Annotated in this window: 206 protein-coding genes and 1 tRNA gene (1 of these 207 cut by a window edge); 104 read left to right on the top strand and 103 right to left on the bottom strand. The window is 44.9% G+C overall.

From position 1 onward, the window contains the following. The 3 genes from porT to T426_RS0107565 all read right to left on the bottom strand — a co-directional run. Positions 1 to 156, bottom strand: the beginning of a protein-coding gene (gene porT, locus T426_RS0107575) for a type IX secretion/gliding motility protein PorT/SprT (RefSeq protein ID WP_169737678.1). It extends 663 nt beyond the left edge of the window; the window shows 156 of its 819 coding nt (coding positions 1-156); it begins with the start codon at positions 154 to 156; the stop codon falls past the left edge of the window. A gap of 109 nt (positions 157 to 265) precedes the next feature. After that, positions 266 to 985, bottom strand: a complete 720-nt coding sequence (gene ubiE / locus T426_RS0107570) for a bifunctional demethylmenaquinone methyltransferase/2-methoxy-6-polyprenyl-1,4-benzoquinol methylase UbiE (protein ID WP_025865178.1) — start codon at positions 983 to 985, stop codon at positions 266 to 268. 11 nt (positions 986 to 996) lie between these two features. Continuing rightward, positions 997 to 2,040 carry an AIR synthase-related protein gene (locus T426_RS0107565; protein WP_025865177.1) on the bottom strand — a complete coding sequence of 348 codons (1,044 nt, stop codon included), beginning with the start codon at positions 2,038 to 2,040 and terminating at the stop codon, positions 997 to 999. Positions 2,041 to 2,153: 113 nt separating this feature from the next. On the opposite strand from T426_RS0107565, the gene T426_RS0107560 reads away from it, so the two are divergent. The 4 genes from T426_RS0107560 to T426_RS0107545 all read left to right on the top strand — a co-directional run bounded on the left by T426_RS0107560 (position 2,154) and on the right by T426_RS0107545 (position 5,283). Continuing rightward, entirely contained in the window at positions 2,154 to 2,915 is a 762-nt protein-coding gene (locus tag T426_RS0107560) for an SDR family oxidoreductase (protein WP_025865176.1), read from the top strand. Positions 2,916 to 3,040: 125 nt separating this feature from the next. Continuing rightward, complete coding sequence (locus T426_RS0107555; protein ID WP_036984720.1) at positions 3,041 to 3,415, top strand: DUF6165 family protein; 375 nt, start codon at positions 3,041 to 3,043, stop codon at positions 3,413 to 3,415. Between the two features lie 63 nt (positions 3,416 to 3,478). Next, complete coding sequence (locus T426_RS0107550) at positions 3,479 to 4,534, top strand: glycosyltransferase family 9 protein (protein ID WP_027585483.1); 1,056 nt, start codon at positions 3,479 to 3,481, stop codon at positions 4,532 to 4,534. A gap of 38 nt (positions 4,535 to 4,572) precedes the next feature. Continuing rightward, positions 4,573 to 5,283, top strand: a complete 711-nt coding sequence (locus T426_RS0107545) for a glycosyltransferase (RefSeq protein WP_025865173.1) — start codon at positions 4,573 to 4,575, stop codon at positions 5,281 to 5,283. Here the strand turns inward: T426_RS0107545 and T426_RS23030 are convergent. Both T426_RS23030 and T426_RS0107535 read right to left on the bottom strand, forming a co-directional pair. Then, the gene (locus T426_RS23030; RefSeq protein WP_025865172.1) at positions 5,258 to 6,043 is read right to left on the bottom strand and encodes a lipopolysaccharide kinase InaA family protein; all 786 of its coding nucleotides are present in this window, start codon (positions 6,041 to 6,043) and stop codon (positions 5,258 to 5,260) included. The genes T426_RS0107545 and T426_RS23030 overlap by 26 nt on opposite strands. 36 nt (positions 6,044 to 6,079) lie before the next feature. Continuing rightward, the gene (locus T426_RS0107535; RefSeq protein WP_025865171.1) at positions 6,080 to 6,832 is read right to left on the bottom strand and encodes an NADPH-dependent oxidoreductase; all 753 of its coding nucleotides are present in this window, start codon (positions 6,830 to 6,832) and stop codon (positions 6,080 to 6,082) included. A 555-nt stretch (positions 6,833 to 7,387) separates the two neighbouring features. On the opposite strand from T426_RS0107535, the gene gap reads away from it, so the two are divergent. Next, complete coding sequence (gene gap / locus T426_RS0107530; RefSeq protein WP_025865170.1) at positions 7,388 to 8,401, top strand: type I glyceraldehyde-3-phosphate dehydrogenase; 1,014 nt, start codon at positions 7,388 to 7,390, stop codon at positions 8,399 to 8,401. Positions 8,402 to 8,763: 362 nt separating this feature from the next. Here the strand turns inward: gap and T426_RS0107515 are convergent, their stop codons facing one another. The 5 genes from T426_RS0107515 to T426_RS0107495 form a co-directional block, all read right to left on the bottom strand. Beyond that, positions 8,764 to 9,537 carry a LytR/AlgR family response regulator transcription factor gene (locus tag T426_RS0107515; protein WP_025865169.1) on the bottom strand — a complete coding sequence of 258 codons (774 nt, stop codon included), beginning with the start codon at positions 9,535 to 9,537 and terminating at the stop codon, positions 8,764 to 8,766. Between the two features lie 5 nt (positions 9,538 to 9,542). After that, positions 9,543 to 10,571 (bottom strand): sensor histidine kinase, encoded by a 1,029-nt coding sequence (locus T426_RS0107510; protein WP_025865168.1) that lies wholly within the window; start codon positions 10,569 to 10,571, stop codon positions 9,543 to 9,545. A 42-nt stretch (positions 10,572 to 10,613) separates the two neighbouring features. Further along, on the bottom strand, positions 10,614 to 11,249 hold the full coding sequence (locus T426_RS0107505) for a hypothetical protein (protein WP_025865167.1): 636 nt from the start codon (positions 11,247 to 11,249) through the stop codon (positions 10,614 to 10,616). Between the two features lie 19 nt (positions 11,250 to 11,268). Then, positions 11,269 to 13,398 carry a TonB-dependent receptor gene (locus tag T426_RS0107500; RefSeq protein WP_025865166.1) on the bottom strand — a complete coding sequence of 710 codons (2,130 nt, stop codon included), beginning with the start codon at positions 13,396 to 13,398 and terminating at the stop codon, positions 11,269 to 11,271. A 137-nt stretch (positions 13,399 to 13,535) separates the two neighbouring features. Then, a complete protein-coding gene (locus tag T426_RS0107495) occupies positions 13,536 to 14,807 on the bottom strand; it encodes an ABC transporter permease (protein ID WP_199898647.1) in 1,272 nt (423 codons plus the stop codon). A gap of 117 nt (positions 14,808 to 14,924) precedes the next feature. Between T426_RS0107495 and T426_RS0107490 the strand changes: the two genes are divergently transcribed. The 5 genes from T426_RS0107490 to T426_RS0107470 all read left to right on the top strand — a co-directional run bounded on the left by T426_RS0107490 (position 14,925) and on the right by T426_RS0107470 (position 19,700). Beyond that, entirely contained in the window at positions 14,925 to 17,186 is a 2,262-nt protein-coding gene (locus T426_RS0107490; protein WP_025865164.1) for an aconitate hydratase, read from the top strand. A 143-nt stretch (positions 17,187 to 17,329) separates the two neighbouring features. After that, positions 17,330 to 17,707: a CCC motif membrane protein gene (locus T426_RS25000; RefSeq protein WP_148303791.1), complete on the top strand. Its 378-nt coding sequence runs from the start codon at positions 17,330 to 17,332 to the stop codon at positions 17,705 to 17,707. 368 nt (positions 17,708 to 18,075) lie between these two features. Next, positions 18,076 to 18,267, top strand: coding sequence for a hypothetical protein (locus tag T426_RS0107480; RefSeq protein ID WP_025865162.1), 192 nt, complete (start codon positions 18,076 to 18,078; stop codon positions 18,265 to 18,267). A gap of 75 nt (positions 18,268 to 18,342) precedes the next feature. Further along, positions 18,343 to 19,260: a tRNA (adenosine(37)-N6)-dimethylallyltransferase MiaA gene (gene miaA, locus T426_RS0107475; protein WP_025865161.1), complete on the top strand. Its 918-nt coding sequence runs from the start codon at positions 18,343 to 18,345 to the stop codon at positions 19,258 to 19,260. Continuing rightward, positions 19,257 to 19,700, top strand: a complete 444-nt coding sequence (locus tag T426_RS0107470) for an NUDIX domain-containing protein (protein ID WP_025865160.1) — start codon at positions 19,257 to 19,259, stop codon at positions 19,698 to 19,700. The genes miaA and T426_RS0107470 overlap by 4 nt, the downstream gene beginning before the upstream one ends. A 122-nt stretch (positions 19,701 to 19,822) precedes the next feature. Here T426_RS0107470 and T426_RS0107465 read toward each other — a convergent pair whose 3' ends face one another. Then, complete coding sequence (locus T426_RS0107465; protein WP_036984714.1) at positions 19,823 to 20,188, bottom strand: hypothetical protein; 366 nt, start codon at positions 20,186 to 20,188, stop codon at positions 19,823 to 19,825. 332 nt (positions 20,189 to 20,520) lie between these two features. Here T426_RS0107465 and pheT point away from each other — a divergent pair, with 332 nt between their 5' ends. From pheT to T426_RS0107435, 5 genes are all read left to right on the top strand, one after another. Beyond that, positions 20,521 to 22,977: a phenylalanine--tRNA ligase subunit beta gene (gene pheT / locus T426_RS0107455; protein ID WP_027585481.1), complete on the top strand. Its 2,457-nt coding sequence runs from the start codon at positions 20,521 to 20,523 to the stop codon at positions 22,975 to 22,977. A 70-nt stretch (positions 22,978 to 23,047) separates the two neighbouring features. Then, positions 23,048 to 23,956 carry a DMT family transporter gene (locus tag T426_RS0107450; protein ID WP_025865158.1) on the top strand — a complete coding sequence of 303 codons (909 nt, stop codon included), beginning with the start codon at positions 23,048 to 23,050 and terminating at the stop codon, positions 23,954 to 23,956. Between the two features lie 66 nt (positions 23,957 to 24,022). Then, the gene (locus T426_RS0107445) at positions 24,023 to 25,069 is read left to right on the top strand and encodes a phosphotriesterase family protein (RefSeq protein WP_025865157.1); all 1,047 of its coding nucleotides are present in this window, start codon (positions 24,023 to 24,025) and stop codon (positions 25,067 to 25,069) included. A 66-nt stretch (positions 25,070 to 25,135) separates the two neighbouring features. After that, entirely contained in the window at positions 25,136 to 25,639 is a 504-nt protein-coding gene (locus T426_RS0107440; RefSeq protein WP_025865156.1) for an O-acetyl-ADP-ribose deacetylase, read from the top strand. A gap of 44 nt (positions 25,640 to 25,683) precedes the next feature. Further along, positions 25,684 to 26,184 (top strand): GNAT family N-acetyltransferase, encoded by a 501-nt coding sequence (locus T426_RS0107435; protein ID WP_025865155.1) that lies wholly within the window; start codon positions 25,684 to 25,686, stop codon positions 26,182 to 26,184. A 15-nt stretch (positions 26,185 to 26,199) separates the two neighbouring features. Here the strand turns inward: T426_RS0107435 and T426_RS0107430 are convergent, their stop codons facing one another. Continuing rightward, complete coding sequence (locus tag T426_RS0107430; protein ID WP_027585480.1) at positions 26,200 to 26,574, bottom strand: SRPBCC domain-containing protein; 375 nt, start codon at positions 26,572 to 26,574, stop codon at positions 26,200 to 26,202. Positions 26,575 to 26,702: 128 nt separating this feature from the next. Here T426_RS0107430 and T426_RS0107425 point away from each other — a divergent pair, with 128 nt between their 5' ends. After that, the gene (locus tag T426_RS0107425) at positions 26,703 to 27,563 is read left to right on the top strand and encodes a UbiA-like polyprenyltransferase (protein WP_036984711.1); all 861 of its coding nucleotides are present in this window, start codon (positions 26,703 to 26,705) and stop codon (positions 27,561 to 27,563) included. A 274-nt stretch (positions 27,564 to 27,837) separates the two neighbouring features. Here the strand turns inward: T426_RS0107425 and T426_RS0107420 are convergent, their stop codons facing one another. The 12 genes from T426_RS0107420 to T426_RS0107365 form a co-directional block, all read right to left on the bottom strand. Beyond that, on the bottom strand, positions 27,838 to 29,385 hold the full coding sequence (locus tag T426_RS0107420; RefSeq protein WP_025865153.1) for an ADP-ribosylglycohydrolase family protein: 1,548 nt from the start codon (positions 29,383 to 29,385) through the stop codon (positions 27,838 to 27,840). Between the two features lie 118 nt (positions 29,386 to 29,503). Beyond that, the gene (locus T426_RS0107415; RefSeq protein WP_159103350.1) at positions 29,504 to 30,379 is read right to left on the bottom strand and encodes a glycerophosphodiester phosphodiesterase; all 876 of its coding nucleotides are present in this window, start codon (positions 30,377 to 30,379) and stop codon (positions 29,504 to 29,506) included. Between the two features lie 267 nt (positions 30,380 to 30,646). After that, positions 30,647 to 31,624, bottom strand: coding sequence for a metallophosphoesterase family protein (locus T426_RS0107410; RefSeq protein WP_025865151.1), 978 nt, complete (start codon positions 31,622 to 31,624; stop codon positions 30,647 to 30,649). 14 nt (positions 31,625 to 31,638) lie between these two features. Further along, a complete protein-coding gene (locus T426_RS0107405; RefSeq protein WP_025865150.1) occupies positions 31,639 to 33,606 on the bottom strand; it encodes an NPCBM/NEW2 domain-containing protein in 1,968 nt (655 codons plus the stop codon). Between the two features lie 171 nt (positions 33,607 to 33,777). Further along, positions 33,778 to 34,758, bottom strand: coding sequence for a ligand-binding sensor domain-containing protein (locus T426_RS0107400; RefSeq protein ID WP_025865149.1), 981 nt, complete (start codon positions 34,756 to 34,758; stop codon positions 33,778 to 33,780). Positions 34,759 to 34,768: 10 nt separating this feature from the next. Beyond that, positions 34,769 to 35,830: a DUF4434 domain-containing protein gene (locus T426_RS0107395; protein ID WP_025865148.1), complete on the bottom strand. Its 1,062-nt coding sequence runs from the start codon at positions 35,828 to 35,830 to the stop codon at positions 34,769 to 34,771. 131 nt (positions 35,831 to 35,961) lie between these two features. Then, positions 35,962 to 36,819 (bottom strand): sugar phosphate isomerase/epimerase family protein, encoded by an 858-nt coding sequence (locus T426_RS0107390; RefSeq protein ID WP_025865147.1) that lies wholly within the window; start codon positions 36,817 to 36,819, stop codon positions 35,962 to 35,964. Between the two features lie 68 nt (positions 36,820 to 36,887). Further along, complete coding sequence (locus T426_RS0107385) at positions 36,888 to 38,408, bottom strand: Gfo/Idh/MocA family protein (RefSeq protein ID WP_027585479.1); 1,521 nt, start codon at positions 38,406 to 38,408, stop codon at positions 36,888 to 36,890. Positions 38,409 to 38,434: 26 nt separating this feature from the next. After that, positions 38,435 to 39,691, bottom strand: coding sequence for a 3-keto-disaccharide hydrolase (locus tag T426_RS0107380; RefSeq protein WP_211253556.1), 1,257 nt, complete (start codon positions 39,689 to 39,691; stop codon positions 38,435 to 38,437). Positions 39,692 to 39,930: 239 nt separating this feature from the next. Next, positions 39,931 to 41,610, bottom strand: a complete 1,680-nt coding sequence (locus T426_RS0107375; protein WP_027585477.1) for a RagB/SusD family nutrient uptake outer membrane protein — start codon at positions 41,608 to 41,610, stop codon at positions 39,931 to 39,933. A gap of 12 nt (positions 41,611 to 41,622) precedes the next feature. Further along, a complete protein-coding gene (locus T426_RS0107370) occupies positions 41,623 to 44,781 on the bottom strand; it encodes a SusC/RagA family TonB-linked outer membrane protein (protein ID WP_027585476.1) in 3,159 nt (1,052 codons plus the stop codon). Between the two features lie 559 nt (positions 44,782 to 45,340). Next, entirely contained in the window at positions 45,341 to 46,549 is a 1,209-nt protein-coding gene (locus T426_RS0107365) for an ROK family transcriptional regulator (protein ID WP_025863509.1), read from the bottom strand. A 389-nt stretch (positions 46,550 to 46,938) separates the two neighbouring features. Here T426_RS0107365 and T426_RS23020 point away from each other — a divergent pair, with 389 nt between their 5' ends. The 3 genes from T426_RS23020 to T426_RS0107350 all read left to right on the top strand — a co-directional run bounded on the left by T426_RS23020 (position 46,939) and on the right by T426_RS0107350 (position 50,764). Continuing rightward, positions 46,939 to 48,159: a n-acyl-d-glucosamine 2-epimerase gene (locus T426_RS23020; RefSeq protein ID WP_051538569.1), complete on the top strand. Its 1,221-nt coding sequence runs from the start codon at positions 46,939 to 46,941 to the stop codon at positions 48,157 to 48,159. Between the two features lie 61 nt (positions 48,160 to 48,220). Then, complete coding sequence (locus T426_RS0107355) at positions 48,221 to 49,309, top strand: DUF4434 domain-containing protein (protein WP_025863507.1); 1,089 nt, start codon at positions 48,221 to 48,223, stop codon at positions 49,307 to 49,309. 33 nt (positions 49,310 to 49,342) lie between these two features. Further along, entirely contained in the window at positions 49,343 to 50,764 is a 1,422-nt protein-coding gene (locus T426_RS0107350; protein ID WP_025863506.1) for a sugar porter family MFS transporter, read from the top strand. A gap of 111 nt (positions 50,765 to 50,875) precedes the next feature. On the opposite strand, the gene T426_RS0107340 is transcribed toward T426_RS0107350, so the two are convergent. The 11 genes from T426_RS0107340 to T426_RS0107280 form a co-directional block, all read right to left on the bottom strand. Then, entirely contained in the window at positions 50,876 to 52,846 is a 1,971-nt protein-coding gene (locus T426_RS0107340; RefSeq protein WP_027585473.1) for a DUF3078 domain-containing protein, read from the bottom strand. Between the two features lie 249 nt (positions 52,847 to 53,095). Next, the gene (locus T426_RS0107335; RefSeq protein WP_025863503.1) at positions 53,096 to 54,214 is read right to left on the bottom strand and encodes an ABC transporter permease; all 1,119 of its coding nucleotides are present in this window, start codon (positions 54,212 to 54,214) and stop codon (positions 53,096 to 53,098) included. A gap of 33 nt (positions 54,215 to 54,247) precedes the next feature. After that, positions 54,248 to 55,354, bottom strand: coding sequence for an ABC transporter permease (locus T426_RS0107330; protein ID WP_027585472.1), 1,107 nt, complete (start codon positions 55,352 to 55,354; stop codon positions 54,248 to 54,250). Between the two features lie 36 nt (positions 55,355 to 55,390). Beyond that, positions 55,391 to 56,128 (bottom strand): ABC transporter ATP-binding protein, encoded by a 738-nt coding sequence (locus T426_RS0107325; protein WP_036984214.1) that lies wholly within the window; start codon positions 56,126 to 56,128, stop codon positions 55,391 to 55,393. A gap of 1 nt (position 56,129) precedes the next feature. Then, the gene (locus T426_RS0107320) at positions 56,130 to 57,044 is read right to left on the bottom strand and encodes an ABC transporter ATP-binding protein (protein ID WP_027585470.1); all 915 of its coding nucleotides are present in this window, start codon (positions 57,042 to 57,044) and stop codon (positions 56,130 to 56,132) included. A gap of 161 nt (positions 57,045 to 57,205) precedes the next feature. Continuing rightward, entirely contained in the window at positions 57,206 to 58,111 is a 906-nt protein-coding gene (locus T426_RS0107315; RefSeq protein ID WP_199898467.1) for an HlyD family secretion protein, read from the bottom strand. A 7-nt stretch (positions 58,112 to 58,118) separates the two neighbouring features. Next, complete coding sequence (locus T426_RS0107310) at positions 58,119 to 59,384, bottom strand: TolC family protein (RefSeq protein WP_025863501.1); 1,266 nt, start codon at positions 59,382 to 59,384, stop codon at positions 58,119 to 58,121. Between the two features lie 449 nt (positions 59,385 to 59,833). After that, positions 59,834 to 60,439 (bottom strand): TetR/AcrR family transcriptional regulator, encoded by a 606-nt coding sequence (locus T426_RS0107300; RefSeq protein WP_025863499.1) that lies wholly within the window; start codon positions 60,437 to 60,439, stop codon positions 59,834 to 59,836. A 127-nt stretch (positions 60,440 to 60,566) separates the two neighbouring features. After that, positions 60,567 to 61,475: a DMT family transporter gene (locus T426_RS23015; protein WP_025863498.1), complete on the bottom strand. Its 909-nt coding sequence runs from the start codon at positions 61,473 to 61,475 to the stop codon at positions 60,567 to 60,569. Between the two features lie 148 nt (positions 61,476 to 61,623). Next, positions 61,624 to 62,490, bottom strand: a complete 867-nt coding sequence (locus tag T426_RS0107285) for a fructosamine kinase family protein (RefSeq protein ID WP_025863497.1) — start codon at positions 62,488 to 62,490, stop codon at positions 61,624 to 61,626. Further along, the gene (locus tag T426_RS0107280; protein ID WP_025863496.1) at positions 62,480 to 62,956 is read right to left on the bottom strand and encodes a low molecular weight protein-tyrosine-phosphatase; all 477 of its coding nucleotides are present in this window, start codon (positions 62,954 to 62,956) and stop codon (positions 62,480 to 62,482) included. Before T426_RS0107280 ends, T426_RS0107285 begins: the two co-directional genes overlap by 11 nt. Before the next feature lie 134 nt (positions 62,957 to 63,090). On the opposite strand from T426_RS0107280, the gene T426_RS0107270 reads away from it, so the two are divergent. The 19 genes from T426_RS0107270 (at position 63,091) to T426_RS0107180 (ending at position 83,354) form a co-directional block, all read left to right on the top strand. Then, positions 63,091 to 63,579: an outer membrane protein gene (locus T426_RS0107270; RefSeq protein WP_025863495.1), complete on the top strand. Its 489-nt coding sequence runs from the start codon at positions 63,091 to 63,093 to the stop codon at positions 63,577 to 63,579. 90 nt (positions 63,580 to 63,669) lie between these two features. Then, positions 63,670 to 65,055, top strand: a complete 1,386-nt coding sequence (locus tag T426_RS23010; RefSeq protein WP_025863494.1) for an MATE family efflux transporter — start codon at positions 63,670 to 63,672, stop codon at positions 65,053 to 65,055. A 204-nt stretch (positions 65,056 to 65,259) separates the two neighbouring features. Continuing rightward, positions 65,260 to 67,539 (top strand): sodium-translocating pyrophosphatase, encoded by a 2,280-nt coding sequence (locus tag T426_RS0107260; protein ID WP_025863493.1) that lies wholly within the window; start codon positions 65,260 to 65,262, stop codon positions 67,537 to 67,539. A 220-nt stretch (positions 67,540 to 67,759) separates the two neighbouring features. Continuing rightward, positions 67,760 to 68,773 (top strand): dihydroorotate dehydrogenase-like protein, encoded by a 1,014-nt coding sequence (locus T426_RS0107255; RefSeq protein ID WP_025863492.1) that lies wholly within the window; start codon positions 67,760 to 67,762, stop codon positions 68,771 to 68,773. Between the two features lie 205 nt (positions 68,774 to 68,978). Next, positions 68,979 to 69,323: a DRTGG domain-containing protein gene (locus tag T426_RS0107250; RefSeq protein WP_025863491.1), complete on the top strand. Its 345-nt coding sequence runs from the start codon at positions 68,979 to 68,981 to the stop codon at positions 69,321 to 69,323. Continuing rightward, positions 69,323 to 69,742 (top strand): ATP-binding protein, encoded by a 420-nt coding sequence (locus T426_RS0107245; RefSeq protein WP_025863490.1) that lies wholly within the window; start codon positions 69,323 to 69,325, stop codon positions 69,740 to 69,742. The genes T426_RS0107250 and T426_RS0107245 overlap by 1 nt, the downstream gene beginning before the upstream one ends. After that, positions 69,739 to 71,151, top strand: coding sequence for a [Fe-Fe] hydrogenase large subunit C-terminal domain-containing protein (locus T426_RS23005; protein ID WP_051568954.1), 1,413 nt, complete (start codon positions 69,739 to 69,741; stop codon positions 71,149 to 71,151). Before T426_RS0107245 ends, T426_RS23005 begins: the two co-directional genes overlap by 4 nt. An 82-nt stretch (positions 71,152 to 71,233) precedes the next feature. Further along, positions 71,234 to 71,569, top strand: coding sequence for a DRTGG domain-containing protein (locus T426_RS0107235; RefSeq protein WP_025863489.1), 336 nt, complete (start codon positions 71,234 to 71,236; stop codon positions 71,567 to 71,569). A gap of 3 nt (positions 71,570 to 71,572) precedes the next feature. Beyond that, complete coding sequence (locus T426_RS0107230) at positions 71,573 to 72,304, top strand: PHP domain-containing protein (RefSeq protein ID WP_025863488.1); 732 nt, start codon at positions 71,573 to 71,575, stop codon at positions 72,302 to 72,304. Further along, on the top strand, positions 72,301 to 72,852 hold the full coding sequence (locus T426_RS0107225; protein ID WP_025863487.1) for an ATP-binding protein: 552 nt from the start codon (positions 72,301 to 72,303) through the stop codon (positions 72,850 to 72,852). Before T426_RS0107230 ends, T426_RS0107225 begins: the two co-directional genes overlap by 4 nt. Positions 72,853 to 72,859: 7 nt before the next feature. Further along, positions 72,860 to 73,249 carry a (2Fe-2S) ferredoxin domain-containing protein gene (locus tag T426_RS0107220; RefSeq protein WP_025863486.1) on the top strand — a complete coding sequence of 130 codons (390 nt, stop codon included), beginning with the start codon at positions 72,860 to 72,862 and terminating at the stop codon, positions 73,247 to 73,249. Between the two features lie 30 nt (positions 73,250 to 73,279). Further along, positions 73,280 to 75,073: an NADH-quinone oxidoreductase subunit NuoF gene (locus T426_RS0107215; protein WP_025863485.1), complete on the top strand. Its 1,794-nt coding sequence runs from the start codon at positions 73,280 to 73,282 to the stop codon at positions 75,071 to 75,073. Positions 75,074 to 75,100: 27 nt separating this feature from the next. Further along, positions 75,101 to 76,900 (top strand): NADH-dependent [FeFe] hydrogenase, group A6, encoded by a 1,800-nt coding sequence (locus T426_RS0107210; protein WP_025863484.1) that lies wholly within the window; start codon positions 75,101 to 75,103, stop codon positions 76,898 to 76,900. A gap of 6 nt (positions 76,901 to 76,906) precedes the next feature. Next, positions 76,907 to 77,437, top strand: a complete 531-nt coding sequence (gene nuoE / locus T426_RS0107205) for an NADH-quinone oxidoreductase subunit NuoE (protein ID WP_036984210.1) — start codon at positions 76,907 to 76,909, stop codon at positions 77,435 to 77,437. 273 nt (positions 77,438 to 77,710) lie between these two features. After that, the gene (gene nuoE, locus T426_RS0107200; RefSeq protein WP_025863482.1) at positions 77,711 to 78,175 is read left to right on the top strand and encodes an NADH-quinone oxidoreductase subunit NuoE; all 465 of its coding nucleotides are present in this window, start codon (positions 77,711 to 77,713) and stop codon (positions 78,173 to 78,175) included. A gap of 32 nt (positions 78,176 to 78,207) precedes the next feature. After that, positions 78,208 to 79,395: an NADH-ubiquinone oxidoreductase-F iron-sulfur binding region domain-containing protein gene (locus T426_RS0107195; RefSeq protein WP_027585468.1), complete on the top strand. Its 1,188-nt coding sequence runs from the start codon at positions 78,208 to 78,210 to the stop codon at positions 79,393 to 79,395. 25 nt (positions 79,396 to 79,420) lie between these two features. Further along, positions 79,421 to 81,211, top strand: coding sequence for an NADH-dependent [FeFe] hydrogenase, group A6 (locus tag T426_RS0107190; protein ID WP_025863481.1), 1,791 nt, complete (start codon positions 79,421 to 79,423; stop codon positions 81,209 to 81,211). Positions 81,212 to 81,401: 190 nt separating this feature from the next. Beyond that, positions 81,402 to 82,910: a [FeFe] hydrogenase H-cluster radical SAM maturase HydG gene (hydG, locus tag T426_RS0107185; RefSeq protein ID WP_025863480.1), complete on the top strand. Its 1,509-nt coding sequence runs from the start codon at positions 81,402 to 81,404 to the stop codon at positions 82,908 to 82,910. A 252-nt stretch (positions 82,911 to 83,162) separates the two neighbouring features. Then, a complete protein-coding gene (locus tag T426_RS0107180) occupies positions 83,163 to 83,354 on the top strand; it encodes a cold-shock protein (protein WP_025863479.1) in 192 nt (63 codons plus the stop codon). A 191-nt stretch (positions 83,355 to 83,545) separates the two neighbouring features. Here the strand turns inward: T426_RS0107180 and T426_RS0107175 are convergent, their stop codons facing one another. Further along, on the bottom strand, positions 83,546 to 83,764 hold the full coding sequence (locus tag T426_RS0107175) for a hypothetical protein (protein WP_025863478.1): 219 nt from the start codon (positions 83,762 to 83,764) through the stop codon (positions 83,546 to 83,548). 99 nt (positions 83,765 to 83,863) lie between these two features. Here T426_RS0107175 and T426_RS0107165 point away from each other — a divergent pair, with 99 nt between their 5' ends. Then, a complete protein-coding gene (locus T426_RS0107165; RefSeq protein ID WP_081782364.1) occupies positions 83,864 to 84,571 on the top strand; it encodes a Crp/Fnr family transcriptional regulator in 708 nt (235 codons plus the stop codon). Positions 84,572 to 84,683: 112 nt separating this feature from the next. After that, complete coding sequence (locus T426_RS0107160; RefSeq protein ID WP_025863475.1) at positions 84,684 to 86,306, top strand: amidase; 1,623 nt, start codon at positions 84,684 to 84,686, stop codon at positions 86,304 to 86,306. Positions 86,307 to 86,397: 91 nt separating this feature from the next. Here T426_RS0107160 and lacZ read toward each other — a convergent pair whose 3' ends face one another. From lacZ to T426_RS23000, 6 genes are all read right to left on the bottom strand, one after another. Continuing rightward, positions 86,398 to 89,604 (bottom strand): beta-galactosidase, LacZ type, encoded by a 3,207-nt coding sequence (lacZ, locus tag T426_RS0107155; RefSeq protein ID WP_025863474.1) that lies wholly within the window; start codon positions 89,602 to 89,604, stop codon positions 86,398 to 86,400. Between the two features lie 277 nt (positions 89,605 to 89,881). Next, positions 89,882 to 90,589 (bottom strand): RluA family pseudouridine synthase, encoded by a 708-nt coding sequence (locus T426_RS0107150; protein ID WP_025863473.1) that lies wholly within the window; start codon positions 90,587 to 90,589, stop codon positions 89,882 to 89,884. 159 nt (positions 90,590 to 90,748) lie between these two features. Further along, entirely contained in the window at positions 90,749 to 91,120 is a 372-nt protein-coding gene (locus T426_RS0107145) for a hypothetical protein (RefSeq protein WP_025863472.1), read from the bottom strand. A 114-nt stretch (positions 91,121 to 91,234) separates the two neighbouring features. After that, a complete protein-coding gene (locus T426_RS0107140) occupies positions 91,235 to 92,476 on the bottom strand; it encodes an aminotransferase class I/II-fold pyridoxal phosphate-dependent enzyme (RefSeq protein WP_025863471.1) in 1,242 nt (413 codons plus the stop codon). A gap of 179 nt (positions 92,477 to 92,655) precedes the next feature. Then, positions 92,656 to 93,930, bottom strand: coding sequence for an alpha/beta hydrolase family protein (locus tag T426_RS0107135; RefSeq protein WP_025863470.1), 1,275 nt, complete (start codon positions 93,928 to 93,930; stop codon positions 92,656 to 92,658). 107 nt (positions 93,931 to 94,037) lie between these two features. Then, a complete protein-coding gene (locus T426_RS23000; RefSeq protein ID WP_025863469.1) occupies positions 94,038 to 95,042 on the bottom strand; it encodes a ketopantoate reductase family protein in 1,005 nt (334 codons plus the stop codon). A gap of 265 nt (positions 95,043 to 95,307) precedes the next feature. On the opposite strand from T426_RS23000, the gene T426_RS0107125 reads away from it, so the two are divergent. Continuing rightward, a complete protein-coding gene (locus T426_RS0107125) occupies positions 95,308 to 96,387 on the top strand; it encodes a 3-oxoacyl-ACP synthase III family protein (protein ID WP_025863468.1) in 1,080 nt (359 codons plus the stop codon). A 219-nt stretch (positions 96,388 to 96,606) separates the two neighbouring features. Here T426_RS0107125 and T426_RS22995 read toward each other — a convergent pair whose 3' ends face one another. The 3 genes from T426_RS22995 to hydE form a co-directional block, all read right to left on the bottom strand. Continuing rightward, entirely contained in the window at positions 96,607 to 97,257 is a 651-nt protein-coding gene (locus T426_RS22995) for a class I SAM-dependent methyltransferase (RefSeq protein WP_025863467.1), read from the bottom strand. A gap of 219 nt (positions 97,258 to 97,476) precedes the next feature. Continuing rightward, on the bottom strand, positions 97,477 to 98,346 hold the full coding sequence (locus T426_RS0107115) for a Cbp1 family collagen-binding glycoprotein adhesin (protein ID WP_025863466.1): 870 nt from the start codon (positions 98,344 to 98,346) through the stop codon (positions 97,477 to 97,479). Between the two features lie 311 nt (positions 98,347 to 98,657). Further along, positions 98,658 to 99,752 carry a [FeFe] hydrogenase H-cluster radical SAM maturase HydE gene (hydE, locus tag T426_RS0107110; protein ID WP_025863465.1) on the bottom strand — a complete coding sequence of 365 codons (1,095 nt, stop codon included), beginning with the start codon at positions 99,750 to 99,752 and terminating at the stop codon, positions 98,658 to 98,660. A gap of 169 nt (positions 99,753 to 99,921) precedes the next feature. On the opposite strand from hydE, the gene amrS reads away from it, so the two are divergent. Then, positions 99,922 to 100,929, top strand: coding sequence for an AmmeMemoRadiSam system radical SAM enzyme (gene amrS, locus T426_RS0107100; RefSeq protein ID WP_025863464.1), 1,008 nt, complete (start codon positions 99,922 to 99,924; stop codon positions 100,927 to 100,929). An 80-nt stretch (positions 100,930 to 101,009) separates the two neighbouring features. Then, a complete protein-coding gene (gene mnmA / locus T426_RS0107095; RefSeq protein ID WP_025863463.1) occupies positions 101,010 to 102,191 on the top strand; it encodes a tRNA 2-thiouridine(34) synthase MnmA in 1,182 nt (393 codons plus the stop codon). A gap of 23 nt (positions 102,192 to 102,214) precedes the next feature. On the opposite strand, the gene T426_RS0107090 is transcribed toward mnmA, so the two are convergent. The 37 genes from T426_RS0107090 to T426_RS0106915 all read right to left on the bottom strand — a co-directional run bounded on the left by T426_RS0107090 (position 102,215) and on the right by T426_RS0106915 (position 127,429). Then, a complete protein-coding gene (locus T426_RS0107090) occupies positions 102,215 to 104,134 on the bottom strand; it encodes a menaquinone biosynthesis decarboxylase (protein WP_025863462.1) in 1,920 nt (639 codons plus the stop codon). A 71-nt stretch (positions 104,135 to 104,205) separates the two neighbouring features. Continuing rightward, positions 104,206 to 105,519: a citrate (Si)-synthase gene (locus T426_RS0107085; protein WP_025863461.1), complete on the bottom strand. Its 1,314-nt coding sequence runs from the start codon at positions 105,517 to 105,519 to the stop codon at positions 104,206 to 104,208. 206 nt (positions 105,520 to 105,725) lie between these two features. Continuing rightward, positions 105,726 to 106,316: a 50S ribosomal protein L17 gene (rplQ, locus tag T426_RS26290; RefSeq protein WP_025863460.1), complete on the bottom strand. Its 591-nt coding sequence runs from the start codon at positions 106,314 to 106,316 to the stop codon at positions 105,726 to 105,728. A 6-nt stretch (positions 106,317 to 106,322) separates the two neighbouring features. Further along, positions 106,323 to 107,315: a DNA-directed RNA polymerase subunit alpha gene (locus T426_RS0107075; protein ID WP_025863459.1), complete on the bottom strand. Its 993-nt coding sequence runs from the start codon at positions 107,313 to 107,315 to the stop codon at positions 106,323 to 106,325. Between the two features lie 17 nt (positions 107,316 to 107,332). Then, positions 107,333 to 107,941, bottom strand: a complete 609-nt coding sequence (gene rpsD / locus T426_RS0107070; protein ID WP_025863458.1) for a 30S ribosomal protein S4 — start codon at positions 107,939 to 107,941, stop codon at positions 107,333 to 107,335. A gap of 27 nt (positions 107,942 to 107,968) precedes the next feature. Continuing rightward, on the bottom strand, positions 107,969 to 108,358 hold the full coding sequence (gene rpsK / locus T426_RS0107065; protein WP_025863457.1) for a 30S ribosomal protein S11: 390 nt from the start codon (positions 108,356 to 108,358) through the stop codon (positions 107,969 to 107,971). 12 nt (positions 108,359 to 108,370) lie between these two features. After that, on the bottom strand, positions 108,371 to 108,748 hold the full coding sequence (rpsM, locus tag T426_RS0107060; RefSeq protein ID WP_025863456.1) for a 30S ribosomal protein S13: 378 nt from the start codon (positions 108,746 to 108,748) through the stop codon (positions 108,371 to 108,373). 39 nt (positions 108,749 to 108,787) lie between these two features. Then, positions 108,788 to 108,904 (bottom strand): type B 50S ribosomal protein L36, encoded by a 117-nt coding sequence (gene ykgO / locus T426_RS25500; RefSeq protein ID WP_081782363.1) that lies wholly within the window; start codon positions 108,902 to 108,904, stop codon positions 108,788 to 108,790. 11 nt (positions 108,905 to 108,915) lie between these two features. Continuing rightward, positions 108,916 to 109,137 carry a translation initiation factor IF-1 gene (gene infA / locus T426_RS0107055; protein ID WP_027585466.1) on the bottom strand — a complete coding sequence of 74 codons (222 nt, stop codon included), beginning with the start codon at positions 109,135 to 109,137 and terminating at the stop codon, positions 108,916 to 108,918. Next, on the bottom strand, positions 109,116 to 109,919 hold the full coding sequence (gene map / locus T426_RS0107050; protein ID WP_027585465.1) for a type I methionyl aminopeptidase: 804 nt from the start codon (positions 109,917 to 109,919) through the stop codon (positions 109,116 to 109,118). Before map ends, infA begins: the two co-directional genes overlap by 22 nt. Before the next feature lie 11 nt (positions 109,920 to 109,930). Next, positions 109,931 to 111,274 (bottom strand): preprotein translocase subunit SecY, encoded by a 1,344-nt coding sequence (gene secY, locus T426_RS0107045; RefSeq protein ID WP_027585464.1) that lies wholly within the window; start codon positions 111,272 to 111,274, stop codon positions 109,931 to 109,933. A gap of 5 nt (positions 111,275 to 111,279) precedes the next feature. Continuing rightward, positions 111,280 to 111,726, bottom strand: a complete 447-nt coding sequence (gene rplO / locus T426_RS0107040) for a 50S ribosomal protein L15 (protein WP_025863452.1) — start codon at positions 111,724 to 111,726, stop codon at positions 111,280 to 111,282. Positions 111,727 to 111,749: 23 nt separating this feature from the next. Then, positions 111,750 to 111,929 (bottom strand): 50S ribosomal protein L30, encoded by a 180-nt coding sequence (gene rpmD / locus T426_RS0107035; protein WP_025863451.1) that lies wholly within the window; start codon positions 111,927 to 111,929, stop codon positions 111,750 to 111,752. Between the two features lie 17 nt (positions 111,930 to 111,946). Beyond that, on the bottom strand, positions 111,947 to 112,462 hold the full coding sequence (rpsE, locus tag T426_RS0107030; RefSeq protein WP_025863450.1) for a 30S ribosomal protein S5: 516 nt from the start codon (positions 112,460 to 112,462) through the stop codon (positions 111,947 to 111,949). A gap of 5 nt (positions 112,463 to 112,467) precedes the next feature. Further along, a complete protein-coding gene (rplR, locus tag T426_RS0107025; RefSeq protein ID WP_025863449.1) occupies positions 112,468 to 112,824 on the bottom strand; it encodes a 50S ribosomal protein L18 in 357 nt (118 codons plus the stop codon). A 16-nt stretch (positions 112,825 to 112,840) separates the two neighbouring features. Further along, positions 112,841 to 113,398: a 50S ribosomal protein L6 gene (rplF, locus tag T426_RS0107020; protein ID WP_025863448.1), complete on the bottom strand. Its 558-nt coding sequence runs from the start codon at positions 113,396 to 113,398 to the stop codon at positions 112,841 to 112,843. Positions 113,399 to 113,414: 16 nt separating this feature from the next. Further along, complete coding sequence (gene rpsH / locus T426_RS0107015) at positions 113,415 to 113,813, bottom strand: 30S ribosomal protein S8 (RefSeq protein ID WP_025863447.1); 399 nt, start codon at positions 113,811 to 113,813, stop codon at positions 113,415 to 113,417. 20 nt (positions 113,814 to 113,833) lie between these two features. Next, positions 113,834 to 114,103, bottom strand: coding sequence for a 30S ribosomal protein S14 (gene rpsN / locus T426_RS0107010; RefSeq protein ID WP_025863446.1), 270 nt, complete (start codon positions 114,101 to 114,103; stop codon positions 113,834 to 113,836). Between the two features lie 5 nt (positions 114,104 to 114,108). Continuing rightward, a complete protein-coding gene (gene rplE / locus T426_RS0107005) occupies positions 114,109 to 114,666 on the bottom strand; it encodes a 50S ribosomal protein L5 (protein ID WP_025863445.1) in 558 nt (185 codons plus the stop codon). Continuing rightward, positions 114,666 to 114,989 (bottom strand): 50S ribosomal protein L24, encoded by a 324-nt coding sequence (rplX, locus tag T426_RS0107000; protein WP_025863444.1) that lies wholly within the window; start codon positions 114,987 to 114,989, stop codon positions 114,666 to 114,668. The genes rplE and rplX overlap by 1 nt, the downstream gene beginning before the upstream one ends. Before the next feature lie 14 nt (positions 114,990 to 115,003). Continuing rightward, a complete protein-coding gene (gene rplN / locus T426_RS0106995) occupies positions 115,004 to 115,369 on the bottom strand; it encodes a 50S ribosomal protein L14 (protein ID WP_025863443.1) in 366 nt (121 codons plus the stop codon). Positions 115,370 to 115,371: 2 nt separating this feature from the next. Beyond that, on the bottom strand, positions 115,372 to 115,629 hold the full coding sequence (rpsQ, locus tag T426_RS0106990) for a 30S ribosomal protein S17 (protein ID WP_027585463.1): 258 nt from the start codon (positions 115,627 to 115,629) through the stop codon (positions 115,372 to 115,374). 8 nt (positions 115,630 to 115,637) lie between these two features. Then, positions 115,638 to 115,835, bottom strand: a complete 198-nt coding sequence (gene rpmC / locus T426_RS0106985) for a 50S ribosomal protein L29 (RefSeq protein WP_025863441.1) — start codon at positions 115,833 to 115,835, stop codon at positions 115,638 to 115,640. Beyond that, positions 115,835 to 116,269, bottom strand: a complete 435-nt coding sequence (gene rplP / locus T426_RS0106980) for a 50S ribosomal protein L16 (protein WP_025863440.1) — start codon at positions 116,267 to 116,269, stop codon at positions 115,835 to 115,837. Before rplP ends, rpmC begins: the two co-directional genes overlap by 1 nt. Before the next feature lie 34 nt (positions 116,270 to 116,303). Continuing rightward, positions 116,304 to 117,023: a 30S ribosomal protein S3 gene (gene rpsC, locus T426_RS0106975; protein WP_025863439.1), complete on the bottom strand. Its 720-nt coding sequence runs from the start codon at positions 117,021 to 117,023 to the stop codon at positions 116,304 to 116,306. 6 nt (positions 117,024 to 117,029) lie between these two features. Then, a complete protein-coding gene (gene rplV / locus T426_RS0106970) occupies positions 117,030 to 117,446 on the bottom strand; it encodes a 50S ribosomal protein L22 (protein ID WP_025863438.1) in 417 nt (138 codons plus the stop codon). Positions 117,447 to 117,490: 44 nt separating this feature from the next. Next, complete coding sequence (gene rpsS, locus T426_RS0106965; RefSeq protein WP_025863437.1) at positions 117,491 to 117,760, bottom strand: 30S ribosomal protein S19; 270 nt, start codon at positions 117,758 to 117,760, stop codon at positions 117,491 to 117,493. 9 nt (positions 117,761 to 117,769) lie between these two features. Then, positions 117,770 to 118,594, bottom strand: coding sequence for a 50S ribosomal protein L2 (gene rplB, locus T426_RS0106960; RefSeq protein ID WP_025863436.1), 825 nt, complete (start codon positions 118,592 to 118,594; stop codon positions 117,770 to 117,772). A gap of 8 nt (positions 118,595 to 118,602) precedes the next feature. Continuing rightward, positions 118,603 to 118,899 (bottom strand): 50S ribosomal protein L23, encoded by a 297-nt coding sequence (gene rplW / locus T426_RS0106955; RefSeq protein WP_025863435.1) that lies wholly within the window; start codon positions 118,897 to 118,899, stop codon positions 118,603 to 118,605. Positions 118,900 to 118,907: 8 nt separating this feature from the next. After that, on the bottom strand, positions 118,908 to 119,537 hold the full coding sequence (rplD, locus tag T426_RS0106950) for a 50S ribosomal protein L4 (RefSeq protein WP_025863434.1): 630 nt from the start codon (positions 119,535 to 119,537) through the stop codon (positions 118,908 to 118,910). After that, entirely contained in the window at positions 119,537 to 120,154 is a 618-nt protein-coding gene (gene rplC, locus T426_RS0106945; RefSeq protein ID WP_025863433.1) for a 50S ribosomal protein L3, read from the bottom strand. Before rplC ends, rplD begins: the two co-directional genes overlap by 1 nt. A 22-nt stretch (positions 120,155 to 120,176) precedes the next feature. Further along, positions 120,177 to 120,482, bottom strand: a complete 306-nt coding sequence (rpsJ, locus tag T426_RS0106940; RefSeq protein WP_025863432.1) for a 30S ribosomal protein S10 — start codon at positions 120,480 to 120,482, stop codon at positions 120,177 to 120,179. A 26-nt stretch (positions 120,483 to 120,508) separates the two neighbouring features. After that, positions 120,509 to 122,575, bottom strand: coding sequence for an elongation factor G (gene fusA, locus T426_RS0106935; protein WP_428829255.1), 2,067 nt, complete (start codon positions 122,573 to 122,575; stop codon positions 120,509 to 120,511). A 96-nt stretch (positions 122,576 to 122,671) separates the two neighbouring features. Beyond that, complete coding sequence (gene rpsG, locus T426_RS0106930; RefSeq protein WP_025863430.1) at positions 122,672 to 123,148, bottom strand: 30S ribosomal protein S7; 477 nt, start codon at positions 123,146 to 123,148, stop codon at positions 122,672 to 122,674. Between the two features lie 143 nt (positions 123,149 to 123,291). Beyond that, the gene (gene rpsL / locus T426_RS0106925) at positions 123,292 to 123,666 is read right to left on the bottom strand and encodes a 30S ribosomal protein S12 (RefSeq protein ID WP_025863429.1); all 375 of its coding nucleotides are present in this window, start codon (positions 123,664 to 123,666) and stop codon (positions 123,292 to 123,294) included. A 227-nt stretch (positions 123,667 to 123,893) separates the two neighbouring features. Continuing rightward, on the bottom strand, positions 123,894 to 125,198 hold the full coding sequence (locus T426_RS0106920) for an HlyD family secretion protein (RefSeq protein WP_025863428.1): 1,305 nt from the start codon (positions 125,196 to 125,198) through the stop codon (positions 123,894 to 123,896). A 41-nt stretch (positions 125,199 to 125,239) separates the two neighbouring features. Then, the gene (locus T426_RS0106915) at positions 125,240 to 127,429 is read right to left on the bottom strand and encodes a peptidase domain-containing ABC transporter (protein WP_148303686.1); all 2,190 of its coding nucleotides are present in this window, start codon (positions 127,427 to 127,429) and stop codon (positions 125,240 to 125,242) included. A 393-nt stretch (positions 127,430 to 127,822) separates the two neighbouring features. Between T426_RS0106915 and T426_RS0106910 the strand changes: the two genes are divergently transcribed. Then, positions 127,823 to 129,979 carry an elongation factor G gene (locus T426_RS0106910; protein WP_027585461.1) on the top strand — a complete coding sequence of 719 codons (2,157 nt, stop codon included), beginning with the start codon at positions 127,823 to 127,825 and terminating at the stop codon, positions 129,977 to 129,979. A gap of 89 nt (positions 129,980 to 130,068) precedes the next feature. Here the strand turns inward: T426_RS0106910 and T426_RS0106905 are convergent, their stop codons facing one another. Next, positions 130,069 to 131,376: a T9SS type B sorting domain-containing protein gene (locus tag T426_RS0106905; protein ID WP_025863426.1), complete on the bottom strand. Its 1,308-nt coding sequence runs from the start codon at positions 131,374 to 131,376 to the stop codon at positions 130,069 to 130,071. Positions 131,377 to 131,543: 167 nt separating this feature from the next. On the opposite strand from T426_RS0106905, the gene T426_RS0106900 reads away from it, so the two are divergent. From T426_RS0106900 to T426_RS22990, 17 genes are all read left to right on the top strand, one after another. Beyond that, positions 131,544 to 133,859, top strand: a complete 2,316-nt coding sequence (locus T426_RS0106900; RefSeq protein WP_025863425.1) for an ATP-dependent helicase — start codon at positions 131,544 to 131,546, stop codon at positions 133,857 to 133,859. A gap of 156 nt (positions 133,860 to 134,015) precedes the next feature. After that, the gene (locus tag T426_RS0106895; protein ID WP_025863424.1) at positions 134,016 to 134,627 is read left to right on the top strand and encodes a DUF4290 domain-containing protein; all 612 of its coding nucleotides are present in this window, start codon (positions 134,016 to 134,018) and stop codon (positions 134,625 to 134,627) included. Between the two features lie 12 nt (positions 134,628 to 134,639). After that, positions 134,640 to 135,947, top strand: a complete 1,308-nt coding sequence (gene murA / locus T426_RS0106890; protein WP_025863423.1) for a UDP-N-acetylglucosamine 1-carboxyvinyltransferase — start codon at positions 134,640 to 134,642, stop codon at positions 135,945 to 135,947. 40 nt (positions 135,948 to 135,987) lie between these two features. After that, the gene (locus T426_RS0106885) at positions 135,988 to 136,542 is read left to right on the top strand and encodes a TlpA family protein disulfide reductase (protein ID WP_025863422.1); all 555 of its coding nucleotides are present in this window, start codon (positions 135,988 to 135,990) and stop codon (positions 136,540 to 136,542) included. A 163-nt stretch (positions 136,543 to 136,705) separates the two neighbouring features. Continuing rightward, on the top strand, positions 136,706 to 137,344 hold the full coding sequence (locus T426_RS0106880) for a nucleotide exchange factor GrpE (RefSeq protein WP_027585460.1): 639 nt from the start codon (positions 136,706 to 136,708) through the stop codon (positions 137,342 to 137,344). Between the two features lie 38 nt (positions 137,345 to 137,382). Beyond that, entirely contained in the window at positions 137,383 to 138,534 is a 1,152-nt protein-coding gene (gene dnaJ / locus T426_RS0106875) for a molecular chaperone DnaJ (protein ID WP_027585459.1), read from the top strand. 312 nt (positions 138,535 to 138,846) lie between these two features. Then, the gene (gene hisG / locus T426_RS0106870) at positions 138,847 to 139,713 is read left to right on the top strand and encodes an ATP phosphoribosyltransferase (RefSeq protein WP_025863421.1); all 867 of its coding nucleotides are present in this window, start codon (positions 138,847 to 138,849) and stop codon (positions 139,711 to 139,713) included. Between the two features lie 11 nt (positions 139,714 to 139,724). Then, positions 139,725 to 141,014, top strand: coding sequence for a histidinol dehydrogenase (gene hisD / locus T426_RS0106865; RefSeq protein WP_025863420.1), 1,290 nt, complete (start codon positions 139,725 to 139,727; stop codon positions 141,012 to 141,014). 3 nt (positions 141,015 to 141,017) lie between these two features. Continuing rightward, positions 141,018 to 142,055, top strand: coding sequence for a histidinol-phosphate transaminase (hisC, locus tag T426_RS0106860; protein ID WP_025863419.1), 1,038 nt, complete (start codon positions 141,018 to 141,020; stop codon positions 142,053 to 142,055). Positions 142,056 to 142,077: 22 nt separating this feature from the next. Continuing rightward, on the top strand, positions 142,078 to 143,196 hold the full coding sequence (gene hisB, locus T426_RS0106855) for a bifunctional histidinol-phosphatase/imidazoleglycerol-phosphate dehydratase HisB (protein ID WP_036984206.1): 1,119 nt from the start codon (positions 142,078 to 142,080) through the stop codon (positions 143,194 to 143,196). Between the two features lie 478 nt (positions 143,197 to 143,674). After that, positions 143,675 to 144,559, top strand: a complete 885-nt coding sequence (gene purU, locus T426_RS0106845) for a formyltetrahydrofolate deformylase (protein WP_025863417.1) — start codon at positions 143,675 to 143,677, stop codon at positions 144,557 to 144,559. A gap of 14 nt (positions 144,560 to 144,573) precedes the next feature. Next, on the top strand, positions 144,574 to 145,140 hold the full coding sequence (locus T426_RS0106840; RefSeq protein ID WP_027585456.1) for a TlpA family protein disulfide reductase: 567 nt from the start codon (positions 144,574 to 144,576) through the stop codon (positions 145,138 to 145,140). 15 nt (positions 145,141 to 145,155) lie between these two features. Continuing rightward, positions 145,156 to 145,764, top strand: coding sequence for an imidazole glycerol phosphate synthase subunit HisH (gene hisH / locus T426_RS0106835; protein ID WP_025863415.1), 609 nt, complete (start codon positions 145,156 to 145,158; stop codon positions 145,762 to 145,764). 12 nt (positions 145,765 to 145,776) lie between these two features. Then, entirely contained in the window at positions 145,777 to 146,508 is a 732-nt protein-coding gene (hisA, locus tag T426_RS0106830) for a 1-(5-phosphoribosyl)-5-[(5-phosphoribosylamino)methylideneamino]imidazole-4-carboxamide isomerase (RefSeq protein WP_025863414.1), read from the top strand. A gap of 3 nt (positions 146,509 to 146,511) precedes the next feature. Then, a complete protein-coding gene (gene hisF, locus T426_RS0106825; protein WP_025863413.1) occupies positions 146,512 to 147,264 on the top strand; it encodes an imidazole glycerol phosphate synthase subunit HisF in 753 nt (250 codons plus the stop codon). Between the two features lie 51 nt (positions 147,265 to 147,315). After that, positions 147,316 to 147,915: a bifunctional phosphoribosyl-AMP cyclohydrolase/phosphoribosyl-ATP diphosphatase HisIE gene (gene hisIE, locus T426_RS0106820; protein ID WP_027585455.1), complete on the top strand. Its 600-nt coding sequence runs from the start codon at positions 147,316 to 147,318 to the stop codon at positions 147,913 to 147,915. A 223-nt stretch (positions 147,916 to 148,138) separates the two neighbouring features. Beyond that, positions 148,139 to 149,032, top strand: coding sequence for an N-acetylmuramoyl-L-alanine amidase-like domain-containing protein (locus T426_RS22990; RefSeq protein WP_025863412.1), 894 nt, complete (start codon positions 148,139 to 148,141; stop codon positions 149,030 to 149,032). A 469-nt stretch (positions 149,033 to 149,501) separates the two neighbouring features. Here T426_RS22990 and T426_RS0106810 read toward each other — a convergent pair whose 3' ends face one another. The 3 genes from T426_RS0106810 to argH all read right to left on the bottom strand — a co-directional run bounded on the left by T426_RS0106810 (position 149,502) and on the right by argH (position 157,217). Next, the gene (locus tag T426_RS0106810; RefSeq protein ID WP_025863411.1) at positions 149,502 to 150,920 is read right to left on the bottom strand and encodes a glutamate synthase subunit beta; all 1,419 of its coding nucleotides are present in this window, start codon (positions 150,918 to 150,920) and stop codon (positions 149,502 to 149,504) included. A gap of 51 nt (positions 150,921 to 150,971) precedes the next feature. After that, on the bottom strand, positions 150,972 to 155,492 hold the full coding sequence (gene gltB / locus T426_RS0106805) for a glutamate synthase large subunit (protein WP_036985383.1): 4,521 nt from the start codon (positions 155,490 to 155,492) through the stop codon (positions 150,972 to 150,974). A gap of 387 nt (positions 155,493 to 155,879) precedes the next feature. Further along, entirely contained in the window at positions 155,880 to 157,217 is a 1,338-nt protein-coding gene (gene argH, locus T426_RS0106800) for an argininosuccinate lyase (RefSeq protein ID WP_025863410.1), read from the bottom strand. Between the two features lie 537 nt (positions 157,218 to 157,754). Here argH and T426_RS0106795 point away from each other — a divergent pair. The 19 genes from T426_RS0106795 to T426_RS0106705 all read left to right on the top strand — a co-directional run bounded on the left by T426_RS0106795 (position 157,755) and on the right by T426_RS0106705 (position 186,404). After that, a complete protein-coding gene (locus tag T426_RS0106795) occupies positions 157,755 to 158,417 on the top strand; it encodes a TorF family putative porin (protein WP_148303685.1) in 663 nt (220 codons plus the stop codon). Between the two features lie 28 nt (positions 158,418 to 158,445). Beyond that, the gene (locus tag T426_RS0106790; protein WP_025863408.1) at positions 158,446 to 158,802 is read left to right on the top strand and encodes a P-II family nitrogen regulator; all 357 of its coding nucleotides are present in this window, start codon (positions 158,446 to 158,448) and stop codon (positions 158,800 to 158,802) included. A gap of 33 nt (positions 158,803 to 158,835) precedes the next feature. Beyond that, entirely contained in the window at positions 158,836 to 160,086 is a 1,251-nt protein-coding gene (locus T426_RS0106785) for an ammonium transporter (RefSeq protein WP_148303684.1), read from the top strand. A gap of 154 nt (positions 160,087 to 160,240) precedes the next feature. Next, complete coding sequence (locus tag T426_RS0106780; protein ID WP_036984205.1) at positions 160,241 to 161,443, top strand: MFS transporter; 1,203 nt, start codon at positions 160,241 to 160,243, stop codon at positions 161,441 to 161,443. 57 nt (positions 161,444 to 161,500) lie between these two features. After that, positions 161,501 to 162,811, top strand: coding sequence for an APC family permease (locus tag T426_RS0106775; protein WP_027585451.1), 1,311 nt, complete (start codon positions 161,501 to 161,503; stop codon positions 162,809 to 162,811). Between the two features lie 94 nt (positions 162,812 to 162,905). Continuing rightward, on the top strand, positions 162,906 to 163,481 hold the full coding sequence (locus tag T426_RS22985; RefSeq protein WP_025863405.1) for a nitroreductase family protein: 576 nt from the start codon (positions 162,906 to 162,908) through the stop codon (positions 163,479 to 163,481). Between the two features lie 58 nt (positions 163,482 to 163,539). Next, on the top strand, positions 163,540 to 164,304 hold the full coding sequence (locus T426_RS0106765) for an NYN domain-containing protein (RefSeq protein ID WP_025863404.1): 765 nt from the start codon (positions 163,540 to 163,542) through the stop codon (positions 164,302 to 164,304). Positions 164,305 to 164,497: 193 nt separating this feature from the next. Next, positions 164,498 to 165,079 carry an RNA polymerase sigma factor gene (locus T426_RS0106760; protein ID WP_027585450.1) on the top strand — a complete coding sequence of 194 codons (582 nt, stop codon included), beginning with the start codon at positions 164,498 to 164,500 and terminating at the stop codon, positions 165,077 to 165,079. A 96-nt stretch (positions 165,080 to 165,175) separates the two neighbouring features. After that, on the top strand, positions 165,176 to 166,414 hold the full coding sequence (locus tag T426_RS0106755) for a FecR family protein (RefSeq protein ID WP_025863402.1): 1,239 nt from the start codon (positions 165,176 to 165,178) through the stop codon (positions 166,412 to 166,414). A gap of 145 nt (positions 166,415 to 166,559) precedes the next feature. Then, positions 166,560 to 169,820, top strand: coding sequence for a TonB-dependent receptor (locus T426_RS0106750; protein ID WP_234406444.1), 3,261 nt, complete (start codon positions 166,560 to 166,562; stop codon positions 169,818 to 169,820). 18 nt (positions 169,821 to 169,838) lie between these two features. Beyond that, on the top strand, positions 169,839 to 171,392 hold the full coding sequence (locus tag T426_RS0106745) for a RagB/SusD family nutrient uptake outer membrane protein (protein ID WP_027585448.1): 1,554 nt from the start codon (positions 169,839 to 169,841) through the stop codon (positions 171,390 to 171,392). A 161-nt stretch (positions 171,393 to 171,553) separates the two neighbouring features. Beyond that, positions 171,554 to 173,608: a kojibiose hydrolase gene (locus tag T426_RS0106740; RefSeq protein WP_025863400.1), complete on the top strand. Its 2,055-nt coding sequence runs from the start codon at positions 171,554 to 171,556 to the stop codon at positions 173,606 to 173,608. 47 nt (positions 173,609 to 173,655) lie between these two features. Then, positions 173,656 to 175,422, top strand: coding sequence for a glycoside hydrolase family 13 protein (locus T426_RS0106735; protein ID WP_025863399.1), 1,767 nt, complete (start codon positions 173,656 to 173,658; stop codon positions 175,420 to 175,422). 362 nt (positions 175,423 to 175,784) lie between these two features. Then, positions 175,785 to 176,957 (top strand): esterase, encoded by a 1,173-nt coding sequence (locus tag T426_RS0106730; RefSeq protein WP_027585446.1) that lies wholly within the window; start codon positions 175,785 to 175,787, stop codon positions 176,955 to 176,957. Positions 176,958 to 177,134: 177 nt separating this feature from the next. After that, entirely contained in the window at positions 177,135 to 178,808 is a 1,674-nt protein-coding gene (locus tag T426_RS0106725) for a carboxylesterase/lipase family protein (RefSeq protein WP_027585445.1), read from the top strand. Positions 178,809 to 178,812: 4 nt separating this feature from the next. Further along, positions 178,813 to 181,110: a glycoside hydrolase family 3 C-terminal domain-containing protein gene (locus T426_RS0106720; RefSeq protein ID WP_051568953.1), complete on the top strand. Its 2,298-nt coding sequence runs from the start codon at positions 178,813 to 178,815 to the stop codon at positions 181,108 to 181,110. 111 nt (positions 181,111 to 181,221) lie between these two features. Then, positions 181,222 to 182,892: a carboxylesterase/lipase family protein gene (locus T426_RS0106715; protein ID WP_025863398.1), complete on the top strand. Its 1,671-nt coding sequence runs from the start codon at positions 181,222 to 181,224 to the stop codon at positions 182,890 to 182,892. Positions 182,893 to 183,105: 213 nt separating this feature from the next. Next, positions 183,106 to 184,053, top strand: coding sequence for a sugar phosphate isomerase/epimerase family protein (locus T426_RS0106710; protein ID WP_025863397.1), 948 nt, complete (start codon positions 183,106 to 183,108; stop codon positions 184,051 to 184,053). 29 nt (positions 184,054 to 184,082) lie between these two features. Then, entirely contained in the window at positions 184,083 to 186,404 is a 2,322-nt protein-coding gene (locus T426_RS0106705; RefSeq protein WP_027585443.1) for a glycoside hydrolase family 3 protein, read from the top strand. Between the two features lie 97 nt (positions 186,405 to 186,501). Here the strand turns inward: T426_RS0106705 and T426_RS0106700 are convergent. Next, positions 186,502 to 186,574 (bottom strand) — tRNA-Lys (locus tag T426_RS0106700). Between the two features lie 138 nt (positions 186,575 to 186,712). Here T426_RS0106700 and T426_RS0106695 point away from each other — a divergent pair. Next, on the top strand, positions 186,713 to 187,807 hold the full coding sequence (locus tag T426_RS0106695) for an NAD(P)/FAD-dependent oxidoreductase (RefSeq protein WP_025863396.1): 1,095 nt from the start codon (positions 186,713 to 186,715) through the stop codon (positions 187,805 to 187,807). A 5-nt stretch (positions 187,808 to 187,812) separates the two neighbouring features. Here the strand turns inward: T426_RS0106695 and T426_RS0106690 are convergent, their stop codons facing one another. The 12 genes from T426_RS0106690 to argR all read right to left on the bottom strand — a co-directional run bounded on the left by T426_RS0106690 (position 187,813) and on the right by argR (position 199,303). Further along, entirely contained in the window at positions 187,813 to 188,397 is a 585-nt protein-coding gene (locus tag T426_RS0106690; RefSeq protein ID WP_025863395.1) for a thioredoxin family protein, read from the bottom strand. Between the two features lie 78 nt (positions 188,398 to 188,475). Continuing rightward, positions 188,476 to 189,549 carry a M20 family metallo-hydrolase gene (locus tag T426_RS0106685; protein WP_025863394.1) on the bottom strand — a complete coding sequence of 358 codons (1,074 nt, stop codon included), beginning with the start codon at positions 189,547 to 189,549 and terminating at the stop codon, positions 188,476 to 188,478. A 62-nt stretch (positions 189,550 to 189,611) separates the two neighbouring features. Further along, a complete protein-coding gene (gene argB, locus T426_RS0106680; protein WP_025863393.1) occupies positions 189,612 to 190,409 on the bottom strand; it encodes an acetylglutamate kinase in 798 nt (265 codons plus the stop codon). Continuing rightward, entirely contained in the window at positions 190,406 to 191,356 is a 951-nt protein-coding gene (locus T426_RS0106675; RefSeq protein ID WP_025863392.1) for an N-acetylornithine carbamoyltransferase, read from the bottom strand. Before T426_RS0106675 ends, argB begins: the two co-directional genes overlap by 4 nt. Before the next feature lie 42 nt (positions 191,357 to 191,398). Next, a complete protein-coding gene (locus T426_RS0106670) occupies positions 191,399 to 192,649 on the bottom strand; it encodes a glutamate-5-semialdehyde dehydrogenase (RefSeq protein WP_025863391.1) in 1,251 nt (416 codons plus the stop codon). Positions 192,650 to 192,704: 55 nt separating this feature from the next. Further along, the gene (gene proB, locus T426_RS0106665; RefSeq protein WP_025863390.1) at positions 192,705 to 193,790 is read right to left on the bottom strand and encodes a glutamate 5-kinase; all 1,086 of its coding nucleotides are present in this window, start codon (positions 193,788 to 193,790) and stop codon (positions 192,705 to 192,707) included. 71 nt (positions 193,791 to 193,861) lie between these two features. Continuing rightward, a complete protein-coding gene (proC, locus tag T426_RS0106660; RefSeq protein ID WP_025863389.1) occupies positions 193,862 to 194,656 on the bottom strand; it encodes a pyrroline-5-carboxylate reductase in 795 nt (264 codons plus the stop codon). A gap of 106 nt (positions 194,657 to 194,762) precedes the next feature. Next, positions 194,763 to 195,887 (bottom strand): aspartate aminotransferase family protein, encoded by a 1,125-nt coding sequence (locus tag T426_RS0106655; RefSeq protein ID WP_025863388.1) that lies wholly within the window; start codon positions 195,885 to 195,887, stop codon positions 194,763 to 194,765. 23 nt (positions 195,888 to 195,910) lie between these two features. Further along, positions 195,911 to 196,882 carry an N-acetyl-gamma-glutamyl-phosphate reductase gene (gene argC, locus T426_RS0106650; protein ID WP_025863387.1) on the bottom strand — a complete coding sequence of 324 codons (972 nt, stop codon included), beginning with the start codon at positions 196,880 to 196,882 and terminating at the stop codon, positions 195,911 to 195,913. 9 nt (positions 196,883 to 196,891) lie between these two features. Then, a complete protein-coding gene (locus T426_RS0106645; protein WP_027585441.1) occupies positions 196,892 to 198,082 on the bottom strand; it encodes an argininosuccinate synthase in 1,191 nt (396 codons plus the stop codon). 43 nt (positions 198,083 to 198,125) lie between these two features. Continuing rightward, a complete protein-coding gene (locus tag T426_RS22980) occupies positions 198,126 to 198,803 on the bottom strand; it encodes a GNAT family N-acetyltransferase (RefSeq protein WP_025863386.1) in 678 nt (225 codons plus the stop codon). 11 nt (positions 198,804 to 198,814) lie between these two features. Next, on the bottom strand, positions 198,815 to 199,303 hold the full coding sequence (gene argR / locus T426_RS0106635) for an arginine repressor (RefSeq protein ID WP_025863385.1): 489 nt from the start codon (positions 199,301 to 199,303) through the stop codon (positions 198,815 to 198,817). 312 nt (positions 199,304 to 199,615) lie between these two features. Here argR and carA point away from each other — a divergent pair, with 312 nt between their 5' ends. Further along, complete coding sequence (gene carA, locus T426_RS0106630; RefSeq protein WP_027585440.1) at positions 199,616 to 200,701, top strand: glutamine-hydrolyzing carbamoyl-phosphate synthase small subunit; 1,086 nt, start codon at positions 199,616 to 199,618, stop codon at positions 200,699 to 200,701. Between the two features lie 61 nt (positions 200,702 to 200,762). Beyond that, positions 200,763 to 203,993: a carbamoyl-phosphate synthase (glutamine-hydrolyzing) large subunit gene (carB, locus tag T426_RS0106625; protein ID WP_025863384.1), complete on the top strand. Its 3,231-nt coding sequence runs from the start codon at positions 200,763 to 200,765 to the stop codon at positions 203,991 to 203,993. Positions 203,994 to 204,455: 462 nt separating this feature from the next. Here the strand turns inward: carB and T426_RS0106620 are convergent, their stop codons facing one another. Next, complete coding sequence (locus tag T426_RS0106620; protein WP_027585439.1) at positions 204,456 to 205,463, bottom strand: polysaccharide deacetylase family protein; 1,008 nt, start codon at positions 205,461 to 205,463, stop codon at positions 204,456 to 204,458. Positions 205,464 to 206,111: 648 nt separating this feature from the next. Between T426_RS0106620 and T426_RS0106610 the strand changes: the two genes are divergently transcribed. From T426_RS0106610 to T426_RS0106570, 9 genes are all read left to right on the top strand, one after another. Further along, positions 206,112 to 207,110 carry an alpha/beta hydrolase family protein gene (locus T426_RS0106610; RefSeq protein WP_027585438.1) on the top strand — a complete coding sequence of 333 codons (999 nt, stop codon included), beginning with the start codon at positions 206,112 to 206,114 and terminating at the stop codon, positions 207,108 to 207,110. Between the two features lie 101 nt (positions 207,111 to 207,211). Continuing rightward, complete coding sequence (locus tag T426_RS0106605) at positions 207,212 to 208,240, top strand: metallophosphoesterase family protein (RefSeq protein WP_025863380.1); 1,029 nt, start codon at positions 207,212 to 207,214, stop codon at positions 208,238 to 208,240. A gap of 127 nt (positions 208,241 to 208,367) precedes the next feature. Then, positions 208,368 to 209,375, top strand: a complete 1,008-nt coding sequence (locus T426_RS0106600; protein ID WP_027585436.1) for a CPBP family intramembrane glutamic endopeptidase — start codon at positions 208,368 to 208,370, stop codon at positions 209,373 to 209,375. A 10-nt stretch (positions 209,376 to 209,385) separates the two neighbouring features. Next, positions 209,386 to 210,309, top strand: a complete 924-nt coding sequence (locus tag T426_RS0106595; RefSeq protein ID WP_025863378.1) for an ABC transporter ATP-binding protein — start codon at positions 209,386 to 209,388, stop codon at positions 210,307 to 210,309. A gap of 53 nt (positions 210,310 to 210,362) precedes the next feature. Beyond that, positions 210,363 to 211,697 (top strand): ABC transporter permease, encoded by a 1,335-nt coding sequence (locus tag T426_RS0106590; protein ID WP_025863377.1) that lies wholly within the window; start codon positions 210,363 to 210,365, stop codon positions 211,695 to 211,697. A gap of 261 nt (positions 211,698 to 211,958) precedes the next feature. Next, complete coding sequence (gene cysK / locus T426_RS0106585) at positions 211,959 to 212,870, top strand: cysteine synthase A (protein ID WP_025863376.1); 912 nt, start codon at positions 211,959 to 211,961, stop codon at positions 212,868 to 212,870. A 203-nt stretch (positions 212,871 to 213,073) separates the two neighbouring features. Next, on the top strand, positions 213,074 to 214,000 hold the full coding sequence (locus T426_RS0106580) for a Ppx/GppA phosphatase family protein (RefSeq protein WP_027585435.1): 927 nt from the start codon (positions 213,074 to 213,076) through the stop codon (positions 213,998 to 214,000). Between the two features lie 14 nt (positions 214,001 to 214,014). Then, positions 214,015 to 215,172 (top strand): sigma-54-dependent transcriptional regulator, encoded by a 1,158-nt coding sequence (locus T426_RS0106575; RefSeq protein WP_025863375.1) that lies wholly within the window; start codon positions 214,015 to 214,017, stop codon positions 215,170 to 215,172. 59 nt (positions 215,173 to 215,231) lie between these two features. Further along, a complete protein-coding gene (locus tag T426_RS0106570) occupies positions 215,232 to 215,963 on the top strand; it encodes a SagB/ThcOx family dehydrogenase (protein WP_244957733.1) in 732 nt (243 codons plus the stop codon). A 31-nt stretch (positions 215,964 to 215,994) separates the two neighbouring features. Here T426_RS0106570 and T426_RS22975 read toward each other — a convergent pair whose 3' ends face one another. Then, complete coding sequence (locus T426_RS22975; RefSeq protein ID WP_025863373.1) at positions 215,995 to 216,915, bottom strand: diacylglycerol/lipid kinase family protein; 921 nt, start codon at positions 216,913 to 216,915, stop codon at positions 215,995 to 215,997. Positions 216,916 to 217,069: 154 nt separating this feature from the next. Here T426_RS22975 and T426_RS0106560 point away from each other — a divergent pair, with 154 nt between their 5' ends. Then, positions 217,070 to 219,292, top strand: coding sequence for an APC family permease (locus T426_RS0106560; RefSeq protein WP_025863372.1), 2,223 nt, complete (start codon positions 217,070 to 217,072; stop codon positions 219,290 to 219,292). A gap of 63 nt (positions 219,293 to 219,355) precedes the next feature. Here the strand turns inward: T426_RS0106560 and T426_RS0106555 are convergent, their stop codons facing one another. Beyond that, positions 219,356 to 220,600, bottom strand: coding sequence for a GTPase (locus T426_RS0106555; RefSeq protein WP_025863371.1), 1,245 nt, complete (start codon positions 220,598 to 220,600; stop codon positions 219,356 to 219,358). 170 nt (positions 220,601 to 220,770) lie between these two features. Between T426_RS0106555 and coaD the strand changes: the two genes are divergently transcribed. From coaD to T426_RS22970, 4 genes are all read left to right on the top strand, one after another. Further along, on the top strand, positions 220,771 to 221,259 hold the full coding sequence (gene coaD / locus T426_RS0106550) for a pantetheine-phosphate adenylyltransferase (RefSeq protein WP_027585433.1): 489 nt from the start codon (positions 220,771 to 220,773) through the stop codon (positions 221,257 to 221,259). Between the two features lie 4 nt (positions 221,260 to 221,263). Further along, positions 221,264 to 222,700, top strand: a complete 1,437-nt coding sequence (locus T426_RS0106545) for a TlpA family protein disulfide reductase (RefSeq protein ID WP_025863370.1) — start codon at positions 221,264 to 221,266, stop codon at positions 222,698 to 222,700. 120 nt (positions 222,701 to 222,820) lie between these two features. Further along, positions 222,821 to 223,453 carry an orotate phosphoribosyltransferase gene (gene pyrE, locus T426_RS0106540; RefSeq protein ID WP_025863369.1) on the top strand — a complete coding sequence of 211 codons (633 nt, stop codon included), beginning with the start codon at positions 222,821 to 222,823 and terminating at the stop codon, positions 223,451 to 223,453. A gap of 78 nt (positions 223,454 to 223,531) precedes the next feature. Continuing rightward, entirely contained in the window at positions 223,532 to 224,023 is a 492-nt protein-coding gene (locus T426_RS22970) for an SRPBCC family protein (RefSeq protein ID WP_051568952.1), read from the top strand. Here the strand turns inward: T426_RS22970 and T426_RS0106530 are convergent, their stop codons facing one another. Continuing rightward, positions 224,024 to 224,770 (bottom strand): biotin--[acetyl-CoA-carboxylase] ligase, encoded by a 747-nt coding sequence (locus tag T426_RS0106530; protein WP_025863368.1) that lies wholly within the window; start codon positions 224,768 to 224,770, stop codon positions 224,024 to 224,026. Between the two features lie 116 nt (positions 224,771 to 224,886). Here T426_RS0106530 and rsfS point away from each other — a divergent pair, with 116 nt between their 5' ends. From rsfS to T426_RS0106495, 7 genes are read left to right on the top strand one after another with little or no spacing between them, the layout of a single operon-like run. Further along, positions 224,887 to 225,264 carry a ribosome silencing factor gene (rsfS, locus tag T426_RS0106525; protein ID WP_027585431.1) on the top strand — a complete coding sequence of 126 codons (378 nt, stop codon included), beginning with the start codon at positions 224,887 to 224,889 and terminating at the stop codon, positions 225,262 to 225,264. A gap of 7 nt (positions 225,265 to 225,271) precedes the next feature. Then, positions 225,272 to 227,353 (top strand): ATP-dependent zinc metalloprotease FtsH, encoded by a 2,082-nt coding sequence (ftsH, locus tag T426_RS22965; protein ID WP_025863366.1) that lies wholly within the window; start codon positions 225,272 to 225,274, stop codon positions 227,351 to 227,353. Position 227,354: 1 nt separating this feature from the next. Continuing rightward, positions 227,355 to 228,008, top strand: coding sequence for a LutC/YkgG family protein (locus T426_RS0106515; protein ID WP_025863365.1), 654 nt, complete (start codon positions 227,355 to 227,357; stop codon positions 228,006 to 228,008). An 18-nt stretch (positions 228,009 to 228,026) separates the two neighbouring features. Beyond that, on the top strand, positions 228,027 to 228,242 hold the full coding sequence (locus T426_RS0106510; protein ID WP_025863364.1) for a putative signal transducing protein: 216 nt from the start codon (positions 228,027 to 228,029) through the stop codon (positions 228,240 to 228,242). Then, the gene (locus T426_RS0106505; RefSeq protein WP_025863363.1) at positions 228,239 to 229,063 is read left to right on the top strand and encodes a phosphatidate cytidylyltransferase; all 825 of its coding nucleotides are present in this window, start codon (positions 228,239 to 228,241) and stop codon (positions 229,061 to 229,063) included. Before T426_RS0106510 ends, T426_RS0106505 begins: the two co-directional genes overlap by 4 nt. 42 nt (positions 229,064 to 229,105) lie before the next feature. Next, on the top strand, positions 229,106 to 229,759 hold the full coding sequence (locus T426_RS0106500) for a phosphatidylserine decarboxylase family protein (protein WP_025863362.1): 654 nt from the start codon (positions 229,106 to 229,108) through the stop codon (positions 229,757 to 229,759). Between the two features lie 23 nt (positions 229,760 to 229,782). Beyond that, complete coding sequence (locus T426_RS0106495; RefSeq protein WP_025863361.1) at positions 229,783 to 230,517, top strand: CDP-alcohol phosphatidyltransferase family protein; 735 nt, start codon at positions 229,783 to 229,785, stop codon at positions 230,515 to 230,517. Positions 230,518 to 230,686 lie beyond the last annotated feature (169 nt).

Here is a 230,686-nt window from a genome sequence, read left to right as displayed (position 1 = left end):
GTCCATGGCATTTACGCCCAGAAAGAATCCAAAATGAATTGGACGATCATCAAAACTCGACAAACTCTCAACCCTGCCAAACTGGGCATAAGTTATGTTACCTACCAACATGAAGGCAAGCAGAAGAAGTAGATATCTGGACTTTTGGTAAATCATATATTTCCCGATAAGGTACATTTTTTCTATGATCAATAACACGATTTTTTAGCGTTTATTGTTCACTCCGCTAAAATGTATTCCCAATTTGCTTCAAGGAATACTCCTGTTATTTATCGCCCAGGTATATGGTCGCAATACCGAAAGTCAGCCGGTATTCGCGTGTATTCTTAAAGCCGGCATTGCGCATGATGGCCATAAAGTCAGAGCCATCGGGAAATGCCTGCACCGATTCCGGCAAGTAGCTATAGGCCGCTTTATCTTTCGAAAAAAATCGTCCCCAGAAAGGCAGAATCCGAAACGAATAAAAATGGTACAACTGTTTCATTGGAAAACTGCGCGGTTGCGAGAATTCCAGGACACAAGTGACACCACCGGGTTTCAGCACCCGATGCATTTCTTCCAGCCCTTTACTCAGATTCTCAAAATTCCGAACACCAAATGCAACCGTAATGGCTTCAAATTTTTCCGGTTCGAACGGAAGATTCTCAGAGTCACCTTCCAGCAATTCAACTTTTCCGTCGATGCCCAGGCGTTCCATCTTTTTCCGCCCTTCGGCCAGCATACCCGTGGAAATATCCACTCCCGTAATTTTATCAGGATCCAGCTTCAACGCTTCGATAGCAAAATCACCGGTTCCGGTTGCAATGTCCAGCATTTGCTTCGGCTGATATGCTTTCAGCAATTTGATGGCTTTCTTCCGCCATCCCCGGTCAATACCAAAGGAGAGGAAGTGATTCAAAAAATCATAACGAGCAGCTATACTATCGAACATAGCCGCTACCTGCACCTTTTTACTGGTGTCAGAATCTTTATAAGGAGTTACCACAAATTTCAGGTTTATTCCGTCTCTACATTTTCTGTCATCTTATCCACAAACCCGTAGGAAGTATCGTCGATGCGAATTTCTCCACGTGTCACATGCCCTAACGTGAAGAAGGGCAATTTATGCTCACGAAGGTAGTCAACTAAATCATCTTCTTTATCTTCTGCTACACAGGCAATCACGCGTCCCATCGATTCGCCGAACAGAAACGCGTCCTGACGGATTTCCGCATCAGTAGTAATATCGAAGCCTAAATCGTTCGGTAGTGAAGATCTGAGTAACGTGAAGAACAAACCACCAATTCCTACCGGGCTCAGCGATTCAACCAGGTTCTTTTCGGCCAGACCCTTTACCAGATCCATCAGTTGTTTCTCCAAATCGAGATCGAACTGCATCAAGGGCCACTCTTTTATTTCGTGGTAATGATCGAGATACTCTGACGCGTTGACATCGTCATACGATTTCCCGATAAGGAAAATATTGGTTCCTTTCTTCTTGAATTTCGGCGTAATTAACTGTGCCTCTTTTTTCATCTTCCCAACCATACTCACGATGAGTGTGGGCGGAATGTTAGCGCGTTCACGGGCATAATCGTGGAAAATTTTCCGGTGCGAAATCTGCAGACCAAATGCTTCGGCCGCTTTCTCCAAACCAATTCGGGCCTCCACAACCAACTGCTGATCCATCGGGTCGGACAATCCCACGTGGTTAAGCATAACGCTCATCGCCACTGGTTCTGCACCATAGCAAACCAAGCGTCTGACTGCTTTGGCTACCAAAATTTGGGAAGCAACTTCCGGCTCAACAATCATTCGCCGGTGATCGGCATAAATGGTCAGCGAGAACAACCGGTTTTCTCCGTCAATCTCAAAAATTCCTGCTTCGCTCGTATCATCCTTTCCCAATTGCGAAGGATCATCAACCATGGCTGAAAAATCGTTGAAGAAGTTGACCGGCGAAAGATGCGGTATGGCCACCATGGAATAAATGACGCTCTGCAAGCTGTCCGGTTCGGGAACCAGATCAATGCTAAATGGCTTTTTTTCTTTTTCGTACATGTGCTTTGAAGGTTTGGTTATCGCCAAAGATTCTTCCTCAAAATTAGCGAACCGATCATTTTATCCTAAAAAATCGTCGTTATTTTTTAATTTCGGCATTAAAACTGAACAATATGAGAAAGATTGCCATCGTAACCGGAGCCACTTCCGGAATTGGTGAAGCAACAGCCATGATACTGGCCCAAAATGGCTTTAACCTGATTATTACGGGCCGTAGAAGCGACAAACTGAAAGCAGTTGAAGAAGAATTGCTGAAGATTGACGACACCAAAGTACTCAGTCTTGTTTTCGATGTACGCAACAACGAAGAAGTGCAAAAAGCACTTTGCAACCTTCCGTCCGAATGGAGCAATATTGATTTGCTGGTGAACAATGCCGGCCTTGCAGTGGGAACCGAGCCGGCTCATGAAGCGGTGATCGACGATTGGGAACGGATGATTGACACCAATGTTAAAGGCCTGTTGTATGTCAGCCGCTGCCTGACTCCCGGAATGGTTGAGCGGAAAAAAGGACACATTATTAATATATCATCGATTGCCGGAAAGGAATCGTATCCCGGTGGTTCGGTTTACTGCGGAACCAAACATGCTGTATCAGCCATTTCAAAGGCCATGCGTATTGAGTTGGTGCAACACGGTGTAAAAGTGAGTACCATCGCTCCGGGAATGGTGGAAACCGAATTTTCGGTCGTTCGCTTCAAAGGCGATGAAAGCAAAGCTGAAAATGTTTACAAAGGACTCACTCCCTTGTATGCTGAGGATATCGCCGAAACGATTTTGTTTATGGCGACTCGTCCTGCTCACGTCAACCTCGACGATGTACTGATTATGCCGACTGATCAGGCCAGTGCACGTGATGCCCGACGCGACCAGTAGGTGTTAGAAATTTGTCATTCAGAAGAATGTGGCCAGTGAAAGCAAAATCCCGGCAAAAACATTTTTCGAGGTAAAAAAGATTAAATCCCGTACATTTGTCGGGTAAAACATTCAACATTGAAATAATGAAAATAGAGGTTTCCAACGGAGAGATTACAGATAAACTGACCATCATCGAAATTAAATTGGAACGAATTTCGGATGAAGCAAAACTGGTGAACCTGAGAAAGGAATACGACGTGCTGAATGAGGCCGTTTCTCAAATCATCGACAAAAACGATCCACTGTACAAGGAATTGTATGATATCAATTGCCAACTTTGGGATATTGAGGATCGAATCCGTGATTTGGAACGAAACAAAGATTTCGGACAGGATTTCATCGAAACAGCCCGTGCCGTTTATTTTACCAATGACAAACGTTCGGACGTGAAACGGCGCATCAACGAAAAAACAGGTTCAAACCTGGTTGAAGAAAAAAGTTACGAAGACTATCAATAGTCTTTTTCCAGAAAATAACTCCCCGGCTTCATTCGTGGTGCCGGGGATTAAATTTACCTGCCGGTGCAACGCATTTTAGTTTTCCGACTCTCTGCCATGGGCGATGTTGCCCTCACTGTTCCCGTTATTCGTGGAATGCTCGAAGAAAATCCAAATATCTCCATCACATTTGTTACCCGACCATTCTTTGCTCCATTCTTTGAGGGAATTCCCAGGCTGCAACTCTATTTTCCCGATCTGAAAGGACGGCATAAAGGTTTTGGCGGTTTGTTCCGGCTTTTCCTCGACTTACGAAAAGAAGGCCGTTTCCAAACGGTTATCGACCTGCACAATGTTCTCCGGACGAAATTGGTCAGAAGGTATTTCCGGGCGACCGGTACGCCCGTTTATTATATAGACAAAGGCCGGAAGGAAAAGAATGACCTTCTGAAGACGAAACAAATCAATCAATTAAAGCATTCATCTGAACGGTATTGTGATGTTTTCAGGGAAGCCGGATTTGACGTTCAAATGGCGCAACTGCCCGCTATTTCGCCTTCTGCGCAAGCAAAGGAAACAGTTCAGAAATACCTAAAAAAACAGAAGCTTCCGGATAAAACACTGAAGATTGGATTTGCACCGTTTGCCACCCATGAAACAAAAATCTGGGGACTGGAGAATGCACGACAGCTAATACACCTGATTGCCGAGAAATATCCGGCTCAATTTTATCTGTTTGGCGGAGGGAAAGAGGAAACCGAAAAACTGAAAGAACTGGCGACTGGGAACAGCCACATCACCCTCGTGGCCGGAAAAATGAAACTTTCGGAGGAAATTGCACTGATTGCCAGGATGGATATGATGCTGTCGATGGATTCATCGAATATGCACATTGCAGCGTTGGCCGGAACCAAAACAGTCTCCATATGGGGAGCAACGCATCCGGCATTTGGATTTTATGCGCTGGGGCAACCGACTGAATATAGCCTGCAAACACCAGTTGAAGAATTGGACTGCCGACCCTGTTCGGTTTTCGGAAATAAACCCTGCATTCACGAGACCATCAAATGTATGGAAATGCTAACTCCGAACATTGTTTTGCGTAGAATGGAACAACTCAATCTTTTGAAACCTCACTAACCTCACGACCATTTTATTTCTATCAACACAACCTCGAGATGAATAAGCTGATTGTTATTACTCCTATCAAGGATTCGCTGGAAACACTCCGGAATACCATCAAAGCGTTACGCTCCGGGGCAAATCCCACACCTTATTACATATTCGATGATTTCAGCAACGATGAAACCATTAGCTGGCTGAAAAAGCATCAGGAAAAATATCAATTCGAAATCATTCACCTAAGCGACCATACCAGCGAGCCGTCACCCAATTACCGCTTAACCCTGAACATGGCGAGAAAGATGGCGCTGGAGCAAAATGCTCATTTGGCTATTATCGAATCGGATGTGATTGCGGAGCCGCAAACGCTGGAAGCTTTACTCGAATTAACAGAAGAACTTCCGGATGCGGGCCTCGTTGGCTCGGTAACAACCGATAGTAACGGCAAGATAAATTTTCCGTACAGCTACGTGAAGAAGGGTATGCCTGATGTGTATCAGACCCCCCGGAGCATGAGTTTTTGCTGTACTGTTCTTTCCTATGATTTAATGAAAGCATTCGATTTTGCGGAACTGGACAGCAGTCGTGACTGGTATGATGTGTATATTACCAAAAGAGCCCGTCAACTCGGTTTCAATAACTACATCAGCCTAAAAAACCCGGTTATCCACAGGCCCCACGGAAGCCGTCCATGGAAAATGCTGAAATATAAAAATCCGGTATTATACTACCTGAAGAAGTTTACTCAGAAGCGCGACCGAATCTGATTACTTTCCGGAAGGCTTTTTTCCATTTGATTTTCCGGTGACGATAATTTTTGTTCTGCTGATCGTAGGTCAATAACTTCTGCATCGCTAAACCCGGATCTTTTTCATTCAACAAGGCATATTCGGTCGCCAGCAACTCCAGCGTTTCCCTGTCGGTATCCAGCTGACGGAAATTGCGCAATCCTTTTTCAAAATCGATATCTCCAAACTTCATCCGGTTCAGATCAATCAAACTGAATTGATACTCATCTCCATCATGGCGAATAAGTGTATTCCCCGGCGAATAATCGAGATGGAAGATACCATTCTTGTGAAGCTTCTGATAGGTAAAAGCCACCCACTGCCGCAAAATCCGGTCGCGTTCGCTCACCTCATAATTCAATACTTCCCGTAAGGTAAAATCGTATTTGAAATGAAACGATACGTAATAACTGTCCTTGAGTACACCACCGCCAATGTATTCAGCATAAGCAACAGGTTGCGGTGTAGGAACATCCAGTTTCAGCAGTTGCTGCGCATAAGCAAACGAACGGGCTGCTTTGGATCCTCTGAAGTAAACGTAAACAAACCGATTCAGCAGGTTGGGCAGTTTGAATGACTTGACATTGTATATCTTATCACCAAACTCAAATATTTTCACCTCATTCCGCGACTTGAAGATGGTTTGCCCCGTTTGAGCAAATTCTTCCTTCAACCTGGCAACCCAATTTTCAAGTTCCTGAAATTCCGGAGCTATCTGGTAGTTAATTTTCTCTTTCATGATGTTGGCGGAAGCTCAGACTTACTTCGCAACTTTTTATTGGTTCATAAATCCCTGCTCGCGGAGTACCTCCAGCAGCATATTAGAGAACGTCACATTATCGGTTTTCTTATATCGAACATCTGTAAATACTTGCGCAAGATTCTCCTTATTGTTTTCGGCAACAAAGCCTTTTGAATCTTCCCGGGCCTCCTTCTCTGCATACATGCGGTCGATATCCTCGTCAGAATAGTCGTGATATGTTTCACTATGAATAAGGCTTTCCAGCGGAAGACGGTCAACTTGTTCCGGATTTTCGTCCGGCCAGCCCAGCGTAACAGTGGTGATAGGCACAACACCTTTCGGAAGCTCCAGCACATCGATGATATTTTTGGCCAGGTAGGTAGTCGTTCCCAGGTAACAAATGCCCATTCCCTCACTTTCAGCAGCAACGCAAACATTTTGGGCTACCAGCAATGCATCGATGGCTGCTGTAACAAACGACAGAAAATTGTCGTAACCCGGTTCAGCGTTTCGCAAGTTGCACCATTTGTTAAACCGGTTGAAGTCGGCACAAAAGGTTAACACCACCGGTGCCTCTTTAATCATGGGTTGATTGAAGTGACACGGTGCCAGTTTATCCTTCATTTTTTGGTCCTTCGACACAATAATACTGTAAACCTGCATGTTTCCAGTAGTAGAGGCCCTTGTTCCGGCTTCCAGAATCTTATTCAGCAGCGGTTCAGCTACCGGTTCTGATGTATATTTTCGAATGGTCCGATGATTCAACAGTGTATCTATGAGTGCCATAACGTCAAAAGATAATGATTTTGAGATGCAAAGATAGGAAAAACGAAAGGGCAAAAATAATGACTGATTAAAGGTATCGCCCGAAAATAACATTAAATTGCCGTAATGCTGACTTTCCCCCCGACCAACACCATTTCAGTAAGGATATGGGGAGGCTTAATCAACTATCGCCCCTGCGCGGACGATTCCGAGAATAACATCTGTTAAACCACTAAATATGAAGAAAAAAGGACTCTTAATTATCACGCTTCTCCTGACTGCATTTCTGTTCACTCAGTGTAGAAGTTGCGGTTGTACCGGGTACGTTGACAAATCGAACAAACGAGTGGCCAAAAAAGACCATCATATGTGGTATAAAAAATAGTTAAAAAAGGTCAGAAAAACGGACCTCTACATCCTCATTTTCAGACACAAACATCCCGAACCGCGTAATATCAGAATTAACAAAAAGGTAAACAACAAAAATTTGATGTTTTTGAATATATATTGTTTCTTTGTGGGACTATTGAATTTAGAGGTTCTAATTCATCCTATAAAACTTTAAAAGAATCAATTATGTCTAAAGTTAAGATTGGTATTAACGGTTTCGGTCGTATCGGACGTTTGGTTTTCCGTGCTGCCGCAAAAAGTAATGATGTTGAAGTTGTCGGTATCAACGACCTGATTGACGTTGATTACATGGCATACATGCTCAAATATGATTCTACTCACGGTCGTTTTGATGGTACTGTAGAAGTAAAAGACGGTAAACTGATTGTTAACGGTAATGCAATCCGTGTTACTTCCGAGAGAAACCCTGCAGATCTGAAATGGGATGAAATTGGTGCAGAATATGTTGTTGAGTCAACTGGTCTGTTCCTGACCAAAGAAAAAGCTCAGGGCCACATCGATGCAGGTGCCAAGAAAGTAGTTATGTCAGCTCCTTCTAAAGACGATACTCCTATGTTCGTTATGGGTGTTAACCACAAAAAATACACCTCTGACATGACTTTCGTTTCTAACGCTTCTTGTACAACCAACTGTTTGGCTCCTGTAACCAAAGTATTGAACGACAAATTCGGCGTTGTCGAAGGTTTGATGACTACCGTTCACGCAACTACTGCTACTCAGAAAACTGTTGACGGTCCTTCATTGAAAGACTGGCGTGGTGGCCGTGGTGCTGGTCAGAACATTATTCCTTCTTCTACCGGTGCTGCTAAAGCTGTAGGTAAAGTAATTCCTGAGCTGAACGGTAAACTGACTGGTATGTCACTGCGTGTTCCTACTCCTGACGTATCTGTAGTTGACCTGACTTGCCGTCTGGAAAAAGCTGCTTCTTACGAAGCCATTTGCGCTGCCATGAAAGAAGCTTCTGAAGGCGAACTGAAAGGTATTCTGGGTTACACCGAGGATGCAGTTGTTTCAACTGACTTCGTTGGCGAAACCTGTACCTCAGTATTCGACGCTGGTGCTGGTATCGGCCTCAACGACAACTTTGTAAAAGTTGTTAGCTGGTACGATAACGAAATGGGTTATTCAACCAAAGTTGTTGAACTCATCAACCACATGGCAACAGTTGATCACAAGTAATCAATCAACGGTCATTGACCAAATCACAATATTAAAACCCGGGTTTTCGCCCGGGTTTTTTATTGCCTTTTCTAAGTTTCGCTTTCGCGGAAAACACCCCGTTTGCGAAGTCCCCATCCTCCTCAAAAAATCCCTTTTTATCCGTCTTTCAATCCGATGCGCATCCAATTTTTTCTGTGCGCATAAAAAAAAATTCCCTGCGCATTGCTTTGGTAACGGATGCGCATCCGATCAAATTTTCCTGCGCAGGAAATGGAAAAGCAATGCGCACCCGATTGAAAACAATCGCTCTGAAGCCATTTTTCCTTTCCGGGAAACCGGAATCAACCAGTTTTGGCCAATGAAATTGCGAAGGACCAGGTTTAGGTATTTCCTCCTTCCAGCCATTGCTTAAACATGCCAACTCTTTCGCGACTGACCAGCACCGGTTCATCCGGTTCATTCACCAACTTCAGCCGAAGCCGGTTCCCCGAATAAATCAGCACATCCCTGATGGCATCCAGGCGGACCAGCGCTCCCCGGTTAACACGAAAGAACAGTTCCGGATCGAGGTCTTGTTCCAGTTGGTCGAGCGTAAAGTCCAGATCGTAATTTTTCCCGGCAACCGTTAACACGAAGGTGGCCCGTTGCTGCGAATAAAAATAGACCACATCGGTAACATCAAGCGGCCGAAGATGCTCCCCTACCCGAATCAAAAACCGGTTCCGGTAATTCTTCGTTATCATCCGGTAAATCTTATCAATCGCTTCAACCGATACCTTTCCCTGTTTGTCCGGTTGTTTGAACAGTCGCTCGTATTTTTTCAACGATGAATGAAGCTCTTCTTTGTCGATGGGCTTCAACAGGTAATCGACACTGTTTACTTTGAACGCCTTCAACGCATACTCATCAAAAGCCGTGGTAAAAATCACCGGGAAGGATACATCGGCTTGTTCGAAGATTTCGAAACTCAGCCCGTCGGCCAGCTGAATATCAAAAAAAGCCAGTTCAGGGATATCGTTCTTTTTCAACCAGCCAACTGTTTGCCGGATACTGTCGAATGGTCCCGCCACATCGACTTCCGGAAGGTATTCCCGAATCATTGCCTCCAGCTTTTCGGCTGCAAGCGGCTCATCTTCGACAATCAGTATCTTCATAACAATTATTCTTCTTCATTCATGAACAACGGAATACGGGCAACATAGAATTCGCCTTCTACCCCAAATTCCGGAGTTTGTTCGCCCATCAACCGATAGCGTTCCTGCAAATTATGCTGTCCCATTTTTGCTGAAGCCGGCAACGTTGTTTTCAGCTGCAGATTATTTTTCACGACAACAAAATCGTCTTCCCGTTTTACTTCAATATGCAACGGTTTTTCGTTGGAAATTTCATTGTGTTTGATGGCATTCTCCAGCATCAACTGAAGCCCCATGCGCAGTATTTTCACCGACTCACTTCCGCTTAGCTGAAAGTCGATTTTCAGTTTATCGCCAAACCGAAACTGCTCCAGCACGAGGTACGATTGACAGAATTCCACTTCTTTCGCCAGGGTGACCACATCATTCTGATCCAACACATACCGGTACACTTTCGACAAGTCACCAATGAAACGACTCGCTTTTCCGGCATCGACATAAACCAGCGAATCGAGCGTATTCAGGCAATTGAAAAGAAAATGCGGATTGACCTGGTTCTGCAATGCGGTCAGTTTCGATTCAATAGTAGCCTTTTCCATCTCGGCATGCTTCTGCAACAAGTTTCGCCAGTTTTTGAAAAAGGTGGAGGTGTAAATAATTCCCGCAATGCCGAGCGAAATGAAAAATTCAATCAGAATCGTGAACTTATAATACTTCAGGAATTCATTCAACGGAATATGATTCGCAGTTGTCGCCCAAATGACATTGAACAGCAGAATAAATACCAGCGAATAAACAATAATTCCAATCCACATTAAAACATAAGTGCGCGAGCGATTGGCATGCCAGGGATACCAATGCTGAACCAGCGAAGTAACCAGTTCGTTCCCTTTCCACAATCCCATCCCGATAATGACATTATATACCATTATGCTCCAAAAGGAGTTCATGACATTTGCAAAGTCGCTTAACGAGAAGGTTATCGTAAAACCAACAGCCGTTACAATCACCAAATCGCGCAGATGTGTTTTCCAGCTTTTCTTTGATTCTTTCATTAGTCTAAAATTAGGGAAAACTGCCGAAACATAATATTTGATTTACTTTTTACACTCCTGCAGAAAATGTTGGTTCATTTCTTTTCCCCATGCCGGTGCAAACGGCGACGAGATTTTCTGTTCGGCAAACAACTTCTCCGCTTTCTCGAATAATGGTAACGCATTCTCTTTCCCGCCTCCGTAAAATGAGGGAGTGTAAAATACATTCATGGCCATCAGGGAGGTGGCCCTAGGATTATTTGCATCCCATGCCATTGCCTGCTTTAACGCACCGGCTGCTTTTTGCGAGAATTCCTGCCCACGGGAGCCGTCGACGCCAATGCGCGCCTGGTACAAATAGCCCTGCAATGTCATGGCTTCGCTGTTCTCCGGCGAACGCTTCAGGCAAGTATCGATAAACTTCTGCGCCTGGTCGAGCATCTGATCACGCTTTTCCTTTTCTTTTCCGGTATAACTTCCATTGATGAGCGACAAAGCGCCATAGTAAGCCGGTATCCATTTGGCTGTTTCCACCTGACTGATACGGTCGAAAATTTGCGATGCGGCAACAAAATCGGTTGTCGATTTAGCTGCACCCATTTTAGCAAGCGCATTTTGCATAGCGCCAGCATAATTCTGTGCCCAAAGATTCGTGGTTCCCAAAACCATAACGATGATAATCAAAGCTACTTTTTTCATGATGCTATTTTTTTAGTTGTTATTTAATTTGAATGAAGACGCCAAGGATAATGCTGCGCAGCGTTTCGGCCTGTACGGGAATCCGCTCATATACGCCTGAACTGTTCGGTGTTTCTGTATATCGGTAGGTGTAGGGTTTGTCGCGTCCCAGCACATTTCCAACAGAGCAGTAGAAAATGGTGTAGTTACCAAAGAGGTACGCCAGATGTGCGGCATTCAGACTGAGACTGGAATAAGCCGGAGCTTTTTTATCCATAAATACCGGCGTGTTCGGGTCATCATAAGGCCTTCCGCTGGCAGCGCTAAAGCTGAATCCAAACTGGGTATTCCAGCCGGCGATCCAATACTTGCCAACAACCGACAACGTGTTTTTCGATACAAAGCCCGGAGTTGCCTTTGTCGGGAAATCACGATAATCACGCTTGGTATCGAGGTACGAATAAGCAATCCAGTAATCGAGCAGTGGAATGCTTTTTCGGTCACGGAAGAAAAGGTCGACTCCTTTTGAATAACCGGTTCCTGATGACGTGTAGTAAGATGGAGCATATTCGGTGGAGGCCTGGTTGAATTTCACCAGGTTCTGGTAATCCTTGTAATAGGTCTCAATCCGGAAATCCCGTTTATCGTAAGAATACTGGTAATTTAAAATGAAATGTTTAGCCTCTTCAGTATTTAGCCTATGATTGAAAGCCAGGTACTCATCGGGGGCATTTTGGTAAAAGGTTCCGTAAGCCAGTGAAAGCTGACTGTGTTCACCGGTTTTTCGGGCCAACGAAAGTCTTGGAGCTACTTTTACCTTTTCCAGGAGACCGAAATATTCGGGTCGTACTCCCAACCGAACGGCCCAGTTGTTACCCAACTGAAACTCTCCTTCGGCATAAGTGGCGAGTGTTCGTTGTGTGAAGCCGGCTTTCTGCCCGGCCACTGCCTCGTTGGAGCGCTCGTTGTCGTGCCAGTTGGCATCCAACCCCATATTGATTTTCACCTTTTCCGAGGGCAGGTATTTCAAACCAGCACGACCTTGGGAATAATGGTCCAGAATATGGTAGTTCCCCTCTTCCATTTTGATGTGGTCGTCGTAATAGTCACCGGAAATACCACCATAAACCAACCAGGTATCCGACAACATATTCCGGTAGGTACTATTCACATAATGATTGGTCGAGTTCACGGCTACGTTCTCCAGATTTGTAGCTGAAGTAGCATAGGGAGCAATGAGCTGATGATGGTTGAATGAGTACAGAGTCTTCCACATTCCCCGCTTGCCCGATTTAACCTGGGCGTGCACCAAACCATTCATCTGGATTGGATCTTCCGCGAAAGCGTTACGGGGCGGATTAATTTTATTATTAAGTCCAAGATTATAATATTCACCAGAAGCACTGATGGATGCCTTATCAAACCGTTTGGTATAGCCTCCCTGAAAACCGACATTCAGTAAGCCAATGGAGGTAAAAGATTCTTTGGGCAGATCGATGGTGCGCAGAATAAGTGCCGACGAAAGAGCCTGTCCGTATTCGGCCGAATAGCCACCCGTGCTGAACAGGGTCCCTTTAAACAGTTCCGGCGAAAACCGGCCACGCGAAGGCAAATCGGGCGTGGAGCTACTGTACGGTTGCTGCATCTCCATACCATCGATGAAGGTTTTGGTTTCGTAAGCCTCACCTCCCCGAACGAATAGCCGTCCGTCTTCGGGAACCTGTTGCGTTCCCGGTAAGGTTCGCAAGGCCCCGTAAACATCTCCTTCCGAGGTTGGCGTTGTCAGAATATCGATGGCTTTCAGGCTAACCGTTTGTTCATCGTCGGCTGTACCAAACGTACCGGCGGTAATTACGACCTCATCGACCTTGTTGTGTTCTGGTTGCAGTTTAATCACCATAATTGTATCGGCTTTCGCCGGAATAGCAACGGTGTAAGGGATGTAACCCAGGAAGGTAACTTTCAACCGTTGCGCTCCTTCGAGCTGAGAAGTCAATTGAAAAACACCGTCACTGTCCGAAGTGGTGCCTTCGTACGTATTCTCGAAATAAATATTGGCACCGGGCAGCGGATGATGATCGGTATCCTCAATTTTTCCATGAATGGAAATCTGGCTGAAAGCCGGAATCGCAAAAATGATTAACAGGAATATAAGCTGAATCTTTTTCATCACATTTTCAGGTATTGTGTACCTCAAAATTGCGGTGAGTCAGCAAGAATAGAAAAAAGAACCGGATGAACTGCACAAGAATCCGGATGAACTGAAATTTGAGTGGATGAGCTGCGAAGGATTATCCCATTCGGAAGTTATTCGTATCGCAGCGCTTCGATGGGATCGAGCCTGGCTGCCTGCATGGCCGGTAAAAATCCCGAAGCCAGGCTGACAAGCAAACAGAGCGCTACCCCGGAAAAAATCCATAGCCACGGAACAATGAAGGAGCTTCCGATTAGCGCGGAAACACCATTTCCGGCTAATATACCCAGTACGATACCAACCAAACCTCCAAGCTGGCCAATGACAATGGATTCAATCAGGAACTGTTGCCGGATGGTTCGGGAATTGGCTCCCATGGCTTTCCGGATACCTATCTCGCGGGTCCGTTCCGAAACGGTGACCAGCATGATATTCATTAAACCAATGGCCGCTCCAAGCAACGTAATGAATCCAATAATGGTGGCTGCCAACGTAATGTATTTGATATTTTCCAACAGGATATTTACGAGGTTGTCGCTTTTTACAATATTAAAATCCGATTCGTCTTTGACATCCAGGCCCCGAATAACACGGAATAAACCCTCTGCTTCTCCCACTGCGATATCAAGTAACTGTGGTGATTTCGGCATTACCTGAATTTGAAAATTCATCTGTGGACGCGAAAAAACCTGCCGAACATTGGAATACGGCAATAACACTAATCGGTCGCCGGATGAACCAAAGCCACTACCCTTCTCGGCCAGAATACCAATGACACGATAACGCGCCGTCCCAATAGAAACAACCCGGCCAGTCGGATTCAGTATTCCCGGGAAGAGTTTTCGGGCCAACCCATTTCCCAACAAAGCCACATTCGTTCCGGAATGAATCTCCTGTGAAGCAAAATTTCGTCCCATGCTGATGTCGTATCCGGCCGTTTGCAGATAATTACCATCGACACCGATTACCCTGACATTGGGATTACTTTTTTGTGATTCATAACGGACCGTTGCTGTACCGGTCGCATTAACTGTCATGGAAACCTCGGCTGGGAAATCGAACTCATCCTTAAACTCCCGTGCTTCGAAATAGCTGATGTAACTGTAATTCTTACTTCGATAGCGGTTTCCGCCCACTTGCACCCGCATACCACGGCTCTGAATGGTAAATGTATTAGCACCAAGCCGCGTAAATTCTGCTGTAATGGAATTTTTAATGGAATCAATAGCTGTTAAAATGCCAACCAAAGCCGTAATTCCAACGGCAATGATTAGGATGGTCAGCACCGAACGAACCCAGTTTCCTCTGATGGACTGGATCGACATTAATATGTTCTCCTGAGTGAGCGGATTGAACAGCATGAGCGATTTGGTTTGCTTCTCCAAGGTAGAAATATTTCAAAGATTTTGAAACAATTCGCCCCTTACAAACCTTTAGATTTTATATCCGTTTATGATTAATAAATATTATTTTGCGACATATCTAAATAAATCGATTAAAAAATGGCATATGATGTTGAAATGATTCGTCAGGTATATGAACGCTATCCTGAAAGAATCAAGCAAGCCCGTAAACTTCTGGGGCGCCCCATGACCCTAAGTGAAAAAATTCTTTATTCTCACCTTTCCGGTGATCTTCCTAACGAACCGTTTAAACGGGGCGAATCTTACGTGAATTTTGCACCGGACCGTGTTGCCATGCAGGATGCCACTGCACAGATGGCTGTTCTCCAGTTTATGCAGGCCGGAAAAGCTCAGGTTTCGGTCCCTTCGACCGTTCACTGCGACCACTTGATCCTGGCTAAGGAAGGAGCAAAAGAAGACCTTACTACTGCAGAGAAAACCAACAAAGAAGTATACGATTTTCTGGCGTCAGCCTCAAAAAAATACGGAATCGGTTTTTGGAAACCGGGAGCCGGAATTATTCACCAGGTAGTTCTGGAGAATTACGCATTCCCGGGTGGAATGATGATTGGAACCGACTCGCATACGCCTAATGCAGGCGGTATGGGAATGGTTGCCATTGGTGTAGGTGGTGCCGATGCAGTAGATGTAATGGCCGGACTACCCTGGGAACTGAAATTCCCGAAACTGATTGGTGTGAAACTTACCGGGAAACTCAGTGGATGGACCTCTCCCAAAGATGTTATTCTGAAAGTGGCCGGCATTCTTACTGTAAAAGGTGGAACCGGAAGCATCGTCGAGTATTTTGGCCCGGGAGTCGAATCCATCTCCGGAACCGGAAAAGGTACCATTTGTAACATGGGTGCCGAAATCGGAGCCACTACTTCTACCTTCCCGTTCGACGAATCGATGGCAAAATACCTGAAAGCTACCGGTCGTACCGATGTAGCTGAAATGGCTGCCAAAATCGAAGAACACCTCCGTCCCGATCCGGAAGTTGCAGAAAATCCGGAAGCTTATTACGATCAGATTATCGAAATTAATCTTTCGGAACTGGAACCACATATTAATGGTCCGTTCACTCCGGATTTGGCAACACCTGTTTCACAATTTGGTAAAGTAGCCAAAGAGAACGGATGGCCGCTGAAAATGGAGGTCGGTTTGATTGGTTCGTGTACTAACTCTTCGTACGAAGATATAAGCCGCGCTGCATCGGTAGCTAAGCAGGCACTGGACAAAAACCTGAAAGTTAAAGCGGAATTTACCGTTACGCCAGGTTCTGAACAGGTTCGTTACACCGTCGATCGCGATGGTTTCCTCGATACCTTCGAACAAATTGGTGGAGTCGTGCTGGCCAATGCCTGTGGTCCATGTATCGGTCAGTGGGCACGTCACAATGCCGAGAATCTGGATGAGAACTCCATTATGACGTCATTCAACAGGAACTTCTCCAAGCGAAATGATGGCAACCCAAAAACGCATGGTTTTGTAGCTTCACCTGAAATTGTAACGGCCTTTTCGATCGCCGGTACGCTCGATTTCAATCCGGCTACTGACTACCTGGAAAACGAAAAAGGCGAGAAAGTAAAACTGGATGAGCCCAAAGGCGATGACTTGCCAACCAAAGGTTTCGATGTGAAAGACAGAGGTTTTATTCCGCCGTCATCGGAGAACAAAAATTTGGAAGTGGTCGTCAAGCCGGATTCTGAGCGTCTTCAGTTGCTCACTCCCTTTAAAGCATGGGATGGTAACAACCTGACGGGAATGAAATTGCTTATCAAAGCAAAAGGAAAATGTACAACCGACCATATTTCGATGGCTGGCCCCTGGCTTCGTTACCGCGGACACCTTGATAATATTTCCAACAACATGCTAATTGGTGGTGTCAACTACTTCAACGAGCGCACGAATGCCGTAAAAAATCAATTGACCGGCGAACTGGGCGAAGTACCGGCAACAGCACGTGATTACAAAGCCAAAGGAATCGGTTCTGTTATTGTTGGAGACGAAAACTACGGTGAAGGCTCGTCACGCGAGCATGCAGCTATGGAACCGCGACATCTGGGTGTAAGAGTTGTTCTCGTTCGTTCATTTGCCCGTATCCACGAAACAAACCTGAAAAAACAGGGTATGTTGGCACTGACCTTCGATAATCCGGCCGATTACGACAAAGTACAGGAAGACGATACCATCGATGTATTGAAACTGACCGAGTTTGCTCCCGGAAGTTCGTTGGTAGTTGTTCTTCATCATGCCGATGGCTCAACCGATGAAATCATTGCCAACCACACCTACAATGAGGCACAGATTGAATGGTTCAAAGCCGGTTCATGCCTGAACTTCATTAAAGAGAATCAATAATTTCTTCCCATATGATAAAAAAAGCCGGTATCAACCGGCTTTTTTTATATAATTTAAACTTTCTGTCCTATTATTCTAAAATTTGGATATTATACTTTCCATTTCTTATATTTACCTCCACTAACAATCAGAAAAACAAAGATATGGAAACAGAAAATACCCAAACAGAGAATACTAACCAAACAGGAGCCCCAAACTCCTTTCAACACGAAATTCCCAACGCATCTGTCATCCTAATTCTTGGAATTATTGCCCTCGTTATTTCGTTTTTCAATAGTCTGGTAGGTATCGTTGCCGGCGTGGTCGCCCTGGTTATGGCCCGCAACGCAGAACGCTTATACCACCAAACACCAAGACTTTACACACTCTCATCCTATTCAAATATCCGTAGCGGAAGAACCTGTGCCATCATTGGAATTGTGATCGCTATTTTAAAAATTATTCTTATCGGAATTATCCTTGGTTTGCTCGGAGCGTTTATTCCATGGGACCAAATTACACATGGAAGTATCCAATTATAAAAATAGGTCGATTCTACATTTTTTAACATTTTTTAATACAATTTCTAATCGATTTTAGAATTACATCTTTTACTTTGGAATGCTGTTTAAGAAAAATGTTATGGATCGAAAAATAATTACAACGAAACATTCCTTCAATTTTCGTTTTCAAAAAACAGCATTCAAATCTGATCTTCAGGCAAATTAGCCACTTAGTCAGGTTAATAAACAAACAAAAAACCGATTGCCTTGGCGGCGGCAACATCAGAAACTGAAAGCAATCTGATAATAGCAAAAGATGGAATGTGCTTTTAAAATGAAAAACAGATAATATTCTGTTTTAACATTTTCCGAATTGATCTTTATTTATTGAACTAAATACGATTATCATGGAAAAGAACCTTAATGCACCGGAGGTTACCTTCAAGAAAAGTGTGGCCCCGTCTCAGTTCCTTGACGTCAAATCCAAAGAAAACGACTTACTTATGGAAACGGAATGGGATAACTTGGACGAGTACTCTGATTTCGGTGAATTGGAGGATCTGAATCAAATTTACGGAGACATCGACGAAATTTTATAACCGAAGGGGCTTTTGCCCCTTTTTTTATTTCCAGCCACAGCCACTACCTTTGCACAAAACCCGTGCAACCCATTCATGAAAAATACCCTTATTGTTTTGCTTGGCCCTACTGGCGTAGGGAAGACAGATCTCAGCATTGATATAGCCAAACACCTCCACACCGAAATCATCTCGTGTGATTCCCGCCAACTTTTCAAAGAAATCAGAATCGGGACAGCTGTTCCGGAAGAAAAATATTTGCAACAGGTTCCCCATCATATGATTCAGAACCTTTCGGTAGAAGACGACTACAACGCCGGAAAATTTGAGTATGATGTTTTGAATTTGCTGGAAGGGTTGTTCCCAGAGCACCATACCGTGCTGATGACCGGTGGCTCCATGTTATATATCGACGCCGTTTGCAAAGGAATCGATGATCTTCCAACAGTAGACAAGGAACTGAGAAAGCAATTACTCAACCGATTTCATGAAAACGGACTGGAACCTTTACGCCTGGAGTTGAAAAATATTGACCCGGACTATTACGAACAAGTCGATTTGAAAAACCCCAAACGAATTCTGCATGCCCTCGAGATCTATTATATGACTGGCAAGCCTTATTCTTCCTTACGGAGAGAGGAAGCGAAAAAACGACATTTCAATATCGTGAAAATCGGATTGAATCGCGACCGCACCGAGCTTTACGACCGAATCAACCGTCGGGTGGAATTGATGATGGAAGAAGGATTGGTGAATGAAGCCCGCGGTGTTTACGGGAAGCGTCATTTAAATCCGTTGAATACGGTTGGCTACAAAGAGCTTTTCGCACATTTCGATGGTGAATTAACACTGGAACAAGCTACCGAAAGGATTCAGGCCAATTCCAGAAAATATGCACGCAAACAACTCACCTGGTTTCGCCGCGATGAAAGCATCCGTTGGTTTCACCCCGACGAGAAACAACAGGTGTTCCAATATATCGACGAACAACTAATGCAAAACCAGAAAGCATGAACGGGAATTTTACCATCAGGGTTTACGGGCTGATATTACATAACAGAAATGTTTTGCTGATTGACGAGTTTCAGTTGGGCCACCCAATGACCAAATTTCCGGGCGGTGGGCTCGAGTATGGAGAAGGGACCATTGATTGCCTGCGTCGTGAATTCAGGGAAGAGTTACAACAGGAAATCAGAGATATCGAACATTTTTACACTACCGACTTTTACCAGCAAGCACAGTTTTTCGAAAACACACAACTACTCAGTATTTATTATAAGGCCGAATTCACCAATCAACCAAAGCCCAATTTCGCAGTGGAAAGAGAGCCTGATTACTCCGGTCTGCATAAAAACGGCGACATGCATTTCCGCTGGTGTCCCATTGAAAATCTACAGGAACAACTCAGCTTTCCGATAGACCAAAAAATTGGCGAAATGCTACAATGTAGGTGACTCAAATGATTGAATATAAAAAAGCGAAAGCATCTGATACATGCTTCCGCGTACGACATTCCATTCCTAAATCCGGTTATGAAAAAATCGGTGCAGTTTAACTGAAATACCGAAGATGATCCTCAATAGTCATCGTCGTCCTCATCATCCTCATCCTCGTCCGGCACATCTTCCACGTCTTCAATTTCGTCGACATCTTCACCAGTTTCCAGACCTTCCATTTCGAAATCATCACGTAAAGTTCCGTCATCATCATAATCGTCATCGTTTTCGATGATTTCGTGTGCTTCTTCACGTGTCATCCGAACCAAGTAGTAATAGTCTTCAGCTTCAAAGGGCAAGGCAGACACAATCTCTTTTCTGGAATTGGTGTAGGTTACCAAATGGTCAGCAAATCCGAAAGGATACTGCAGCTTAATCTGGTTCTGAGTATCTGAGGGAAGTTTATCGTAATCCTTCACAACCCGGGGTTTAGTTATTCTATCCATCTGCAAATCAATTTAGGTCTGAAATAATTCTGTTCGTATTTCTCAAGCTCTGCTGCCAATCTGTTTCCTGCAGCATGAACTTCGTTTATCTGGTCGAAAAATAGTAATTCAGTCCATCTAAAAAACAACTTTGAGAAATTTATGAAAAAAAAAATTCCTAAAACTGGTTTTCTGTTTCAATCAGCTGTTCTTCAACATATATCCTTCATGCTTTATAACTGTTTTTTTCGTGAAAAATTGTCAAATCTCTTCGCGAACAAAGGGTTTGGGCTTTGGGGTGAAATTCTCTACATTTGTTGATTCTGAAAATAAGCTGAATTAAACATCGAAAAATGAAGCTATCATACACCTGGTTAAAGGATTATATTGACCTGGATTTAACCCCCGGGGAAGTGGCCGAAACCCTTACCCAACTTGGCCTTGAAGTAGGCAGCGTAGAAGAGGTGGAAACGGTAAAAGGCGGTCTGAAAGGGATTGTCATTGGCGAAGTAAAAACCTGCATTCCCCACCCCAATTCCGATCACCTGAGTTTGACAACAGTCGATTTGGGCAACGGAATAGAGAGTCCCATTGTTTGTGGTGCGCCCAATGTGGCCCAGGGACAAAAAGTAGTTGTAGCGACTGTCGGAACGACTCTCTACGACGGAGACAAGGAATTTCTTATCAAGAAAGCGAAAATACGGGGCGAAGTTTCCGAAGGAATGATCTGCGCCGAAGATGAAATTGGTTTGGGAACCGACCACGCCGGTATCATGGTATTGCCTTCCGATGCAAAGGTAGGTACTTCCGCCAGTGACTATTTCAATGTAAAAAGCGATTATGTCATTGAAATTGATTTGACGCCGAACCGTATCGATGGCGCTTCACACATTGGTGTGGCCCGTGATTTGGCTGCTTATTTGAAGCAAACCCGGAACATTGACTATCATGTTCCGTCGGTACATCATTTTTCGGTGGACAACCATGACCTGAAAATTCCGGTAACCATAGAAAATAAAGAGGCTTGCCCACGTTATTCCGGTGTAACCATTTCCGGTATTACCGTAAAGGAATCACCCGAATGGCTTCAGAACAGGTTGCGTCTGATTGGACTGAGTCCCATCAACAATATCGTCGATATTACCAACTATGTGTTGTTTGAAACCGGCCAGCCTTTGCACGCTTTCGATGCTGCTGAAATTGCAGGGAATAAAGTCATTGTAAAAACGCTACCCGCAGGAACCAAATTCGTCACTCTCGACGAAGAGGAACGCGAACTCGATGCCAACGACCTGATGATTTGCAACGAATCGGAAGGCATGTGTATTGGTGGTGTTTTCGGTGGAATCAAATCAGGTGTTAAAGATTCAACCACGGCCATCTTCCTGGAAAGTGCTTACTTCAACCCGGTTTATATCAGGAAAACGGCCCGTCGTCACGGACTGAATACCGATGCTTCGTTCCGTTTTGAGCGCGGTGTTGACCCGAACAATGTGATTTATGCACTGAAACGGGCAGCGTTGTTAATTAAGGAACTGGCCGGTGGAACCATCTCGTCTGACATTGTGGATGTGGTAGCCGACCATTCTGTTACCGAATATTTCCCGGTAACGGTATCCTACCGTCATATCAACCGCCTTATCGGGAAAGAAATTCCGACTGAAACCGTAAAAAGCATCCTCACTGCACTGGAAATAAAAATTGAAGCCGATACGCCTGACATGCTCGACCTGCTTGTTCCGCCTTACCGGGTGGACGTGCGTCGCGAAGCCGATATTATCGAAGAAATTTTGCGGGTGTACGGTTACAACAATGTGGAGCCGGACGGAGCTGTAAAATCGACCATTCAGCATGCTGAGTTTCCCGATAAGGTGAAACTCCAGAATTTGCTTTCGGAAATGCTGACGGCTAACGGATTCAATGAAATCATGTCGAATTCGCTGACCAAAGCCGGTTATTACGAACAGTTGGACAGTTTCAAAGCTGACCATACAGTTCAGCTTTACAATCCGCTAAGTTCAGACTTGAATGGCATGCGCCAGACATTGATTTTTGGCGGAATGGAAGCGGTTGCCCGGAATACCAACTACCGGAATCCGGATTTGAAACTGTATGAATTTGGAAATGTTTACACCTTCAAGGGAAACAAATCGACCGAAAAACCGGTGAAGAATTTCGCCGAAGAAGAGCATATTGGCTTGTGGATTACCGGCGAAGATGAATCGGAAAACTGGACTACGCAAAGCCGCCCGACCACTTTCTTCACGTTGAAAGCTTTCGTGGAAAATATTTTGACACGATTGGGTCTGGATGTATTGCAGGCTCAGGTTGACACCGTTGATTCAGACCTATTCTCTTCCGGTTTGGAATACAAATTCAACAATCAGTTGGTCGCACAAATCGGCTATGTAAATTCGAAGGTGAAGAAATTGACTGATGTGGAAGCCGACGTCTTCTATGGCGATTTAAACTGGACAGCCATCCTGAAACTTTTGGATAAAAATGGTGTTTCTTATACGCCGCTGCCCAAATATCCGGAAGTACGACGCGACCTCGCGCTGTTGCTCAGCAAGGATGTAAAATTCAGCAGTGTAAAAGAAATTGCGTACAAAACGGAGCGAAAACTGCTGCGCAACGTTAGCATTTTTGACGTTTACGAAGGGAAAAATATTCCGGAAGGAAAGAAATCATACGCGGTAAGTTTCTTCCTGCGCGACGAGGAAAAAACGTTAAAAGACAAACAGATTGACAAAGTGATGAAGAAGTTATTGAGCGCGTTCGAACGCGAACTAAATGCTCAATTACGATAAACATCATCATTAAAATAATTCGGGGCCAATTCGGATGTTCGGGTTGGCCCTTTCTTGATTCAAAACGCTAATGACGCCCAACACAACCAAAGGTGTTTTACTGGCCATGACAACTGCCTTTTTGTGGGGATTTCTGGCCATTGCCCTGAAAGTAGCCTCAACCATGGTTGACTCGTACACCATTGTCTGGTTTCGTTTTACCATCGCGTTTCTGGCTTTGTTCTCCTTCTTTCTGTTCCGGAAACGGGAAATGTTACGCATACTTATCAAACCGCCTTTTATTCTGGTGGTCGCAGCTCTTGCCCTTGGATGGAACTATCTTGGTTTTATGCAGGGAGTTAGTTACACCTCGCCGGGAAATGCGCAGGTCATCATTCAGCTGGGCCCCGTCTTGCTTGCACTCGCCGGTATCATTATCTACAAGGAAAAACTCTCCCGGAGGCAAATCATCGGTTTTGTTGTTGCGTCTGTAGGATTTTTACTTTTCTATCGTCAGCAACTAATTACCATGCTGGGTAAAGAAGCTGATTTCAATACCGGCGTACTCTGGATTGTTTCGGGTGCAGTTGCCTGGAGTATCTATGCCGTTTTTCAGAAGAAGCTGGTACAAACCCACCATGCTCAGGCCATGAACATGTTTATCTACGGTTTACCGGCACTTCTTTTCATGCCGGCAGCAAACTTTGAGCACCTGGCAACCCTTACACCCGGTTGGTGGATTCTTTTGGTTTTCCTTGCCGCCAATACACTAATCGCTTATGGAACGCTTGGAGCTGCCTTCAAATACATCGAAGCGAATAAGATCAGCATTATTGTATCCATGAACCCCATCATCACTTTCATTACCATGGCTATTTTATCGGAACAACATGTCTCATGGATTCCGCCGGAAAACATTTCTCCGCAAGGTTATCTGGCTGCCATCCTTGTGCTTACCGGAGCCATCTTGGTTGTCAAGCGAAAACGTAAAAAAGATTGATGACAATTTGTGAAGTTTAGGTGGCTAATTTTTTATATTTTTTGCCAACCTAAACAAAACGAACTTATGAATCTTAGCTTTGCCAAACTAAACAAGGTCATGCTGCTACTCATGGCCACTTCTCTTTTTTCCTGTCAACATGATGATTCGAAGGTAATGACCGTAACCGGCGAAATCCCTGCTTCTCAAATGGGTGTTACGCTTTCGCATGAACACATACTGGTCGATTTTATTGGAGCCGACAGTATCAGTCCCGACCGTTATAACCGTGAAGATGTGGTCAAAAGAGTCCTGCCTTATCTTGAAGCACTGAAACAATATAATGTCAATACGTTTGTAGATGGTACTCCTCAATTCCTGGGACGTGACCCGTTGTTGCTGAAAGAGTTGTCAGAAAAAACCGGAATGCATTTTATCACCAATACCGGGTGGTATGCCACCGGAGGAAACAAGTTCCTGCCCCAGGAAGCATATGACCTGAGTGCTGAGGAAATTGCTGCACGATGGATTGACGAGGCGAAAAACGGTATCGGGAATACCGGCATCAAACCCGGGTTTATTAAAATTGGTGTCAACATCCCCATGACCGAGATGGACGTTAAATTGGTGAAGGCGGCTTGTATTACACACCTGGCCACCGGATTGACCATTATGTCGCACACCGGTTTGGCGGGCCCGGCATTTTCGCAGTTGAAGATTCTGCATGAATACGGCGTCGATCCTTCAGCTTTTATCTGGACACATGCCATGATTGAGCCGAAGATGGATAAAATCCTCACAGCTGCCGACATGGGAACCTGGGTTGCTTTTGACAATCTCACCCCGGAGTACAAAATGGTCAGCCGGATGCTGGATTTGCTCAACTACTTTAAAGCGGCCAGACGACTTGACCGTGTATTGATATCGCAGGATGCCGGTTGGTATTCACCCGGCGAGCCCAATGGAGGCGATTTCAGAGAATACTCTACCATTTTCGATACCTTAATGATCTTACTTGACAAAACAGGTTTTACCAAAGATGAAATTGACCAAATCCTGGTCACAAATGCAGAGAACGCATTCGCTATTCGGATAAGGAAGCTGCAAAAACAAGCGGACAAGACTTCTGAATAACATTTCCCCCGGCTGACTGTTCCTATTTTTGTAACTTCGTTTTAGAAACAAAAAACGAAATATTGCATGACAGATATTCGGGTTATCAAAGGAGACATCACGCAATTGAAAGTTGATGCGATTGTGAATGCTGCCAATAATTCATTGCTGGGAGGTGGCGGCGTTGACGGAGCCATTCACCGGGCTGCCGGTCCGGAACTGCTTGATGAATGCCGTACATTGAACGGATGTGCCACGGGCAATGCAAAAATCACGAAAGGTCACCGGTTACCGGCTAAGCATGTCATTCATACCGTTGGTCCGGTTTGGTCGGGAGGCAGTTACAAAGAGCGTGAATTACTCGCCTCATGTTACCGGTGCAGCTTGGAAATTGCCGCTGAGCACAAATTGAAATCAATCGCTTTTCCCAATATCAGTACGGGCGTTTATCATTTCCCGAAAGGGGAAGCAGCCCGCATTGCTGTGGCCGAAGTGAAACAGTTTGTAGAAAGCTCTCCATTACCTGATGAAATTATTTTCTGCTGTTTCGACGATGAAAATTATTCACTTTACCAGGAAGCTTTACGTTAATCAATCCAACCAATTTTTTATCTCTTTTTGCTATTTTGGTCTCCATGAAAATTACCATGAAACCGGTATCCAGTCAGAAATCCATTGAAACAGTGGCCCGGCTGGCAGTAGAAATCTGGAATGAACATTATGTTCCCATCATTGGGCAGGAACAAGTCGATTATATGGTCGAAAAATACCAATCAATTCCGGCCATTTCCAATCAGATTGAGAACGAAGGCTATATCTATTTTCTGATTTATGCTGAAGAGGAAGCCGTTGGTTATGTGGGGATACAAATCAGAGAACAAGAGCTATTCCTGAGTAAGTATTACGTACAAAGCTCACAACGCGGGAGAGGCTACGGAAAGGAAGCACTGGATTTCATTCGTCAATACGCTCGTGAAAGAAAGTTGAAAGGCATTTCCCTTACGGTGAATAAATTCAACTCGAACAGTATTGCTGCCTACGAAAAGATGGGATTCCTCAATCTGGGGCCAACCGTCGCCGACATTGGCAACGGCTTCATCATGGATGATTACAAAATGCGGCTTCCGTTGAACTAATTCAGGGAAACCGGTTTAAACAAACAATTCGGCCAGACTTCCGTAATAGTCTTCTTCCCAACCGCTTTTCATGTTATCAAAAGCTCCATCAGGAATGTTGGTCTGGTGAACTTCCATACTGGTTCCCCCCTTATCGGGATGTAGTTTTATGGTGACAACCGAATCTTCGTCCTCTCCAAAATACCATTTCTGTACGATTCGCGTGTCCTGCTCAAATTCCACATTCTCTCCCGAAATGGCTCCGTCCCACAAGCTAAAACGCGAGCCCGGCTCCGTACTCATAACAGCCGGTTCACCCGTCCAAATCTCCAGCATAACCGGATTAACCAACGCATTGTACACATCGGCAGGCGATGCTTTCAGCTTAAAATATTTCTTGAATTCTTTCATTGAGACTTCTTTTAACGGGTTTACAGAGGCCAAAAATAAGGAGAATATCTGGTGTAGGTAATTTATCAGGCTCAATATAGCGCAAACTTTCTATTTTTGTCCATCGATTACTAAGCGATGTTTATACTATGATAACGAAAATACGTAATTACGCCAGCCTCGTAAAATTCGAACATACCATTTTTGCGTTGCCATTTGCACTTATCGGTTTCACACTGGCTATTACCCAAACAACATCTATCTTTCGCTGGGAAGAATTGATCGCCGTTCTGCTTTGTATGGTTTTTGCCCGGAACACCGCCATGGGGTTCAACCGGTATCTCGACCGGGAAATTGATGCAGAAAATCCCCGCACAGCACAACGTGAAATTCCCGCTGGTATCGTTACCCCTCGCAATGCTGCTGTATTTGTTGCCATCAATGCAATCCTGTTTGTTGCCACCACATGGTTTATCAACCAGCTGGTCTTCTTCCTCTCACCCATTGCCCTGATAGTTGTGATGGGTTACAGTTACATGAAGCGCATTACGCCGCTTTGCCATTTTGTGTTGAGCGCCGGATTGGCATTGGCTCCCATTGGTGCGTATTTATCCGTAGCCGGAAAATTCGCATTGGTTCCCATCCTTTTCTCGTTTATTGTTTTTTTCTGGGTCAGCGGATTCGATATCATCTATGCTTCGCAGGATGTAGAGTTCGATCGGGAAAAGGGGTTGAACAGTGTTCCGGTTTTACTTGGCGTGAAGAAAGCACTAAGGTTCTCAGCATTCATTCATGTACTGGCGGCCATCATGGTGGTATGGGCCGGTATTGATTTGCATGCCAACTGGTTGTTTTGGACAGGGGCTGCCATTTTTATTGGATTACTAACTTACCAGCAAAGCATTGTGAAACACGACGACCTGAGCAAAGTAGGTCTGGCATTTGGGACCACCAACGGTGTGGCCAGTGTTATCTTCGCTGTCTTTGTGATTACGTCTCTGTATATCTAACAATTTTATGCAAGGACAGATGTAACAAGTTGGACTAATTCCCAATCCTGTATCTATCAATAGAGAGGCTCCGTGGAGAAAATAACAATAGCTGTGTAAGAAGTCATTTTTCGCTACTTAGGTTTAGCAGAATTTTTGAGTTCAAAGCTCACATGACATAACCGAGTAAAATATTCATACACCCATCTTGTTGAAGTCTGTTTATTCGCATTTGACTGTACTCTCCAACAACACTGATATCCACGCAAAAGCAATACCGCCGGTATAGAATATTCTATTGAATCAACTTGTCAGAATAAATGAGAGCATCTCCCAAATTTACACTCGCTTCCTTTTTGGGATTTAACCATTTGAAAGCAATGATATGGTTCGTTTTGGGCAATTGGTATTTCCAAAATACATCTACTCTCCGGGCAGGAGAGGATGCTACCGGCAAAAGAATGGTTTCGGCTTCATTTCCGTCAACAGACACAGCAATTTTTGCCACATAATCTTCGTCCGGACACCGTGTATAACCACGTATCACTGCCCCAACCCCGTTAAAAGTCACATTAGTTTCTTCTTTCGGCAACTGAAGATTCAGGGGTTTTCTGTCAACCGGAAAATGTCCTTCAAATGATTGTTCCAGTTGTACCGGAACTGGTTTTTGGCAGGCAATTGTTACCCGGGAATCGTTTAACTCTCCTCCGTTTTTCAGAACTACCTGCAAAGCTTGTTTCAATCCCAAGTTATACACATCATTCAATGAAAGATTGGTATAAGCAAAATCACGGTCTTCCACTTCATACAGATTTTTCTTCCAGTATTCGGGAATATGACTGTATCCCAACATAGTTCCCAGAATTCCTCCGGCAGTAGCCGGATTACAGTCCGCATCCTGTCCGCAACGTGTTGCAATGTGGAGTGTTTTTGTATAATCTCCCCGGCCGTAAAGTAATCCGATTACCACGTATGCACTGTTAATTTTCGCATCGATGTCCAAGGGATTAAACACACCATCGGGACAACCATAATCCTCACTCCACTTCTTCTGACATTCAAACCAGGTTTGCTTCCAATCGTCAGGATACTCAGCGTGCCACTTGATTACGTCGGCAATGCACCGGTGAAAGGAACTTTCCTCCGGAATTGTTTTTAAAGCTTCGGTTACAACTGCTTCAACATCGTCTAAAACAAAAGCCAGTGAATACATTGCTCCAACAAAAACACCTCCATACCAGCCATCACCGTAGCAAATCATATGGCCAATTTTGTCGGAGAACCGGCTTGCGGTATTGGGCATTCCGGGTGACATTAAACCTGCATAATCCGCTTCAATCTGATAGTCAATATCATCAGCATGCGGATTATTGAGCCAATTTCCGGACTCTGTTGGCTTTATTCCGTGAAGAATGTTGTAACGAGCCTGTTGGTTAGCATGCCACAACGGATACTCTGAAGTTGCAAAAGCCTTTGCTATAGAATCGATTGGAGCATCAATTCCCAACCGGTCGAAAACAGCAACAAACGTGAGATCCATATATACATCATCGTATAATCCGGGGAAAGTATCATAATATTTTTTAATCGCACCATCGGGCCATTGAATCGGAATATAATCCTGAATCAGGGTTCCGTTGTAAATAAACTCAACAGGGCCGCCATAGGTACAACCGATGGTTTGTCCAGCCCAACCGCCTTTTATTTTATCAGCAAGAAGTGCCTTGGACATGGTTATCTCTGTTGGTACGGAAGAACAGATGTCATTCTGTTTTTCTGCCGAACAGGAGACAACAACGTTAATCGTCAAACAAGTGGCGATTAAAAAAATATATATCCTCATAGTAATTGATTTTACAACTCCACTTCGCGCAAGTAAGTAATCGAAGATTGAGTCATGCTCACCCTATCGGTATTTGTCCTCTGATAGTCATTATTTTTCTTCCTTATATTTCTTTATATCATTTATTTTTCTCGTCTACCAGTTGAACTAACTGCTCTGGTTCGTTGGTGGTTATAAAGTCAACACCTTCGTTTAAATAATGAACCAATTCTTCTGCATCGTTTACAGTCCAAACATTTACAGTGAGGCCAACTTTGTGTGCTTTACCAATCAATGACGAATCACGCTGAAAAGAATAAAAAGGATAATCTAGACCTGATATTTTATCAGATACTAGAGTTTCTATGGATTTATCATCCATCAAGTAAGCAATATGAGTTGTCGGATCCAGTTCCCGGATACGCAGTAATGCACCATAATTGAAACTAATATAATCCACCCAGGCCTGAGCTTTCAGGTCATGTACCATGCGAACCACGGCATCAGTCAATTCCAGAGTTCGTTGCTGACTGATTTGTGACGATTTGATTTCCAACACCAGGCGAGTTTTGTTTTGCAGAACTGTTGTTTTCAGGTATTGCTCCAGACTAGGAACACCTTCATCGTTTTCGAGATCAATGGCATGCAGCTCTTTTGCCGTGGTTTTTTCTACTACCTTTCCTCCAATTGAAGGATCGTGACAAATTACTGGAACATGATCGGCCGACCACCAAACATCAAACTCAGAAGCTGCACACCCGAGAGCAATCGCATTTTTTAAAGAGCTTATAGAATTCTCACTTCCCGGTTGATTTTTCCATGCTCCCCGGTGAGCGACGACCGGAGTATGGATAAATTCATCTTTAACCAGATTATATTCAACTGATTTTTCACCGAACCCAACAGTTATTCCATAACAGAAGCCAGGTGTTGCAGCGGTTAACCGGGTTGAGCTCTTTAAATAAACCTTCCCTTCCCGATCGATACGAAACAAACCTGCAGTATCTTTTTGCAATACAATGTTGCCTTTCGCAAAATTGCCTGATATTACAAACCTGCCAATGAAAGCTCCCTTTTGATTCAGTGGAATCCTGTAGTTGGTTAAAACCAGCAGAGTCGTTTGCCTGTTACCAGCACTTACCTGTAAAGAGAAGATAATAGTCAACCCTAGCCCACTCAATATCTGAAATAGGTTTCTCATATTGAATTCTTAAAAGAATGCTTTAACATTTCCGGCTAAGACACTCTCAAGTTAAGACACTCATTATCAAATAACAAAATCTTACTTCGATAAAAATAAATAATCAAATTCCTGTCCTCCAGATGTTCTGATATAACTGTCAAACGCTCTTTCATTTTCATGAAGGACAATTACACGTGCTCCCCGCTTCAGGACTTCGTGATATGCAGAAGCATAGCCGGTTTTACGGCCATACGCCAAACAGATTCCATCCAATTCCCCGGCAAAATCGTTGTTATGATCGTGTCCGACAAAAACACCCATTACATCTCCCATTTCGACAAACGAAGCAAAAAGCCCGCTGTTTAAAGAAGGAGAACAAACCGTTTCAGAATGATTTCCAAGTACATTTTCCTGATTACGAACAAGCTCATATTCCGGAAACGGTATGTGGAAAAATGCCAGTGCAGGAATCATCTTTCCCGCCTCAGAACTGAAGCGTTTACTTGTGCGACGGTACCACTGAATCTGATCATTTTTGATCCAATCGTATCCCTCCACCTGGGGCATCGGTGAGTAGGCATGAGAATCCAAAAGATATAACAAACACTCTGTTTTTCGCGTATCAACAGATTTCACTTCCAAAAAGCAATTGCCTTCTCCCAACAGTGATTTGTCGCTATTCCCGCTGAGATTGTAGGGGTTCTTTTGCAAAAGTTGAAGTACCTCATTTTTGGACATATCCGATTCGGTATCGTGATTGCCAAACACAATGGCAAACGGTACTTTTAGGTCAGTCATAGGACGGGTTATTTCTTTCCATCCCTCTTCTGCTCCTTTTGAAACTACTACATCACCTGTAATGATAACCAAATCAGGCTGTTCTTCCTGAATTAATCGGTGCATTAATTGAACAGTGCTATCATTATATGCCGCATATTCATGGCCTTTAATCCAGTGCAAATCGGTAAATTGAATAATCTTAAATGTTCCGTTTTTAAACGACAGGACAGGTTTAGCAGAAAACGCGTCTAATGTTGAAAGGACAATGGCCAGTATTAAAGAAACTCTCATTTTCATTGTCGTGTTCTTTTTTAGTTGGTTGCCGGTGTTAGCTTCACAAAGGTCACTCCATGATATGGTACTTCGGTTGAAAAGTTATTTTCAAAAGTCCCCAGATCCTTTTGCCGCCACAAATCACGGACAACTACTTTACCGGATAGATTGAGGAAAGCGAAATCGAGGCTCATATCATACTTTTTCTTTTGAATGGTCTCGCTTTCTTCTTTATTCCATAAAATGAAATAAGGATCGACGTGAAAGAAGCCCACAGCAATGGATCCGTCTTCAAGATATTTGTACCAAATCTGGCCATTATCTACCATTATTTTATGGGCCGGCATCACTGCTGGATCCTGATCAACACCAATTACCTCATCGTTGGTCAACAGGTTAAGTGTAAAATCGTCCATATCGCTCATATCGCAACCGATTAACAGGGGGGAGGATAAAATACACCACAAACTAATATGCGAATATTGTTCATCGGGAGTGAGATATGATTCATGCACGTTGGCTCCCCAACCCATACCCAGTTTCCCGACGACAAGCATGTCGGGATCATTATATTTCCCGGGACGGGTAACAGGAGCACACACATCCTGAAAGAACCCAATACTTCTGACAATATTCCATTCATCGGTAATATCGCGCGTGGTGCGCCACTGATTTCCCCCGGCTTCACGAGCCCAATTCCAGACATTCGGGGCACCAAAACCTACGCAATAAACAATATCCCTCGGTACTCCATCAAGCGCATCGCGCATCACAATATATGGTTCCTTAATTAGTTCTTCGGTTGGAACCGGGGCAATTTCGGAGTAATAGCAGTAATCGTATTTCAAATAATCTACTCCCCAGTCAGCCCACGTTCTCGCATCCATATCCTCATAACCATAGCTTCCCAAATGACCTCCACAGGTTCTTGGCCCGGGTGAAGAATAGATACCAAACTTAAGTCCCATTTCGTGAATAGAGTCGCACAAGCGCTTGAAATCAGGGAATTTTTCGTTTCCCTCAAGGTCCCCGTTTGCAGAACGTTTATTAGCTTCCCAGCCATCGTCTATATTAATGTAACTCCACCCATGGTTCATCAGTTTTTCCTTCATAAAGCTGGCAGCATCCACCACTTTCTGCTCATCAACCTTCAGCCCCCAGCAATTCCAACTATTCCATCCCATGGGAGGAGTTAATGCAATTTCGTCGCCCACCTGAACCCTGACCACTCTCGCATCGGTTCCCAGTTCATTTTTAGCTTGCAATATCATACTATAGGTACCTGGTTTTATCAGCATTCCGCTGATAATCCCGGTTTGGGTATCCAGTTCCAGCCCTTCCGGCATATTTTGTACTGAGAAAGACATCGGGCGATTTCCGGTGGCTGCAATTGTCAGTAAAAAAGGATTACCGGGCCTTACCCCAAACACTTTTGCATTGTTGATTTTGGGCTTTGGCGAAGGTTGTGGAGTTAGGATATACTTTTCGTTTTTTAACGGTTCCGGCATCACTGCTTCAGGAACGACCTCTCCTGCGGTTTCAAAACGTACATTAAGCCAATCGGCATGATCGTACATTATGCCATCACCGCCTTCTGTCACCAAAAATGCCAGTTTTTTAATATCCTTCAGAGTAATGTTAAAAGACTTCGCCGGCATTCCCTTTTGCATCAGACCACTTCGCCATATGATTTGCTGGTCTGCCAGGATCTGAAACTCCATCTTTCCTGCAAAGTCATTCCGATCGTCGGCACCTACCTGCCCGGAAAGAAATTTTGCCTTGCCGTCCAGCCGGACGATAAACCGACTTATTGAATGTGTTCCGATGCCCCGTTTATATTTTATGCCTGCTACAGACAACTGAGTGCCCAGAATTGAGCGATTCACCATTGGTGCTCCCCAGTCCTGATACATCCTGCTTACATCCAACTCATTTAGCCATATTGTTTTTGATTGGACAAAAAAAGGTAAAAGAAGGGATAGAAATCCGAATATAATTTTCTTCATAGTCGTAGTGAAAAGGTTAGTTTATTAAATATGATTAGCTCGTCGTCACAAAACACTCATCTACAGTCAGCTAAAAAGCCTCCGGGATATCCCGGAGGCCCACCCTATGCGAAAGGTTGAATCCGAACCTATAAAGGATCCATTAAAACAAGTGCTGTTGTATATATTTCATTATTCTCTGACCTCTGAAATTCCCTTCCCTGTCCCGATGTAGACTTTATTTTTTAATACACGAATACATTGCACCCGATTATCTATCAGTTTACTGTTGGCCGTAGTATAGGTTTTCCATTTTGTTCCGTCGAATACGGATACTCCTTTATTGGTCCCCACCCAGATTTTGCCATACGAATCTTCAGCAATTGCCAGAATCAGATTCTCCACCAGTCCGCTGTTTTCTTTTTTGTAAATCGTCCAGTTTGTCCCATCAAACTGAGCAAGACCATTACAGGTTCCAATCCATATATTCCCTTTGGAATCGGATGTCACGGAATACACGTCGTTATCCGGCAATAGACTGTTTTCTTTATTGAATAGTGTCCAGATACCCATGTCATATCTCGAAAGGCCGTGATAGGTTCCAAACCACATGCGGCTTTTGGAATCGCACGTCATCGCAACGACAGAGTTGTCCCCCAGATTCACTTCACGGTCATTATAAACGATCCAGCGCGTTCCATCGAGATTTGTTACACCACCGTTTTTTTCATTCACATCAATTTCGCCTTGTCCGTTCAGATTGACAGCACCCCCTCCCCAATCACCAATCCATATACTTCCTTTGTTATCCGCTGAAATGGTATTCACCGAATTTGTGGGAGATGCATCTTTGACCTTTTCCCATTCAACTCCATCTTTGCTTTTATAGACACCGCCTCCCCAGAGGCCTGCCCATTTGGTATTATCATCTGCGATAAACAGTGTTTCTACGTAACTTTCAGGTCCTCTCGTTTCCCACTTTCCATCAACATACTCGAAAACACCAGCCCACGTACCAGCCCACAGATTTCCATTCTGATCAAAACAGATGGCCCGAATATCATTTTTCGGAGAAAACGAATCCTCAATCCGGTAATTTGTCCATTCTTCAGTGCACCCCGCGTACAAGAAGAAAGAAAAAAACAGGTTAATTAGTATGATTAGCTTCTTCATGTTTTCCGATTTAAAGTTGTTTCCGAGATTCCAGCCAGTTCCGGTAATCAGTATACAGTTTTCCCGAATTCGGATGGCCGACTGTTGCAATTGATCCCGGCTTATTCATGATACCCATGTATTGGTAAACAAGAATTTTGTCAACGAATGGAGAAATATCTTCCATCTGCTTCAGTATCCGTTCGAAATCAGCCGGAACAAGGGCACTATCATACACGTCTCCTTCAAACTCGAAAATTTCCATATCAGCCCAAAGTTTTGAGCGTCCGGCTTTCGTGTGCACCTTGCTCAATGCTTCATAGTATTTCCCTGCCGTTCCTACTTTTGTCTTCTTTACCCCGATTTCGTCCTGATAAGCTATGATGTCGATATCCAGTTGCTCCAGTTTCCGGACATAATTATCATCTGCTCTGACAGATTTCGTACCATATGGCGCTATCAGGTTTACAGAATTAGGGGTCAGCTCTTTGGCCTTTTTATTGCATCGGTTGACATACTGTATTGTCGTGTCATCTATGGTATTCCACAAACCTGATTCGTTAGGATAGTACCACCCGTAAAAACTCTTGTGATGCGCGTATTTTTCAGCGACTTCTTCCATTCCCTTTTCGCGCAACTGGGCCACCTCTTCACTAGTCATCATTTTGTTCCCCTCGCGCCAATCTGCCCAAAAATCGTTACTTACAAAAAACTTGATCTCACATTCATCGGCAGCTGATAAAACAGCTTCCAAAGGATCAGGGCATGCATAGTCATAACGAGGCTGAAGTTTTGACGGATAAAACGTTTTTCCGTCATTCGCGACAGCCATTAGAACAAGGTATTCCATGCCTAGTTCGCTATGCTCTTTCACCTTAGCTTTCCATTGTTCTGTCGTGAATTGTGGCAAAACCGGATTCCAGTATTTACCCTCCGGAGCAAATCCATGTGTGAACTCAAACCAGGAGCCTGAAATGGGTTTAATTGCTGAATTCAAACCCATTCCGGATAATGTGGAAGCGATCAACTGGTTTTGTAGTAACAAAGAGGTCGACGCGACGCCCGATATCTGTAAAAATTTCCGTCTATCCATGATTTCCTACTAAGTTTTAATACCAATTCCTTGCCCGGCAGCCCGATTAAGAAATGAGAAACAGTAAGATAGAAATGTTATATGACTCAAAATACTGTATCTCATTAGAATCATTTTTGCATAAATGCAAATTAGAACAGTTCATTAACCTCCTGCTGAAAATAATCAATGCACTTACCGATGTCCGGGACTGAATTGTCCCAGTTATATTCATACTCAATCGAAAACAATCCTTTAAAATTCTGACGTTTTAATTCTTTCAGCATTCCGTCAACATCACAAACACCGGTTCCCCAAATCACATCATGCTGTTCAGCCTCACCAGCTTCTTTCTCTTTCACATCCTTAAAATGCAACGATTTCACACGACCTTCACACATTTTCAGAGCTTTAACGGGATCGATTCCCATACGTTCCCAATGACCGACATCGGCGCATGCACCAATACGGTTGCTAAGCCCTTTTACTGCATTCAGAAATAACTCAGGATTCCAGTAGAGAGAAGGCTTTGGGTGATTGTGAATAGCCACATCAATTCTATATTGGTTGGCTAGTTGATCAACATATTTCAGGTATTTATAATCGGGTTCGCAGGTAATCGTTTCGATTCCCATAGACGATGCAAATTCAAAAAGCTGCCTCCACTCGGCTTCACTATGACAAATAATGACCCCGCTGGCAACAATTTTGACTCCTTTGGATTTCGCATAAGCCAACACTTTTTTCTGCGTAGCCTTATCCATGTGAAAATCCATTGTTCCGGGAATATCTTCCCCCAATGTCTGACCGTAATATACCTCAATATATTTCAGTCCCAGTTGATGCGCTTTATCAATGGCCTCCTGCAGGCTGAATTTATGAAACGTGTAAGCCTGGATTCCCAAATGCCAGCCAGCCTTTTCAGCTTTGTCTGCTTGAGAAAAAGCGCGGACCGAGAAGCTTATAATTACAAGAGTAACACAAAGGTACCTAAAGGTATTTTTCATCATTCCAGTTATTTAGTCAGGTCAAAATATAGTTCAGGAGCCAAATGCTTTCTTAGCCTCCTGTTATGATATCAATCTACAGGCATTTCGGGCAAGGACCATCCATCCCTATAGCTGTGTCTGATCCACTCACTCGCCATTTCTTTTGCGTTAAATTCTGCAAACCGTCTGTCAAAATGCGGATCTCCGTCAACCACAGCATATTCATCAACAGTTACGACCTTGATTTTGTCGTTCGGTGATATGTTGGTGAACTCCATCTTCTCTCCATCCCAGGTTAATTCCCGATGCAAACCGGATAGCCTTACCGCCAGCACTCCCATGACCACCATTTCATTGAACGGTCCGGAAAACCCGAAATTAGAGGAAGCTTCTTTTCGGCTGTCAGCCGGTTCTTTGCATGCTCTTATCCAATCTTGCTCATGTGCATTGGTCCCCCAGATATTTCCATTCCCTCCTTTTATTCGAGGAATGGTTGGCTCGGGCTGTTTAAAATGGGCCATAGCCGATTTGGGCAACAGTGTAGGATTCATTCCATAACAACCTGTCATTATTTTTCCCCTGGTTCCGACGAAAATCAACCCGCCATTGGAATCTCCCATCATCTCACCATCTTCCAGCTCTTCGGGACGATCCGGCAGTAAACCTCCATCGTACCAGTGAACTTTCACTTCCGGCATGTTGACTTCGCCTTTCGGCGGTCTCTCCGGGAAGGTATAGGTAACTTTCTGAGCCTGTGGAGGCGAATAAAGGTTTGCCAGGGTAGAACTCGCCATCACTTTCGTGGGATATTTCAGGTCCAGCGCCCAATACAAAGGATCCATGATGTGACAGGCCATATCGCCAAGGGCACCGGTTCCAAAGTCCCAAAAACCTCGCCAGTTCCAGGGAGTATACGCAGGATCATACGGGCGATATTCCGCTGGTCCCACAAACAGATCCCAATCCAACCCCTTCGGTACTTTAGCTCCGCCTTTAGGCTTCGCCAGTCCCTGAGGCCATATGGGACGATCAGTCCAACAATGCACTTCAAATACATCACCTATAATCCCCGATTGAATCCATTCAGCTATCTGACGGCACCAATCGAACGAATTCCCCTGATTCCCCATTTGAGTCGCAACTTTATATTTCTTGGACAGTCGGGTCAAAAGCCTTGATTCATAAACTGAGTGTGTAAGGGGTTTCTGTGTATAGCAATGTTTTCCCAGAGTTATTGCATGAGCAGTTACTCCAGCATGAGAATGGTCAGGTGTAGCCACCATAACTGCGTCAATCGATTTGCCCATCTCATCCAACATAACCCGCCAGTCTTTGAATTTTCTGGCATTCGGATAGTCTTTAAATGTTTTGTCGGCATAGTTCCAATCGACATCACACAGGGCCACAATATTTTCGGTGTTCATATTCCGCAAATTATTGCGTCCCATTCCTCCCACTCCAATACCGGCAATATTCAGTTTATCGCTAGGCGCCGTGTGTCCCAGCTTTTTCCCCAGTACGCTACTGGGAACTATGGCCAGCCCCGAGGTTGCAGCCCCCACGGTTCCAATGAAGTTTCTTCGGGAATATCTACTTTTACTTTCTTCCATAGTTTTAGGTTTATTAGTTATCTTCACTACAGCCTTTTTAGAATCAGATTCTTCCAAAGTACCTTAATTCCCCCACCGTCATGTATCTGGAGGGCAATGCGTCCATTTCCCCTCTCAATCAGAGAATCGGACAAATGGGTCATTTCATGCCCGTTGAGCCATGTTTTAACCTCCGGACCAACCACTCTGATTCGCATCGTATTCCAGTCGCCGGGCTTGAGAATATTCTCCTCTTCATCAGGAATTTGGTGGAGCCATCCACGCCCATATGATTCATAAACCCCCCCGGTATCATCTCCTTTGGGAGCCACCTCTACCTGCCATCCGGAGATTTTTGTCCCATCAATCGTTGATCGGAAAAAAACGCCGCTATTCCCGTTAGATATCTGTTTGAAATCGACAGACAAGTCAAAGTCTCTGAAATATTGCTTTGTTGCCAGGTATCCATAACCTTTATCGGGACCACTCTCGCAAACCAGGAGATTATTCTGAACGTACCACTTTTCTGTTCCATAGATAATCCAGTTTTTCAGGTCGTGACCGTTAAAAAGGGTCACGGTGTCCTTTCGGGAGGGTAGTTTCTTAATTTTTATATTGCGAAACCATGCCGGGTATCCATGATCCTGAAGACAGATTACTCCCGAAGGTGACAGTCCATATTCCGGATCATTCTTCCATTTACCATTATTTTTTTTCGCGAACCATTCATCCGACCAAGCTTCAAACTCAAGTGTTTTTACACCATTCATCCAATATTCCACATGGCCATTATCGAATATAATTTTAGAATTGTTCCATTGTCCGGCAGGCTTCACCTTAAGTTTGCTTTTGTCCGGTAGATACATGGCATAATCTGCACCGCATTTCTGCCACTCTTCTAAAGGTTCCGGAAAATTCACATCATCAATCAACTGATACTCCGGGCCTGTTACATATGGCACAGGAAATTGTGACCCCTCAACCACATGATACAACATCCCACTGTTACCCCCCTTCGAGATTTTCCAATCCCATGTAAGGATAAAATTTTCATACTGTTTATCTGTAACAATGTATCCACTGGCATCACTGCCCTGACCTTCCGCTTTAATAGTGCCAGCTTCAACTTCCCACGGACCGGTTAGCTGAGTTCCGTTATAATCTCTCCACCCCTGTAGTGTTTTCCCGTCAAAAAGCAATTCCCAGCCAGCATTCTTTTCAGCCCTTGTTAGTGTGTTCTCGTTTTTACTACAACCTGACAACAAGACTCCCAAAAGTAAAACCAACACATATATCTTACTCATTTTCAGCATCACATATAAGTTCAAAGAGGCTGCCTCAGAAACAAATCTGCCAGTTATCTATTTTCGTCAGAAAGTATAGTTCCACTGAATCTGAGTAACTAACCCTGAGCGATCCCACAAATGTCTGTGGGTTCATTTTCAAGAAATTCACACCTCAATTTACCAGCAACAAGTAAAAATGCAGATTATCCTGAGACAGCCTCATAAATTGATTATTATCGTATGAAAATCAACACAAACTAATAATTACCGTTTTGCACCAGGACGCCATTGGACTTATCAATTTCTGTCTGCGGAATCGGGAATGGCCAGCTATTATCGGACACCAGTTTACCTTTGTTTGCGTAAGGTTGTTCGCTATAATAGGCATTCATCACCGATACATAGTCTCCCCAGCGCAGCAAATCCAGAAGTCGGTAGCCTTCCATACCCAGTTCCCACCGTCTCTCATTTTTGATCGCCTTCAACAGATCATCTCCTGCATCCACTGCCAGGTTGGCCTGAAAGTAAGCGTCATCAACCGGAATCAACGTCTCTTCAAATGTCCTGTAAGTAGCTTCTTCATCTTTCTTGGAAGTTGAAACAAAAGCACGGTAACGGACTTCATTAATCAAGCTGGCAACTTTCTGGTTGTCACCGCCCGTCTTAAGTAGTGCCTCAGCGTACATCAGAATCACGTCAGCATAACGGATATAATACGGAGCCCAGTCTGTTCTTATATCTCCAAGTGAATAACCATCCCTGAAGCGATCAGCCACAAAGGCTTTTCGACTCTGCTGATGATGAATATTATCATATCCCGTATAGGTGTGTGTTATCAATTTGCCATCCACATTGGGGAAAACATCACCCGAGCTGATAACGGTAAATAGCTTTCGAGGATCTCTTTGATCAAACGATTCCGCAAAATCAACGGTCGGACAGTTACCTCCCCAGCCACCGACTTCACCGCGTCCTGCATACATGACGGCCGTACAATAACCGATATCCAAATAACCAGGAACGTACTCTCTTAATACCGTGAAAATACACTCCTTAGACAATTCTGAGGCGTGAGAACCGAAGAAATAATCACCGCGGAAAAGATTCTGGTAGTCAGGGACTAAACTGAACACCTGACTATCATAAACTATCTTCGCTGCACTTAAAGCAGACGCATAATCTGCATTGGCGTCACCGGACATTTTTCCGTGCTCCTCCAAACCGGCGAAGAATAAACAAACTCTGGCCTTGAAGGCATACGCTACGTACTTTGATATTCTTCCATATTCATCGCTGCTAACATTGGTTGGCATATTCGGATCGGCGATGCATTCATCAATATCGTTTATAATCTGCACCCTAATATCCTCGATCGGCGATTTGGCAGGCAAATCAGTAGGAACCGGTGTTTCGGTAATTAACGGAACAGAACCGAATGTTGAAGCCAAATCAAAATAGAACCAAGCCCGCAAGAATTTCAATTCAGAGATATAACGGGATTTCGTCTCTTCTGATACTACACTACCATCAGCTGCAACGAGTTTTTCCGCAGCACTAATCCCTTCGATGGCTGAATTACACCTGGAGATACCTGTATAACGTCTGGTCCAGGTATTAAGCAGTTCACCATTCGATGTAAGGGGACGTCCCGTTGCCAAATTCTTTGTATCCGCACGGTCATTCGCATCCGAACCACCGGCATCTGCGTCATCCGTTGTATTTGTTCCAACTTCAATCCGGTTGAGATAGTAGTCCCAGTCTCCCCATGGAATCATATTGGCATAACAGTTGGTAACGGCCTTAAGCGCAGCACCGGGTGTATTGTAATAACCTTGCTCATCAATTGATGCATATTGCTTTGAATCAAGAAAGCTATCAGAGCAGGAAAGGAAGGCAACAATTGGAATAATTGCCAGTATATATTGTAACTTTTTCATGATTCCTGAATTTTAAAATTTAATATTTATTCCCATCAAATATTGACGAGCCTGTGGATAGAAAGCGATATCAACTCCGTTAAACAACGGACTGGCGTCTCCAATTTCAGGCGACATACCGCTATAATCGGTAATCGTAAACAAATTATATCCCCCCACCCAAATCCGTGCTTCTTTCATAAATACCTTTTTTAACAAATCCGGAGGTATCGAGTACCCAATTTGCAGTGTTTTCAGCTGAAGATATGAACCATCTTCTGCCAACCAGTCAGACACCTGAACGTTTGTCGAGTTATCGGTCGTAATTCTGAATTGACTATTGGAAGGATTGGTCTCTGACCATGCTGTAGTCATCAGATCCTTAGGAGCATTATAATAAGCAGTTCCAGAATATAAGTCAATCTTCTTCATGTTCATAATCTGGTTCCCGCGTACCCCATAAAATGTCGCAGAAATATCGAACCCCTTATATTCCAGACCGAAATCAAAACCAAAGGTAAAATCCGGGAACGGGCTGCCAATATCAGTACGGTCAGCATCCGTAATCTGTCCGTCCAAATTCACATCCACATATCTCAAATCCCCGGGACGGGCCTTGTCCTGAATAACTTGCCCTCCGGCTGCATTAGTATTGTTGTCGATCTCCTGTTGTGATTGGAATATGCCATCCGTTTTTAATCCATAGAAATATCCAACAGGCTTACCAACCTCGGTTTTGGTGATTGTTTTGTCGTCATAGCCTACTCCATACAGGGGCTGACCACCTCCCAGCGATAATACTTTATTAGCATATGAGAAAATGTTTCCTCCTATGTTGTACTGCAGAGCGCCCACTTTCCCTGTATAATTCAGCGTTAGCTCGATTCCCTTATTTTCAATACTTCCAGCATTCGCCCAGGGATCATTTGTATAACCAAGATACTGGGGAAGTGGAACCTGCAAGAGCATGTCACTGGTCTTTTTATAAAAATAATCCGTGGACAACGTCAACTTATTATCAAAAAAGCCCAATTCAAGTCCAATATCTGTCTGTTCTGTCGTTTCCCATTTGACATTGGGATTTCCCATGTAGCCTTTTCCGCCAGCCAGCTGAAATCCACCACCGAAAAGGTAGTATCCACTATTCAGGCTATAAGTAGAACGATATGCACCTCCATCAATAGCCTGGTTGCCTATCTGCCCCCAACTAACCCTAATTTTGCCACGAGACAAGGTTTTTCCGATAGCATCGTGGATAAACCCCTCCTCACCAAAGGACCATGCTCCGGAAACAGACGGAAAGACTCCCCACTTATGGCCGGCATCAAAATTGGAAGACCCATCATATCGTACGGTGGCTGTCAGCATATACTTGTCTCGCCACGAATGGAACAGGCGGCCAAAGTAAGAAACCATGTATGCGTCTGATTTGGTTCCTGAAGCAGATGCCGTTTTAGTCGCTGCATCAATTACTTTCTGAGATTCTGTATTTGTAACAATTCCTGTTTTACTAGCACTGAAATTGCTGCTTTTGGTCATTTCAACCGAATTACCCAACATGAAGGTGGTATGTTGTTTTCCATTCCACTCATAGGTTTTATCAAAAGTAATCAGGTTATCGATGACGGTATAATTGGTCGAATAAGATGCATTTCCAACATATCCGTCAACATTATTTTGGTAAGCCCCGATATAATAAGAAGGCGTAAAATACTCAGGAGTTGCCCGATAAATAGAGGTATTGGCAGTTCCGCGATATTTTAACCAACTGGTGAGATTCAGATCCAGATTAAGCCCCCCTCTGAAGGTTACATCTTTCCATACATTATCCTTATTCACGGCTACCTGAGCCACTGGATTGGCCCGGTTGTTAAAGAATACCGGACTGTAATAAGAGTAAGGATTACTTGCATCTATTTTGTCAACCAGAATCAAATTACTCAAAAAATCCGGAATGTTTTTTAGGTTTGTCCTGTAGATTGGAGTTACCGGATCTGCCGTCAGAGCACAAAATATTGTTCCGTCATAAATGGTATTTTCAACAACATTTCTCCGGGACTGATAAACCACTGAGAAATTACCTGAAAGCTTTGCCCAGGAGGTCAACTGATTGTCAACAGTGGTCCGCCATGATATCCTTTCAAAATCCGATTCTTTTACAATACCGTTCTGCGACATATAACCAAGGGAAGTATAGTAGGATGTTTTAGAGGTTCCATTGGAAATGGATACATTATAATTCTGAATAGGTGCCGACTGGAATATCTCATCCTGCCAGTTCGTGCCATTACTGTTCCCAAAATTATCCTGAAGAAAACTCAGCATGGACTGTTTTTCCTGCTGTGTAACCCACGGTTGTCCGGTTCCATTGGTATAAGCAAGGTTTCGGTAATCAATGAACTCTTCCGCGTTCATCATGTCAAATTTCTTTGTCACATTCTGGACACCATAATAAGCATCGAGACTGACACTCATGTTATGTCCATCACCCATGGTTCCCTTCTTCGTCGTGATAATAACCACGCCGTTTGCGCCCCTCGAGCCATATATTGCCTCTGCTGAAGCATCTTTCAAAACTTCCATTGAAGCAATATCATTCTGATTAAGCCAACCGATATCTGATTGAGGAAAACCATCTACCACGTATAAAGGATCATTACCATTAACGGTACCGATTCCCCTAATTCGTACAGTTGGTGCCGTCCCCGGACTACCTCCGGTGGAAGTAATCGTGACCCCCGCAATCTTTCCCTGGAGTGCCTCAGTTGCTGAGCGTACTGGAATATCAACCAATTCCTTCCCCTTGATACTGGATACTGCCCCTGTTAGGTCACTTTTTTTCATGGAACCATAACCTACAATGACAACCTCATCAATTCCCTGCATATCTTCCTTTAGAGTAACATCGATGACCGTTCTGTTACCAACTTGAATTTCCTGATTTACATAACCAATAAAAGAAAACTTCAGTATGGAATTTTCGGAAGGAACTTCAATGAAATATTTACCGTCGAAATCTGTCGTTGTTCCGCTGGTAGTTCCCACAATGACAACATTCACACCAACCAGCGGAGCCCCTTTGCTGTCCAACACACTTCCACTAACACTCACCTGTGAAAGAGCTTCCTGAGGATACAGCAAGCCATTGAAGAGCAAAAGAATAAGTGCTATTCCTTTTAGCAATTGTTTCATAATGTTTAGTTTAAATTAGATGTTTGAATTAGTTAGTACCCACCCGGCACCTAAAACCAAAGACTATATCTTTTCCGGAATAGATATAATCATAGACCTGCCACATCATATGATGAAAAATCAGCAAGCCTGTTGGCACCCTCCATCAGACAGACTTCTTATCACCGCCAACAAAGCATTCACATCATTTCACATAATATTCAACAGCCTTAAGGCAGATCCTTGTTAATATCATTGCATTATTTAAAAATATTTTATTTTCTAGAAGTAAAATTACTCCATTATTTAATAATTACAAATATTTATTAATATTTTTTATTTATTCAAACAAAATGGTTTGTGGTATTAAAAAAGCTCTACGTGCCACAACAAGTCGAAAAATGCCCTTCCCAACAAACCAGGCAAAGCAACGTCATTACACACGTTTCTTTCATTTCGTGTCTATCCATACCACGAAATTTTCCCAGTATTCCGGCAAAAAAAAAGAGGCGAAAGCCTCTACGATTAAACACCAAACAGAAAAAAACCGACAACACATTTCGGCAAGGAAAGGATTCACTCAGGATGAGATTCCGAGGACGCGTTCGCGCGCTAACAAGCCGGCACCAACCGCTCCAGCCTTCTCTCCCAATTTGGAAAGCTTTATTTCCGTGTCTTTGTTGACCAGGTTTAATGAGTACTTTTTTATGGCACTTCTTATCGGCAGCAGAATATAATCTCCTGCCCGTGAAACGGTTCCCCCAATAACCAACAATTCCGGGTTAAACAAATTAATCAACCCAGAGATTGACCGCCCGAGCTTATTTCCAATCTCTTCAATAATCTCAATAGACAATACATCCTCTTCCAGCGTGGCATTGATTATATCCTCCAACATCAAAGTTTCTTCTTGCTCTATCTTGCTCTGCAATATAGTGTTACTTCCGCTGTTTACCCTTTCCAGAAAAATACGATGAATCGCCAGGCCAGAAGCTTCGGTCTCTAAGCAGCCCTTCTTACCGCAATGACATATAATCTCGTTATCAAACACATACGTGTGCCCAAATTCTCCCGAAAATCCAGATTTGCCGTAATACAGTTTTCCATCCATCACAATACCAATACCAATACCCCAACTGATATTCACAAAAATCATACTCTTCTCCCCTTTTGCGACACCACTCACATATTCTCCGTAAGCCATTGAACGCGAATCATTGTCTATGAATGTTCTTACCCCAATGCGCTCTTCAATCAACTCACTCAATGGCTTTTCTTCAAAATAAAAATAACTATAGCTGTATCCTGATGTAGTATTTACCCGACCGGTAATGTTCACCCCCACACAGTGAATCTTGGTCATCAGTTTTTCCTGATCTTCAATAAATTTACTGATGATATCACAAAGCTGATTTAATGCTTCCGGAGTATTTTCCAGACGATAAGGAATACCTTCTTCAAACTTGACTGTTTCACCTTTAAAATTAACCAGAGCAATGTTAACACGAAAGCGTTTGACATCAACTCCAACGAAATAGCCGGAATCGGGATTTAACCCATACAAATTAGGACGTCGTCCCCCGCCCGTTTCTTGCTTCCCAAAATCTTGGACAAATCCATCGTCGATTAATTCACCAATCAATTTGGTGGTCGTCGGAACACTCAAATCCAGTTCTTTGGCCAACTCAGCTATCGTACTCGATCCGTTGACTACATAAAAACGGATAATATTCTTCCGTGTTAAGTCTATTTTGCTTTCAATCTCCGATTCAAAAAACTTGTGCTGCATATTAATATTAGGTAATCTTAGGATCTCCCAAGACAATGAAACGACTTAATAACAGAAACAAATTTACAAAAAAACCGCTAGTATTGACATAGTTCCATATTTCAAACATAACAAACGCCTATATTAAACTAAAAAACACACCAATAGAACAACATAAAACAAACTTATTTATTTTTAAAACTACATTTTTTGAATTATTTTATTAATTTAGCTTCTATTATTTAAATATTTTATTTTCATTTGTTCAATAATAAGATGGAATGTATAATTGCGGAATAAGAACCGGTAGGGATCACGCAATTCTGTTACGCAAAAGTAAAACCAGACAGTCCCTCCAGCTCCTTGGAAACAGCATATGCCGTAAAGCCGCAAAAAAAAAACGTAAACTAATGATTAATTCAGAACTGAACCAATACGCAGCGTTATATCAAACAGAGTTACTGGATAACGTTATCCCTTTTTGGACGGAGTACTCTGTCGACAAGATATTCGGTGGATATTTTACCTGTCTCACAAGAGAAGGAAATGTATTCGATACAGATAAATTCGTATGGTTGCAGGGACGTCAGGTGTGGATGTTTGCCATGTTGTATAACAACGTGGAGAAGAAAAAGACGTGGCTTGACATTGCACTGAATGGAGCCGATTTTCTAAAGAAATACGGGAGAGATGAAGAAGGTAACTGGTATTTTTCCCTGACTCGGGAAGGGATTCCACTGATACAGGCTTATAACATATTCTCAGACTGCTTTGCGGCCATGGCCTTTGGCGAACTTTACAAAGCAACCGGCAGCGAAGAATTCAAACAAATAGCCGTATCAACTTACTATCAAATACTGGAACGCCAGGAGCATCCCAAAGGCATATATGATAAATCAGTTCCCGGGACACGCCCACTCATCAACTTTGCCTTACCAATGATACTGTGCAACCTGTCCCTCTCCCTGGAAGATGTTCTGGGCAGCCAGACAACGGCCAAAATAGTTCCCGAATTGATAAGCAATATCATGACCAACTTTTACCAGGAGGATACCGGTCTAATCCTGGAAAACGTTTCTCGCGAGGGTAAATTTGTTGACAGTTTTGAAGGGCGCCTGATCAGTCCCGGACATGTCAACGAATCAATGTGGTTTCTGATGGATCTGGCCGTCAGATACAACGATCAATCTTTGATCGAACAAGCCGAGAAAACATTGTTACGCAATACGGAATTCGGCTGGGATAAAAAATATGGCGGAATATTTTATTTTCTGGATTACAAAGGTTACCCGCCCCAGCAACTGGAATGGGATCAGAAACTTTGGTGGGTTCATTTGGAAACGATGATTGCCATGGCCAAATGTTACAAGCTAACTGGTAATCAAAGCTGCAGTAATTGGTTCGAAGAACTCCACCAATATTCATGGAAGCACTTTAAAGATCCGGAATACAATGAATGGTTTGGATATCTCGACAGAAGAGGGGACCCATTACTTACATTAAAGGGAGGAAAATGGAAAGGAAGTTTCCATGTTCCGAGAGCCATGTATGAAATATGGAAAACCTTATCCTCGCCATCACCATTACAGAAAGATTCGGCAACTCTATCAAATTCCCGAAACAAGCTTTAACGACTCTATTTGCTTTTAATAACATAAAGACACCAAAGTATATAACCCAACAATCGATGTTATGAATAACAAAGAGGACTCACGCCGTAATTTCCTGAAAAAACTAGGTGCCACAAGCGCTTTGGCCATAACGGGGACGCAACTTCTTGGCCAATCTGTAGAATCAGGACTAAGACCTTATTCTGCCTCAGAAAATTACATCATCCCAAGAGAAAACGGACTAAAAATTACCGGAACCTTTCTGGATGAAATATCACATGATATACCTCATCAGAACTGGGGAGAAAGAGAGTGGGACGCCGATTTTCAGCACATGAAAGCCATTGGCATCGATACAGTCATTATGATCCGATCTGGTTACCGAAAGTTTATTACTTATCCATCTGCATACCTCTTAAAAAAAGGATGCTACAAACCCTCCGTAGATACATTGGAACTATTTCTGCGGTTGGCCGATAAGTATGGCATGAAATTTTATTTCGGGCTTTATGACTCAGGGAATTATTGGGATACAGGCGATATGAAATATGAGGTCGAGGACAACAAATATGTAATCGATGAAGTTTGGAAAAACTATGGGAGAAGATTTAAAAGCTTCCAGGGATGGTATATTAGCGGTGAAATAAGTCGCAAAACGAAAGGGGCTATCGGAGCTTTTCACACAATGGGAAAACAGTGTAAGGACGTATCGAATGGCCTGCCGACTTTTATCTCTCCGTGGATCGACGGGAAGAAAGCAGTAGAGGCAGCATCCGATAGCCTCACCAAAAATAATGCGGTTTCCGTTCAGCAACACAAGGAGGAATGGGACGAAATATTCGATGGGATTCACGATGTAGTCGATGCCTGTGCCTTTCAGGACGGACATATCGACTACGATGAACTAGATGCTTTTTTCTCAGTAAACAAGGAATTGGCTCAAAAGTATCATATGGAGTGCTGGACCAATGCAGAAACCTTTGACCGGGATATGCCCATTCGCTTTTTACCTATTAAATTTGACAAACTCCGGCTGAAACTGGAGGCCGCAAAACGGGCAGGCTACGACAAGGGAATTACCTTCGAGTTTTCTCATTTCATGAGTCCGCAATCTTCTTATCCTCAGGCCGGACACTTATACAATCGCTACAGGGAGTACTTCAATATTTGAATTGACTGAAAATAACGACTTAAACACTTCATCGTGAAAAAAAATCATACGAATAGTGAGAATATGGGCTACGTACTGTTCTTATCCGTTGTCGCAGCCTTGGGAGGTTTTCTGTTTGGATATGATACAGCAGTCATTTCAGGTACGATTAAGGGCGTATCCACCCAATTCAACATGAATGATATTCAATCAGGATGGTATGTTGGGTGTGCATTGCTCGGATCAATCGGTGGCGTCCTGATAGCCGGTCGGCTTAGCGATCTTTTTGGTCGTCGGCCTGTACTTTTTGCATCAGCTGTCCTATTCTCTGCATCTGCCATTGGTTGTATGCTCTCCCCAAACGAACAGTGGCTGGTGTTCTATCGTATCATCGGAGGAATCGGTATTGGTGTTGCTTCGGTTATTTCTCCGCTTTATATTTCCGAAATATCTGTACCGCGGTACCGTGGCAGACTTGTTTCGTTATACCAATTGGCCATTACCGTCGGGTTTTTGGGCGCCTACATGGTGAATTATGCACTAAAAATAAATGCACAAACCATGCAGGCCAATGCTATCCTGCACACAAGTTGGACAAGCAAAATCCTTGTCAGTGAAGTATGGAGATCCATGCTTGGAGCCGAAGTATTACCCGCACTACTTTTCTTCATTACCCTGTTTTTTATTCCGGAGAGCCCTCGTTGGTTAATTGTCAAACACAAAAACACTCAATCGTTACGAATTCTCAGCCGCATTCAAGGTGAAGAGACCGCCATAGCCCAACTAAAGGAAATTAAACTAATGGTACAGCATGAAGAGCAATCGAACTGGAGGCTCTTGTTTCAACACGGTTACAGAACCGCTATGATAATAGGAATTTCACTGGCCATCTTAGGACAATTTATGGGCGTCAATGCAGTATTGTATTACGGTCCAAGTATCTTTGAACAAACTGGACTTTCGGAAGGTGACTCCCTTTTTTACCAGGTCTTTGTTGGCCTGATAAATGTTATTTCCACGGTCATAGCCATCTGGCTGATTGACAGAATTGGTCGGAAAAAGTTGATATACTATGGGGTGGCCGGTATGTTAGTTTCACTTATTTTGATTGCAATGTATTTCCAAATCAACAAAACCAGCATGGTGATCCCTCCGGTTACCTTACTCGTATTGATCCTGGCTTATATTTTCGGATGCGCGATATCCATTTGTGTAGTTATCTGGGTATTGCTGTCAGAAATGTACCCGACAAAAGTGCGAGGTGCTGCTATGTCTTTAGCAGGCTTCTCCCTTTGGGTTGGAACTTACCTGATAGGCCAGCTGACTCCATGGCTTATGAACTCTCTGTCGGCGACAGGCTTATTTCTACTTTTTGCTCTAATGTGCCTGCCCTATTTATGGATTACCTGGAAACTGGTACCTGAAACAACCGGTAAATCACTGGAAGAAATTGAACAAATGTGGATGACGCGTTGAATCATTCACCCACAGATGCAGATTATAAAACCAATTCCATAAGAGCTTTGGGATTAACAAATGTTCTTATGGAATTTTTGGAAGAGGTAACCATTGAAACCAAACGTCAAGTTAAAATTGGTAAGTAAATCCAACAGTAAAGAGCTCCTGAAACTGCCATTTGGGCTTTTTCCCGATCTGGTTCCCGGCATCATCATATACCGGGAATTTGGTATTATCATCGTAAATCAGGTGCGTCATAATCCGGGTATTGATGGAACGAGTCACCTTCATGACCAGTGTTTGCTCCCAATCGAAATTGAACTTGGTAAACGGGTATCGGTAGTTGACAAATATCTGCCCTGCTGTTTCATAGTGAATATTCTCGATAACATCCTTCTTGAAAGTTGTTTTTACAATGAAACCCGGTTCCCACAACTTCTTTTGTCCGGCTTTTAGTCCATAGTTTGTCGGGTCAATCAGTGCAGTATCATTCACATATGTTGTTTTGGACGTAAGCGGAGAAAGAAACAACGAGAAATCGGCGTTGGGTTTGTAATCCAGACCAATTGAGAACGTTACGTATCCTGGTGCCATGAAGGCCGATATAGGTCTCAGGTGATCTGGATCGGAATATCCCCGCGCCATCTGCGTTTTAAAATCGAAATCACCAGAATAATACCAACGATTGAACGCTGAATACCCCAGACGGGATTGGTATTCAATCTTATCGTCGTTTTTCTGCAACCCTTTCGTATCGGTCCGGTTCATCCCATAACGGAGCTCCAGATTATTTTCCCATTTCAACTTTTTCTTTGAATAATTGACATGGTATTTGGCAACGCCCAATGCAGCCAGCGAACTTTCACCTCCTTTGGCCCAGTTTCTCAGCGTTGTTTGCGTAAAGCCAATAGTACCGTCACCGCCCATTTCCCAGGGCGACAGTTTTGGTGTGATGGTATTCATAGACAGCAAGTTGTCTTCCGGTTCTTCCCGTTTGATTTTTATTTCCCGCCGGTCTGTGGTTGTAAAGCGTTGAATTTGCACTCCATCATCGATGATGATGTTCACCTTCCCTTTTCCGCTGTTATTCACAATAACTCCCAACGAATCGTTCTGGACATTCTTCAGGTAAAACCGAATGGGTGGCATAGGCCGGTTTGCTGTCCACATCGATTTCTTCTCGCCGGCAAGGTTTGTAAAACTTAGTTTCACTGAATCGGCTGCTGCATATTTTGTCAGGTATCGAAGCGCCATACGAAGTGAATCATTCGCCGACGCTACGGCTCCATCGTTGTAATATGAGAGCTTGTCGTAATTACTTTGCTCCACTTTTTTCCGGTAGGCCTGAGCTGCAGAATCAATAAACTGCTGAATATATTCTGAACGGTACTGTGCGATAACCGAATCGCGGTAGCTGGTAAGAACCGAATCGTTATACCGCAACCGGCAGGATTCAACCACGCTAACACGGATAGAATCAAAAGCTGCTGGTGAAATTGAATCAGTAGCTCCAAGACTGGTAAAATGTCGTGTGAGACAACGCCGAAAGGCCGCCGGCATCTGTTTCAATGAGTCACTTAACAATCGCTGCGGATCCATTGCCGGAATCAGTCGAACTTCCTTCTCTATATTTTCAAGAAGTGACTCCGGAACTTCAATCATACTTTTTTCCAGACTATCCGCCCATTGTTTCTTCAACGATTTCACCCGATCGTCCACTTGATTGGAAGTAACATAACCGGGAACATTTTCCGGATGGCGAATATCCTGAGGTCTCCGATCGTAAATATAGACAACTCCGTAATCGGATAAGAGCTTTTGCATTTCTACCACCGATGTATCGATGGGTTGATTTTCGGCATAATTTAATACACCTTTAATAGCTTTTTGATAGGTACGATCGGTAAGGTACCACTCACCTCCCGAGTACATGATCCGGTTCAGATAATTCACACTCCACGTTAACGTATCCTTCGGATTTTCCGGCTGGTCGCGACGTTGATTCTTTTTTGCAGAAGGGGAATCTTCTGCATTAGCCCATACGGGGCTGGCTAACATCGTAACGCATGCCAGCAATAAGACCGGAAATATTCTTGACATAATTACTTCCCCTGGTTTGGTTCGACACAAAAATAGTTATTCAAAGCAGATTTATAAAAAGATTTAAAATCATTCCTACGAACTTCATTATATCCATTTTCGTGCCATGTTTACTTCCTTATCCCAATAAAATGCCCACAACTGTGTGTTCTACAGAAAATAAAGAACACAAAAAAACCTTCCGGGAACGAGTTACCGGAGCAACTCATCCGCCGGAAGGCGTTCGAAACATATGAAGGTATCCTATTTTTATGCTGTTTTCCGGTAACGCATCACTGCCAGAGAGAACATCGCCACACCATACCCCAGCATGGAAAGGAACTCGTATTTCAGATCGAAGAACCCGGAACCTTTCAGAACGACGTTCCGAATTACTTTCATCATGTAATACAACGGATTCAAATGGTCGAGCCACTGAGCCCATTTCGGCATACTTTCCACCGGTGTGAACAGGCCGCTCATCAGAATGAAGACGAGCAGGAAAAAGTAACTCACAAAAAATACCTGTTGCTGGGTGTCCGAAACCACTGAGATGAGCAATCCCAGGCCCATGACACCTAACAGGAAGACAGTTGTAAATCCGTAAAGGACGAATATATTTCCCCGGAAGGGAAGATTAAACACCAGCTTGGCAATCAGCAATCCAAATGATAGTACCAACAGAGCAATCACCAAAAAGGGAATCATTTTAGCGGCAATAAATTGGTACTTCTTAATAGGCGTTACGTTCAACTGTTCCATGGTGCCAATCTCTTTCTCACGGACCAGGTTAACCGCCGACAGGAACATCCCGATAAGAGTTACCAGAATAACTAACACTCCGGGAGCCATGTAAAAGGCGTAGATGAGTGTCGGGTTATACCAGTACCGCTGCGAAACCACAATTTTTTGCGGCGGATCGAATTTGGAAATTCCCATCCAGTTGGCCCGAATGTTATTGTTGTAGCTCCGAATCAGTGAATTCATGTACGACCAGGTCAGTTCGGCAGCCATACCGTTGATAGCATCCACACGCAACTGCAACGAAGCGCTGTTATTTCGCTTCAAATCACGTTCAAAATTCTGCGGTACATCGAGAACCACATTCGCCTTTCCATGCAACAACTGATCATCAGCATTGAAATCTGCATCGGTTATGCTCGTTACATTGAAAAACGGGTTGCCTTCCAACTTATTTACCAGCTGCCGCGAAGCATCGCTCATGTCCTGATCGACAATATAAACATCCGCCTTCTTCAACTCCAGCGTGGCTGCATTCACCAGAATGAGCATCTGCACAATGGGCATCACAAAAATGACAGGCCACATCGATTTATTCCGGAGAATCTGGATGAATTCCTTTTGCAGAAGATATCGTAGTATTTTCATCTTATTATCTGTTTAATTTCTTAATCAGGTTTCCTACTCCAGTCTCAGTTTGAACTTCTTCACACTAATGCCCAGGAAGAAAATCGTCATACCTGCCATGATGAGCAGCTGCTTCCAGATGTAACCAGCGCCGACGCCTTTCAACATCACCGCTTTTACAGCTTCGATGAACCAGCGGGCCGGCATGATATTCGACAACACCTGCAGCACCACCGGCATATTATCGATTGGATAAATGAAACCGGAAAGCAACATCGTTGGCAGCATAAGTGCCATGATGGATACAAACATGGCGGAAAACTGACTGGCAGCAATCGTTGAAATCAGGATACCAAGTGACAATGCCAGCATGATGTAGAGTATCACCACAAACATCAGTAAGATAAGACTTCCCCTGACCGGAACGCCAAAGACCAGATTTCCCAGTATCACAATGGTGACGGCATTGATGACCGACAAAATCAGATAAGGTGTTACTTTTCCAATGATAATATGATGCGATTTCAATGGCGAAACCAGCAATATTTCCATGGTTCCCATCTCCTTTTCGCGCACAATGGTAATGGAAGTCATCATCGCGGAGATGATAATCAGAATCAGCGCCATTGTGCCGGGAACATACATGAACGCTCCCACCAAACTTTCGTTGAACAACATGCGCACCTGCGGCTTTATCTCCAGTGGTATTTTGTAGTTAACAAATTTCTTTTGCAGGTAATCCTGCACAATGGCGTTCGTATAATTGGAAAGCAACTGGGCAGTGTTCGGGTCCGATGCATCGGCAATAACCTGCACATTCGCCTGCCCGTCGCGTTTGAGTCTCTTCCCGAAATCGTCCTGAAAAACCACCACTTCCTTCACATTTCCTTGTCGGAAGATGTTGTCAATCTGCCCTTCGTTGTCCAGCATTGCATCGAGTTTGAAGTAGCCTGACGACAGCAGTTTATGCGTGATTTCGCGGGTAACCTCATCGTGTGATTTATCCAGAATAGCAATGCGCGCATCTTTAATTTCGGTGGTAATCACGTAACCGAACAAGAGGAGTTGTACAATCGGGATGCCGAACAGGATAATCATCGTTCGCGGATCGCGAAAGATATGGCGAAACTCTTTTCGTATAAAACCAAGTAATTGTTTCATCTCTTTTTGTATCAATCGAAATTCGTGGATGACCGACTACTCATTCGAGCGGGCCAGTTTCAGGAACACACCGTCCATGCTGGTGGCATCCCATTCCTTCTTCAGCGCCTCCGGTGTGTCGAGTGCGACAATTTTACCGGCCGACATAATGGCAACCCGGTCGCAATATTCAGCCTCGTCCATGTAGTGGGTCGTCACAAATACAGTGATTCCCTCGTGCGCAGCTTCGTAAATCAAATCCCAGAAGCGGCGGCGCGTTACCGGGTCAACACCTCCCGATGGTTCGTCGAGGAAAACAATGGACGGATCGTGGATAATAGCCAGTGAAAAAGCGAGCTTTTGCTTCCAGCCCAGTGGTAAATCACGCACCAGCTTTTTTCGTGCCGAGGTGAGTTCCAGCTTCTCCAGCAGTTCTTCCGTTTTTTCCTTCCGGATACGGGTCGGAATTCCGTAAATCCCGGCAAACAACCGGATGTTCTCATTCACCGTCAAATCTTCGTACAACGAAAACTTCTGCGACATGTAACCAATCCTTCGTTTAATGGCTTCGCGCTGCTTGAAACCATCCAGACCAGCAACGGTCAGCTCACCTGACGTAGGCTCCAACAGCCCGCACAACATCCTGATGGCCGTTGTTTTTCCGGCACCATTCGCGCCAAGAAATCCAAATATCTCACCTTTGTAGACATCGAAACTCAAGTGATCATCTGCTACAAACTGCCCGAACTTTTTCACCAAATCGCGTACCCGGATGACTATATCTTCGTTTTCCATATCAGTTATCATGTTTTTGCATCAGGTCCATAAACACGTCTTCAATACCCGGCTCCGTACGTTTCACTTCTACGTTGGTGTGCCCCAAATCGCTCAGGTACTTTTCCATTTCATCCGCCTGCATATCCTGATCTTTCCATGTAACGTGCAGATACTCACCGAAAGCGAATACCGAATCAGATTCGGAATGTTCACGCAAATGACGAATGCACAGGTACATGTTATCGGAGCGGATGGCCCACAACTTATGCCCGAAACTTTGGGTTACCTTTTCGGGCGTGTCGATGGTCAGAATCTTACCATCCTGTATCAGCGCTACGCGGTCACACAAATTGGCTTCGTCCATATAGGGAGTTGAAACGAGAATGGTAATGCCCATTTTCTGTAGTCGTTTCAGCATTTCCCAGAATTCCTTCCGGGAAACCGCATCTACTCCGGTGGTTGGTTCATCAAGCACCAACACTTTCGGTGCATGAATCAACGCACAGGAGAGTGCCAGCTTTTGTTTCATCCCACCCGAAAGTCTTCCGGCCAACCGCTCTTTGAAAGGTTCGATTTGCTGGTAAATATCTTTCACCAGGTGGTAGTTCTCCTCGATGGTTGTTCCGAAAACCGTAGCAAAAAAGGTCATATTTTCCTCAACCGTTAAATCGGGGTAAAGCGAAAAACGACCGGGCATGTAGCCAATTTGATTTCTCAGTTTTCTGAAATCTTTGACTACGTCAAGCTCGTTCACGGTCGCACTTCCTACATCGGGTTTCAACAGGGTGACCAGTATGCGTATTAGTGAGGTTTTGCCTGCTCCGTCCGGGCCAATCAGGCCAAACAGCTCGCCTTCCTTCACTTCGAGCGAAACGCCTCGCAGTGCCTTTACCTCACCGTAACTTTTTTCAATATTCCCGACTGATATCATCATGTCTTCAGTCTTTTAAGATTCGTAACTTCCGGGTATCCTCTGAGCAACCGTCGCCTTTACAGGCGGAAGCTGGTGTTCACCAACTCCCTCTCTTCATGGCAATTTTTAGAATGTAATAAAGGCCCGCAGACTCGTGGATACTTCCGATACTACCTTTGTAATCAGTTACTCTGATTAAACCGCACTTCGCCCGGCATACCGATTTTCAGACTGCCATCGTTCGGTACTTTCACTTTCACCGCATAAACTAGTTTCACCCGTTCTTCCTTGGTTTGAATGATTTTAGGGGTGAATTCTGCTTCCGATGAAATCCAGGTAATGGTACCCGTCAATTTGGTATCAGTTGTCTTCGTATTGTCGATAAGCACTGTCACTTTCTGGCCGATCTTCACGTGTGCCAACTGTGCCCCGCTGACATAAATCCGGAGGTTCAGGTACGACAAATCGGCAATTTTAAAGAGCGACTGTCCTGGTGTTACCAACTCGCCCATCTCTTTGTATTTCTCCAATACAGTTCCCGAAATCGGTGCCGTGATATGGCATTTTCCCAACTGCTCTTCAATTTGCGCCACCTGCGCATCAACCACATCGATTTCTTTTTTCAAGGAAACTTTCTGCGTTCGAATGTTGGCAATCTGCTTGTTAAAAACGTCGATTCCACCAGTGATATCATCCATCTGCTTTTGCGTTGCAGCACTGTCAGCCAACATTTTCGTTACGCGGTTTTTATCGACTTCCAGATTGGCACGCTGCTGTTTGACGACAGCAATTTGTGTTTGTACAGTAGCCATTTTCGATTGGATGGAAGCTTTCTGTGCTTCGAGCTGCTCCTTTTTCAGGTAAAGTTGTGTGGTATCCACCAGTCCAACCTGTTCACCGACTTTCAGCTGATCACCTTCGCTCAAATCAAATTGCAGCAGATTTCCAGCCACTTCGGATGAGACAATCACATCATCTACTTCAAAATTTCCGTAAGCATCCGAGAGTTTATCGGTCCGGTTACATCCCATCAGCAGGATGCCGGCTGCGAAGGCAAAAAGATATTTTCGTTTCATTATGCGTTTCATGATGTTATCAGTTATTTGAGAGATTTCCTGTTAATGTATTGTAATTGGCAACTGCCTGTAAGTATTGAACTTTTCGTGATTCCAGGTTGATTCGCGCCTGAATCTCTGCATTCAGATCGGTGATATAATCTGCCGAAGTTATCACCCCGTTTTCCAGCTGTGACGCTGATTGGGCCGCCACCTTGTCGCGGATACTGACCAATTTTTCATCGGTATCTAGCAGTGACTCCAGCTTCTGAATATTTTCGGATGCCTGCACCAATGCCATGTTGACATTCTGCGTAAAGGTTTCCCTGGAAGAGTTTATCATCTGCTTCCGGAGGTCGAGAACCTCTCGTTTCCGTCTGCTTTGCTTCCAATCGAAGATGTTCCATTTAACCCCCACGCCTACTAAATAGTAGGAACTAAATTCAGACTTCAGCATGTTTAACCCTGGTTTGCCGTAGCCTACCTGCCCAAAACCAAATACCTTCGGATTCCGCGTCTTCGCAATCAGGTCGGCATTTTTGTCGATGGTGTTTTCCATCTGGTTGTAAAGCTTCAGTTCGGGGCGCTGCCAGTCTTTGTTCTCCTGCACAATTGCCGGTGCCTGAAACTGCGTATTTTTATCAACGCTCAATCCAGTTAATACAGCTAGCGATTTGATGGCAGCCATGCGGTTCGCATCCACCTCTTCGATTTGCTGACCGGTAAGAATTTTCTCAGCTCGCAATGTTTCCACATTCCGGGCCTGAACCATCCCGTTCTTGAATCCCGATTCCAACACGCGAAGGCGCTCCGAGATGTTCTGCTTTTTCAACTCCAACACTTTGTGACTCTTCTGCATGAGAATAATACCAAAGTAGAGTTGATTAACGCGATCATTCAATGAGTACATCTCCACTTCCAGCTTTTGTTTATCGGCAGCAAGGTTTGCCGCATCTACCTCTTTTTGTGCTTTCGTCAATCCTCCGTCGTAGATATTCTGATGCAAGTCGATATATACCTTGTATTGATCCTTCGAAGGAGTCGGAATATTGATTCCAGGAAGGGCAAGCGGCACACTGGTTACATCACTTTGGTAGGTTGCCTGACCGTTCAGGTTAACTGTCGGTAACCAGTTTGCATCCAAATTCTTTGTCTTCAGATCATTCATCTGCTGCTCCCTGTCCAGGTCACTCAACTTCGGATAATTCTCCCGGGCTTGTTTGTAACATTCCTCAAGAGTTACCTGTCCCACCTGGCCAAAAGCCATCTGAACCGGTAAAATGAGTAAGATTAATAATCGTTTCATATGGTAATCATTTGTTTTTTGTGGTCAATGCAAAATCATATCTTCCCGGAGGAATTCCGGGCTTTATATTTTCATATCACTCGTCCACCTGAGTGAGTTTCATTATTTGATTGTCTGTATGTCAACAAAAAAGGAAATATCCGGTATCCGTCCACCGGCGGCGAATCAGAAAGTAAAGTTGTCCCTGGAACTATTAAAATGCAGTATCCATCTTTTAAACGGTAAAATTTTCCATTTCAGCCACCATCTCCATTCAAACCATCGATCATGCTCGTCGCATTTTTTTCCACATCGGTGGCAATATTCATGCTCATCTGAACAGGCTTTGATCGGGTCAAAATCGTGACCAAACAGGACGCAAACAAGATGATACCCCCTCTTCTTTCCGGATTTTGTCTTTACTTCTTCCATGTGCAAATGATTTAGGTGTTTATTGTAAATAAACATCACTATTTTTTTGTCAGTGCGTTTTTTATGAAAGCACTAACCGTCTTACGCCTTTCATTCAGATATTCATCATATTGCTCACTACTACCATCGAAAAAGATAGTTTGAAACAGTGGCCGTCCGGCAAAAGGCATGATAACCATACCAATCAGGTTGGGAATCAAATCTGCAGCTTGAATCGGATTGATATTACCGGCTTCGACTTCTTTGTCGATTACTCTTTGCAAAACCTTTGGGTCAATTCCACTATTCTGGAGAATTCTTACAAATTTGTCCGGATCGCGATTGATTTCGCCGATTAAGAACTGAGGCAAAAACGGATTGCCGCCAATCACGGTAATATAGCGGTCAACAATACGATCAATCTTATCCAGCAGAGGGCCTTCTTCCTTAAATATCTGCATCAACTCAGGAATTAACAGACTAAAAGCCTCCCGAAAAATGGCTTCAAATAATTTTTGTTTCGAGCGAAAGTAGTAATGAAGCAATGATTTATTAATTCCTGCTTCATCAGCTATTTCCTGCATTCTGGCACCGTCCATCCCTTTCCTGACGAAGACATTCCGGGCCGCATCGAGTATCTTTTTTTCTGTTGTTTCACTTGTCATGGTGTTTAACTTTTCGGTTTAACCACTTGGTCAAAAGTAGATCATTTTTATATCTCTCCAAACTTTTTGGCCACAAATTTTAACCAGATGGTCAAACCAAATGGTCTAATTGATGAAAATCAGATTTTTACCGAACTATTTTTTTTCGATTCAGATAATTGAGCAGGAAAAGAGAACTGCCGGTAATGATCATTCCAGCAATGGAAAGCACATCGGGATGTTCATCGGGCAGTAAAATCCAGGCGAAAATGGCACCAAAAACAGGAATGATAAACTTCCACATGTTCAGGTCTGAAACTTTTACACCCGGACGTTTTAAAAGTGTAAACCAGATGGAAAAAGCAGCGGCCGAAAGAAAACTGAGCCATGCTAACGCCGCATAATATTCGAAAGGCTTGGCCGAAAAATGAAGCCCTTCAATGGGAATGGAAAACAGGAAAAGCATTAAACCGCCTACAATCATACTGGCCGAACTGAGTACCAACGGCGGAACTTTGTCTTTATCCTTCGCTACAATAATATTGGTAAAGCCGGAATTAATATTGGTCAGTATTAGTAATGCAATGCCGACTAATATAAGCTTTCCTTCGCCTGAAAGGCTGCCCCGTTCCAGACTGACCAAAACAACACCAGTCAATCCCAGCAGAATAACGCCTGCTTTTTTCAAACTCATCTTGTCATCGGGCATACTAAAATGAGCCACAATAGCGACAAACACAGGTCCCGACCCAACCACTATAGCCCCCAACGCTCCCGGAACCATTGAAATTCCGGTATAAAACAGAGAGTAATGCACAAAGGTCTGCAGCAGCGTTATAACGAATACCACTTTCCAGTTTTTCAGAATAAGGCGGAAATAATCCCTTCGTTGAGAGCAAAACGGTAGAATAATCAATCCGGAGATGAAGAATCGGATTCCGGCAAACTGCAAAGGAGTTGTATATGGCAAGCCAATTTTGATTCCAACAAAAGCCGATGCCCATAACAGGCAAGCTAAAATGGCCAGGAAAATCGTACTGCTGAGTTTGGTCCGCATGAATCAGGTATCAATTGTTAAAAGAGGTGCAAAACTAGGCCTTAATTTAATATCAGCCAAAGAAACAATTACTACCAGGGAAATGATTCATCATAAATTCATAAAAAACAAATTCTCCTGATTGCAAGGACCTAAGGGAAATAAATATTTAAAAATAACTCTGGAGCAACCGAACGGCTTGACCATAGTAACTGCTTCCAAAGAGATTCAAATGGTTCATGACATGATAGAGCAAGTAAATGTTCTCGCGGTATTCATAACCATCGGGCAACGGACTTTCTTCGCGGTAAGCCGAATAAAACTCCGATGAAAACCCACCAAATAATTTCGTCATCGCCAAATCAGCTTCGCGGTGACCATAATACACTGCCGGATCGATGATGACCGGTTCGCCGTTTTCGTCGCTCATGTAGTTGCCACTCCACAAATCGCCATGTATTAATGTAGGTGGCTCCTCACTTCCCGCCAGGATGTCTTCTATTTTTTCTTCCAGCTTGCGGAAACCGGAACGGAGTTTTCCGTCAGCATAACCATTTCGCTCAGCCAGTCGGAATTGGAACAGCAATCGCTTATTCATATAAAATGAGGTCCAATTGGTTGCCTCATCTCCTACCGGGATATTTATTTGGGGCGTCGCCCCGATGTAATTGTCTTCATAAAAACCAAACTGGTCAGCCTGGTAACGGTGCATCTGAGCAAATTGCCGCCCGAAATCTTCAAAGAAATTTCTTTTTCTTCCGCCTTGCGGGATAAATTCCAGCAATAGAAAATCATCGCCCTGCAGCAACACTTCCGGCACGCGAACAGCTTCTGCTTTCGCCAATTCTTTGAGACCATTGGCCTCATTTCGAAACATCGAGTTATCGAACCCCGATTTCAGGAAAAACGAACGTCCCGACTCAGTCTTTACGCGTCGGGCATTGGCAATGCAACCACCACCTATCGATTGTGTTCCGGTGATTTTTTCTCCGGTCCAATCTTCAATTCTGGCAATTATTTCCACGTCACTTCCCATTCTGAATATGCTTTATCAAACCATTACAGGCATCTTCAAGCAAATCCAAAACCAGTTCAAATCCCTCTTCCCCGCCGTAATAAGGATCAGGCACGGAGTCGTAACCAAACTCCTCGAGGAAGTCGGTCATTTTATATATTTTCTTCCGATCAGATTCAGTTCGTGCCAACGACTGTAAATCACGTATATTCTGGTCATCCATTCCAATCACCATATCGAAGCGATCGAAATCCACATCCGGATTGACCGGACGTGAAATACTGGTCAGATTGTAGCCACGCTTAATGGCATGAGTTTGCATCCGCCGATCGGCCTGCTCGCCTTCGTGGTAACCAATAATGCCTGCCGAATCGCAAGCAATCTCATTTCCCAGATTTTCCTTTTCAATGTAAGCGTTCATCACTGCCTCGGCACTGGGTGACCGGCAAATATTCCCCAAACAAACAAATAGGATCTGTTTCTTCATACAAATTATATTTCAACCCGAATATCGCAAGTTTTTTCAGGCCTCGCAACCCGGATTAATTATCTTCTCTTTTTTCGATGCCTGTTTCCTGTTTCCAAAAATGACTTAATTTTGCTGCCGAAAAAATCATGACCATGAAAAAGATTTACTTAGCAATTTTACTTATTGCCGGCACATTCGGTTTTGCCAATGCACAGATTAATCACCAGCATGCTTTGGGTTTGCGATTGGGTGACAATGCCAATTTTGGAACCGAAATCAGTTACCAATACACGTTGACGCCGATGACCCGATTGGAAGCTGATCTGGGAGTTCGTTCCGGAAACAGCTGGAACAGCTGGGCAATTACCGGTGTTCACCAATGGGTTTGGCACATCGATGGTGGTTTCAATTGGTATGCAGGCGCCGGTGCCGGAATTGGTTCGTGGAGTTACCGAAATAATTATACCGACTACGGCGACAGTGGGTTATTCCTTACCATTGCCGGAACAGCCGGAATTGAATATAACTTTGAAATTCCGCTGCAGGTGGCCATCGATACCCGTCCGCAACTGGGATTCATCAATCCGCAAGGGGACAACCTCAACCTGGACCTGGCACTTTCGGTTCGTTACTGTTTTTAATCCCATCTTTGCTATTGCAGAGATAAATAATCCACACAAAAATTTCCCTGGTTAATCAATTAACTGGGGAAAAGGATTTATTACGCCGCGATGAGAGATTTGACGAAAGGAAATGAGACGAAATTAATCGTCAGGTTTGCCTTGCCCATGCTCGCCGGTAATGTTTTTCAAAACCTGTACAACATTGTCGACAGTGTGATCGTAGGAAACTACCTGGGCAAGGAAGCTCTGGCCGCCGTAGGTGCGTCCTTTCCGGTCATCTTCACACTCATCGCGCTGGTGATAGGTGTAGGTTCGGGTGCTTCCATTGTCATCTCTCAATTTTTCGGAGCTAAAAAAACAGATGAGGTTCGACGTACCATCGACACTATTTTCATCTTTTTTATCGGTGCAGCGATTATTCTTGCCGCACTGGGTATCGTCTTCTCTGAATCGATTTTCAGACTATTGCAACTACCAGAAGAAATTCTGCCACTGGCTCAAACTTACCTTCATATCTATTTAATCGGGTTATTTGCCTTTTTTGGCTTCAATGGCATTGCCTCCATTCTTCGCGGCTTGGGCGATTCCAAAACCCCACTGTATTTCATGATCATTGCCACGCTGGCCAACATCGTTCTTGATTTACTTTTTGTAATCGTCTTTAAATGGGGCGTTGGGGGAGTTGCCATGGCAACAGTCATCTCGCAGGCCGGAGCGTTCATCACAGCCATTTTCTACCTGAATCGGACGCATACACTGGTAAAAATTACACTGACACATCTTCAGTTTGACAAATCCATATTTAAAAGTTGCGTGCGAATCGGTTTACCGACAGGATTCCAGCAATCGTTTGTGGCTGTCGGGGCAATGGCTATTATGGGAATCGTTAATGGTTTCGGGACTAACGCCGTTGCTGCTTACACCGTTGCACTACGTATCGATTCGCTGGCAAAGATGCCCGCCATGAATTTTGCCTCGGCCCTATCTTCTTTCGTCGGACAAAACCTGGGAGCTAACGAAGAGCAACGTGCCCGGAATGGGTTCCGTTCCACGATGGTCATCTCAGTGATATACAGCATCATTATTTCTCTGCTGATTATTTTTCTGGGCGAATTCCTTATGCGAATGTTCACCGATGACCCCGCGGTGATTCACATCGGCGAAAATTACCTGGTCATTGTCAGTTCGTTCTATCTTGCATTTGCCGCCATGTTCTCCGTGATTGGCATGTTACGCGGTGCTGGTGACACACTCATCCCAATGTACATTACCGTTGTTACCTTGTGGGTAATCCGACTTCCACTTTCGTGGTTCCTTTCCAGGGGACCGCTTGGAGTGACTGGAATCTGGTGGGCTATTCCCATTGCCTGGGTCGTGGGAGCCATTGGCTCTTATATCTATTACCTATCGGGAAGATGGCGGGGAAAAACCGTTTTCCAACACAAAGATTTTTCAGTTAATCAACCAGTCCCAAAACCTGCTGCAAAACAGTAAAAAGCACCCGTTGTCGTAAACGGAATCAACAAACCTGCTCTACAACATAATTATAAAACATCCTTATTCCTTTATAATATCTATTTTCATTCCGAAACTGGAAAGAATTTATTGGCCTAACCTGCCATCTCGTTTCAAATAACCAAAAAATCAACACAGGGAACTTTTGCCCTGATCAAACCAATAATCACTAAAGCGTCTGTTATGATTCATTCCGTTTTCTGGCTGATTCCGGCCGCCTCACTATTTGCCCTTTTGTTTGCCTGGATATTCTTTAAGAATATGATGTCTAACTCAGAAGGGACCCCTAAAATGATTGAAATTGCCCAACACGTGCGCGAAGGGGCCATGGCTTATCTCACCCGACAATACAAGGTGGTGGGTAAGGTTTTTATTGTGCTGGTCGTGCTGTTGGGGATACTCGCTTACCTTGGGGTTCAAAACCCTTTCGTCCCGGTAGCTTTTCTGACAGGAGGATTTTTCTCCGGACTTTCCGGTTTTCTGGGAATGCGGACAGCAACCTATGCCTCAGCACGTACCGCCCATGGAGCTTCTGATTCACTGAACAAGGGATTAAAAATCGCTTTCCGAAGCGGAGCCGTAATGGGCCTTGTCGTAGTCGGTTTTGGCCTGCTTGATATTTCTATCTGGTACCTTATCCTCGATCATTTGGTTTACACAACTGCACACATGCAGGAAGGTGTTTCCTGGCTAGGTCTGACATTCGTCCATGCTGGAACCAGTGACCATGAAAAACTAATTGAAATTACTGCTACCATGCTGACCTTTGGTATGGGTGCTTCGACCCAGGCCTTGTTTGCCCGTGTGGGAGGAGGTATTTTCACCAAGGCAGCCGATGTGGGTGCCGACCTGGTTGGTAAAGTGGAAGCCGGTATTCCGGAAGACGATCCTCGCAACCCGGCTACCATTGCTGATAACGTGGGTGATAATGTGGGCGATGTTGCCGGTATGGGAGCTGACCTGTATGAATCTTATTGCGGTTCCATTCTTGCCACAGCAGCTTTGGGTGCTGCTCTTCCCGGCCTGACCGGTGCTGACCAGACTAAAGCTGTTATTGCCCCGATGATTGTTGCTGCAGTGGGTATTATTCTCTCCGTAGCCGGAATCTTCCTGGTAAGAGCAAAAGAATCAGCTACACAAAAGAACCTTTTAAATGCTTTACTGCTGGGAACAGGAGGTAGCTCAGTTATGATTCTTGTCGTACTGGCGTTAATGGCTCAATTTGACTGGATAAGTTGGGGCGTTTTCGGCTCGGTTATAGCTGGCCTGTTGGCTGGTGTTATTATCGGTCAGGGAACCGAATACTTCACATCCGACGAGTATAAACCCACCAAAGGAATTGCGAAACAAGGACTGCAGGGACCAGCAACAACCATCATTGAAGGAATGGCTGTGGGGATGTTTTCCACATGGATTCCGGTGTTAACCATTGTGCTGGGAATTATTGCTGCTTACGGCTTTAGCGGTGGATTCCACGACTTTGCCAGCGGCGTTTACGGTATCGGTTTTGCTGCAGTGGGTATGCTCTCAACCTTGGGAATCACCCTCGCCACCGATGCTTTTGGCCCTATTGCAGATAACGCCGGTGGAAACGCCGAAATGTCGGAACTGGCACCTGAAGTCCGGCAACGGACCGATGCACTGGATATGCTTGGAAATACGACTGCCGCTACCGGTAAAGGCTTCGCCATTGGTTCAGCTGCGTTGACAGCAATGGCTTTATTGGCAGCCTATATGGAAGAAATTAAACTTTGGCTGGGAAAACTGGCCGGGGATGGATTTAAAGAAGTTGGGAACGTATTGTTTTATAACGATCATGCTCCCGTGGTTACTGCCGGGAAAACAGCTGTTGCAATAGCCACAGCCAATATTCAGGATTTTGTGGATGCTTATAGCCTAACGCTGTTCAATCCTCTTCTTTTGGGTGGATTATTCATTGGAGCCATGATGGCATTTGTTTTCAGCGCTATGACCATGAAAGCTGTCGGTCGTTCTGCCGGTGCCATGGTTGACGAGGTGCGTCGTCAATTCCGCGAAATTCCGGGTATTATGGAAGGAACAGGAAAGCCGGATTATGCCCGTTGCGTCGAAATCTCGACAAAAGGAGCACAACGAGAGATGATTCTACCCTCACTACTGGCTATTTTTGTACCCGTAGCTGTTGGACTCGTATTTGGAGTAGCCGGAGTAATCGGTCTTTTAGCCGGTGGACTGACTACCGGTTTTACATTGGCCTGTATGCTCAATAATGCCGGCGGTGCCTGGGATAATGCGAAAAAGTACATTGAAAAAGGTAACTACGGCGGAAAAGGAAGTAATGCCCATAAAGCCGGAGTTGTTGGGGATACAGTTGGTGATCCGTTTAAGGATACTTCTGGTCCGTCATTGAATATTCTGATAAAACTGATGACCATGGCTTCCATTGTCATGGCCGGTGTTACAGTTGCTTATCACATATTCTAATCCAACTCACACTCATATTTTAAAAGGAGATGACCGAAATGGTCACCTCCTTTTTTTGTTAAAAAGCAATTATTCTATAACTTTCTAAGGAGAAAGAAATTCCAATCATTTTCATTTAAGATTATTAAAAATACCTAAAAACATCTGCTCTAATCGACCCGGTTTGAACGAATTGATAATAATGCGTGTTACATATAAATAAAACTAAATTAAATAGAACATGGCGGATCTCAAAACAACTTACATGGGGGTGCAGCTGAAAAACCCCATTATTCTTGGAGCCAGCAGTATTGTTGATAAGCTCGAAACCGTGAAAAAAATTGAACGGGCCGGAGTCGGCGCCATTGTTTACCGCTCGCTCTTCGAAGAACAGATTCATCTCGAAGAAGCTCAGCTGGATGACATGCTGGGGGAATATGATGAAAGGAATGCCGAAATGGTTGATATTTTTCCAAACATCAAACATGCAGGTGCCAAAGAACACCTCTACCAGTTAAAAAAAACAGTGGATGCCGTTGATATTCCTGTTTTTGCCAGCTTAAATGCCATCTACGATTCGACGTGGGTAGAATATGCCAAACAACTCGAAGAAACAGGTATTGCGGGTTTGGAACTAAACTTTTACAGTGTTCCGGTTGAGTTAGAGAAAACCGGAGCAAGCGTTGAAGAACACCAGTTGGCCATTTTGAAAAAGGTAAAAAAGGCCGTAAAGATTCCGGTAAGCGTGAAGATTTCATCCTTCTACAGCAACCCCCTAAACTTTGTGCAACAGTTGGATAAAGCGAAAATCGACGCCGTGGTTCTTTTCAACCGTTTCTTCCAGCCCGAAATTAATATTGAGACTGAAGAGTTCTATTACCCATTCGATTTGACTCACGAAAAAGATTACCAGGTTACCCTACGTTTCGCCGGCCTGCTCTATGGACAAATTAAAGGCGACATTTGTGCCAGCCGCGGAATTTCCGATGGAAAAGATCTTATTAAGATGTTGTTGGCTGGTGCCTCAACGGTTCAGGTGGTTAGTACCATATTCCGGAACAAAGCCGGATACGTAACAAAAATGCTCGATACCCTCGAACAGTGGATGGACGAAAAAGGCTATAAATCGATTGATGAATTCCGTGGAAAACTGGCCATGAAAAACCAGCAGGACCCATACGCATACAAGCGGGCCCAATATGTCGACATACTGATGAATTCGAATGAGATAATCAAAAAATATCCAATGATTTAACTCTCCAATTTTAACCCGGCAAACGCCGGGTTTTTTATTTCCCTCCTTTACCTTCCCCTTAGATTCATTTTTCCTGCACTCACCCCCTTGTTTAGAACTGATTAAAATCAGTGTATTAGCATGCAAAAGTTTATGAAAATCATGTATTAGCGAATTCCTCTTTCCTATTTTTACCAACAGAAAACCAAACCCTAAATAGTCAACTATGGAGCTTGCCCGTATAGTTGAGATAGTTAACGGCAGAGTCATCTGCGGAGAAGAAAAACTCAGGCGAACCGTCAAGTATGGCTTCAGCTCGGATTTAATGAGTGATGTCTTGACCATTAACATCGAAAATTTGTTGTTGATGACCGGTCTCACAAATCCTCAAACGATCCGTACAGCCGAAATGGCGGATATCGAATTTATTCTGTTTGTCAGGAATAAAAAAATCACCTCGGATATGATAAAACTAGCCAGGGAGAATGATATCGTGCTCATTACTACCGGGTATTCGCTCTTTCGAACTTCCGGTCTTTTATATAATGCAGGTTTAAAACCGGTGTACTGATGAAATTAAATTTTCAGGTGGAAGGCGGCAATTTTGCCAAAGCGGGTGCAGCATCGAGCGAAGTAAAAAAGATGCTGAAACAATTGGGTGTTCCGCCAATGATTATCAGACGTATCGTGGTCGCATTGTATGAAGCAGAGGTGAATATTGTGGCTCATGCCCAGCAGGGTGTCATCAGTGTCGACCTGCATCACGACAAAGTAGAAATAGAGCTGCGTGACAAAGGACCGGGTATTCAGGATATCTCCCGGGCCATGCAGGAAGGTTTTTCGACAGCTTCCGAGGAAGTACGCGCCATGGGATTCGGCGCCGGAATGGGATTACCAAACATCAAAAAAAACGCAGATAAGCTACATATTGAAAGTCAGGTCGGCGAAGGAACCACGGTGTACATTACTAATTATTTTGCCAAACCATGAATCAATCGAACCAACTGGAACTGCACCACGCCATTAAAATCGACCCGGATAAATGCCGGGCCTGCACCCACTGCCTGAAGGTGTGCCCCACCGAAGCTATACGGATTCGGAACGGCAAGGCAACCATCATTCCGGGGCGGTGCGTCGATTGCGGCGAATGTCACCGGGCTTGTCCATACCAGGCATTTCATGTGGAACAGGATGACCTTTCGCGCATATTCGACTACAAGTACCGCGTAGCACTCTTCCCGGCAGTTTTGGTAAGTCAGTTTCCTGAAAATATTTCGGAAGAACAGATATACAGCGTACTGAAACAAATCGGTTTTACCCACACTTGCGAAGTCGAACAACCCATTTCGGTACTCATCGATTCCATCAAAGATTTTGCACAGAATGAATATGATAGTGAAAAACCAATCATCTCCTCATTCTGTCCGGCTACTGTTCGACTGGTTCAGGTAAAATACCCGGCGCTGACCGACCATCTGGTTTTGCGTAATGCGCCACATGATTTAGCTGCCTGGTATGTCAGAATGCGATTGGCAGAAGAAGGAATCGATCCATCGGATGCCGGAATTTTCTACATCACCCCTTGTGCAGCCAAAATTGCTGCGGTAAAAAGTCCCGTGGGTGAGAAGAAATCGATTGTTGATGGCATTATCAACATGAGTGAAATATACAATCGGGTAATGTCTAAAGCAACAGGCGCGAATGGTGCTTTTCACACCTGCGACTGCCGTCATGAAATCTCCCGCGAAGGAATTCTCTGGAGTCTTCCGGAAGGAGAAAAAGCAGCTTTCGAAGGAAAGTCATTATCGGTAGACGGCATGCACAATGTTATCCGGATTCTGGAACGCCTGGAAGATGGCGATCTGCCCGATATCGATTTTCTGGAACTCCGGGCATGTGAAGAAGGTTGTGCCGGCGGTATCATGATGACCGGGAACCGCTTCCTGACAGCCGATCGTCAGCACAAGCGGGCCGAAACATTCCCTAAAGCACAGTCGTCTGCAGGCATGGAAGAACTCGCAGAAAAATTACGCATTGCTCCTGTTCAGCCACGCCCGATGGTACATCTGGATACCGATATGGAAAAGGCCTTCGAAAAAATGCAAAAGGCCCGCTCCATCATGTGTCACCTACCGGGAATTGATTGCGGCGCCTGTGGTGCTCCCTCGTGTCTGGCACTGGCCGAAGATATGGTCCGGCACGAAGCCCGGATGACCGATTGCATTTTCGTCCAGCAGTTGTGGCAGAAAGAAGGAAAAATATCCGCTGATAAAGCTTTCCGGAACCTGGAAAAGAAATGGGGGGAAAACCGATTCGACGTGGATTGTTCGAAACGCGGCGCGAAAAATGATAATAGCCCTGGGCTAATGAACGAAGAAGAAGATGCCAACTTGTACTAGTTTTTATTGCAGAGTAAGATATGAACTAATGCGGCAGGAGGCCGCGGAGAGAAAGAATCAAACCAAAAATAACCTGGATAGAATGGACGTAAAAGATGTACAACAAGCCCTCGAACTAAAAATCTTTGGTGGAGAGAAAGGACTTAGTCGGGAAGTAACCAATGGATACGTTTCCGACCTGTTGAGCGACGTCATGGGGAATGCCCGCGAAGGAATGGCCTGGATAACCCTGCAAACCCACTTGAATGTGATGGCCATTGCGTCATTGAAGGATTTGGCTGCTGTTATTCTGGTCAATGGAAACCGCCCGGAAGAAGATATGCTGGAGAAAGCTAACGAAGAAGATATCCCGGTCCTCGGCACCAACCTGAGCACTTTCGAAATTGCCGGTAAATTGTATCAACTCATAAACTCCTAAGCCATGAAATCCTACCGGGCCGATTTACATATTCATTCTCTTCTTTCGCCTTGCGGAAGTCTGGACATGAGTCCGGCCCGGATTATCCATGAAGCAAAGGAAAGGAAGATAGACATCATCGCGGTAGCCGACCACAACTCAACAAGGCAAGCCGGATTGATAAAAAAGCTGGGACAGGAAGCGGGAATAACTGTGTTAACCGGAGCGGAAGTAAATACGCGAGAAGAAGTTCATTGTCTTTGCCTTTTCGGGAATGATGAGGCGACTAATGCTTTCCAAAAATTTCTTGATGACCGTTTACCGGATGAAGAAAACGATGTTGTCATTTTCGGCGACCAGGTGGTGGTGGACGAAAAAGAACAAATCGTTTACACGGAAGATCGTTTGCTTATTTCCGCTCTTCGTTCGGGTATCAGTGAAATTGAAGAAGTTGTTCATAAGCTAAACGGCCTGTTTATTCCTGCGCATATCGATCGCCCGTACAGCGGCATTCTCGACCGGTTGGGATTCATTCCCGAAAACCTGAATTACGACGCATTGGAAATTTCGTATCGGACGTCGGAATCAGAAATTTGCAGAAACCATCCGGAATTGTGTGGAACGTATTTTCTCCGTTCATCGGATGCACACTATCCGAAAGATATCGGACGAGCCACCACAACGTTCGAACTGGAGGAAAATTCATTTGAGGCCATTCAGTCTTATTTGAAAAGCAATCAAAACCAGCAAAAATGAAGGAGCTCTCGCTACATATTCTCGATATCGTCCAGAATTCGATTCGTGCAGAATCCACACGAATCGAAATCACCATTGAGGACTATGCGCAAAAAAATGAGTTCCGGATTCTCATCTGTGACAACGGGAAAGGAATGACACCGGAAGAGATAGAGAAAGCACTTGATCCATTCTACACATCGCGCACTACGCGAAAAGTAGGACTCGGACTTCCGCTCCTGAAACAAAATGCAGAACAAACCGGCGGGAAACTGGTCCTCAGCTCTTCGGTGGGAAACGGTTGCCGGGTGGAGGCCGTGCTGATAAATAACCATATCGATCGGCAACCATTAGGCGATATCGCTGAAACACTGGTTCAGTTATTTGCCTCCTATCCGAATATCCGATTCAAGTTTAATTACCTCACCGACAGAGGAGAATTTAACATCGATACGGACGAAGTAAAACAGATACTGGAAGATGTTCCGATAACCAATAACGAAGTAAGAGAATTCTTAATCAATCATATTAGAGAAAACCTGAAAACCATTCAGGATCATAACCAATAGATCAATTATGAGCAAAATCAAATCGTTAGAAGAGCTGCGTAAGTTACGTGAAGAGGTGCAAACCCGGATGAAGCTTCGCGAAAACAGCGACAAATCAGAAGACCTGGTGCGCATCAAGGTAGCTATGGCAACCTGCGGTATCGCTTCCGGCGCCCGCGAAACCATGCGTGTACTGATTGAGCAACTCGATCAACGGGGAGTAGATGCTGTCGTTACGCAAACCGGATGTATGGGCTATTGCTATGCCGAACCAACAGTGGAAGTTACCCTTCCCGGGAAAGAACCCATGGTGTTTGGCGATGTGAAAGAAGAACGCGCCCGGGAAATTATCGACAAATATGTCGTCAATCAAGAGCTGATCGACGGCATTATTCCAGTTAATCATCAATCAATTTAAACGTTTAATCGCTTTTCCAAAAACCTTGTTATGACAGATTACAGAATGAACATCCTGGTATGTGGCGGAACAGGCTGCCGCTCATCCGAAGGTGCCAACCTTTACGATGAGCTGGTCTCGCTTCTCGCGGATAAAGGCCTTGAAAAAGAGATCCAGGTCGTATCCACCGGTTGTTTCGGATTTTGTGAAAAAGGCCCGGTGGTAAAAATATTACCCGACAATACTTTCTATGTTCAGGTACAGGCTGCCGATGCCCGGGAAATTATCGAAGAGCACGTTATTAAAGGACGAAAAGTAGAACACTTACTTTACGTGGCTCCCGAAAGCGGGAAAAAAGTGCCCGATTCCAAGCACATGGATTTCTATAAAAAGCAAGTTCGAATCGCCCTTCGAAACTGTGGCTTTATCAATCCGGAAAACATCGACGAATATGTAGCCCGCGAAGGTTATGCGGCTATGGCCAAATGCCTCGGCGAAATGACTCCGGAACAGGTGATTAAAGAAATAAAAAAAGCAGAACTACGCGGACGCGGTGGTGCAGGTTTCCCTACTGGGACAAAATGGGAGTTAACCCGCAAAAGTGAAGCAGACCAGAAATACGTGGTTTGTAACGCCGACGAAGGCGACCCGGGAGCATTTATGGACCGTTCCATTCTCGAAGGCGACCCGCACTCAGTTATCGAAGCCATGGCCATTTGTGGTTATTGCATCGGTGCCGACAAAGGTTTGGTTTACATTCGTGCAGAATATCCGCTGGCTATCAAACGACTAAAGATCGCTTTGGATCAGGCTCGAAATTACGGACTGCTTGGCGAGAATATCCTGAATACCGGTTTTGACTTCGAAATCGAACTTCGGTACGGAGCAGGTGCATTTGTTTGCGGTGAAGAAACCGCTCTTATTCACTCCATGGAAGGAAAACGAGGCGAACCAACTTTCAAGCCACCATTCCCGGCCGAAAAAGGATATCTCGGCAAACCGACCAACGTGAACAATGTGGAAACCTATGCGAACATCCCTCCTATTATTAATAAAGGAGCCAAATGGTTTAGCAGTATCGGTACCGAAAAATCAAAAGGTACCAAGGTTTTCGCCTTAGCAGGAAAAATCAACAATGTAGGGTTGATTGAAGTACCGATGGGAACCACCCTCCGCGAGGTAATTTACGACATCGGCGGTGGTATCAAAAACGGAAAAGAGTTCAAGGCTGTACAAACCGGAGGTCCTTCCGGAGGTTGCCTGACCAAAAACTTCCTCGATACACCGATTGACTATGAAAGTCTGACTAAAGCAGGGTCCATGATGGGTTCCGGTGGTATGATTGTGATGGATGAAGACGATTGTATGGTTTCCATCGCCAAATTCTACCTCGAATTTACACTTGACGAATCATGCGGAAAATGTAATCCATGCCGTATTGGAAACAAACGGTTGTGGGAAATTCTGGACAAAATTTCCAAAGGAAATGGAACGAAGGAGGACCTGAACCGATTGAAGCTCCTCAGCAACGTGGTGAAGGATGCATCCCTGTGTGGACTGGGTCAAACCTCTCCTAACCCGATTTTATCAACCATGGATAACTTCTGGGACGAATACCTGGCACACGTCGAAGACAAACGCTGCCCGGCCGGTCAATGTAAGGCCATGATGCAGTACGTCATCGATCCGAACAAATGCACCGGTTGTACACTTTGCTCTCGCATTTGCCCTGTTTCTGCCATCGAAGGCGAACGTAAGAAGCCGCATGAAATCGATCCGGAAACGTGCATCAAGTGTGGTGCCTGTATGGAGAAATGTAAATTCGAAGCCATCTCGGTGGCCTGATTGACCAATCCGTAAATCATCTGAAAAATGAAAATGGTAACATTAACCATCGATAATAAAACCGTTGAAGTTCCTAAAGGAACAACTGTTTTAGAGGCAGCAGCCAAAGTGGGCGTCGAAATTCCCACCCTCTGCCACATGAAACTGGACAACCTGGAAATTGAAAATAAACCCGGCGGCTGTCGTGTTTGTCTCGTCGAAATACAGGGCCGGAAAAATCTGGCTCCTTCCTGTGTAACTGAGGCAACCGACGGAATGGTGATCAAATCATCATCCATTCGCGTTATCAATACCCGCCGGACCATTGTCGAACTGATTCTGAGCGATCACCCGGCTGAATGTCTCACCTGCGCCAAATCGGGGAACTGCGACTTGCAAAGCCTGGCCATCAAAATGGGCATCCGTGAGCTGCATTTTTCCGGAGAGAAGTCGGTGCACCGCGAAGACAAATCACCGGCTATCATCCGCGACATGGACAAATGCATCATGTGCCGCCGTTGCGAAACCATGTGTAACGAGGTACAAACCGTTGGTGTTCTTTCGGCTATTAACCGTGGATTCAACTCGGTTGTTTCTCCGGCCTTTGAGCAAGACTTACAGGATTCAGCCTGTACATACTGCGGACAATGTGTAGCCGTTTGTCCCGTTGGAGCACTTACCGAGCGTGACCAAACCGGTGCCGTTATTCGCGCTTTGTCCAATCCCGACAAGACTGTCGTTGTTCAAACAGCACCCGCTGTTCGTGCTGCTCTAGGCGAAGAATTCGGACAAGAGGCCGGTACACTGGTAACCGGAAAAATGGCCGCTGCTTTGCGCCGTCTCGGTTTCAACTATGTATTTGACACTGATTTTGCTGCCGACCTTACGATTATGGAAGAAGGAACCGAGTTGCTCGACCGGTTGACCCGCCACCTCAACGGCGATTCAACAGTGAAGCTTCCGATCCTGACATCCTGCTGTCCAGCGTGGGTGAAATTTATCGAACACAACTTCCCGTCATTGCTCGATGTTCCTTCAACAGCCAAATCACCGCAACAGATGTTCGGCGCCGTTGCAAAAAACTACTTTGCCGAGAAACTGAATGTCGACCGGAAAAAATTGGTAGTTGTTTCCATAATGCCGTGTGTGGCCAAGAAATATGAACGTGGCCGCGACGAGTTTGCAGTGGATGGTAATTCAGATGTGGATTTTGTGCTCACCACTCGTGAGCTTTCACACCTGATTAAGTTGGCCAACATCGATTTCAATACTCTTCCCGATGAGGAGTTTGACCAACCAATGGGTATGTCAACTGGTGCCTCTGTCATCTTCGGAACAACCGGTGGTGTGATTGAAGCGGCTGTACGTACGGCTTATGAGCTCTACACCAAGAAACCTCTTCCCAAAGTGGAATTCGAGGAATTGCGCGGAATGGAAGGCCTGCGACATGCCACCATCGATTTTGCCGGATTGCCTTTGCACATCGGCATCGCTCATGGACTGGGAAATGCCCGCAAGCTGCTGGAAGAAATTGCTGCCGGAAGAAGCCAGTACCATGCCATCGAAATCATGTCATGTCCCGGCGGTTGTATCGGCGGTGGAGGACAGCCTTTCCATCACGGAAAATCGGAAATTCTGAAAAAACGCCAGCAGGCGATCTATCAGGAGGACCGAAAAAAACCGATTCGAAAATCGCACGAGAATCCGTTCATCTACCAATTATACGAAGAATATCTTGGTGAACCGATGAGTGATAAAGCACATCACTTATTGCACACCAAATATTTCGACCGCTCTACCGTATTTGAACAGGACGGCAATGCTTCTGAAACTGATGATAAAAACTAATTTGTCATGGAAATAACCAGAGATTTGAAAAACCATAAAGTGCAATTGTCGGAAAATGCCATTGCACTGGTCAAAAAAATATGTCGCCGGTTCAATTACGAGGAAGGCGAACTCATTAACATCCTTCACGCCGTGCAAAGCCAGTTTGGTTACCTGCCGGCAGAAATCCAGGAGCTGATCGCTAAAGAACTGGACATTTCAGTAGCCAAGGTGTATGGTGTTGTAACGTTCTACTCGTTCTTTACCATGAAACCGAAAGGCAAATACCCCATTTCGCTTTGTATGGGGACCGCTTGTTACGTTCGGGGTGCTGAAAATATCCTGAACGAAATCAAACGGCAACTCAACATCGATGAAGGAGAAACTACTCCTGACGGGCTGTTTTCGCTTTCCAGCCTGCGGTGTGTCGGCGCTTGCGGACTCGCACCAGTATTGATGGTAGGCGAAAAAGTGTATGGACGTGTTGCTCAGGCAGATGTGCGGAAAATTATTTCGGAATACAAAGCCGGTTGCCCGACGCATCCTTCAAAAGAGTAAATATACATATGTTAACGTCTGAATATCAAACAGAACGGGTCTATTTGGACCCGTTTTTTTTTATGATTTTTGCTATATATTTCTTCAATTTTTAACTATTTTAAGGCTATTACATTTGATTTTAACTCTTATTTCACTGTACACATTAAAATATGACTTTTCCACATATAGTATTTCATCAGAATTCTATATAAATTCGAAAAGGAGGTAGATGATAAAGGAGAGAGCCCATTACGCAGACATCATTTTTTCTTCACTATAAATCATCAAACTATGGATCCAATCCAATCCTTAATCAAAGAGCTGGCGGTAAAACATGGCCGCAGGCGCGAAAGTCTGCTACCTGTACTTCAAGGAGTTGTAGAACAGGAACGTTACCTTTCGGAACATTCCATGATTGAAATTGCGCGGGAACTTGACCTGCCGGCAGCGGAAGTCTATGGAACAGCCACTTTTTATTCTTTCCTCGAACACCGGAAAATGGGCCGTTTCGTCATCAGGATTTGCAAAACGATTTCCTGCTCGATGAAAGGGAAAAACCAGGTACTCCTGGCCATTCAGGATATGCTCAAAATATCGACAGGTGAAACGACACCTGACGGCCGATTCTCCCTGGTTGAAACCAATTGCCTGGGACTTTGCCATAAAGCACCGGCCATGCTGATCAACGAGGAAGTGTATACCGAACTGACTCCGGAAAAAGTCCGTGAGATTCTGTCGGAATACATGCTGAAGTAACTTTTCAAACCAAACCAAAAAAATCAATCCAAATGGCTGAATCATATCATCTGTTGAAACGAGCCGATTTCATTTTCCGGAATGAAAATGACTGGGAGGATATCCTCACCAAGACCATTAAACGCACGCCACAGGACATCATCAATGAACTGATTAGTTCGGAATTGAAGGGACGTGGCGGTGCAGGTTTCCCCACAGGTTTAAAATGGAAAATTACGGCTGAAGCCAAGTCAGCTGAAAAATATGTCATCTGCAACGCCGATGAAGGAGAACCGGGAACCTTCAAAGACCGGGAAATTCTCTCCAGAGTACCCTATAAAGTACTGACAGCAATGGCTGTTTGCGCGAACATCATCGGCAGCAAAAAAGGTATCATTTATCTTCGTGGTGAATATCATTCACTCAAAGAGGCACTGGAGAAAACCATTTCCGAATTTGAATACTATTGCAAAAAAATCAAACTCGATTTTACTGTCGAAGTCTTCATGGGAAGTGGCGCCTATATTTGCGGTGAAGAGACTGCATTATTCGAATCGTTGGAAGGACATCGCGGCGAACCACGAAATAAGCCTCCCTACCCGACCATTAAAGGGTATATGGACAAGCCGACCGTTATCAACAATGTTGAGACGCTCGCTCATACCTTTACCATCTTTAAATACGGCGCCAAGAAATTCTACGATCTGGGCGTTCAGTTCTCTCGCGGAACAAAGCTATTCTCTGTTTCCGGCGATACACCCAAACCAGGCATATACGAGCTGGAGTTAGGAATGAGCCTTCAGGATTTCGTCAACGAATTTGGCGATGGCGATACCAAGGCAGTTCAGGTGGGTGGAGCTTCCGGATTTTTAGTGCCAAGAAAAAAATTCCAGGAAACCGCAATCGGCTACCAGGGTAAACTGACGGGAATCTCCCTTCCTACCGGAGGATCGATGATGATCTACAATAGTTCGCGATCCATGTTCAATGTGCTGGATAATTACCTCGAATTTTTCCGCGAAGAATCCTGCGGACAGTGCACGCCTTGCCGTGTGGGTTGTCAGCAACTCCTTATCGGGATTAAGGCGGTAAAACGCGGAGAGCGACCGGCACAGTATCTTGACAAACTGCTCAAACTTTCGGAAACGATGCAAATAACGGCCAAATGTGGTCTGGGCCAATCGGTGGCTAACTCGTTTGCATCCATTGTGGAAAATTTCCGGGAAGAGATGATCTACTAATCGTGAACCAATCAAACTGAAAATCATGACCCAAAAAATTCAATTAAATATTAATGGTTTTCCGGTAGACGTTAAACCCGGAACCACCATTCTGGAGGCTGCCAGTAAAGTGAATGTCACCATTCCTACCCTCTGTTACCACAAAGATTTGTGCGTGGCGGGTAACTGCCGCGTCTGCGTAGTGGAAGTGGCCGGTCAGAAACGCTTATCAGCAGCTTGTGCCACTCCGTGCGAGGATGGAATGGATATCCTGACGAATAGTCTCAAAGTGCGCAATTCCAGAAAACACATCATCGAACTGCTGCTTTCGGAACATAATGCCGATTGTACCAAATGCTACAAAAACGGAAAGTGTGAGCTACAATTACTGGCTTCGGAATACAAGATCATGACCCAGGACTTCATTGAGCTCCTGCCCTGGAAGGACTATACCATCGACATGATCTCGCCCAGTATTATTAAGGATGACAGCAAATGTATCCGCTGCCAGCGTTGTGTACGTACCTGTGCCGAGTTGCAGGGGGTTAATGCACTGACGGTAGCGTACAAGGGTGATAAAATGAAGATCTCAACCTTCTTCGAAAAACCCATGAACGATGTAGTCTGCACCAACTGCGGACAATGCGTCAACCGCTGCCCAACCGGTGCACTGGTTGAAAAAAACTACGTGGAAGAAGTGTGGGATGCCATTTCGGATCCGGGAAAGCATGTAGTCGTTCAAACGGCTCCGGCTGTTCGTGTTGGACTGGGCGAAGATCTGGGCTTTGACCCCGGAACGCGGGTCACCGGGAAAATGGTGGCTGCCCTGAAGCGACTTGGCTTTGATTCAGTCATGGATACTGATTTTTCAGCCGACCTGACCATCATGGAAGAAGGTACCGAGTTGCTCACCCGCTTGAAAAAAGCGCTCAAGGATAAAGACCCGGATGTGAAACTTCCAATGGCTACTTCTTGCTCGCCAGGCTGGATCAAATACATCGAGCACATGTATCCTGAATATCTCGGCAACCTGTCGACCTGCAAATCGCCGCAGCAAATGTTCGGAGCGTTGGTGAAAACCTATTACGCTAAGGCTCGAAATTTAGATCCCAGCAAAATTGTCTCGGTTTCTATTATGCCCTGTACGGCGAAAAAATTTGAGGCAGCTCGTTCAGAAATGCACGATAGCGGCTACCGCGATGTCGATTATGTACTAACAACCCGGGAGCTTTCTATTATGATCAAACAGGCCGGAATCGATTTCATGAGTCTGCCAGATATGGAATTTGACCGGCTTATGGGTGAATCGACCGGAGCGGCTGTTATATTCGGTGTTACCGGAGGTGTAATGGAAGCTGCATTACGGACAGCCTATGAGTTGGTAACCGGACGCCCCGTTCCATTCGAAAACCTGAACATTACTGCGGTCAGGGGAATGACTGGTGTCAAGGAAGCTTCTATTAAAATCGAAAATCCGTTGAAAGAATGGAAATTCCTTGACGGGGTGGAATTACGTTGTGCCATTGCGCACGGCCTCATCAACGCAAAAACCGTAATGGATGCGGTGAAAGCCGGAAAAGCCAATTTCCATTTTCTGGAAGTCATGGCTTGCCCCGGCGGTTGCCTGGGTGGTGGTGGTCAACCCATTCCAACCAACGCGGAAATTCGCGATAAGCGCGCCAAAGCCATTTATGAAGAAGATGCATGGAAACCCATCCGGAAATCACATGAGAATCCGGAAGTGCAGAAAATTTACAAGGATTTTCTGGGTGAACCGCTCAGTGAAGTTTCTCATCATCTGCTTCATACTAAATATACGTCACGGCAGCGTTTCTAACGCCGAGCGATTGATTTAACACTTTTCAAACCCCGGTTGCACCCAACCGGGGTTTTTATCTCCGTCAGTAGCCGTTTCCTGAGTTTCGAAAACCTGTCAAAAATCTTATAATGAGACCGATTTTCGTGATACCAATCATGCTGTTCTCGCCGGCGAATTATATACCTTTGTTATATTAAACCAACCAATCATGCAATATAAAACAGCGGCAGAGTGGAAGAAAGACGTTATTGTCAGGGACGAAATTGATAAGTACCTGATTGACGGGAAAGATTTTATTGATGAGGAGAAAATTCATGCACAAATAGCCAATGCGAAAAATCCCGATCCGGAATACATTCGCGGGATTCTGCAAAAATCGCTCTCGATAAAAACACTAGCCCCGGAGGAAACTGCCGCCCTCCTCAATGTCGAATCCCCCGAATTGTGGGACGAAATCAATGAAGCAGCACTCCAGGTGAAGAAAAAAGTTTACGATAACCGCATCGTATTTTTTGCACCTCTCTATTGTTCCAACCTTTGCGTCAACAATTGTGAGTATTGTGGTTTCCGGGAAGAAAACTGCGATGAAAAACGACGTATCCTCACCCAGGATGAAATTCGCAAGGAAACCGAATCCGTTATCGATGAGGGACACAAGCGACTAATTCTGGTCTTTGGTGAACATCCCCGTTCGGATGTCGATTACATGGTCGATACCATCAATACGGTTTACTCCGTTTACCGCGATGCTCCGGTATCGGGCCGGGAAGCCAATATCCGCCGGGCGAATATCAACGCCGCCCCGATGAGTTCAGCCAAGCTGAAAAAATTGAAGGAAGCAGGAATTGGAACATACCAGGTTTTCCAGGAAACCTATCATCACGAAACATACAACAAAGTACATCCGACCAATACCCTTAAGGGCGATTACCGCTGGAGACTTTATGCGCTTCACCGTGCAATGGACGCAGGTCTCGACGATGTAGCCATCGGAGCACTCTTCGGGCTGTACGACTGGCGTTTCGAAGTGATGGGATTGCTGTACCATACCATCGATCTGGAAAACCGATTCGGCGTGGGACCACATACTATTTCGTTTCCGCGAATTACTCCGGCTTCCGGTTCCTCGTTAAGCAATAACCTGCCGCACCAGGTTTCGGACGAAGACTTCAAAAAGTTGGTAGCAATTTTAAGATTATCGGTTCCAACGGCCGGTTTAATCGTTACCGCTCGCGAACAACCTGAATTGAAAAGGGAAGTTATCAATCTGGGCTGTACCCAAACGGACGCTTCTACCCGGATTGGAATCGGCGCTTATTCCGACCAGAAAACAGAAGAGGATCTGGACAAGAAACAGTTCACCATTGGCGATCCACGTGATCTGGACGATGTGATCCGCGAAGTGGCTGAATTGGGCTATATTTCATCCTTTTGTACAGCTGGGTACCGTTGCGGAAGAACAGGTGAAACTATTATGGGCATGCTGAGTCACTGTGTGGAAGGTAAATTCTGCAAACTTAATGCGGTACTTACCTTTCGGGAATACCTGAATGACTATGCCTCGCCTGAAACCAAAGCCATTGGTGAAGAATTGATTCTGAAGGAAATTGCTGAAATTGAAGCAGAACCTTATTTCGCCGAACGGCCTCACCTGATGGAGAAATTCAGAGCCGAGTACAAAGACATTCTTCTAGGCAAAAGAGATTTGTATCTCTGATTGAACTGAATTCATGTAAAAATTTCATATCAACCGTCGGATAAATTCCGGCGGTTTCCTTTTTCCCGCAAAAGATAAATTCTCCGGTTATTTCAGCCTTCTCTCCAATTGTATTTTTGTTATCTATACAATTTCAAAACACTGGTTTCAAATAGCATATCCTTTATAAAAATTCATTTTATTTGACATAATCATATCTTTGTGTCACTGATTAATGTAAATTTGTTAGAACTACATTATCAACTCAAAACTATGAACAAAGGAACAGTTAAGTTCTTTAACAAGACCAAAGGCTTTGGTTTTATTAAAGATGAAGAATCAAACAATGAGTATTTTGTCCATGTAACCGGATTGGTAGACGAAATACAGGAAAATGACGAAGTTACTTTCGATCTTCAGGAAGGTAAAAAAGGATTGAATGCAGTAAATGTTAAACTAGCATAGTTTATTTCATTGCAGAACATCTTTCCTGCCTCGCCATCTTGGTCGAGGCTTTCTTTTTTCCATAAAAAAACAAACCCCTTTCGATATAAAGAGGTTTGTTTTGACACCAGATCTCTCTGCTATAAGAGTAAAACTACGAACTTTCACCCTTTTTAGTTGTACATGCCAACTAGATGATACCATGTGAACCTTTACCTTGTCTTTGTATGCCGCATGGTTCTGACAACCTGAAATACAAACAGCGATACAGCTGTCAGGCCCACAAAAAGAGCAATTCGACAATAAGTGCCGCAGAAATAATCATATCCCGCTCCACATACCGACGAAAAACAGCCAATCAGAATCATAACAACATAATAGACAAATGCTATTGTTCCCAGTCCAAATAATATGGTCAGCAATTTATTCATGAGTTTTCGTCTTATTATAAATGTATGACCTTACTTCCAATGTTCCGGTATTGTGTTTGTGAGAGTTCTCCCTTACCTTTGTGAAATATTTCACAATCAATGAGAAAGACAGCCTTGTCGACACGGTTATTACGCAACTGCACTCTTTGTAGTGAAAAGTCCTGCGCCGCCATGGCGCTTAGTAAGGATGAACTCAGGCTTTTGGGAGAGAACTGTAGTGAAGGGATCTTCCGAAAGGGAGAAGTTATTCTTTCTGAAGGCTCACTTACGTCCCATATCATTTACCTGCAATCCGGCCTGGTGAAGGAGTACATAAAAAGCGGTGATCAGCCGGAATGTATTGTCCAGATTATCCAAAATCGCGCTTATCTCGGATTACCATCCCTATTCGGCGACCGTATCAACCATTATTCCTACGCTGCCTTAACGGATGTGGCCGTTTGTTTTATCGATGTGGCCGTTTTCAAACAATTTATTCTTGACAACGGGAGGTTTGCTTTTGAAATCCTTTCAACCGTAAGCCGGGACAGCCTGACCAATTATCATCGATTCATCAGTCAGGGACAGAAAAAAACCTATGGGAAACTGGCCGATACATTGCTTTATTTCTCAAAAGCCATCTTTCGCTCCAACCGCTTTCGATTGCCACTAAACCAAAATGAAATTTCCTACCTCATCGGTACCAGTCGCGAGAGTGTTTCCAAACAACTGAACAGTTTTATTCGTGATGGCATCATCAGTCTTCGCCGAAGAGAAATCACTATTAACGAACCCGAAAAGCTTGAGCAAATCAGCCGCCTGGGGTAGTCCGCTGAATCCTTCTTTGTAATCATTCTACTTTAATGTATCTTATGCAGGAATTTCAATATGACGACCTGAGTGACATTTCGTATAAGTTTCAACCACACTAATTTGCAAAATGAAAAGAAGAAACTTTTTCAAAACAGCTGCCATTGGCGGGGCAGCATTCACACTTTCTCCATTGGCCGCCTGTGATGAAAAAAACGCCCAGACAGCTTCGTCAACTGCAGATTACACTCAGTTTGACCTGAATGAAGTTACGATTGAACAACTTCAGCAGAAAATGAAAAACGGTGAAATCACTGCCGAGCAATTGACCAACAAGTATCTGAAACGCATCAAAGAAGTCGACCAGGATGGGCCGACACTCCGCACCGTTATTGAATTGAATCCGGATGCCGTTGCCATTGCCCGCAAAATGGATGAAGAACGGAAAGCGGGAAAAATAAGAGGCCCGTTGCATGGTATTCCCATTTTGATAAAAGACAACATCGATACCGGTGATAAGATGCAAACCACTGCCGGTTCGCTTGCACTGGAAGGCAATCACCCAAAGAACGATGCTTTTATTGTCGCAAAACTTAGGGAAGCCGGTGCTGTTTTGCTGGGGAAAACCAACCTTAGCGAATGGGCCAACTTCCGTTCCAATCATTCGTCAAGCGGATGGAGCGGCCGTGGCGGACAGACTTGCAATCCTTACGTGACGGATCGCTCTCCCTGTGGTTCCAGTTCCGGTTCGGGAGCTGCCGTTTCGTCGAATTTCTGTGCCATTGCCATCGGAACAGAAACTGACGGCTCCATCGTTTGTCCTTCCGGAATAAATGGTGTGGTAGGTATCAAACCAACGGTTGGACTTTGGTCACGAAATGGAATTATCCCCATTTCGCACAGCCAGGACACGGCCGGGCCGATGGCCCGAACTGTTGCGGATGCGGCTACACTGTTGGGGCCGCTGGTTGGCGACGATGCCAATGACAAATCCACCATGCCTGCTTCCAAATGGAAAGGCACCGATTATACCCAATTCCTCGAAAAAAACGGCTTAAACGGGGCACGAATTGGTATTGTTAAAGACTACTTCGGATTTAACGATGATGTAGATGCGTTGATGAAACAGGCGATGGACGCCATGAAACAGCAGGGAGCTGAGCTGGTGGAACTGGAACCCATGAAGGACCAAAAGGAATGGTCGAAAGCTGAATGGACGGTTATGGTCTACGAATTCAAGAACGACCTGAATAAATACCTTGCTGAACATCCCGAAGCGCCCAGAAAGAACCTGAAGGAACTGATTGAATTCAATAAAAATAATAGCAGCAAGGAGCTGCAATGGTTTGGTCAGGGGATTTTCATTACTGCCGAAGAGAAAACACCCTCGGAAGAAGAGTACCTGAACGCGCTCAAAATTACCAAAACCAAACCGGCCAAATATATCGACAGTGCCATGAAAGAGCATAATCTGAATGCATTGATTGCTCCGACCAACGGACCGTCGTGGACCATCGACCGGGTGAACGGCGATCATTTCGGTGGTGGTAGTTCTGATTTGGCTGCCGTTTCGGGATATCCGAGCATTACCGTGCCTGCCGGATTGGTACACGAACTGCCCATTGGCTTGTCATTCATCGGAACAGCCTGGTCGGAGCCGGAATTAATTAAACTGGCTTATTCTTTCGAGCAAGCTACTAAATTAAGGCAGGCGCCAAAGTTCATTCCTTCACTGCTGACGACGCAGGCATAATAAACGACTGAGATCGTTTCGAAAAAATTCAATAAAAAACTCCCGACCGTGACTGGTTCGGGAGTTTCCTGTTTTTATGAATCGTGATTTACTAATAGAGCTTCTCTGCCTGTGCAATGGATTTTACCGGACGAATCGTAAAGCCGTATTGATAGCTTTTGGCCGATAACCGGTACGGCGGATGGGCAATAGCCTGGGCACTCCAGGTATCGTCGCCGCCAACTCCCAATTGTCTGTAGTCGATATGCACCGTGTAAAAATCGCGAACCGGCACCTCATCGATGTGTTTTGCCTGCTCCAGATCGGCAGCCGTGTAAGGCCACACACTGAAATCAACTTTTGGCTCAGCACGAACCATCAGTCCACCGTTTTTCCCGGTAAGGGCAAACCAGCGAACATCGCTCCGGTTCCCATTTTCCTGCGGACGCGCATATTTGTACTGCAATTCGCTCGTGGGAGTTTGATACAAGGCCAGCTTGGCACCTGATTTCCGGTCCCAGTAATTTTCCCACGGACCTTTTCCGTAATACGCCGTTTCAGTCAGCGTTCCCGGAACTTCCATCGTAAAGCCAAAGCGCGGCAAATCGGGCGCGTTCTCACCTTTCATTACATCGGCCGACACATGAAGCGTGCCGTCACCTTCCACCAGATAGTGCACCTTCAGTGTGGATGCATCCACCGGCAGTGTATACGTACAAACCACGCCAGATTGATTCTCGTCAATGGTTGCCGACTGAAGAGTCATATTAGCAACCGCGTCTTTCCAAACCCGCATATCGCGGAAGATGTGGTTGCCACCGGCCTGATCGTTATCTGTTGGCACACGCCAGAAACTAGGTTTCAGTGAACTAACGAACTGTTCTTTGCCATTTATTTTATAGGATGAAATGGCTCCCTTCGCCTTATCAACTACTACCGTGAAGTTCTTTCCCGACAAGGTAATATGGTTACCATTTTCAGTGGCTGTTGCCTTACCGGAAACGACTGCAGCCGGTTTCACCTCATGTCCCGGAAGGATGAATTCATTCCAGGCAATTTCAAAGCCGGCATTCGCCCACAGATTCTTCTTCGTCAAGTCCCAACTGAGGTTCAACACGTACTCAGCGTCCTTTTTTAGCTTTGCCTGATCGACCGGAACATGGAAGCGGGCATTTTCACCCGGAGCACATGCTGGCGTCGCAATTATACCATGCTGCACTTCCACACCGTTTTCCCGTAACGACCACTTGAGCGTGTATGGTTCCAAACCGGTAAAATCCTGCCGGTTCACTACCGTGAAATCAAGATTCTTCAAATCAACCGGACTGACACTGATGGGCTGGAATACATGCTTGCATTCCCACAAAGCCGGTTTGGCCGTGCGATCGGGGGCGACAATACCGTTAATACAGAAGTTTCCATCGTTAGGCTTATCGCCAAAATCGCCTCCATAGGCCCAATACGATTTTCCGTTCTTATCTTTTTCCAGGATGCCCTGATCAATCCAATCCCAAATGAAGCCGCCCATTAGGTTAGGATGTGAGCGAATGACTTCCCAGTATTTTTTCAAATCGCCGGTGGAGTTACCCATCGAGTGTGCATATTCACACATTACAATCGGGCGGTGAATCCACGGACTCCTAGCCAACCCTTCAAGCGAGCTCGGCGATGGATACATCCGGCTGATCACATCGACCCACTGCCGATCAGTCGGATTGGCATCATAGGGCTTTTTCCAGTAATCTTTGCTGGTAACTGGTATATAATCCGGACTGGTCGGATCGCCCTGTGCCCCTTCGTAGTGAATGAACCGCGTTGGATCGTAACTACGAATCCAGCCGGCCATGGCAGCATGGTTCGGGCCTACCCCCGATTCGTTGCCAAGCGACCAACCGATAATAGCCGGGTGATTTTTGTCCCGTTCCACCATCCTGACGGCACGATCCACAAATGCGTAGGTCCAGGCCGTATTATTCGTGAAATAACCAGTCAGGCCATGTGTTTCTAAATCGGTTTCATCGAGCACGTAAATACCGTATTTGTCGCACATATCGTAGAAATACGGATCGTTCGGATAATGCGATGTACGAACAGCATTCAGGTTGAAGCGTTTCATCAGAAGGACATCTTCCAGCATCTCCTTCCGGGTAATCGCTTTCCCGTTCACCTCGCTGTGATCGTGCCGGTTCACGCCATACAGCTTCACCGGACGGCCGTTGACTTTAAATACACCGTGGTTCCATTCAACTTTCCGGAAACCCACATGCGTGCTGGTCGCATCCACGACGTTGCCATCGGCATCCTTCAAAGTTACGACCAATGTGTAGAGATACGGATTCTCAGCCGACCATTTCACCGGATTGGTAATATGCGCTTTCAACAGAGCAAAAGGTACATTGTCGTGCTGTGGAACACTTTCGTGTAAAATATGATTCACGGAGATACTCATCTCCCCATTATTTACTTTGTTCCCCTGCTCATCATACAGTTGCGCATTGAATGTCCATCCCTTGGGATCGGTATCATCCGGTACTTTTAAGCGCGGCCGGATTTGCAATTCAGCATCTTTATAAGCGGCATCCAGATCGGTCCGAACCGCCAGGTCGTATATGTTCACTTTCGGTTGAGCCACGAGGTAGACTTCCCTGTGAATGCCGCTCATCCGCCAGTGGTCCTGATCCTCAAGGTAACTACCATCGCTCCAGCGGTACACCTGCACTGCCACCCGGTTTTTTCCGGGTACGAGATAATCGGTGATGTCGAATTCGGCCGGTAACCGGCTTCCCTGACTATACCCCACTTTTTGTCCGTTCACCCACACATACATGGCCGACGAAACACCCCCGAAGTGCAAAATCACATCCCGGTTCTTCCAGTTTTCCGGAATAGTAAAGTCACGGATGTATGAACCGACCGGATTGTCCCGAAGAATATACGGCGGTTTGGCCGGGAACGGATAGGTGACGTTGGTATAAATCGGGGTACCGTATCCTTTCATTTCCCAACTCGATGGCACCGGGATGTTGTCCCAGCCGGAAGCATCAAACCCCTTTTTTGCAAAATCGGTGGTGGCATCTTCTGCTTTGGTAACAAAATCAAACTTCCAGATTCCGTTCAGCGACTGGTACCGAGGACTCTTTTCCCTGTCCATCGTTAGGGCTGTTTGGGTATCTTGAAACGGGTAAAGCGTGGCATGCGCTTCCAGTTTATTCCGCTCAATCATGCGCGGATTCTCCCAATCTTTCGGATATTTTTGACCGAAAGAGGTTAGCGACAGAAGCGTCAACAAAAAAGTAATCAGTGATATTCTCTTCATCATAAGACTAGATTTGTGTATCAGTTTAGCGTGTGTAAAATAAGAAGTTTGGCGTAATTATCCAACCAGTACCTACCAGTTGTGTTTAATTTAAAATTCTTATCCATTAATTTACAACAAATGAGATACAACTTCCCTTGCCATAGAAAGAGAATAAGGAACTTATCACTTCGCTCCGGGCTCGAATGGCGTTCAAGTGAAAGTTCTGAATGGACTAAAAATAAATGAGGTGATAGTGACCCAGTTAATTGGCGAGGAAATCTTCTTCCTCGTGAAAGTCTTAATGCTTCAATAACACTTTGAAGTAGGCCGGAATATCCGTCTCAAAAACCATGGTTTCCTTCGTAAACGGATGGGTTAACTTTAAGGAGGATGAATGGAGCGCCAGTCGTTTGATGCCTTTATCTTTTACTCCGTACATTTTATCGCCGGCCACCGGATGTCCCTCTTCCGCAAATTGTACCCTGATCTGGTTCTTCGTTCCGGTAAAAAGATCGATTTCCAGCAGGCTAAGCTGGTCCGATTCCCTGACGACCCGGTACCCGGTTTTGGAAAACTTTCCCTTTTCGGGATTATTGATAGAATACATCCGATGCAACTGGTTCTCGACCAAATAAGAGGTAAGGATGCCTTCTTTTTCGGCTAGCTGACCATGAACAACGGCGGAGTACGTTTTATGAAACGTTGCCCAGTTATCCTGCAAATACCGTTTGGCAGGTTCACTCTTCGCAAAAACCAATACTCCTGAGGTTTCCCTATCCAGCCGATGTACGATAAATATCCGGCTCTTAGAGCGTGGATTTCCTTTTTTCACATAGTCGGTCAGCAGAAAATAAGCGGTGTTCTCCTTTTCCCTGGCGGTACTCATCGTGAGCAAACCGTTAATCTTATTGACAACCAGCATATCCCGATCCTCATAAAGAATGGTCAATCCCTTGGGTTCGTGTTTCTTTGAGGGCCGTTTAAACTGAGGTCTGTTTTCCTGCATCGCTATGATTTATGGAGGCAAAGGTAGTATATAAGCGGAAACATTTACTGCCTCATTTCAATCTTTCCGGTTAAACCGGAATGAAAGCCCGGGGAGGCCTTCTTCTTTTTAGAAAAGTATTTTTCAGTACTGAAAAGACACACATAATTCTACACGAAGCTACTTTACTTTTTTTATCCGAAGCGTGTAATGCACCGTCGAATCCGGCTTCAATACAGGCATTGCATCGGCTAGCATGGGTTTAAGACAAGGCATATTGTCATAGGACGTATTATTCTGAAGTATATTCTCCGGAGTTGGCGTGTTTCTTAATCCCTTGGCTTGCGTATTTTCTTTCAATAGCTTTTTCACCTCTGCCAGTGTCGGAGCAGTCATTTGCTGTTGTTTACTCATCTGGCTATACCTTCCCAAATCGGTATAAGCGGATACATCGATTCCGGTTGTGTCGAGCTTCAATGATAACTTATTCTGGGAAAATGCAGATGTAGTGAAAAAGCCTAAAATAAAAGAAATGAAGACAATCGTTTTCATGGCCGTGGTTTTACATTCGTGATCCTTAAAGGAATACCTTTACCATCAAGATGAAATTGTCGGTTCAATCGTTGCGCTCTCCCCATCAAGATTGGTGGAAGAAAGTTTGTAAATTCATCCTAATTTATCCAACGCCTGCTGAATATCCGTTTTCAAGTCTTCGATATCTTCCAGTCCAACGCCCAGGCGGAGCATCGTATCGGGTATCTTAAACGATTCTTTCATTTCCTCAGAAAGATCACTGTAAATGGTTGAAGAAGGATGGATAATCATTGATTTGTTATCGCAGAAATTGGTGCCCCGCCTGATCACTTTTAGCGCATCCATGAAATCGAAACACTGCTTTTTACTTGCCAACTCAACGCTAATCAAACAACCGGCCCTTGAGTTGAAATACTTTTCAGACAGCTGATGGTACGGTGACGTATCTAAAGCGGAATATTCCACGCGTTGAACTTTGTCCTGCTCTGAAAGCCATGAAGCCAGATTGCCGGCATTTTCGCAAATCCGGTCAATGCGCAACGTCAGAGTTTCCAGGCCCAGCATTTGCAACCATGCATTCTGCGGCGACAAACAACATCCCAGGTTGCTGAACAGCTCTTTCCGCAGTTTCTTCTCGAAAGCTGCGTTCCCATACAGCTGGAAATTCGCCTGTAGCTTCGGGATATATTGCCACTTATCCGACATGTAGGTAAAAACCGCCCCGCCTATTGAAGTAGCGCCTCCGGAAATGAACTTGGTGGTCGACAAGACTTCAATATCGATGCCGTATTGATGACTTTGAAAGAGGTAAGGTGTCAACAGGCTGTTATCGACAATGAGCAACACCTTCTTCTCTTTTGCGATTTGGGAAATCCGCTCAAAATCAAAAACAATCAGTTGCGGATTGGTAATGACCTCCAAAAAGATGGCACGTGTTTGAGCGTCGATGTTTTGTTCTATTTCATCCGGATTTTCCGGATCAACAAACGTAACCTGGATGCCAAATGACTTAAGCGTTTTCGAGAAAAGGGAATAGGTATTTCCAAACAGGTACTTACTCGCCACAATGTTGTCGCCGGTATCGCAGATAGAAAGTATGGTTGAAGAGATGGCTGCCATACCCGAGCTCACACTCAGGCTGCTTTGTGCATTGGCCAGCGACTTCAGCCGAACTTCCAGCTCCCGTACCGTGGGGTTCGAAATTCGCGAATAAACGAAGGAATCGCTTTCACCCCGGAAAGCCCGTTCCACCGATGCTGAATCCTCAAAGTCGTAGGCTGCGGTTTGAAAGACCGGTGTTTTCAAACTTCTCACATCTCCCTGGTACGAGTCATTCTCATCGCCATGAATCATCCGCGTATTTAATCCCTTCATAAGTCGGTTTATTCGTTTATCAAATGCTTTTCAAGACTATTTTCCTAACGGTTGAAGGGAGTTTTTGTTGGATTTTGGAGTGATTTTCTCATGGAAATACAAACAAAATCGATGCGATTAAACTGATGAATCATAAATCGACGTTGGTCAAACCGCCAAACGCCATTTTCCATAACCCACTATTCAATTTTATTTAACCAATCGGTTATCGCACGTAAATACTGGTGATTGATTACCTGAAAATAGGGAAAATCTTTACTCACATAGGTCATGGTATGTGTCGTGTTTTCTAATGTAAGAACTTTATTGTTGGTTGATTTAGATTCTCTGATTGCCTTTTCAATAATTTTGTAACTATTGGCTGGAATTACTTTATCAGATAATCCTTGAATGACCAAAACAGGTTGTGTTATTTTCTTGAAATAGGGAAGTCCGCTAAAGTTTAGCTTATCATCTTTTTGAACATCCCGTTTCGGAATCCAGACATATTTGAGCCAATCCCGGTTACTATACTTGCTTTTAATTTGTTCTAAAGCTTTGTATGAAATATTTCCTGCGAGGTAATTATACGCCGCTTTTTGGGTTTTCAAGGCCTCACTCATATTTTCGTTGCCTATTCGACTACTATTTAAATTCTTCCAATGGTTTAAATCACTTTCTAAGAGTGTTCCACCCGGACAGCTTATCGAAATGCCAAACCCCAACCCGGGTAACTTTGATAAGACATATGGAATTTTGATACCACCTTGACTGCTTCCTTTAATCCCAATTTCGGATAACGGAAGAGCTGAAATTTTTGAGAAAAACTCGACGGCATTGATGTCGTCCGAACAGAGCTCTTCCATTGTTGCTAATTGCCAATTCCCTTCCGACTTCCCGGTTCCCCGTTTATCGTAATTAAAAACGGTATAACCCAAATTGGTAAAATAGTAAGCTTCTGCATTCGTTCCGCTTCGGTCATTTCCCTGAGAAGAGGTCACAAAAAACAAACCTTTCCCATTTGGTTTTTTGGGCCTCCACAATGTGCCATATAGTTTGAGTCCATTTGACATAAATGCAAAATCTTTATTTTCAATCTTATCCTGTTCACCGGCATCATTTCTATTCAGGTTCGTTTCAAAAGTGTTTAACAGTTGCTCGGTCTCATTTGAATAAATCTTCAGGTTTCCTTTGAAACCTCCATTTTGCCTGAGGTATTGGTATTCATATGTATAGTAATCGCTTACCACGTAAAAACGCAACGAATCGTCCCTGTAAACTGTATGTTGACAAGGAATTTCATCGGCATTCATCTCCATACTCGAAAAGAATGCTGATGTCTGATTCGTTGTTGCAATCAATTTTATCTGGTATTTAATCGATGACTTTCCATAGTCAACAGAGCCGGAATAGGTTTGTGCAAACAGTTTTCCGGAACAGATAAGCAGAATGGTTAGAATGATTAAATGCCTCATATCATTAGATTTTAAGAATGGTAAACAACCAGAATTGTCGATACGCCGTGATTGCTAAGTCCGTCCACAGGAATCAAAGACAATTAAAGGTAAACAACTTTCCCCTTCTATTTGAAGAAGCGAACATTATCAAAGTAAGGTGTGTAATTTCCTTCTTCAATACCATGTATCAGTTCAACCACCTTATCGTTGTACGGTGTGGCGACATGGTACTTTTTTCCATATTGGGATACCACTCCGTTAATGGCATCTACTTCCGTCCGTTTTCCTTTCTCCAGATCCTGCAGCATACTGGCCTTCAAGCGGGCATGCTTTCTTATCGCAATAGGAATAATCAGATAGGAAAACCATTTTTTCAACCGGTTGGTATAACCGACTAATTTTCGCAAATCCTTCCCCTGAACAGGTTCCAGCTGAATGCCTGCTGCATCAGCTACGTCAAAACATTCCTTCAGTATTCTTTGAATACATTTCCTTGACTCTTTGTTTTTGGCAGCCTCACCCAACGTGCATCCCAGTACAGCTGACATACCACTAAAAGCACTGTTAATGGTTAGCTTCGACCATCGTGCTCCAATGAAATTCCGCTCAATATCAACCGGACCAACGACCTCCAGTATCTTTTTTATTTCCTGTAGTTTCTCATCGTTCTTGCCATTTAACGAGCCAATACTAAACGTTAAACTATCCGGACTGGAGGTCAAATCGCTCACCCCATTACCTATCATGGTAGCCCCCCAGGCAATCGTACAGCCAAAGGTTCTTTCTTCGCCAATCACTTCCGCAACCGACAATTCTGGGAAACCATTCTGAGCGGTGCATATCACTCCATCTTCATTAAGATAACGGGCAATTTGTTCCACCACCTTTTCATTCTCCTGCTGTTTGGTCAACAGGAAAATGATATCGTATTTCTCCGACATCTCCTCGGGCAACAAGGCTTTTACCGGAACCTGCATTTCGATGGTACCGGTGATTTGGGCGCCCTTTATTTTCAGACCTTCTACATGAGATCTATTTCGATTAATTAAATCTACATTCATTCCGGCTTCTGTCAAAAAAGCGCCTATCACCGTTCCCAGCGAACCGGCTCCGTATATCGCTATTTTCATCTTCTCATCAGTTTTAACAAAGAGTTTCATCTTCGAAATTAACCAAAATCAACTTGATAACACGATTGCGGAAATCAGGTTATTTTCTGAAAGACAAAAACAAAGCTGGCATGACAAACTTTGTTGCCCGGAGCTGTCCATAAGCTCCGGATAAATTACATTTGTTCCTCTAATAAGGAGTGAATATGAAGATATTTCGTAAGATAAATTGTAGTTTTACTTTCATAAGTTAGTTTTGTTAACATGGCATTATAATTGGCAGCGAATGAAAAAACTATATTCTATTATTAAAGGCTCAGGATGTTACATACCCGAGAAAAGAGTTTTAAATGAAGATTTCCTGAACAATGAATTTTATGATTCTGATGGAAACAAAATAAATACCCCGAATGAAGAAATAATCAAAAAATTTGAGAAAATAACGGAGATCAGAGAACGACGGTATGTTACTGACGACCTGAAAGCTTCTGACATCGCTTATTTTGCAGCAAAGGATGCGATCATAAATTCTGAGATTGATAAGGAAAGCCTTGATTACATTATTGTCGCACATAATTTCGGGGATGTACAAAGTAATAACCGAAAGTCGGATTTGGTTCCCAGCCTGGCAGCCAGAGTTAAAAGCAAATTAGGTATTGAGAATCCTAAAACCATAGCATTTGATGTGCCTTTTGGTTGTCCCGGGTGGCTCATGGGGATGATACAGGCTGATTATTTCCTCAGATCGGGTGACGCAAAAAGGGCGTTAATAATAGGGGCGGAAACTCTTTCACGAATCTCCGATCCACACGATAGGGATAGTATGATTTATTCCGACGGTGCCGGTGCTACCATTCTGGAAGCGATTGAGAGTGATGTGCCTGTTGGAATTCTTTCCCATACCTCCCGATCCGATACGTTAAATCATGCTTTTCTGCTTTGGATGGGCAAATCAAACAACCCGGATTATCAAGGAGATGAATTATTTTTAAAAATGCATGGGCGTAAATTGTATGAATATGCGTTAAATACGGTTCCGATGGTTGTGAAAGAAAGCCTGGGAAAAGCGAACATCGGTTTGGAGGACGTAGATAAAGTATTGATACACCAGGCGAATGCCAAAATGGACGATGCTATACTCAAACGGTTGTTTAAGCTCTATAAAAAAGTAGATATCCCCCAACATATTATGCCAATGACCATAGCTGAACTTGGAAATAGTTCGGTGGCAACGATTCCTACTTTGCTTAGCTTGCTATTTGATAACAAATTGCCCGATCAGAAGGTGACAAACGGGAACGTATTAGTCTTTGCTTCTGTTGGGGCAGGAATGAATATTAATTCGATGGTCTATAAAATGCCATAGGTTGCTGGTCGTTTGTATGTGGTCGGGCGGTTCCGAACTCTCAGTGCTTGCATGTGCCAGTTTACTAGGGAATTGCAGCTTAATCATTTAATTTCTTAACCTGCATAGGTGGACGAGCCACAGTATAATTATCGAGATAAGAACATCTTACTCTGTCGCCCTTCTTAATTATTTCGTTTTCCGGTCTATTTGGCTTCTGGTCCAATCGCAGGTCAGTGGTCAATTAAATTTCTTTCGACCGCAGAGATAAAATGCTTTGGATTTTTTACCCAACATCCGGCTTTTCAAGATTTCAAAGCCATTATTGATGAGCAATTGCTCAACACTTTTTCGGGTCGTTTTTTCCTTAGTAGCGTCTGCAGAAGGTTTACCAAATGTTTTTAAGTAACGGATTCCCATGGCCATCTTGTAAAAAAAACTCATGTCATCGATGGCAAAAGAGTTAATAATCAACAATCCGCCATTTTTCAGTACCCGATTGCTTTCTTGAATGACACCTTCCGCATTCCCAACAATATGGATCAGGTTCGCCATGAAAACGGTGTCAAAAACTTCGTCTCCAAATTCAAGGCTGAGTGCATCCGCTTTTCGGAATTCAACATTGTCCAGATGTCCCCTTTTCCCTTGGGCAAAATCAATCATCTCATCCGACAGATCGGTTGCTACCACATTGTCCGCTACTTTTTGCAGCGTTTCGGTATATAATCCGGTTCCACATCCTAGTTCCAGCACATTCCCGAGATCGGCCTCTTTCAATAATTCTTCGTGCCCCAAAAGAAGAACTTCGTTACCAACCACATGACTTTGCCTTTCTTCATAGTCTTCGGTAAACCGGCTCCAATAGGTTTCTCTATTTTCTCTTTCCATCATCGCTTTTGGCTATTTATTCCATCGTTCCGAACATTGGTTGGTGGATAAAACAACGATACCCGTACCGACTCTAGTTCTGATAGTCCATATATTGAATTTTCGGCCTGGGAACTTCAGAGGGCATCGTGGCCGTTTGTAAAAGTTACGGAAAGTGTATACAAACTAAAAGAGCATCCCGGGCGGGATGCTCTTTTGAGAACCAATCTTAAAACCTAATAATTATCTTTCAGCCACTACCAAATACTTGGAAGCTTTCCAGAATTCTTCAGGATTTGTAATCGTGATGGCTTCAACTTCGTTGTCCTTTTGCTCGATTTTGTACGAGTCAGCCGGGTGTGCTGTTACCATGTTGATTTTTCTCCCACTCACCGGAATCGTTGTCGTCTTGGTGATATCGATGGCCGTAAATTTCGACGGATCGATCTGGTCGTTTAACTTGTTTGTCCTTCCGATTCCCAGTAAGCCTCCTGTGGCTGAAATGACATGCTGATCCCTCAGCTCCTTTGTCGTACCGATTACGTAGTAAGCGGTATGAAGTCTATCTGTCTTTTCGTTCAGTAATTTTCCTTTCAACTGATTTTCTGCAGAAAGCGATTGAACTGTATCGTTCAACTCGGCAACCTGTCCATTCAGGTTATCCACTTTCCCATTCAGTTCAGTAACCTGAGCAGTCAGATTTGCAATCGACTCCTCTTTTTCCTGAATCTGTTTCTGCAGACTTTCGGTCAATTTCTTGAGTTTTGAGTTGTGGTACCAACTGTTCTTCAGTTTTTTGTTCAAATCGGCCAGGTCAGCTTTGTTCTTGTCCAGCAGATTTTTTACCAAACTCAAATCGCTCAAGACCTGTGTTTTCGAATCAGCAGTCTGCTCACCTGCAGCCTGTACCGAAATCAATTTCTCTTTTACCTTAATTGAATCGAGGTTGGCAGCAATGGCCTGAAACGATTCAACAAAATCGTTGATGGTGGAATCACGCTTCTGCGCTATTTGGGTCAGTTGTGCATTTTCGTCCTTCAACTTTTTTAATTCCTTTTGATTACATGCCGTAAAAAAAGGCAACACGAGCAGAATAATAATTAGTTTTCTCATTTCTCTATTCACTTTCGTTTTCGTCCAATAATTAATATCAAATCACCTGCTAACTAATAAGGGAATATTGTGCCAAAACTTTCAGCGATATTTCTCCAATTGGATAATCCGACACAAACGACTAGAAATCAACAGAGAATGAATAGGGGAATTATTATTCGGAAAAATGCAGGGCCGGCAAGTTCTGCAAGGGTTGTGGGACGGATTCCACACTTTGTGGAACTGAATTCCACACATCGGTAGCCTTTCCACAATTTGCTACGCTACACAGTGGCACGGACGGGTGAATTGTTATAAGGAAAAAATAAATACTACCGGGAGGAAGTCTTCATCCGCTTTTGAAAATGAAGTGAATCGCCCCATTTGCCATAGCCAATCTCACCTTCAGCCAGTGCAATCCGGGCATCCAGGCAACCTTTGCATTGTTCCGGTTCCTCATCAACACAGGGTTTGTTCTGGTAAAGTGCGTAATCGTTTCGGTACATTCCCGGTGTAATGTTGGGCATAATCACGTTGGCACCTACTTTCACCGCTTTTTCACGCCCCAGCGGATCGATGGCCTGCAGGGCTGTTGCCGCAGCAATGTTGATGTCGGGCATGAGCAACCGCAATACAGCAATCATTTTCAGCGAAAGATCGAAGCGTTGTTGTAGCGGCAGTAAGGTTTCGCGGTAAGCATACAGCGGAGTTTCGGCATGCTCGAGATAGGGTCCCATACCGACCATATCAATATCAAAGCTTTTGAAAAAGAGCAGGTCATCAGCCAAATTTTCGAGGGTTTGAAAAGGCAGGCCAATCATCACACCGGTACCTGTTTGGTAACCAGCTTTCTGTAACGAACGCAGGCAGGCGATACGCGAATCGAAATCGTGCAGCGAATCGTTAGGATGTATTTTCCTGTATAGCTCAGGAGTCGAAGATTCGATGCGCAACAAATAGCGGTGTGCGCCCGCTTCAAACCAGCGGCGGTATACCTCGGGCGACTGTTCGCCCAGCGATATGGTAATGCCCAGCTCGCCATTGCTCAACCGCTTGATTTCGCGCAACAGCTTTTCTACCCGGTCGGCGAAAGCCGACGAAGCCAGCTCTCCCGATTGCAACACCAACGAACCATATTGGTTTTCCCACGCAAAACGGGCCGCTGCCAAAATCTCCTCATCCGACAAGTTGTAGCGTTTTACCTCGCTGTTGTCCTTGCGAATACCACAATAGTAGCAGTTCTTGTCGCATACGTTTGAGAACTCCACCAGGCCGCGGAAATACACTTCGTGCCCGGAGTGTTCAGCTTTCACCTCGGCAGCTTTCCGGAAAAGTTTTACCTTTTCCTCTCCTTCCAGCGAAAGCAGGCGGACAATTTCCTCACGGGAAAAATCTGAACGGGTCAGTATGTTATCAATATCATTCATGGTTACGGTGCGGTAAAAATACCATAATCTTTGATAGTAAGATATGACTTTCTTCCGGCAGCTTCGCCCAAATTTCGGTAGTCTGCCTGTTTCTTTGCAGGAAGACTGATTGAACTACCGGACAATCTGAATTGTTGATGATAAGTGACAAACACAACACCCATCCCCCATGAAGAATGCTTTGTATTACGAAAGGGCGGGCCAAAACATCGTCCGTTGTAAGTTATGCCCACACTACTGCATCATAAATGAAGGGAAACGCGGGGCCTGCCAGGTACGGAAAAACGTGGGCGGGGACTTGTATACCGAAATATTTGAAAAGGTAGCTGCCTACGGTTCCGACCCAATCGAGAAGAAACCTCTTTATCACTTCTATCCCGGAAGTAAGATTCTTTCCATTGGAACCATTGGTTGTAACCTGAAGTGTTCGTTCTGCCAGAACTACCGCATCTCGCAGGTATCGCCCGACGAGTTTGACAACTTTAAATTATTCTCTACCGAAGAATTGGTGCAAATTGCATTGAATGACGAGGATAATTTGGGCGTTGCGTTTACCTACAGTGAACCTGGTATTGCTTATGAATATATGTATGAAATGGCCAAACGGGCACTGAATACCCGTTTGAAATCCGTGTTGGTAACCAATGGCTACATCAACAAAGCACCGTTGTTAAGACTTCTCCCCTATATCGACGCATTCAATGTCGATCTGAAAGCCTTTTCGGAGAACTTTTATCACAAAATGACGCATGCCAAACTGGAGCCGGTCAAAAACAGTATCCGCATCATTGCACAATCAGAAAGCCACCTGGAGCTGACCAACCTGGTCATTCCCGGGATGAACGACGACTTTGATGAATTTGAAGAGATGGTTCGCTGGATAGCCGGTGAAACCGGAAAAGATACGCCACTGCATCTATCCCGTTATTTCCCGGCGTTCAAACAGAACATTGCAGCCACACCGGTGAATACGCTACTCGATTTATTTGAAATAGCTGTGCGGCATTTGAACTATGTCTATCTGGGAAATGTAGCAGATGAAAGGCGAAGTTCCACTTACTGCAGTAAATGCCATCAACGGGTCATTGACCGTTCGGGGTACTACACCGAGATTTCCGGACTCGATAAGAAAGGAAACTGCACCAACTGCCATCATCACATCATCGATTATATCTAGGTTAAGCGCACAGCACCTCCCCTTTCATTCGTTGTTCAATTCTTTTAAAAAGAATACCTTTGCGCTGATTTTTATTACACATGAAGGAAAAAGTTGTAGTCGGATTATCGGGCGGCGTCGATTCGAGCGTTGCCGCATACCTGCTCAAGCAGCAAGGTTATGAAGTGATTGGTGTGTTCATGATTAACTGGAAAGAACGCACCGGAACCCTTACGGCGAGTTGTACATGGGAGGATGATATCACCTTTGCAGAGATGATTGCTAAAAAGCTGGATATCCCTTTCCACGTAGTCGATTTGTCGGATTTCTACCGGAAACGGGTGGTCGATTATATGTTCGAGGAATACGGGAAAGGCCATACGCCCAACCCGGACGTGCTCTGTAACCGCGAGATTAAGTTCGATATGTTCATGGAAAAAGCCATGGAACTGGGTGCCGACTACGTGGCCACCGGACATTATTGCCGGAAAGCTGAAGTGGAGAAAGATGGAAAAACGTATTATCGTTTGCTGGCTGGTTCCGATCCCAACAAAGATCAGAGCTACTTCTTGTGTCAGCTCAACCAGGAACAACTGGCTAAGTCCATGTTCCCGATAGGCCATTTGATGAAACCCGAAGTGCGCGAAATTGCCCGTGAGCAGGGACTGATAACAGCCGAACGAAAAGATTCTCAGGGAATCTGTTTTGTGGGCAAAGTGGATTTACCGGTTTTTCTTCAGCAAAAGCTGGAACCAAAACAGGGCAACGTGATTGAAATTCCGGCCGACTTTATGGCCCGGAAAAAGAGTGTGGAGAAAACGCCGGACAATTTCAAAAAGTTATGCCACGCTTTCCCTTACAAACCCTGGAACGGTAAAGTGATTGGCGAACACAACGGCGCTCACTTTTATACCATCGGTCAACGAAAAGGACTAAATATTGGCGGGTACGGAGAACCTCTTTTTGTACTGGCGACCGATATCAACCGGAACATCGTTTACGTAGGTGAAGGGAAAACGCACCCCGGGTTATACCGTCCCGGATTGTTTGTTCCCAAAGAAGATATTCACTGGATCAGACCCGACCTGGAAATTCCGGTTGGAGATGAAACGGAATTTCTCTTCCGGATACGGTATCGCCAGCCTCTGGAAAAAGGACGGATGTACATGCGCGAAGAAGGCCTCTACGTACTTTTCGAAGAAGAACAGCGTGGCATTACAGCCGGCCAGTTTGTGGCCTGGTACACCGACGATGAGCAAATTGGTTCGGGTGTGATTGAATGATTTCCCTGGCTAATCTTAGCCTCTCATTCTTCCCCGGCAATAGCTCCCGTTCCTTTCTGAATGGGAATATATCGTAACGACGGCGATTCGATGAACTCACCCAATCCAAGTTTGGGCCACATTTCATCTACTTTCCGGATGGTTTCCATGGACGAGACCACCGGATTGGGCCAGTCGCGTTTGAAGTTATCTAGCGAGCCGGATTTGCGGGTTCCATCCAGTACCAGGTGAGAAACTTCCCCTTCGCTTTCCCCGTCAAAGATTTGGGAATCGCGTTTGGGATCGATATTACCCGAAACGTACCACCCTACCGCATTCATATCACGGATGTCAAGTTCTTCATCCACAATGGCAATGAATTTAACGCCTTTAAAAGCCTCACTTTCGGCAAGCTTTTTCCCAAGCGTTTTCACCATGCCCGGTTGATTTTTGTTAACTGACACCACCACGAACGAAATGCCCAAATCGAGCAAATCGGCATTGATGTCGTGTACTTCCGGAATTTCTTTTTTAATGTCGTCTGCCGAGATAACGGAACTCGCCGGGACGGTGTAATTCGCAGATTCGCGATACAGTTCCTCTTCGTACTTGTGAGTGGCATCGATACCCATTTTGGAACCGTACGCAAATTTTGCAGCCGAATGGTCGAGCACATCCATTGGTCCTTGCGTAAAATAAATGTCGTGCGCCGGATCGACGACCTGAGACACCATCCGGGCAATTTCGGGATAATTGTGAATGTCGGTTTGCCCGTCAGCCACAATCATCACTTTGTTGAACATCATCTGACCAGCACCCCACATGGCATTCATTACCTTCGCTGCCTGTCCTGCAAATGTCTTGTCAATTTTCGAAATGGTGAGATTATGAGCAACTCCCGCCGGTGGCAATTCCATGTCTTCCATTTCCGGAATCATGGTCAGCTTCATCGGGCTGAGAAAAATACGTTCCGTAGCGCGACCGATGTAAGCGTCTTCCTGCGGCGGAATACCGACAATGGTGGCCGGATACACGGCGTCCTTCCGGTGCGTGATGCAGGTAACATGAAACTTGGGATACCAGTCGGCCAGCGAATAGAATCCGGTGTGATCGCCGAACGGTCCCTCCCATACAAAATCTTCTTCCGGATCGACATACCCTTCGATAACGAAATCGGCATTTGAAGGAACTTCCAAATCGTTAGTGATGCATTTCACCAGCTCCACTCTTTTCTTTCGTAAAAAGCCCGCTAAAAGGTACTCGTCGATGTTATCGGGCAGCGGAGCAGTGGCTGCATACGTATATGCCGGATCGCCGCCCAAAACAACTGAAATGGGCATGCGCTCGCCCCGCTTCTTGTACTCGTTGAAATGGCGTGCCCCGGTTTTGTGTTTATGCCAGTGCATTCCGGTTAAATTCGGACCAAAAACCTGCATGCGATACATCCCGACATTTCGAACGCCTGTCTCCGGATCACGGGTCACCACACAAGGCAACGTAACAAACGGACCGCCGTCAGCAGGCCAGCAGGTCAGCACTGGTAACTTGCCCATATCCGGCTCTTTCATTATTACTTCCTGACATTTTCCTTTTCCGGATACGGATTTCGGCATCCACGAAGAAATTTGGCCAAGCATGGGAAGCATCCTGAGTTTTTCCATCAAACCGGCTTTGGGGCTCACCAGTTTCTTAAACAACGACTCAATTTCGTCGCCAATGGCATTCAGGTTATCAGCACCCAGCGCCAATGCCATCCGGTTATTTGAACCGAAAGCGTTAATCAGAACCGGAAAATCAGTCCCGGTATTTTCAAATAACAGCGCCTTTCCCCCTTCGGGGGATTTGGATACCCTGTCGACAATTTCGGGTATTTCCAATACCGGATTAACGTACTGCTTAATTCTGATCAACTCTCCTTTTTGCTCTAAAAGCTCGATATATTCACGAATTCCCTGAAATGCCATTCTCAAAAATTTTGATATAAAAATAGGGGATTTTACCAATCCCCCATCTTTTCATAAGAACAATCGTATAATCAAATGCCCGCCTGATCTTTGAACCACTGCAAGGTTTGTGATTTAGGACGTTCAATGGGCAACGCATAAATTCGGTCCCAAACCAGTTGAGCCAATACGCCCAAAGCCCGGCTAACACCAAACATCACGGTATAGAAGAAATACTCGTCGATACCATAATGCGTCAAGAGCGATCCGGAATAAGCATCCACATTGGGCCAGGGATTTTTCACCTTACCCAGCGATTGCAATACCGGAGGAACCACTTCATACATGCAGTTCACCACATCAATCAGGTGGTCATCTTTAATGTATTTTTCTGCGAATTTCTTCTGAGCAGTATAACGCGGATCAGTAACACGAAGAACAGCATGACCGAATCCGGGAATGACTTTCCCTTCCGCAATGTAATTCTTCACATAATTGGCGATTTTTTCCTTCTCCTCATCGGCGCAACCACATGGGCCAATTTCATCGAGCATGCCTTTAATCCAGCGAATCACTTCCTGGTTGGCATAGCCATGGAGCGGACCGGCCAAACCGGTCATACCAGCGGCATACGCATAGAAAGGATTACTCAAAGCCGAAGAAACAAGGTGGGTAGTATGTGCAGATACGTTTCCTCCTTCGTGGTCAGCATGAAGGAAAAGGTACATACGGAACAAACGATACACTTCTTCGCTGTCGTATCCCATCATGTGCGCAAAATTGGCTGCCCAGTCAAGTTTCGGATCCGGAGGGATAATATCTCCACCGTGGAAATTCCGACGGTAAATATAAGCAGCTATTGTGGGCAACTGTGCAATCAAATTCATGACATCTTCATAAGTTGTCACCCAATATTCATCTTTCGGTACGCCTTCACGGTAGGCTTTCTGGAACAGCGACTCGGTGGCCATGGCCATAATACCGGCACTGAATTGCGTCATTGGTTTACTGGTAGGAGGCAACGCGTTAATCACGTCGAACACGTGTCCTGGGACCTTATTGCGTTTGGTCCATTCATTGGTCAAATATTGAACGTCTTCGATGGAGGGCAGCTCATCCAATAACATTAAATAAAATAAGCCCTCGGGCAATGGTTCTCCTTCCGGATTTAGTTTGGGAAGTTTCTCCTGTAATTCGGGAATCGAGTACCCCCGAAAACGAATACCGTTTTCCGGATCTAACTTCGAAGTAACAGTGAGCAAACTTGTAACGCCTTTCATGCCCGTCAGCACCTGGCTCATCGAAACGGTGTCCAGCTGCAGGTCACCGTACTCTTTTGCCAGTTTTTTTACAATTTGCCTCTCCTGATCCCCTTTCTTTAGGAGTTTTTCCTTGATATAGTCCATAGTAATAGGTGTTGAGTTGTTCTCAAATCTAATTAATTTATTTAAATATTCTCATATTTCAAAACTTGTCAATTCAATATCATAACAAAAAAAAACGTTAAAAGGTTGATGATTTAAGCGCCCATTCCTCTATAAATCGACCCTGTAAAATAAAAAAAGGGGAAGCCTGCAGGCCTCCCCTTTTTGAGTGTAGAATGTTGTATCGATTATTCAGCCTTTTCTTCTTCTGGCTGATCATCTGATTTATCTTCGGCTTTCGGCTCTTCAGCTGCCTTTTCTTCCGATACTTCATCAGCTTTAACAGCTTCTTCTTTGGTATCAGCTTCAGGAGCTTTGGTCTCTTCCTTAGCAGCAGGTTTTTCACTGCTTTTCTTTTTCGAAGCACCACGTCTTGAACGGGTTTTCTTAGGAGCTTCTTCTTTTGCTGCCAGCATGTTTTCGTTGTAGTCCACCAGCTCGATGATACACATCTCAGCGTTATCACCCAAACGGTTACCGGTTTTCAGAATGCGGGTATATCCTCCCGGACGTTCGCCTACTTTTACGATAACTTCGCGGAACAACTCATTAACAGCTGTCTTGCTGCGCAATGAACGGAATGCCATACGACGGTTGTGCGTGGTATCATCTTTAGCCTTGGTAATAATCGGCTCAATGAACGAACGCAACGACTTAGCCTTAGCAACAGTAGTACTGATTCGTTTGTGCAGGATCAGGGAGTTGGCCATGTTAGACAACATCGCTTTCCGGTGAGAGCTAGTCCTGCCTAAATGATTGAATCCTTTATTATGTCTCATTGTTTATTATTCCTTGTCTAATTTATACTTACCGATGTCCATCCCGAAGTTCAGACTCATACCAACAAGCAAATCATCAAGCTCGGTAAGCGACTTTTTACCAAAGTTGCGGAATTTGAGCAGATCATTCCGGTTGTACTGAACCAGGTCGCCAAGGGTATCCACGTCGGCGGCTTTCAAACAATTGAGCGCGCGTACCGACAGGTCCATGTCGACGAGTTTGGTCTTCAGGAGCTGACGCATGTGAAGTACTTCTTCATCGAATTCTTCATTCGCAAATTTCTCGTCAGAGTCAAGTGTAATTTTCTCATCGGAGAAGAGCATGAAGTGGTAAATCAGAATTTTAGCAGCTTCCTTCAGAGCATCTTTGGGATGAATTGAACCATCAGTCTTGATATCAAGCACCAACTTTTCATAGTCGGTTTTCTGCTCCACACGGTAGTTTTCAACCGCGTATTTCACATTCTTGATAGGTGTAAAGATGGAATCGATAGGAATGACACCGAATTCTTCTTCAACGGGCTTGTTCTCGACACTCGGAACATATCCGCGTCCCTTTTCAATGGTCAGTTCAATCTGGAGTTTTACTTCGGGCTCCATATTGCAAATAACCAATTCGGGATTCAGTACGCGAAAACCAGTGATGAAATTATTAATATCACCAGCCTTGAACTGCTCCTGGCCGAAAAGGGTAACCGTTACCTTTTCCGTTTCGAAGTCTTCCACTTCCCTTTTGAACCGGATTTGTTTCAGGTTCAGAATCATCTCCGTTACATCTTCGATGACTCCGGGAATGGTAGAAAATTCGTGTTCTACCCCTTCGATTTTGATTGTGGTAATAGCGTATCCTTCCAAAGATGATAACAGAATCCTCCGCAATGCATTGCCGATGGTGATTCCATAACCGGGCTCCAACGGACGAAATTCGAACTTGCCGAATTTGTCGTCGGATTCAACCATTATCACTTTATCAGGCTTCTGGAAAGCTAAAATTGCCATAAACCTTAAATTAATTTTTATTTCGAATACAACTCTACGATAAGCTGTTCCTTGATATTTTCTGGAATTTCTTCCCGTTCCGGAACATTCAGGAACTTACCAGTCTTAGCTTCCCCATCCCATTCAATCCAGGGATATTTGTTATGACGTTGCGAAGACAATGAATCGGTAACTACTTCAAGCGATTTCGATTTCTCGCGGACACCGATTACATCACCCGGACGTACACTGTACGAAGGGATATTCACCACCTTGTTGTTTACCACAATGTGTTTGTGGCCTACCAACTGACGCGCAGCAGCACGGGTGGGAGCGATTCCTAAACGGAATACGACGTTATCGAGACGACTCTCGAGAAGCTGAAGCAATACGGTACCGGTAACTCCTTTATGCGACGCAGCCTTTTTGAAAAGGTTACGGAACTGTTTCTCAAGGACACCGTAAGTATACTTAACTTTTTGTTTTTCTTTAAGCTGGGTTCCGTATTCGGACACTTTCCTGCGGCGACGGTTGTTACCGTGCATTCCCGGAGGATAGTTCTTGTGCTCAAAAGCTTTATCGGGCCCGAAAATGGGTTCACCAAATTTTCTTGCGATCTTAGTTTGTGGTCCTCTATATCTTGCCATTATTTTCTTCTTTTAAATCATCAAAAATTAGACACGACGACGTTTCGGAGGCCGACAACCATTGTGTGGCAGCGGAGTAACGTCAACAATCTCGGTAACCTGGATACCAACGTTTGAAATGGCACGAATAGCCGATTCACGTCCGTTACCTGGTCCCTTAACGTATACTTTTACCTTCCGTAATCCAAGATCATAAGCAGTTTTTGCGCACTCTTCCGATGCAGTCTGTGCTGCATAAGGTGTATTTTTCTTTGATCCGCGGAATCCTTTTTTTCCAGCCGAAGACCAGCTAATAACTTCTCCGTTATTGTTGGTCATCGAAATGATGATGTTATTGAAAGAAGAGTGTACGTGAGCCTGTCCTACAGCCTCTACATTTACTACTCTTTTTTTCGAACTTCCAGACTTCTTTGCCATATCTACTTAAAATTATTTAGTAGCCTTCTTCTTGTTAGCAACCGTTTTTCTTTTTCCTTTACGGGTTCTGGCGTTGTTTTTGGTGCTCTGACCACGTACCGGAAGGCCAATACGGTGGCGAATGCCACGATAGCAACCGATATCCATCAGTCGTTTAATGTTCAGCTGATATTCGGAGCGCAGTTCACCTTCTACTTTATATTTTTCATTGATCACTTTGCGAATAGCAGCGAACTGGCTATCGTCCCAGTCCTTTACCTTGACATCTTTATCAACTCCAGCCTGCTCGAGAATTTGCTGTGCACGGCTGCGACCGATACCAAAGATATAGGTCAGGGCAATTTCACCTCTTTTATTGTTCGGTATATCTACACCAACTATACGAGCCATATTATTAACGAATTAAAAAATCCTTACAAAATTAATACATTATCCCTGACGTTGCTTGAACTTCGGGTTTTTTTTGTTAATAACGTAGAGACGACCTTTCCGCCGAACGATTTTGCAATCAGCACTACGTTTTTTGATAGATACTCTTACTTTCATTTTTCTGCGCTTTAATTTTTATATCTGAAAGTGATCCTTCCTTTAGTAAGGTCGTATGGAGACATCTCAACTTTTACTTTGTCACCAGGTAAAATCTTGATATAGTGCATACGCATCTTGCCCGATATGTGAGCAGTGATCACATGACCATTTTGTAATTCTACCCTAAACATAGCGTTTGACAACGCTTCGATAATGGTTCCATCTTGTTCTATAGAAGGCTGTTTTGCCATAAAAAGTTGTTTTTTTTAATTGCTTCTTCTATAAAGTTAAAAGTTGAAAGTTTTTCAGCTTTCCCTTCCCGTACCACAAGGGTATGTTCAAAGTGTGCTGATGATTCTCCATCTACTGTTTTAACGGTCCAGCCATCGTCTTCGGTTACTACTCCGGGTTTCCCTGAATTCAGCATCGGTTCAACAGCTATTACCATCCCACGTCTGAGCTTCACTCCACGTCCGGGTTTGCCATAATTGGCTACTGCCGGTTCTTCGTGGAGATTCCGCCCAATGCCATGCCCAACTAAATCTCTTACTATTGAGAAGTGATGTCGTTCGGCATGGCGCTGGACAGCATGTCCTATATCACCGAGCCGGTTTCCTTCAATTGCCGCGGTTATGGCATCCTCTAACGAACGATATGTTGCCCGGCATAAGGTTTCTTCACGTTCCGGAACATTTCCGACCATAAAGGTATAACATGAATCACCGTACCAGCCGTTTAAGAGTACGCCACAATCTATGGAAACAATATCCCCGTCCTTAATTTTATATGCGGACGGTATACCATGCACTACCGTGTTGTTGACAGAAGTACAAAGGGTATTGGGATATCCCTGATAGCCCAGAAAACCTGGCTTTCCGTTATTATTTCGAATGAACGTTTCAGCTATCCGGTCCAACTCAAGCGTTGAAATACCGGGTTGAATATATAGTGCTATTTCAGCTAATGTGCGACTTACAAGTAAGCAGCTTTCACGAATGAGGTCGATTTCTTCATTTGTTTTGAAGTAAATCATCCCCAACCGCCTTAAATCACAGAAGGACCGCCACCGGTACGTCCCTTAATACGACCGCCTTTCATCAGACCATCGTAGTGACGCATGAGCAGGTGACTTTCAATCTGCTGCAGGGTGTCCAGAATAACTCCCACAAGAATCAGCAACGACGTTCCACCGTAGAAATGCGCAAACTGGGAATTAACTCCCGCCATCATTGCAAACGCCGGCAAAATCGTTACCAGTCCCAAAAAGATGGAACCCGGCAGTGTAATTCTTGACATGATGGTATCCAGGTATTCAGCCGTTCGTTTACCCGGTTTTCCCCCCGGTATAACCCCGCCATTCTTTTTCATGTCCTCAGCCATTTGGACCGGATTAATGGTAATAGCGGTATAGAAATAGGTGAATATGATTACCAGCATGAACTGGGTAAAGTTATACCAGAATCCGGTATAGTCAGAGAATGCTGACACAAAGCCACTCATCGCGTCCGAACCGGAAAAACCGGCAATACTCATCGGTACAAACATGATAGCCTGCGCGAAAATGATAGGCATTACACCTGCAGCATTCACCTTCAGGGGAATGTACTGACGAACACCGCCGTACTGACGGTTACCTACAATTCTCTTTGCATACTGTACCGGTACTTTCCGGGTACCCTGAACAAGCAGGATAGTCACCATGAATACCAGGAATAGAAATACAAATTCGACCAGAAACGCTACCAGTCCTCCTCCCTGCTCTTCCAACCGGTTAATAAACTCGGCGAAGAGAGCAAAAGGCAGACGGGCAATAATACCAATCATGATAATGAGCGAAATACCGTTACCAATTCCCTTATCAGTAATTCGTTCTCCCAGCCACATAACAAACATGGAACCAGATGTCAGAATTATTGTAGAAGCAATGGTAAAAGCGGCTCCCTTAATTGCAAATGCCGTTTCGGGAAGCTGATAGTGCAAGTTAGTTAAGTAAGCCGGCGCTTGAAACAACAGAATACCCACTGTTAAATAGCGGGTAATCTGATTGATTTTATTACGTCCGGACTCTCCTTCTTTCTGTAACTTCTGAAAATAAGGAACTGCGATACCCATAAGCTGAATCACGATTGAAGCACTGATGTAGGGCATAATTCCCAACGCGAATATTGATGCGTGCGAGAACGCTCCTCCCGAAAACATGTTCAACAGTCCGAGAAGTCCTGAGGAAGTTTGCGCCTTTAGTGCACCCAACTGTGCCGGGTCAATTCCCGGTAGGGAGACGAATGAACCAAGTCGGTAAACAACCAGAAACAGTAACGTAACTGTCAACCGGGATCTTAAATCCTCAATCTTGTAGATGTTCTTAAGGGTCTCGAATAACTTTTTCATTAGGTTCAGAGTATTTCAGTAGTTCCTTCTAATTTTTCGATTGCCTCTTTAGCGCTCTTTGAGAAAGCATGGGCCTTTACGTTGAGTTTTTTACTCAATTCACCGTTTCCAAGGATTTTCACCTTGTCATTTTTGGAAATAAATCCAGCGGCGATGAGCGTATCAACGTCGATTGCTTCCAGTCCTTTATCGTCGGCTAATTTCTGCAAAACGCTCAGGTTGATAGCTTTGTATTCAACCCGGTTTACATTTTTAAAACCGAACTTAGGCACAAGGCGCTGCAAAGGCATCTGTCCACCCTGGAATCCGATTTTTCTTGAATAACCGGAACGGGATTTGGCACCTTTGTGTCCACGGGTCGATGTGCCACCATGGCCTGACCCCTGACCTCTACCAATCCTTTTTTCGCTTTTGGTGGAACCTTTTGCAGGCTGTAAGTTATGCAATTCCATATCTGAAAAAATGATTTTTGTCGTTAAACTTCTTCAACCTTAACAAGGTGCTTCAGTTTGTTAACCATTCCCTGAATTTGCGGAGTAGCCTCATGCTCGATGGTCTGGTTCAGTTTCCTTAGTCCCAGGGCTACGAGGGTTCTTTTTTGAACCTTAGAAGCACCAATTCCGCTTTTCACCTGTGTAATTCGAATTTTTGCCATTTCTCTAGGTGTCTTTCTTATCCGTTAAACACTTTGTCGAGGGTTACGCCACGGTGTTCAGCAACGGTATAGGCATCGCGCATTTCGAGCAATCCGTTGAACGTTGCTTTCACCAGGTTGTGCGGGTTGGATGACCCCTTGGACTTAGCCAGGATGTCATGAATTCCAACACTCTCCAATACAGCGCGCATTGCACCCCCTGCTTTTACTCCGGTACCCGAAGATGCCGGTTTCAGGAATACCCTTGCACCGCCATACTTGGCTATCTGCTCGTGTGGAATAGTTCCGTTAATAACCGGAACCTTAACGAGATTTTTCTTAGCTGCATCAACACCTTTCGCGATGGCGGTGGTTACTTCACTGGCTTTACCAAGACCCCAGCCTACAATTCCGTCTTCGTTGCCAACAACGACGATAGCTGAAAAGCTGAATGTTCTACCACCTTTGGTGACTTTGGTAACGCGGTTAATTGCTACTAACCGGTCTTTAAGGTCGAGATCGCTGGTTTTTACTTTTTTAATGTTCTTAGCCATAATACTTAGAATTTAAGACCTCCTTCGCGAGCAGCTTCGGCGACTGCTTTAACACGTCCGTGATACAAATATCCCCCTCTGTCAAATCTTACGGTACTGATACCGGCAGCTACTGCCTTTTCAGCAGCGAGTTTCCCAACTTTAGCTGCAATTTCAGTTTTCGTACCCTTTTCAGAGGCGATTTCTTTATTCAGTGAAGATACTGCGACCAAGGTAGTACCCGCTACATCATCGATCAACTGCACATAAACCTGCTTGTTGCTTCGATAAATACTCATGCGAGGAGCCTCGGCAGAACCAGAAATTTTAGTCCTGATTCTTTTACGAATTCTATCTCTTCTTTCTTGCTTTGTAAGAGCCATAACTCAAAAGTCAAAATTATTTAACATTTGCCGATTTACCAGCTTTACGACGTAGCTGCTCTCCAACAAACTTGATACCTTTTCCTTTATAAGGTTCAGGCATACGGAAGGAACGAATTTTAGCAGCAACCTGGCCGATGAGCTGTTTGTCAGCACTTTTAAGTGTTACGATTGGATTGCTTCGCTTGTCAGTCACGGCTTCCACTTTCACTTCGTTAGGAAGCTGAATGTAGGTATGGTGAGAATATCCCAGAACCAGATCGAGGATCTGTCCTTTGTTCTCGGCGCGGTAACCAACACCAACCAATTCCAATTTAATTTCATAACCCTTTGAAACGCCTTCAACCATGTTGTTGATCAATGAGCGGTACAAACCGTGCATTGCTTTGTGACGCTTCTGCTCAGTGGGTCGTTTCACCACAATCGTACTTTCTTCCAGAGAAATTTCGATTTCGGGATCGACCTTTTGGAAGAGTTCCCCCTGAGGACCTTTTACGGTAACGATGTTTTCGTCGCTTACGTTTACAGTCACTCCGGCAGGGACTTCAATGGGCAGTTTTCCTATCCTTGACATTGTAATTCCTCCTTAATTAATAAACGTAGCACAAAATCTCTCCACCTACTTTCAGGTCCTTAGCTTCTTTGTCGGTGATAACTCCTTTCGATGTTGAAAGAATAGCTACACCCAAACCGTTGAGTACACGCGGAATTGAATCGGTGTTACAGTAACGGCGAAGTCCGGGTTTAGAGATACGCTTCAGCGTTTTAATAGCAGGCGTACCGTCGACCGGGTGGTACTTGAGAGCGATTTTAATGCTTCCCTGGTAGTTTTTCTCTTCATCAATTTTGTAATTCAAAATGTACCCTTTCTCCTTCAGGATTTTGGTCATTTCGATTTTAAGATTTGATGCAGGAATCTCTACTACTTTATGTTTTGCCTTAAGGGCATTTCTCAGTCGAGTCAGATAATCTGCAATCGGATCAGTCATCTTTGCAATAATTTAAATGATTACCAACTTGCTTTTTTAACTCCGGGAATCAGGCCGGCCGAAGCCATTTCACGGAACTGAATCCTGGAGATGCCGAACTGACGCATATACCCTTTCGGACGACCGGTGAGATTACAACGATTGTGCATACGTACGCGCGATGAGTTACGCGGCAGTTTGCTCATTCCAATGTAGTCACCTTCTTCTTTGAGGCGTGCCCTTTTTTCGGCATATCTTTCAACGAGTTTCGCACGTTTTACTTCACGTGCTTTCATTGATTCCTTAGCCATATCCTTTAATTCTTTTTAGCGTTTTTAAACGGGATACCAAATGCGCGAAGCAATGCATATCCTTCTTCATCGGTATCAGCCGAAGTAACGAATGTAATATTATACCCGTTAATCTTGGTTACCTTATCGAGAACAATCTCAGGGAAGATAATCTGCTCCGTTACACCAAGGGTATAATTTCCACGTCCGTCGAATTTGTCGTTAATCCCTTTGAAGTCGCGGATACGCGGCAGGGCAACACAAATCAAACGATCAAGAAATTCATACATCCGCTCGCGGCGCAGGGTTACACGAACTCCAATCGGCATTTTCTTACGCAGTTTGAAATTCGAAATATCCTTCTTTGAATTGGTAGTAACAGCTTTTTGACCGGTAATTGCAGACAATTCTTCGACTGCAACCTCAATGAGTTTCTTATCGGCAATAGCGGCACCAACTCCCTGGTTGATGATAATTTTCTCGAGTTTCGGAACCTGCATGATGGAACTATAACCAAATTCCTTCTGCAAAGCAGGTACGATTTCTTCTCGGTACTTGTTCTTTAGTGTAGGTACGTAATCCATTACTTAATCTCCTCTCCTGATTTTTTCGAATAACGTACTAATTTTCCTTTGTCGTTCAGGCGACGGCCAATGCGAGTCCGCTTACCGTTTGCAGGATCAACCAACATCAGGTTGGAAATATGCACCGGGGCTTCCTGTTTCAAAATTCCGCCCTGTGGATTTTCTGCATTGGGTTTGGTGTGTTTCGACACCAGATTGACTCCCTCGACGATGGCGCGGTCTTTCTCCCGGATTACCTCGAGCACTTTTCCTTGCTGCCCTTTGGAGTTGCCGGATATTACCACTACGCTATCCCCTTTTTTGATATGTAACTTTTTCTGCATTGTTCTGAATCTTTTTAAAGTACTTCAGGTGCCAAAGAGACAATTTTCATGTGGCTGTCACGCAGTTCGCGGGCAACGGGACCGAAAATACGGGTTCCACGCATTTCGCCGGTTGCACTGAGCAACACAACTGCATTGTCATCGAAGCGAATGTATGAGCCATCCTGACGGCGCACTTCTTTCCGCGTACGAACAACAACAGCCTTCGAAACAGTCCCTTTTTTCAAGTCGCTGCCAGGAAGAGCGTTCTTAACCGTTACCACCACTTTGTCACCCAAAGAGGCATAACGCTTGCGGGTACCGCCTAAAACGCGAATGACCAAAGCTTCCTTTGCTCCGCTGTTATCGGCAACTGTACAACGTGTTTCTTGCTGTATCATGGTTACTTAGCTCTTTCTAAAATTTCAACTAGTCTCCATCCCTTGTTTTTCGACAGTGGACGGGTTTCCATAATTTTTACGGTATCGCCAATGTTGCAGGTATTAGCTTCGTCGTGTGCATAAAATTTGCTGGTTTTATTCACAAACTTCCCATACATAGGATGTTTAACCTTACGCTTTTCTGCAACGACAATGGTTTTATCCATCTTATTGCTAACGACAACGCCGATACGCTCTTTCCGAAGATTTCTTGTTTCCATTGTCTAATTTATTTTTCTTCAAGTTGACGTTTCCGCAGTTCTGTTTGCAAACGAGCAATATCTCTGCGGGTATGGCGAATTCTTAACGGATTATCAAGCGGGCTCACGGCATGATTCATTTTCATCCGAACCAACTCTTCATTCGCGTTATCGATCTTCTCAACGATTTCCGCTGTGGTTAACTCTCTGATCTCAGAAGTTTTCATTACTCAGTAATTGAAGATTCTACAAAATCGCGTCGAATAACAAATTTGGTCGTCACTGGCAATTTTTGTGCTGCCAGGCGCAATGCTTCCTTCGCGAGATCGAACGGAACACCGTCAACTTCAATCAGGATTCTTCCTGGAGTAACGGGTGCGACAAATGCTTCAGGAGCTCCTTTACCTTTACCCATACGAACCTCTGCAGGCTTCTTGGTAATCGGTTTATCTGGAAAAATTCGGATCCAAATCTGTCCCTGACGCTGCATGTGGCGGGTTACCGCTACCCTGGCTGCCTCTATCTGACGGCCGGTAATCCATGCTGATTCCAGGGATTTAATACCAAAGGTTCCAAATGAAAGCTGATTACCGCGTTGGGCATTCCCCTTCATCCGTCCCTTTTGTACTCTTCTGAACTTTACTTTTTTTGGCTGTAACATCTTTTTTAACTTTCTCGATGGTTAACAGACTTAATTATTTCCTACGCTGCTTCCTGGCTCCGCCACCTTGCTTGCCACCGCGTCCACTTGGTCCTTTTGATTGACCAACGTTTGGCGACAAGTCGCGTTTGCCATAAACTTCTCCTTTGCAGATCCAAACCTTTACACCGATTAAACCGGTTTTGGTTAAAGCTTCTCCAAGGGCGTAGTCAATGTCGGCACGAAGGGTGTGCAAGGGTGTACGGCCATCTTTATACATTTCTGAACGAGCCATTTCAGCACCGTTCAAACGACCGGAAACCTGCACTTTAATACCTTCTGCTCCCATTCGCATAGCGGAAGCAATCGACATTTTAACGGCGCGGCGGTAGGCAATTTTGCCTTCTACCTGGCGTGCGATATTATTAGCGACGATGCGAGCGTCGAGTTCAGGACGTTTAATCTCGAAGATGTTGATCTGAACTTCCTTCTTGGTGATCTTCTTCAACTCCTCTTTCAATTTGTCGACTTCCTGACCACCTTTACCAATAATAATACCGGGCCTTGAGGTATGGATTGTGATAGTGATGAGCTTCAGCGTGCGCTCGATGATAATCTTCGAAATGCTTGCTTTAGCCAAACGTGCAGAAAGATATTCCCGCAGTTTGTGGTCTTCGACCAGTTTGTCACCATAGTTATCACCTCCGAACCAGTTGGAATCCCATCCTTTGATGATTCCAAGCCTATTAGATATCGGATTTACTTTTTGTCCCATGTATTATTATTTAGAAATTTCTTCAACAACATTCTTACTGTCCAGACGGAGAGTTACATGGTTCGAACGTTTCCGGATACGGTGCGCACGACCCTGAGGTGCCGGGCGCAAACGTTTCAGAATACGTGCCGAATCAACGAACACTTCCGACACGTAAAGATTACTTTCTTCAATCCTTACGCCTTCGTTTTTGGCCTGCCAGTTCGCGATAGCTGAAAGCAATAGTTTTTCAACCGGGCGAGCGGCATCCTTTGACGAGAACTTCAGGACGTCCAGAGCATGATTCACCTCCATGCCGCGGATCATATCAGCGACAAGACGCATTTTACGCGGCGAAGTGGGACAATTGCGCAGAACGGCCTGATATTGTTGTTTTTTTGCTTCTTTGAGCAATTCAGCGCTCTTTCTTTTTCTTGAACCCATCGTTAGTACTTTTTACTACTTTTTAACATTACCGTGGGTGTGGCTTATCTCTTTTTGTTTCCACCATGACCCCGGAAGGTACGTGTAGGTGCAAATTCTCCCAATTTGTGACCAACCATGTTCTCAGTTACATAAACAGGGATAAACTTGTTTCCGTTGTGAACAGCGATGGTATGGCCTACAAAATCAGGTGAAATCATGGAATGTCTGGCCCACGTTTTGATTACCGACTTCTTCCCGCCTTCATTCATGGCGAGAACCTTTTTTTCCAATTTAAAGTCGATAAAAGGGCCTTTTTTAAGCGAACGGCTCATAATCGATGATTACTTTTTCCTACGTTCAACAATGTACTTATTCGAAGCCTTCTTCTTAGCGCGGGTTTTATAACCCTTAGCCAGAACGCCTTTACGCGACCGCGGGTGTCCACCCGAAGAGCGTCCTTCTCCACCACCCATTGGGTGATCGACTGGGTTCATAGCTACACCGCGTACTCGCGGACGACGACCAAGCCAGCGGCTTCGACCGGCTTTACCTGATCTTTCAAGCGCATGATCGGTGTTTCCAACTGTACCTACCGTTGCACGGCAAGCAGTAAGAACCATACGGGATTCGCCTGAAGGTAATTTGACAATTACGTACCTTCCTTCACGGGAAGTAAGTTGCGCATACGAACCAGCCGAACGAGCCATGACGCCGCCTTGTCCGGGTTGCAACTCAATGTTGTGAACGATGGTACCCAAAGGTATTTTGGCTAACGGAAGGGCATTTCCAACTTCTGGAGCTACGCTATCCCCCGAAATAACGGTTTGGCCTTCACGAAGACCGTTCGGGGCGAGGATGTAACGTTTTTCTCCATCAGCATAAACCAACAGCGCAATACGTGCGGTACGATTTGGATCGTACTGTACAGATTGCACTTTAGCGGGAATACCATCCTTATCGCGCTTAAAGTCGATAACACGGTACTTCCGCTTATGCCCGCCACCTATATACCTCATTGTCATCTTACCGGTGTTATTACGCCCACCGGTTTTTTTAATGGGCCTTAACAATGATTTCTCAGGTGTGTCTGTCGTAACGGTATCAAAGGCACCAATAATTTTGTGCCTTTGACCCGGTGTTACAGGTTTTAATTTTCTAACTGCCATCTCTTAATTTAGATATTGCTGTAAAAATCAATAGTGTCACCTTCTACCAAAGTAACGATTGCCTTTTTATACGAGTTGGTCTTACCAGTCAGAACACCACTTTTAGTAAAGCGTGATTTGGCTTTACCCGGATAGACCATGGTGTTTACGGAGGCAACCTTAACGCCATAGAGATCTTCTACAGCCTTTTTAATCTGCTGTTTATTTGCCCTGCGATCAACAACAAAACCGAAGCGGTTAAACGTTTCCGCCTGGTCCGTCATTTTTTCGGTTACAATGGGGCGAATCAGAATATCAACCATCATTTTTAGCGTTAAATCTTAAACATTTCCTCCATTGCCTTCACAGAACTCTCCACGAAAACCACTTTCTTTGCACGCATAATTTTATAGGTGCTTAATTCAGAAGCAGTTACAACTTCGGCATTCTGTAAATTTCTGGATGACAAATATATGTTTTTATTTGCTTCAGATAAAACAATCAACGACTTTTTATCAGCCACTTGCAGATTGTTCTGAATGGCAACAAATTCTTTGGTTTTGGGTCCTTCGAAGTTGAAGTCCTCCATAACGAGAATATCATTGCTCTTGGCTTTATAACTCAGAGCCGATTTCCGGGCCAAGGTTTTCAGCTTTTTGTTCAGCTTGAAACCATAGTTGCGAGGCTGCGGTCCGAAAACACGACCTCCGCCACGGAAAATGGGTGACTTAATGCTACCGGCACGCGCGGTACCAGTACCTTTTTGCTTTTTCAGTTTACGGGTCGAACCGGTAATCTCACCACGTTCCTTCGATTTGTGGGTACCCTGACGCTGATTGGCCAGGTACTGTTTTACATCAAGGTAAATGGCGTGATCGCTAGGTTCAACAGCATAGATAGAATCAACCAACTCTATGCTTCTTCCGGTTTCTTTTCCTGCTGTATTTAAGATTGCAATTTCCATTACTGTGCAACGATTAAGTATGAACCTTTGGCTCCGGGTACGGAACCTTTAACAATCAAGAGATTTTTCTCAGGGATAACCTTTAGCACTTTCAGGTTCTCTACTGTTACCGTCTTACCTCCGTCACGTCCGGCCATACGCAGACCTTTGAATACACGTGCAGGGTAAGAAGCAGCTCCGATAGAACCCGGTGCGCGCAAGCGGTTGTGCTGGCCGTGTGTGGACTGTCCAACACCGCCAAAACCATGACGCTTAACTACCCCTTGAAAACCTTTACCTTTTGAGATACCCGAGATATCGACCCAGCTTTCTTCCTGGATAATGTCAACAGTTACGGTATCGCCAAGCTTGAGTCCTTCATCGAATCCTTTGAATTCGATTACTTTACGTTTTGGGCTGGTACCGGCCTTTTTAGCATGACCTAGTTCAGCTTTCGTGCTGTGCTTTTCCTTTTTGTCCTGAAAACCCAGCTGAATTGCTTCATAACCATCGGTTTCGATGGTCTTAACCTGGGTAACAACACAGGGACCAGCCTCAATCACAGTGCATGGGATGTTTTTCCCCTCAACACTGAATACGGAAGTCATTCCGATTTTCTTTCCAATTAATCCTGGCATTTCTACTTGCTTTAAGCTTTTATCAAACTTTAATTTCAACCTCAACACCACTGGGAAGCTCGAGCTTCATCAGGGCATCAATTGTTTTAGCAGTTGAACTATAAATGTCGATCAACCTCTTGTAGGACGACAATTCAAACTGCTCCCTCGATTTCTTATTTACGAAGGTTGACCGCAATACAGTAAAAACGCGACGATGAGTAGGCAACGGTATAGGACCGCTAACCACTGCTCCGGTGGTCTTCACTGTCTTCACGATCTTTTCTGCTGACTTGTCGACCAGATTATGATCGTAAGATTTCAGCTTTATCCGAATTTTTTGACTCATGATAAGAACGTATTACAGCAATTATATTATAACAAATCTGTTCTTCCTTTAACATTCTCAAGCACACTCAGTGCAATGTTCTTCGGTACTTCGGCATAGTGCGCGAACTCCATCGAAGAGGTAGCACGTCCTGAAGACAGGGTACGTAGTACGGTAACGTATCCGAATTGCTCGGAAAGTGGAACCAATGCTTTAACAACACGTGCACCCAGTTTGGAATCCATGCTCTCAACCTGTCCGCGCCGGCGGTTCAAATCAGAAACGATGTCACCCATATATTCATCCGGAGTAACAATTTCCACTTTCATGATGGGCTCCAGCAGTATCGGTTTCGCTTTGGAAGCGGCATTTTTAAATGCCTGGCGACCGGCGACCTCAAACGACAACTGGTCGGAGTCAACCGGGTGGAACGAACCATCGAGCAGATTAACCTTCAGGTTTTCAATCGGGAATCCGGCCAACGGACCATTTACCATGGCGTCTTTGAAACCTTTTTCTACCGAAGGAATATATTCTTTAGGAATGTTTCCACCTTTTACTTCGTTAACGAATTGTAAGCCTGACTGACCCTCGTCAACCGGACCAACCTTAACGATGATATCAGCGAATTTACCTCGACCACCCGTCTGCTTCTTGTATGTCTCGCGAAGGTCGACAGATTGCGTAATCGCTTCCTTGTATGCAACCTGAGGTGCTCCCTGGTTACACTCTACCTTGAATTCACGTTTCAGACGATCAATAATAATCTCGAGGTGTAACTCACCCATACCACGAATAACTGTCTGTCCGCTGTCTTCGTCGGTATTAACCCGGAAGGTCGGATCTTCTTCGGCCAGTTTAGCCAAACCATTCGACAGTTTATCCAAATCTTTCTGAGTCTTCGGCTCAACGGCAACGCCGATAACCGGTTCCGGGAAAGTAATGGATTCAAGCAAAATGGGTTTATCAACTGCACAAAGAGTATCACCTGTACGGATATCTTTGAAACCAACGGCAGCACAAATATCTCCTGCTTCTACTGCATCACGAGGTTGCTGCTTGTTGGAGTGCATCTGGTACAACCGCGAAATACGCTCTTTCTTACCAGTACGTGTATTCATTACATAGGAACCGGCCTCAAGTGTACCTGAGTAAATACGGATAAAGCAGAGACGGCCAACAAACGGATCGGTAGCAATTTTAAATGCCAACGCAGTAAGCGGCTCAGAAGCTTCCGGTTCACGCATGATCACTTCTTCGGTACCTGGCTTGAATCCTTTTACTGCACCAACATCAATTGGGCTGGGCAGAAAAGCACAAACAGCGTTCAGTAATGTCTGAATACCTTTGTTCTTGAACGCAGAACCACACAGCATCGGAACGATATCGCCAGCAATGGTTGCCTTACGAATAACGCTGTTCAATTCTTCAACAGTGATGCTATCGGAATCTTCGAAGAATTTCTCCATCAGCTCTTCATCCTGTTCGGCAACTGCTTCTACCAGTTTCTCCCGGTATTCGTTTGCCTGCTCAAGCATGTCTGCAGGAATTTCTTCGATATCATATGCTGCCCCCATGGTTTCGTCGTGCCATACAATGGCTTTCATCGAAATCAGGTCGACAACTCCTTTGAATGTTTCTTCTGCACCAATCGGAATCTGAAGCGGAACCGGATTTGCACCCAGTTTCTCCTTCACTTCGCCAACAACTTTGAAGAAGTCAGCTCCCGAACGGTCCATCTTGTTAACAAATCCCATACGCGGAACACCGTATTTTACAGCTTGACGCCATACAGTTTCCGACTGGGCTTCCACACCACCAACGGCACAGAAGGTTGCTATAGCTCCATCAAGTACACGCAGCGAACGCTCAACCTCTACAGTGAAGTCAACGTGTCCGGGAGTATCAATGATGTTAATCTGGTGAATTATGTCGTTATACTTCCACTCGGTAAATGTAGCCGCCGAAGTAATGGTAATACCACGCTCCTGCTCCTGCTCCATCCAGTCCATTGTAGCTGCACCGTCGTGAACCTCACCAATCCGGTGGGTACGACCAGTATAGAACAAAATCCTTTCGGTGGCAGTGGTTTTGCCGGCATCAATGTGCGCCATGATGCCTATATTTCTGGTATTTTTTAAATCCCTTGCCATTGTGAATAATACTACTCTATTCGTGAATCCTTTTACTTATAACCTTGCAACAAATGATTAGAAACGGAAGTGTGCAAATGCACGGTTCGCTTCTGCCATACGGTGGGTATCTTCTTTCTTCTTGTAAGCTCCACCTTCTTCGTTAAATGCTGCAACGATTTCGGCGGACAATTTCTCCGCCATCGATTTACCTGAGCGTTTGCGTGCGAAAAGAATCAGGTTTCGGATCGAAATAGCCGTTTTACGTTCACCCCGAATTTCCATCGGGACCTGGAAGGTTGCCCCTCCAACGCGCCTACTTTTCACCTCTACCATTGGAGTAATGTTCTGAAGGGCCTTTTTGAAGACATCGAGAGACGAAAGCTCGTTTTCTTTCATCCGCTCATCTACGATTGCGAGCGCATCGTAGAAAATTTTGAATGCGGTGGTTTTTTTACCGTCACGCATCAAGTCATTTACAAACCGGGTTACCAGCGTGTCATTGAATTTCGGATCTGGTAACAGTATCCTCTTCTTTGGTTTTGACTTTCTCATTTTTAGTTACTCTTGTTAAGTGTTATTCGAATTAGCTGTTGTTCAGTCTTCAGTTTGCTAGCCTGCATGCACAGACCCTTACTCAACCAAACCACCACACAAATAACTAAATTGTACTAATTTCATTAACTGCAATAAATCGCTTATTTCTTCGGACGTTTGGCACCGTACTTCGAACGACGCTGCGTACGGCCTTCAACACCGGCTGTATCGAGCGCACCACGAATCAAGTGATAACGTACACCTGGAAGGTCTTTTACACGACCACCGCGTACCAGCACAATTGAGTGCTCCTGCAGGTTGTGTCCTTCACCCGGAATGTAAGCGTTTACTTCTTTACCATTGGTCAACCTTACCCTGGCAACTTTACGCATTGCTGAGTTCGGTTTTTTTGGCGTAGTCGTGTAAACACGTACACAAACGCCACGACGTTGCGGACAAGCGTCCAGCGCGGGAGACTTACTCTTCTCTTTAATCTGCTTTCTCCCTTTACGTACTAACTGTTGAATAGTAGGCATAAAAGTTTAAAATTTGAACATTAATATATTTACGCACACAAAATGGTTCGCAAAGGTACATTATTTTTCGGAGAATCAGCACTGTTTATTACTTCACAGCCGCAGATCCTGCCTAAAATCGGTTTGCAAAATTACACATTTTCAAGACAAAACCACATTTTCGCTAAAAAAAATAGCGCTATCTATGCGATTTTGAGGAATTTTGGATTTTTCGAAGTGGAATCACTCTATCGGGCCACGCGTTCGCGGAAGAGTGAACGGATGGGATTGAAGAGTCGCTGCAACAATCGGCGATCTTCGGTGATGATTTCGGCCGACCCGGAAATTTCGTGGTTGAAACTGAGCTTGGTCCCATAATTGGTTACTAATCCGTTGGGCAAATCAACTTCGCAGGAATAGTAATCATCATTCGGAACCAGTGAAATTTTGGCAACACGCCCTTCAACCATTCCATATTCCATATAAGGATAATTATCGAACTTGATATTGACTCGTTGTCCAACCTCAACCTTGCCGGACCCTCGGATTTGCAATTTTACTTTACCAATAATACGACTGGGCTTATCGGGTACAATTGTAAATACATTTTCGCCTTGTTTTACATTCTGGTTTACACTCCAGAACTTGGTAAACGTCACTTCTCCTTCAATTGGTGCTTTCATCAGGAAATTCAACTCCCACACATCAATCTCACTCCGAAGGTTATTGTAAGCCTCTTCCAGCGAAAGCTGAAGCCCTTTTTCCTCCTGGTCATATTTGTTCTGCATATCAATAACCGATTGCTGCAGATCCAGAATCTTCATTTGCGTTTCGGCAAGTGTGGTGCGAACGCCTTCAAAATCGTACTTTTTATTCAGCAGCGTCTGTTTCGATGTTTCAAACTCAGCCAGCGACAAAACACCTTTTCGATATAATAGAGAGTCACGCTTAAACTTTTTTTCAGCCAGCCCCAAATCTTCCACCACTACATTGCGACGACTCCACTGCCGGTCATAATACATCCGGTAAACTTTTACCTGATCCTGCAGCGCCTTGACTTTCTCGGGATAGTAATTACGCTCTGAAAAATGGACATAATCATTATACAATTTCAGGAATGCGGTATACTTGGTCTGAATGGTTCCAAGCGTGTAATTATCTCTGAAAACGGTCTGCTTCTTTAAATCAAAATCGATAAAGAAAGGTGCAAGCCAGCGCAAGTGCTTTTCCAAATCAAGAACATCATCGAAATTGGCCGAGTTTTCCAATAAGGCAATCCGCTGCCCTTTCTCAACATGCTCCTTGTCTTTCACATATAATTGCGTAATCTTTCCATCGACCCGGGCTAAAATATTGGCCGGCGGATTTTCGGTGGTAACAACAATAGGAGACGTAATAATATCGGGGTACTTAAAAAACCAGCTGCCAATAAAAAGCAAGGCAATCACTACAAAAACCAGCGTCGTGCCGTTGCGTGTTATCCACGCAGGCATACGTCCAAGAATATCCTGAACTTCTTCGCTTCTGATTTCCAAGTGTCTCTTTTTTTCCATAAAATCGGCAACGGTTATATATATAAAAGTACCCTGAAAAATCAGGCACCCAGTTCCAACTGATTCTTCACCAGATGAAAGTATTGTCCTTTTTTAGCAATTAACTCTTTATGTGTTCCCCGCTCTACAATCGCTCCTTTTTCGAGCACCACAATCTGGTCGGCATTTTTTACTGTACTTAACCGGTGGGCCACCACAATTACGGTACGACCTTTATAAAATTCCTCCATGTTCTCCATGATGATTTTCTCATTATTGGCATCCAGTGCATTGGTTGCCTCATCGAGGAAAATAAAATCGGGATTCTTATAAATAGCACGAGCCAGCAAAATGCGCTGCTTCTGTCCCTGTGATAAGCCAACACCCTCCTGCCCTATCTTGGTATTGTAACCTAAAGGTAGCGATTCAATGTAATCCTGTATATTGGCCATCCGAACAGCATGCAACATTTGCTCTCTGTCAATCGTCTCCTGACCAACGGCTATATTATTTATAATGGTATCCGAAAAAATAAATCCATCCTGCATCACTACACCGCACTTATCGCGCCACAGGCGGCTTGAAAAGTTTCGAAGCTGGATGTCGCCCAAATGGATATCTCCTTTCACCGGTTGATAAAATCCCAGCATCAGTTTGATAAGCGTGGTTTTTCCACTTCCGCTCATACCCACAATGGCTGTTGTTTTTTCGGCAGGAATATGCAAGTTAATATCTTTCAGAACCATCGGCGAATGCGGGCCTTCGTACTGAAAATGAACACTATTTATACTCAGCTCTTTGTTTTCCGGGAAAATCGTAATCTTCGGATCTTCGGCCTTTTCTTCGTCTTCCTTTTCATGAATCTCACCCAAGCGCTCAAGTGATATCTTCGCATCTTGTGCCGTTTGGAAGAAATTCATCAAACCTTCGATCGGGGCGTTCATCTGACCAATGATATACGATACAGCCACCATGGCACCCAATGTCATCTGCCCCTCGATAACCAACTTCGCCGACAGAAACGAAATCAAAATATTCTTCAGCTGATTAACAAAGCCTGAACCAATGGTCTGCGTCTGCGTAAGCGATAGCCGCTGCACATTTACCCGGAATAACCGGGCTTGAATACGTTCCCATTCCCAGCGCTTCTGCTTCTCACTGTTGTTTAGCTTGATTTCCTGCATTCCGGTTATCAACTCAATCAGTTTACTCTGATTATCGGATAACTGAGTAAAACGACGAAAATCCAGCTCCCGGCGACGCCTCATAAATATCAGAATCCAAATAACATACAGAATACTTCCCAAAAGGAAAATCGCCAAAATCTGCCAACTGTAAATAGCAAGAACGATTGAAAACACAACCAGATTGAACATGGAAAAAAGCACATTCAACGACTGGTTCGTCAGAAATTGCTCTATTCTGACATGATCGCCGATGCGCTGCATCATATCACCTATCATCTTGGTGTCGAAGAAACCAATAGGGAGTCGCATTAGCTTGACAAGAAAGTCTGAAATCAGCGATATATTGATGCGTGTAGTGAGATGCAATAAAATCCAGTTACGGATAAATTCAACGGTCGTCTGCGAAATAAACAACACCAACTGGGCAACCAGCACCAGGGTAACAAACCCCATGTTCCGGTTATTGATACCCACGTCGACCATCGATTGAGTCAGGAACGGGAAAATCAACTGGAACAAACTTCCCAGGAATAATCCCAGCGCCAACTGTATCAGAAATTTCTTGTAAGGCTTCAGATAGGCAAACAAGAACCGGAAAGAAGATTTATCCGTCTTCTCATCCTCTATATTATAAAAATCGGGTGTCGGTTCCAGCAGCAGGCACAATCCCTTGGCGTTCTCTGTATCTGTTGAGCCGGTCCATCCTTTCATGAATTCGCTTACCGAATACTTCAGTAAGCCATATGCCGGATCGGCTACGTAAATTTTCCCTTTTTTGATTTTGTATACAACGACAAAATGCTCCTGTTTCCAATGAACAATACAAGGTAACGGAACCTGTTCCGTCAACTGCTCAAAGGAGACACGCGCCCCGATAGATCGCATACCAATCGATTCGGCCGCATCCGATATTCCCAGCATCGATACGCCTTCTCTGGTTAGGTAACTTCGGTCCCTCAGGGTTTGAAGTGAAAAATTTTTCCCGTAATGTTTTGCAATCATCCGGAGGCACGACGGACCACAGTCCATGGCATCCAATTGCTTAAAGAAGGGAAATCGCTGCATGTACAGATAGTTTAATCCCTGGAAATGTTTCAGAACAAATATAACCGGAATCAGTTATATTCAAAACAAAATGCTTTTTTATGTATAGTTCAAGAGGCAATATTCGATAAAATATATTCTAAAACATATTTCCACTCCTCAATTTCACCACTTCTTACCTTCCACTTCCGCGAAAAAAAATTGCGATAATTCTGAATGACAAGTTATTTAGGACGAAAAACCAATATCTACATCGGAGAAAAACTGTCAATCGACTACCATCAAAGGGTTGTGTCTTGTTAAATAATTTTTAATTTTGATAGACTCGTTTGGCACCTGTCGAAAAAAAACAGGTGCCGTTTTACTATTCGAAACCTTTAAACATTTTTTCCATCCTAAAAACTTTGACAACACATGAAAGTATACCAAACCAATGAGATTAGGAATCTGACGTTACTGGGTAATGCCGGCGCCGGGAAAACCACCCTCGCGGAGACAATGCTCTACGAGGGTGGTGTTATCAACCGAATGGGTGAAGTAGACAACAAAAACACTGTTTCTGACTATCACCGGGTTGAACAGGAGTACGGAAACTCCGTTCATCCAACTGTCCTCTATACCGAATACAACGGTTGCAAACTGAACATCATCGATACTCCCGGAATGGACGATTTCGTCGGTGGTGTGATTCCCGCCCTTAGTGTTGCTGCTACCGGACTCATGATTTTCAACACCGTGAACGGAGTTGAAGTAGGAACCGAAATTGCCAACCGCAACGCAGCCAAATTCCACACTCCGCTTATTTTCGTGATGAACCACCTGAATCACGAAAACACCAACTGGGACATGTCGATTGATTCGGCGAAAGCCGCTTTCGGCAACAAACTGGCCATCGTCCAGTATCCTGTGAATCCCGGTATCGGTTTCAATAAAGTGGTCGACGTACTGAAGATGAAAATGTACGAATGGCCAGCCAATGGTGGCGAACCAAAAATCATCGATATTCCTGAAGAAGAGAAGGAAAAGGCCGAACAAATGCACAACGAATTGGTGGAAATGGCCGCTGAAAACGATGAGAATTTGATGGAACTCTTCTTCGAAAAAGGCGAACTCACCGAAGATGAAATGCGTACCGGCTTAAAGCTCGGAATGCTCGAGCGTAGTGTTTTCCCCGTCTTCTGCGTATGCGCTTCCTGCGACATGGGAACCCGCCGACTAATGGAATTCATCATTAATGTGGCTCCGCATCCCGGAGAACTTGCTCCGAAGAAAACAGTTAATGACAAAGAAGTAAAAGCCGACGTCAATGGCCCGACTTCGCTTTTTGTCTTTAAAACTTCCGTTGAACAACACGTAGGTGAAATCACTTATTTCAAAGTGATGTCGGGAACCGTGAAAGAAGGAATGGACCTGATGAACACAACCCGCAACGCTAAGGAACGGATCTCGCAGATTTACGCCGTTGCCGGAAAAAACCGGACCAAAGTAACAGAGATGGTAGCCGGAGATATCGGTGCCACCGTGAAACTGAAAGAAACCAAACACAATCATACGCTTTCCGACAAGGATGCAAATTATAAATTCCCGTCACTGCAATATCCGGAGCCTCGCTACCGTACTGCCATTAAGGCCGTAAACGAGGCTGATGAAGAAAAGATGGGTGAATACCTGCACCGGATGGCAGAAGAGGATCCGACCTATGTGATTGAGTACTCCAAAGAACTAAAACAGGTAATCGTGCACGGTCAGGGTGAATACCACCTCAATACGTTGAGATGGTATCTTACCAACGAGTTCAAAATTGATATTGAGTTTCTCAAGCCCAAAATCCCTTACCGGGAAACAATTACCAAGGCCGCACAAGCCGATTATCGTCACAAAAAACAGAGTGGTGGAGCCGGTCAATTCGGCGAGGTTCATATGATTATCGAACCTTATGAAGAAGGCTCGCCAGCTCCTTCAATGTTCAAAATTAACGGAAAAGAGCTGAAAGTCAATGTTCGCGGAACCGATGAGCACAAATTGCCGTGGGGAGGAAAACTGGTCTTCTGCAACTGCATCGTTGGAGGCTCCATCGACGCCCGATTCCATCCGGCCATTCTGAAAGGAATCATGGAAAAAATGGAAGAAGGTCCATTGACTGGTTCATATGCCCGCGACATCCGCGTTTTCATTTACGATGGAAAAATGCACCCCGTGGATTCCAATGAGATTTCGTTCAAACTGGCCGGACGACACGCCTTTAGTGACGCATTCAAGAAAGCTGGCGCCAAAATTCTGGAACCCATTTACGATGTAGAAGTGCTCGTACCATCCGACCGTATGGGTGATGTAATGAGTGACCTCCAGGGACGTCGGGCCCTCATTATGGGAATGAGCTCAGAAAAAGGCTTCGAGAAAATCGTGGCAAAAGTGCCGTTAAAAGAGATGAATAAATATTCTACTTCGCTCAGTTCGCTGACACAGGGTCGTGCCATGTTTACCATGAAATTCGCTGACTACGAAAAAGTACCGGGTGAAATTCAGGATGAACTGCTCGCTGCCTACGAAGCTGAACAAGACGAAGAATAAATCGTCTTTTCCAACCTATGACTAACTTAAAACCCCTGCCTCCTTAATTTGGAGCAGGGGTTTTTTCATGTTCAATATTATCTGCTATGTCACCTTAGGAGGTGAATAAATCCTTTTCGTTTTCGTCGTGTCCCGTCGCGACCCACCGCATCAACCACATAAAAATAAACACCCGCAGAAGCAGGTTTTCCACCAATCTTACCATCCCAGGCTGCCAGCTCAGAGTCTTCAGGAATATAACCACTCTTTTTAAAATGGTGAACTGTCCGCCCCCATCGATTCAGAATCTGAAAATCGAGCGATTCCAGCGAACGGGTTTTAATCTTCAACACATCATTCATGCCATCGCCATTTGGCGTAAAAACAGGCGGCACCATCACCAATGAGGTATCCACCACAATGTAATCACTCAAATAAAAAGTATCCCGACAGGTAAAATTCGGATTCTCCTTTGCGGCAACCAGCTTCACCATGTAACGTCCGGAATTCTCGTATGTGTAAACGGGATTCATGTCGGTCAGCACTTCCATTATGGAATCAACCGGCTCTGTCGCTGTGGATGCCTCTTCGCGGATGGCACTAATATCGCGGAACAAAAACCATTCGAATTTATCATTGTCTGCATTAAGCGACTCGTTATTAAACTGCACTTCCAACGGCGCCTGCGGATTACTATACTGCGGATCACCCTTCTGGCTGGTGGTCCACGAGAATTTTGCTTCCGGCACCACCGATTGATATGTCACTGTCGAGCTAGCGGTACAACCGGCCCGGTTTCTGACTTCCACCCGATAATCAGTGTTTTGCGCCGGTACATCGTATGTCGTAAACGAAGCTTGTGTCGCCAGACGTGTCTCTCCCTCATACCATGCATACGTATCATTCGGAGCCAGCACAAGTTGCTGATTCGAGGTGATATCGTAGTAAATAAAAGTAGAACCCGTTACCGTCGATTCAAGGTGAAAAGAAGTACAGGTCGATGCTGTTACGGCCGCAGTTACCTGCAACCAACTGTTAAATACCCACGCCCGGAATGAATAATTGTTCCCTCCTTCGGTAAATGAAACCTGATAACAACCGTCGGCTAAATTCTGAATAACGGAAGACGCTCCGCTTTCCGTGGCATATGCATCGAAACTGCCGGTTGCGCTGTTATATTTTGTCCAGTTGAATGTAACAACACTACCAGCAGACACTGCCTGCAATTCGGCAATTTGCTGTCCCTGCTGCGTGCAGAAATAGTAGATCATATCATTATTCGGGGTAACCGGATAGCTTGTACTTTCCGAAAAATCAGATGCCGGGGCAGTAAGTTGCTGTGCAACTGACGGCAATACTATTCCGGATACGAAAAAAACAACAAGACAGACTCTGGTGATCAGTGGGTTAATTTGCATGCAGGTAATTCTTTGCGGTTAAACCTGAATACAAGTATAAAAATAATAGACGGGAATTAATTTGAATTCCTTTACAGACCATTGAAATTTTTCCGTACAGGCAGTTATATTTGCAAGTGGTTCTGAACAGAATCCAGTATTTTTTAACCGATTAATCCACTCCCGGCGTGAACAACTACCTCGAGGAATTAAATGAAGCCCAACGCGATGCCGTTGTCAACACCGAAGGACCTTCGCTGGTAATTGCCGGTGCCGGTTCCGGGAAAACACGCGTATTAACCTACCGGATTGCTCACTTGCTTAAAAATGGCGTTCCCCCTTCGTCTATACTGGCACTTACCTTCACCAACAAGGCAGCCCGCGAAATGAAGGAACGAATTGCTAAAATTGTTGGTTCCCAAACTGCCCGGTATCTCTGGATGGGAACATTTCACTCCATTTTTGCCAGAATTCTTCGGAGCGAGGCAGAAATCATCGGCTACCCGTCCAGCTTCACCATTTACGACACGCAGGATACCAAAAGCTTGCTGAAGACCATCATCAAGAGTATGAAGCTCGATGATAAAACCTACAAGCCCGGTTTGGTTTACAACCGGATTTCGGCTGCCAAGAATAACTTAATTACCCCAACGGCATATCTGCAAAACACTCAGATTCGGGAAGCCGACCAGGCATCGCGAATGCCCCGGCTTGCCGAAGTTTACAAAGAATACGCACGGCGCTGTAAAAATGCCAGTGCCATGGATTTTGACGATCTGCTTCTGCAGACTAATTTACTATTCAAAAACCACGAGGAAATACTGGCAAAATATCAGCAACGATTCAAATATATTTTGGTCGACGAGTACCAGGATACCAACTTTTCGCAATACCTGATTGTAAAAAAGCTGGCACTGGGTCACGAAAATATTTGCGTGGTTGGCGACGACGCCCAAAGTATTTACTCCTTCAGGGGAGCCAAAATTGAAAATATCCTGAACTTCCGGAAAGATTATCCCGAATTCAACACGTATAAACTGGAGCAAAATTATCGGTCGACACAAACGATTGTGGATGCTGCCAATAGCCTCATTGAGAAAAACAAACGGCAGCTTCCCAAACGAGTATTCAGCGAAAACGCCGAAGGAGAAAAAATTCAGGTAATCGGTGCATTGACAGACAACGAAGAAGGCTACCTGGTGGCAAATGAGATTATCGACACACGGATGAACCATCAGCACCGGTTTGCCGACTTTGCCATTCTGTATCGGACCAACGCGCAGTCACGTATTTTTGAGGAAGCTTTGCGAAAGCGCAATATCCCATATAAAATCTATGGAGGCCTGTCGTTTTATCAACGCAAGGAAATTAAGGATTTACTCGCTTACTACCGGCTAGCGATTAACGTGAAGGACGACGAAGCCTTCAAGCGAGTCATCAATTACCCGGCTCGCGGAATTGGCAATACCACCATGGGGCGACTGGAGACCTATGCGGTTCAGAACAATCAAAGTATTTGGGAAATTGCCTCTAATCCGGATGAATGCCAAACGGCCGGACTGAACGCAGGGACACAGCGCAAAGTAGCCGAGTTTATTCACATGATTGAGGGATTTGCCAGCCAATTAACTTCGATGGAAGCTTATGAACTGGCCCTGCAAATTGCTTCGGAAAGCGGCATGCTGAAAGAGTTTTACAAGGACAAAACGCCGGAAAACCTGAGCCGGTACGAAAACGTTCAGGAATTGCTGAATGCGATTCAGGATTTTTCACTGAACGCGAAAGAAGAAGGACGTCCGAACCAGCTCAATAACTTCATGGAAGAGGTTGCCCTGCTCACCGATCAGGATACGGATAAAGAAGAAGACTTTGATAAGGTGACCCTGATGACCGTTCACTCATCCAAGGGATTGGAGTTTAAGAATGTATTTATCGTTGGTCTGGAAGAAAATCTTTTTCCATCGGGATTCTCTGGCACATTAACGGGTGCGGAACTCGAAGAAGAACGACGCCTGTTCTATGTGGCCCTCACCCGGGCCGAAGAGAATGCCTGGCTATCATTTGCCAAACAGCGCTATCGTTGGGGAAACCTGGAATTTTGTAATCCCAGCCGTTTTATCGGTGAAATCGACGAGCAGTTCCTCAACCTGAAATCGGGTGGCCTCCAGGCTCATCTTCCCCGGCGTGAATCCGTTCCACCTGCAAAAGAAGAAGCCACCACCAGAAGAAGTCCAATGGGTATTCGCAGTCAACAGGGAAATGAACATTTGGGTAAACGGCTCACCCGCATGAACGAAGCCAACAGGCAAAACGCAGCCGCATTTGCCGGAAGCGATCCGGAAGAAATTCAGGCTGGTATGTTCGTGGAACACCAACGTTTCGGGCGTGGAAAAGTTATTGCTATTGAAGGAACGATGCCCGACCGGAAGGCAAAAGTTTTCTTCCCTAATGCCGGCGAAAAACACTTATTACTGAAATTTGCCAAGTTGAAAATTGTAGAATAACCTTTGGGCGCGAACGAATATTCCTTTTCCATACCTCGAAGACCTTAACTTTTTGTAATATGCGGTAAAAGGATTAGATTTGTGATCGAAATCCTTCGTGCTTTTGCCTGATATTCCTGCATTATGCAAATGCCACTTAACCGAAGATACTTTTCAATGGATTATAACTCGAATCGTAAAAAACTGAAGCTTCCTGAATACGGAAGGAATATTCACAAAATGGTTGACTACGTGGTTTCTATCGAAGACCGCGAAGAAAGAAACCGTGCAGCCAATCAAATTATTGAGATCATGGGAAACATGTATCCCTACCTGCGTGATGTCAGCGACTTCAGGCATAAATTATGGGATCACATTGCCATCATGTCCGATTTTAAACTTGATATTGACTACCCGTATGATCCTCCTCGCCCGGAAACCTTTCTGGAAAAACCCAAGTCGGTGCCTTACGATCATACGCCCATAAAATATCGTCACTACGGAAAACTTGTTGAAAAGATGATTGAGCAAGCTTCCCAGTACGAAGATGGAACTCCGGAAAAAAAGCAGCTCATTCAAATGCTGGCTAATCAGATGAAAAAATCGTTTGTGGTTTGGAATAAGGAAACAGTAAACGATGATAAGATACTAAAGGACCTGGAAGAATTATCGGAAGGTAGCCTGAAAATTGAGGAAGCCCCCAGGCTTGCCGATGCACGCGACATACTCAGAACCGGCGGAAGCAGTAATAAAAAGAAAAGTAAAGGAGCGAACCGGAAACACAAGTAATTAGCGACTTACATGGCACGGTTTATCATAGAAGGTGGCCAACAACTCACCGGAGAACTGATTCCCCAGGGAGCCAAAAACGAAGCGTTACAGGTAATTTGTGCCGTCTTACTCACCGACGAGGAAGTAAACATTTCCAACATTCCCGAAATCAGCGATGTCCTGAAACTCATCGAAATGCTGAGAGGATTTGGCGTGAAAGTTACCCGTAAAGAGAAAGGGAATTACAACTTTCTGGCCAACCAGGTCAACATCAGTTACATCAATACTGAAGAATTCAGGAAGCTGGCAGGTGGCCTGCGCGGTTCCATCATGATAATCGGTCCGTTACTGGCTCGCTTCGGGAAAGGGATTATTCCACAACCCGGTGGAGATAAAATAGGACGCCGCAGGTTAGACACCCACTTCATCGGACTCGAAAAGATGGGCGCTGATTTCCACTATGATGCCGATAAATGTCAATACCAAATTAAGGCGAACCGACTCACCGGCACTTATATGCTTCTTGATGAAGCTTCGGTGACCGGTACAGCCAACCTGGTAATGGCCGCAACGCTGGCCAAAGGAACCACAACAATTTACAATGCTGCCTGCGAGCCCTATGTGCAACAGTTATGCAGGATGCTCAATTCGATGGGAGCAAACATCAGTGGGATTGGCTCCAATCTGTTGATTATTGATGGTGTTGATTCTCTTAGTGGCTGCAATCATACGCTGCTTCCCGATATGATTGAAGTAGGAAGTTTTATCGGTCTCGCAGCCATGACTTCCTCCGCTCTGACAATTAAAAATGTTTCGTTACATAACCTAGGTATCATTCCCGATGCTTTTCGACGGTTAGGCATTCATGTTGAAAACCGGGGCGACGATCTTTTTATTCCTTCCCAGGAACATTACGAAGTGGAATCGTTTATTGACGGTTCCATCATGTCTATTGCCGATGCGCCCTGGCCCGGATTAACCCCCGACTTGCTCAGTGTTTTTCTTGTCGTAGCAACACAGGCGCGGGGTAGTGTTTTGATACACCAAAAAATGTTCGAAAGCCGCCTGTTTTTTGTTGACCGGTTGATTGACATGGGCGCCAAAATTATTCTCTGTGACCCTCATCGCGCAACTGTTATCGGTCTTGACCGAGCAGTGCAACTAAGAGGAACACACATGACATCTCCTGACATCCGTGCCGGAGTGGCACTGCTTATCGCAGCTCTCTCCGCTACGGGCACTTCCACCATCGATCACATCGAGCAAATAGACCGGGGTTACGAAGCAATAGACGTTCGGTTGAACAGTCTTGGCGCGAAGATTGTAAGAGAATCGTAAGGAACGCAATTCCTGAACGTCTAACTTCAAAAAAATAGTCATGAAATATCGTACTTTCACCTTATCACTATTAATATCCGCTTTTGTTGCCTTTGCGGCACAAACAAGCTCTGCCAAAAACCATAAAAATAAAAGCACTTCTCCTCCGGTCGGAACGTCAATCGGAAGAACAGCGCCCAATATCGTGGAAACCAGCATCAATGGCGATACCCTCAAACTTTCCGCTCTTCGTGGTAAAATGGTTTTGATCGACTTTTGGGCGTCGTGGTGTGGACCTTGCCGTCGCGAAAATCCGAATGTCGTAAAAGCTTACGATGAATTTAAGGATAAGAATTTCGTTGAAGGCAAAGGATTTACCGTTTTTAGTGTTTCTCTCGACCAAAGTCACACAGCCTGGGAACGCGCGATTAAAATGGATGGCCTGTCATGGCCATGGCAAGTAAGTGATTTGAAAGGCTGGATGTCAAAATATGCGGGCGTTTACGGTGTGCGCGGTATTCCCACCAACTTCCTCATCAATGGCAATGGAGTTATTGTTGCCCGAAATTTGCGTGGTAACCGGTTGATTGAAACGCTTTCGACCTTACAAAAATAATTTGTAAACAGTCCGATAGGATTCCTTACTTTTGCGGACAACTCTATTTCAATGCAATCGGCTTGACAGTCGGTCGGGAAGAAAAATGTCAAATTGTCCGAAATCAGCAATTGGCAAAAGTTTTGTTGAACAGTGACGAACTTGTTTAGAAAACTTCAATCGTATGAGCAAAGAAAAAAACAAACAGGAGGAACAAAAGGAAATGAATACCAACCAAATGGAAGAAAAAGAAGTGACAAAAAACAGCTCCTCCGAAGGTGACGAAGTTTCAACTGCAGAAAAAGAAAAGCAATCAGAAGAGAAGCACGAGGATAAAAAAGACAAGAAAAAGTCCAAAAAAGACAAAGACGCGGACAAAATAGCAGAGTTGGAAAAGCAGATTGAACAGATGAATGACAAATATCTGCGCCTTTCTGCTGAGTTTGATAACTACCGCAGAAGAACATTGAAGGAAAAAATGGAGCTGACCAAAACAGCTGGAGAAAGCATTTTGACCAACATTCTTCCCGTTATCGATGATTTTGAACGCGCCATTGGCTCAATGGAACAAGGGCTTGAAGAAAATGCTGTAAAAGACGGTGTGCAACTGATCTACAGTAAATTCAAAGATTTTCTGAATCAGAATGGCATTAAGGAGATTGAGGCCAACGGAACAGAATTTGATACTGATCTACATGAAGCCCTGACGAAAATTCCGGCACCTTCCGAGGAACTGAAAGGCAAAGTGGTAGATGTGATCCAGAAGGGATACGTATTGAATGAGAAAGTGATTCGATTTGCCAAAGTAGTCGTTGGTGAATAAAAACGGAAGATTTTAACTGACAGGAAAGAAATCGGATAATGGCAAAAAGAGATTATTATGAAGTTTTGGGGGTTAGCAAAAGTGCAAGCCCGGAAGAGATAAAAAAAGCCTACCGAAAAAAGGCGATTCAGTTCCACCCTGACAAAAATCCGGGTGACAAAGCGGCTGAAGAGAATTTTAAAGAGGCTGCCGAGGCTTACGAAGTACTAAGCAACCCTGAAAAACGTCAGAGATATGACCAATTTGGACACTCCGGTCTTGGCGGTGGTCAAGGTGGATTCAGTGGCCATGACATGTCCATGGACGATATCTTCTCCATGTTTGGTGATATTTTTGGTGGAGGATTTGGTGGATTTGGAGGATTCGGTTCAGGAGGTGGACGCACACACCGCCGCACGAACCGTGGTTCGAACCTTCGGGTTAAAGCCAGCCTGACGCTGAAAGAGATTGCTCACGGTGCAGAAAAGAAAATAAAAGTTAAGAAATACGTTACCTGCGATAGCTGTCACGGTAGTGGAGCGAAAGGAAGCAATGGATACAGCTCCTGTTCCACGTGCCACGGTTCCGGCCAGGTTACGCGCATTAGCAATACTTTCCTTGGGCAGATGCAGACAACATCCACCTGTCCCACCTGTGGTGGCGAAGGCCAAATTATTACACACAAGTGTGACAAATGCCACGGCGAAGGAATTGTCAGAGGTGAAGAGATTATCAACATTAAAATACCGCCTGGCGTAGCGGAAGGTATGCAACTTTCCGTTAGCGGAAAAGGAAATGCCGCCCGGCGTGGTGGTGTTCCCGGCGACTTACTGGTACTCATCAACGAAGTAAAGGATCCGGAACTGATACGGGATGAGAACGATTTGATTTACAATCTTTATGTATCGTTCCCCGACCTGGCGCTGGGTACTACCGCTGAGATTCCAACAGTTGATAACAAGGTGAAAGTGAAAGTGGATGCCGGCACACAACCGGAAAAGATTCTTCGCCTTCGCGGAAAAGGATTACCCGATTTGAACGGTTACGGACGCGGCGATTTGCTGGTTCGCATTCATGTATGGGTACCTAAGAAGCTTAGCAACGACGAAAAGAAACAAATGGAAAAACTTCAGGAATCAGATAATTTCAGTGCAAAAAATGTCGGTTCAGAAGATCGCAATTTCTTTGACAAGGTAAAAGATATGTTCTGATAAATGGAGGCAATCGAAAGGTTGCCTCTTTTTCATATATGAGCAATGCACATAATTAATGCTCCGTAATTCTTATTTCGCATTAATTAAACATTAAAATACCTCCATTATTTTTCGCTGCTGTTGCGTCGTTTTTCTAAAATACGTATCATTGCAGCAACAACAAGATTATGAACAACGCAATTTTCCATTACGGTCATCATCATTTCCTGCTAAAAGGTAGGCCGTAATTGAAATGTCTAAGAATATTCATTAAAATTATCAGGCTTACCTTAATCGGGGTAAGCCTTTTTTTTCATCTAAAAATTTGTCATGAACTCAACATTACGCATCGCGATTCAGACTAAAGGCCGCCTGAATGAAGATTCCGTCGGTTTGATTAAAGAAACCGGCATTGATCTGATTTCCGGCAAGAGAAGACTCATCTCTGCAGCCAAGAATTTTCCCATGGAAGTTTTGTACCTTCGGGACGATGATATCCCACAGTCAGTTGCTGACGGTGTTGCTGATATCGGGATCGTCGGTTTAAACGAAGTGGCCGAGAAAAAGCAACAGGTTGATGTCATCAAACATCTGGGGTTCAGCAAGTGTCGACTTTCGTTGGCCATCCCACAATCAATGGTAAGCGAATATCCAGGACCAAAATGGTTTAACGGGAAGAAAATCGCCACCTCCTACCCGGAGATTCTGAAGGAATTTTTGGCTGAAAAGAAAATTGATGCGGAGATTCATGTGATTACCGGTTCTGTAGAAATAGCTCCGGGTATTGGTCTGGCCGATGCCATTTTCGATATTGTAAGTTCCGGAAGTACGCTGGTTAGCAACCGGCTGAAAGAAGTGGAAGTGGTAATGAAATCAGAGGCTGTTTTGGTTGCGAATCCAAAACTGTCCAAAGAAAAACAAGGTATCCTTGATGAACTGATTTTCAGAATTGAGTCAGTGGAAATGGGGAAAGGGAAAAAATATATCCTGCTAAACGCTCCGAACCATAAATTAGATAAAATTGTTGAAGTGCTGCCCGGAACGACTTCTCCAACCGTAATGCCGCTGGCTAAAGAAGGCTGGAGTTCACTTCACTCGGTTATCGACGATAATGAATTTTGGGAAGTAATCGGTAACCTGAAAAAAAACGGAGCAGAGGGAATACTGGTTGTACCAATTGAAAAAATGATACTATAAAAATCCAATCAATGCAGATTTACAATTATCCCCTTTTTAATACCTGGCCCAAAATCCTTTCGCGCCCGGCCAATAACTATTCTTCGATTAACAGTACCGTCAGGATGATTCTTGACAATGTAAAGAAGAAAGGTGATACCGCTGTTCGTGATTATACGCGTCGTTTCGATGGAGCCGACCTGGAAGAATTCAGGGTAAGCAAGGACGAAATGGAGAATGCTGCCCAAATGATTGAGCCCAAGCTGAAGGAGGCCATCCAGAAAGCGGCTAAAAATATCCTCGCCTTCCACGAGATACAGAAGCCGCCCATGCGGATGATTGAAACAACACCCGGTGTAAAGTGCTGGCAGAAATCTGTACCTATCGACAAGGTTGGACTTTATATTCCGGGAGGATCTGCACCTTTGTTTTCCACTGTTTTAATGCTCGGAATTCCCGCTCAAATTGCCGGCTGCAAAGAGATTATTCTCTGTACACCTCCTAATGAAAAAGGCGAGATTCATCCGGCCATCCTGTTTGCTGCCGGGTTGGTCGAAGTCTCCAGAATCTATAAAATTGGCGGAGTTCAAGCTATCGGAGCCATGGCCTATGGAACCGAAACCGTTCCTCGGGTGTATAAAATCTTTGGTCCGGGCAACTCATGGGTCACAGCTGCCAAACAAATTGTATCGGTTAACGATTGCGCTATCGACATGCCTGCCGGTCCATCGGAACTGGCCATCATGGCTGACGAATCGGCTAATCCTGAATTCATCGCAGCCGATTTGTTATCACAAGCCGAACACGGTCCAGATAGCCAGGTAATTCTGGTAACAACCGAAGAACCCCTTATTACCAAAGTATTGCAAGCAATCGACAGGCAAATGTCAGAATTGCCACGTGCGGCTATTGCTACCAAAGCATTAGAAAATAGTCGGGCTATTCTGGTGAACGATGAAGAGCAGATGGTTGAACTCATCAATTTTTATGCACCGGAACACCTCATCATTGCCACACGGAATACGACGAATCACGCCGACCGCATTACCAATGCCGGTTCGGTTTTCCTGGGAAATTTCACACCTGAGAGTGCTGGTGATTATGCATCCGGGACGAACCATACGCTTCCAACACAAGGATGGGCCCGCTCATTCAGCGGACTGAACCTGGAAAGCTTCTGCAAAAAAATTACGTTTCAGGAAATTTCCAGAGAAGGTATCCAGCAATTGGGGCCTACCATAGAAGCCATGGCCGAGGGTGAATTGCTTTTCGCCCATAAGAATGCAGCGACTTTGCGTATCAACTCCAGCGATGAATCATAGATCATGACATTCGATATACAAAAACTATTGAGGGACAACATCCGGAAATTGAAACCGTATTCTTCGGCACGTGATGAATTTTCGGGCGAGGCCGCGGTTTTTCTCGATGCCAACGAAAATCCGTTCAATGCTCCGTACAACCGGTATCCCGACCCGAGGCAAAAAGAACTGAAAAGCAAGATTGCTCCGGTAAAAAACGTTCCCGCTGAAAACATCTTTCTCGGCAATGGAAGCGATGAACCCATCGACTTGCTAATTCGGGCATTTTGTTCTCCCGGAAAAGACAATATCGTTGCCATTGCTCCCACTTACGGAATGTATCGTGTGGCTGCCGATGTGAACGATGTGAAAGTTATTGAAGCACCGCTGAATGCCGATTACACCCTTTCGGTGAAAACCGTTCTGAATACGGTCACACAAAATACCAAAATGATTTTCCTTTGCTCTCCGAACAATCCTACCGGGAATGCTTTGGAGCAGGATGCCATGTTGGAAATCATGGACAATTTCGACGGCTTGGTCGTTGTTGATGAAGCCTATATCGACTTTTGCCCGGAGAAGTCTCTTCTGCCACTATTGGCCAAACATCCCAACCTGGTGGTATTACAGACATTCTCGAAAGCATGGGGAATGGCTGGTATCAGACTGGGAATGGCATTTGCCGGCCAGGAAATTATTGACGTACTGAACCGCATCAAATATCCGTACAACATCAATATCCTGACACAACTAAAAGCAATAGAGCTGATAGAGCTGGAAAAAGAAAAATCGGATTGGGTCAAAATTCTGGTTGCCGAAAGAAAAAAGCTGGCTGAAAAGCTTACGGAATTTCCATTTGTCGTCAAGGTTTTCCCTAGCGATGCAAATTTTTTACTGGTGAAGACACACGATCCGCGCGGAATTTACAATTACCTGGTCGATGAAAGAATTATTGTTCGCGACCGCTCCGGAGTCGCTCTTTGTGAAGGTAGCCTGCGCATTAGTGTTGGTTCGGAGATGGAAAACCAACGCTTGATTGAAGCACTGGAAGCATTAATTTAAAGGCGTTCAATATCATCTGAACATGAAAAAGAAAAAAGTACTCTTCATAGACCGGGACGGAACCCTGGTGGTGGAACCGCCGGAGGATTACCAGCTGGATTCGCTGGAAAAGCTGGAGTTTATTCCGGGTGTTTTTCGAAATCTCTATAACATCCGAAACCTGCTCGATTTCGAGCTGGTGATGGTGACCAACCAGGACGGACTGGGAACGGATTCGTTTCCGGAAGAAACCTTCCACCCTGCCCACAATAAAATGCTGAAGGCTTTCGAAAACGAAGGCATCACGTTCGAGGCAATTCACATCGATCGCACGTTCCCGGAAGACAATGCGCCCACCCGAAAACCCGGCACCGCTTTGTTGCAAAAATATTTTACGGAAGAATACGATTTGCCCAATTCGTTTGTCATCGGCGACCGGCCGACTGACGTGGAACTAGCTAAAAATCTTGGAGCCAAAGCCATCTTCTTCTCTGCAGAGGAAATCGAAAACGAAGAACTGAAGGCTTATTGCGTATTAACAACCAATAGTTGGAAAGATGTCTTTCAATTCCTGGCGACAGGCGAACGAACCGCTACCATTGAACGGGAAACTGCAGAAACCAAAATCAACATTACGGTTGATTTGGATGGCTCAGGAAAGGGAAATATCTCAACTGGTCTGGGATTTTTCGACCACATGCTCGATCAGATTGCCCGGCACTCCGGTTGCGACCTAACCATTCATGTGAATGGCGACCTCGAAGTAGACGAACATCATACGATTGAAGATACGGGTATTGCCCTTGGAAACGCCTTCCGGCAAGCGCTGGGTGATAAACGGGGAATCGAACGTTACGGCTTTTGTCTTCCTATGGACGATTGCCTGGCGCAGGTCGCACTCGACTTTGGCGGTAGACCGTGGTTGGTATGGGAAGCAGATTTCAAGCGAGAGATGATTGGTGATATGCCTACGGAAATGTTCTTTCACTTTTTTAAATCATTTTCCGACGCAGCACTCTGCAATTTGAATATTAAAGCGGAAGGAACAAATGAACATCATAAAATTGAGGGAATTTTTAAGGCATTTGCCAAATCGATCCGGATGGCAATACGAAAAGATCCCATGAAAAATTCGTTGCCATCGACTAAAGGAACGCTTTAAGACGAAGGTTTTTTATTAACATAATTTTTGTTCGTCCCTAAAAAACGAACGTTCAGCATATAAAAACAGCCGTTCGTCAAAAACTTTTGGGCACATGGAAAAGGATTGCGAAATTCGGTATCAGAACCAAAACCATTTTAGATAACGGCATCGATGAATTAACAAACACATCGACACAGGCCGTAACAATAACATCCACTTATGGTAGTCGCCGCCCACCAAACGGCGGTCCTACCATCCGGATGGAAAAAGGTTTTACACCACCTCACTTGTTGGTTGTTTTTGATACTAACACTCAGATTCGCATTTATATTTCCTTATCCACCATTTAGAAGAGCTTCCTGAAAAACAGGAAGCCTTTTATTGTGCCCTATTAGTCTTAAATTGGGGTTAAATTTGAGAGGTAAAACTCTTAAAATTTTCTTTCGAACAAGAGTTTTCTTTACTTTAATAGGCACAAAAACAAATAGTAAAATTCGTGGAAAGTATCAAATCAGTACACATCGAAAAGAATACGGCTATCCTTCTGATTCATTGCCCCGACCAGCAAGGCATCCTGGCAGCTGTTACCGAATTCCTAAACCGGAACAAGGGTAACATTATTTATCTCGATCAGCATGTCGACCGAGAGGAGAAATTATTCTACATGCGCGTCGAATGGGAACTTGATGTCTTTGCTATTCCCCGCGAAAAGATTGCCGAATATTTCGAGACGTTGGTTGCCAGTCGCTTTCACATTACTTTTTGGCTTCACTTTTCGGACAAACCGCCGCGAATGGCCGTTTTTGTGTCCAAACTTTCCCATTGTCTTTTTGACATCCTTGCCCGTTACACGGCTGGTGAATGGGATGTCGAGATTCCACTAATCATCAGTAACCATGAGAAACTGGCTCCCGTTGCCCAGCAGTTCGGAATTGATTTTGAGCACGTTCCGATTACCAAAGAAAATAAAGCAGAGCAAGAACAAAAGGAATTACAGTTGCTGAAGGATTACAAAATAGACTTTGTGGTTCTTGCCCGGTACATGCAGGTTTTGTCTGATGATTTTGTCAAACACTACCCCAACAAAATTATCAACATTCACCATTCATTTCTTCCGGCATTTGCCGGTGCCAAGCCGTATCATGCTGCTCATGCCCGCGGTGTAAAGATTATCGGAGCAACCAGCCATTACGTAACCCCGGAGCTGGATGCCGGTCCAATCATTGCCCAGGATGTGGCCCGGATTTCCCACATCGATACGGTTAGCAGCTTAATGAGAAAAGGACGCGATCTAGAGAAAATTATTCTCAGTGAAGCTGTTTACAAACACCTCGAACGAAAGATTCTTGTATACAATAACAGAACTGTTGTTTTCAATTAAAAATTCCTCCCGTCATGCAACACTATTCCAACGTAATCCGATTAACAGTTATCGTGCTCTTACTTACAATCACTGTAAAAGCACAATCTGCAACTAACCGAACCCGAAAACAGAAGATACCAGCCAGTTATGGCTACATTCTGGGACCGGGCGATGATGTTCCTGAATTCTCGATGACACTAACCGATGGCACCAGGGTTTCCAGTAAAGACTGGAAAGGTAAAGTGGTCATGCTCCAGTTTACGGCAAGCTGGTGCGGAGTTTGTCGTCGCGAGATGCCACACATTGAACAAGAAATATGGGCAAAGCACAAAGATAATCCTGACTTCATCCTCATCGGAGTCGACCGGGATGAACCGGTTGACATAGTAAAACGCTATGCTTCCGCAATGAAAATCACCTATCCGCTGGGCCTGGACCCCGGAGCTGATATTTTTGGACTCTTCGCGAATAAAGATGCTGGCGTTACCCGTAATGTCATTATAGGGAAAGATGGCAAAATCGCTTTCATGACGCGCCTCTTTAAGATGGACGAGTTCAACCAAATGAAAGATGTAATCGATTCGTTACTCGAAAAATAAATGCACAAATACTGAATGGAAGTAGCCATTATAAAATACAATGCCGGAAACATCATGTCGGTTGAGCTGGCGCTGAAAAGACTGGGCGTAAATGCCACCATCACGGCCGATCCGGATTTTATTCGCAGAGCCGACCGGGTTATTTTCCCCGGTGTAGGTGAGGCATCCACCACCATGGCCTATTTGCGGGAGCACAAGCTGGACACACTCATTACCAGCCTAAAACAACCGGTCCTTGGTGTTTGTCTCGGACTGCAGCTTATGTGCTCGCACAGCGAGGAAGGTGATGTGGATTGCCTGGGTATTTTTCCCGAAAAGGTGAAAAAGTTTGTTCCGGAACCGGGACAGGAAAATATCACCAAAGTGCCACACATGGGATGGAACAGCATCAGCAACCTGAAAAGTGATTTGTTCGATGCTTCGCTGGAGAATCAATATGTCTACTTTGTCCATTCGTATTATGCTGCTGCCGGCGACGACACTGCTGCTGTTTGTAATTACATTACGCCGTTCAGTGCCGCTTTGCAACGCGATAATTTTTATGCAACGCAGTTCCACCCTGAAAAAAGCGGACCGATTGGTGCACGAATTCTGGAAAACTTTATCAACCTCAAAGCCCGCTAAAGAGATATTACCATGATTGAAATTATTCCGGCAATCGATATTATCGATGGGAAATGTGTCCGCCTAAACCAGGGCGACTATACGCAGAAGAAGGTTTACAACGAAAATCCGCTGGAAGTGGCTCGTTCGTTTGAAGATGCCGGATTGAGACGACTTCATTTGGTTGATTTGGATGGAGCCAAAGCCAGCCATATTGTCAATCACAAAATACTGGAAAGCATTTCGACCAACACATCGTTGACAATTGACTTCGGCGGCGGACTTAAATCGGATGAAGACTTACGCATTGCGTTTGAATCAGGAGCCGCGATGGTAACCGGTGGAAGTATTGCCGTTAAATCGCCCGACATATTTCAATCGTGGTTAAAAAAATACGGCAGCAAACGTATTATTCTGGGTGCCGATGCGCACAACCGGAAAATTGCCGTTTCGGGCTGGCAGGAAACCACCGATGCCGACATTATTGAATTTATTTCCCTTTGGCAGGAAGAAGGAATCACGCAGGTCATCAGTACAGACATTAGTCGGGATGGCATGCTATCGGGACCAGCCACTGAATTGTATCGCGACATTCTCCGCCAATTGCCGGAATTGTATTTAATTGCCAGTGGCGGTATCAGCTCCATGCAGGACATTCTTGACCTGGATGCAGCAAATATTCCGGCCGTCATCACCGGAAAAGCCATTTATGAAAACCGGATTTCCCTGGAGGAAATCGGGCGTTATTACGCCAAAAACAGCTAATGCATGCTTGCAAAACGAATCATACCCTGCCTCGATATCAAAGACGGACAAACCGTTAAAGGCGTCAACTTTGTCAACATCCAAAACGTAGGTGACCCGGTTGAACTCGGCGCATTGTACGCCGAACAGGGAGCCGACGAACTGGTTTTTCTGGACATCACCGCCACGCACGAAGGCCGAAAGACCTTTGTCGACCTGGTCAAACGGATTGCCCGCGAGATTAATATTCCCTTCACGGTCGGCGGTGGCATCAGCGAACTGGAAGATGCTGATAAATTACTGGCAGCCGGTGCCGATAAGATTTCCATCAATTCGTCCGCGGTTCGGAATCCGTCATTAATTGATGATTTAGCAAAGAATTTTGGTAACCAGTTTGTTGTAGTAGCAATCGATGCACGCAAAACACCGGACCATTGGGCGGTGACAGTCAACGGCGGCCGGATTGAGACTGACAAAGAACTTTTTAGCTGGGCCAAAGAAGCGGAAAGCCGGGGTGCCGGTGAGATTCTTTTCACATCGATGAACCATGACGGTACCAAAAACGGATTTGCTAACGAAGAACTGGCTCAATTATCCGAAAGTTTGTCCATCCCGATCATTGCATCAGGAGGTGCCGGAAACATGGAGCATTTTGTGGATGTGTTTACCAAAGGGAAAGCCGATGCCGGACTGGCAGCCAGTATTTTCCACTTTCGTGAAATTGCGATTCCTGACTTAAAGGCCTACTTGCGTCAACAAGGAATCGTTGTCCGGTAAAACCGGAAAAATAAATGAATTAATTGTACTTCGAAAATAAGGAACAACAGAATGGAACTCGATTTTGACAAAGCCGGAAACGGATTGATTCCGGCCATTATTCAGGATAATGTAACCAACAAAGTTTTGATGTTGGGATTCATGAACAAAGAAGCCTACGATAAAACCGTTGCGGAAAACAAAGTCACGTTTTTCAGCCGCACCAAAAACCGGCTGTGGACCAAAGGTGAAGAATCAGGTAACTTTTTGCACGTGGTTTCCATCCAGTCCGATTGTGACGACGACACCCTGCTCATCAAGGTGAATCCCGCCGGACCGGTTTGCCACACAGGCACCGACACCTGCTGGGGCGAAGTGAACCGCAGCGATGACTTCATGTTCCTGAAAGAATTGCAGGATTTTATCGATAAACGAAAAGATGAAATGCCCGAAGGTTCGTACACCACGTCCCTCTTCCAGAAAGGAACGGCTAAAATTGCACAAAAGGTAGGCGAAGAAGCGGTCGAAACCGTTATCGAAGCGATGGCAAATAATGACGAACGCCTGCTGTACGAGTCGGCAGACCTGATGTATCACCTCATCGTGCTGTTAACCTACAAAGGATACCGGTTGGAGGACATTGCCCGTGAACTGAAAACCAGACATAAGTAATTTCCAGACTCGTATATTCAGGACTTTTATCAAATAAAACATTACACACTTACGTTAATACCATGAATATGAAACATTTTCATGGTATTATTTTTTATCGATAGCTAAAAAAATAATCATTATGGTCATCTAATTAGCTAATCACAATTGTTTTCACCGGCAGGTTGATTAACTTCAACCATTGTTTTCATTTACTGAGAATCGTCACCTAAAAATACAATGTATGAAACGGTCAATTAAGTACTTGCTGCTTTTAACCATCCTGGCATTACCGTTTGTTATAAAAGCCGCTTCTCCAAAGGATACTGCTGCTCCTGGTCCGGATGTCATCTGTTCTGCACAGGACAAGGTTATTCTCGACCGGATTTTCACTGACTTATTGCCGAAGAAGGATTCGTCGATGGGACAAATGATGGTGCTGGTAGGAAAAGAATTCCTGGGAACACCATACGTTGCGCATACGCTGGATAAACGCGATACGGAAGCTTTGATAGTGAACCTCCGGGAACTGGATTGTACCACGTACGTGGAAAATTGCCTGGCTATTGCGCGGACCATAAAAAGTGGAAAACCGACATTCAGGAAGTTTACCCACGAACTGGAAAATATCAGGTACCGGAACGGAAAACTTGACGGTTATCTGAGCCGGCTGCACTATTTCAGCGAATGGATTTCCAACAACGAAAAGAAAGGCCTGGTCGGGGATGTGACGTACCAGATAGGAGGAAAACCTTTCCCGCTCGACCTCGATTTTATGAGCACACATCCGGATGACTATCCGCAATTGAAGAAACATCCGGAATGGATTCCGGAAATGGCTCAACGCGAAAAAGAGATTTCCGGGAACTCGTTTTTTTATATCAGCAAGCGAAAATTTGCGGAAGCTGAACCAGACATTCACGATGGCGACATCTTCGCGCTTACTTCAGCCATAAAAGGAATCGATATTATGCATGTGGGAATCATGCTGAAGGAAAACGGACGCGTTCACATGATGCACGCTTCCTCCAAAGCCATGAAAGTGATTATTGGCGACATAACCATGGAAGATTACCTGAATGGCAGAAAGAATGTTTCCGGAATGATGGATATCCGCCCACTACCACCAAAGGATTAACAACATCTCTATTTTATACAAGTCCCGGAAAGTTCTTCCGGGATTTTTTATGCCCGAAAATGTCGCTAAAGCGTGTTTCATTCCCTCTCCCAATCGCACGACAAAAAACATCAAGACATAAATTAAAATTGTCAAGGTCTTATTTCAAAATATCAAGACTTTATTTTAAAACGTCAAGACCTCCAAATGAAAACATCTAGACATTCTGTCCAAAACATCAAGATCTTATTTTAAAATGTAAAGACATCATTTCAAAACATCAGGACATTATTTAAAAATGTCAAGACATCATTTCAAAACATACGGACCTGGTTTGAACGATGTCCTGACGGCCTGCCAGAAGCATTCGTTTTTATCAAAAAAAATGAGGCTGTCCGAATAAGACAGCCTCCAATTTTACTAATTCAAAATTCAACAAGTCAATCAAAAAACCGTTTAAAATACTTATATCCTTTTTGCGTTATGATATTTAATCCTGCATCAGGTATTCGTGAATTTTCTCAGCGGCATCGCGGCCTGAACGAATGGCATGAACAACCAGGCTCGCTCCGCGCGCCACATCTCCTGCAGCAAATACCTTATCAACGGTTGTCGTGTTGGTCACCGCTTTTACGTTACCACGTTCGTCATACTCTACGCCTAAACCATCGAGTAAACCTTCGTGAACCGGTGATACAAATCCCATCGAAAGCAAAACCAAATCGGCTTCAATCAATTCTTCCGTACCCGGAATCTCCTTCATCTGGAAACGACCATCAATCTTTTCCCAAATAACCTCAACAACTTCTACTCCGGTAATCTTACCTTCTTTTCCAACTACCCGTTTGGTAGCCAGTGACCAGCGGCGCTCGCAACCCTCCTGGTGTGAACTCGATGTACGAAGCGTATTCGGCCAGTAAGGCCAGGGATTATTATCCACTCTTGTCTCCGGTGGTTTGGGTAGTATTTCAATCTGAAGAACCGATTCAGCTTTCTGCCGGATGGAGGTTCCCACACAGTCGGAACCAGTATCACCACCGCCAATGACCAACACTTTCTTTTCCTTGGCGGAAATACGTTCTTCTTCAGCGAATACTTCGCCACGGTTGACCTTGTTTTGTTGCTTCAGAAAATCCATCGCAAAATGAACGCCGTCCAAATCACGGCCTTCCACAACCAAATCACGTGGTTTCATGGCACCAACCGCCAGACAAACGGCATCGTAATCTTTCAATAATTTCTCCGCTGTTATATCTTTCCCAACCGTTGTGTTGGTTTTGAAATCGATGCCTTCGGTCACAAAAAGATCTAACCGACGGTCGATAACTGTCTTATTCAATTTGAAATCCGGAATACCGTAACGAAGCAATCCACCAATGGCATCGTCCTGTTCAAATACGGTTACTGTATGACCAGCCTGATTCAATACGTCAGCTGCTGACATTCCGGCAGGACCGGAGCCAATCACAGCTACTTTCTTTCCGGTGCGTACTTCCGGAATGCGAGGGGTTACGTAACCGCGACCAAAAGCCTGCTCTACCACCGAAGCTTCGTTCTCCCGGATGGTGACCGACTCCTCGTGAATGGCCAGCACACACGATTTCTCGCACGGTGCCGGACAAACCCTACCCGTGAATTCGGGAAAGCTGTTCGTCGACGAAAGAATGTCATACGCTTCTTCCCAGTTCCCGAGGTAAACGGCATCCTGCCATTCAGGTATTTTACTGCTTACCGGGCAGGCCCAGTGGCAAAACGGAATGCCGCAGTCCATACACCGCGAGGCCTGATCCTTCCTGTCCTTTTCATTCAGGGTCTGTTCAACCTCGCCAAAATCATATATTCGTTCGTTGACGGGACGGTACCCGCTCTCTTTTTTTGGTATCTCGATAAAACCTTTTGGATTTCCCATAATGAAGATCTTTTTTCGTTAAACGTGCTGAGTTACTTAATCACTTCCGGCTTATTCGTGCCGGGCCGGATCATCTTCGGTTAATTGAAGTTTCATCTTCAATTCCTTCAACTTAAGCTCTTCAAGCACTTTCTTATATTCGAATGGGATCACCTTAACAAATTTGGGAAGGTACTCATCCCAGTTAGTCAAAATTCGCTGGCCCAATGAACTTTGGGTATGCAGCAAATGATTACTGATCATCTCCTGAAGTTCCTGGATATCCGCCCGGTCTTCCACAGGCGTCAGTTCCACCAGTCCTTTGTTGCAATAGTAATCGAAATCGCCCTTTTCGTCGAGTACATAAGCGATTCCGCCGCTCATTCCTGCCGCAAAGTTTCGTCCGGTCGTTCCAAGTACTACCGTTCGTCCACCGGTCATGTATTCACAACAGTGGTCACCGGTTCCCTCAACTACTGCTTTGGCTCCGGAGTTACGAACACAGAAACGCTCACCTGCCACGCCGCGAATGTAAACTTCACCACCGGTAGCGCCATATAAGGTCGTATTACCAACAATGATGTTTTCTTCGGGAACAAAACTGGCTCCCGGCGGAGGAACAACGGTAATTTTACCACCCGAAAGTCCTTTACCGAGGTAGTCGTTCGAATCGCCTTCCAGGCGGAAGGTACTGCCTTTGGTCAGGAAAGCACCGAAACTCTGGCCAGCCGAACCTTTGAAGGTACAGTTGATGGTATCTTCCGGAAGACCGGCTTCTCCGTATCGCTTGGAAACCTCGCCCGAAAGCATAGCTCCCACCGTACGCATCACATTGTTAATTTCGTGTGCAATCCATACTTTCTCACCACCCTTAATGGCTTTATTCGCCTCACGGATAAGCGTTCGATCAAGCACATCGTCCAGATTCTTCGTGTTCGGTTGAACATTGTGAATCGGATATTGCGATGCCTCTTTCGGTACGTACAGCAACTTCGAAAAGTCAACTGTCTTCATCTTCCAGTTCATCACATCGGGATTCGGCTCCAGCAAATCGGCACGTCCCACCAGTTCATCGAAGGTGCGTATACCAATTTCAGCCATGTATTCCCGAATTTCGCGGGCAATAAACTGGAAATAGTTGATGACATATTCCGAGCGTCCAATAAAACGCTTGCGTAATTTTTTATTCTGTGTTGCAATTCCTGCCGGACAGGTATTCAGGTGACACTTCCGCATCATCACACATCCCATTACAATCAGCGATGCTGTCGCGATACCAAATTCTTCAGCACCCAGCAGTCCCATGATGACGACATCACGGCCATTTTTCAACTGTCCGTCGGTTTGTAGCTTAACGCGACCACGCAGGTTATTCATGACCAACGTTTGCTGCGTTTCCGAAATTCCAAATTCGGCTGGCAAACCGGCATGTTTGATCGAACTGGCCGGAGAAGCTCCTGTTCCTCCTTCGGTTCCGCTGATAATAATAATATCAGAGAATCCCTTGGCGACACCGGCAGCTACCGTTCCGACGCCAGTCTCAGAAACCAGCTTGACGGAAACTTTGGCGGTGGGATTTACATTTTTCAAGTCGTAAATCAACTGTGCCAGGTCTTCAATCGAATAAATATCGTGGTGCGGAGGCGGCGAAATCAGCGTAATTCCCGGAGTCGATTTACGGGTTTTCGCAATAATCTTATTCACCTTATATCCGGGAAGCTGTCCTCCTTCTCCGGGCTTTGCCCCCTGCGCAATTTTTATCTGTATCTCCTGGGCATTGATCAGGTAGTTATTGGTCACACCAAAACGTCCTGAAGCAATTTGCTTGATTTTGGAATTTCGCTCCGAGCCGAAACGATCCGGATCTTCTCCCCCTTCTCCTGTATTGCTTCGTCCGCCAATCGCGTTCATCGCGACAGCCAGCGCTTCGTGTGCTTCTTTCGAAATAGAACCATACGACATCGCACCGGTCACAAACCGTTTCATAATGCTCTCTGCCGGTTCAACCTCGTCTATCGGAATCGGATTCTTTTTCCACTGCAAGGCACCACGGACGAAGGCAGGCTTCTGATTTTCCTTGTCAACCAGCTGACTGAACTTCTTATAGACATCGTAATCATTGGTTTTGGTTGCCCATTGCAATAATCCGATCGTTTCGGGGTTCCAGGCGTGATGCTCACCATCGATTCGATAATGATATTCACCGGTATTCTTCAGCATGAACTTATGCTGACCATTCGGAGCAAAAGCCTGCGCATGGAACATCATTGTTTCGCGGTATATCTCTTCAAGACCAATACCGCTAATACGCGACGCTGTTCCTTTGAAATATTTGTCAATGAGCTCCTGGCTAACGCCGATGGCTTCAAAGATCTGACCTCCGTGGTACGAACGCAACGTGGAAATACCCATTTTCGACAGAATCTTCAACAAGCCTTTGTCAATAGCTTTGATGTAATTCTTACGGGCATCCTTGTATTCCATGGTGATTTCACCTTCACGCACCTTCTTGTCCAGTGCAGCAAAAGCCAGATATGGATTCACTACGCTGGCACCATATCCCAACAACAAGGCAAAATGCATTATCTCACGCGGCTCGGCCGACTCGACAATGATACCAATCTGCATCCTTTTCTTCTTCTGGATGAGATGATGATGAACAGCAGAAACACAAAGCAACGAAGGAATCGATGCCTGTTCCGCTGAAACTCCGCGGTCGGTTAATATGATTAAGTTCTTTTTGTCGTCAACGGCCTTTTCGGCCTGCGCCAACATTTGATTAAATGACTTCTTGAATCCTTCTACTCCATCTTTCACCGGGAAAAGCATGGGAATGGTAGCATGATTAAATGCTTCATGCTTCAGATCCTTAATCTTACCCAGGTCGGTATTGGTAATAATCGGGCTGTCGAATTTGATCAACTTACAGTGTTCCGGACTTTCTTCCAGCATATTACCCGAAAGGGAACCAATATAGTTGGTAAGCGACATCACCAGCCCTTCCCTGATGGGGTCGATTGCCGGGTTGGTCACCTGGGCAAACATCTGGCGGAAATAACTGAAGAACCGTTTTGGCTTTTCAGAGAAAACCGCAATCGGTGTGTCATTTCCCATGGAACTCGTCGGCTCAGCAGCGGTTTCAGCCATCGGCTTCAGCAACATATTGATGTCTTCCTTCGAATAACCAAAAACTTTGGCATAAGTCGGGAAGTCATCCCCCATGTTGGAAGACACACGTTGTTTGACCACAATATCTCCCATCAACAGACGATTTTCTTTCAGCCAGTTGATGTACGGATTTCTGCGGGAAAGCTGTGCCTTTACTTCTTTGTCAGGAATAAGGATACCTAATTTAGTATCAACTAACAGCAATTTCCCCGGGCGCAAACGTCCCTTTTCTTTAATTTCTTCTGCCGGGAAAGTCTGTACGCCCACTTCCGAACCCATCACAATGAGATCGTTGTGGGTTATTACATACCGTGAAGGACGCAGACCATTCCGGTCGAGTGTTCCACCGATATAACGGCCATCGGAGAAAACCATCGATGCAGGTCCATCCCATGGCTCCATCAAGGTGGAGTTGTATTCGTAAAATGCTTTCAGGCTTTCCGGGATCGGATTTTTCTCATTGAACGATTCTGGAATCATCATACACAGTGAGTGCGGCATATCGCGGCCGGTCATGTGCAGAAATTCGAGAACGTTGTCAAATGAGGATGAGTCGGACTTGCCCGGTTCCACAACGGGAAAGAGTTTTTCGAGCTCATCGCCGAATAAATCGGACTGAAGCAGCGCTTCGCGGGCGTGCATCCAAAGGCGGTTTCCTTTAACGGTGTTAATTTCACCGTTGTGTGCCACCATGCGAAACGGCTGCGCCAGATCCCAGGTTGGAAAAGTATTGGTACTAAACCGGGAATGAACCAGCGCAATCGCACTTTTCATCTCCGGATGAGTTAAATCTTTATAGTAGCTACGCAACTGATCGGGCGTAAGCATACCTTTATAAATAATAATCTTTGTTGAGAAACTAGGCAGGTAGAATGATTCTTTCTCATTCAGATGAGAATCACGAACCTCACGCTCAGCTTGTTTTCGAACCAGATACAATTTCCGCTCCAGCGCATCCTGTTCCATGTGAGCTGTAACAAAAACCTGCATGACCTTCGGTTCGGTCCGCCGCGCTATTTCACCTACGACAGAGCTGTCAACCGGAACATCTCTCCATGCAATCAAATGCAATCCTTCCAGTTCAATATAACGATTCATTACCTCCTGACATACGGCGGCCTCCTCCTCATCTACCGGGAGAAACACCAGACCTGTACCATAATGGCCGGCTGAAGGCAAATTTATTTTCTGTGAGATGAAAAAATCGTGCGGAATCTGCAGCAAAATACCTGCTCCATCACCGGTTTGATTATCGGCGCTGGTTGCCCCCCGGTGGTCCATGTTCCGCAGTACCGTCAGCCCTCGCTCTACTATGTCATGTGACTGCTGACCTTTGATGTGCGCAACAAACCCAATACCACAGGCATCGTGCTCGTTTACAGGGTCATACATACCCTGTGGTTGTGGAAATCTTTTCTGCACCATATTTGAAAAATTTAATAGACTAAACTCAGGAAAATCAGGAAGCGACAACAACTACTTCCATGAATTTTTTACAAAAAAAAGCTACCAGGTGGAAAACTGTAAGTAAAAAACAGTCTATTTTTTTAGACTGAAAGCAAAAATAGCTTTTAAATCTTGTAATTCCAATAACGGAGGTACCGCATGGGGAGCTGGAAAGCCCTGAATTGGGGTAGGTTAGCCGATTGACAGACATGCAACAGAGTGATTTATAAGCGCATATCCGAACGTATTAAGTTTTCGTTAATAGAAAGACCCAATATTATTATAATATGAATGATTAATTGCACAAAAAAAGCCTTTCCGTTATTGAAAAGGCTTTTTTGAGAGCAAATTGTTCAAAACGACTCATCATTCATTGCCCAACAACCGTTGAAAGGCAACTTCAACCTTTCCAAAGGAGAATCCGTGAAGGACTCCCTCCATCTTCCGGTTGATTTCTTCCAAACAGAGATTTCCAATGCTGCCTTCGTGTGTATGATGAACCATCTTATCAGGCTCAAATTCATTTCTGTTAATCTCTTCCCCTACCTCCCGGTAGGCATCTCTGAACGGTACACCGGAAAGCACCCGCCGGTTTACCTCCTCTACGCTATACATATATTTATAACGTTCATCATCCAAAATGGACTCATTCACCGTGAGGTTCGCAATCGCAAAATTGGCAATTTCCAAACAGTCGTTCAATTCGGCAAACGCCGGAATGAAAACCTCTTTTACCAACTGAAGGTCCCTGAAATATCCGCTGGGCAAATTATTAATCATCAGCGTTATCTGATTGGGAAGAGCCTGCATCTTATTGCAATGTGAACGCAATAACTCAAAAACGTCCGGATTCTTCTTATGTGGCATAATACTGGAACCGGTTGTTAATTCCTTTGGTAGAGAGACAAAGTTGAAGTTCTGACTCATATATAAACACACATCCATGGCCAGTTTCGCCAGTGTCGCAGCGACTGAAGAGAGCGCAAAGGCAACTGTTTTCTCTGTCTTTCCCCTTCCCATCTGCGCATACACCACATTGTAATTCATGGTATCGAATCCGAGAAGGTCTGTTGTCATCTGCCGGTTAAGTGGAAAAGAAGAGCCATACCCCGCTGCAGAGCCCAACGGATTCTGGTCGGCCACACGGTAAGCAGCCTGAACCAGCATCAAATCGTCAATCAAACTTTCAGCGTAAGCGCCAAACCACAAACCAAACGACGAAGGCATAGCCACCTGGAGATGCGTATAACCGGGCATCAGCACCTCTTTATACTTTTCACTCTGGGCAACAAGCGTACGATACAACATCTCGATTTTCTCTACCAAAGCCTTTAATTCGTTACGGGTAAAAAGCTTTAAATCGACAAGCACCTGATCGTTCCGGGAGCGCCCGCTATGAATTTTTTTACCAACATCACCCAAACGGCGAATCAACAACATCTCAACCTGGGAGTGTACATCCTCCACCCCTTCCTCGATAACGAACTCACCATTTTTGATCTCCTTATATATATTGCGTAGTTCGTTTGTCAAAACCGTCAGCTCATCGTCCTCGAGCAAATTGATGGATTCCAGCATATGAATGTGCGCAAGTGAACCAAGCACATCAAACTCAGCCAGCGAATAATCCATCTCTACATCCTTACCAACTGTAAATCTTTCAATTAGTGCATCGACTTTATATCCCTTGTCCCAAAGTTTCATGTTATTTAATATTAGGATTTGCCAAACAAAGTTAATTGAAGTTTGCACAAAGGACGATTTATAACGACAGATTGACCTTTAATCAGGAAAAATTTTATGATCCCTTAATTATTCGCCCTATTTCGTCATGAATTGATAAAAATTCTTCTGTCCCCCTTTTTTTACACCCCACGAGTGAGGAACTAATATAATCACACAATTTATACTTCTATCTACTCAAACAACCAGTAACTTAACATTTACCCCATACAAAAATCCATTTACAATCATTTTGTCACAAATAATCATTTTTACCTACCAATTTGGGACCTTCTTTTAAATTTTTGTTAATTGATGACACCACCCCCTGTTTTTGTGATGATAAAATAAAATTTAAGTATATTTTTGACATCACACCCCCACTCAATTAGGGGTTTTAATTTATTCTTTATCGAATTTTTAAATTATACCCTATAAAAACCAGCACCAATACAAAAAATAATAGACAACTCAGGAAGGAAACTTTAAATGTATGTTCAACCCTAAAAAATGCTCAAAATGAAAAAACTTGTTACTGTAATCTTCTCATCACTGCTACTGCTTATTGCTACTGCAGGCATGGCTCAAGAATCAACAGGCTCCTGGAATGTCGGAGCAGACCTTTACAACCGTTACATCTGGAGGGGTACCGATTTTGGTAACTCGCCGGTTGTACAACCTACCGTTGAATATTCGGTTGGTGGATTTGCCATCGGTGCATGGGGTAGCTATTCGCTCAGCGCCAACACCGGAGGAACCGAAGCTGACCTTTACATGAGTTATGCTTTCGATTCAGGATTAAGCTTCACATTTACCAACTACTATTTCCCGGTTGAACCAGGAAGCACAGGTAACTATTTTGATTTTAGTAATAAATACCACACTTACGAAATTGGCGCATCACAAGCCTTAGGAGATTTCTCCCTTTCGGGATACTACTACCTGAATCAAAACAACGACTTATACTTCGAAGCCGGTTACTCCTTTAAAAAGGTTGACCTGTTTGTAGGAGCCGGAAACGAAAGCTACACCACCGATACCAATTTCAATGTAGTCAACATTGGCATTTCAACTTCCAAAGAAATTCCGATTACCGAAAAGTTCTCACTGCCTGTTACCGGCAGCGTTATTGTCAACCCCGACAAAGAGCAAATCTTTTTCGTCGTAGGTATTTCTCTCTAAACCATCATCAAGAAAAAATCGCATACACATGAAAAAAATTGAAGCAATTATCCGCAAAACAAAATTCGATGAGGTGAAAGAAGCTCTCAAAGAAGTAGGGATTGATTTCTTCTCGTACTGGGATGTTCGGGGCATCGGACAAGCCCGACAGGAAAGAGTCTATCGCGGAGTGGTTTACGACACGAGTTCCATTGAGCGTACCAAACTCTCGATTATTGTACGCGACAAAAATGTGAACAAAACAGTAAAAGCCATTCTGGATACAGCACAGACTGGAGAAATTGGCGACGGTAAAATCTTCGTCGTTGACATTCAAGAGTCTTACCGTATCAGGACCGGTGAGTCTGGTGATGAGGCCTTATTTATTAAAGGTCTGGAGGAGTAAAATCGGAAACCAAAACACTCAATATTTTAGATTATGCAAGAAACTTTGAAAATAGCAGATATTGCGTCGGCGGTTAGCTCCAACGCAACCTCACTCGATACTGTCTGGGTACTCGTGGCAGCCGTTCTGGTCATGTTCATGCAGCCTGGCTTTGCGATGGTCGAAGCTGGTTTTACCCGGGCAAAAAACACCGCCAATATCCTAATGAAAAACCTGATGGATTTCAGCGTTGGTTCATTGGCTTTTTGGCTGGTTGGATTTAGTCTCATGTTCGGCGGCGACATCGGTGGTCTTATAGGTAAACCGAATCTCTTCTTCACTGCAAGTTACGGGAATGACATTCCGGATTTAGCCATCCTGTTTTTCCAAACCGTATTTGCAGCTACTGCGGCTACGATTGTTTCCGGTGCCGTTGCTGAACGGACTAAATTTAGTACGTACCTAATTTTCAGTATTGTTATAACCCTTTTTATTTATCCTGTTTCAGGCCATTGGGTCTGGGGAGGAGGTTGGCTTTCGGAACTTGGCTTTCATGATTTTGCCGGCTCGACCGTTGTTCACTCTGTTGGTGCCTGGTTAGGTCTGGTAGGTGCCATTATGGTGGGACCCCGTATCGGGAAATACAACGGCAAATCGAAAGCCATTCCTGGCCACAACCTCACCTTCGGAGCCCTTGGCGTATTTATTCTGTGGTTTGGATGGTTTGGATTCAACCCTGGTTCACAGCTTGCCGCTGCCGGATCAGATAATTCTCATGCCATCTCGTTAATTTTTATTACTACTAACCTGGCCGCAGCTGCGGGAGCTTTGTCATCCATGTTCGTATCATGGGGACGTTATAAATTCCCGTCGCTGTCACTAACCCTGAACGGTGCTTTGGCAGGACTTGTTGCCATTACAGCTGGCTGTGACACGGTTACTCCAGGTGGCGCTATAGCGATTGGTGCTATTGCCGGAATCATCCTGGTATTTGGTGTTGAATTTATCGACCAGAAACTACGCATAGACGACCCAGTGGGTGCAGTATCGGTTCACGGATTGGGTGGAGCCGCCGGAACCTTGATGGTTGGTCTATTCTCTACCAATGGTGGTTTGTTCTATGGCGGTGGAGCACACTTATTGGGCGTTCAAGCAATTGGAGTACTTGCCGTTATGGCCTGGGCTATGGGAACAGGATTCATCTTGTTCAAGATTTTGAAATCAACTATTGGCCTGCGTGTTTCGCGCCGGATCGAAGAGGAAGGTCTGGATATCTACGAACACGGAGAATCAGCTTACAACTAACAGCCATAGGTTAGTTATAAGACAGGGGGAGTTGTTTATTCAGCTCCCCTTTTTGTATTCGTCTTATCATGCCAACCTTCTATTCTCAATTCGCCATACTTGTTCGTCTTTCAGATTTCCCTAACTTAGAAATCCTGAATTGAAACCACACGTAATGAGCAAAGAACCTCAACAAGCGGCGCCTTTACTTAAAAACCCCAACCTTCATATCATCTTTTTCATTACACTAATGGCCGTCATGGGTGTAGCCAGCATTACACCGGCTTTCCCTGACGTTATTCGTTATTTTAAAATCAGCCCCGCCGAAGTCGGGCTACTCATCACCTCTTTTACTCTGCCAGGTGTTTTACTAACTCCGCTTGCCGGTATTCTAGCCGACCGACTGGGACGCAAGAATATTCTGGTTCCGTCACTTTTTCTTTTCGGAATAGCAGGTCTGGCTTGCATGTTCACTCGTTCGTTTCATGTTTTGCTGGCCCTCCGTTTCATTCAAGGTATTGGGGCGGCGTCATTAGGAAGCCTGAACATTACAATCATTGGCGATTTGTTTGCAGGGCAACAACGTGCAGCTGCCATGGGATACAACGCCAGCGTACTAAGTATAGGAACAGCGTCGTATCCGGCAATTGGCGGAATACTGGCCATGTACGGTTGGCAATATCCCTTTATACTGCCTGTTCTCGCAGTCCCTGTGGCCTTTTGGGTTTTAACCCGCCTGAAAAATCCGGAACCCGACAAGCAACCCGACTTAAAAACTTACCTGAAACGTACGTGGAAAAACATTAACAAGCGGGATGTATGGGGCCTATTTGTTATGAATATCCTCATTTTCGTCATTTTGTATGGAGCCTACCTCTCCTATTTTCCACTCTTGCTTGAAAAGAGATTACACGCCAATGCTCTTCAAATTGGACTGATGATGTCTGGTTTCTCCGTCGTTACCGCTCTGACTTCTTCACAGCTAAAAAGCATTAACAGATGGTTTAAGCCGCGAACCCAACTGATCTTTAGTTTTATCTTCTACTTGATTACTATGATTTTCATGTCCTTCGCTTCTTCCTGGCTAATACTTCTGATTCCTGTTATCACTTTCGGCCTTGGGCACGGAATGGCCATTCCGGGAATTCAGAACCTTCTGGTTGGTTTTGCCCCCATGAAGGAACGGGCTGCATTCATGTCCATCAATAGTATGGTTCTGCGACTTGGACAAACACTCGGGCCGCTGTTCATCGGAGTATTTTACACTCTCGGAGGAATTACTACTGCATTTTTTGCCGGCGCCGGCGTTGCCTTCTTTATGATACTACTTGCGCTGTTCGTTATCAGGCTAAAAACCGAAAAGGAACCAACACCTTAAGGAACTTTTCAATAAACTAATTTGTATTATTACAAACAAAATTAATTTCTAAAGTATATGAGGAAAGATGACATAAAACTAGGCGAAGCTATTTCGATGGGCATTGGAGGCATGGTTGGCGGAGGTATCTTTGCCGTTCTCGGTCTGGCCATCGCACTGAGCAAAGGAGGAACACCTGTCGCATTTATGCTGGCCGGAATCATCACTTTGTTAACGGCCTATGCTTACTCCAAACTCTCGCTAAAATATCCCAGTAAGGGTGGAACGGTCAATTTTGTCAACCAGGCATTTGGTAAAACCATTTTCAGTGGAGGCACCAATAACCTGTTATGGATAAGCTATATTATCATGCTTTCGCTATATTCTTCAGCATTCGGCAGTTATGCCGGTAATTTGTTTCATATCGTCAGTGACAGTACGCTCAACAAGCATATTTTTATTACCGGAATCATTGTATTTTCTACCATCCTAAATTACCTGAGCGTGCGCGTTGTAGCCGAAGCTGAATCGGTTGCTGTTTATATCAAAATGACAATTCTCACGCTATTTATTCTGATAGGTGGTTACGGACTGTTTCATGCTAATCATCTGATGCAGTTCGAATTCAGTAACTGGACCGGACCGGTCAAATTATTCAGTGGCGGTATGGTTATTTTTGTTGCATACGAAGGTTTCGAGTTAATTGCCAATGCCTCACCCAACATCGTAAATCCAAAAAGAAATATTCCCAGAGCTTATTTCATCGCTATTTCCATTGTCATTTTACTCTATGTGCTTATTTCATTCGTTACAGTAGCTTCACTCACGTTCGATAAAATTCAGAAGGCTCAGGAATATGTTTTAGCCGAAGCCGCCAAACCGCAACTGGGACAAGTGGGATTTACCATCATCACGCTGGCAGCCATGATTTCAACCTTCACCGCCATCAATTCGACTCTTTTCGGCGGAAGCCGTGTTAACTATGAACTAGGAATAGATGACGAACTACCGCACGAGTTCACCAAACATTTCTGGAACCAACCTGTGGGACTTCTATTTACTTCGGTCTTAACGTTACTGGTTGCGAACACCCTTGACCTGGAAAGCATCTCAACGTCGGGAAGCGCCGGCTTCCTCATCATTTTTGCGATTGTCAACCTGGCTAACGTCAGGTTATACAAAGAGACCGCTTCCAAGCGGTATATATCAATTGCCGGTTTTACGATGTGTACAATCGCTTTTCTCTTTCTGTTGAAAAACCAACTGAACAATAACTTCACTGGAATGATGATTTCTCTGGGAATTATTGCGGCATCGTATATGATGGAATACCTCTACAAAGCCACTGAGAAAAAGAAAAATCCGGAATCTGTTTATTCCGAAGACTGACGAAAATAGCCCTTTCCAAGTGGGAACAATGGAAAAACGAAACCTCTGACCTTTTTGACTGTTTTATATACGAAATACCCTAAAACAAGTTAAAATGAACCTGGAAGATATTACCCGATTAATCAAAGAGAGAAGAACACATCCAACCCGTTTTTTTAACGACAAGGAAGTTCCAAAAGAACTCATCAGGCAGTTGCTTGAAAATGGCAACTGGGCTCCCAATCACAAAAAGACCGAGCCCTGGAGATTCATTGTTTACAGTGGCGAAGGCAGAGAAAAGTTCGTTGCCGAAGTTAAAGACACACTTGAACAGGCGCAACAAAACGGGGCCGACGTTCCTGCCGATAAAGTGAACAAGTTTGCTTTACATTTCCGGAAAGCGCCGGTAGCTATTGCCATTGTCGCCAATCTCGATGCAGAACACCGTCTTCCCGAATGGGAAGAAATGGCCGCTGTCTCTATGGCAGTTCAAAACATCTGGCTGTCAGCCACTGCGGCTGGTTTAAGTGCTTTTTGGGCTACTCCACCGTTTAGTAATCTATTGGGCAATCCTCTTGATTTGAAACCAAACCAGAAATCGATGGGCTTTCTATTCCTGGGTTATGCTAACCGCCCGTTTCCGGCAAATGGAAGAGAATCTATCGAAGACAAAATCGTATGGAAAGACTGATCCGTTTTTCTGAAACATTTGAGGAACGAACATCCATTCATCTGCTAACAACACAAATATGAATCCTTCAGACGAGACAAAACTGGCTGTATTAATTGATGGCGACAATGTTCCCGGCAAACGCGTTAAAGAAATGATGCAGGAAATTGCCAAATACGGTAATGCTACCATCAAACGCATTTACGGCGACTGGACACGCCCGAACCTTGCCGGCTGGAAAATAGTTCTTCTTGAAAATGCCATCACCCCTATTCAACAATACAGCTACACCACCGGTAAAAATGCTACCGATTCGGCCATGATTATCGATGCGATGGATATTCTTTACTCCAAGAAAGTCGACGGATTCTTCCTGGTTTCGAGCGATAGTGATTTTACCCGACTTGCTACCCGTCTCCGGGAGGCTGGAATGAAAGTTTACGGCATGGGCGAAAAGAAAACACCCGATCCTTTCATTGTAGCTTGTGACAAATTCATTTATATCGAAATCTTGCAGGAAGATTCCGACACCGATTCCAAAGCTGACGAAATTGCCGGTACGAAAGGAAAACCTCAAAAGAAAAAGACGTTTGACAGAATCACGGGCAAAGTAATTCGCTTAATCGAATCAACGATTAACGATACCGCTGATGAAGACGGATGGGCATTTATGGGTGATGTTGGATCGTTGCTACTCAAGAAACAGCCTAATTTCGATCCTCGTAACTTTGGCTATCAGAAATTGACTCCACTAATTAACTCAATTAACAAATTCGAGATTGAGCAACGTGCTAATCAGAGAGGTAAATCAAACCTGATTTACGTACGGAATAAAGAAGATTAGACTGAAATTTGCCATCAAAATTGTGCCCTTATTCTACTTTTCGAACAGGACTTTAAGCGACATCCACATACGGTAACTTCCTGTTATTTAACATGTAATAATACTGTTTTCGCACACGGCAAACATCTAACTTCACTGTTATATTCTAAGGAAAAGTCCTATATTTAGCGTTGTTAACAACGCATTTCTCTCGATGACAGATGATCGCAAAATATGGAATGACTTCAAATCGAGCAAAGATTATGCTCTTTCCCATATTTACCATCATCACATCGATCTACTATTTCGCTATGGTCGGAAGTTTTCCAGGGATGAAGATTTAATTAAAGATGCTATTCAAGAACTTTTTTTCGATTTAATCAGGAATAGAGAAAGTCTTGGTGACACAGACAATATCCGGTTCTATCTTCTTAAATCACTGAAAAACAAAATAATAAAAACATTACAAAAAGACCAGAAATCCTTACACCAGGTAACAGAAATAACCGAACCGAAATTTTCATCGGTATATTCGCATGAGGAAGACCTAATTGAACGTGAAAACAGGGAACGAAACGAACAATTACTTTTAAAAGGACTAAATGAACTCTCTCCGAGGCTACGCGAGATCCTTTTTTATCGTTTTACCTGTGAACTTGATTACCCTGAAATTTGTGACATCATGTCCATTAGGTATGACTCAGCCAGAAAGATGGTTTTCAGAGCATTGAGAACACTCAGAGAAGTACTCAGCGCAAGCGACATTATGCTTTTCTTTTTACTGAAGTCATGTTAATGTTAATTAACTTTAATTTTTTTTAAAATTTTCTGTCCACAAACTACCCCATCGTGTCTTTATTACTTAAAAGCATAACTGTAAAGACACATTCAATTGAAACTTAAGTACCTAAAATACACCACCGAGGAACTAATTGACAACAAGCATTTTAGGGCTTGGATACTGCACGGAAAGAAACAAGAAAAATGGAAAGAGTATACCAATCAGTTTCCTGAATTTGAGGAGAAAGTGCAAAGAGCACGGAAAATCATCCTCTTTTTACATGAGAATGGAACAAATTCTCAGTCTGCTACTGTACATGAACTTTGGAACGAAATTCAACAGTACAACAAGAATATAAATCGACGAAAGCAGTTCATCCGTTTTGGAGGATACCTGAAATATGCCGCCGTTGTCGTTTTTGCCCTGTTTCTGGCAGGTGTTGGTTACCATGTTCTACGAAATGATGACAGCATCTACCATTTTTCTGAGAATTCAGCAACACAAGGCGGAAATGATGCTAAACTGGTCCTGTCAAACGGCCAGCATATTGCGCTTCGCAAAAACGAATCCTCGATTCGGGTTGATAATACAGATGATGCAATAAAAATCGATAACGACAGTGTCATCAACATGGCCCAACTTGATGCACATAACAACGGACAGGGACTAAACGAAGTAACAATCCCTTACGGGAAGAAGAGCTACATCGAACTGACCGATGGGACAAAAGTTTGGTTGAATGCCGGAAGTAAATTTGCTTTCCCAACACGTTTCACCGGGAAAAAGCGCCTGGTTTACCTCACTGGTGAGGCCTATTTTGAAGTAAAACATAACGATAAGCAGCCGTTTGAGGTGAGTGTCGAGGGAATCATCGTAAAAGACATCGGAACTCGTTTCAATATCTCAGCTTATGATTCTGACGAAAATATTGAAACGGTCTTACTCGATGGAGAGGTCTCATTGAAAAAAGCTGAGGGAATCGATCTGCTGAACAAAGAGATTGTTATGATGCCGGGACACAAAGCCTCGTTCGATAAAACAAACAAAGCTTTTAAAGTCGTTCCCGAACCGAATGCCGACCAATACATTACCTGGATACATGGCTGGTATCAATTTTCGGGACAACGAATTGACGATGTATTTAAAAGGCTGGAAAGATATTACAATGTTAAATTCATCTACCGACGGCCTTTCCCGTCATCGGAGTTAATTGCCGGGAAATTGGATCTTAAAGATTCATTAAACCAGGTGTTAACAACCATATCAGATATCGTACCAATCGATTACCGGATTTCGGGCAATCAGGTAATCGTTAATCAAAAAGTAAATGAATTAAATCCGAGAAATTAGAACAATGAAGGCCGGGAGTCTGCCAACTCCCAGCCTTCTGAAAATCAATGTAACATAAGTTTCACATTAACAGTCCAAATGTATGAAAAAAATTTGTAGGAAATTGTGCCCTTCATCCGGGGGTACACCTAATCTGTTGCTCAAAATGAAGCTATTAGTTGTCTTCGTTTTTGCCGCCCTCTCAACCTACGCGGCAACAAGCTACTCACAGGAAGTAATGTTTAACTTCAACCTGAGATCTGTCACTGTTAAACAGGTTTTCGATCAAATTGAAAACAACAGTGAATTTATCCTGATTTATAATGAAAATGCTGTCGATTTGAACCGGACGGTTTCTGTTCGTGCCCGGAATGAATCTGTTCAGGATATTCTCGATCAGGTTTTCAGGAAAACCGGTAATACTTACAAAATCTACGATCGTCAGATCGTCATTAAAGCGCCGGAACAATCTCCCAAAATGCCGAAAGTATCGACTTTCGGCCAACAACAAAAAACCATTTCGGGAACTGTTGTTGATGAAGACGGGATGGCACTGCCGGGAGTAACAGTGGTTATTCCGGGTACAACCACCGGTACCGTAACCGATATTGATGGTAAATTTTCGCTTGACATTCCGGCGGATGCCAAAAATCTTTCATTCTCTTTCATTGGCTATTCCACACAGGTGGTGCCGATTGGAGAACTGACTACCTTCAATATTATCATGAAGCCCGAAACTACTCAGTTGGGTGAGGTTGTAGCTGTTGGTTACGGTGTTCAGCGCAAAAGCGACCTGACAGGTGCCACTGACCGGCTGACCGCGGATAACATGAACAAAAGTGTGGCCACCTCTCCGGTCGAAATGATGCAGGGACGCGTTTCGGGCGTCAACATTACTCAAAACAGTGGTGAGCCGGGAACCGGAATGACTGTACGAATCCGTGGTTCCAACTCTATCCGTTCAGGACAAACTCCTTTGTATGTCGTTGACGGCGTACCATTGGACAATGCCAACATCACTCCTACCGGAGGTTCTGCCGCTGGTTATGGTAGTGGTTCAAACCTGAACCCTATCAGTTTCCTGAACCCGGACGACATCGAATCAATCGACATCCTGAAGGATGCCTCTTCCACAGCGATATATGGTGCCCGTGGTGCCAATGGTGTTATCATTATCACCACCAAGAAAGGTAAGCAAGGAAAAGGAACCATTACCTATGATGGTTATCTGGGGGTATCGCAAATTAGCAAAAAGCTCGATATACTTAGTCCAAGCGAATTTCGGAGCTACACAAAGGCCGATGGGAGCAAATTGCTCGACCTGGGTGCCAGTACGAACTGGCAGGATGAGATCTTCACAACTGCTATTACGCAAAGCCATAATCTTAGTTATGGTGGCGGAACTGAGAACTTCACTTATCGCTCTTCATTTGCATACCTCGATCAGGAAGGTATCGTGAAATCGACCGGTATGAAGAAAATGAACGGTAACATTAAAGTATCGCAAAAAGCTTTTAATGGAAGACTGAAACTGGATGCCAACCTGACCGTTTCTCATATCGAAGATATGCGTGCTCCGATTACGGAATCGAGTGGTTCAGGTTACGAAGGAGACCTCATTCTGACAGCATTGAAGCTGAATCCTACCTATCCAATCTATAACGAAGACGGAACTTACTACCAACATGCCATCGATCAGCGCAACCCGGTAGCCATGATTAAATTAATAGATGACCGTACGCAGACGGACCGTATATTGGCAAACACATCTGCAGAATATGAAATTATCAAGGATTTAAAATATAAAATCAATATTGGATTTGATCGTACCAATGCAGAACGTAGGGTTAACCAGAATAAACAATTGTCATACCTATCTAATAAAGGAGAGGCTAATATTAACAATATCACAGCCAACAACCGGATGGTCAACAACTACCTTACCTACCTGATGGACGTCGGCAAAGACCATTCATTTAACTTCCTGCTTGGTCAGGAATATCAATACATTAAGCTAACCACACACAATACCAAAGTCAACGGTTTTGAATCGGAAGATATCAAGTACACAAATAATTTAGGTTACGGTAACTTTTCCAATGCCGATGTTTCATCTTCTGCTAAAGAAAGTGAACTCCAGTCCTTCTTTGGCAGGATCAACTACAATTATAAGCAGAAATACTTGTTTACCTTCACTGGCCGCTATGATGGTTCATCCAAATTCGGCAAGAACAAAAAATACGGGTTTTTCCCTTCTGCAGCCCTGGCATGGAGACTTTCTCAGGAAGATTTTCTAAGCAGCTCAACGATCATTAGTAACCTAAAACTGCGATTGGGTTGGGGACGTACCGGGAACCAAGAAATTGAAGATAAAATATCGCTATTATCAGTAGGAACACACAATGACGCCAATGGGTACGCCAATGGTGCACTCATTCCCGGAATTACTTACATTCGAACTCCAAATCCAAATATTCAGTGGGAAACTACTGAACAAACGGATTTTGGGCTGGACTTTGGTTTTTGGAATAATCGTTTATCCGGTACCATCGATTATTTTCGTAAGCGAACCTATGATGTGTTGTTGGACATAACCTCTCAAGAACCTGCTCCGACAGCCGATCAATGGCAAAATGTTCCGAATCTAAACATCATCAACAACGGTATTGAACTTTCACTCAATGGGCTTCTTTTTCAGAAAAAAGATTTAACATTGGAGATAGGAGGTAATTTCTCCTACATCAAGAATGAGGTGAAAAACCTCCCGGTCAAACTTATCGAAACGGGTAATGCAAGTGGCCAAGGACTTTCAGATACCCGAGTCCAAATCATTACCAACGGAGAGCCCATTGGAACTTTCTATGGGATGATGTTTCAGGGATTCGATTCCAACGGCAAAAGCGTTTATAAAACAGATGGAGAAGGTAATGAAGTAAAAGATTACCTGGGATCGGCCTTGCCTGACTTCACATACAGTCTGACTTCTAAACTCCAGTTCAAAGGTTTTGACTTTAGCATGTTCTGGTATGGATCTCATGGAAACAAGGTGTACAATAATACAGCAAATGCCTTGTTCACAAAAGGAGCGCTTGACAAAGGATACAATGTCATCCAGGAGGTACTTTATTCAAATGAAAGCCCTGACAACTCCAATGCTTTCTCCTCCCGTTTTATTGAAGACGCTTCATTTTTAAGATTATCAAACATTACAGTCGGGTACACATTTGACGCAAAAAAACTCGATTGGCTGAGCAGTGCGCGTATCTATGTTACAGGGAACAATCTGGCACTCATAACCAACTACTCCGGTTACGATCCGGAAGTGAATACTGATGCCAACCAAGATGGTGTTCCCTCCCTGGGAATTGATTACACACAATATCCAAAGCCACGCACCTTCACTTTCGGTGTTAACCTTACGTTCTAATGTTTAAAAACAACTACAATGAAAATGCTTAAGTTAATTAAATATAGTGCAGTGCTCTTCCTTTTAGGAACTATCGCCTGTACCAATCTCAATGAGAACGTGCTTGATGAACAACTGGGTGTCAACCTGGTAAATGATTCATCTAATATTGTAGCATTAATTCAGCCTCCTTATGCCAGTTTACGGCATACCATTGAATGGTATGACTATTGGGCCTTACAGGAAGTTTCAACCGATGAAGTAATCGTTCCGACACGGGGTTCTGACTGGTACGACAACGGCGCATGGGTCCAGCTACATCTGCAAACCTGGACTCCTGACCACATCCGTATGAAAAACGTATGGGAAGCACTCAATCAAGGTTATGCACGTGCTAACATTGCGATGTATTACATTGGTCGATTTCCCCAAAATGCAAAAACAAAACTGGAAATTAGCGAAGCTCGCTTCCTTCGGGCCTACTACATCGACCTTATCAATGATCTGTTTGGTCAGGTCTCCTATAGGGATACAACAAACCTGGAATTTATTTCCACCCCTCAGGTATTAAACAGAACAGAAGCTGTTAGTTACATCGTATCTGAGCTGAAAAACATTCTTCCAACTTTACCGACCAAGGAAATGGTGGGCTCCGCCAAAGTCACCAAAGGTGCTGTACGAGCGCTACTTGCAAAGGTTTACCTAAACCATGAAGTATATACGGGTGAAGCCAAGTGGGATAGTTGCAAATACTATTGCGACCAGTTAATTAATGACGTTGATAATGATGGTTATGCAATTGCTGATGATTATTGGTCCATGTTCCAGAAAGATGTAACGGAGCATCCTGAGTTTATTTTGCGTGTTCCGATGGATGACAATGTGACCATGGGTAGCGGTAGTGTTTGGGTTAACTTTACACTGCACTACAGTCAGGCTTTTGGCAATATCACTAGTTGTTGGAACGGTCCTTCTACAACTTCGACCTTCTTTAATACCTGGGATAAAACAAATGACGTACGTTTCTATGATGATCGCATCAAAAGTGAAACAGGTTTTAACCAGGGATTTTTGGTTGGCCAACAATACGGACTGGATGGAACAGCTTTGGAACAGCGTAATGGAGACCCTCTAGTATTTGTTCCAGAAGTTAACCTGACCAGTTCTCCTGAGAATGCAGGTATTCGTGTGGTTAAATTTGCCCCGAATCCAGATACACAGGACCAGTTCTCTTCACCTAATGATGTTCCAATCATGCGAATGTCTGATGTTTACCTGATGCGTGCAGAAGCAGAATTGAGAATGGGCGATGAGGCAAGTGCCCTGGCTGATGTTAATTACCTTCGATCAAAACGAAGTGCTCCGGGACATACCTTACCTCAGTACGCATCGCTTACACTTGACGATATTCTGAAAGAGCGTGGTTATGAACTCTACTGGGAAGGCTTACGTCGTCAGGATCTGATTCGCTTTGGTAAATTTACTGAAGCATGGCAGGAAAAACCGGCTACAGATGCATCGAAAGAGCTCTATCCACTTCCACAGTCTGCAGTTGATGTTAATCCCAACCTGACTCAAAATCCTGGTTATTAGTCCGGGACAATTTCATAAGTGGATTAATAGAAAGATGCTGCCCCGGAATGGGGCAGCTCTTGTTTTGACCTGAGTCTGTCAAAGCCGATTACGAATCGTCGGGCAGGTATTACGTAAACATTTTTGATTCACTACCCACATAAGAAATCTTACTTCCTATCATGAAATACATCCTTTTATCGCTTCTCATTCTGATAATGGGAATCGGCACCTCCAAAGCATCAAACGAACCGCAGGAAGGTTGGAAAATTACAGCAACCGATACAACCAACTATGTCGGCATTTCACTGGCCAATGGTCGAATCGGACTCCTCCCATCTGCTGCACCCTTTAAGGTAAAATCTATCATCCTGAATAATGTATTCGATGAATACATGTACAACAAAAAGGATCGCCTCATCACCAGCCGGGTATTGTTGGGAATTAACTTTGCCAATCTGAAGATGGTGATAGACGGAGATACTATTACTTCTCAGAATATCTCCCACTGGAAACAGGTTCTGAACATGAAAGACGCGAAACTGAGCTCTTCCTTCCAGTTCAATGACAAAGCAGATATTTCTTACACCATTTACGCTTTACGCGGAATGCCCTATGCGGGGATGATGGATGTAAACGTAAAGGCCTTAAAAAAAGACATCAAAATATCGGTATCCGGACAAATCATTTGTCCGAAGGATTATAATCATGTGGTACAAGTTTTTAAAACGCCTCAGGACAATGAAATCCGGATGCCTTTATTGCAAACTGTAGCACTCAGTCCTACCGGGGAACAAAAACTGGCCACCACCGCGACGTTCGTATTTAACAATAACGAGGAACCCGGATTGACAGAATCGGTTCAATCGCCATTTGAGCATTCTCTCACTTTCTCCCGGGAAGTAAAAAGCGGCAAAACTTTCAATTTTGCCTGGGCCGGTGCTGTTTGTACATCGAAAGATTTTGCTGACCCACAAAGCGAATCCGAACGAATGGCCATCTACATGATGAGAGGCAACAAACAGGCCGTAATTGATCAGCACATCCAATTATGGCATCAACTCTGGCAGGGTGATATTCAGGTGGAGGGCGACCTGGAATCGCAGCGCGACATCCGTTTGGCCCTCTATCATTTGTATGCTTTTTCCCGTGATGATTCTAATCTCAGTTTGTCGCCAATGGGACTCTCATCACAGGGCTATAACGGTCACGTTTTCTGGGACACCGAGATATGGATGTATCCGCCGTTACTGGTATTCAACCAGGGAATTGCCCGTTCACTGCTGAACTACCGGGCTGATCGCTTGGATAAAGCCAAGCAAAAAGCTTCGGATTATGGCTACAAAGGAGCCATGTTCCCCTGGGAATCGGATGATACCGGAGAAGAGGCCACACCGACTTTTGCTTTAACCGGAGCTTTCGAGCAACACATCACGGCTGATGTAGGGATTGCTTTTTGGAACTACTTCCGGGTAACCCGAAATAAAGATTGGCTGAAAGATACCGGCTACCCGGTTATCAAAGCAACAGCCGATTTTTGGGCCAGCCGGGCAGTCGAAAATCCAGACGGTTCGTGGTCTATCAACAATGTGGTTGGTGCCGATGAATTTGCGCCGAACGTGGATGACAACGCCTTCACCAACGGCTCCGCACAAACGGTGATGCGTTACGCTGAGAAAGCAGCCGAGCTGCTCAATGAGAAACCCAATCCCCAATGGGAAAAAGTGGCTTCCAACCTGCGATTCTACTATTTCCCGGATGGTGTCACCAAAGAACACAAAACTTACAACGGGGAGATCATCAAGCAGGCCGATGTCAATTTGCTCGCTTATCCGCTTCAGATTGAAACCGACACAGCAGCCATTCGCCGTGACCTGGCGTACTACGAACCGAAAATGGCCAAAGAGGGACCGGCCATGGGACACTCCATTGTTTCGATACTCTATTCCCGTTTAGGAAATGCAGAAGAGGCTTTTCGGATGTTCAAAAAGGCTTACGTTCCCAATAAACGTCCTCCGTTTGGTGCTCTGGCCGAATCAGCAACCAGCAACAACCCTTATTTTGCCACCGGTGCCGGAGGAATGCTCCAGACTGTCATTTTCGGCTTTGCCGGACTGGAAATCACCAGCCAGGGCATCGTTCAGCATACACCATGTCTGCCTCAACAGTGGAAAAAGCTGACCATTACAGGTGTTGGCCCCAAGAAGAAAACCTATACCATCACACATCACAATTAGTTTAGCTAGCAAACACTTGTTCTTATGTTTATTTAATTCTTATTGCTATGAAAGTCAGAAAGTATTTTGCGCTACTAACTGTAGCCATTTTTGCCGTGATGGCATCATGTCAGTCACCCACGAAAAAGGATGACCAATCCATTCCAAACCGAAAATGGTGGAAAGAGGCCGTTGTTTATCAGATTTATCCACGAAGTTTCAAGGACAGTAACGGAGATGGCGTTGGCGACCTGAAAGGTATTATTTCGAAGCTAGACTACATCAAAAGCCTGGGTATTGATGTCATCTGGTTAAACCCGATTTATGCTTCCCCTAATCATGATAATGGGTACGATATCAGCGACTACCGGAAAATCATGACCGAGTTTGGTACGATGGCTGATTTCGACAGCTTGTTGAATGGGATGCACCGCCGAGGGCTGAAACTGGTGCTCGATTTGGTGGTGAATCACACCAGCAGCGACCATGAGTGGTTCAAGCAATCACGCAGTTCTCGCACCAACCCTTACCGGCATTTCTATCACTGGTGGCCGGCAGAAAAGGGAAAACCTGCCAAACGGTACAGCTATTTCGATGTCGACAACAATGCATGGAAATACGATTCAACTACGAATGCTTATTACCTGCACTACTTCGCCCGTTCGCAACCTGATCTGAATTGGGAAAACCCGGAAGTCCGCCAGAAAATTTACAGTATGATGCGCTACTGGTTCGATAAAGGTATCGATGGTTTCCGAATGGATGTGATTCCTTTCATTTCAAAGGATACGACTTTCCCTCCTCTTCCTGAAAAATATCATGGAGACTTCAAAAAATATTATGCCAACGGTCCGCATCTGCACCAGTACCTGCATGAGATGAACCAGAAAGTGTTAAGTCATTACGATATTATGACCGTGGCCGAAGGAGCCGGTGTCACCAGCGACGAAGCCATGAACTTTGTTGATCCCAAACGTCAGGAATTGAACATGCTGTACAATTTTGAAGTGATGGGACTTGGCTTGAAAGGCGGAGAATACCGTGACCTGGATCCCAACGGAGTCAGTCTGGTTCAATTCAAAAAGATTTATACCAAATGGGACAGCGTCTATGGAGAAAGAGGCTGGGGAACCATCTTCCTTGGTAATCACGACATGCCAAGGATGGTTACCCGCTGGGGAAATGATTCTCCTGAATACCGGGTACTTTCCTCGAAAATGCTAACGACATTCCTGTTAACCATGCACGGAACTCCTTATTACTATTTTGGAGACGAATTGGGAATGGACAATATCAAATTTGATTCCATCAGCGACTACCGTGATATTGAAACATTACACATTTACGAGCACATTAAGGAAACTGGCGGTGACCTGCAGCGCTTCCTCAATAACGAAAAGATGATTGCGCGCGACAACGGTCGAACACCGTTCCAATGGGATTCAACAGCCAATGCTGGTTTCACATCCGGAACACCGTGGATTAACGTAAATCCGAACTATAAAACAATTAATGAAGCTGTAGAGGAAAAAAATCCGGAGTCGCCACTGAATTACTTCCGTAAAATGGTCCAGTTCCGGAAAAACAATCTGATACTGGTTTACGGGAAATATGAATTGCTCGATAAGGATAATCCAAACGTGTATGCATATACCCGTGAACTCAACGGTCGGAAAATGCTCATCCTGCTCAACTTCACCGATCACCAGGCTGATGCCCATCTTCCGGTAAATATGAAGAATGCCAAACAGCTAATTGGCAATTATTCCGAACCTGCTAAAAATGATAATCCGCTATCGCTGAGACCACACGAAGCAAAAGTGTACCAACTATAGTTTAAATATTCAGACACCAAAGCTGATATATTTTCCACCAAGAGGGCTCCTGTATTTGGAGCCCTTTTTTGTTTATAATGATTCCAAAATCCACTCAAAATGACGTGAGTAGTATCAACCTCAATTTTTTTAAATATTTTTATTGTGTGAATTAAACACAATGAAAGAATCATAGTCTAACAGAAAATCATCTGAGACACATGATTGCTAAAGAGACTAACCAAACCATTTATTATCAGCTTTTCACAAGCTACCTCTCCGATTTCGTAACTCCGGACATAATTTCGTCCTCACCCCTGTATTTATTCATTTGTCAAATAAATCTAGTTCATAAATAAATGATCAACGTAACCACGAAACCAATGAGAAAACAACTTTTCCTATTCCTGATTACAATGCTCCTGATGAGTTTTCCATCCATTGCGCAACAAGCGTTGTGGGGTGGCCCCAACATCGTATCTCCTGAAATCAATAAAGACCACACCGTTACATTTCGAATTCAAGCACCCGATGCGAAAGACGTCAAAATATCAGGTGACTGGATGCCCCGACAGGGATGGATTCCGGGGTCGGCCGATATGACCAAAGACACCGCCGGCATATGGACCTATACTACGGATGTTTTGTCTCCTGAATTATATAGCTACAACATCATTATCGACGGTGTAAAAACAACCGATCCGAATAATGTTTACCTGATTCGGGATGTGGCATCGGTATTCAATATCTTTCTGATTGACGGCGGTCAGGCCGATTTATACAAAATCAATGATGTCCCGCACGGAACTGTCGCCAGACGCTGGTACAATTCGCCTGGAAATAATACGACCCGCAGGATGACCATCTATACGCCTCCGGGCTACGAAAACAGCAAAGAGAAATTTCCCGTTTTGTACCTGCTTCATGGAATGGGTGGCGATGAGGAAGCCTGGATTGCACTGGGTAGAACCGCCCAAATCATGGATAACCTGATTGCCCAGGGAAAAGCCAAACCGATGATCGTGGTCATGCCTAACGGGAATGTGGCCCAGCAAGCTGCTCCGGGCGAGTCCCCTAAAGGGTTTTATAAACCAACGATGCAGTTGCCACACACCATGGACGGCCAATACGAAGCAACTTTCAAGGACATTATCAACTTTGTCGAAAAAAATTACCGGGTAAAGGCCGACAAAGCCGGACGTGCTATTGCCGGACTTTCCATGGGCGGTTTTCATTCGCTCCATATTTCCCGTTATTATCCAAATACTTTTGACTATGTCGGACTTTTTTCCCCGGCTATCATGCCCGATCCGAAAGTCAAATCAGAAGTCTATGACAATTTTGACGCGACGCTGAAGAAGCAGATGGAAAACGGTTATAAACTCTACTGGATTGGAATCGGGAAAGAGGACTTCCTGTACAAGTATGTGAAGGAATACCGGGAAAAACTGGATGCAATGGGTATGCCATACGTCTACCGCGAAAGCGATGGAGGCCATATCTGGAAAAACTGGCGCATTTATCTCTCGGAGTTTACTCCCAAACTATTCAACTAAACACATAATTCGCAATCTCATTACTGTGAAAAGCATAAGAAATACCATACTGGATTTTAGTTTACCAATATAGTCTCTCAACCCATGCTTCTTTGCCTGTGCTGAAATCGCTCAGCATTCTGGCAAAGAAGCATTGATTTACCAGTAACACCTAAAACCAAACTAACTGAACTTAAGATGGACGATCTTACCCGAAGAGAATTTTTCCGTCGGACAGCATTTGGAATTCTTCCGGCTCTGGCCTTACCTCGCCTAGTTTATGCTTCCTTCCCATCCACCTCTACCGATATAGAAGTGGAGACTGCTTTTGGAAAACTTCTCGGAAGCAGAACGGAAGGCGTAAATATTTTCAAAGGCGTCCCTTACGCAGGAAGTGTCTCCGGTGAACGGCGGTTTTTAACTCCCGCCCCTTTAAAACCGTGGACCGGAGTCAGAAAAGTTAAACGGCTGGGGCATCCGTCCATTCAGGCTCCGAACCAAACCTACGGCATCAATGAACCAGATCCGGCAGAGGATTGTCTGACACTCAATATCTGGACTCCCGCCAACGATAACAAGAAGCGGCCGGTAATGGTGTACAGTCACGGAGGTGGTTATACGCACGGCTCCGCCGGAAGTGTGGCTCAGGATGGGGCCAATCTCGCCAGAATGTACGATGTCGTGGTGGTTGCCACTAATCACCGGTTGGGTTTACTCGGATATCTTTATCTCGATGAAATTGCCGGTGATGAATATGCCGGTTCAGGGAATCGTGGTGTCCAGGATATCGCTATCGCGCTGAAATGGGTGAATGAGAATATTTCTGCGTTTGGAGGCGATCCGAACAATGTCATGATCTTCGGTGAATCAGGTGGCGGATTGAAAACATCCTGTCTCTATGCCATGCCCGAAGCGGCTCCCTATTTTCACAAAGCCTCCATCGAAAGCGGACCGGGCGTAATGATGAAAACAGCTGATGTCGCAGCTGAAACCACCGAGCTGTTATTAAAACAACTGGGAATAGCACGTAACGACTGGAGAAAACTCCTAAAACTTCCTCCTTCGGTACTTCTCGATGCGCAAGAGCAACTGCAAAAGATGGGAGACCTCTCTCAAATAGCCGGTTTCCATGGCATTGGTGCAGCCGGCAAAGGTGGGTTCGGTCCGGTGGTGGACGGAGTGGTCCTTCCTACTCATCCGTTTGATCCGGTAGCCCCTTCCCTTTCGAAAGAAAAACCGTTGTTGGTCGGTTGGAACGAAGATGAATTTATCTTTTTTGCCATGTTCTCTGGCGACACAGAAGCCTTCCAACTAACGGAGGAAAAATTGCATCAACGAATTGAGTCCATTCTGGGAGATAAAGCGCGATTGGTTGTCGACACCTACCGGGAAGCTTATCCTAAAGCTACACCAACTCAACTATTTATTGCCATTCGCTCCATCCTGATAATGGGACTGGGTTCCATTACCATCGCCGAAAGGAAAACACAACAGGAAGGTGCGCCGGCATATCTCTACAACTTCGGGTACAAATCGGACCTGAAGGTTCCGGGTACGGATTATGAATTTGGCTCGATGCACGCGATGGACATTCCTTTTAAGTTTCATAACATCGATAATGTGCTGGATAAAACAGGTCACCGCAGTTCGGGAATGGCAGGCAACCGGCCGGAGCGTTTTGCAGCTTCGAACAACATGTGCCAACTGTGGACTTCCTTCGCCCGGAAGAGTATCCCTTCAGCAAAAGGACAACCAGCCTGGCCTCCTTATAATCTGAGCACCCGCCCGCTCATGAGAATCGATACCCAATGTTCAGTAATATACGACCGCTACAAAACGGTGCTTAAAATGTGGAGAGAAATTCTAAACTAAAATAATGATGAAAATGAATGTCAAAAATGTTTTATGTGTTGCAATCCTTATTGCAATCTCGTCGGTAAATTGTTTAGGCAAAACCGCTCATAAGTCAGCTTTATTAAAATACGATAAGCAGATTGACGGCATTATCAAACAAATGACGCTGGAAGAAAAAATAAACATGCTGCATGCCAAGCACATGTTTGTTTCGGCTGGTGTAGAGCGTTTGGGCATAGCCGACATGATTTATGCCGACGGACCTTTTGGTATCCGCGAAGAAATGCAGCCCGATGGTTGGATGCCCTTAGGATGGGAAAAGGACAAAGCTACTTTTTTCCCAACCGGATCGGCACTGGCCGCGACCTGGAGCCCCGAACTAGCTTATGCTTATGGTACCGGAATGGCCAGGGAAGCACGCTTGCGCGGAAAAGATATGATTCTTGGACCGGCCATCAATATTCAACGTATCCCAACCGGAGGGCGCACTTATGAATATTTGAGTGAAGATCCCTTTTTAAGCTCAAGACTATCGGTTGGTTATACCAAAGGTGTTCAGGATAACGGCGTAGCAGCCTGCTTAAAACACTATGCGCTGAACAACCAGGAAAACAACCGGGGAACCGTAAATGTAATTGTCGGTGAACGTGCCATGCGCGAAATCTACCTGCCTCCGTTTAAAGCGGCAGTTGAAGAGGCTGATGCATATGGCGTTATGGCCGCTTACAACAAAGTGAACGGCTGGTGGTGTGCCGAAAATGACATATTACTGAATAAGATTTTACGTGACCAATGGGGCTTCGCCGGCATGGTGATTTCCGACTGGAACGGTACACACAGCACTGTTGACGCCATTACCAACGGTCTTAATGTTGAAATGCCCACTCAAAAATACCTTGGCAAAGCCCTGCTTGATTCTGTTAAGGCAGGATTGGTATCGGAGGACATAATTGATAAGCGTGTTCGCGAAATACTCAGGGTCAGACTGGCCATTAAGCCAATTCCGAAAGAAGAAGCCAACCAGGAAATGACTTCTCAACCGGCACAGCAGAAAATTGCTTACGATGTAGCCTGCAAATCAATTGTATTGTTGAAGAATGACGGTTCACTTCCGTTAGATCTTAGCAAAAAACCTGTAATTGCAGTTATTGGAGCCAACGCCAAACAAACCATGGGACTTGGCGGAATGGGAGCAGGTGTTAAAACCTTGTATGAAGTTACACCGTTTGAGGGCCTGCAAAACAAAATTGGAGATAAAGCCGAATTGGTTTATGCAAAAGGATACGAACCGATTGTTTTCAATTTCGCTGATTTTTTCAAGAAAAAAACACCTGAGGAACTTGAAAAAGAAGCCCGCGAAAAAGAAATCACAGCCAAAAGATTAGCCGCAGAAGCCGTAGATGTAGCATCAAAAGCCGATATTGTGTTATTCATCGGTGGGGACAACAGGGCCGTGGAAAGTGAAGGAAGAGACAGGAAAGACATCAAGCTTCCGTCAGGACAGGATAATTTAATTCAGGCAATTGCCAAGGTAAACCCCAATATTATTACCGTACTTACAAGCGGTGCACCTAACGACCTCAATGTTGTAAAACCCATTTCTAAAGCATTGCTTATTTCATGGTTTAACGGTACCGAAGGTGGAAATGCGTTGGCCGATGTGCTGGTAGGAAATATTTCGCCGAGTGGTCGTTTGCCATTCACCCTTCCCATAAAGCTCGAAGATTCGCCGGCTTATGCTTTAGGTAATTATCCGCAGGGAAAGAAAGGTGCCGATGTCTTTGCCGATCTGGTTTCGCAAACTGAGAAAGTGGAGAAATCGAAAGACGATGGTTCAGAGAAAGAACTAAAAAATGACCCGAATACGGCCATTTATTCCGAAGAGTCGCTGGTAGGTTACCGCTGGTTCGACACAAAGAACATTCCTGTAATGTATCCTTTTGGCTACGGTCTTACCTACACAAATTTTGAGTACGCAGATTTGAAAACCACCAAGGATACCTACGGAAAGGATGATGTCATCACTGTTTCATTCAAACTGAAAAATACCGGTTCGGTAGCAGCCGACGAAGTAGCTCAGGCTTATGTACATCGTATCAATCCATCCGTCGAATGGCCGAATAAAGAACTTAAAGCATTCTCGAGAGTGACTTTAAAACCGGGAGAAAGTAAAACAGTTAAACTGAATATTCCGGTAAAAAACCTTCAATATTGGAATGAAGCGACACAGTCCTGGGCCGACGACCTTTGTAATATCGAATTACAGGTTGGTGCCAATGTCTCCGACATTAAACTTCAAAAAAAGATTGCCTTAATGTAAACCTATATACTCCGGACCATTAATAATCAGCCACCTACATTTTTTGATAAGTAGTGTTGATTATTAATGGTTTACAAAATGAACCTGAGAAACATTAAAACTAACCAGTTCATGAAAACAAACCGACGTAGTTTTTTCAAAACATTAGGTGCCGGAGCAGCCGGTGCCAGCCTGGCGTCTCTTCCTTTTTCAGGAATGGCAACCGAACAACCTCCGGTGAACGACGATGACCAGCAACTCTTTATTGGCGACGATATCGCGATAGCAGAAACAGAATACGGTAAGGTTAGAGGCTTTATTCTTCGCGGAATACACCAATTTCGTGGAATTCCGTACGGAGCCGATACCGGTGGAAAGAACCGCTTTATGCCTCCGCAGAAACCGAAACCATGGAAAGAAATTCTGCCTGCCGTTTGGTGGGGAAATACGGCTCCGCAAATCATGGATGGCCGGTACGCAAACGCTTATGCTTCGTTTGTCGACCACTGGAATTACGATGATGTGAGTGAAGATTGCCTCAAGTTGAACGTCTGGACTCCAGCCATCGATAAAAAAAAGAGACCTGTATTAGTTTGGTTACACGGAGGAGGCTACACCAACGGCAACGGTATTGAGCAGGATGGCTACGACGGCGAAAATTTCAGTCGCAAAGGCGATACTGTTTTTGTATCGATAAATCATCGTCTTGGTCCTATAGGTTTTTCTGATTTGTCAGCTGTCGGTGGAGAAAAATACGCCGATTCGGGCAACGTAGGTGCACTCGATATGGTCGCAGCACTGAAATGGGTGCAAAACAATATAGCCAACTTTGGCGGAGATCCGGATAATGTAACCATCATGGGACAATCCGGCGGAGGAGCCAAAGTTTGCATCCTCACCGCAATGCCAAATGCTAAAGGCACCTTCCACAAAGCGGTTCCCCTAAGTGGATCAACCACTGAAGCGATGGATCAGGATTATTCCAGGAAACTGGGAAAGTACATTCTGAAAGAAGCCAATCTGACTTCTTCCGAAATAGACAAATTGCAGGAGATGCCCTGGAAGGACTACATTCTTCTCGCCAACAAGGCTCTCAAAAAAATGAGGGAAGATACGGGTGAAAACAGAGGATTCAGAGGCGGATTTGCACCCGTAGCCGATGGAAGAAATATCCCGAAAGGGAAATTCTACACCGAACCAAATGGCCTATCTTCAGATGTGCCGATGCTTATTAGCAGTACGTTCCATGAATGGGCCATGAGCCGGACCAATCCTGAGCTGGAGAAAATGACAGCAGATAAAGCCATCGAGATGCTGAAGAAATGGGCTGGCTTTGGCGGTGGATTAGGTGATAAAGCGCCCGAAGTTTACGCTGCATATGCCAAAGCGTTCCCGGATGCTAAACCCGTTGAATTGGCCATTATGATTAGCAGTAACCGAAAAGGCGTTGTCGAAACGGCCAATGCCAAGGCCAATCAAAAAGCACCGGTTTACGTGGCATGGTTTGGTTGGCAACCGCCACTGTTCGATAACCGCATGCGCGCATTCCATTGTCTCGATATCTCGTTCTGGTTCGCTAACACCGACCTCATGCTGACGCATAGCGGAGGAGGCAAGCGCCCAAGGATGTTGTCAGATAAGATGTCGGAAACATTGCTACAGTTCATGAAAACCGGAAATCCGAATGGAGGAGGTCTGCCCGAATGGCCGCACTATACGGTCGAAAAAGGCGAGACCATGATTTTGAACGACCGCTCTGAAGTAAAAAACGATCCAGACCGGGAAGCCAGAAATCTAATCTAACGACTATAAATGACCGGAAGCCACTTTTTCATTTTGATTAGTTCCAGTTAAACTCAGGCATTTTCCGGTCATTTTTCTTTTATTTTCCAGAATGTTACATTATTATTGTGTCATCAAGACGCATTAATATTTAATGCGTGATAAATTGCTAACCAACACCATTTGCAAACACAACAATAACTTGTTTTTCAACTAACCTAAACTAAAAATACCATGACAACAAAACGCGAGTTTCTAAAAAAGCTTTCGCTGATTACTGTTGGAGGAATGTTGGGTGGAAGTGCTGCTCCCGCGTTCGCATCCAAAACATTGAGTAAGATGGCTGGCCCTTCCAAGAAAGTTGGCTTGCAGATTTATTCGCTGGGAAAAGAACTGACTGATGATGTTCCAAACGGAATGAAAAAGATAGCTGATATGGGTTACAGCTACATCGAGCTGGCCGGCTACCGCAACAGAAAAATGGGACAGTACGGCATGGATGACTACCGCAAGATTGTGGAAGATGCAGGCCTGGAAATCCGAAGTTCGCACGTCAATCCAACCATTCGCGAATACAACAAAGGAAATGTTGGCCAAATTGCCGATTTCTGGAAGAAAACTGTTGAAGACCATGTAAAATTGGGAGCTAAAACGCTGGTTCAACCCGGTATGCCCAAAATCGAAAATCATGACGATGCTGCCCTGGTTTGTGACGTTTTCAACCAGGCTGGAAAAATCGCCAAAGATGCCGGCATAAAATGGGGCTACCACAACCACAATATGGAGTTCAAACGAATTCTTACGGAAGAAGACAAAAAGAAAAATGCTCCGTGGTGGATGCCGGTCGGCGACGTCATTTATGACCTGATGCTGAACGGAACCGATCCGGATTTGGTGTTCTTCGAAATGGACGTGTACTGGACGGTTATGGGACAAAACGACCCACTGGAGTATTTCGAAAAATACCCAACCCGATTCCCGGTACTACACATCAAGGATCGGGAAGTGCTGGGCCAGTCCGGAATGATGAATTTCGAAAATATCTTCAACAAGGCATACGAAAACGGATTGAATTCGTATTACGTAGAATTGGAGAGGGTAAAAAAAGGTATTACCCAATTTGAAGGAGTAAAGCAATGCTTCGACTACCTGGCCAATGCTTCATTTGTCAGAAACAGTTAACAGCCCATAAACAATCAACTATAACCATTATGAAATCTTTCATGAAAATAGTCTCGCTTTCACTGTTTGTACTCACTATCGGTATCTCAGGATGTAGCCCAAAATATACGACCGAAGACAAAGGTGATTTTGTGCTCGTCCATAATCCGGAAGGAGCTACAATTGGTTATTCTCGCAGTTCCGGCGTTCAACCACTCACTGTCGATCGATTGGGTTTCAAAGATCTCAATAAAAACGGTCAACTCGACAAATATGAAGACTGGCGCCTTCCTGTAGATGAACGGGCAAAAGATTTGGCCAGCAAAATGTCGGTAGAACAAATCGCCGGACTGATGCTTTACAGTGCTCATCAAGCCATTCCCGGACGACCGGGTGGCTTCTTCACATCGACTTACAACGGAAAATCATTTGACGAGAGTGGTGCTAAGCCTAGCGATTTATCCGATGAACAAAAGAAATTTCTCACTGACGACAACTTGCGGCATGTTCTTATCACTACCGTTGAAAGTCCGGGAGTTGCGGCCCAATGGAACAACAACGCCCAGGCTTTGGTCGAAGGCATTGGCTTGGGAATTCCCATTAACAATAGCTCCGACCCACGTCACACCAGCGTTTCAAATGCGGAATACAATGCGGGTGCCGGAGGAAAAATCTCTATGTGGCCAGGAACAGTCGGCATTGCCGCTTCGTTCGATCCGAGTTTGATGAAACAGTTCGGTGAAATAGCTTCCGCGGAATATCGCGCGTTGGGAATTGCGACCGCTCTCTCTCCTCAAATCGATTTAGGAACCGAACCCCGCTGGAGCCGCTTTGACGGAACTATGGGCGAAGATCCTAATTTGACTACTGACATGGCCCGGGCTTATGTCGACGGCTTCCAAACTTCCATTGGCAAGGATGAAATTGCCAACGGATGGGGCTACAAAAGTGTGAATGCGATGGTCAAACACTGGCCGGGTGGCGGACCCGAAGAAGGTGGCCGCGATGCGCACTTTGGCTACGGTGAATATGCTGTTTATCCCGGTAACAACCTGAAAGACCATCTGAAACCATTCACCGAAGGTGCTTTCAACCTCGCCGGACCTACGAAGCTAGCATCAGCCGTAATGCCTTACTATACCATTTCCTTTAATCAGGATACGGTCAACGGAGAAAATGTAGGAAACAGTTACAGTAAATACCTGATTACCGACCTGCTTCGTGGCAAATATGGTTACGATGGCGTGGTTTGCACCGATTGGATGATTACAAAAGACGCGAAGGCAGTCGACCTGTTCCAGGGGAAATGCTGGGGTGTTGAAAATCTGAGCGAAGCCCAACGTCACTATAAAGCCATCGAAGCCGGAGTAGACCAGTTTGGCGGAAACAACGAAATGGGTCCGGTTATCGAAGCTTACAAAATGGGCGTTGCCGAACATGGTGAAGAATACATGCGCAAGCGATTTGAACAGTCAGCTGTTCGCCTGTTGCGGAATATCTTCCGGGTAGGCTTGTTCGAAAATCCCTATCTGAATGTAGCTGAAACCGAAAAAATCGTCGGTAATCCGGAATTCATGAAGGCTGGTTACGATGCTCAACTTCGTTCCATTGTTCTGTTGAAGAACCAGAACCACATCCTTCCGGTGAAAAAACAGCTGAAAGTGTACGTTCCAATTCGTTACACACCTGCCGGGAAAAACTGGTTTGGTTTTGCGACACCCGAGAAGAAGGAATATCCGTTCAATATGGATATTGTCAAAAAATATTTCGAAGTGGTCGACAGTCCTGAAGAAGCAGATTTTGCATTGGTGGGCATTGAAAGCCCCGATGGCGGAGTTGGCTACGATCGACAGGATTTGAAAAAAGGTGGAAACGGCTATCTTCCCATCAGCCTTCAGTATGGAAAATACACGGCCGAATATGCACGCGACCCCAGTATTGCCGGCGGTAGTCCGTTCGAAGATTTTACGAACCGAACCTATAAAGGGAAAACAGTCACCACTCACAACCAATATGATATGGGAATGGTGAATGATACCAAGGCAAAAATGGGTGTGAAACCAGTTGTGGTGGTGATAAGAGTTTCCAAGCCAATGGTCTTCTCGGAGATTGAAAAGAATGCCAATGCCATCCTCATTCACATGGGAGTACAGGATCAGGCCATCATGGATATTCTGTCGGGAGCAGCCGAACCTTCAGCTTTGCTGCCTTTCCAAATGCCGGCCAACATGAAAACTGTCGAAGAGCAAAAAGAAGATGTTCCACGCGACATGGAATGCTATGTTGATTCGGAAGGTCACACATACGATTTTGCCTACGGTATGAATTGGAGCGGAGTAATAAACGATGAACGGGTAGCCAAATACAAATAAGCTACTGCGAACCTTGTCCTTAACCATATACATTTCTGATAGCTAAAAACAGAAAGGCCTGTAAATCTTGCGACTTACAGGCCTTTTATCTTTCGGGTCGGTCTGCAGGGGCTCGAACCCTGGACCCGCTGATTAAGAGTCAGCTGCTCTACCAACTGAGCTACAGACCGCGTTTTCGGGTTACAAAAGTAGAAAATATTTGGTGTCGGTGTTCTTTTAAAAACCGCTTATTTTCTACTTTTCGCTGAAATAATGCCTGAGTCCAAATTTCTTTGAGGAGCGAACAATTCTCTGAATTGTGGGTATGTATGAAACAAATGAAAGAAAACACACAAAATATTCCATCGCGAAATACCGAATACCTGGTAGTTGGCCAGGGGCTGGCCGGAACCATGCTCGCGTTCGAACTGCATCGGCGTGGAAAAGATTTCGTGGTAGTAGACGCTCCTTCCGGTGAAAAAGCCAGTCGTGTTGCTGCCGGTATCATCAATCCGGTTGTCTTTCGCCGCCTGACCAAGTCGTGGTTGGTGGATGATCTTTTTCCGATTCTGAAAAATACCTACCGTGAATTGGAAGAGCTTCTCTCCTGCCCGTTGCTGTATCCGTTAAAAATTGACAAAATTTTAGGCAAAGAAGAAGCTCCGTTCTGGCGCTCCAAAGCGGCTGAAAACGACTTGAAATCCTATATTCATCCAGAACCGAATGACAACTTTCAAAGAGATGGAATTGTGTCCCCATACGGAGTGGGCCAGGTTTTTAACGCTTTTCGTGTCGATTTACCTTTGCTAATCGACCGTTTCCGGGAATTCCTGATACAGGAAAACCGGTTCATTGGTAAAAAACTGGACACAGATGATGTCATCCGCAAAAACGGGAAAGTGCAATGGAAAAACATCACCGCTCAAAACATCATCTTTTGCCAGGGATTCCGCGTCAGTGACAATCCGCTTTTTCAGCAAGTTAAATTCAAACATACCAAAGGACAGGTACTGGATTTGGAGATTCCCGGGCTGGAAATTACGGACATGGTCAACAAGGGAATGTTTGTGCTGCCGCTTGGCGAAAATCGTTTCCGGGCAGGTGCAACCTATCGTTGGGAATTTCTGGACACAAAACCGGAGGAAGAAGCCACACTAGATTTAAGCGAAAAGCTGGAAAAGATTGTCAAATTACCTTATACCATTACTAAAGAACGGGCAGGCATTCGCCCAACCGCTCATGATCGCCGGCCGGTAATCGGTCTACACCCGGATTATCCGGAAATCGGGATCTTTAACGGGCTAGGTTCGAAAGGAGCCATGTTGGCCCCTTGGTTTGCCCGCGAATTTGCCCGCTTCCTTTGCGGAGAATCCGATACCATACACCCGGAAGTCAATCTTCTCCGGTATTACCGAAAAAAATAACCGGCTTAAGAACCGGTCTGAAATAAGGTTGGTGGATTCTTCCACTTGATACCACATCCGGCGGAAGGCTTCTGCTCATCCGGAACCTGCTTTCCGTTCAACACCGCATCAAGTGCTGCCCGCAAATCTTTTCCGGTTACCGGCACATCATTTTTCGGACGGGCCTCATCCATTTGTCCTCGATACACGCATTTCAAATCCTTGTCGAACACATAGAAATCGGGTGTACAGGCAGCCATGTAAGCTTTGGCTACTTCCTGTGTTTCATCATATAAATAAGGAAACGGATAACCTTCTTTGGCAGCCACCTCTTTCATATGCTCGGGCGCATCATCGGGATAATTATCCACATCGTTGGAGCTGATGCCGACAAAACTGATTCCTTTTGCACCATATTCGTTGGCAATAGCTGTGATTTCGTGATTGACATGCTTCACATAGGGACAGTGATTGCAGATAAACATCACAACCGTAGCTTTATCGGATTTGATTTCTTCCAGTGAAATATTCTTACCCGAAACCGTATCGGGCAACTCAAATGCAGGCGCTTTCCCGCCCAGCGGAAACATTCTTGAAAAAGTAAGTGACATAATGATCTTCTTCTTTCGTTCACTCCGTTTAACGAAAAGAATCCATCATGGTTTACGAAAAGCGGGAGAAAGTCCGCCTTACTTTAAAGGCAAATTTTCCAGTAAGCGAATGTAAATATCGACTCCGTTACGGATTTCATCTTCCAGAATGTATTCATCGGGCGTGTGCGAGCGGGCCGAATCACCGGGACCGACTTTCACGGTAGTGTATGGAATAACTGCCTGATCGGATGTAGTCGGCGAACCGTAGGTCTGCAACCCCATATCAACACCGCGTTTTACCAATGGATGGTCGAGTGGGATACCGGAAGAGTTGAGCCGGTACGAACGAGCCTTTACATCACTTTCTAACAAGTTCGAGATGGTATCAAAGACATCTTCATTCGAATAACACTCGTTAGTCCGCACATCGATGACGAACTTGCAACTGTCGGGAACCACGTTGTGTTGATGACCGGCTTCGATTTGAGTGACCGTCAATTTTACCGGGCCCAGAACGGGTGATTCTTCCGGAAACTGGAATTCCAGCAAACGCTGAATATCGTCCAGCGCTTTGTATATAGCATTTTCGCCTTCGTTGCGGGCTGCGTGACCGGTTTTACCAACCGCTTCTGCATCGACCACCAGCAGCCCCTTTTCGGCGATAGCCAGATTCATCCCGGTAGGTTCGCCCACCAGTCCCAAATCAATCGGTCCCAGTTCATTCAAAATAGAAGCGACGCCGTTGGTTCCGGAAATCTCTTCTTCCGCGGTAGCGCTCCAAATCAGGTTGAACGGCAACTCCGGTAGTTCATTGAAATAACGGAAAGCAGCCAACTGAGCTACCACCGATGCTCCGGCATCATTGCTCCCTAAGCCAGTCAGTTTGCCATCTTGCACCACAGGCGTGAACGGATCGTTCGACCAACCATTGGCTGGTTTCACCGTATCGATATGTGAATTAAACAACACTACGGGCTTCCCCTCCTGCCAGTTCCTGTTTTTCAGCCAAAGATTATTTCCCTTCCGGGAAGGAACCAGGTTCCATTCCTTTAACTGATTTTCCAGAAACATAGCAACCGCATCCTCATCGCGACTTAACGACGGAATGCCAATCATATTTTGCAGCAAACGAAATGCGTCGCTGTGAAGTTTTTCAATCGAAAGATTCATAACGTAAGAAATCAGCTACCTCCCGGACGAAAGGCAGCATCTGATATGATAAGTGTTTTTAATTATTCGTCCTCTTCCTCGTGGAAAAGAACCAGATTGGTTCCACCTTTTGAACCGGAAAGTGCCGATGCATTGGTAACAACCACCGAGTCGACCCCTTTTTTCATGGCATTGAAACCGGTCGTTAACTTGGGAATCATCCCGCCATTCACTGCTCCGGTAGACTTCATTTCTTCAAATTCAGCCATGGTGATTTCATCAATTACCGAATTTTCGTCCGATTCATCCATCAATACACCACGTTTATCGAAGCAGTATATCAGGGTAACCCGGTAACTGGAGCTTAATGCAATGGCTAGTTCCGAAGCAATGGTGTCGGCGTTGGTGTTGAATAACTGACCATCGCCATCGTGCGTGATGGGAGCAATCACCGGAACGGCACCATTCATCAGTAATTCGCGAAGCATGCGATTATTCACATTTACCACATCGCCCACAAAACCGTAATCGACATCAACAACCGGACGCTTCTTTGCCCGGATAATATCCAGGTCGGCACCGGTCAGTCCCAGCGCATTAGTTCCTAATGCCTGAAGCTTGGAAACCAGATTTTTGTTTACCAAACCGGCATATACCATGGTAACAACCTGCAATGTATCTTCATCGGTGATGCGGCGTCCTTCAACCATTTTCGGTTTGACGCCCAACTTTTCGCCAATGGTGGTCGCCATGCTACCACCGCCATGTACCAGAATTTTATTTCCGGCAATGCGCGAAAAATCACGAAGCAGGGTTTGAAGCGATTCCTTTTCCTCAACCAGCTTTCCGCCCACTTTGATGATGGTCAGATGTTCGATCATTTTAGTTCCTCCAGTATCATTTTTAGCACGGCCTGTGCCGACACTTCACGGTTGGCGGCCTCCTGTATAACGATGGAATCGGGACTATCAATTACACCATCGGAAACAACCATATTCCGGCGAACCGGCAGGCAATGCATGAATTTTGCCTGATTGGTCAGGGCCATTTTTTCCTCGTCAACCGTCCAATTTCGATCGCGGGAAAGGACCTGTCCATAACTACTGTAAGATGCCCAATTTTTTGCATAAATAAAATCGGCACCCGAAAAAGCTTTCTTCTGATCGTACTCGACTTTGATATCGCCCATAAATTCAGGCGCTAACTCATAACCTTCGGGATGCGTAACCACCAGTTCGTAATCAGCTTGGCGTATCCATTCCACAAATGAATTGGGCACGGCCTGGGGCAATGCTTTCGGATGAGGCGCCCAGGTGAGCACTACTTTCGGCTTTTCTTTGGTCTTGAATTCCTCGATGGTAAAGTGATCAGCAAACGACTGCAAAGGATGGCGAGTTGCAGCTTCCATACTCACTACCGGTACACCGGAGTATTCAACGAACTGATTGATAATTTTTTCCTGGTAATCGTCTTCTTTACTTTTGAACTGCGCGAATGCACGAACTCCGATAATGTCGCAATACGAACCAATCACCGGAATTGCTTCACGCAAGTGCTCGGGCTTGTCTCCATCCATCACAACGCCCAACTCCGACTCCAGTTGCCAGCCGTCCTGATTGACATTCAACACCATGGTATTCATGCCCAGATTCATCGCCGCCTTCTGCGTACTGAGACGGGTACGCAAACTGGAATTGAAGAAGATCAGAATCATGGTCCGGTTCTTCCCAAGATGCTGATAAGCAAACGGATTTTTTTTCACTTCGAAGGCGGTTTTCAGCGCTTCGTTCAGGTCGGGTAAATCGTATACGGATGTGAAATGTCTCATCTTTTTTTCAGTTTCATGATTTGTTTTGAATCCTTCAGCTCATTATTTAGGACGAACCTGGCCGTCACCTTCTATCAGCCACTTGTAGCTGGTGAGTTCTTCCAGTGCCATTGGGCCGCGGGCATGCAATTTCTGCGTACTGATACCAATTTCGGCGCCGAGTCCGAATTGCGCTCCATCGGTAAAAGCCGTGCTGGCGTTGGTATACACCGAAGAGGCATCCACCAGTTTGCGGAACAGCTCGAGATGTTGCTGGTTATCAGAAACGATAGCTTCACTGTGCTTTGAGCTGTACTTCGCGATGTGGTCGAGCGCTTCGTCAAAGGAAGCCACCGTTTTGATGGCCATCTTGTAATCGAGGAATTCGGTTCCAAAGGACTCTTCAGTAGCCGGCTTCAATAAATCTTCGGGATAATGGTCCTCCAGTACTTCCATTGCTTGCTCGTCGGCAAAAATTTCGACCTGGCTTTCCGGAAGAAGTTCTGCCAAATACGGCAAATCGCTCAGCCGCGACTCGTGAATAATCAGGCAGTCTAGTGCGTTGCATACACTCGGACGGCGCGTTTTCGCATTATTAATGATATCGCGTCCTTTTTCCTCGTCACCGAACTCATCGAAATAGGTGTGACAAATACCAGCCCCCGTTTCGATGACCGGAATCGTGGCATTCTCACGAACGTAATTGATGAGTCCCTGGCTTCCGCGGGGAATCAGCAAATCGACATAACCCTGCGCATTCAGTAGTTCTCCGGTTGCTTCCCTTCCGGGAGGAAGCAAGGTCAACACATGCTCATCGATATTGAAAGATTGCAGTACCTTGTGAATGATAGAAACAATCGCTTTGTTCGAATCGGCTGCATCGCTTCCGCCTTTCAGCACACATACATTTCCCGATTTCAGGCAAAGTGAGAAGACGTCGAAGGTTACATTCGGACGAGCTTCGTATATAATACCGATAACGCCAAACGGCACACTGATACGTTTGATGTGCAAACCATTTGGACGGGTTGTTTCCGACAATACTTTTCCTAGCGGCGATGACATGGAAGCCACATTTCGCATATCGGATGCAATTCCTTCGATTCGTTCCGCGGTCAGCTTCAGTCGGTCATATTTCGGATCGAACGGTGCCATCCGCTGCAGATCTTTCTCGTTCTCCTTCAGGATAAAATCAGTTTCCTTCACAGCTTCGTCGGCAACAGCCATCAACACCTGATTGATGGTCTCTTCCGTCACCAGATTCAGCTTCCGACTCGCCTGAAGTGCCTGCTCAAATTGTTCTCGATACTGCATGTCCGGTTGGTTTTATTTTTCCTGTTGTTTTTATAGTTCCTTTTAGGGATGATTCTTATCCCAGATAAAGATAATCGTAGTGGATGAATGGTTTATCGTATTTGGAGCCCATCTCACGCTCCACGATTTTGGAGGAAAAACCAGCTTTCCCAAGACCCAGCAACTTTCCACTTACATCCTTTACCCTAACGATGTCGCCGGTTTTAAACTGCCCCTGAACACCGGTAATCCCGATAGTGAGCAAACTGGTTGCTCTTTCTGAAAGCAGCGCATCGCGGGCACCATCGTTCACAAACACTTCGCCGCGGGCAAAATCGTCGGAATGGGCCAGCCATTTTTTTACCGTGTTGGATTTCTTCTTGCCCGGCTCAAACCAGGTGTGCGGAATATCTGATTCCCGGTCCATCAGATCGGTCAGCACATTCAATCGGCTTCCGTTGGCTATATGAACGGTTACACCCTGTCCTGCCAGTTTCGAGGCGATGGAACTTTTGGTCAGCATCCCTCCGCGACCGAAATTTGACTTTTGTGTGGAAATCAAATCTTCCGAAATGGTTTCGCCGGAAGTAATGTGTTGAATCAATTCACTTCCCGGTGCACCCGGATTCCCACGATAAACGCCGTCCACATTGGTGAGTAAAAACAGCGCATCTACATCCATCATAGAAGCAATGAGGCCGGAAAGCTCATCGTTATCGGTGAACATCAACTCCGTAACCGAAATCGCATCGTTCTCGTTAATAATCGGTATGACACTGCTTTCGAGCAACGTATTAATGCAATTGCGCATGTTCAGGTAATGCTGCCGGTCGCTGAAATTTTCCTTGGTCGTTAACACCTGGGCACATGTCAGACAGTGTTCCCGAAACAGGTCGGCATACCGGTTGATGAGCTTTACCTGCCCTACGGCAGACCACAACTGCCTCCTTGAAACCGTATCGTGTTTTTTTTGCGGTTCCACTTCCGCCCGTCCTGCTGCCACTGCGCCCGAAGAAACAAGAATAACCCGGACACCTTTTTTCTGCAACGCAGCAATCTGATCGACAAAGTGAGCCATACGGGCAACGTTCAGCATACCATCGTCACGGGTGAGCAAATTGCTCCCGATTTTTATCACAATACTGGAATAGCGATTTGCCATGGGAAGAATGCCTTTTATCCTGAAAAGTACATTTCAGGTGAATAGTGTCTCACATTTTTAGAGACGGATATTTAACCGTTGTTAATTTTATTGTACGAAACCAGTAAACCCTGGATGAGTGCTGATGAAAATCCCTGATGTTCCATCGCGTTCAGCCCGGAAATGGTGATTCCTTTCGGCGTTGTTACTTTGTCGATTTCCCTTTCAGGATGATGGCCGGTTTGCAGAATGAGTTCGGTCGCTCCTTTCACTGTTTGGGCCACAATTTCCTGCGCCACCTCAGCTCCAAAGCCAATCTCGATTCCACCCTGGGTGGCTGCACGAATGAAACGAAGTGCAAAGGCAATTCCACAAGCTCCCAAGACAGTAGCAGCGGCCATCAGTTCTTCGTTGATGTAGATAACTTTTCCCAACGTTTCGAACAGTTCCTGAATTACTTCTTTTTGCTCATCATTGCAATCGGGTGCCGAAATACAGGTCATCGATTCCTGCAAAGCAATCGCCGTATTCGGCATTACACGGAACGGAATAACGGTTTCGGGTAACCACGATTTCAGACTTTCGAGACTCACACCCGTCATCAACGAAGCCAGCATTTGTCCGGGGATCAACGAACTACGAATTCCCTGAAGCACACCTTCGGCCTGATAGGGTTTGACTGCCAGAATAACCAAATCGGCTCCAATTACAGCCGCTGCATTGTCGGATTCAACACGAACTCCTTTTTTTGTCAAATCTTCAAGCAGGTGTGGCCTCCGGCGAGTAATCACCAATTTTCCGGCAGGCAATCCGGCTTTCAAAAAGCCCTCGGCAATGGCACGTCCCAGATTTCCTCCACCAATGATGCAAATATTCAGGTTCTTCATAGCTATCTACATTTTTTATATTGTATTCTGCATTACCACAAACCTAAAGCAGAATCAAAATAAGACATTCAATTTAATACATTTTGCCGGTATTTTTAACCAATTATTAACCCAATACCTTTTTAAGCGCCGATAAAAACCGATCGACTTGCTCACGTGTAACGGTTAGGGGAGGTAGAAGCCGGATTGTATGGGTTCCGGTTACACCGGTAAATATTTTCTCTTCGAATAACAGTTTCTTCCTGATTTCTGCAATCGGCTCATTGAACTCTAACCCAATCATCAATCCACGGCCACGCACTTCCTTGATTTTTTCGAAGCCAGCCAGTTTGGTCATCAGGTAATTGCCAACGATTTCGGCATTTTCGATCAATTGTTCGCTCTGCATAATGTCCAACACAGCGATGCTGGCCGCACAGGCAAGATAATTTCCACCGAAAGTCGTTCCCAACATTCCTTTCCGGGCTTCAAACTCCGGCCTAATCAACACGCCACCTACCGGGAAACCGTTTCCCATCCCTTTCGCGATGGTGATGAGATCGGGTTTTACGTTGGCATACTGGTGTGCAAAGAATTTGCCGCTTCGTCCGTAACCCGACTGAATTTCATCGAGAATAAGCACGGTTCCATAACGACGACACAGTTTCCCGGCTTCTTCCAGAAATGAAGGTTCCGGCACGCGGCAACCGCCAATGCCCTGAATTCCTTCCACGATAACGGCTGCCACATCACCTTCCATCAGTTCGTTTTCCAGCGCATCCAAGTCATTCAACGGAAGGATGATTCGGTCGACTGTATCGTTCAATGGAGATATAATGGCTGGATTATCCGTGACGGCCACGGCCGCAGAGGTGCGCCCGTGAAACGATTTTTCGAATGAAACAATGCGGGCTCTTTCGGTATGAAACGAAGCCAGTTTCAACGCATTTTCGTTGGCTTCGGCACCCGAGTTGCACAAGAAAAGAGAATAATCTCCGTAACCGGAAAGTGAGCCAAGTTTCAATGCAAGCTCCTTTTGCAGCGGATTCTGAACCGAATTGGAATAGAACCCCATTTTCTTCAGTTGCTCACTCAGCATCTGCACATAGTAGGGATGCGAATGACCAACAGAAATCACGGCGTGTCCGCCGTACAAATCGAGATACTCGACACCATTTTTATCGGTGATGGTACACCCTTGAGCCGCCACCGGTTCTACATCGAACAGCGGATATACATCGAAAAGTTCCATGTGTTTTCGAATTAAATTCAGGATTAAAATGCGACCGGTTTCAGATTGAGACCGCTGGTCTCCTTCAATCCAAACATCAGGTTCATATTTTGTACGGCCTGTCCCGAGGCACCTTTCAAAAGATTATCGGTGCAGGAAAGAATAAGCAGTTTGCCATCATGTTTTTCCAGGTAAAGCAATGCTTTGTTGGTATTCACCACCTGCTTCAGGTCGGGATTTCCGGGTGACAGATGCACAAACGGATGCCCTTCGTAATAGCGTTGATACAATTCGCGGGCTTCTTCAACTGTTCCTTCAAAATCGGTGTACACCGAAGCAAAGATGCCACGTGTGTGGTTTCCCCTTACGGGAATAAAGTTCAGCGGTTGCTCAAATTGTCCCTGCAACTGAGCCAAACTTTGCCGGATTTCGCTCAGATGCTGATGCTGAAAAGCCTTGTACACTGACACATTGCTGTTTCGCCAGCTGAAATGTGATGTTCCGGAAGGCGATTGCCCAGCTCCGGTAGAACCGGTGATGGCATGTACGTGCACTTCCTGCGTAAGCAAACCTGCCGAAGCCAAAGGCAGTAAAGCCAACTGAATACCGGTGGCAAAACACCCCGGATTGGCAATGCGCTTCGCTGTACGAATTTCTTCACGGTTCAATTCAGGCAAACCGTATACAAAGTCGTTTCCGTCCCGCTTTAAGCGGAAGTCTTGGCTCAGATCGATAATCTTTACGCGTTGCGGAACTTCGTTCTTTTCGAGGTATTCGGCTGATTTTCCGTGTCCCATGCACAAGAAAATTACATCAACAGTATCGAAGTCAATATCCGAAAACACCAAATCGGTCTCCCCGATTAAATCTTTGTGCACCGAAGTAACCGGTTGCCCGTCGTTACTGGAACTTTGTATACAGGAAACATCGGCAGCCGGATGATTTAGCAGGATGCGCAAAAGCTCACCCGCCGTATAACCCGCACCGCCAACGATCCCTGTGCTTACTGTAGCCATTGAATGTGTTTATTTCTTATTGACCGAATAGAAAATTTTCAACTGGTTGCCCAGAATCTTGGTAAATCCTTTGGCATCATCTGCTGTCCATCCCTTGTTCATCTCACCGTATTCACCAAATTCCGACTTCATCAAATCGTGCTCCGATTCAATTCCCACCAACTGAAAGGTGTATGGACGAAGTTTGATAATCACCTTTCCGGTGACATTTTCCTGCGTACTTTCCAGGAATTTCTCGATGTCGCGCATCACCGGCTCGAGGTACATCGCTTCGTGGAGAAACATGCCATACCAGTTGCCCAACTGATCTTTCCAGTACTGCTGCCATTTGGTCAGCGTATGTTTTTCCAGCATCTGATGCGCTTTGATGATGAGCATCGGAGCGGCAGCTTCGAATCCCACGCGGCCTTTGATACCGATAATGGTATCGCCGATGTGCATGTCGCGGCCAACGGCCCACGCCGAACCAATTTCCTCCACTTCGCGAATAGCATCGATGGTACTGAAATGCTTGTTACCATTCACTCCTTTCAGCTGTCCTTTCACGAAATCGAGGGTCAATGTCTCCTCACCTTCCTTCTTCAGCTGGCTCGGATAAGCCTCTTCCGGAAGTGTCTGATTGCTGGTCAATGTCTCCTTGCCGCCGATACTGGTTCCCCATAGTCCGGCGTTGATAGAGTAAGTCATTTTATTGTAGTCGGCTTTCACGCCATGATCTTTGAGATAGTTGATCTCAAATTCACGGGTCAGCTCCATGTCACGCGTAGGCGTAATAATTTCGATTTCGGGCGCCAAAACCTGAAAAGCCAAATCGAAACGAATCTGGTCGTTTCCGGCTCCGGTACTACCATGAGCCACATACTTGGCACCAATTTTTTTCGCATATTCAATGATGGCGATGGCCTGAAAAATACGCTCTGAGCTGACTGAAATAGGATACGTATTGTTTCGCAATACATTCCCATACACCATGTATTTAATACCCTTTTGGTAATACTCTTCCGTTACGTCAAGAGCTTTATGACTTTTCACACCCAGTGCGTAGGCCCGTTTCTCAATATCGGTCAGTTCTTCAGGAGAGAATCCTCCTGTATTGGCAATCGCCGTATGAACTTCCAAGTCCTTTTCTTTCGACAGATAGATGGCACAATACGATGTATCCAAACCTCCGCTAAATGCCAGAACTACTTTTTCACTCATAACTGTTTATGCTTTTTTCCGTTAACCGGATAAGATGATTACTCTATTTTTTTTCGTTTTTGTTTTCGGCCAGTGCCTGTTTTTCCGCCTTGCGTTTTTCGACCCACTCACGAAATACCTGAAAAGGAGTTTTCCCTTTTTTCTCATAGCCATTTTTCCAGGCCGGATCGTAAAGCATTCCGGTACAAAGGCACTTGCTGCGACTGGTTCGCTGCAGAATATCGTAATTCACACAGCTCTGGCAGCCTTTCCAGAATTGCTCGTCGTCGGTTAGCTCCGAAAACGTGACCGGCTTGTACCCCAAATCGGAATTGATTTTCATCACGGCCAGACCTGTGGTCAAACCGAAAATTTTGGCCTCGGGAAATTTGGCTCGCGACAATTCGAAAGCACGCTGCTTGATGCGCCGGGCCAAACCGTGTCCACGGTAATCGCGCGGTACAATTAACCCCGAGTTGGCCACAAACTTATTGGTGCCAAAGGTTTCGATGTAACAAAAACCGGCAAACTTATCACCGTCGAGAGCAATAATGGCTTTACCTTCTTTTATCTTCGATTCGATGTATTCATGTGTACGGCGCGCAATACCTGTACCGCGCTCCTTCGAAGCCAGGTCGATGGCGTCGTTCACCTCATCCACATAACTGATGTGTTCGTCTCCGGCAACTACGACCTTGATGGCAGCTTTTTCGTCTTTGTTATTCTTCTTTAACGGAAACATGTCTTTCCTTATTAATCAATTTTACCTTCCAGTTTGGGCATGGTCATGATTAACGCACTGATGACATCATTACGGCCAACTCCCTCTCTGATAATTAGCAGGATGGTATCGTCACCTGCAACCGTTCCTAATATTTCAAATAAATTTGCTTTGTCAATTACCGATGCAATGCTGCTGGCATACCCGGGCAGTGTTCTTACAACACCCAGATTTCCTGAGAATTCCACCTTTAAAAAACCATCGGCCAAAAAATTGGCATGCGAAATATCCGGCATCGATTCATCTGTATTCGCCAAATTTTCACGCAAACGGTATATATATCCATGTTGTGAATCGCTGATTTTCATTACCTGAAGCGATTTTAAATCACGCGAAAGCGTCGCCTGTGTCACCTCGTATCCCTCTTTATTCAACAGATTCAGCAGCTCATCCTGGCTGCTGATCCGGTCTTCGGAGATGATTTTTTTGATGGCCAACAAGCGTTGTGTCCGATTCTTCATTATGAATATTTATTTATTCTTGTTGCAATTTTATGCATTAAAATCGAATTTTTATGCATTTAAATGTAAATTTATTCATAATTTTGACCCATTCTCAAAAGAGAGGTGAATAATTATTAATTATTTTACATTGAAATTTTGGACTCATTGCAGGAAATAACCTATTTTTGTGCCGTGCAACATGTCTTTAGAATATCAGAAAGACACGCTGAGAAATGCGTTTTTACTGCCGAGTACAAGGCAGTGGAAACGCATTTTTTTTGTCCATACGTTTCGAAAATCATATAAAATCAGCAATAAAATCAACCGGAAATGCAAAACGTGCAGAAAGCAAAACTGATTCTTGAGGACGGGACTGTATTCGAAGGAAAATCATTCGGATACGACAAGTCGGTGGCCGGAGAAGTGGTATTTTACACAGCCATGACGGGTTACCCCGAGAGCCTCACCGATCCTTCCTACACCGGGCAAATCCTGGTATCAACTTACCCCATGATTGGAAACTACGGTGTTCCGAACGACCGGGAAGAAGATGGAATATTCAGGCATTTTGAGTCGGACAAAATCCATGTGAGCGCACTCATCGTGTCGGATTATTCATTTGAATACAGTCACTGGAACGCCATGAAAAGCCTGGGAAACTGGCTGAAGGAAAATAAGGTACCGGGACTGTTTGATATCGACACCCGCGCCCTGACCAAGATTCTCCGGGAAAAGGGTTCGATGCTTGGTAAGATTGTTTTCGATGGCAATCCCATCGATTTTTACGACCCAAACGAGGAAAACCTGGTTTCCCGCGTGAGTACCAATGATGTAGTTACTTACGGAAACGGCGACCACAAAGTGGTTTTGGTCGACTGTGGTGTGAAAAATAACATTATCCGTTGTTTACTGCGACGAAACGCTACCGTTATTAAAGTGCCATGGAATTACGATTTTAACCAGATAGAGTGCGATGGCATATTCCTCTCCAACGGACCCGGCGACCCCGCCATGGTGCAGGAAACTGTCGAGAATGTTGGCAAAGCGATAGACGAAGTAAAACCCATTATGGGTATCTGCCTGGGTAATCAGCTGCTCGGACGCGCTGCCGGAGCCGATACCTATAAATTGAAATACGGTCACCGAAGCCACAACCAGCCGGTTTTGCTTACCGGAACCGATAAATGTTACATCACTTCACAGAACCACGGTTTTGCCATCGACGACAATACCTTGCCGGATGACTGGGAACCAATGTTTGTGAACGTGAATGATCAGACCAATGAAGGGATTCGTCACAAAACAAAACCCTTCTTCTCTACGCAGTTCCACCCCGAGGCCTCTTCCGGTCCGGTGGATACGGAATTTCTCTTTGATGATTTTATTGACAACATCAAAAAGTACAAAAAGCAATGAACCGGCCGAATGAAGCAGGTACTCTGACTTGTTCATTCATCATTCAAAACGACTGAAAATCATGCTCAACAAAGATATCAAGAAAGTAATTGTCCTCGGTTCGGGGGCACTGAAAATTGGAGAAGCCGGCGAATTTGACTATTCCGGTTCGCAGGCACTCAAAGCGCTAAAAGAGGAAGGTGTAGAGACCGTTCTGATCAATCCGAATATCGCCACGATTCAAACATCGGAGAACATTGCCGACAAGGTGTATTTCCTTCCGGTAACGGCGAAATTTGTGGAAGAGGTCATCAAAAAGGAAAACCCCGACGGTATTCTGCTCGCCTTTGGTGGACAGACGGCGCTCAACTGCGGTGTCGATTTGTTCCGTGGTGGCATCCTCGAAAAATACAACGTCAAAGTGGTCGGTACGCCGGTGCAATCCATTATTAATACCGAAGACCGGGAGATTTTTGCCGGCATTCTGGGCGAAATTAATGTCAAAACACCGCGAAGCGTTGCCTGCTCAACCATTCAGGAAGCACGGGCTGCCGCCGAAAAACTGGGATTCCCCCTCATTATCCGGGCTGCCTATACATTGGGAGGCATGGGCTCAGGTTTCAGTTCCAACATGGACGAACTGAACAAACTGGCTGATAACGCCTTCTCCTATTCTCCCCAAATCCTGGTGGAAGAGTCACTAAAAGGCTGGAAAGAGGTGGAGTACGAAGTGGTTCGCGACCGTTTCGACAACTGCATCACTGTGTGTAACATGGAAAACTTCGACCCGCTGGGAATTCACACCGGTGAGTCGATTGTGGTGGCACCTTCACAAACACTTTCCAACGCCGAATACCACAAGCTGCGCGAACTCTCTATCAAAATCATTCGGAAAATCGGAGTGGTTGGCGAGTGTAACGTTCAGTTTGCGCTAGACCCGAACTCGGAAGATTACCGCGTGATTGAAGTGAACGCCCGTCTGTCACGCTCATCAGCGCTGGCGTCCAAAGCAACCGGTTATCCGCTGGCTTTTGTAGCTGCTAAGCTCGGACTGGGCTACGGCTTGCACGAGCTAAAAAACGCCGTGACCAAAGTTACCACCGCCGCTTTTGAACCGGCACTCGACTATGTGGTGGTGAAGATTCCGCGCTGGGACTTGACCAAATTCTCCGGCGTATCGAAGAACCTCGGTTCGAGCATGAAGTCGGTTGGTGAGATTATGGCCATTGGCCGTTCCTTCGAAGAAGCCATCCAGAAAGGTATCCGAATGGTTGGCCTGGGCATGCACGGCTTTGTAGCCAACAGCGGGCAGGCGAAAATCGACGATGTGGAGAGCGAACTGCAACAACCCACCGACCGTCGTATTTTCGCTATCGCGGAAGCATTCCATCACGGTCATTCCGTAGATAAGGTTTGGGAAATGACCCGCATCGACAAGTGGTTCCTGCAGAAGCTGAACAATATTTACACCCTTCGTAACGAACTGGAGAAAATCAACAAGCTGGAAGACATCCCCTATGACATGCTCTTGCTGGCTAAAAAGCAAGGTTATTCCGACTTCCAGATCGCACGCCTCGTTTTGAAAAGCCCCGATGAGGAGATAAACGGCGGCTTGCTGAAGGTGCGCGAATACCGGAAAAAACTGGGCATCGTTCCTTACGTGAAACAGATTGACACCCTGGCGGGCGAATACCCGGCTCAGACCAATTACCTGTACATGACGTACAACGGGTCGGAGCACGATATCACCTTCCAGCATGATAATCAATCGGTGATTGTGCTCGGTTCGGGTGCATACCGGATTGGTTCGTCAGTGGAATTCGACTGGTGTTCAGTGAATGCCATCAACACCATCCGGAAGGAAAAGTACCGCGCCATCATGATCAATTACAACCCGGAAACAGTGTCGACCGATTACGATACCTGCGACCGGCTCTACTTTGACGAGCTCACCTTCGAGCGCGTGATGGACATCGTGGAACTGGAACAGCCCAAAGGAACCATTCTTTCTATGGGTGGTCAGATTCCGAACAACCTGGCCATGCGTCTGCATCGACAGGATGTCCCGATTTTGGGAACCACGGCAGAGAAAATTGATAATGCCGAAGACCGGAATAAATTCTCGGCCATGCTCGACCGTCTGGGCGTTGACCAACCCCGTTGGAATCAGCTGACAACCATTGAGGATATTTACAAGTTTGTGGATGAAGTTGGCTTCCCGGTATTGATTCGTCCTTCGTACGTGCTGTCGGGCGCGGCCATGAACGTGGTGTCAAACAAGGACCAACTGCAACACTTCCTGGAACTAGCTGCTCACGTTTCGAAAGAGCATCCTGTGGTAGTTTCCGAATTCATTGAGAATGCCAAGGAGATTGAAATGGATGCCGTGGCCAAAGACGGAGAAATGGTGGCTTATGCCATTTCGGAACACGTGGAATTTGCCGGGGTACACTCCGGCGATGCGACCATCGTCTTCCCGCCGCAGAAATTGTACGTGGAGACCATCCGCCGCATCAAGAAGATTTCGCGCCAGATTGCCGAAGCACTGGAAATTACCGGCCCGTTCAACATGCAATTCCTGGCCAAGGATAACGACATCAAAGTAATTGAGTGTAACCTGAGGGCCTCCCGCTCCTTCCCGTTTGTTTCGAAGGTACTGAAGACAAACCTGATTGAGATTGCGACCCAGGCCATGCTCGATGTTCCATTCGAGAAGCCTGACAAATCGCTGTTCGAGCTGGATTACGTGGGAGTGAAAGCGCCGCAGTTCTCGTTCCACCGGTTGCTGAATGCAGACCCGGTGCTGGGCGTGGACATGTCCTCAACCGGTGAAGTAGGCTGTATCGGAGAGAACTTCTACGAAGCGCTGCTGAAATCGATGCTTTCGGTGGGTTACCGCGTTCCGAAAAAGAGCATCCTGATTTCGTCGGGACCAACCCGCGGAAAAGTGGAGCTGCTGAATAGCGCCCGTATGCTGAAGGAACGTGGTTTTACCATTTATTCAACCGGTGGAACACACAAATTCTTCCTTGACAACGGTATCCAAACGGAACTGGCCTACTGGCCCGATGAGGAGGACCAGAGCCCGAACACGCTGGAGCTGATTCGCGACAAGAAAGTGGAAATGGTGATTAACATCCCGAAAAACCACACCAAACGCGAGCTGTCGAATGGTTACCAAATCCGGAGAAACGCTGTCGATTTCAATATTCCGCTTATCACCAATGCGCGGGTGGCCAGTGCCTTCATTTATGCTTTTACGAAAATGACGGAGGAGGATATTGTCATCAAATCGTGGAACGAATACAAGTAAAGCACAACTCCATAAATTAAACAAAGGCTGTCTCAAACGTGCATGGCACAATTGGGGCAGCCTTGTTGGTTATTAGGCTTCTGCTTATCATCCAAGAGGCCTAGCCCTGAAATCTTCGTAGCAAGTTTGATTTAGTGGTAGATGAGGAGCGCAGCCCTGACGTCTATTCATTTTCATGCCATTCAAATTAGTAATTTTTCACCATAACCTAAATTTCACCCATTGGAGGTTTGTGAAATTCCCAGGCGGCGGCGAGTGAACGTTTTCGCGGTTGTGAATGACATGGACGGTGAAACCTGAAGGCCTTTAGCATTTACTAATGGCTCCCCTGGCAAAAAAGGGAAGCTTTTAGCATTTACTAATTACTTCGCTGCAGGAAAGTGAGGCTTTTAGCATTTACTAACGGCCCCCCTGGCAAAAAGTCGGGCTTTGCGCATTTGTTAACAGCGTCGCTGGAAAAATTTACTCGTGGAATTCGTCTCTCACGGTCTCGCGAAGATCATATAGCAGCCATTGCTTTTTCATCACGGCGCTGCGGTCGGTTTGCAGAAGTTTCAGAAAGTCCTTCACCCCTACTGGTTCGTTGCCGTTGCCGTGAATCAGCACAATGCTTCCGGCGGCGGCGGGTTGCCCCTTGGCTAACCAGGCATCGCTGCCAATGGGAATCAGGCCGTAGCCAAGAACATGGTCCACCACCCGGTGCTCGGACACTAATCCGGGAAACCGGAAAAACACGGAAAAGAGCAACCCCTTCTGCAGCATGGCGATTTCGGTTTGCAGTATCTCTAAATTGAGGTTGGTGTTGGGCTCCAGCAAAAAGTTCCGGGTGAGCGGCACGTGCGGATTGTAGTGATGGTTGTAGGTATGGTTAATCCAGGTGACAGCAATATCGCCCTCTGCATTCAGCTCTTTCAGCCAGGCAATGTCCGCCGGGTGCGTCAGCATAAACCGGCCGGTTACCGACAGGGCCACCGGAACGGGTTTCTCGGTTTTGGCGAATTCCGAAATCAGCGAAGTAAAAATCACCCGGTCGAGCGGGCGGTGCGACGGACACAAATCGACGGTTAATGTGATGCCCTTTTCTTCCGGGAAACCGTGAATAATACCGGCATCCTGTAAGGCAAAGGATTGCTTTTCGGCAGATTGGATGGCCCTGATGTAGGGCGTGTTTTTGTAGTTAACCCGTATCTGCGGCCAGCTAAGCGGCCTGACAAGGATATGCCGGCCCGGAACGATCATCGTTTCGAGGCTGTTGGGGTCAACACCGATGTAAAACGGTTGCCCCGACTGATCATACTTCCGGATAATGATTACTTGTTTTTGCAGGTAATCGCCTGCCCCGTACCAGGCTTTGTAATTGCTGATTTTACTCAGCGCTGCTGCCTTCGCGTTACCGTGAACGAAAAGCATCATCATCAATAGTCCTGCGAAAAGGAAGGACCTTGATTTTTTGTCAAAAACTTGCTCCATCTGTGTACTGAAAGAACCTGTCTGTTTATTTCTCTCCCCCGACACTGCTCGACTCACTGCGGGTGGCCAAATATACTCAAATAGCCGATCGGAAATCATCGGGAAACATTATTTAACAGGGCCCTGAAGGCATGCAAACACCTGCCTGAGGAAAGTCTGTTTCATGGGAGTAGTCCCAAAGCTTCGCTGGTGAAAAGTGGTGGCTTGGGAGTTGTCCCAAAACGTCCCCAACGGAAAAGTGAGCCTTTGGGAGTAGTCCCAAAGCTTCCCTGACAAAAAAGTGGTGGTTTGGGAGTAGTCCCAAAGCTTCTCCAACCGAAAAGTCGGGCGTTGGGAGTTGTCCCAAGCCTTCGCTGACGAGAAGTGAGTGTTTGGGAGTTGTCCCATGAATTCCCTCATAAGGAGTCCTCTATAATTTATACGGCATTTTTCCCGGTAGGAAAACGTAACTTAACCCTGTCGCTTTATAATAATCGTTCAATTGAGTAACTGACATTTCGGATATAAATATGTAAAACAATCGATAATATGTCTGGTCAGAATATTGAACATCCGGGTTAATTTTCCTAAACTTGCAAGCGAACTTAACCGTCGGACAAACAATTAACTGTATCGGGTCCAGGCACTGAACCGCAAAAACTTGTATTTATGAAGATTTGGTATTCCTTACTCGCTGTGTTGATTCTCTTTTCGGCATGTAGCCATAAAAAGTCGCATAAGCTGAAACACATTCCATCGTTGCAGACTATTGACAAACCATACGGCCAGCTAACGAAACTGGAAGCCGATACAACCAACGTAAGGGATTGGCCATTTCTGGTTTATACTCCGTCTGAAGAACGTATTAAGAACGAAACGCCCACTATTTTATTTGTCCCGAATAACTCAGGAAAAGCCAGCGATAATTTCGAGTGGCAGGCCAAGCAAGCCATTAAGCGGGCCCGCCGCGAAGCACCGGAGCTGACCGAACAACTTCCGGTTATTTATGTAACTTCTATTTTTCCGCGCCCGTTGGAATACGAGCAGTGGAGAATCTATACACATGCCCTCGACCGCGATGTGATGACCACCGAGCACCAGGCTCTGTCGCGCTTGGATTTGCAGACTATCGAAGCCATTAATGAAATTAAAGACATTCTGAAAAAGCGTTGGAACATTAAAACCGATCCGAAGATTGCCGTCCTGGGTTTCTCGGCTGCCGGTATGTTTGCCAACCGGTTCACCGCGCTGCACCCAGCGATGGTGAAAGCTGCCGTAGTAGGTTCACCCGGTGGCTGGCCTATTGCACCGCAAGGCGAATGGAAAGGAAAAGCATTGCGCTACCCGGTAGGTACGGCCGATTTCAAGGAGCTCACCGGTAAACCATTCGATCTGGAGGCTTTCCAAAAAATTCCGATGTTATTCTTTATCGGCAGCGATGATACCAATGATGCAGTACCTTATGACGATGGTTACGACAAGGCCGACCAGGAGCTGATTTATTCCCTTTTCGGGAAAGACATGCAACAACGCTGGGCCGAATCGGAAAAACTCTACCAAGCGGACAGTACCAATGCAACATTTAAAACCTACGAAGGTGTTGGTCATAAGGTAACCGACCAAATGAAGGAGGATGCTATTTTATTCCTGAAGAAAAATCTTCAGTAGTTTGTTATATTTGAACACCTGACTTTTCCGGCTATTACCTAACAAAGGAGCGGTTTTAAAATTGCTGCTCCCGAATATTTTTTTGACAAAAAGTACAGGTTATGGCACTCAAAAAACGTAATTTCCTCAGAACCTCTGCCCTGATGGTGGGTTTACTGACCATCGTTTCATCCATGCAGTCATGCAGCTCGGGGCGCCGCCCGGAGAATGTTTCATTTGCCGTTTGCTCGGGAGTAAATGCCGATGTCATACCGGATGCTGCGACACGGCTAAAGGATTTTGTCAAAGCCGCGGAAAAAAATCACGTCGACTTTATCATTTCACTGGGCGCGTTCTGCCCGCCCAAGCCCGAGTACAAGGAATTTATCAATATCTGGAACAGTTTTGATGGCGATACATACCAGGTTCTCGGAGAGCACGACCTGGATGAAGCAACCAAAAACGATTTTGTCCGCTTTACCGATATGCCATCGAACTATTACGCGTTCGAAAAAGGCAATATCCATTTCATTGTGCTTGACACCAACTACCTTTTTTTCCGGAATGAATACATCGATTATAACCACGGGAACTTTTACGACGAAGTAAAAAAAGGGGTGAATTACGTTAGTCCGAAAGAGTTGGATTGGCTGAAAAAGGAGTTGAAACGCTCGAATCTCACCACCATCATTTTCTCGCACCAAAGTCTGGAAGATCCCAACGGCTGCGCCAATGGCGCTGATGTCCGGAAAATTCTGGACGAAGCCAATAAAGAGGCGGGTTACACTAAAGTGGTGGCGGCTTTCAGCGGGCACGACGGCACTGATGTTGAAAAAACCATCAACGGCATCCACTACATTCGCATCAATAGTATGTCGTACCGTTGGGCAGGCGAAGACTATCAGAGTAGCAAACATTACCCGGCAGCTGTCGACCATAATTTCCCACTGGCGAAGTTCACGCTTCCCTACAAAGATCCACTATATGGCATCGTGAAAATTACGCCGGGAAAACTGATGCTCACTGGCAGAAAAACCAGCTTTATTCCGCCCGAGCCGGCCAACCTGGGCGTTCCATATATGCTCAATGGCTCACCGGTAACTCCGGAAATTTCAAATAGACAATTTACGTGGGGAAAACAGAAAAAATAACTTCACGTTGTACCAAAATCGGGAAATAAATTCATTTTTTCAGTAAAAATCCACGAAAGATCTGTAACTATTTGGGAAGTGAATGAACCAATGTAAATGGAATTGCATTCACTAAACTTAATGAACTGTGGACTTTTTTAATTACGCTTTCCAGGGGAGAACCAGGTTCCGCTACTGGTTACTCATGTTTCTGCTGCTCTTTATCTTTGCAGAAGTACTGGGTTCTATCCCGTTTATCGCGGTTATGGCGATTCAGGCGATGCGTGGTGTCCACTTGCACTACTCTGCCGATAACCCGATGGATTTAACCGGACTGGGTATCTCCGGAAGCTTCGGTATTCTGCTGGCCATGATGCCTTTTGTTCTGGGTTTTGTGGCTTTCGTTATTTTCATGAAACCGGTACATCAGCGTCCGTTCCAAACACTCCTGACCGGCGCCAGCCGCTTTCGCTGGAACCGCTTCGGTTGGGCCGCACTGGTGTGGTTCGCTTTGCTTTCGGCCTATTCGCTGGTAGCTCACCTAACGGGAATCGAAACGTTCCAATGGAATTTCAATCCGAATGGATTTATCGGACTCATCCTGGTTGCCATCGTCATTATTCCCTTGCAAACAGGCTTCGAGGAAGTGCTTTTCCGCGGCTACCTGATGCAGGGATTTGCCCGGTTAACCCTCACCCGCTGGGTCCCGCTGATTGTGACTACCCTGATTTTCGGAAGTCTTCATTTTGCTAATCCGGAAGTCAAAGAATACGGAGCCTGGATGGTGATGCCGCAATATCTTTGGTTTGGTTTGTTCTTTGGCATCTGCACCATCATGGACAACGGGCTAGAACTGGCGTGGGGCGCTCACACCATCAACAATATTTTCGGAACACTATTCGTCACGCAGGAAGCCAGCGCCATTCCAACCAAAGCCCTTTTCTCGATTACCAAATACAGCCCTTCGTTCGATATTCTGGCACTTGTAGCCATTTCGGCGGTTTTTATTTGGCTTGCCGCGAAGCGATACCAATGGGCGAAGTTTTCACTTCTCTTTAAAAGAATTCATTTACCTTTAACTGAGTATAATCAAAACGAAATCATAGCCGAACCTGAAATTCAGCCGGCCAAATCAATTGACAGTTCATCTTATTAACCTTAAAACCATGGAATTATTTTCAGCGCATGATGTTGTAAAAAACTACAACAAATTCCGGGCTCTGTCTGAGGTCAATATTTCTGTAGCCGAAGGAAGCATCTTCGGATTGCTGGGACCTAACGGAGCCGGAAAAACGACACTGATACGCATTATCAACCAGATTACCGCACCCGACAGTGGCAAACTGGAGTTCAAAGGACGCCCGCTCAAAGCGGAAGACGTTTTCCGGATTGGTTACCTGCCAGAAGAACGCGGCCTGTATAAAAAAATGAAAGTGGGCGAACAGGCGCTTTACCTGGCCCAACTGAAAGGCATGAGTCGCCGCGATGCCATGAAGCAACTAAAATACTGGTTCGAAAAATTCGATATTACTCCCTGGTGGGACAAAAAAGTGATGGAGCTCTCGAAAGGGATGCAGCAAAAAGTGCAGTTCATTTGCACAGTTCTTCATCAACCCGAGTTGCTCATTTTCGATGAGCCATTCAGTGGTTTCGACCCCATCAATGCCGATTTGCTGAAGAATGAAATCCTGAAGCTGCGAGACAAAGGCGCGACCATTATTTTCTCTACGCACAACATGGCTTCGGTTGAAGAGCTGTGCGACCACATCGCGTTAATCGATAAATCGAAGAAAATACTGGACGGCCCAACCCAGGAAATACGCCAGCAATACAAGTCAAATATTTTCGAAGTGGAATACCGGGGCGATTACGAAAGCCTGACCAGGAATCTGGGTAACGCTTATCAAATTCTGCGCAACGAACCTTCGGAAACAGCACACAAACTCGCCGTGCAATTCGTCAATGGCAGTACACCCAATGAATTGCTCCGTGGCTTACTCGAACATGTTGAAATTCTTTCGTTCAACGAAATTATTCCCAGCATGAATGATGTCTTCATTAAAGTCGTCACCGAGAATAAGCCAAATTAATCCAGGTGTCTGTTAACAGTTCCACAAATTCCAATCACAGAAAAACATTGACTATGAAAAAAGTTGGTATTATTATAAAAAGAGAATACAACACACGGGTTAAAAAGAAGTCGTTCATTATTCTAACCCTGCTTATGCCGGTACTTTTTGCCGCCGTAACCATTCTGCCTACCTACCTGGCAACCATGAATGATACCGAAGAACGTACAGTTGCCGTATATGATGGCTCCGGCATATTTCTTGGAAGACTCGAGAGTACTGAATACACAAAATTTCATTTTATTCCGAAGGAAGAGTACGACAAACTGCGCGATAATCTGAAAGATTCGAAGTATTACGCCATTTTGGCTATTCCGCCGAGTGTAGTCACCACTAACAATGTCGAGCTCCTTTCGGAGAAGAATGTTCCCTTCGATTTAAAAAACAATATTGACCACAATCTTTCCAGCATTCTGGAAAAAGATAAACGCTCGGCCTTATTGAAAGAAGCAGCAGTACCCGATCTGGAGCAAAAACTGGAAGCCGCGAGGACCAATATCCACGTGAATACCATTCGCATAGGCGACAAAGGTGAAGAGCACAAGAGTTCCACCGAAATTGCGATGGTGCTCGGGTATATTTTCGGGTTCATGATTTACATTTTCATTTTCATCTACGGTACCATGGTCATGCGTGGCGTGATGGAAGAGAAGCAGAACCGAATCGTAGAAGTGATTATCTCCAGCGTAAAACCCTTCGAGTTGATGATGGGTAAAATTGTCGGTATTGCACTGGTCGGGCTCACGCAGTTTGCCATTTGGGTGGTGCTGTTTATCGGGATCTTCCAAGCAGCCAAAGGCTTCATTCCTGATATGTCACCCGAGCAGGCGCAAAATCTCATGGCGCAAAGCCAAATGAGTGGCCAGATGGAAAACGTTGCTCAAAGCAGTCAGATGCAGGAAATCTTTTCCATGATGAGCAGCATTAATTTCCCGTTAATCATCGGTTGTTTCTTCTTCTTCTTTATCGGCGGCTATCTTTTGTACAGCTCGTTGTTCGGTGCCGTGGGTTCGGCAATCGATTCCGAAGAAGATGCGCAACAATTTACCCTTCCGGTGACCATACCGCTCATCATCGCTATCATTGTTATGATGAATGCCATTACGAATCCGGAAGGACCAATTGCATTCTGGTTTAGCCTGATACCATTTACTTCGCCGGTGGTTATGATGGTACGAATACCATTTGGTGTTCCTGCCTGGGAACTGATTCTATCAATGGTATTGCTGGTTGCTACGTTCATCGGAACCGTTTGGGTAGCCGGAAAGATTTACCGTACGGGTATTCTGATGTATGGCAAGAAACCTACCTGGAAAGAGTTGGGCAAATGGCTAACGTACAGAAGTTAAAAGCGAATATCTATTAATTAATATAAAATTGACCCGACCTATTCGGATAACTTTATCCGAAATATCGTATATTTGTATTAGCATGAATATTCAAAAATGCCATATGTGCAATTGTTGTACCTGTTATACCGCTATCAGGGAGGATATTCTATGCACAAGCTGATTCTGATTTTTTAGTTCCATAGACAAAGCCTTCCCGAACCGGGAAGGCTTTTTTTTGTTCAATTATACTGTTACATCATAACCAATTTCACACGAATTATGAAAGTTAAAACTATTCTCGAAACCATTGGTAATACGCCGCATGTGCGTATTAACAACCTTTATCCCGACGATTACGAAGTATACGTCAAAGTGGAGAAAACCAATCCGGGAGGAAGTATTAAGGACCGGATTGCGCTACAGATGATTAACGATGCCGAAGAAAGAGGATTGCTGAATCCCGATAGCATCATTATCGAACCGACTTCCGGAAACACCGGTATTGGACTGGCTTTAGTAGCTGCTGTAAAAAAGTACAAGCTTATTTTGGTGATGCCCGAGTCCATGTCTGTCGAACGCCGCCGCATTTTAAAAGCGTACGGTGCCCAACTCGACCTGACCCCGAAAGAACAGGGAATGAAAGGTGCCATCAACCGCGCAAAAGAGCTGGCAGAACAAAATCCCGGTTCGTTCATCCCATCCCAGTTCGATAATCCGGCCAACATACAGGCACATGTCGAGTTCACAGCCAAAGAAATTTTATCCGACTTCCCGGAAGGAATCGATTACCTGATTACCGGCGTAGGAACCGGCGGACACATTTCCGGTGTTTCGGCAGAGCTGAAAAAACGTTTCCCCGATATGCAAACCTTTGCGGTTGAACCGGAAACTTCACCGGTTATTTCGGGCGGAGCCCCGGGACCGCACCCTATTCAGGGAATTGGTGCCGGTTTCATTCCGGAAAACCTGAAAACGGAAACACTCGATGGAACCATCCAGGTATCCAAAGACGAGGCATTTGAGTTTGCGCAGAAAGCTGCGGCTGAAGAAGGCCTTCTGGTCGGAATTTCTTCCGGCGCATCACTGGCCGCTATCAACAAGAAAATCCAGGAACTTCCGAAAGGTAGCCGTATTCTGACATTCTCTTACGACACCGGTGAACGTTACTTGTCTGTTGACGGATTATTTTAATTCAGAATATTTTACATCGAAAAAGAGGATGGCAACAAGCTGTCCTCTTTTTATTTGGTAGTCATGCATATCAACTACACACCTTGATTCTCCTTGCTTTTCGGTAACAACATTGCTAATTTTCGTATATCTTTCCGTACCGTAACCGGACAAACCGGCAGATAAATGTCAATAATAAACAGCTAAGCATAAAACAGCCCGCAATGAGCAGAAAAGCCATTATCGATCTGGGAACCAATACCTGCAATCTTTTAATAGCAGAGTCACTCGCCGATGGTGAATTTGTCACATTATACGAAGGCAAGGAAGTCGTGAAACTCGGCCTGGGTGGTATCCATAAAGAACTGCTGACTTCCGATGCCATCGAACGGGGGTTAAATGCGTTACACAAACATGCTCTCACCATCAACGAACATCGGGTTAAAGACGTAAAGATCTTTGCCACATCAGCACTCCGGGGTGCCGAGAACCGCGATACTTTCCTTGAGGCTGTTTGGACAAAACTGGGCTGGGAAGTCGAAATCATTGACGGTGACCGCGAGGCTGAACTTATTTTCAAAGGCGTGAACCTTTCCCTTTCGGTTGACAGAGAAACAGTCTTAATCCTTGATATCGGTGGCGGGAGCAACGAATTTATTCTTTCGCATGGAAATAACATCTTGTGGAAACAAAGCTTCAACATTGGGATAGCCCGGGTACTGGAAATTTTCACCCCTTCCGATCCGTTACACCCCGAAGAAATTGCAAAAATGGAGCGATGGTTCGAAGATGAATTGGCCATGTTGTGGCATGCATGCGAAAATCATCGCCCCGATATCCTGGTTGGTTGTTCCGGTGCGTTCGATACATTTACCGATTTATACGAGGAAGTCGAGCCGGAAAGTAATTACCGCACCGCTTCTCTTTTACCGGTTGGTGCTTTTCAAAAAATTCATGAAACGCTAAAAGTCTCAACCCTCGACGAACGACAAAAAATGAGAGGAATGGACCCTATGCGTGTCGAAATGATTGTGGTTGCCTCGGTATTCGTTAACTTTGTGCTGCGCAAACTGGACATCAGTCGGATGTACCAGTCGCATTTCTCCTTAAAGGAAGGTGCCATGCATGAAATTATGTCCAACAAAATCTGAATCCTGAAAATATTATGTCTAAAATTCTGGTCATTGACGACGAACGAAGCATCCGTAACACCATGAAAGATATCCTTGGCTTTGAAGGATATACTGTTGATTTGGCCGAAAATGGCCCGGAAGGTATCGAGCTGGTGAAAGCCAACGAGTACGATACTATTTTCTGCGATATTAAAATGCCGGAGATGGACGGTATTGAAGTGCTACAACGCATCATGGAGATGCGGGCAGATGCTACGGTGATCATGATTTCAGGACACGGCAATATCGATACTGCCGTTGATTCCATCAAAAAAGGCGCTTACGATTTCATCGAAAAGCCACTCGACCTCAATCGGTTACTAATTACCATCCGCAATGCCAGCGATAAAACCAATCTTGTTCAGGAAACCAAAGTCTTGAAACAAAAGGTCGATAAGCAGTACCAAATTGTTGGCGAGTCGGAAGCCATTTCACGCGTGGTTGACATGACAGACCGGGTTGCTCCCACCGAAGCACGTGTTTTGATAACGGGAAGTAACGGAACCGGAAAAGAGTTGGTTGCACGCCGATTGCACGAGAATTCCGCCAGAGCCCAGGGCCCGTTTGTGGAAGTGAATTGTGCCGCCATTCCTTCGGAGCTAATCGAAAGTGAACTGTTCGGCCACGAAAAGGGTGCGTTTACCTCAGCCAACAAACAACGAATAGGAAAATTCGAACAAGCCAACGGCGGAACACTTTTCCTTGACGAAATTGGTGACATGAGCCTTTCGGCGCAAGCCAAAGTTTTACGTGCTTTACAGGAAAACATTGTTTCCCGCGTAGGCGGAGACAAGCAGATAAAAGTAGATGTACGGGTAGTCGCAGCTACCAATAAAAACCTTCAGGAAGAAATTGAAAAAGGAAATTTCCGGGAAGATTTGTATCACCGAATCAGCGTAATACTCATTCACGTCCCTGCGCTCGAAGAGCGAAAAGAAGACATTCCGATATTAGCTGAGCATTTCAACGGCCAAATTTGTGCTGAATATGGCCAGCAACCAAAAACGATTACCGAAGAAGCCATCGAGGAATTGAAAAACAAAAAGTGGACCGGCAACATCCGGGAATTCCGGAATGTCATCGAACGATTAATCATTCTTTGTGATAAAGTTATCACAGACGAAGACGTTCGTATGTACGGAGGCAATTGATTTTTTCCTTAAATTCAATTGATTAGAAGTTCGTAACAAACCATATAATCAATTGACTTATGAAACGAGCATGTTCCATAGACACAAACACAGATGAATATTTCAAGTGCGAGTTCCATCCGGCCATTAAAAAATTATACTATACACGGATGAAACGATTGCTTTTCACCATTCTCATCCTATTGGCCGGAATGCCTTGTGTATTCAGCCAGGATATTCAGCTTCCCGAACCGGACAAGACCGGAGGTATGCCTTTGATGGAAGCGCTTGCCAACCGGCATTCAACCCGCGAATTCACTGCCAATGAGATCGCTCCACAAATGTTATCTGACCTGCTGTGGGCTGCATGGGGAGTCAACCGCAAAAACGGGAAACGTACCGCCCCCTCCGCCATGAACAGGCAGGAAATTGACATCTACGTCGCCACACCCAAAGGGCTTTACCTGTACAATGCTATGACCAATCGACTGAAGACCGTCCTGACCGGTGACATCAGAGCATTGTGTGGTATGCAGCCCTATGTAGCAACTGCTCCGCTGAATCTTATTTACGTCGCTGATCTCGATAGGTTGATGCTCGACGATTTCAAGGATGCACCTTCGGATACATATGCCAATTGTGGTTTTATCGCCCAGAATGTTTATCTCTTCTGTGCTTCCAGCGGATTGGGCTGTGTTGTGCGTGCTTCTATCGACAAAGAATCATTGGGTAAAAAAATGAAATTAAGGCCGCATCAGAAAATTCTGTTGGGACAAACCATCGGTTACCCGGGAGAAGCAAAAGAAGAATAGCTATTTATCAACACTTTAAAACTTCATCAGTTTATCCAGCGAAAGAAAGGCCAGCAACCTTTCTGATGCTTCCGGGGACAAGGATATTCAATGACTTTCCATCCACCGAAAGTTGAAGAGGCTGGTTATTGATTATCGGTTCGCCGTCTACCTGGTAGCCCAAAGTTTCGCCTTCAATCAGAATTTCTTTTCCCTGATGATATTCGCAATACTTCGAACGATCGAGCTGGCCATTAAATAGACGTAGTGCCAAATCTGGTGCCACACCTACCGGGAATGGCTTCAGGATGCAGATATCCAATAAAGCGTCGTCGATTTTGGCCCGCGGAGCGATGTAGGCATTATTTCCAAATTGGGATGTATTGGCCACCGTTACCACGAAAGCTTTTCTTCTGAACGTCTTTTCATCGATGGTTATCCGGTACCAATGTGGTTGGTATGCCATAAAGTCACGGAGCACATGGGCCACATACGGAAGCGGCCCGCGTAATTTACTTTTGGCAAAACGTCCGGCTATATGCGCATCGAATCCCACACCGCAAACGTTCACAAATCGGCGACCATTAACTTTTCCCGTATCGATGATTCTCAGATGACTGGCAACCATCTCTTTTAAAGCACGCGCAGGCCACATTGAGAGTCCCAACTCACGTCCCAGCGCATTGCCTGAACCGGCAGGTATCAGAGCGAACAGCTTTTCTGTGCCGGCTACAGCCGAAATCACTTCGTTTACCGTTCCGTCACCGCCAACTGCCACGAAAACATCAAACCGCTCCCAATTTTCCCTTACCAGACGTGACGCATCGCCCCGACCGGTTGTAAAACAGGTTTCAACAATAACATCCATTTCACCAAACACGCGCATTATCATTTCGGGAAAATACTTTTTCCCGCCGATGCCAGCTACCGGATTGATGATGAATAGGTAACGATAGTTTGATTTTTCAGTCATCCTTTTGTTTTCATTAACAAAAGTAACCTTTTCGTTTTTCCGGCAGACCGGACAACCAGATATTTCTTTCCACTTTATTTCGTGTATTAGGGCAGTTTGTATTGCTTTTTAGTTGCCAAATCTTATTTTTATCTAACCAATTTAACCAGATTATATGTCTAACGGTCTCGTCAATCCAAAAGCCAGTTTCGGAACTATGCCTGTTTTTCTGACGGCATTATCCACCATTCTCGGAGCCATCCTATTCCTTCGTTTTGGATGGGCTGTCGGTCAGGTTGGCTTTTACGGCGTTATTGGTATCATTATCATCGGTCATCTGGTGACCATTCCCACGGCTATGGCTGTCGCCGAAATTGCCACAAACCAGCGGGTACAGGGAGGAGGAGCCTACTTTATCATTTCCCGTTCATTCGGATTGAATATTGGTGCCGCTGTTGGTTTGGCTTTGTATTTGTCACAGGCCATCAGTGTGGCTTTCTACGTGATTGCTTTTGGCGAGGCATTCGAGCCTGTTTTCACCTGGATAAGGGAAAACTACGGCATCGTTTTGACTGACCGAAGAATTATCACCGTTCCTCTCATGGCTATTCTTTCTGTTTTGATGCTGTTGAGAGGTGCCAACATTGGCATGAAAGCGCTTTACGGGGTCGTAGTTATTTTGCTTGTTTCCCTCGGCTTTTTCTTTTTTGGTGATTCGCCCATCAAACCGGAAGTAATCAACCTGAGCAGCCGGATTCCCAATGGTAACAGTTTCTTTTATGTGTTTACCATCATCTTCCCGGCTTTTACCGGATTGGCTGCCGGATTAGGTCTTTCGGGCGACCTGAAACATCCCGAAACATCCATTCCGCGTGGAACGATTTGGGCTACCCTGGCCGGATTGATTGTCTATTTTCTGGCGGCCTACAAATTTGCCGTTTCTGCCTCTCCTGAAGATTTGGTGGGTGACCAGCTGATTATGCAACGGATTGCTGCCTGGGGGCCTATCATCCCGTTAGGATTAGCTGCCGCTTCTCTCTCTTCTGCACTTGGTTCGATTATGATTGCTCCGCGAACCTTACAGGCAATCGGCGCCGACGATATTTTTCCGCAGTTTAAACTCAACCAGTGGTTAGCCCGGGGCAAGAAGGCAGACAATGAACCCATCAATGCCTCGACCATCACTATTATTATCGCCTTTGTTTTTGTTTTCGTCGGTGACGTTAACTTTGTGGCGCAGATCATCTCCATGTTTTTCATGATTACCTATGGAGCCATTTGTCTGATTTCGCTGCTTGAGCATTTTGCCGCCGACCCGGCCTATCGTCCGACATTCCGGTCACATTGGAGTATTTCACTTGTTGGAACATTGGCCTCCTTCTGGGTGATGTTTAAAATGAATATGCCTTATGCAGCGTTCTCTCTGCTGATCATGACACTAACCTATGTATTCATTACCAAGAGCAAGCATGAGAAGCGGGGATTCAACAAACTATTCCGTGGAGTGATTTTCCAACTAAGCCGCGAACTGCAGATTTTTGCCCAACGTGCCGACCGGGAAGACCGGGAATTGAGCTGGCGGCCTTTTGCCATCTGTATCTCCTGCGATACGTTTAAACGACAATCGGCATTCGATTTTATGCGTTGGATTTCGCACCGGTATGGTTTTGGAACATACATCCATTTCATCAAAGGAATGTTGAATCGTTCGACCACAGCTGAATCGAAGAATGCCCTTGAACGATTACTCAAAATGGCAGCCAGTTTCCCGAACCGGGTGTATCTCGATACCATCATCTCACCATCCTACACCTCGGCCATTGCACAGGTCGTACAGCTTTCCGGTATTTCAGGACGAGGAAACAACCTGATTCTCTTTGAGTTTTCGCGAACAACTCCTCATTCCATAACCGATGCCATCCAGAATTATCCGATGCTCGAATCGGCTGGTTTTGATATTTGTATCCTGAATACGGGCTATCGCGGATTCGGGTACAAGAAAGAAATCCATATCTGGATAAAACCGGAAGACTACAAGAATGCAAACCTGATGATTCTGTTAGGCTACATTACGTTGGGCCATCCGGAATGGAAACGTGGTTTCATCAAAATATTCGCGATTGTTCCACATGCTGAAATGGAGGAAGAACGCGACCGGCTGATTCGCTTAATCAAGCAGGGACGAATTCCTATTAGTCAGTCGAATGTGGAGATGATTCCGCTGGAAGAAGGGGAAAACCGGAAAGGAATTATTTCCCGCTTCTCAATTGATGCTGATCTCACCATCATCGGCTTTAAGACTGACAAATTGAAAGAGGGTGTTGACTTATTCGATGGATATGGCGATTTGGGAAATATTTTGTTCGTATCATCGAATCAACACAAAAGCATTGAATAAAAAAGCAGGAGTAAGCGTTAACGCAATACTCCTGCCCAACATTTTTCCAATATATCTATTTAATTATTTCCATGGAACCATCACGCGGTCCAAACTTTTTCGACCCTGAATGTAAGAAAGAAAAATACCGTAATTCGTGAACGGAACTCCAATTGCTTCCAGGTCGCGTATACGTGCCTGCATCTTTTGCCCACTGATCATACAGCCTCCGCAATGAATGACCAGGCTGTATTTTTCCAACTCCTTATTTTCCTGAAACTCCCGGCCAAAGTTATGCTCAACTTCCACACCGGGGAAATGTTGTTGAATGTAACGCGGAATTTGTACGATACCAATATCCTCTTTAATCCGGGAATGATTACAAGCCTCCGCGATCAAAATGCGGTCTCCGGCTTTGATGTGTTCCAAAGCATTGATTCCCTCGTGAAAACCATTTAGTTTGCCCCGGCTAACATAGTTGATCATCATGATGGAGAAAGTGGTCAGTAGCATGTCATCCGGCGCCCAGTCCTTCATGATATCCATTGCCTGCGAATCGGTAACGATAGCTTTGGGACGCCGCTGCAAACTCGCCAAAAATTCATTCCAGCGTTTTCGCTCTGAAGGATCGCCCTTACGCGCTTTTCCTAAATCCATCCGGTACGAAACAGGGAAAGCCCAATGGCGTGTAATATACTCTTCGGCCATAGCCTGCGGACGAAGATATCGTCCCGGCGGTGTTTCTTCATCCATCGGAATATTTAGGATATAAAACTGGTCCTTTTCAACAAAAGGAAGTAATTCCAACTGCTGGTTTTTCGATTCGAAATTCTCGAGGATAAACTCCAGCAGCGGCTGACGAAAAGCAGGATTGGTAGCTGTCAATCTCAACCTCCGGTGAAAATTGATGTAAGGCATCTGCTCCTCAACCCGCTCAATTTCCTTTTCATCTACCGCCTGAAAAAGATTGTAAATCACCAACAGCTGTTTGTCCAAGCGGCGCGCCTCTTCCAATACCATGGCTTCCGTCTGGAATTCGGTGCTGGATGGATCGATGACCAAAAGAACCAGGTCACACTCTTTCAATGTAGACAGAACTTTCTTCCGCTTCTTTTCTCCAAGACCGGTTCCCTCATCCAGACCAGCGGTATCAAAGAGTTTCACAGGTCCCATTCCGTGAATTTCCTGTAAAGTTATTTTCGTATCGGCGGTGGTTCCCGGTGTTGAATCGACAATGGAGGTTTCCTGCTGGGTTAACAGGTTCATCAGCGTACTTTTTCCAGAGTTCATCTTACCGAAGATGCCAATGTGATCGCGTTCGACAAGCATGGTTATTGATTTCTATTTGGTTATGAATATTTTCTCTTCCCGCCAATTTAGGAAACTTTTTTCTTGTGATTCAGGAAAACGAGCAGGAAAACTGAAATATGCCACCTTTCCAATAAAATGGAGGCTTTCACGAAATTCTTTTTAGTTTTGTAATACACAAACAGCAATCAATGGAAAAAATCGCAATTTTCCCGGGCTCTTTCGACCCTTTCACCATTGGGCACGAATCCATCGTCAGACGTGCCATTCCGCTTTTTGATCAAATCATTATCATGATTGGCTATAACTCGAACAAGAAACCGTTCTATCCACTTACCAAGCGCAAAGAGTGGATTAAAAAGGTTTTCGAGAATGAGCCCAAGGTCAGTGTTGGGAAATTTGAAGGACTAACCGTTGATTACTGCCGGAAGGTACACGCACAATACATTCTGAGAGGTTTGCGTACTGCTGCCGATTTTGAATACGAACGCGCCATTGCCCAGGTCAACAAAAAGATGCATCCGGAAATTGAAACGGTTTTCCTATTAACTACACCGGAGCATACGCCGATCACCTCGACCATTGTACGCGACATTCTTCGTCACGGCGGCGATGCCAGCATGTTCCTTCCCAAACAACTGGATATTAAGGAATTTTATACCGAACAGGAAGAATCGTGAGTTGATGATTAAGAGATTGTTTTTTATCGTCTTGGCTTGGTTAAGCCTGGCCTTGCAAGCAGAGGCTTCGGAAGTAACCATCAGCGGAGTAGCCCCGGATTATTCAGGAAAGAACATCACCTTTTACTATCATCCCGATCCGGTTTTGTACAAAGATGTTCAGCTGGCCTCCACAACGATTAACAGCGACGGAAGCTTTTCACTTTCATTTCCCACGTCCAAAACACATCAGGTGTATTGCAACCTGGATAAATACCAGGGAGTTTTGGTGGTGGAACCCGGTCAGGAATATCATGTTATCCTGCCCAAATATTCGCCTCTAACACCGGCTCAGAAGAAAAGTCCTTATTTCAAACCCACGCCCTATTGGCTGGGCTTAAAAAACCGTCCTAAAAACGATATCAATTTCAAGATACGGGAGTTTGTGGAAGAGCTTACCCACCAAATCAATCAGAATGTAAACGAAATTTACCACGACGCTTCACAGCGAGTCGCTGGTGAGATTATCGCACAACTCGAAAAGACCTTTCCGGATACGAAATCAGCCTACTTCAATGTGACGAAGAAGTATTACTATGTAGGACTGGAATATGACGTCAGCCAACGGAACCCGAATGCCGTCGTCATGAAATATTTTGCCACCCGGCCGGTGGAAATGGGAAATTCAAAGTACCAGGAATTGTTCCGGACCATGTTTACCAATTTCCTGAAAAAGAAAGCGCAATCGGTAGAATTTGAAAAAATATCTCCTTTGGTGGACAGCGGAAACTGGAAGGGATTGGTAGAGTTCTTTAGAGGGAAAGGATACCATACTTCGTTTGCCGAATTAGCAATTTTGAAAGGATTGAACGACGGTTTTTATTCTTCCTTCTTCGATAAAAAAGGAGTTCTACTGACGCTGAAACACGCCGAAACAGAAGCGACTACTGCCGAATACAGACAGATAGCCAAAGGCGTCACAAAACACCTCACAGAAGTGATGACCGGAAGTGAAGCACCTTCTTTCAACCTGAAAACCAGCGCAGGACAAAAAACTGCATTGAGTTCGTTTCATGGAAGATATGTGTACCTGAATTTCTTCAGCACCGATAACAACGAAAGTCTCGAGGACTTGAAATTGCTGAAGAATGTTCAGCAACGTTATCAGCAGGTAATGACGGTCGTTTCGGTGTCGATGGGCGATGATTTTAGCGCCGCAAAGCAAATCTGGGAAAAGAATGGCTACAACTGGCCGTTGCTCGATGCATCGGGGAACCAAAAACTCGCTGACCAATATCGGGTTAAAGATTATCCAACTTATTACCTGGTAGGCCCCGATGGTAAATTACTTTTATCTCCTGCTCCAGCGGTTTCCAGAGGATTTCAGGCCGCGTTCATCCGGGTTTTCCGGAACACCGAAAATCAGCGAAAGAGAGCAGCTGCCCGTTCTTCCGCCAAGTAGTGTTATGCAAACACTTATGCAAGATGATCCTTATCTTAAGTTGAATTCGTCCAGCACTTTTAATCGGTCTACTTAAAAAATCTTGTTAATTTTGCATGAAAACAAAAATCAACTACCGCTATGGAAGCTCTACAAATTGAGGTCGCCAAACGATTACTCGCTATAAACACCATTAAAATATCGCCGGAAACACCTTTCACCTGGGCATCAGGATGGAAAGCACCGATTTACTGTGATAACCGCAAGGTTTTATCATATCCGGAAACACGCAAATTCATTTACGAACAATTTGCCAAACTCATTAAAGAGAAATATCCGGAAGCGGAAGTAATCGCCGGAGTGGCAACGGGAGCTATCGCTCACGGCGCTTTGGTTGCCGAAGAAATGGGTTTGCCATTTGTGTATGTTCGCTCTAAGCCGAAAGATCACGGATTGGAAAATCTCATCGAAGGTGACTTACAACCAAGCAAAAAAGTTGTTGTCATTGAGGATTTGGTTTCTACCGGATTAAGCTCCCTGAACGCCGTTACCGCTCTACGCAATTACGGTGCTGATGTGATGGGAATGCTCTCCATCTTCTCCTACAACTTTTCGGTTGCTGCTGAGAAATTCAAAGAAGCAGATGTTGAACTAACTTCGCTTAGCAACTACAACCTGTTGCTGAAAGTAGCACACCAATCGGGTGAGATTACCGATAGTCAACTGGAAAATCTGAACCGCTGGAGACAAGATCCGGCTCACTGGGGACGATAATCAAACGATATATTCTATTTTTGCAGCCGGGCACTGGTTATCAATGCCCGGCTTATTTTTTTAACCAAGACGAATACCATGGGAACAGAAAAATATGTGAGTGAGGTAAAGACCATTGAGTTTGGTCAGGAACTTGTTTACCAAAAACTCTCTAATCTGGAGAACCTGAAACCGCTGCTAAAACCGGAAAACATTGAAAAAGTCCGTGAACAGATACCGAACGCTCCGGAAATCAACATCGAAGAATTTGAGGCGACACCCGATAATTGCTCATTTAAAATCAGCCCTATAGGTAAAGTCGGGATGAAAATTGTTGAGCGTGAACCGGAGAAGACCATTAAGTTGACCGGTGACGGAACCGTTCCTTTTCAGTTTCATTTCTGGATACAACTTGTTCCGGTAAACGAAAACTCGTGCAAATTGAGATTAACCCTCCACGCCGATTTGAATCCAATGATTAAAATGATGGTGAACAAACACCTAAAAGAAGGTATCGATAAAATGGCAGAAGCCGTCAGCCGAATTCCTTTTAACCTGAGCAGTGAATCTTCCGGTGAAATCGAATCGTAATCAAATCATAAATTCCACCTCTTTCAGGTGGAATTGTTGTTTGGTACCGTCCCGTTTTTCAATCACCAAACGACCTATTTCATCCACGCCGGTAATTTTCCCTTCGAATTCTTCTTCTCCTGCCCGATAAGGAGCCCATTCGTCCATCCGGAATAATCTTCGCTCGTAAGCTTCATTGATTTTCTGAATTTCACCGGTTTTTAACTGCATATACCAGTCGTCCAACCGGTCGCAAAGTTCCTCCATGCAGTCGTCTAAATCAAATTGCTGATCTGTTAATAAGGATAATGAAACCGGATTCGGCGCATCACTCACAAATAACCTCTGGTTAATATTTAGCCCGATGCCCACAATGCTCGAAGAAATAACTCCTCCGCGCAAGGAATTCTCTATCAGCGTTCCGGCGATTTTCTTTTTTTCTACGTAAATATCATTGGGCCATTTGATGTGCGCATCCGGCACATAAGCACTCACAAAATCATGGACTGCCAGAGCAACCGCCTTCGATATCAAAAACTGACTGAGGATGGGAACAAACTCCGGATAAAGAACGACACTCATCGTTATGTTTTTCCCTGGCTCACTTTCCCAATGTTGATTTACTTGTCCTCTCCCCTTCTCCTGGGCCGAAGTTGAGTAAACAATTCCTTCCGGCAGACGTTTTGTCATGAGTTGCCTGCTGGCATAGTTATTGGTCGAGTCTGTCCGGCTCAGATGTTCCATCTGATTGCCAATGATTGTGCGCATGTTGTAATTACATTTTGGATGTAAAGATGGCAACCAATTTTTCAATAACTTAACAAAATCGCAATTTTACAGCGATCTGGTTAAAAAAATTATCTTTGTAATTTTAAATTCAGTACATGGTGAATAAGACCCGGAACAGCGATTCCGAACATCTTATCGAGGCAATTGTTGAAGGAATACGCCGCAAGAAAGGCCTCGATATCATAAATATTGATCTGAAGAAATTGGGTAATACAGAGTGTGACAATTTCATTATTTGTCACGGAAATTCCAATACACACGCCGATTCGATTGCCCATTCAGTTGAAGAAACCGTCGAGGAAATTGAGAATACCAGGGTTTGGCATAAGGACGGATATCAAAATGCTCAATGGATTCTTCTTGATTATGGCGATGTGATGGTGCATGTTTTCCAGGAACAGTATCGAAGGTTTTATGATCTGGAAGAACTATGGGCCGATGCCCGGATTATACAAATTGAATCAGAAAGTTGAACTCTATATGGCTGATAATAACATCAAAAAGAATAATGGATCGGGCATGCCGAACAATAAGCCGCAAGGTGGTGGCAAAGGTCGCTTTAATCCCAAGTTTAATCCCATTTATATTTATGGGATTATTATCCTGATCTTCATTGCGCTTCAGTATTTTGGTTCGGGCGGTTCTCCCGTCGAAACCAATTGGCGCGAAGTGAAAAACACCATGCTGAAGAATGGTGACATTAAGAAAATAGTCGTCGTTAACCGCGAGCGGGCTGAGATATTCCTGAAAGATAGCGCTTACGAAAAATATAAATCGAAATTTGACAAGGGTTTTGGTACTCCAACCAAAGCAGGACCTCAGTTTTACTTTATCATCGGTTCGGTCGACACTTTCGAGCAAAATCTGAAACAAGTTCAGGCGGATCTTCCCGAAAAGGATCAGGTAATTCTGACCTACGAAACACGACGGGACATTTTCATAGACATCATGAACTGGATGCTGCCCATTTTGTTGCTGGTCGCTATCTGGTGGTGGATTTTCCGCCGAATGAGCCGTGGTGCCGGAGGAGGTGCAGGTTCTAATATCTTCAATGTCGGAAAATCGCAGGCAAAAGTTTTCGATAAAGATTCTCGTGTCAGCACAACTTTCAAAGATGTTGCCGGACTCGCCGAAGCGAAACAGGAAATCGAGGAGATTGTGGAATTCCTGAGGAACCCCGGACGATACACCAAACTGGGAGGAAAAATTCCGAAAGGTGCATTGCTGGTTGGACCTCCCGGAACCGGGAAAACATTACTCGCCCGTGCCGTAGCCGGTGAAGCAAATGTTCCCTTCTTCTCCATGTCAGGTTCCGACTTTGTCGAAATGTTTGTGGGAGTTGGGGCATCACGTGTACGCGACCTGTTTAAACAAGCAAAAGAGAAAGCTCCGTGTATCGTCTTTATCGATGAGATTGACGCCATTGGACGTGCACGTGGACGGAATCCCAATATGGGCTCGAACGACGAGCGCGAGAATACACTGAACCAGTTGCTGACCGAAATGGATGGTTTCGATACCAATTCCGGAGTCATCATTCTGGCAGCCACCAACCGCGCCGATATCCTCGACCGTGCCCTGATGCGTGCAGGACGTTTCGATCGACAGATTCATGTAGAACTACCGGATATTAACGAACGGAAAGAGATCTTCCAGGTACACCTGAAACCTTTGCGGAAAGGGGAAGATGTTGACGTTGGCTTTTTGGCAAAACAAACGCCCGGATTCTCCGGAGCCGATATCGCCAACGTTTGTAACGAAGCTGCCTTGATTGCTGCCCGTAGGTTGAAGGAAACAGTACAAAAACAGGATTTCCTGGATGCGGTTGACCGAATCATTGGAGGACTTGAGAAAAAGAATAAAATTATATCGCCGGATGAGAAGGCAACCATTGCCTACCACGAAGCGGGACATGCTACCGTTAGTTGGTTGCTGGAGCACGCGCATCCGCTGGTAAAAGTAACCATTGTTCCTCGCGGGAAAGCCTTAGGTGCAGCCTGGTATCTTCCGGAAGAAAGACAGATTACCACGCGTGAGCAGATGCTGGACGAAGTTTGTGCAACACTTGGAGGCAGGGCCGCGGAAGAAAACGTATTTGGTACGATCTCTTCCGGTGCGCAAAATGACCTGGAGAAAGTGTACAAAACAACGTACGCTATGGTTTGCTATTTCGGAATGAGCGACGCCGTAGGAAATGTAAGTTTCTACGATTCAACCGGACAGTCGGATTACAGTTTCAATAAACCTTATAGCGACCATACAGCTGAGTTGATTGATTCAGAGATTAAAGAGCTGATTGATGTTCAATATCAGCGGGCCCGAAAAATTCTGGCCGACAACGCTGATGGACATAAACAACTGGCTGAAAAATTACTCGAGCGCGAGGTTATCTTCTCCGAAGATTTGGAAGCGATTTTTGGACCCCGCCCATGGGATCCGCTAAAGGGACCGGAAAAAAAGATAGAAGTTCCGATGGCTGACAATACCGAAAACAAGCCGTTGACTTCGCCTCCAACTACCGCGCCGAAAGATTCGCCAACGGATAACAAAGAAACTGCCTGACATGAAAAATCCCAATGCCAGGGAACAAATACTTGACAGGATAAAAAATTCTGCCCACAGGCAGAGAAACGAACAAAACGGAATAACCGGAAAGGCGCAAAAAAAGCCCTCTCCGGTTTTTCCTGTTTCGGACCTTACGTTAACCGAACAGTTTCAGCAGGAACTGGAAAAAATTCAAGGCACATTTCATTCAGTTAAAAATCGGGAAGAGCTGCTCAATACGTTGAACAAACTCCATGATAACTATAGATGGCCATTCGTATTTTGCCGCGATAATGAACTGACAGAAATTTTGAAAGATGCCGGTTTAGAGGTAACTTCCAACATGCAGCGTTTTCCGGAAACAGAGGCAGCACTTACCGGCTGTGAATGGCTGATTGCTGAAACCGGAGGAGTTTTAGTTCACTCGGGTAGCACCAGCGGACGAAAGCTACATTTCTTCCCTGCCGTGCACATGGTTGTAGCCACGCCCATGCAACTTGTGCGGACACTGGAAGAGGCACTTATCAGAATGGAAGAGCAATACGGTGAAAACCTTCCATCGCAGATAACGCATATTGCAGGCCCCAGCCGAACAGCCGATATAGAGAAAACATTGGTAATGGGCGCACACGGTCCCAAAGCCTTGCATGTTTTGCTAACGGAATATGAATAAACAAAAGAAGGGAATGTTATGGAAAAAGGTTGGAAACAAATTTTCATGACCGGACAGGACTTTAAGGCTCAGATGGCCAAAGATCTGCTCGAAGAAAGCGGAATTGAAGCGCTTATCATGAATCATAAAGATTCAACTTTTACTACTTTTGGCGACATAGAAGTTTATGTCCGCGAAGAAAATGAAGAGAAAGCGCTGGACATCATTAAAAATCTGAAAAGCGGGGAAAATTGAACGATCTGAAAGTCCGTACTCTTTGGGGAACTATGTTTGTAGCTGTGCTTATCGGGGCAACCTGGATAAGCCCCTATACCTTTTCCCTGTTATTTGTTTTCATTAGTAGTTTTACACTGAAAGAATTTTACGATTTGCTGGCCCAATCCGGTGCTGCGCCTCATCAGAAACTTGGGATATTCGCTGGCATTGTTCTTTTCCTGGTGTCTTTTTTTGTTGCCCGGGGAGCCTTGTCTGAAGCATGGCTCTTAACCTTGATTCCGCTAATGCTTTCCCTGTTTGTTGCCGAGCTTTATCGCAATAAGTCCATGGAAATGCCATTCCGGAATATTGCCTATACGGCCATTGGCGTGATATACATTTCGGTTCCGTTTGCCTTGCTCAACTTTTTTGTTTTTCCCAAAGGAATGGGATATACCTATGAGCCTAAAATATTGCTCAGCCTTCTGTTTTTCGTTTGGGCCAACGATTCAGGTGCCTACCTGATTGGTTCACAATTTGGCAAACACCGGCTGTTCGAGCGTATTTCACCAAAAAAATCATGGGAAGGATTCTTCGGCGGATTGGCAGCCGCAATTATTGTGGCAGCTATTCTGGCTCAATTCTGGGACCAATACAGTTTTTTTCCGTTGGCCATTATTGCAGCTATTACCGTGGTAGCCGGCACCTTCGGCGACCTTATTGAATCCATGTTTAAAAGAAGCTTAGGAGTAAAAGATTCGGGGAGTTTTATGCCGGGACACGGTGGCCTGCTCGACCGCTTTGATAGCATTCTAACGGCTATTCCTATGGTATATTTTATTCTTGTATTTCTTCGCTGAACAATATTTACGTAAATTTGCCCAGCATTTTTAAGACCAACAATGAGAATACACAAAGAAGGCTATGCCATTATTGCAGTAGCTGTGCTGATTTGGGCGTTACTGAACGGCCTCGTATGGGAAAGCGGAGAACCTTATTTCTTCGCGTTTATGTTGTTGATTTCAACACCGGTACTAGCACTTACCATTCGTTTTTTCCGATATCCCGACAGGGAAATTAATAATGGGAACAAAACCATTCTGGCTCCGGCCGACGGACAAATTGTAACCATTGAGGAAACCACTGAAACGGAATATTTTCAGGATCGCAGATTGCAGGTTTCCGTTTTCATGTCACTGTTCAATGTGCATGTCAACTGGTTGCCCGTTGCCGGGAAAATCAAATACGTAAAGCATCACAACGGACGATACATGTCGGCATATCTGCCGAAATCATCAACCGATAACGAGCGGACTACAACCGTTGTTGAAATGGAAGACGGTACCGAAATTTTGGTTCGCCAAATTGCCGGTGCCATGGCCAAACGGGTTGTCACCTACGCCAAAGAAGGTGACACGATGGAACAAGGCGGTGAATTGGGCTTCATTAAATTCGGTTCCCGGGTGGATGTATTCCTACCTGTTGGCACAGAAGTAACAGCCGACATGTGCGAAGCCGTTACCGGCCGTCAGACCATTCTGGCCAAACTGAAATAACGCATCAAAAAGCTCAGGCAGTCATGCGCAAACACATTCCGAATTTTCTCACTTCGCTCAATATTGTCAGTGGCAGTCTTTCTGTTATGTTTGCCCTCGAGGGGCACATTAACCTGGCCGTGCTGACGATGTTTCTGGCTGCTTTATTTGACTTTTTCGACGGAATGAGCGCTCGCTTACTAAAAGCCTATTCTCCTATCGGGAAAGAGCTGGATTCACTGGCCGATATGATATCATTTGGTCTGGCCCCCGGAATGATGGTGCTGACGCTACAGAAATACGCACTATTTGGTAATGTATCTTCGTTGGTGGGAACATCGGGTGGTTGGTTGACCTGGGTATTCTTACTCAGTGCATTCTTCATCCCGGTAATGTCCGGTTTGCGACTGGCGAAATTCAATATCGATGAACGCCAAACCACTTCTTTCATCGGGTTACCAACACCTGCCAACGCTATTTTCTTTGCATCGCTGGCGCTGATTGCTGAGAACGGAAATATGCCTGTATTGGATGGAATACTCCTCACCCCATACAGTTTGCTCTTTTTCACGGTAGTGATGTCGCTTTTGTTGGTTTCCGAAATACCCATGTTTTCACTGAAGATTAAAAACCTGAAATGGAGTGGTAACCAGGTACGCTACCTGTTCCTGCTCACAGTTCTTGTGCTGACCTATTTCTTCAGCTTCTATGGCATCACGCTTTCCATTTTACTGTATATCCTTATCTCTTTCACCCTTAGCCTGAAGAAGTCTGTTTGAACTTCATTGGCCACCGCCTTTACCTGTAGGAAAGTTGTTTCCCTCTTTTTTATAATGCAGAACAGTTATATCCGTAAAGTCTTTTCCGCGAAAGCAGGAATGAACTGATTGCCTAGTGTTCCGCCATAAATAGTCTGCTAAATAAAAAGGGCCGTCTCCATAGAGACAG

It is taken from the genome of Prolixibacter bellariivorans ATCC BAA-1284 (assembly GCF_000621705.1).
Lineage (GTDB): Bacteria > Bacteroidota > Bacteroidia > Bacteroidales > Prolixibacteraceae > Prolixibacter > Prolixibacter bellariivorans.
The sequence above is the reverse complement of the archived record's forward strand: the minus strand, read 5'-3'. Positions and strand labels throughout refer to the sequence as shown.

What these genes read in the sequence shown, in the direction of transcription:
- T426_RS0107565 (WP_025865177.1), bottom strand. Translation starts at nt 2,040, where the DNA reads ATGTACGAAAAAGAAAAAAAGCCATTTAGCATTGATCTGGTTCCCGAA.
- T426_RS0107560 (WP_025865176.1), top strand. Translation starts at nt 2,154, where the DNA reads ATGAGAAAGATTGCCATCGTAACCGGAGCCACTTCCGGAATTGGTGAA.
- T426_RS0107555 (WP_036984720.1), top strand. Translation starts at nt 3,041, where the DNA reads ATGAAAATAGAGGTTTCCAACGGAGAGATTACAGATAAACTGACCATC.
- T426_RS0107545 (WP_025865173.1), top strand. Translation starts at nt 4,573, where the DNA reads ATGAATAAGCTGATTGTTATTACTCCTATCAAGGATTCGCTGGAAACA.
- T426_RS23030 (WP_025865172.1), bottom strand. Translation starts at nt 6,043, where the DNA reads ATGAAAGAGAAAATTAACTACCAGATAGCTCCGGAATTTCAGGAACTT.
- T426_RS0107535 (WP_025865171.1), bottom strand. Translation starts at nt 6,832, where the DNA reads ATGGCACTCATAGATACACTGTTGAATCATCGGACCATTCGAAAATAT.
- gap (WP_025865170.1), top strand. Translation starts at nt 7,388, where the DNA reads ATGTCTAAAGTTAAGATTGGTATTAACGGTTTCGGTCGTATCGGACGT.
- T426_RS0107515 (WP_025865169.1), bottom strand. Translation starts at nt 9,537, where the DNA reads ATGAAGATACTGATTGTCGAAGATGAGCCGCTTGCAGCCGAAAAGCTG.
- T426_RS0107510 (WP_025865168.1), bottom strand. Translation starts at nt 10,571, where the DNA reads ATGAAAGAATCAAAGAAAAGCTGGAAAACACATCTGCGCGATTTGGTG.
- T426_RS0107505 (WP_025865167.1), bottom strand. Translation starts at nt 11,249, where the DNA reads ATGAAAAAAGTAGCTTTGATTATCATCGTTATGGTTTTGGGAACCACG.
- T426_RS0107500 (WP_025865166.1), bottom strand. Translation starts at nt 13,398, where the DNA reads ATGAAAAAGATTCAGCTTATATTCCTGTTAATCATTTTTGCGATTCCG.
- T426_RS0107490 (WP_025865164.1), top strand. Translation starts at nt 14,925, where the DNA reads ATGGCATATGATGTTGAAATGATTCGTCAGGTATATGAACGCTATCCT.
- T426_RS25000 (WP_148303791.1), top strand. Translation starts at nt 17,330, where the DNA reads ATGGAAACAGAAAATACCCAAACAGAGAATACTAACCAAACAGGAGCC.
- T426_RS0107480 (WP_025865162.1), top strand. Translation starts at nt 18,076, where the DNA reads ATGGAAAAGAACCTTAATGCACCGGAGGTTACCTTCAAGAAAAGTGTG.
- miaA (WP_025865161.1), top strand. Translation starts at nt 18,343, where the DNA reads ATGAAAAATACCCTTATTGTTTTGCTTGGCCCTACTGGCGTAGGGAAG.
- T426_RS0107470 (WP_025865160.1), top strand. Translation starts at nt 19,257, where the DNA reads ATGAACGGGAATTTTACCATCAGGGTTTACGGGCTGATATTACATAAC.
- T426_RS0107465 (WP_036984714.1), bottom strand. Translation starts at nt 20,188, where the DNA reads ATGGATAGAATAACTAAACCCCGGGTTGTGAAGGATTACGATAAACTT.
- pheT (WP_027585481.1), top strand. Translation starts at nt 20,521, where the DNA reads ATGAAGCTATCATACACCTGGTTAAAGGATTATATTGACCTGGATTTA.
- T426_RS0107450 (WP_025865158.1), top strand. Translation starts at nt 23,048, where the DNA reads ATGACGCCCAACACAACCAAAGGTGTTTTACTGGCCATGACAACTGCC.
- T426_RS0107445 (WP_025865157.1), top strand. Translation starts at nt 24,023, where the DNA reads ATGAATCTTAGCTTTGCCAAACTAAACAAGGTCATGCTGCTACTCATG.
- T426_RS0107440 (WP_025865156.1), top strand. Translation starts at nt 25,136, where the DNA reads ATGACAGATATTCGGGTTATCAAAGGAGACATCACGCAATTGAAAGTT.
- T426_RS0107435 (WP_025865155.1), top strand. Translation starts at nt 25,684, where the DNA reads ATGAAAATTACCATGAAACCGGTATCCAGTCAGAAATCCATTGAAACA.
- T426_RS0107430 (WP_027585480.1), bottom strand. Translation starts at nt 26,574, where the DNA reads ATGAAAGAATTCAAGAAATATTTTAAGCTGAAAGCATCGCCTGCCGAT.
- T426_RS0107425 (WP_036984711.1), top strand. Translation starts at nt 26,703, where the DNA reads ATGATAACGAAAATACGTAATTACGCCAGCCTCGTAAAATTCGAACAT.
- T426_RS0107420 (WP_025865153.1), bottom strand. Translation starts at nt 29,385, where the DNA reads ATGAGGATATATATTTTTTTAATCGCCACTTGTTTGACGATTAACGTT.
- T426_RS0107410 (WP_025865151.1), bottom strand. Translation starts at nt 31,624, where the DNA reads ATGAAAATGAGAGTTTCTTTAATACTGGCCATTGTCCTTTCAACATTA.
- T426_RS0107405 (WP_025865150.1), bottom strand. Translation starts at nt 33,606, where the DNA reads ATGAAGAAAATTATATTCGGATTTCTATCCCTTCTTTTACCTTTTTTT.
- T426_RS0107400 (WP_025865149.1), bottom strand. Translation starts at nt 34,758, where the DNA reads ATGAAGAAGCTAATCATACTAATTAACCTGTTTTTTTCTTTCTTCTTG.
- T426_RS0107395 (WP_025865148.1), bottom strand. Translation starts at nt 35,830, where the DNA reads ATGGATAGACGGAAATTTTTACAGATATCGGGCGTCGCGTCGACCTCT.
- T426_RS0107390 (WP_025865147.1), bottom strand. Translation starts at nt 36,819, where the DNA reads ATGATGAAAAATACCTTTAGGTACCTTTGTGTTACTCTTGTAATTATA.
- T426_RS0107385 (WP_027585479.1), bottom strand. Translation starts at nt 38,408, where the DNA reads ATGGAAGAAAGTAAAAGTAGATATTCCCGAAGAAACTTCATTGGAACC.
- T426_RS0107380 (WP_211253556.1), bottom strand. Translation starts at nt 39,691, where the DNA reads ATGAGTAAGATATATGTGTTGGTTTTACTTTTGGGAGTCTTGTTGTCA.
- T426_RS0107375 (WP_027585477.1), bottom strand. Translation starts at nt 41,610, where the DNA reads ATGAAAAAGTTACAATATATACTGGCAATTATTCCAATTGTTGCCTTC.
- T426_RS0107370 (WP_027585476.1), bottom strand. Translation starts at nt 44,781, where the DNA reads ATGAAACAATTGCTAAAAGGAATAGCACTTATTCTTTTGCTCTTCAAT.
- T426_RS0107365 (WP_025863509.1), bottom strand. Translation starts at nt 46,549, where the DNA reads ATGCAGCACAAGTTTTTTGAATCGGAGATTGAAAGCAAAATAGACTTA.
- T426_RS23020 (WP_051538569.1), top strand. Translation starts at nt 46,939, where the DNA reads ATGATTAATTCAGAACTGAACCAATACGCAGCGTTATATCAAACAGAG.
- T426_RS0107355 (WP_025863507.1), top strand. Translation starts at nt 48,221, where the DNA reads ATGAATAACAAAGAGGACTCACGCCGTAATTTCCTGAAAAAACTAGGT.
- T426_RS0107340 (WP_027585473.1), bottom strand. Translation starts at nt 52,846, where the DNA reads ATGTCAAGAATATTTCCGGTCTTATTGCTGGCATGCGTTACGATGTTA.
- T426_RS0107335 (WP_025863503.1), bottom strand. Translation starts at nt 54,214, where the DNA reads ATGAAAATACTACGATATCTTCTGCAAAAGGAATTCATCCAGATTCTC.
- T426_RS0107330 (WP_027585472.1), bottom strand. Translation starts at nt 55,354, where the DNA reads ATGAAACAATTACTTGGTTTTATACGAAAAGAGTTTCGCCATATCTTT.
- T426_RS0107325 (WP_036984214.1), bottom strand. Translation starts at nt 56,128, where the DNA reads ATGGAAAACGAAGATATAGTCATCCGGGTACGCGATTTGGTGAAAAAG.
- T426_RS0107320 (WP_027585470.1), bottom strand. Translation starts at nt 57,044, where the DNA reads ATGATGATATCAGTCGGGAATATTGAAAAAAGTTACGGTGAGGTAAAG.
- T426_RS0107315 (WP_199898467.1), bottom strand. Translation starts at nt 58,111, where the DNA reads ATGAAACGCATAATGAAACGAAAATATCTTTTTGCCTTCGCAGCCGGC.
- T426_RS0107310 (WP_025863501.1), bottom strand. Translation starts at nt 59,384, where the DNA reads ATGAAACGATTATTAATCTTACTCATTTTACCGGTTCAGATGGCTTTT.
- T426_RS0107300 (WP_025863499.1), bottom strand. Translation starts at nt 60,439, where the DNA reads ATGACAAGTGAAACAACAGAAAAAAAGATACTCGATGCGGCCCGGAAT.
- T426_RS23015 (WP_025863498.1), bottom strand. Translation starts at nt 61,475, where the DNA reads ATGCGGACCAAACTCAGCAGTACGATTTTCCTGGCCATTTTAGCTTGC.
- T426_RS0107285 (WP_025863497.1), bottom strand. Translation starts at nt 62,490, where the DNA reads ATGGGAAGTGACGTGGAAATAATTGCCAGAATTGAAGATTGGACCGGA.
- T426_RS0107280 (WP_025863496.1), bottom strand. Translation starts at nt 62,956, where the DNA reads ATGAAGAAACAGATCCTATTTGTTTGTTTGGGGAATATTTGCCGGTCA.
- T426_RS0107270 (WP_025863495.1), top strand. Translation starts at nt 63,091, where the DNA reads ATGAAAAAGATTTACTTAGCAATTTTACTTATTGCCGGCACATTCGGT.
- T426_RS23010 (WP_025863494.1), top strand. Translation starts at nt 63,670, where the DNA reads ATGAGAGATTTGACGAAAGGAAATGAGACGAAATTAATCGTCAGGTTT.
- T426_RS0107260 (WP_025863493.1), top strand. Translation starts at nt 65,260, where the DNA reads ATGATTCATTCCGTTTTCTGGCTGATTCCGGCCGCCTCACTATTTGCC.
- T426_RS0107255 (WP_025863492.1), top strand. Translation starts at nt 67,760, where the DNA reads ATGGCGGATCTCAAAACAACTTACATGGGGGTGCAGCTGAAAAACCCC.
- T426_RS0107250 (WP_025863491.1), top strand. Translation starts at nt 68,979, where the DNA reads ATGGAGCTTGCCCGTATAGTTGAGATAGTTAACGGCAGAGTCATCTGC.
- T426_RS0107245 (WP_025863490.1), top strand. Translation starts at nt 69,323, where the DNA reads ATGAAATTAAATTTTCAGGTGGAAGGCGGCAATTTTGCCAAAGCGGGT.
- T426_RS23005 (WP_051568954.1), top strand. Translation starts at nt 69,739, where the DNA reads ATGAATCAATCGAACCAACTGGAACTGCACCACGCCATTAAAATCGAC.
- T426_RS0107235 (WP_025863489.1), top strand. Translation starts at nt 71,234, where the DNA reads ATGGACGTAAAAGATGTACAACAAGCCCTCGAACTAAAAATCTTTGGT.
- T426_RS0107230 (WP_025863488.1), top strand. Translation starts at nt 71,573, where the DNA reads ATGAAATCCTACCGGGCCGATTTACATATTCATTCTCTTCTTTCGCCT.
- T426_RS0107225 (WP_025863487.1), top strand. Translation starts at nt 72,301, where the DNA reads ATGAAGGAGCTCTCGCTACATATTCTCGATATCGTCCAGAATTCGATT.
- T426_RS0107220 (WP_025863486.1), top strand. Translation starts at nt 72,860, where the DNA reads ATGAGCAAAATCAAATCGTTAGAAGAGCTGCGTAAGTTACGTGAAGAG.
- T426_RS0107215 (WP_025863485.1), top strand. Translation starts at nt 73,280, where the DNA reads ATGACAGATTACAGAATGAACATCCTGGTATGTGGCGGAACAGGCTGC.
- T426_RS0107210 (WP_025863484.1), top strand. Translation starts at nt 75,101, where the DNA reads ATGAAAATGGTAACATTAACCATCGATAATAAAACCGTTGAAGTTCCT.
- nuoE (WP_036984210.1), top strand. Translation starts at nt 76,907, where the DNA reads ATGGAAATAACCAGAGATTTGAAAAACCATAAAGTGCAATTGTCGGAA.
- nuoE (WP_025863482.1), top strand. Translation starts at nt 77,711, where the DNA reads ATGGATCCAATCCAATCCTTAATCAAAGAGCTGGCGGTAAAACATGGC.
- T426_RS0107195 (WP_027585468.1), top strand. Translation starts at nt 78,208, where the DNA reads ATGGCTGAATCATATCATCTGTTGAAACGAGCCGATTTCATTTTCCGG.
- T426_RS0107190 (WP_025863481.1), top strand. Translation starts at nt 79,421, where the DNA reads ATGACCCAAAAAATTCAATTAAATATTAATGGTTTTCCGGTAGACGTT.
- hydG (WP_025863480.1), top strand. Translation starts at nt 81,402, where the DNA reads ATGCAATATAAAACAGCGGCAGAGTGGAAGAAAGACGTTATTGTCAGG.
- T426_RS0107180 (WP_025863479.1), top strand. Translation starts at nt 83,163, where the DNA reads ATGAACAAAGGAACAGTTAAGTTCTTTAACAAGACCAAAGGCTTTGGT.
- T426_RS0107175 (WP_025863478.1), bottom strand. Translation starts at nt 83,764, where the DNA reads ATGAATAAATTGCTGACCATATTATTTGGACTGGGAACAATAGCATTT.
- T426_RS0107165 (WP_081782364.1), top strand. Translation starts at nt 83,864, where the DNA reads ATGAGAAAGACAGCCTTGTCGACACGGTTATTACGCAACTGCACTCTT.
- T426_RS0107160 (WP_025863475.1), top strand. Translation starts at nt 84,684, where the DNA reads ATGAAAAGAAGAAACTTTTTCAAAACAGCTGCCATTGGCGGGGCAGCA.
- lacZ (WP_025863474.1), bottom strand. Translation starts at nt 89,604, where the DNA reads ATGATGAAGAGAATATCACTGATTACTTTTTTGTTGACGCTTCTGTCG.
- T426_RS0107150 (WP_025863473.1), bottom strand. Translation starts at nt 90,589, where the DNA reads ATGCAGGAAAACAGACCTCAGTTTAAACGGCCCTCAAAGAAACACGAA.
- T426_RS0107145 (WP_025863472.1), bottom strand. Translation starts at nt 91,120, where the DNA reads ATGAAAACGATTGTCTTCATTTCTTTTATTTTAGGCTTTTTCACTACA.
- T426_RS0107140 (WP_025863471.1), bottom strand. Translation starts at nt 92,476, where the DNA reads ATGAAGGGATTAAATACGCGGATGATTCATGGCGATGAGAATGACTCG.
- T426_RS0107135 (WP_025863470.1), bottom strand. Translation starts at nt 93,930, where the DNA reads ATGAGGCATTTAATCATTCTAACCATTCTGCTTATCTGTTCCGGAAAA.
- T426_RS23000 (WP_025863469.1), bottom strand. Translation starts at nt 95,042, where the DNA reads ATGAAAATAGCGATATACGGAGCCGGTTCGCTGGGAACGGTGATAGGC.
- T426_RS0107125 (WP_025863468.1), top strand. Translation starts at nt 95,308, where the DNA reads ATGAAAAAACTATATTCTATTATTAAAGGCTCAGGATGTTACATACCC.
- T426_RS22995 (WP_025863467.1), bottom strand. Translation starts at nt 97,257, where the DNA reads ATGATGGAAAGAGAAAATAGAGAAACCTATTGGAGCCGGTTTACCGAA.
- T426_RS0107115 (WP_025863466.1), bottom strand. Translation starts at nt 98,346, where the DNA reads ATGAGAAAACTAATTATTATTCTGCTCGTGTTGCCTTTTTTTACGGCA.
- hydE (WP_025863465.1), bottom strand. Translation starts at nt 99,752, where the DNA reads ATGAATGATATTGATAACATACTGACCCGTTCAGATTTTTCCCGTGAG.
- amrS (WP_025863464.1), top strand. Translation starts at nt 99,922, where the DNA reads ATGAAGAATGCTTTGTATTACGAAAGGGCGGGCCAAAACATCGTCCGT.
- mnmA (WP_025863463.1), top strand. Translation starts at nt 101,010, where the DNA reads ATGAAGGAAAAAGTTGTAGTCGGATTATCGGGCGGCGTCGATTCGAGC.
- T426_RS0107090 (WP_025863462.1), bottom strand. Translation starts at nt 104,134, where the DNA reads ATGGCATTTCAGGGAATTCGTGAATATATCGAGCTTTTAGAGCAAAAA.
- T426_RS0107085 (WP_025863461.1), bottom strand. Translation starts at nt 105,519, where the DNA reads ATGGACTATATCAAGGAAAAACTCCTAAAGAAAGGGGATCAGGAGAGG.
- rplQ (WP_025863460.1), bottom strand. Translation starts at nt 106,316, where the DNA reads ATGAGACATAATAAAGGATTCAATCATTTAGGCAGGACTAGCTCTCAC.
- T426_RS0107075 (WP_025863459.1), bottom strand. Translation starts at nt 107,315, where the DNA reads ATGGCAATTTTAGCTTTCCAGAAGCCTGATAAAGTGATAATGGTTGAA.
- rpsD (WP_025863458.1), bottom strand. Translation starts at nt 107,941, where the DNA reads ATGGCAAGATATAGAGGACCACAAACTAAGATCGCAAGAAAATTTGGT.
- rpsK (WP_025863457.1), bottom strand. Translation starts at nt 108,358, where the DNA reads ATGGCAAAGAAGTCTGGAAGTTCGAAAAAAAGAGTAGTAAATGTAGAG.
- rpsM (WP_025863456.1), bottom strand. Translation starts at nt 108,748, where the DNA reads ATGGCTCGTATAGTTGGTGTAGATATACCGAACAATAAAAGAGGTGAA.
- ykgO (WP_081782363.1), bottom strand. Translation starts at nt 108,904, where the DNA reads ATGAAAGTAAGAGTATCTATCAAAAAACGTAGTGCTGATTGCAAAATC.
- infA (WP_027585466.1), bottom strand. Translation starts at nt 109,137, where the DNA reads ATGGCAAAACAGCCTTCTATAGAACAAGATGGAACCATTATCGAAGCG.
- map (WP_027585465.1), bottom strand. Translation starts at nt 109,919, where the DNA reads ATGATTTACTTCAAAACAAATGAAGAAATCGACCTCATTCGTGAAAGC.
- secY (WP_027585464.1), bottom strand. Translation starts at nt 111,274, where the DNA reads ATGAAAAAGTTATTCGAGACCCTTAAGAACATCTACAAGATTGAGGAT.
- rplO (WP_025863452.1), bottom strand. Translation starts at nt 111,726, where the DNA reads ATGGAATTGCATAACTTACAGCCTGCAAAAGGTTCCACCAAAAGCGAA.
- rpmD (WP_025863451.1), bottom strand. Translation starts at nt 111,929, where the DNA reads ATGGCAAAAATTCGAATTACACAGGTGAAAAGCGGAATTGGTGCTTCT.
- rpsE (WP_025863450.1), bottom strand. Translation starts at nt 112,462, where the DNA reads ATGGCTAAGAACATTAAAAAAGTAAAAACCAGCGATCTCGACCTTAAA.
- rplR (WP_025863449.1), bottom strand. Translation starts at nt 112,824, where the DNA reads ATGGCTCTTACAAAGCAAGAAAGAAGAGATAGAATTCGTAAAAGAATC.
- rplF (WP_025863448.1), bottom strand. Translation starts at nt 113,398, where the DNA reads ATGTCAAGGATAGGAAAACTGCCCATTGAAGTCCCTGCCGGAGTGACT.
- rpsH (WP_025863447.1), bottom strand. Translation starts at nt 113,813, where the DNA reads ATGACTGATCCGATTGCAGATTATCTGACTCGACTGAGAAATGCCCTT.
- rpsN (WP_025863446.1), bottom strand. Translation starts at nt 114,103, where the DNA reads ATGGCTAAGGAATCAATGAAAGCACGTGAAGTAAAACGTGCGAAACTC.
- rplE (WP_025863445.1), bottom strand. Translation starts at nt 114,666, where the DNA reads ATGGATTACGTACCTACACTAAAGAACAAGTACCGAGAAGAAATCGTA.
- rplX (WP_025863444.1), bottom strand. Translation starts at nt 114,989, where the DNA reads ATGCAGAAAAAGTTACATATCAAAAAAGGGGATAGCGTAGTGGTAATA.
- rplN (WP_025863443.1), bottom strand. Translation starts at nt 115,369, where the DNA reads ATGATACAGCAAGAAACACGTTGTACAGTTGCCGATAACAGCGGAGCA.
- rpsQ (WP_027585463.1), bottom strand. Translation starts at nt 115,629, where the DNA reads ATGGAAACAAGAAATCTTCGGAAAGAGCGTATCGGCGTTGTCGTTAGC.
- rpmC (WP_025863441.1), bottom strand. Translation starts at nt 115,835, where the DNA reads ATGAAAACTTCTGAGATCAGAGAGTTAACCACAGCGGAAATCGTTGAG.
- rplP (WP_025863440.1), bottom strand. Translation starts at nt 116,269, where the DNA reads ATGTTACAGCCAAAAAAAGTAAAGTTCAGAAGAGTACAAAAGGGACGG.
- rpsC (WP_025863439.1), bottom strand. Translation starts at nt 117,023, where the DNA reads ATGGGACAAAAAGTAAATCCGATATCTAATAGGCTTGGAATCATCAAA.
- rplV (WP_025863438.1), bottom strand. Translation starts at nt 117,446, where the DNA reads ATGGGTTCAAGAAAAAGAAAGAGCGCTGAATTGCTCAAAGAAGCAAAA.
- rpsS (WP_025863437.1), bottom strand. Translation starts at nt 117,760, where the DNA reads ATGAGCCGTTCGCTTAAAAAAGGCCCTTTTATCGACTTTAAATTGGAA.
- rplB (WP_025863436.1), bottom strand. Translation starts at nt 118,594, where the DNA reads ATGGCAGTTAGAAAATTAAAACCTGTAACACCGGGTCAAAGGCACAAA.
- rplW (WP_025863435.1), bottom strand. Translation starts at nt 118,899, where the DNA reads ATGATGGTTGATATTCTGATTCGCCCCATTGTAACCGAAAAAATGACG.
- rplD (WP_025863434.1), bottom strand. Translation starts at nt 119,537, where the DNA reads ATGGAAATTGCAATCTTAAATACAGCAGGAAAAGAAACCGGAAGAAGC.
- rplC (WP_025863433.1), bottom strand. Translation starts at nt 120,154, where the DNA reads ATGCCAGGATTAATTGGAAAGAAAATCGGAATGACTTCCGTATTCAGT.
- rpsJ (WP_025863432.1), bottom strand. Translation starts at nt 120,482, where the DNA reads ATGAGTCAAAAAATTCGGATAAAGCTGAAATCTTACGATCATAATCTG.
- fusA (WP_428829255.1), bottom strand. Translation starts at nt 122,575, where the DNA reads ATGGCGCACATTGATGCCGGCAAAACCACTGCCACCGAAAGGATTTTG.
- rpsG (WP_025863430.1), bottom strand. Translation starts at nt 123,148, where the DNA reads ATGAGAAAGTCAAAACCAAAGAAGAGGATACTGTTACCAGATCCGAAA.
- rpsL (WP_025863429.1), bottom strand. Translation starts at nt 123,666, where the DNA reads ATGCCTACTATTCAACAGTTAGTACGTAAAGGGAGAAAGCAGATTAAA.
- T426_RS0106920 (WP_025863428.1), bottom strand. Translation starts at nt 125,198, where the DNA reads ATGGAAAAAAAGAGACACTTGGAAATCAGAAGCGAAGAAGTTCAGGAT.
- T426_RS0106915 (WP_148303686.1), bottom strand. Translation starts at nt 127,429, where the DNA reads ATGCAGCGATTTCCCTTCTTTAAGCAATTGGATGCCATGGACTGTGGT.
- T426_RS0106910 (WP_027585461.1), top strand. Translation starts at nt 127,823, where the DNA reads ATGAAAGTATACCAAACCAATGAGATTAGGAATCTGACGTTACTGGGT.
- T426_RS0106905 (WP_025863426.1), bottom strand. Translation starts at nt 131,376, where the DNA reads ATGCAAATTAACCCACTGATCACCAGAGTCTGTCTTGTTGTTTTTTTC.
- T426_RS0106895 (WP_025863424.1), top strand. Translation starts at nt 134,016, where the DNA reads ATGGATTATAACTCGAATCGTAAAAAACTGAAGCTTCCTGAATACGGA.
- murA (WP_025863423.1), top strand. Translation starts at nt 134,640, where the DNA reads ATGGCACGGTTTATCATAGAAGGTGGCCAACAACTCACCGGAGAACTG.
- T426_RS0106885 (WP_025863422.1), top strand. Translation starts at nt 135,988, where the DNA reads ATGAAATATCGTACTTTCACCTTATCACTATTAATATCCGCTTTTGTT.
- T426_RS0106880 (WP_027585460.1), top strand. Translation starts at nt 136,706, where the DNA reads ATGAGCAAAGAAAAAAACAAACAGGAGGAACAAAAGGAAATGAATACC.
- dnaJ (WP_027585459.1), top strand. Translation starts at nt 137,383, where the DNA reads ATGGCAAAAAGAGATTATTATGAAGTTTTGGGGGTTAGCAAAAGTGCA.
- hisG (WP_025863421.1), top strand. Translation starts at nt 138,847, where the DNA reads ATGAACTCAACATTACGCATCGCGATTCAGACTAAAGGCCGCCTGAAT.
- hisD (WP_025863420.1), top strand. Translation starts at nt 139,725, where the DNA reads ATGCAGATTTACAATTATCCCCTTTTTAATACCTGGCCCAAAATCCTT.
- hisC (WP_025863419.1), top strand. Translation starts at nt 141,018, where the DNA reads ATGACATTCGATATACAAAAACTATTGAGGGACAACATCCGGAAATTG.
- hisB (WP_036984206.1), top strand. Translation starts at nt 142,078, where the DNA reads ATGAAAAAGAAAAAAGTACTCTTCATAGACCGGGACGGAACCCTGGTG.
- T426_RS0106840 (WP_027585456.1), top strand. Translation starts at nt 144,574, where the DNA reads ATGCAACACTATTCCAACGTAATCCGATTAACAGTTATCGTGCTCTTA.
- hisH (WP_025863415.1), top strand. Translation starts at nt 145,156, where the DNA reads ATGGAAGTAGCCATTATAAAATACAATGCCGGAAACATCATGTCGGTT.
- hisA (WP_025863414.1), top strand. Translation starts at nt 145,777, where the DNA reads ATGATTGAAATTATTCCGGCAATCGATATTATCGATGGGAAATGTGTC.
- hisF (WP_025863413.1), top strand. Translation starts at nt 146,512, where the DNA reads ATGCTTGCAAAACGAATCATACCCTGCCTCGATATCAAAGACGGACAA.
- hisIE (WP_027585455.1), top strand. Translation starts at nt 147,316, where the DNA reads ATGGAACTCGATTTTGACAAAGCCGGAAACGGATTGATTCCGGCCATT.
- T426_RS22990 (WP_025863412.1), top strand. Translation starts at nt 148,139, where the DNA reads ATGAAACGGTCAATTAAGTACTTGCTGCTTTTAACCATCCTGGCATTA.
- T426_RS0106810 (WP_025863411.1), bottom strand. Translation starts at nt 150,920, where the DNA reads ATGGGAAATCCAAAAGGTTTTATCGAGATACCAAAAAAAGAGAGCGGG.
- gltB (WP_036985383.1), bottom strand. Translation starts at nt 155,492, where the DNA reads ATGGTGCAGAAAAGATTTCCACAACCACAGGGTATGTATGACCCTGTA.
- argH (WP_025863410.1), bottom strand. Translation starts at nt 157,217, where the DNA reads ATGAAACTTTGGGACAAGGGATATAAAGTCGATGCACTAATTGAAAGA.
- T426_RS0106795 (WP_148303685.1), top strand. Translation starts at nt 157,755, where the DNA reads ATGAAAAAACTTGTTACTGTAATCTTCTCATCACTGCTACTGCTTATT.
- T426_RS0106790 (WP_025863408.1), top strand. Translation starts at nt 158,446, where the DNA reads ATGAAAAAAATTGAAGCAATTATCCGCAAAACAAAATTCGATGAGGTG.
- T426_RS0106785 (WP_148303684.1), top strand. Translation starts at nt 158,836, where the DNA reads ATGCAAGAAACTTTGAAAATAGCAGATATTGCGTCGGCGGTTAGCTCC.
- T426_RS0106780 (WP_036984205.1), top strand. Translation starts at nt 160,241, where the DNA reads ATGAGCAAAGAACCTCAACAAGCGGCGCCTTTACTTAAAAACCCCAAC.
- T426_RS0106775 (WP_027585451.1), top strand. Translation starts at nt 161,501, where the DNA reads ATGAGGAAAGATGACATAAAACTAGGCGAAGCTATTTCGATGGGCATT.
- T426_RS22985 (WP_025863405.1), top strand. Translation starts at nt 162,906, where the DNA reads ATGAACCTGGAAGATATTACCCGATTAATCAAAGAGAGAAGAACACAT.
- T426_RS0106765 (WP_025863404.1), top strand. Translation starts at nt 163,540, where the DNA reads ATGAATCCTTCAGACGAGACAAAACTGGCTGTATTAATTGATGGCGAC.
- T426_RS0106760 (WP_027585450.1), top strand. Translation starts at nt 164,498, where the DNA reads ATGACAGATGATCGCAAAATATGGAATGACTTCAAATCGAGCAAAGAT.
- T426_RS0106750 (WP_234406444.1), top strand. Translation starts at nt 166,560, where the DNA reads ATGAAGCTATTAGTTGTCTTCGTTTTTGCCGCCCTCTCAACCTACGCG.
- T426_RS0106745 (WP_027585448.1), top strand. Translation starts at nt 169,839, where the DNA reads ATGAAAATGCTTAAGTTAATTAAATATAGTGCAGTGCTCTTCCTTTTA.
- T426_RS0106740 (WP_025863400.1), top strand. Translation starts at nt 171,554, where the DNA reads ATGAAATACATCCTTTTATCGCTTCTCATTCTGATAATGGGAATCGGC.
- T426_RS0106735 (WP_025863399.1), top strand. Translation starts at nt 173,656, where the DNA reads ATGAAAGTCAGAAAGTATTTTGCGCTACTAACTGTAGCCATTTTTGCC.
- T426_RS0106730 (WP_027585446.1), top strand. Translation starts at nt 175,785, where the DNA reads ATGAGAAAACAACTTTTCCTATTCCTGATTACAATGCTCCTGATGAGT.
- T426_RS0106725 (WP_027585445.1), top strand. Translation starts at nt 177,135, where the DNA reads ATGGACGATCTTACCCGAAGAGAATTTTTCCGTCGGACAGCATTTGGA.
- T426_RS0106720 (WP_051568953.1), top strand. Translation starts at nt 178,813, where the DNA reads ATGATGAAAATGAATGTCAAAAATGTTTTATGTGTTGCAATCCTTATT.
- T426_RS0106715 (WP_025863398.1), top strand. Translation starts at nt 181,222, where the DNA reads ATGAAAACAAACCGACGTAGTTTTTTCAAAACATTAGGTGCCGGAGCA.
- T426_RS0106710 (WP_025863397.1), top strand. Translation starts at nt 183,106, where the DNA reads ATGACAACAAAACGCGAGTTTCTAAAAAAGCTTTCGCTGATTACTGTT.
- T426_RS0106705 (WP_027585443.1), top strand. Translation starts at nt 184,083, where the DNA reads ATGAAATCTTTCATGAAAATAGTCTCGCTTTCACTGTTTGTACTCACT.
- T426_RS0106695 (WP_025863396.1), top strand. Translation starts at nt 186,713, where the DNA reads ATGAAACAAATGAAAGAAAACACACAAAATATTCCATCGCGAAATACC.
- T426_RS0106690 (WP_025863395.1), bottom strand. Translation starts at nt 188,397, where the DNA reads ATGTCACTTACTTTTTCAAGAATGTTTCCGCTGGGCGGGAAAGCGCCT.
- T426_RS0106685 (WP_025863394.1), bottom strand. Translation starts at nt 189,549, where the DNA reads ATGAATCTTTCGATTGAAAAACTTCACAGCGACGCATTTCGTTTGCTG.
- argB (WP_025863393.1), bottom strand. Translation starts at nt 190,409, where the DNA reads ATGATCGAACATCTGACCATCATCAAAGTGGGCGGAAAGCTGGTTGAG.
- T426_RS0106675 (WP_025863392.1), bottom strand. Translation starts at nt 191,356, where the DNA reads ATGAGACATTTCACATCCGTATACGATTTACCCGACCTGAACGAAGCG.
- T426_RS0106670 (WP_025863391.1), bottom strand. Translation starts at nt 192,649, where the DNA reads ATGCAGTATCGAGAACAATTTGAGCAGGCACTTCAGGCGAGTCGGAAG.
- proB (WP_025863390.1), bottom strand. Translation starts at nt 193,790, where the DNA reads ATGGCAAATCGCTATTCCAGTATTGTGATAAAAATCGGGAGCAATTTG.
- proC (WP_025863389.1), bottom strand. Translation starts at nt 194,656, where the DNA reads ATGAAGAACCTGAATATTTGCATCATTGGTGGAGGAAATCTGGGACGT.
- T426_RS0106655 (WP_025863388.1), bottom strand. Translation starts at nt 195,887, where the DNA reads ATGGAACTTTTCGATGTATATCCGCTGTTCGATGTAGAACCGGTGGCG.
- argC (WP_025863387.1), bottom strand. Translation starts at nt 196,882, where the DNA reads ATGGCTACAGTAAGCACAGGGATCGTTGGCGGTGCGGGTTATACGGCG.
- T426_RS0106645 (WP_027585441.1), bottom strand. Translation starts at nt 198,082, where the DNA reads ATGAGTGAAAAAGTAGTTCTGGCATTTAGCGGAGGTTTGGATACATCG.
- T426_RS22980 (WP_025863386.1), bottom strand. Translation starts at nt 198,803, where the DNA reads ATGTTTCCGTTAAAGAAGAATAACAAAGACGAAAAAGCTGCCATCAAG.
- argR (WP_025863385.1), bottom strand. Translation starts at nt 199,303, where the DNA reads ATGAAGAATCGGACACAACGCTTGTTGGCCATCAAAAAAATCATCTCC.
- carA (WP_027585440.1), top strand. Translation starts at nt 199,616, where the DNA reads ATGCAAAACGTGCAGAAAGCAAAACTGATTCTTGAGGACGGGACTGTA.
- carB (WP_025863384.1), top strand. Translation starts at nt 200,763, where the DNA reads ATGCTCAACAAAGATATCAAGAAAGTAATTGTCCTCGGTTCGGGGGCA.
- T426_RS0106620 (WP_027585439.1), bottom strand. Translation starts at nt 205,463, where the DNA reads ATGGAGCAAGTTTTTGACAAAAAATCAAGGTCCTTCCTTTTCGCAGGA.
- T426_RS0106610 (WP_027585438.1), top strand. Translation starts at nt 206,112, where the DNA reads ATGAAGATTTGGTATTCCTTACTCGCTGTGTTGATTCTCTTTTCGGCA.
- T426_RS0106605 (WP_025863380.1), top strand. Translation starts at nt 207,212, where the DNA reads ATGGCACTCAAAAAACGTAATTTCCTCAGAACCTCTGCCCTGATGGTG.
- T426_RS0106595 (WP_025863378.1), top strand. Translation starts at nt 209,386, where the DNA reads ATGGAATTATTTTCAGCGCATGATGTTGTAAAAAACTACAACAAATTC.
- T426_RS0106590 (WP_025863377.1), top strand. Translation starts at nt 210,363, where the DNA reads ATGAAAAAAGTTGGTATTATTATAAAAAGAGAATACAACACACGGGTT.
- cysK (WP_025863376.1), top strand. Translation starts at nt 211,959, where the DNA reads ATGAAAGTTAAAACTATTCTCGAAACCATTGGTAATACGCCGCATGTG.
- T426_RS0106580 (WP_027585435.1), top strand. Translation starts at nt 213,074, where the DNA reads ATGAGCAGAAAAGCCATTATCGATCTGGGAACCAATACCTGCAATCTT.
- T426_RS0106575 (WP_025863375.1), top strand. Translation starts at nt 214,015, where the DNA reads ATGTCTAAAATTCTGGTCATTGACGACGAACGAAGCATCCGTAACACC.
- T426_RS0106570 (WP_244957733.1), top strand. Translation starts at nt 215,232, where the DNA reads ATGAAACGAGCATGTTCCATAGACACAAACACAGATGAATATTTCAAG.
- T426_RS22975 (WP_025863373.1), bottom strand. Translation starts at nt 216,915, where the DNA reads ATGACTGAAAAATCAAACTATCGTTACCTATTCATCATCAATCCGGTA.
- T426_RS0106560 (WP_025863372.1), top strand. Translation starts at nt 217,070, where the DNA reads ATGTCTAACGGTCTCGTCAATCCAAAAGCCAGTTTCGGAACTATGCCT.
- T426_RS0106555 (WP_025863371.1), bottom strand. Translation starts at nt 220,600, where the DNA reads ATGCTTGTCGAACGCGATCACATTGGCATCTTCGGTAAGATGAACTCT.
- coaD (WP_027585433.1), top strand. Translation starts at nt 220,771, where the DNA reads ATGGAAAAAATCGCAATTTTCCCGGGCTCTTTCGACCCTTTCACCATT.
- T426_RS0106545 (WP_025863370.1), top strand. Translation starts at nt 221,264, where the DNA reads ATGATTAAGAGATTGTTTTTTATCGTCTTGGCTTGGTTAAGCCTGGCC.
- pyrE (WP_025863369.1), top strand. Translation starts at nt 222,821, where the DNA reads ATGGAAGCTCTACAAATTGAGGTCGCCAAACGATTACTCGCTATAAAC.
- T426_RS22970 (WP_051568952.1), top strand. Translation starts at nt 223,532, where the DNA reads ATGGGAACAGAAAAATATGTGAGTGAGGTAAAGACCATTGAGTTTGGT.
- T426_RS0106530 (WP_025863368.1), bottom strand. Translation starts at nt 224,770, where the DNA reads ATGCGCACAATCATTGGCAATCAGATGGAACATCTGAGCCGGACAGAC.
- rsfS (WP_027585431.1), top strand. Translation starts at nt 224,887, where the DNA reads ATGGTGAATAAGACCCGGAACAGCGATTCCGAACATCTTATCGAGGCA.
- ftsH (WP_025863366.1), top strand. Translation starts at nt 225,272, where the DNA reads ATGGCTGATAATAACATCAAAAAGAATAATGGATCGGGCATGCCGAAC.
- T426_RS0106515 (WP_025863365.1), top strand. Translation starts at nt 227,355, where the DNA reads ATGAAAAATCCCAATGCCAGGGAACAAATACTTGACAGGATAAAAAAT.
- T426_RS0106510 (WP_025863364.1), top strand. Translation starts at nt 228,027, where the DNA reads ATGGAAAAAGGTTGGAAACAAATTTTCATGACCGGACAGGACTTTAAG.
- T426_RS0106500 (WP_025863362.1), top strand. Translation starts at nt 229,106, where the DNA reads ATGAGAATACACAAAGAAGGCTATGCCATTATTGCAGTAGCTGTGCTG.
- T426_RS0106495 (WP_025863361.1), top strand. Translation starts at nt 229,783, where the DNA reads ATGCGCAAACACATTCCGAATTTTCTCACTTCGCTCAATATTGTCAGT.